Here is a 230,686-nt window from a genome sequence, read left to right as displayed (position 1 = left end):
TGATAGTCCTACTTAATTAACGGCTACGATAGGCAAAACGGTCATCCATACGGAGACTAGCTGGTGGCCAGTTCTCTAAACGCATGCCGAGTTGTAAACCTTTCGATGCCAAAACATCTTTGATCTCAGTTAACGATTTTTTACCTAAGTTTGGAGTTTTTAACAACTCAACTTCAGTACGTTGAACAAGATCACCAATGTAGTAAATATTTTCTGCCTTCAAACAGTTAGCAGAACGAACAGTTAGCTCGAGATCATCTACTGGACGAAGCAAGATTGGGTCAACTTCTTCGCGAGGTTCTTGAGCCACAGGCGTTTGATCTTTCTGAAGATCAACAAAAATTGCAATTTGTTGTTGCAAGATCGTTGCCGCTTTGCGGATTGCTTCTTCTGGATCAACAGTACCATTAGTTTCAAGATCGATCACTAGCTTATCAAGATCAGTACGTTGTTCTACACGAGCATTTTCAACTGTGTAAGACACACGTTTAATCGGGCTATAAGAAGCATCTAACTGTAAACGACCTACTGGACGTGTTTCGCCTTCCGGGAAACGAGAGTCAGATGTTTCATAACCACGACCTTGAGCAACTTTAAGGCGCATTTTTAATGAACCAGAAGAACTCAAAGTACCGATTAAATGATCAGGGTTAACCACTTCAACATTATGAGGTAAACGAAGGTCAGCAGCTGTTACATCACCTGCACCTTGTTTCTCTAATGTCAAATATGCTTCATTTTGATCGAACAGCTTAATAGACAATCCTTTTAGGTTCAGCAAGAGCTCGACGATGTCCTGCTGCAAGCCTTCTAAAGTACTGTACTCGTGCTCGACGCCTTCTATTTCTACTTCTACCACAGCAGCGCCAGGCAGAGAAGACAATAGAATGCGACGTAAAGCATTACCTAGAGTATGACCAAAGCCACGCTCTAAAGGTTCCAGAATCACTTTTGCCGAGGTCCCGCTCACCGCTTCGACCTTGATCGCTTGCGGAGTTAGAAACTCGTTTGCAGTACGCGTCATTTATTGCTACCTCAAGGATTATTTAGAATACAATTCTACAATCAAGCTTTCGTTGATTTCAGCAGGTAAATCAGAACGATCTGGTGCAGCTTTGAACGTACCTTCCAACTTAGAATGATCAATTTCCATCCAAGCAGGTGTACCACGTTGAGCAGCTAATTCAATTGCATTTTTGATACGCAATTGTTGCTTAGCACCTTCATGTACCGCAATTACATCACCCGCTTTTACTTGAATAGACGCGATGTTTACACGACGACCATTTAAAGTAATAGAACGGTGACTGACTAACTGACGAGCTTCTGAACGTGTAGAACCAAAACCCATGCGATAAACAACGTTATCAAGACGGCTTTCAAGCAATTTCAACAAGTTTTCACCTGTTGCGCCTTTCACACGAGCAGCTTCTTTATAGTAATTACTAAATTGACGTTCTAACACACCGTACATACGACGTACTTTTTGTTTTTCACGTAATTGTAGTGAATACTCAGATTGCTTACCACCACGAGCCGCACCATGTTGACCAGGTGCTTTATTGTGCTTTTTGGTTTTAACATCAAACGGTTTAACGCCTGATTTAAGTTGCAGGTCTGTCCCTTCGCGGCGAGAGAGTTTGCATTTTGGACCAATATAACGAGCCATGAATGTTTCTCCTTACACGCGACGTTTTTTAGGTGGACGGCAACCGTTGTGAGGAATTGGCGTCACATCGGTAATGCTGTTAATTTTATAACCCACTGCGCCTAATGCACGAACCGCAGACTCACGACCTGGACCAGGACCTTTTACAAGGACGTCTAGGTTTTTCAAACCGTAATCCAAAGCTGCTTTACCAGCAACTTCAGCAGCTACCTGAGCAGCAAACGGAGTTGATTTACGTGAACCACGGAAGCCTTGTCCACCAGAGGTAGCCCAAGCCAATGCATTACCTTGACGATCGGTAATCGTTACAATGGTGTTATTAAAAGAAGCGTGAATGTGTGCAACACCTTCAGAGACGGTACGAGTGACCTTCTTGCGTGTGCGAGTATCTTTAGCCATCTTTTAGCTTCCAGAAATCTTACTTTTTAATCGGTTTGCGCGGACCTTTACGGGTACGTGCGTTAGTTTTGGTGCGTTGACCACGGACAGGCAAGCTGCGACGATGACGAAGACCACGGTAGCAGCCTAAATCCATTAAACGTTTAATGTTCATGGAAATTTCGCGACGTAAATCACCTTCGGTCGGAACCTTAGCAACTTCTGCACGAATCGCATCAAGCTGTGCATCGTCCAACTCACGAATTTTCGTAGTTCCAGCAATACCTACAGCAGCTAAGATATTCTTAGCTGTATGGCGGCCGACACCAAAAATATACGTGAGGGAGATAACAGCATGCTTGTTATCCGGAATGTTTACACCGGCAATACGAGCCATTCACTTTTCTCCAAAAAGGCAGCAGAGATAATCAACCGCCCCACAAAAATCTTGAGGGGCGGATAATAACCTAATTAGCCTACTGAAATCAACAGGTCTTAATTAAATTAACCTTGACGCTGCTTATGACGAGGTTCTGCGCTACAAATCACGCGAATAACCCCATTACGACGGATAACTTTACAGCTACCACAAATTTTCTTTACAGAAGCTTGTACTTTCATGATGAAACCTCTAAGTGCGCTTATCCCTTCGGATGAGCAGTCGTTTTTCTCATTAACGTTTGATTGTCATATTGATGCGAAGTAAGGTGTGCTTGAAGTTGTGCCATGAAATCCATGACTACGACAACGACAATCAGCAATGATGTTCCACCCAAATGAAATGGAATACCAAACGAACTTTGCAGAACCATTGGCATTAAACACACCACGGTAATGTAGATTGCACCAATAAACGTCAAACGGTTAAGAATATGATCTAAATAACGAGCCGTTTGCTCACCTGGACGGATACCAGGCACATATGCTCCGCTACGTTTTAGATTCTCTGAAACTTCTTTCGGACTAAAAACTAGCGCCGTATAGAAATAACAGAAGAAAATAATTAACCCGCCAAAGAGCATTAAATACAACGGCTGTCCAGGCGATAACACTAATGCCAAGTCTTGCAGACTACGCTTTACAATCCCTGCATTTGGATCAGTACTCCCTAACCATTGCCCCAAACTCGCTGGAAATAATAACAGTGAGCTTGCGAAAATCGCTGGAATAACACCTGCCATATTAATTTTCAATGGCAAATGCGTTTGCTGTGCAGTAAACACCCGACGACCTTGCTGCTTTTGAGCATAGTTTACTGGAATACGACGTTGTGCTTTTTCAATAAACACAATCGCAGCGAGAACTGCTAACGATAATAAACCGAAGACAGCTAATCCAATTAAACTACCTTGACCATTCTGAACAGACGAGAACGACTGAATTACAAGATTTGGCAAACCAGCCACAATCCCTGCAAAAATGATCATTGAGATACCATTACCAACACCACGTTCGGTAATCTGCTCTCCCAACCACATCAAAAACATTGTTCCTGCAACAAGCGAAGTCACTGCTGGAACATAGAATGCCAAGCCTGATGTCAAAGTAATACCCTGACTAATCAAACCAGCACACATCCCTATACCCTGCACGAGTGCAAGAAATAAGGTGCCGTAACGTGTGTATTGATTGATTTTACGTTTGCCTTGCTCGCCTTCTTTTTTCAAAGCTTCTAACGAAGGAACCACCGTAGACATCAACTGCACAATAATCGATGCAGAAATGTACGGCATAATCCCTAACGCTAGAATTGACATACGTTCCAGTGCACCACCAGAGAACATATTAAATAAGCCTAAGAAGGTACCTTCATTAGCCTTAAAAAAGCTCGCTAGTGCCACACTGTCAATGCCTGGCAACGGAATATGCGCTCCTAGTCGAAAGACCAACAACGCGCCAATCAAGAACATTAATCGACGAATAATTTCACGATATTTCACATGAAATGGTTGGCCTTTCATCATGTTAACATGACCAGTAGAACTAGGAGTCATAGACACTCGAGATTACTCCTCGACCTTACCGCCAGCTGCTTCAACAGCAGCTTTAGCGCCTTTAGTCAACGCAACACCTTGTACAGTGAACGCGCGAGTGATTTCACCTGAAAGCACGATGCGAGCACGAATTTGGTCACGACGAACTACATTCGCAGCTTTTAAAGTTTCAAGGCTAACAACATCGCCTTCCACTTTATTCAATTCAGACAAACGTACTTCAGCAGTTTTCAAAGCAATTTGGCTAGTGAAGCCGAATTTTGGCAAACGACGATAAAGCGCTGTTTGACCACCTTCAAAGCCTGGACGAACGCCACCGCTTTTACGTGATTTTTGACCTTTAACACCACGGCCACCAGTCTTACCAACGCCAGAGCCAATACCACGGCCTAAACGACGGTTATCACGCTTAGCACCTTCTGCTGGTGCAAGTTCATTTAAACGCAGAGTCATGGCTTATTCCTCTACACTAACCATATAGTAAACTTTGTTGACCATACCACGGTTAGAAGGCGTATCTTGCACTTCTACAGTATGACCAATACGACGCAGACCTAAACCCTGTAGGCAAAGTTTATGATTTTTTAAACGATGCGAAGCAGATTTAGTCTGGGTAACTTTAATCGTTTTCATGATTGATTACCCTTGAATTTCTTCTACTGATTTACCACGTTTCGCAGCGACTTTCTCAGGAGAAGTCATATCACGCAAACCTTTGAAAGTCGCGTTTACTACGTTAGCAGCATTAGTAGAACCGTAACATTTAGCAAGTACGTTATGTACACCAGCAGCTTCAAGAACAGCACGCATCGCGCCACCAGCAATTACGCCAGTACCTTCAGAAGCAGGCTGCATGTATACACGGCTTGCACCATGACGAGCATTCACAGGGTGCTGTAAAGTAGTCCCCGCAAGGTCTACAGTAATCATGTTGCGACGAGCAGCTTCAAGTGCTTTAGAAATAGCAGCTGGAACTTCACGTGCTTTACCACGACCAAAACCTACGCGCCCATTACCATCACCCACAACAGTTAATGCTGTGAAAGAGAAGATACGACCACCCTTAACAACTTTGGCTACACGATCAACGGCAACCAGCTTTTCAACGAGACCTTCGTTTTGTTCAACTTTCGCCATGATTAGAACTCCAAGCCGCCTTCACGAGCAGCATCAGCCAAGGCTTTGATACGACCATGATATTTAAAACCAGAACGGTCAAATGCAACTTTAGTAACGCCAGCTGCTTTAGCACGTTCTGCGATTAAAGCACCAACCTTAGTTGCTGCATCGATATTACCAGTCGCACCACTACGCAAAGATGCATCCAAAGTTGAAGCTTGCGCTAAAACTTTTCCACCATCTGCTGAAATAACTTGAGCATAGATGTGACGCGGAGTGCGGTTTACACACAAACGAGTCGCACCCAATGCACGAATGTGCAAGCGTGTGCTTTTCGCACGACGCAAACGGGTTTGTTTCTTTTCGTTCATAAGAACCTCGCGCCTTATTTCTTCTTAGCTTCTTTACGAAGAATAACTTCATCCGAATAACGAACACCTTTACCTTTATATGGTTCAGGAGAACGATATGCACGGATTTCCGCCGCCACTTGACCTAACAACTGCTTGTTAGCTGATTTCAATAAGATTTCAGTTGCAGTTGGAGTTTCCGCTGTTACACCTTCAGGTAAAGCGTAGTCAATCGGGTGTGAGTAACCAAGGTTAAGGTTTACAACAGTACCTTTAACCGCAGCTTTATAACCAACACCAACAAGCTGTAACTTACGTTCGAAGCCTTCACTAACACCTTTTACAAGGTTGTTCAATACAGCGCGAGCAGTACCAGCTTGCATCCAAGCGTCTTTCGACTCTTTAGCTGGAGCAAGTTGAAGATTACCTTCTTCCTGTTTTAGCTCGACCAGCGCATGCAGGTTGAAAGACAATGTACCTTTGCTGCCTTTCACTTCGACCTGCCGGCCGTTCTGAGTAACTGTTACACCATTCGGCACAGTTACTGGGGCTTTAGCCACACGAGACATGAGGAATCACCTATTAAGAAACAAAAGCAATAACTTCACCACCGACGCCTGCAGCACGTGCAGCGCGATCAGTCATGATGCCTTTGCTTGTAGAAACAATTGCAATACCCAAACCTTGCTTAACGCTCGGTAGTTTATCTTTACCACGGTATTGACGTAGGCCTGGACGGCTTACACGCTTAACCGTTTCGATAACAGGTTTGCCTTCGAAATATTTTAACGTAATTGTCAAAGTAGATTTGATCTCTTCTTGAGCAACTTCTACATTTGAAATATAACCTTCTTGTTGAAGTACGTTTGCAATAGCAACCTTCAACTTAGAAGACGGCATAGAAACAGTTTGTTTCTTTGCCATTTGTGCGTTACGAACACGGGTTAACATGTCGGCAACGGTATCTTGCATACTCATTTAGTCGCTCCTTACCAGCTTGCCTTAACAACGCCCGGTACATCACCTTGCATTACTGTTTCACGTAATTTGTTACGGCCTAAACCGAACTTACGGAAGTAACCATGAGGACGACCAGTTAAACCACAGCGGTTACGAAGACGCACTGGAGATGCATTACGTGGCAATGCCTGTAACTTTAACATCGCATTGAAACGTTCTTCTTCACTTGCATTTACATTTGCAATCGTTGCTTTTAATTCAGCACGTTTTGCAGCGTATTTAGCAACTGTCTGTTCGCGTTTCAATTCGCGATTAATCATACCTTTCTTAGCCATATCGACCTCTTATTTGAACGGGAAGCCGAATGCACGCATAAGCGCACGGCCTTCGTCATCGCTACGAGCAGTGGTCGTAATAGTGATATCTAAACCACGGATACGATCAATTTTGTCAAAATCGATTTCAGGGAAAACGATTTGCTCTTTTAAACCCATAGAGTAGTTACCACGACCATCAAATGATTTCGCTGAGAAACCACGGAAGTCACGGATACGAGGGATTGCGATAGAGATCAAACGATCCAAGAATTCGTACATTTGGTCGCCACGTAAAGTAACTTTACAACCAATTGGCCAACCATCACGGATTTTGAAACCAGCAATCGATTTACGAGCAAGTGTCACAACTGGTTTTTGACCAGCAATGAGTTGCATATCAGCAACAGCGCCATCTAATAATTTCTTATCAGTTGCAGCTGCGCCTACACCCATGTTAAGGGTGATTTTTGTGATGCGAGGAATTTCCATCACATTCTTAATGCCAAGTTCTTCTAGTAACTTTGCTTTAAGTTCGTCATTGTAACGTGCTTTAAGTCTGGCCATTGCCTTTTCAACCTATTACTTCGCTGCCGCCACTGATTCACCATTTGATTTGAATACACGAGTTTTCGCGCCATCAATCACTTGGTAACCAACACGGTCAGCCTTTTGGGTTGTAGCATTAAAAACTGCCACGTTTGAAATATGAAGCGAAGCTTCCTGAGTAACAATACCGCCTTCGGCGCCAGTTACACGGTTTGGCTTCTGGTGCTTCTTCACTAAGTTAAGGCCTTCAACCTTAACTCGATCTTCAGAAACAGACAAAACGGTACCTTGTTTGCCTTTCTCTTTACCTGCGATCACAATTACTTGATCGCCTTTTTTAATCTTAGCCATGATTGCCTCTTATAGAACTTCAGGAGCCAATGAAATGATTTTCATGAACTGTTCAGTACGAAGTTCACGAGTCACCGGTCCGAAGATACGAGTAGCAATCGGAGCTTTATTGTTGTTCAAAATAACAGCAGCGTTATCATCAAAACGGATCACAGATCCATCTGGACGACGAATGCCGAACTTTGTACGAACAACTACAGCATTCATTACGTCACCTTTTTTAACACGTGCGCGTGGAATTGCTTCTTTTACAGTAACTTTAATAATGTCGCCAACAGAAGCATAACGACGATGTGAACCACCTAGTACTTTGATACATTGTACGCGGCGTGCACCACTGTTGTCTGCTACGTCGAGCATACTTTCGGTTTGAATCATTGCCCTACTCCAAAACCGAGCATCACCGGTCACAATTTCGAAAGGCTCAAAGAGTACTCGAAATCGCCCGATGATGCAACAAGAACGTCTAATTACTCAGCAGCTGCTTCAACGACTTCCACTAAAGCCCAAGCTTTAGTTTTAGAAATTGGGCGGCTTTCTTTAATGGTCACTAAGTCGCCAATTTTAGCAACGTTGTTCTCATCATGAGCGTGTAATTTAGTTGAACGGCGGATTGATTTGCCATACAACGGGTGTTGAACGCGGCGTTCAATAAGCACAACAATAGACTTGTCCATTTTGTCGCTTACGACTTTGCCTGTTAACGTGCGGACTGTATTTTCACTCATTGTCCGTTCCCCTGTTTTTCGGTAAGGAGTGTCTTGATACGAGCAATTGTCTTACGAGCAATTTGCACTTCATGCGATTTGCCTAATTGACCAGTTGCTTTTGCCATACGAAGACGGAATTGGTTAAGCTGTTGCTCATCAAGCAAAGCTTTCAACTCTTCTACCGATTTTTCACGTAGATCTTTAGTTTTCATTACATTACCGTCCGAGTCACGATAGTGGTTTTAAACGGAAGTTTAGCAGCAGCCAAAGCAAATGCTTCGCGCGCCAATTCTTCGTTAACACCTTCAATTTCGTACAGGATCTTACCTGGTTGAATCTGACAAACCCAGTATTCCACACTACCCTTACCTTTACCCATACGAACTTCTAATGGTTTTTCAGTAATTGGTTTATCCGGGAATACACGGATGAAGATTTTACCACCACGTTTAATACGACGGCTAATGGTACGACGTGCAGCTTCAATCTGACGCGCAGTCATACGACCACGTTCAGTTGCTTTGATTGCAATCGAACCAAATGATACTGTACTACCACGATGCGCTAGACCAGTGTTACGGCCTTTGTGCACTTTACGGAATTTGGTACGTTTAGGTTGCAACATGGATTATTCTCCCTTGTCAGCAGCACGGTCACCGCGACGACCACGACGCTCTTGACCTTCACCACGACCACGACCACGTTTAGCTGGACGATCTTCAGCAGGAGCAGGGTTCATGACTTGTTTCATGCCACCTAAGATCTCGCCACGGAAAATCCAAACTTTAACACCAATCGTACCGTAAGTTGTTTCAGCGCGCACAGTTGCGTAGTCGATGTCCGCACGAAGTGTATGCAAAGGTACACGACCTTCACGATACCATTCAGTACGAGCGATCTCTGCACCACCAAGACGGCCAGAAACTTCAACTTTGATACCTTTAGCGCCAGCACGCATTGTGTTTTGAACCGCACGCTTCATAGCACGACGGAACATCACACGCTTTTCTAATTGTGAAGCAATTGCTTCAGCAACTAAACGCGCGTCCAAGTCTGGGCGATCAATTTCATTGATGCTTACTTGAGCTGGAACACCCATAATAGTGGTGAGTTCGCGCTGTAATTTCTCGATATCTTCGCCTTTTTTACCGATTACGATACCTGGACGAGCAGTGCTAATAGTTACTTTAGCAGCGCCAGTAGGACGTTCGATAAGAATATTACTAATCATCGCATTCTTAAGCTTTTTATTCAAAAACTCACGAACTTGAAGATCTTTAAGTAAATATTCAGCGTATTGTTTCGGACTCGCATACCAGTTAGCGTTATGGCGTTTCACAACACCCAGGCGGATACCGATTGGATGAACCTTCTGACCCATATCAAACCCCTACCTTAACGGTGATGTGACAAGTACGCTTAGTAATACGATCTGCACGGCCTTTAGCACGTGGCATGATACGTTTAAGGCTTACACCTTCATCAACGTAAATCGTAGTTACTTTAAGGTCATCAACATCTAAGCTGTTATTGTGTTCAGCATTCGCAATCGCAGACTCAAGTGCTTTTTTAACGAGCACAGCCGCTTTCTTGTTGCTGAAATTTAGAATATCTAGCGCGCGCGCGATCGATTTACCACGGATCAAATCAGCAACTAAACGTGCTTTCTGTGCCGAGATAGCGGCACCGCGTAATTTTGCAGTTACTTCCATCATAGCACCTATTAACGTTTAGACTTCTTATCAACACCGTGACCACGATAGGTACGAGTTGGCGCGAATTCACCGAGTTTATGACCAACCATATGCTCAGAAATAATTACTGGAACATGGTTACGACCATTGTGAACAGAAATTGTTAAACCAACAAAGTCTGGTAGGATCATTGAACGACGTGACCAAGTTTTGATCGGCTTACGGTTGTTAGCAGCAATAGCAGCTTCAACTTTAGCGAACAAATGTGCGTCGACGAATGGACCTTTTTTTAATGAACGAGGCATTATTCAGATTCCTTACTTGACGCGACGGTCGCGAATAATCATCTTAGTCGTACGCTTATTGGTACGTGTCTTGTACCCTTTAGCTTTTTGACCCCATGGACTTACAGGCTGAATACCTTTACTACGCCCTTCACCACCACCATGTGGATGGTCAACCGGGTTCATCGCCATACCACGAACGGTAGGACGAATACCACGCCAGCGTGAAGCACCAGCTTTACCCAATGAACGAAGGTTGCTTTCTTGGTTAGAAACTTCACCAATTACAGCACGACATTCAACATGGACTTTGCGCATTTCACCTGAACGTAAACGAACGATAGCGTAAGAACCATCACGACCCAACAACTGAACTGAAGTACCAGCAGAACGTGCTAATTGAGCACCTTTACCGATTTTAAGTTCAAGGTTGTGCAAGGTAGAACCGATTGGCATATTGCGAAGCGGCAAGCAGTTACCTGGACGAATTGGAGCATCGTTACCAGATTGAACTTTGTCACCAGCACGCAAGCCTTTAGGCGCAATGATATAACGGCGTTCACCATCAGCATATAGAACTAAAGCAATATGAGCTGTACGGTTAGGATCGTATTCGATACGCTCTACAGTCGCTGGAATACCATCTTTATTACGTTTAAAGTCAACAATACGGTAGTTTTGTTTATGACCACCACCTACATGACGTGTAGTGATGTGACCATTGTTATTACGACCACCAGTACGTTTTTTAGCTTCAACCAACGGCGCATAAGGTGCACCTTTGTGGAGATGGCTATGAACCACTTTCTCTACAAAGCGACGTCCTGGAGACGTTGGCTTACATTTTTGAATTGGCATAATTCTCGTCCTTATTCCGCTGCGTTTTCAGCGGTATCGCCCAAGTCAGCCATTTCAACATCTTGGCCAGCTTTCAGGGTGACGTATGCTTTTTTCACATCAGAACGACGTCCTAATGTTTTACCAAAGCGTTTTGTTTTACCTTTAGTGATCGTTGTATTTACTTTAACAACCTCAACACCAAAGAGCTGCTCAACTGCTTTTTTGATTTCAAGTTTGTTGGCATTAAGCGCAACTTTGAACACTTGAACACCAGCAGTATCACCTAAAACTTGTGCTTTTTCTGAGAATACTGGTCCTTGAAGGACTTGATAGATACGTTCGTTGTTCATCCGAGTTCTACCTCAATTTTCTTAGCAGCAGCTACAGACATTACAACCTTATCAAATGCGATCAAGCTAACAGGATCAATCGCAGTTGCATCTACCACATCTACGTGTGGAAGGTTGCGCGCTGCAAGATACAAGTTCTCATCTACAGCATCTGTAATGATCAATGCACGAGTTGCATTCAAGTCGTTAAGCTTAGCAAGCAATTCTTTAGTTTTTGGAGCTGCAACAGCAAACTCTTCAACTAACACAAGGCGATCTTGGCGAACAAGTTCAGCTAAGATACATTGCATTGCGCCGCGATACATCTTACGGTTTACTTTTTGAGACCAATCTTGTGGGCGAGCAGCAAAAGTTTTACCACCACCTACCCAGATTGGGCTACGAATAGAACCCGCACGAGCGCGACCAGTACCTTTTTGACGGAATGGTTTTTTACCACCGCCAGAAACATCTGCACGTGATTTGTGAGCACGAGTACCTTGACGACCACCAGCTAAATAAGCTGTAACAACTTGGTGTACAAGAGCTTCGTTAAATTCACGTCCGAAAGCAACTTCAGACAATTCAACAGCAGAGCCGGAAACAGTTTTTAAATTCACAGTATTTCCCCTCAGGCCTTGATGGTAGGACGCACGATAACGTCACCGCCAGTTGAACCAGGAATAGCACCCTTAACAACTAAAACAGAACGTTCAGCGTCAATAGATACAATCTCAAGACCTTGAACTGTTACGCGTTCATCACCTAAGTGACCGGCCATTTTCTTGCCTTTGAACACGCGACCAGGTGTCTGGTTTTGACCTGTAGAACCTAAAACACGGTGAGATAACGAGTTACCATGAGTAGCATCTTGCGTACGGAAGTTCCAACGCTTAACACCACCTTGGAAGCCCTTACCTTTTGATTGACCAGTTACGTCAACTACTTGACCAACTGTAAACATGTCAACACCGATAGAACCACCAACTTCACGACCGTCAAGCTCAGCTTCAGTAACACGGAACTCTTTAACTAAACGACCAGCAGCAACACCCGCTTTCGCGAAGTGACCTTTCTGAGCGTTAGTTACGCGCGATTCGCGACGTTCACCAGTAGTTACTTGAATTGCTTGATAACCATCAGTTTCAAGTGTTTTGATTTGCGTAATGCGGTTTGGATCGACTTCGATAACTGTAACAGGTACAGATACACCAGCATCAGTAAAGATGCGAGTCATACCACATTTGCGACCGACTAAACCAATAGCCATGTGCATAAACCTCTAAAAAAGCGGCCTAATTAACTTAAACGTTAATCAACCGAAAGCCTTAACCCAAAGCGATCTGAACATCTACACCAGCAGCAAGATCTAACTTCATCAATGCATCAACAGTTTTATCTGTTGGTTGAACGATATCGATCAAACGTTTGTATGTGCGGATTTCATACTGATCACGTGCGTCTTTGTTGACGTGTGGTGAAGTAAGAACGTTGAAGCGTTCGATGCGAGTAGGCATCGGAATTGGACCACACACTTGTGCGCCAGTACGCTTAGCGGTTTCTACGATCTCTTGAGCAGATTGATCAATCAGACGATGATCAAAAGACTTCAAACGGATACGAATTCTCTGGTTAGACATACCAGTAAACTCCAAGCCAAATATATAAAGAATCACCCATGACGCACCTCACCTTTCGGTAAGTGTCAAGGGCAGTGAAAATCACTATGGTCGTGATCGATGCCACGACTGTCATGCATTTACTACTTTACTCGCAGTAAACGCCCTCCTATTGAGGGACGCTCATTATAGCGATTGTTTAAGTCTTATGCAATTCTTCTTTTTTATTTTTAGGCTTTAAGTCGGCTTATGCACTCACCACATAGTCTATCGCTTGATTAAGCAAACGATTTCCTTGCTCAAATTTACTTTCTAGGGTTCTTTTTAGCTCAGATATCGGTTGTACATACTCCCCATTAAAGACAGCAGCATCCTCCTCATTCTCGATAAGAAGATGCAAAGCATGCGGTGTAATTTCAGGGTGAAACTGAAAACCAAGTACATTGCGTCCAATTTGGTACATCTGATTACGACACACTTTATTTTCAGCCAAATGCACACCACCGCGCGGTATTTCAAAGGTTTCACTATGCCACTGCATAATGTTAATTTTCTCAGGAATTTGAAAACAATTTTCAGGGATATGTGTCGCTCTACCCACATCCATCCAACCTAATTCCTGATGCGGATTACGACTCACCGCTGCGCCTAACGCATTTGCAATCAACTGACCACCCAAACACAAACCAATCGCAGGCTTACCAGCAGCCAGATATCGACGCAGCCATCTTTTTTCTAGTTTCAACCAAGGATAATTCACCTCATCATTGACACTCATTGTTCCACCCATAATGATGAGTAAATCAACCTCATCCACCCTTGGCAATGCTTCCAATTCAAGTGGTAAATCAACGGGTAATGCAAAAAATTCAGTTGCAGTAATTTTTGCGTGATTTGCTTTCAAATATTCGTAGCAACTTCCAAAACCTTCACCTGCGATGTGCTGAAAATAATGCACTCTTAAATGCGACTTCATGCGCGAGAACCTATTTTAGTTAGAATGATAATAATTCTTAGCAAGAATAAAGCCAGTTTTTTGTTAAGGAGTTCTATCTGTACCGATTCTGTACAAAACACGCAAACCACTAGCAGCTTTGTTTATTTTCTCTTAACCTAATTCATTATATTTCGTTGATTTTGCCCCATGACTACACATAAAAATAGACAAACTGACCTCATTCATGCACCACGCCAAGCCCCTCAGTACATTGAGACGGTTCAACCTCCCCTATTTCGTGCATCTACCATTATTTTTCAATCCACAGCGCACCTTTTTGATCGCCACTGGACGGATGCTTATGACTATAGTTACGGCACTCATGGTACTCCAACCACATTCACCCTAGCAGACAATATCGCTCAAATTGAAGGCGGCAGTTATTGCCTACTTGCACCAAGTGGTTTGTCTGCGATTAATTTAGTGAATAGTACCGTATTAAATACAGGCGATGAAGTTTGGGTCGCCGACAATATTTATGGACCTAATTTAGAACATTTAAACAACCTGCAAGATCGTTATGGCATCACCGTAAGAGTTTATAATCCGATTGATGCAGACAGCTTCCAACCTACTGAAAAAAGCAAACTCATTTGGTTAGAAGCGGCAGGTTCTGTCACTTTAGAATTTCCAGACTTAAAAAACTTAGTCAAAAAGGCAAAACTAGCCAATGTCTCCACCGCCTTAGATAACACATGGGGTGCTGGACTTGCTTTTAATGCTTTTGATTTTTCAGATGAACACCTATCGGTGGATATCACCATCCATGCCTTGACCAAATACCCAAGTGGTGGTGGAGACATACTCATGGGCTCAGTTGTGACACGTGATCAAGCTTTACATCACAAATTGTTCCGTATGCATGCAATTCAAGGCATCTCAGTTTCTGGTGATGATACTGCACAAATCCAGCGCAGCTTAGCGCATATGTCTCTACGCTATGAACAACAAGCACAAAGTACGAATACGCTAATTGACTGGTTAAAACAACAGCCTCAGTTCAGCCAAGTACTACATCCCAGCAATCCCGATTCAGCAGGCCACTTTTTTTGGAAGGAAATCTGTAGCACAGGTAAAAGTGCAGGCTTGGTCAGTGTGATCTTTAAGCCAGAATACGACCTGACAGCCGTTCGAAAATTTTGCGACAACCTAAACCTCTTTAAACTTGGCTTTAGTTGGGGTGGCCCTATCAGTTTAGTGATGCTTTACGACTTAAAACCGATGCGCTCACTCGAGAATACACATTTACAACAAGGTTTATTGGTTCGCTTCTGTATAGGACTAGAACATCCCAAAGATTTAATCCAAGATATTCAAAACGCATTAAAACAACTGGAATGACACTAAAAATAGGTGAAGAATGAATACACCCATCGTTATTGCAAAAAAAACCACAGATACCACACAAGATATTGTTCTACATTCTAAATTTGCCAACCGACATGGTTTAATTGCTGGAGCGACAGGTACGGGTAAAACGGTCACCCTCAAAGTTCTCGCAGAAAACTTCTCTCGTCTTGGGGTTCCTGTATTTCTAGCCGATGCCAAAGGCGATGTATCGAGCCTAGCCAAAGCGGGAACCAGCAATCCAAAATTTGAAGAGCGCCTAAATTTACTCAAAATTGAGAATGTACCGTTTGCAGCATCCCCTGTTATTTTTTGGGATTTATTTGGTGAACAAGGCCATCCAATTCGCACCACAATTTCTGAGATTGGTCCATTATTATTAGCCAGAATGCTCAACCTCAATGACACACAAGAAGGTGTACTTTCGGCAGTTTTTCGAATTGCAGATGATCAAGGTTTATTATTAATTGATTTTAAAGATTTAAAATCAATGTTGAGCTATGTCAGCGAAAATGCCTCAGCACTCAAAGCTGAATACGGCAACCTCTCTCCCGCTAGTCTCGGTGCCATTCAACGTAATTTACTGGCTCTTGGCGATCAAGGCGGCGAACAATTTTTTGGGGAACCAAGTCTAAATATACTGGATTTCATCCAAACCGATAGTGATGGTCGTGGCTATATCAACATATTGGCTGCCGATAAACTCATGAACACACCTAAATTATATGCAACTTTCTTACTTTGGATGTTATCTGAGTTATTTGAACAACTGCCAGAAGTCGGTGATATGGACAAACCCAAATTGGTGTTCTTCTTCGATGAAGCACATTTATTATTTGATAATGCCAGCCCAGCCTTACAGCAAAAAATTGAACAGGTGGTTCGTTTAATTCGCTCCAAAGGCGTTGGGATCTATTTCATCACCCAAAACCCACTGGATCTACCTGAAAGCGTGTTAGGTCAATTGGGAAATCGGGTACAACATGCTTTACGTGCATTTACACCGAAGGATCAAAAAGCAGTCAAAACTGCAGCTGACACATTCCGTGCCAATCCAGACTTTAAAGTGGATCAAGCCATTACTGAACTTGCAGTGGGTGAAGCATTGATTAGTTGCCTAGATGAACAAGGTACGCCACAGATTGTTGAGCGTGGCTGGGTGATGCCACCTTATTCATCATTTACCCCAATTAGCCCTGAAGAGCGCCAAGTCATCATGGCTCAGAGTATCGTTGCGGGCATTTATGATCAGGCCGTTGATCGAGACAGTGCTTATGAAATGCTTCAAAAAAAAGTACTACAACAATCCCAACAGAAACAAGCAGATGAACTAGTCAAACAACAAAGCAAGGAACAAGATGCTTTAGCGAAACAACAAGAGAAAGAACAAGAGCGTTTTGCCCGTGAACAACAAAGAGCCGCCGAAAAAGCACAACGCGATCGAGAAAAACTCACACAGGACATTGTCGGTACTTTTGCTAAAAGTGCAGCACGTAGTTTAGGCGGACCAACTGGACAAAAAATTGTCCGCGGCCTATTAGGCTCATTATTTGGAAAATAAAACTTTATTCATTTATAAATCAAGGGATAATTTATTATCCCTTATTTTTTTTATGGTTTTCATAAATTACGTATTGCAAATCCAAATTTAAAGGTATATTTTAAATACATCTTATAAATGATAGCCAAGAGAGATCTAAAATGACTCCGCAGCAAATTGACCTTGTAAAAGCGACTGTTCCTGTACTGCGCGAAAATGGTGTAGCGTTAACAGGTTATTTTTATAACCGTATGTTAGGAAATAATCCTGAATTAAAAGAAACCTTTAACATGGGGCATCAACGTAGCGGTGCACAGGCACAGGCTCTTGCTGGTGCAGTATTGGCATACGCAGAAAATATTGAAGACCCTTCGGTACTTTTGCCTGTAGTTGAATTGATAGCGCATAAGCATGTCAGTCTAAATATCCAATCGCCTGACTATAATATAGTGGGAGAAAATCTTCTCCATTCGATCAGCGAAGTCCTCAATATTTCAATGCAAGATCCTTTAATTGATGCATGGGCTGCAGCATATGGTCAATTGGCAGATCTGTTCATCAGTACTGAAAAAGCCATTTATGATCAACATCAGCAAACAAAAGGCAGTTGGTTAGGTTGGCGTAATTTTAAAATCGCCAAGAAAGTGGTGGAAAGTGAAGAAATCACTTCCTTCTACCTTGCACCAGTCGATGGCGGTGATTTACCACAATATGAAGCAGGTCAATACATCTCTGTTCGTGTTTTTGTGCCTGAGCTAAATCTCAGACAACCACGGCAATACACTTTATCCACTAGTCCACAAGCTGATTATTTACGCATCTCAGTAAAGCGTGAAGATGAGAAAGGTGATTTAGCTGGGGGTTGGGTTTCAAGCACCCTACATAGTTTAGCTGAAGGCTCAGAAATTGAAGTTTCTGCACCAACAGGCAATTTCCATTTGATTAATAGCAATAAACGCAATGTATTTATTAGCGGTGGTGTCGGATTAACCCCTATGATTGCAATGCTCAATCAATTGGTTACGCTAGATATGCCCCAGCCTGTCAGTTTTATTCATGCGTGCCGAAGTAGCCAAGTTCATGCGATGAAAAAGCATATTCATGAACTTAAAACCAAGTATCCACGTCTCAGCACCTTTACAGCTTATGAATTTCCACATGCGAGTGACGTGCTCGGGGAAGATTATGACTTTGCAGGGCGCTTAGATTTAAGTTCGATGGATGCTGCATTATTACCAACAAGTGCAGATTATTACCTATGTGGTCCAATGCCATTTATGGCAGAACAACATAAAGCGCTGATCGCTCGGGGTATTCCAGCAGAAAACATCCATAGCGAGGCTTTTGGCACAGGCGGTGTCAAACTCAACTAATCGGCACTGCATTTTGCGTAGGGCTAGTCTATGATAGACTAGCCCTTTGTATTTAAAGCATTAGATTGAGTGAAATGCCATGCAACTCAATAAGTTTACTGATTATGCGCTTAGAATTCTGATGTATGTCGCTCGTCCGAGCGATGTGCCGTACACGATTGCAGATATCGCCCAAGACTTGCATGTCTCCCAAAATCATCTGGTTAAAATCGTTCACTTCATGGGTAAGCAGCAATGGATCATTACCACACGTGGTAAAGGTGGCGGTATTCGTCTCAATCCCGAAGCAAAAAACCTTAAACTCGGCGACATCGTTCGCATCTTACAAGGTCATCAGCAAATTGTTGAATGCAATACTCCACCTTGTGTTTTACGTGCACATTGCGGACTAAAAGGGATTCTAGATCAAGCTTTAGAGAGCTTTTATCAAAGTCTAGACCAGTATACAGTGGGTGAAGTATTGCAACACAGCATTCTTCCCTCATCTCAACATTCAAATATTGATTTTTTACAACTCATTCCAAAAGCCCCGTTATGAGGATTCGCACGAATCTCCGACATCCTTTATAATAGATCTCGCTATTTCAAATTTTAAAGTAAGCTTCTATGCGTCAGCGTCAACAATCGAAAGATACCAAAGCTAAACTCGCTCCAAAAGAAAAAATCAGTTATGAGAAACAAACTGATCCTGCATTAACAGTTTATGCAAACCAGTCTTTAAATTGGTTACGCCAAGCTGAGTTTTTAATGAGTGCGCCTAAGCTTGCTTTATGCGTAGAAGATACAGGCTATGAAATTGCTTTTGCAGGTCGATCGAATGCGGGTAAATCCAGTGCAATCAATGCACTGACTAACCAAAAGCAATTGGCGCGTGCATCGAAAAGACCAGGCCGCACCCAAATGATCAACTTTTTTAGCTTGGGCAATCCTGACCAACGTTTAGTCGATTTACCAGGTTACGGTTATGCAGCCGTGCCTGAAGCGATGAAACTGGTGTGGCAAAAAGAATTAGAAAACTATTTAATTCATCGCCAAAGCTTACAAGGCTTGGTGTTATTGATGGATATTCGTCATCCATTGCAGCATTTTGATTTAATGATGTTGGAGTGGGCACATTCACGTCATTTGTTTGTACATATCCTTTTAACCAAAGCAGACAAACTTAATCGCGGGCCTGCCAATAAAACACTATTAGACGTGAAACAACGATTGAAAAAGATGAAATTAGACTTTTCTATTCAACTGTTCTCATCACTGAATAAGATTGGTTTAGAAGAACTGGCCAGTGTGATGGGTGGTCGTTTGAATTTCACCCTTGATCAACCTATCGAATTTGACCTCGATCAAATCCCAGAAGCTACAGAATCTGACGTTCAAGAGTAAATAATGCAATTCATGCAACTTGATGCATAAAATAAATTTTAATTGTCCTGAATTGCTAAACACAACAGGTGGAGTATTTTCATATACTCCATACTATTGGTTCATTGCACTATCGATTAGGACTAAACGATGAAATTACTATCATTTGTGAAGAACAAAGTTCTTGGTTCTTCGATTGACTATAAAATTCTCCCTCGCAAAGTAAAGTTTGATTGGGAAAAAACCCCTGTAGATTGGATTCCAAATCAGCCTTTCGCCAGTTATTTTATTAATGAAATTAACAATATCTTACCCGCAGGTGAGTTTTGGTTCTGTCGTTTATATAATAAAGTTTTGCCTGAAATTACCGATCCAAAACTAAAAGAAGATGTGCAAGCATTTATTCGTCAAGAAGCCATGCATGCGATTGCGCACACCTCTGCAAACAAAGAATATCTAAGCAAGCGTAATATAGATATTCAACGTAATCTCGACATCATGGACTTTGTATTTAGTAAGGCTTTAGCGGATAAACCTTTTGGAAAACAAGTCCCAAAAATACTCGATCATCAATGGGATTTATTCCGCCTTGGTGTGATTGCTACCGTTGAGCATATGACATGCGTGCTTGGCAAATATGCGTTGTATAACAAACGCTGGGAAGAGCTTGGTGCTGACCCAGAAATGATTGATTTAATCAAATGGCATGGTTCAGAAGAAATCGAACACCGTACAGTTGCATTTGATCTTTATCGCCATTTAGGCGGTAGTTATATTGCACGTTACTATCTCAGCGTTGCAGTAATCGTTCTCGTTCTTGGATTATGGGTAGATGGTGCTGCCCACATCATGAGCCAAGACCCTCGTTTTGCTGATAAGAAGCCAAGTCCATTCAAACCTTGGATCTGGTTAGAATGGTATAAACAGGGACGTAAAGATAATCAAGTATTACCAAACCCTATTTGGCTGGTTGCACAACAAATTGATTACCTCATGCCATGGTACGACCCTGTAAAAGAGGCAAATACTCAAGATGCAGTGAACTATTTAAATAACTCACCTGCTGCGAAACGCGCCTTACAGCCCGCTGCTTAAACCAAATTATTCAACACCAAAACAAAAGCCCCCATCTTAGGATGGGGGCTTTTGTTTATAAGCAAATGTATTAAAAGCGATAGCGAACGCCAGCTTCAAATGAACGCTCAGGACCTACATAGATGCCTTGACGCAAGCTCGCCATATAACGTTTGTCTTCCAAGTTTTTCACTGCGCCATAGAACTCAACTTGATCATTGAGTGTATAACGCGAGGTTAAATCAACAGTCGTATAAGCGTTAAGTTTTCCAGTAAAGAAACCTGATGTATTTTCTGCAATTGGACGTGTATTCATGGTATCGGTAAATTGAGATCCCATATAGTTCGCACTAAGCTGAGTACGTAAGCCAGCATAAGTATAACCAAAGCCTAAATTCGCTACCCACTCAGGTGTATAGGGAATACGGTTATCACCTTTAGCAGTCATTACATTCTTAGAATCATAGCGGTCACCTTTAAACTGAGCATCGGCAACCCAAGTCACATTGGCAAATGCATCAAACCCATTGCCTAAATTAACATCAACCGCCCCCTCAAGTCCTTGATGAAAGGTTTTTCCACCATTGGTTTGTTGGAAGTCAGAGTTACTGTTGGCTGGAATCACCTGATGCTTAAAGTCCATGCGGAATGCGGTCAACTCATATTTCAAGATATCCTTCTGACCACGTAGTCCTAACTCCCAATTCGTTGAACGTTCAGCATCCAACTTTTGATCTTTCATATTACTGAGAGAGTCACCATTCGATGCAGGAGAAAAGGCTTTATAAACACTCCCGTACAACTGCACTTCTGGAAGTACTTGAAAAGTTGCTCCCAAACCAGGCATGACTTCCGTATTTGAAGTTTTAACCATGCCACCATTTTTCTTGTCTGAACGCTCTTGTTCATAACGTTCAATACGAAGACCCGGTGTCACCGATAGTTGATCAGTCACATCTAAGCGATTTTGCGCATATAACGCCACACTTTTCGCGGAATCTTTGATGTCCTTACCAATCGTACCAGTACGTGGTGTTGCACGTGTAGCATTAATGGTGACATCATCCATTTTTTCATTTATCAAGCGTAGACCAACTTCAGCCTCACTAGGAATATTGAATAGCGCATGTTTCGCCACCAAACGAGTTTCAGCACCCACACGCTCAATGGCACGATTGTTACCGTTCACGCTATCAGTATACACCCAACGACCAGCCGCTTGCGAAGCTGCTCCATTAACCCCATAACGCCAGTAGTCACGGTTCATCTCACTCCAATACACTAAGGTTTGGAGTTCTGTATCCGCATTGATATTCCAACGGTGATTAATATCGAATGAGTTTCGCTCAGTCAAGAACCAATCATCTGGTGCAGGATTGTTCTTTTTCTTAGCATCATATTGACCCAAGAACTGTCCGCGATACGAGATATTGGCGTCATTTTCATAATGAGTGAATTTAACACCTAACCATTGATTCTCACCAATCGCAGTACCCGCTTTGATGACAGCATCTTTCATTTCATAGCCTTTGTCCATGAAACCATCACTTTTCGCCCAACTTAAAATTGCACCAAAATTACTGTCTTTATTTGGAGAGCTGCCACCCAATTCAACTGTGGTTTTATAGGTTTCCCATGAGCCAATCGACACATCAACCAAAGCACCATCTTTAGGTTGCTTAGTCCGATAGTTAATCACACCACCAATATTTGAAGGTCCATAGCGTAATGCCGAAGAACCTTTCAACACCTCGATACTATCCATCCGTTGGATACGAGGATTGTAGTAACGGTTATTGTTAAAAAACAGTCCCGCCGCAACAGGAACACCATCTTCTAAAATTAAAGTTTTATAGTCTTGCGAGCTAATGCCTCGCATACCAATATTGGCAACGACAGCAGACTCTTCTTCAGGTTTTACATAGACACCTGATACGCGCTTTAGAATATCTTCGGTTGAGGTTGGGATAAATTTTTGGATTTGTTCTTGATCTACAATTACTGCCGCACCAGGTATCTTAGAAACAGCATCATCCTGTGAACCGATCACTTGAATGGTCGGCAGAACCATCGTTTTGCTCTCTTGGGTTGTCTCAGCATGCAACATAGGTGCAAAACTACCAAATAACAACCCACTCATCACGATTGGATTTTTTAGAAAAAAACGGTTTTTCATAGCTTCCCCCGAAGCGGTAAAGAACGTATAACCTTTCCATCGCTATTTTCTTTAGCGACTAGAAACGATCTCAGACAAAAAAACAAACAAATGATAGTGCAAACAAGAATGATTATCTATATTTTCCTTAAGCACTTATCATAAAAACATTTTTAATTTCATACACATATTTTTAACATTATGAATTTATTATTATACATATCATCTTTTTTTCTTATATATTTCAGCATATCATGAAATTAAAATCTCTTTTTTTGTTGCACTTTTCAACTATTTAAATGACCAGAATTTTATCGATTTTTATGACAATTGGCTGAACTCAGCAACATTATTCCAATTAGACTGACATAAATCTCTCTGTTTGAGCGATATACGATCTATCGCTCAACTGCTGCCATTTATGCTTTTTTACTCAGGTGTGTGCCGATCAACCACGACACTAATCATCATATCGCCCTGCACATTTACCACTGTACGCACTGTATCTAATAAACGATCAATAGGCAGTAAAATTGCAATCGCCTCTGCAGGTAAACCCACAGATTGCAACACCATAATCATGGTGACCATGCCTGCACTTGGAATTCCAGGTGCACCCAAAGACGCAACGATCGCCACCAAACAGACAATAATCTGTTGTGTAAGGGATAAATCTAAGCCCATCAGATTAGCAATAAACAATGCTGCCGCTGCTTCGTACAGTGCCGTGCCGTCCATGTTGAGTTGCGTACCTAACGGAATAACAAAACCTGCGGTCTGTGGTCTAACACCAAGATTTTCTTGTGCACATTTCAAACTAAGCGGCATGGTCGCTGAACTAGAACTGGTTGCAAAAGCAGTCACTAAGGCTGCTCTAGCCCCCTTAAAAAAGGTAATCGGATCCATTCGACCGAATATCCACAACAATAATGGTAATACAACAAGACCATGAAAAATGGTGGTTCCTGTGACCACAGCCGCGAACTCAACTAAACGACTCAATACTGAAAGATCTTCACTGGCGATCAGTTTGGCGAGTAATGCGAAGATGCCGATCGGTGCAAGTTTCATCACCCAACCCACCAGCATCATCATCATTTCAAAGAATTGTTGAAAGCTATTCCGCACGAGCGCAAAACGTTCTCCGCCTTTAACCAACGCAACACCCAAAAGTAATGCAAACACAACTACCGCCAAAACATTGCCTTCACTAAAAGCTTTAAATGGATTGATCAGGGTGTTTTGTACAAAATTGGTTAAAAAACTAGAGGGTGTTAGCGTGTCTGGGGTTTGATGACTTTGCATCTCGGCTTGGAAAATTTGAATATCAATCCCCTTGCCCACGTCAAAAAGATGTGCACAGCTGATGCCAAGAATCAATGCCAAGGTGGTGGTGGTGATCGAACTCAGCGCTGTGATTTTCCAAACGCGGCCAAATTGCCCACCTGCTTGTAAATTTGAAACGCCAACTACAATTGAGCTAAAAATCAAAGGAATCAATAGCATTTTCAACAAACCAATGAAGATGCTACTTAAAATACCGAGCCCATATAAACTATAGTCAACAAATATCGTTTGTGGGTAAGCATTTAACAAAAAACCAAATGCCACACCGAGCACAGCGGCCAGTAAAATCTGTGTATTTAAATTCATTATGATTGATAAAGTTTTTTAACTTATTGCTACTATGGCATGCTCATGTTGAAGAATCGAGCAATTTTTTGTCACATCCATATCATAAAAAAGCCATCAGAATGATGGCCTTAGTATAAATTTATTGGTTATTGGGTTTCGATTTCTCTGAGCCGAATCAAACCTTCTTGGACCGTACTACAGACCAATTGCCCATTTTGCCACATCCGACCAAAATTGAGCCCGCGAGAACTCGCACTAATGGTGGCCTCCATTTCATAAAGCATCCATTCGTCTGCACGCAATGGGCGATGGAAATAAATCGTATGATCAATACTGGCACACTGTAGATTTGGAGAAATCCATGACAAGCCATGAGGACGCAATGCTGTGGTCATCAGTGTGAAATCTGAATAAAATGCCACGATCGCTTGATGCAATGAGATTTCATCTACATTTTTAGCGATATCACCATGGGTTCGAATGTAATGTGCATAATACGGCGCTTCAGGCTGCGGCTGAAAAGGATTAACTGGCTGAACTGGACGAATTTCCACATGACGTTCACGCATAAAACTGGCACGAACATTTTCAGGGACAAAATTAATCATCGCTTCTTTCAGTTCATTTTCCGACTTCAAGCTTTCAGGTGCAGGATATTCTGGTTCTTTATGTTGATAATTTAAGCCTTCTTCAGGATTGGCAAAAGAAACCATTGCCGAAAAGATAGTACGCCCATGTTGGATCGCTCGTACTTGACGACTGGCAAAGCTTTTTCCATCTCGAAGCGAATCTACTTCATAAATAATCGGAGCATCAACATCCCCGCCATAAAGGAAATACGCATGTAAAGAATGCGCAGGACGATTTGTAGTATATGAGGCCGCTCTTAATGCTTGCCCAAGCACTTGCCCACCAAATACACGTTTGCCAACCAAGTTGCGGCTATTGCCCCGAAAAATATTGGCTTCCAGCCTTTCCAGCGTCAAAAGCTCAACGAGTTCTTGCGTTAAAGCATTCATGTAATCACCTTTTTACAACAATGGGGAGAAGTAACGAGAGCCGTAGCCAAGCGGTATTTTGCTTAAAACTTAGGGCGGAGCAAGAATAATCATATTAATCGAGATTAGTCGATTAATATAGATTGTAGCCAAGATAAAATGATTTACCCATCGCATTATTATATTTATACCCGCTAAAAATACGATTTTTAACGATAAAATCTACCAAATACGCTATATTTTGTCAGAAAATAGCATACCGTTTTATGTCAGAATACAGCAGAATGTCGTGTTCATCATGACTTGATGTTAGGGTTATATTTAGGAGTTCGTAATGTCCAAGACAGGATTTGGTCAGATGTATCGTCAACTTTCGAGTAAGTTACTTGACCTTGTGGTAACCCCGCATGTTCTTGGTGAAGTTCCTGTAGAATCCACCACAACAGAACAAAGCCCAGCCGATCCAAATAAAATCGTATGCTATGTATTACAAAACTATTCGCATAGTAATGCGCTGGTGGTCGATGGTGAGACGCGTCGCCTTAAGCTGAAACCTGCGCTAGATCCTTTGAGTTTTGGCAACTATCAAGAAAAAAATTCAGTCCTTTTTTTACATCAGAACGATAATATTTTCTTCAATACCCAAACTTACCCTCCGCGTTTATTAAAACTGATCGAAGCCCTTGAGCAAAATCCTGACATTGAAGTTCAATTGATCCCTGTAACCGTACTTTGGGGACGCTCTCCAGATAAAGAAGATTCTTGGTTCAAATTATTATTTTCAGATACTTGGGCAACACCGAGTACAGTAAAGCAACTGGTCAATATTGGCTTACATGGTCGTCAATCCTACTTAGAATTCCATGACCCCCAATGTTTACGTGAATTGGTCGATTACGCCAAAACACAGCATCCAAATATTTCTCCTGCAACGTATATTGCAAGCTCACTCGATACTTATCTAGATCAACAACGTGAAGTTGTGCTCGGTCCTGATTTGTCTGATCGCCGCAATGTCATGCAGTCCGTGGTCAAAGCACCAGATGTGCAAGATGCAATTCGCCGTGAAAGCATTCATCATAAAATCAGCATGCTAGAGGCTGAACGTCGTGCCATTGGTTATGTCAATGAAATCGTTTCAGACTATTCTGCTTCCGCTGTACGTTTTGCCGATATGGCGCTGACACGTTTATGGACGCAACTCTATGACGGCGTCGAAGTACATAACTTTAGTACCGTACGTGAGCTGGCAAAAGATTATGAAATTATCTATACCCCATGTCATCGTAGCCATATTGACTATTTATTATTGTCCTATGTGATTTATAAACGCGGCTTGATGATTCCATATATCGCTGCGGGTGATAATTTAAATATGCCGTTTGTGGGGCAGTTATTACGTGGTGGTGGGGCATTCTTTATTCGCCGCTCTTTCCGCGGCAATGCACTTTATACATCTGTATTTAAAGAATATTTATATAGTATTTTATCTCGCAACACACCGATCGAATACTTTATTGAAGGCGGACGTTCCCGTACAGGACGTTTACTTCCACCTAAAACAGGCATGTTAGCAATGACCATTCAAGGTCACCTTCGTGGACCTGCCAAACCGATCGTATTCTTACCTACTTATATTGGCTATGAACGCTTGATGGAAGGCGCGACCTACGTTGGTGAAATGCAAGGTAAGCCGAAAGAAGCTGAATCTATTTTTGGTATCTTAAAAACGTTACGTAAAATCGAAAGAATTTTCGGTAAAGTTCACGTCAACTTCGGTGAACCTGTTTTCTTGGATGATATTTTAAAACAGCATCAAGCAGACAATGTTCACGTCGAAAAAAATGATGCGCCTATTTCAGCCGAAATCTCCAATGTGGTTGCAAGCTCTGCCAATCTAATTTTAGAAAACATTAACCGTGCTGTGGTTGTTAACCCTGTTTCATTGCTTTCTTTGGTGTTATTGGCGACACCAAAACATACGCTGGACGAGGAAATCTGTATAAAACAGCTCGATATCTACCGAGACCTCGTCACCCAACAGCCTTATGATGAACGTACGCAAGTGACATCATTATCAGGTAAAGAAATCATTGCTTATGGTTTAAAACTTAAACTGATCAAACGTGTTCAGCATGTCTTGGGCGATATTATTGCAATTGAAGATAATCAAGCGGTATTGCTCACCTATTTCCGTAATAATATTTTGCATGCCTTTGTATTACCGTCTTTGGTTGCGTCATTGGTTGAGCATAACGGTAAGATTAATAAAGCAGATCTAAGTAATGTCATTCGTACCTTGTATCCGTTCTTAAAAGCCGAGCTGTTTATGAAATGGCAGCCATCTGAACTACAGCAACACATTGATAGCTATATCGATGCGCTGGTTCAGCTAGGTCTGATTTTCCAAGATCATGATGACAACTTGTTTAGCCCAACGCCAAATAGCGAAGAGCATCAAAAGCTTTTAACTTTGGCGATGCCGGTCAAACAAAGTTTAGAACGCTACTACATGACGCTTGCCCTGATTACGCAACGTGGTTCTGGCAATATTTCGACCAAGCAAGTTGAAGAATTAAGTCATTTGTTAGGCCAGCGTTTATCTGTGCTTTATGAGTTCAACTCACCAGAATTCTTTGATAAATCATTGTTCCAGAGTTTTATCAAGGTGCTGACTCAGCAAAATTATATTCGCAATAATGAACAAGGTTTCATTGAATATGATGATAACTTCAGCGAAATGGCTGCAGGTGCGCGACTTGTTTTAGATGAAACCACCTTACAAATGTTGCAACACATCACCACATTCAGTGATGAAGAACTTGCAACTGCTTTAGAGGCAATGGCATCACAACAAGCCAAACGTCGCCTTAAACGTAAAAAAGCTTAAAAGCAAAAACAATAACGGCAACTTCGGTTGCCGTTATTGTTTATCTATCTTCGACATTCGATGTATTTGGGTTCATCCAAACACCTTAAACGTTTGATTAGTTCAACAAAATAAGCATCATAATAGCCAGATGCCACAAAACGATTACGAATTCGCATTACCAAAGCATCATAACCTTGCTTTTCATAAGCTGAAATGTCCGCCCAATAATACGCAGGCAATTGATTTTCCCATTGAATTGCTTGTGCAGCCAACACATGGCTATTTTTGACAAACCAAGTTCGAATATTCTGACCAAAACCCGCTGGATATCCCTGAGGGCGGATCACAATATTGACAGCAAAATAAGCTAATGGGAAATTGACTACTTGGGTCGCTTCACCAAATTCCTTCTTGAGGTTATATGGCAACACGCCATAAGCTGGTGCACCCAAGATATCAATTTTCTTTTGCTTGAATAGGTCTATGGCATTGGCAAAATCCACATAAACAGGTTTTGCGCCCACACTTTGTGCTAAAGCCAGTTGCGGTGGATTATCCACCAAAATCCCAATAGTCTTATTTTTTAGTTGTGAGACTTTTTGGATCTTTTGGGTATTCATGATCATATAGACTGTACCCACTGGAATCATGCCAACCACTTCATACTCGGAACCAATCATACGTTTTTCGACGTTCGGATTGGTAAACAGCTGTAAAAACACACGTGCCGTACGATTATTTGGAATGAGACCAATACCACTGGTGCTACCCATAAATTGATTATAACGATAGGTATTAAAATTCGAGGCGACCAAACCCGAACATTCTTTTTGATCAAATGCATGGATCGCCTCGTTTTCATTTTTGAAAGTTTTAAATTTCAATTGGACTTGGCTATTTTGCGCATGTAATCGAATATCATGTAAACGGCGACTAATATCCCCCTGTGTACTCAAAGGATCAAATACACACCATACCTTTTCACTCGCCCAACTCATTGTCGTCATTAAGCCAAGTAACATCGAGCAAATTATTTTTTTCATATATACCCCTTAATGTCTTAGCGCAATCCATGTACACATATCGGCTTCAATGAGCCCTGTACTCACAGATATTAAAAATCAAGAATCCCATCCAAAAAGAACAACTACGTCACATTTTAATCAAAATTTCATTTATTACTATGTGCCATTAGCGCCTCAGCATAGTCATTAAAGCAAATCAAATGGTCAAATTTAAAAGCTGTTCTCGCCAGTCTCGTCGCATAAATTCGCTTGCCCGTATGTTGTTTAGATACAAGCTGTAAAGGAGGTAAATTAAGTTGTTGCTGAAACCAAAGTAGGATTTCATGCATCGGTAAAGGCGTATTGTTGCTGACAATATAACTGGATTCTACTTCTGAAAGATCAGCTAACATGGCCAAAAACTTGGCTAAGTCATCGATATGAATCCGATTACTATAATGAACTGTAGGATAAGTAAGCGTCTGTTGTGCCAATCTTTTTAATCGAACAATCGATGTCCCGTAAATTCCCGCAGGTCGAACGATGATACTGTGTTGTGGATAGTAGGCTTGCCATAGAAGCTCCATCTTACGCAGCAAATGCCCTTGCTCATCCGCAGGTTGAATCAACGAATCATCGTCGATTCGCTCACCAGCACTTTCCCCATAGACCCGAGTTGAAGAAACGATAATGATGCGTTGTACTGGATGTGATTTTAAGGCCCGAACAATCGGCTCAACACTATCAACATAGGTTTGTTGATAAGCATCAATGCCACTTTGAGATGGTGCGAGAATCACATAAACCACATCAATTGGACGAAATGCTGTTAAATCAAGTCGCTGCACGTCTTGAATAGCATGAGTCGCATAACAATCTGTTTTTTCACTACGACTAATTGTGCTAATGTGGTGACCACACTCAAATAAGTGTTTAGCGACACGCTGAGATGTTTTACCATAACCAATAAATAAAATATGCATACATGTCCTTGATCAAATATGAGTTCAGTCCAGCAGTTACAAGGCGTTGGTGCTAGCGCAGCAACCTTATTAGAAAAGCTTCATATTTTTAGCACGGATGATTTATTGTTTCATCTTCCCCGTGACTATGAAGATCGTAGCACGATTATTCCGATGAATCAGTTGGTTGTTGGACGCAGCTATTTGCTTGAAGGTGAGGTCAGATCCGTCGATTTCCCACCGGGAAAGAAAAAATCCCTTGCCGCTTTATTGCAAGATGATTTCGGCAAAGTTACTTTGCGTTTTTATCATATCTATAAAGGCTTAACAGATCGCATCCAAATGGGTGCTCGATTACGTATCTTTGGTGAAGTGCGCGTTGGTGCTCGTGGTTTAGAACTGTATCACCCCGAAATCCAAGTCATCCACCAGCATACCGCATTGCCTCAAACGCAGCTCACCGCGATTTATCCAAGTACTGAAGGTCTGACACAGCCAAAGTTACGTGAATATGTTCGTCAGGCTTTAAAACATCATAGTGATGATCTGCCTGAACTGCTACCGAGTAAATACAGCAATGGCTATGAACTCAAACAAGCACTACATTACATTCATGAACCGCCAGTTGATGCCAATATGCTGCAACTCAATCAAGGCTCACATCCCGCACAGCAACGCTTAATCTTTGAAGAATTAGTGGCTCACCAGATTAGTTTACTTACTCGTCGTGCTTTTATTCGACAGATCGCTGCGCCACGTTTTAGCAGCAGCAAAGTTCTAGCAAAAAAACTCTTAGAAGCGCTCCCCTTTCAAATGACCAATGCGCAAAAACGTGTTTCTAAAGAAATTTTACAAGATCTAAAACAAGATCAACCAATGTTACGCTTAGTTCAAGGCGATGTCGGTGCAGGTAAAACCTTGGTCGCTGCAGTAGCGGCCTGTCATGCGCTAGAAGCAGATTGGCAAGTGGCATTGATGGCACCCACTGAAATCTTAGCTGAACAGCATTATTTGAACTTTAAACGTTGGTTCGAACCTTTAGGGATTCAAGTTGCATGGCTATCGGGCAAACAGAAAGGTAAAGCACGTACGCACGCCGAACAACAGATTAAAGAAGGACATTCGCAGCTCATCGTCGGCACACATGCGCTATTCCAAGACAATGTTGAATTTTCCAAACTTGGCTTAGTAATCATTGATGAACAACATCGCTTCGGCGTGGATCAGCGCCTTGCACTTAGAAATAAAGGCGTAGATCAATTTACGCCCCATCAGTTGGTCATGACGGCAACCCCTATTCCCCGCACCCTCGCTATGAGTGCTTATGGTGATTTAGATACATCGGTTATTGATGAACTGCCACCAGGACGTACACCGATTCAAACCGTGACTATTCCATTAGATCGTCGTGAACAAGTCCTACAACGAATCGCAACCAACTGCCGAGAAGGCAAACAGGCTTATTGGGTATGCACACTCGTGGAACAGTCTGAAACTCTAGATGCTCAAGCGGCAGAAGCTACCTATCAGGAAATCAGAGAACGCTTTCCCGATATAAACATCGGACTGGTGCATGGAAAAATGAAAGCCGATGAGAAGCAATCAGTCATGCAAGCCTTTAAAGACAACCAACTACAACTGCTCATTGCCACTACTGTCATCGAGGTTGGTGTGGACGTTCCCAATGCATCGATTATGGTGATTGAAAATGCAGAACGTTTAGGACTTTCACAACTCCACCAACTCCGTGGTCGCGTGGGACGTGGCGCCACTGCGAGTTTCTGCGCATTATTGTACAAAGTCCCTTTGTCGCAAAATGGTCAGGAGCGGCTTTCTATTTTGCGTGAAAGTAATGATGGTTTCGTGATTGCTGAAAAAGACTTAGAAATACGGGGGCCTGGCGAGCTATTAGGTACCAAACAAACTGGTGATATGGGCTTTCGTGTTGCAAGGTTAGAACGTGATGACCACCTACTAACTCAAGCACACTACGTTGCGGAACAGATTTTAAAAGATTACCCACAACACGCAGCAGGATTACTCAAACGCTGGTTACCTAAAGCACCGCGTTATGCCTATGTTTAAATCCCTCAGTACACACGCACAACGACTTTTTGATTATGTGACGCCATGTAGTCTATGTGAGGTCGGCATCAAGCAACAGTTTGGTGTTTGTCAAAGCTGTTGGCAACAATTGCCGTGGTTAAAACAACAAATCCAACGCAATCAACAACAAGTATATGTCGCTTGTCATTATGACTATCCGATCAATCGTATTATTCAACAGTTCAAATATGAGCAAAAATTACAGCATCAAAGATTATTAAATGGTTTGTTGTTACGGCTTCGACTTCCAAAAGTCCACGCAATCGTTCCGATGCCCATTTCAACCGATCGTTTAGTAGAACGAGGTTTCAATCAAACACTACTATTAGCCAAAGCGCTCGGTAAAACATTAAAAATCCCTGTTTGGCAACCGATACAGCGCTTGGCACAACATTCGCAAAAAGGATTATCACGCATAGAAAGACTGGAGAATATTGAACAGCAGTTTGTTGCCAAATCATCCAATACAATTTGCTATAGAACAGTGCTGATTTTAGATGATGTGATGACCACAGGCAGCTCTATCACCGCACTTTCTCAGGCTTTAGAACAACTTGGCTGTCAAAAAATTTATGCCGCGTGTCTCGCAGCGGGACAAGTAAAAGATCGCCCTAGCTCAATCGATTTTGCTGACACCATGGAATCACAACTTCGCTAGTCAGTGGCGCCAAATGTGTTGCTTGATCAGTCAAATCAATCCATTTCATCTCAGCAATTTCAGCTGCAATCTGCGGCTTTTGTTTTAATTGAACCGAATAAACATAACTCACCAAAACATGATCTGGCTCATTGGCTGCGGCAGTTTCAAACTGTCCAACAAAATGTTTAATCTCACATTCACAACCAATTTCTTCCAAAATCTCACGCTGAATCGCAAGCTCGGGGGCTTCATTTTCTTCTAATTTACCGCCGACTTGCATAAATGCCTGTGTATTCTGTTTACGAACCAATAATAATTGATTCTGATCGTTCAAGATAATCGCGGCAGCAACAGTAATCGTTTTCAATGAGACTTCCTCGAACATGAGTTTCAATAGCAGGCTATTTTAGATCTCGAAAATGCAGAAAACAACCCAATAAACATGCATGCTCCTCAGCGCTATATTTATCCTCATTAAGCGACTTTCTACTCTTATGCCAGCATTAAAGCCATTTAAAAATAAATGAAATCATGACTGCGTGTAGAATGAGCAAAAGAATAGATGAAACTCTCAGTAATAAAATTGTTTTATCCAATTGTCATGCTGCTAAAGTAAGCTACAAAACATGTTTTTTGAGAAAATAACGTTTAGGCAAGTGTTTTTCGTTTCATCCTTGTCTAAAATACACGCTGACTTTCTGTAAAATGCAGAAGGCCTTATATTGACTGCGCGAGGAAAAAAGACATGCTTGAAGCCTTTTATGCCACAGAGCGCGGTAGTCTAGAAGATGCAACAATCAATGGTGGATTTGATCTACACCCAGAGTTGGTTTGGATTGACCTAATTGCGCCCTCCCAAGAAGAACAACAATGGGTTCTCGAGGCCTACGATCGCAATTTACCCACCCTAAAATCACTTGAAGACATTTCCTCATCAGCACGTTTTTATCGTGATGATGAAGGTATTTTACATATCAGTACTTACTTTCTCACCAAGAATAAAAATTTCCAATCAGATCGAGAACAAGAAGATCTTGAAAATACCCTTGCAGCAACCGTACATACAGTTGCTTTCTTGCTTGAGAAAAACCGGCTCATCACACTTCGTGGTGAAAAATTAGTCGCATTTCGAGCATTTCGAGCAAGAGCGAGACGTAATGATTATGAGATGGACTATAAAGATCCTGTTTGGATTTTATTGGGCTTATTAGAAGCTAAACTAGATGAACTTTCAGATATCTTAGAAGACACCCACCGTTATCTCGAGGAATATTCTGCAGAAGTCCTGAATGATCATCACCGTGAACAAATTCTTGATCTTGACGACATGATCACAAACCTTGCGCATCAAGAAGATATGTTAGGAAAAGCACAACTCTGTCTTACAGACTTACGTCGTGTGTTGACTTTTCTGTCACGTCCACGCGCCTTGGGTAGTCATATTTATGATGCAGATATTCGAGAAATGAGTGAGGATGTTCGTTCTTTACTAGAACATAATGCGTTCCTGTTTCAAAAACTTAAATTCTTACTCGATATCACCACTGGTTTTGCAAATACTGAAATGAATGAGACCTTTAAACGTTTCTCAATTTTACCAAGTATGCTTGCGCCACCGATGTTGATTGCTAGTATTTATGGTATGAATACTGACGTTTTGCCGTTTGCTCAAGGTAATACGAGCTTCTGGATTGTAATTACCTTGGTCACCACCTTTTTAATCGGGCCAACGCTTTATTTCCGCTGGAAAAAATGGATTTAGTCTTACTAGTGACACCCCTATTCTTAAAATAAAACGCCTCCATATATAGAGCACAATGGAGGCTGAAAATTCAAGGTTTAGTTGGTTATTGCTATAAAGCAGATCTAAACATCGGGGTTAGTAATTTATTTCCATATTCACTTAAATGATCCCCATCTCGATAAATCGGTCGTCCTTGATATTCAGCAATACACTTCCCTGTTTTACATAAAGTCGCGCTTGGGTTCAGAATATGTGCTCCACATTGAGCTGCAACACGACCTAAAATCGCATTCACTTTCCCAACTCTTGCCTGATAGGTTGCAAGAGAAATCGAAAGATCATTGCGCTTATGCTGAAATAAGACCTGTTTCGCCATCGTTTCTGGCACATCAAAGCCCATTTCAGGAATTGGTAAAACCAAATACACAGGATTAGTTCTAGTTAAAGCACAAATACTAGACTGCAAATGCTGCTCAAAGCCAAGATAAGTCTCTGCTTTAGATTCATCTTCTTGATTGAAATAAATTTCGAGTGGGTTCTTATGATCTACTTTTTCTGGATCATTCTCCCCCTCTAATTGCAGAGCGTAGCGATTAATCAGAAAGATCGGAATACCTTTTTCTTTCTGCAACAATATCGAACGCTCTTGGTTAATCGCTTCACAGTTCTCATTACTAAATTTTGCACCTAAAATATACGGACAACCTGATTTTGTTAAAGTCAGCACCCCTTCTTTTTTTAAGTCAAAAGCCGCAGCAACAGAAGTTGCGACTGCATTCGCGTGACTATCTCCCAACACAATCGCCTTGATTGGGTGAGCTTGCCCAATCTGACACGGTATAATTCGAGGATCTCGAAAACCAGGATCGCATTTATAAGGATTCGTATTATTGACTTCATCGAGAATTTTGAGGATATGAGGTGAATAATGAGATTCAACACCATTGGTTTTTTTAACCCCATAACCACAAAGAAATAAAACTAAAACCATATACAAGGGTTTTACCTTATAAATGTCTTTCCAAGTTGTGAACTTTTTAAATTTAATTTGTTCGATATATTTATAGCTTACATAACCAATTGCGATTGATAAACAAATACCATATATAGCCCAATTATTCCAAGAGAAATATAGACCAGCAACAACGAGTGGCCAATGCCAGACATAAATTGAATATGACCACTTTCCAATCGCATTAAACAATGCATTGTTTAGAAATATATTTCTTTGACTGGCACTTAAAATAATAAGATAAGCGCCTAACACAGGTAATAAAGCCCAATAACTCGGCCAAGGTGTTTGTGCTGAAAACAAAAAATAGGATGCTAAAATACAAATAATCCCGATCCATTGCATCAAAACACGATATTTAAACATTTTAGTTGGCATAGGATATAAAAATGCTAAGCCACCAAATAACATTTCCCATGCACGAGAGGACAACAAAAAATAAGCGCTTTGACTATTTTTATCTGTCGCGTAAATGGCATAACAGAAACTCATCGCACATAGCGCCAAGATAATACATTTAATTTTCTGTAAAGTGAAAAACCGTTTTAGAACCAATAGAATAACTGGGAAAAAAATATAAAACTGCCACTCTACTGAAAGCGACCATGTATGTAACAACCATTTGGTTTTCTCATTACTATCAAAATACCCGTCCCCTTTGGTAAACAATATATTTGAGGTAAATAGTGAGCTTTTTTCAACTTGTCGGCCTAAGTCTTTATAGTCAGTAGGCAATAGATAAAACCACCCAAAGACAAGAAGTACAGCTCCCATGACAGCCAATACAGGGATAATACGATTTGCCCGAGCAATATAAAATTTAAATATATTAAAGGTATTTTTTTCCATTTCATTAAAGAGAATGGATGTCATTAAAAAACCGGAAATAACAAAGAAAACATCGACTCCCGCAAAACCGCCTGATAGCCATTCAGGATTAAAATGAAAGAAAACAACAGCAAGTACTGCTATTGCTCTTAAGCTATTAATATCATAACGGAAAGTCATATATGAAATATTCTTACACCAATTTCAAAGCAAGCATTGTAAGTATAAATATAATGTCGTGGTAACATTTTCTCGTAAAAAAAGAGCTTTATAAAAAAGCTCTTTTTTCGATTCATACAATATCAAAGCAAAATAAGATCATCTTCTAAATGACACGCTTGGATGATTTTCAACATTTTCTCAGGGACATTTTTAAAATGTAGCCCTTTACTTTCAGGTGTTTGGCGCAACCATTGCACCAAAACCGCCAAAGATAAAGTACTTCCCTGTTCAAGCTGAGTAAGATCAACAACCAAAGGAAAGTGCTTATGTTGTTGAATATGCACGAGACCAGATTGATAAACTTGCTCTGCATTTTCAAAATCAATCGTCTTAGGAACGATGAGTTGTTGATCGATATACTGAATCACCCTTCACCTACTTATTTTTTAGCGACTGCAGCATCTGCATCAGGTTTAAAAGTCGCAATCGCTTTATTGATATCACCACCATTACGCTGAACTGTAGCAGCAAACTGGTTACGGAATTGCAAACCTAAGTCGATACCTGCCACATTCACATTACGGATTTTCCATTGATCACCTTTATCAATCAATTGGAATGATACTGGAATCTTTTCACCATTGTTTAAAAAGTCCAAAGTCACAACTGGATTTTTGCTGTTGCTGGCTTTATAAGGACGCATGGTATAACTTTGATTGGTATATTTTGCAAATGCACTACCGTAGTTTTCAATAATCACTTCACGGAAGTTTTTCTCAAACTGAGCACGTTGCGCTGCATTGGTATGCTGATTATTGGCATACGTTCCTAGCACGATACGTGTAAAAGCTTGTGAATCAACAAAAGGATCAAGGTTTTGACGGATAATCGTTTTTACTAATTGAGGGTTATTTTGCAGCTTTGCATGATCTGCTTTTAAGCGCGTAACCAAACCATCAGCCACACGTTTAACAAAATCCGGAGGCGTCTCTGTCGGTGCTGCAAATGCTGTACTCGCAAGCATGGTTGATAATACGCTAGCTGTTAGAGTTTGTTTCAATAATGTGTTCACTTTAAAACTCCTAAATACGATTATTCAGCAAAAGATGGTTCGTCATCTGACTGTGAAGCTGAAGTTTCAGTGCCTGACGCAACTTTGCTTGCACCACCACCAGTAATAAACTTACTGATTAAATCTTCTAGATCCATTGTGCCTTGGGTATTTGAAACGACATCACCACGTTTTAAGTAGTCAACGCCACCACCTGGAATGACTTTCAAATATTTCTCACCCAATAAACCATTGGTTGCTACCATTATATAAGCATCTTCATCGAGGCTGGTAATGGAGGTCATGTTACTGATCAGTTGCTGTTCCATTGCTTTTTGTTTCGTCGCATCAGCTTGCTGATAATCCGAACTATAGCGCAATTCTTCAAGCGCATTTTGTTGCACTACTTTTAGCTGCTCTGCATTGAAGCTGGTGAGTTTCCCATCTAAATCAAATTTGACGGTTGCGAGGCGCGAGACTGGATCAAGCGTAATAGACTCAACACGACCAATCGTTACACCACTCATGGTCACTTTTGCACGTGCTTTTAAACCATTTACGTTGTCAAATTGAGCCGTCATACTATAACTATCACGCAGGTTGGTACCTGCCAAGCCGCTGACTTTCATCGCAAGAAAAAACAACGCAATACCGAAGATAATGACAAAAATACCTACGGCCAGCTCACTAATACGTGATTTCATTAAATCCCTCCGAACATGACCGCAGTCAACACGAAATCAAAACCTAATACACAAAGTGAAGAATATACGACTGTTCTGGTCATAGACGTCGCGATACCTTCGGGAGTTGGATCACAGGCATAACCTTGATACACCGCCACCCATGTACAAATCAGAGCAAAAACAATACTTTTAATAATGCCATTTACAACATCGTGTCCGAACTGCACACTACTTTGCATACCGCCCCAGAATGAACCTTCATCCACCCCGAGAAAATCGACCCCAACCATTTTGCCGCCTACAATACCAATAGCAGCAAAAATCACAGTCAACATCGGCAAGCTCACGATCCCAGCCCATAAGCGTGGAGATACGATTTGACGCAGTGGATCAACACCAATCATTTCCATACTGGCCAGTTGCTCACTCTGTTTCATGGAACCAATTTCCGCCGTCAAAGCTGAACCTGCACGTCCTGCAAATAACAACGCAGCAACCACAGGTGCAAGTTCACGCAGCAAAGTTAAAGACACCATGGTGCCTAGCATTGCTTCACTGCCGACATTGACCAAAATCGAGTAACCTTGTAAACCCAACACTAAGCCAATAAATAAACCAGAAACTGAGATGATCAATAAAGACATCACCCCAACACGATACATCTGATAAATAAAGCGTTGAAAACCACCTTTCGATGGCATTGAAAATAAAATTTGTAGGAGCATCAGTGACGCAGCACCAATCCCCTTTATTCGCTCAATAACGAGTCTACCTAACCAGGCAATCGCATTCATGGACGAACCTCGTTATCTAAATAAGCTTGGTGAGTAAATTGATATTCGACAGGTCCCTCAACTGAACCTGTTAAAAACTGACGAACAAATGGTGAAGCATGTGTTTTTAATTGTTCAGGTGTACCTTCGCCCTGAATTTTGCCTTCTGCAACAACATAAATGTAATCTGCAATCGACAAAGTCTCTGCCACATCGTGCGAAACAATAATTGTCGTTAAATCTAATGCTTCTCGTAGTGAACGAATCAAACGCGTCAAAATCCCTTTCACGATCGGATCTTGGCCTGCAAAGGGTTCGTCATACATAATCAATTCAGGATCAAGTGCAATCGCACGTGCTAAAGCAACGCGGCGATTCATCCCGCCTGATAGTTCTGAAGGCATGAGTTGTTCAGCACCGCGCAACCCTACAGATTCGAGTTTTAAGGCGACCAATTCTGCAATCAGGTGCTCAGACAACTTGGTGTGTGCTCGAATCGGAAATGCAACATTTTCATACACAGACATATCTGTAAATAATGCGCCACTTTGAAATAACATTCCCATACGCGCACGTGCAGCAAACAATTCAAGACGTGACATTGAGGCAATATTTTTACCATCGAGTAAAACTTCACCTTGATCTGGACTTAACTGTCCTCCAATCAAACGTAATAAAGTCGTTTTACCTGTACCCGATGGTCCCATAATTGCTGTAATTTGACCACGTCGAATTTTTAGGCTGATATCGTCATAAATGACGCGTTCTCCTCGATTAAAGCTCAAGTTTCTAACTTCAATTAAGGCTTCAGTATCGAGAGGAGATTTGTTATTCATAATGGCATTCATTCCTGCACTTTTTATGCACGCATACTATACACCGAAAGATTAAATCGTTGTTTTTATTTTGATAAGGGATGTATGAAGATTATTTAATTTATGTAGTTATTCTTTGGATCAACTTCGCTCGTAATTTGATGCAAATTTGCATTTAAACGATCAGGATTACTTTGATCAAAGACCGCATAGGCAAAAAATAAACCATTACATATCATCATAATCACAAATAGACATGGCAATCCTTCATGACAAGTAAAAGACCATATTTGATTTAAAAGACTGTTATTCTGTTTCATCCTATTCATTTCTTGTATAAAGTTTGAATTAGTGCACATTTTTATGATTTTACATGACTAAGCATAAATAAAAAAGCCAGTTTTTCAACTGGCTTCTTTTTTATCAATTAATAATCGTTTTTCCGACGACGGTCACCACCGAAGCCACCTTCACGCGGTGCTGCTGGGCGATCACCAAAATCACGTTTCGGACGATCTTCGCCACCGAAAGTACGCTTAGGACGATCTTCACCACCGAAAGTACGTTTCGGGCGATCTTCGCCACCGAAAGTACGCTTAGGACGGTCTTCACCACCGAAAGTACGTTTCGGACGATCATCACCAGCAAAGCTACGTTTCGGACGGTCACCAAAACCACCTTCACGTGGAGCTGCTGGACGATCACCAAAATCACGCTTAGGACGATCACCAAAACCACCCTCACGACGTGGTTTATAGTCTACGCGGTTACCACGGTTATCATCATTCGAGTCAAAACGCGGTTTATCATTGAAACCACCTTCACGACGCGGTGGACGATCACCAAAATCACGACGCGGACGATCTTCACCACCGAAAGTACGCTTAGGACGATCATCTACACCACCTTCACGGCGTGGACGGTCTGAATTAAAATCGCGACGTGGACGATCTTCGCCACCAAAGCTACGTTGTGGACGATCACCAAACCCACCTTCACGGCGTGGTGGACGATCACCAAAATCACGCTTAGGACGATCATCACCATAAGATGGACGATCACCACGTGGTTTATCATCAAAGCTACGACGTGGACGGTCATCACCACCTTCACGACGTTTGAAGTTGCTTTCGCCTTCAAAACGACGACCGCCGCCACCATTGCCGCTACGACCACGGCCTGCACCGCCATTACCACTGCGACCGCGACCACCACCATCACGACCTGAACGAGCAGGAGGTGGAGATGGCTCTAAACCTTCGATTTCAGAAACACTTAAACGTGCATCCAAATAATCTTCTAAAGCACGAATTTTACCGCGCTCACGGTAAGTCGCTAAAGTAATTGCTTGACCTGAACGACCTGCACGACCTGTACGACCGATACGGTGTACATAGTCTTCATTTTTCATTGGTAAACCGAAGTTAATCACGTGAGAAATGGTTGGTACGTCTAAACCACGCGCTGCAACATCTGTCGCAACTAAGATTTTTGCACGACCTTCACGGATACTACGTAAACGACGGTTACGAACTGTTTGTGGCATTGCACCGTGCAACGCAACAACAGAGTGACCCGCTTCAGCTAACTCTTCAGCAAGCATATCGGTATCTTCTTGCGTGCTCGCAAATACAACTGCTTGATCTACTGATTCATCAGACAACCAATGCGTAAGTAATTTTTTCTTGTGCTCGAAACCATCAGTCCAATGCAATGTTTGAGTAACATCAGTATTGGTACTATGACCAGTTTCGATTGCGATACGTACAGGGTTATTCATCATACGTTCAGCAAGACGAATAATACGATCTGCAAATGTCGCAGAGAACATCAATGTTTGTTTACGATTTGCAGCCAATTCACCAATTGCTTCTAGATCTTCAGAGAAACCTAGATCAAGCATACGGTCTGCTTCATCAACGATTAATGATTCAACTTTATCTAATTTAATTTGACGACGGTTAACAAGATCAAGCAAACGACCAGGCGTTGCAACGACAACTTGCGCACCTTTAAGCTGTTGAATTTGTTTACCAAAAGGCATACCGCCCATAATCGCAGCAATACGAACACCTTTCATGTGACGTACCAATGCAATCGCATCTTGACTTACTTGTTGTGCCAACTCACGAGTAGGAGAAATCACTAAAATCGTAGGTTGAGTCACAGCTTTCATGCGGTCTTTAAAAGAAGCAAATGCTTCTTCGCCCGCTAAAGAATTAAGTGTAGGCAATAAAAATGCTGCTGTCTTACCAGAACCTGTCTGGCTAGAAACCAATAAATCTTTTCCTTCTAACGCAGCAGGAATTGCTTGTTCTTGTACAGGAGTTGGGGTTGTAAAACCTAAACCTTCAAGCGCTTGTTGTAAGGTTTCATGTAATGAAAATTCGGCAAAAGTTTTGCTCATAGAGAGTTTCACCCTTGTGGGTGCTCCATTTTAATAAATACAAAAAATAGACATCGGCAACAGGCGGCAAAGCGACTCAAGCTGAAAATAAATGAGATTCAGCGGCGATCCGAATAACGACGATGTGGACTAAACGCACGCTTGATTACTGCTTCAACCTGAAGAATCGCTAAGCGATTTGGGCGCAAGATGTGGTCCTCTCTATGGACAGCGAGCGCAAAATATGAATAGAACAGAATGTTCAGGTAATGAACTGGAATTTCAGTGCGTGGGCGGAGTATAGCAGAAAGTTTAAGAATGTCACGCTTTTTAATTGTTTTTCCTATTAAGTTGTCTTTATTCATCGCCCAATAAGCGACCTTTCAACAAAAATAAGCCATTTATCAGTTATTTAATCAATATAACTTATATGTTTTATTTATCAACAAATGATCTAGAGTCGTGTATCCACTATTAGTCTAACGTTTTGAGCGACCTGTTCAGGCCTAACGTCTGTCGAAATAATTCGATATTGTCGTTTTGCCAACTCCATCAGGACCAATAAAATAGATGAGCAATTTATTTCACCTGATATTCCAATCTCGCATAAAAAAAGCCCTCAAGATTTGAGGGCTTTTTTAAAATTTCAAATTACTTCGCAGCAACACCCCAAGCAGGAACAACTGCTTGCATCAATGGTTTTAACATTTTCAATGAACAAGCAATCACTTGACCATTTTCAAATGAATCATTACCACCACGGGCATCAACCATCGCACCGCCAGCTTCTTTCACAATCAACTCACCCGCAGCGATATCCCACGGTTTTAAGCCCAACTCAAAGAAACCATCAAAACGACCTGCTGCAACATAAGCCAAATCTAAAGCAGCAGAACCCGCACGGCGGATGTGTGCACCTGCTTTAGTTACAGCCAATAATGAAGCAAAATGCTGTTCAGCATACGAAACGATTTCTCCATCACGTTGTGCACGAAATGGATGACCAACAGCAAGAGAAGTATTTTCTAAAGTTTCACTTGTATTCACACGGATACGACGCTGATTCATGACTGCGCCACGGCCGCGACTTGCAGAGAATAATTCATCACGTACCGGATCATAGATCACACCGTGTTGCGTTACGCCTTTGTGCTGTACAGCGATAGAAATACAGAAATGTGGGAAACCATTGATAAAGTTTTGTGTGCCATCTAAAGGATCTATAACCCAACACCAATCAGCATCGTGTCCTTTACCTTCTTGAAATCCAAACTCTTCACCATGAAAACTATGGTTTTTATAACTTTTACGGAGAGTATCGATAGTGAGTTGTTCCAAGTAACGGTCAACACGCGTTACTGGACCATCAATGCCTTTATCTTCAACTTGCAAATCGAGTTTATGACGATTTTGATGTGCCTTTAAAAGCTCTTGACCAACTGTTTGAGCCGCACGCGCAGCCATCACCACCATAGGTTCCATTGAACACCCACTACAAATTTCGAAGATTTTGACAAAGAATAATGCATAAAAGCGCCCGCATTCTATCAAATCTGAGCGCTTTTAGGGAAAAAATGTTGCTAAAAATTTAGTGGGCAATTGCCATTATCAAATGCACTTGCATTTACTTGGTTTTATTGATTAAAACCAAGCTTTTTCAATTGAAGTCAAAATACCTTGACTATCTAAACCACAGTCTTGCAACATTTGTTGATGGGAAGCTTGAAGCAAAAATGCATCTGGCAAACCTAAATTCAAGATTGGTTTAACAATTTTAGCCTGTGCCAAAAATTCATTTACTGCACTACCCGCACCTGCCATCACAGCATGCTCCTCAACCGTGACAAAAAGCTGCGTACTATCAGCTAACTCACGAATGATGTGCTCATCAAGTGGTTTCACAAAACGCATATTGATAACGCGGATACCGATTGAATGTTTATTTGCAAATAACTCTGCGGCTTGGACTGATGCTGTCACTCGGCTACCAAAAGCCAAAATACTGATCTGTTGTGCTGCATCTACATTAAATTCTGCAACGACTTCCGCTTTACCAATCTCTAGAGCAGTCATTTTGTCTTGAATATCGACACCTACACCTGCACCACGCGGATAACGAACCGCAGTCGGTCCATTATACAGGTAGGCGGTATGTAGCATTTGTCGACATTCATTTTCATCTTTTGGTGCCATGATCACCATATTCGGGACAGTGCGCATAAAGGCATAATCGTATGCACCAGCATGCGTTGGACCATCTTCACCGACTAAACCTGCACGATCAATACCAAAAGTCACATCCAAATTTTGTAATGCAACATCATGGATCAATTGATCATAACCGCGTTGCAAGAAGGTTGAATAGATTGCAACAACTGGTTTTAAACCTTCACACGCCATACCTGCTGCTAATGTCACTGCATGTTGTTCTGCAATCGCGACATCAAAAAAACGTTCGGGATATTGCTGGGCAAATTTCACCATGCCCGATCCTTCACACATCGCTGGGGTAATCGCCAGTAAGCGCTCATCTTGCGCCGCCTCATCACACAACCATTGTCCAAATACATCAGAATATTTAGGAGGGGATTTTTTGATTGGTGCGGAAGCTGCTGGTGCAATTTTAGTAATTGCATGATACGTGATTGGATCTGCTTCTGCTGGAGCGAAACCTTTGCCCTTTTTAGTATAAATATGAACTAAACGTGGCCCTTTACGCTTTTTCAACGCATGAAAAACTTGTGCGAGTTGCTCGACATCATGACCATCAAATGGACCAAAATAGTCAAAACCAATCGCTTTAAATAAATTGTCTGCTGCATCAGTTGCGGACTGGTGTAAACGCGAGTTATAAGTCCATTTCGGATGTGGTTGAATATAGGCTTCACCGAGCTCATTTAGATTGACAAGCTGACCTGACTCCCAAATCGCGGCTAGGTGTTTTGCAAAACCACCCGTACTGCAAGAAATCGACATGTCATTGTCATTAAGGACCACAATCAAATCTGCATCATGAGCAACCGCATCGTTCATGGCTTCAAATGCCATACCTGCTGTCATTGCGCCATCACCTACAATCGCTACCACATCACAAGGATCTTTTTGGTATCGACGAGCGAGTGCCATCCCCAGCCCTGCAGAAATTGCAGTAGATGAATGCCCAACACCAAAGGTATCAAATTCAGATTCATCTCGTGCTGGAAAAGCAGCTAAGCCATTTTTACTGCGGATTGTTGTGATTTGCTCACGACGACCAGTTAAAACTTTATGCGGATAAGCTTGATGCCCCACATCCCAAACCAAACGGTCACGCGGCGTATTAAAGCAATAATGTAAGGCAACAGTAAGTTCAATGACGCCTAGATTTGCGCCGAAGTGACCACCACTTTGTCCTGCTGCATACAAAATATATTGTCGTAACTCATCCGCCACTTGTGCGAGTTGGCTTTGCGCGAGCTGTCGTAACTGTTGTGGATGATCAATTTCATCTAACAGTACCGTCACAGGACGTTCAGTTGGAATTTCGGTATACAACATAATGTGGCAAAGCCTTTTTAAGCCTGGCAAATCCGAAGCTGGGTTAAATGGGGGCAATCATACAATTAAATATGATCTACCTTCAATCAGCCACATGTGCGAATGATGCAGTGCTGAACATTCTTAGACCAATCTCAAAGACTGGCTAGCAGATTATCCTGAATTATGTCACTGTTTATCAACCATTATTGTGTGCTTTCTATGAAAAAGAAAAACTTATGTGAAAAATCAGAAATTCCGATTCACGCAATCTTCACACATTAAGCTATACTTTGATTGTTTTTATGATACGAGTGAGCTCTCTGTGCCGATTGAATTTATTGCAACATCAAAGCTACCAACCGCTTTTGGTGACTTCAATATTTCTGTGTTTCAAGACCCTGAAACGGGCGAAGAGCATGTGGCGCTTTCAAAAGGTTTAGATAAGACTCCAACACAACCTGTGTTAGTTCGCATCCATTCAGAATGCTTAACAGGTGATGCTTTCGCTTCGCTTAAGTGCGATTGTGGTCCGCAATTACAAGCCACGCAACGCCTGATTAATGAGGCTGGACAAGGTGTAATTTTATATTTACGTCAAGAAGGCCGCGGGATTGGTTTGACCAATAAAATTCGTGCCTATGCTTTGCAAGATCAAGGTCATGATACCGTTGATGCAAACCTATTGTTAAATCTACCTGCTGATGCGCGTCGCTACGATATGTGCAGCATTATGCTCGATCATCTCCAAATTAAAGAAGTAAAATTAATCACCAATAATCCTTTGAAGCTTAAAGCATTAACCGATCTTGGAATTAATGTGATTGAGCGTGTTCCCCTGACTGTTGGACATAATCCATTCAATGAGCAATATTTAAAAACTAAACGTGAGCGTATGGATCATCTTTATCAAAAGGATGATTTTTAATTCATTTTTATAAATTAATAAAGATAAAGTAAGTAAGGGATTTTTATTCTTATAAAAATCCCTTACTTTTATTATGGTTTTATGTTTTGATATCACTAATTCCTAGATCACCTCAAGAGGATCATCATGCAGCATCCAACTTCGGCTGATATTCAACGTGTACGCGAGTTTTTACTCGATCTTCAAGCACGAATTTGTGCAGGACTAGAGCAACAGGAACGTGCAGGCGGCGGAACCGCTGAGTTTATCATTGATGATTGGCAACGAACCGAGGGGGGCGGTGGTCGCTCACGGGTTTTGCAAAATGGTGAAGTGATTGAAAAAGGTGGAGTGATGTTCTCCCACATCAATATCAGCAAGCTTCCCGCCTCTGCCACTGAACGCCACCCACAAATCGCTGGTGCAAAGGCTCAGGCTTTAGGTGTGTCACTGGTCATTCACCCGAAAAATCCAAATATCCCAACCTCACATGCCAACGTACGCTTATTTGTGGCTGAACCTGAAGGGCAAGATCCTGTGTGGTGGTTTGGTGGTGGCTTTGACCTCACACCGTTCTATCCAGATGATCAGGACATTCAAAACTGGCATCAAACTGCGTATGACCTATGTCAACCATTTGGTGATGATGTGTATGCAGAACATAAACAATGGTGTGATGATTATTTCTATCTAAAACACCGTGACGAGCAACGTGGTGTAGGTGGTCTGTTCTTTGATGATCTCAACCAATGGGATTTCGAAACCTGCTTTAAATATATACAAGCGGTGGGAAATGGTTATTTAGAGGCGATCTTACCGATTTTTGAAAAGCATCGTGAGCAGCCTTATACCGAAGCGCAACGTGAATTCCAACTGTATCGCCGTGGTCGTTATGTTGAATATAATTTAGTTTATGACCGCGGCACTTTATTCGGCCTACAAACAGGTGGACGGATTGAATCCATCTTAGTGAGTTTACCAAATCTCGCAGGTTGGTCTTATCGCCCTGAATGGGATGCGGATTCGATCGAAAAACGCCTCACTGATTATTATTTAAAGCCGAGAGATTGGTTAGGTTTAAACAACTAAATACTTTCTTATTTTTAAAGCATCTAAATATAGATGCTTTTTTTAGACTCTCAGATTGTCGTATATTTAGTGCCGTTAAACATCAAGTACAATCCATACCAAACAGATCATTTATAAAGTTTTAGGTAAAAGTATGACCAAACAATTTGCTGTAATTGGAAATCCAATTGAACAATCTCGCTCACCTGAACTACATCATGCTTTTGCAGCAAAAACTGGCGTTGATTTGAACTATAAAAAAATTCTTGCGCCTTTAGATGGTTTTGAAACGACGACTAAGACATTCTTTTCTCAAGGTGGCATCGGCATGAATGTCACCGTTCCTTTTAAAGAACAAGCATTTGCATTGTGCGACCAACTAACAGAACGTGCCAAGATTGCCAAAGCGGTAAATACGCTGTGGATGCAGGATGGCAAACTCTACGGCGACAATACCGATGGTCAAGGACTCGTTGCTGCGATTCAAGCACTTGGTTGGAATCTTGAAAATAGCCGTATTTTAATTTTAGGGGCAGGTGGTGCAACGCGCGGTGTAATCTACCCATTGGTACAGGCAGGCGCAAAAAAAATTGTTATTGCGAATCGTACCCTAGCCCGTGCTGAACAACTGGTCAATGATTTAAAAGATGCTGTAGTACAGGCTGAGTTGAGTGCGATTGGCTTAGAACAACTTTCTGGTGAATTTGATTTGGTGATTAACGCAACATCGGCAAGCTTAACAGGTGATGCTTTACAACTTCCTGAAAGTTTAATTTTCCATCATGCTTATGAAATGGCCTATGGCAAGCCCTCTAGTTTTCTTGATCAAGCCCAAGCACGTCAAGTTCCATCTACTGATGGGTTTGGCATGCTGGTTGGACAAGCCATCGAAGCCTTTTATATTTGGAACGCAGTTAAACCTGAACTAAAAGATTTCTTATAAATCAATCTCCAAAAAAAGAACCTGCATGATGCAGGTTCTTTTTTTGCTTTGAATTACTTAATCGTTAACATCTTTTGATAAACATCTTTAAAGATTTCATAATCAATAAACTCATCATGATCAACCTTTAAGTTTTGAATCGTCTTCAAGGTCAACTTGTTTTGTCGTGCTGCCACATACACTTGCCCTAAAATATTTGCAGTCTGCTCAAGTAAGATTTTTTCCTCACTTGAAGCACCATTCTCACGTTCAAATTGAATTTGATATTGTTTAGCAAATAGCTGTTGTGGTTGCTTATATTGTGCTTGCAACTTCTTCCATGCTTGACGATCTTTATCACCACGCAATGCACCACTGACAATACGATCAACCGACTCGCCCAACGGATAATTAAACTGCTCATCGTCTTCTAGATGGTGTTTCTTTTGTAACGCTTCTATCGCTTTAAGCGCTGTCCCTTGAGGATTGTATACCTCTTCACTTGAATACCAATAGGCATACACACTGGCTATTTCTTGCAACTCTTTGGTTGAATAACGCTGTACCACCTGTGGTGTACTTTCCGTTAATTTGGCTATAAATACAGCTTTATAAGTCTGCTCATATGATCGAGTTGCATCATAACGTTGTTCAGCAATCACTTTAAGCTGATCATCCAATGACAATGTATATGGCTGTGCGGCACGCTCTACAATCCCTGCCTGACCCATTTTTTCAGTGAATCGGTCAATTGATTGCTCGAACATCGACCCCTTACTCACTTCCGACCATGTTTTGGCACGTTTTAATTGTGCTCGATCAATCGATGTCGCTTTTCCATAATTTAAAACTTGCATATCCGCTTTAAGGTTCACACGGGATTGCAATTCTGGAGAAGTATAATTGAGATCATAGTCATAGTTAATCGCACGACCTTTGTCATCTAAACTAATATCCATAATGAATGGATTACGTTTATCAGCGACAGGCAATGCTTGATTAATCTCAGTCTGATGTTTGATCCAGAGTGCTTTGAATGCATGATCATCAATAAACTGAGCTTGGTTATAAACAGAGAATAACTCTTCCAACGTGCTTAGTTTCGCAATATAAGAAATTAGACCAGAAGCACTTGATTGCGTTGGGTTGAATACATCAACCCCATGCATACTTTGGCAGTATTGTGCATCGCCATAAGTGATTTTTGGATTTGATGATAAAGAATCACACTGCTCACGACTTAAACCACTTTCATAAGCAGCTTCCACATCAGATTCAGACCCATCGCCATTTTTTACTGCATGATCCCCATCATCACTTTCCCATGCTGCAGCTTGTGTTGCTTCCGCTGCTTCCAAAGCGGCAGCAGACGCATCCTCAGAAGCAGAGTCATAGGCATCAGCTTCATCCTCAACACCAAAATGTTGATTCACCAATTGATAAAGCTGCTGACTCACCACACTCGCATCATCAGATGAAGTTTTGGTATTTTTTGTAGAAGATGGTTTTTTAGGCTTACTTTGAGCATCAACTTCATCTGCGATCAGTTTTTCTAGGCTCTGTTCATTGATATTGAAAATGCTTTGCATTAAATATTTTTCATTGACTTTGCCATATAAACTCGATTGCAAGAATGCTTCTTCAATCGTTGTTTTTAAGCGAATTTTTTCAACGACACCTGCCGCACGTTCTGCTGATGACACTGGCAAAGCCTGTATATTTTGCTGATCCGCCAAACGATAAAACACGCCACTTGATGCTTTGAGGTATTCCACAAACTTCTTGTAATCGACTTGCTTGATCAAACCTTGATACTTCGAAAAATCGAAATATGCCAAATTACTCTGATTTTCTTTATTGACCAAATATGGCATAAATCCAAAATAATTGACGTAAAACTTATGGTCATTCAAATCTAGCACCATAGGCATTTTGGCTTGTACCAATAGCGTCGGTTTTTCATAGCGCGCGGTCAAATTAAATGAACCCATTTTTTGACGATAATGCACCGAACCATCATATTCAAATTGCATATCATTCAAAATCGTTGCCATGGACTGAATGACTTTATCCACTTTGGTTTGACCATATGAGCTCTTATCTTGTGCCAGTGCATCATATAAGGCTTGCTTTTGTTTGCTATTTAAATTGACTTTTTGATCTTTTAAATATTGTTCAACTTTTTGTTTTAATGCAGCATCTAATGGCGCTGGCTGTAAGCGAGCAGTAGACTTATTTTGGTTAGGCTCAATATGAACATTAAATTTTCCGCGATAATCATAACTTGGGTATTCATACATCGCATTAATACTATTGATGGCCTTTTGCTCTAAACCAGCCGTACTTGTATTGGTTTTAATGACATGTTGTGAACATGCTGAAAGACTCAGCCCCAACAAACATAAAGTTAAATATTTTAAACGCATAGTTTTACCAACCACCTTTATATCATTATACTTTCAACTAAAAATTGACCCATTTTCATCATAAACATACGTCTAAAACTCAAACAAAAAAGGGACTTCCACCTCAACAAATATTCTTCAAAATTCGCTTTTCTGACATTTTTTTCTACTGGGCTTATCAATGTATTTGTGTCACCATTGTGAATAATCTAAGGTATCGAAACAGATAATCCAAAATGATTCCAATACAGGATTAAGATTATGCCAGCTTATAAAGCCCCACTCCGTGATGTTCGTTTCTTAATGAACGAAATGTTAGATTATCCAGCACATTACCAAACTTTAGCAAGTGGTCAAAATGCTGATGCTGAAACTGTTGATATGATTCTTGAAGGTGCGGCAGATTACTGCGAAAACGTACTTTCTCCACTCAATCAGTCAGGTGATGAAGAAGGCTGTACTTTCAACAATGGCGAAGTCACAACCCCTAAAGGCTTCAAAGAAGCGTATGACCAATTTGTCATGGGTGGTTGGCAGGGTCTTTCATATCCAGAAGAGTTTGGTGGTCAAGGCTTACCAATGTCTTTAAACCTAATCAAATCTGAAATGATGGGGACTGCAAACTGGTCTTTCACCATGTATCCAGGTTTGAGTACTGGTTGTATGAACACCATCATGCAATTTGGTACAGAAGAGCAAAAAAATACCTATATGCCTAAACTGGTTGAAGGTACTTGGTCTGGTACGATGTGCTTGACTGAACCTCAATGTGGTACAGATTTAGGTCAAGTTAAAACTAAAGCAGAACCTCAAGAAGATGGGACTTATCAGCTTTCTGGTACTAAAATCTTCATCTCTGCAGGTGAGCACGATTTAACAGAAAACATTATTCACATTGTGCTTGCTCGTCTTCCAGATGCACCTGCAGGTACACGTGGTATCTCACTATTCATCGTACCTAAATTCATCCCTACTGCGGATGGTGGCGTAGGTGAACGCAATACTGTTTCTTGTGGTTCAATCGAACACAAAATGGGGATTAAAGCCTCTGCGACAGCAGTATTGAATTTTGATAATGCAACAGGTTACTTAATCGGTGAAGTGAATAAAGGTTTGCATGCAATGTTTACCTTCATGAACACTGCACGTATTGGTACTGCGGTTCAAGGTGTTGCTCACGCAGAACTTTCTTACCAAGGTGCCTTACCGTATGCCAAAGACCGTATGTCAATGCGTGCACTTTCTGGCAAGAAAGAACCTGAGCGCGTAGCTGATGCGATCATTCACCATGCTGACGTACGTCGCCTGCTGTTAACGCAAAAAGCAATTGCGGAAGGTGGTCGTTCAATGATCTACCACGCAGCTAAACTTGCTGACAAAATGACAGATGCTATCGCAAATGGTGATCAAGCGGCTTATGAAGCACATGATGACAAACTTGGTTTCTATACTCCGATTCTAAAAGGCTTCTTGACTGAGCTTGGTTTAGAATCAGCAAATAATGGTATGCAAGTGTTTGGTGGTCATGGCTATATCCGTGAATGGGGTATGGAACAGATCGCACGTGATGCACGTATCTCGACTTTGTACGAAGGTACTACAGGCATTCAAGCACTTGATTTGCTCGGTCGTAAAGTTCTTTTAAGCTCGAAAGGTAAAGTGGTTCGTGACTATACCGCTGAAATCTTAAAGTTCTGTGCAACACATGCACGTAACAAGTACTTACGTCGTTTTGCTTGGGATTTGACTAAGCTTTGCGCACAGTGGAATACATTGACTGTTCGTATCATGCTTGCTGCACGTAAGGATCGTGACATCGTTTCTTCAGCTTCTGCTGATTTCTTGATGTTCTCTGGCTACGTGATGATGGCTTACTTCTGGGCACAACAAGCTGTGGTTGCTTCTGAGAAATTAGAAGCGGGTGACGGCATCGAAACACCAGAATTCTATAAAGCAAAAATCAAAGTTGCTGATTTCTATTTTGACCGTTTGTTGCCACGTGCTCAAGGTCATGCAGAATCAATGGTTTCGTCTTCACGCACCTTGACTTCACTTGCACCAGAACACTTCAGCTTCGATTACTAATTAGAATTGTAAAAAAAGAGCGCGATATGCGCTCTTTTTTTATTCTATTGTATTTTCTTAAACTCATAGGCTTTTTCAGGAAATGGGTATTCTTTAAAGAATTTCTGATTTTCACCATTATTGTCGTTCCAAATTTTCTCTAAATTTAGAACCAAATCTTGATTTTGGTTAACCTTAAAATACAAGCTAATATTCGCGGCATCACAACGAACCATAATTTCATTCAGTTCTTCATGCGCGTACCATTGCACTTGATTACAGGTTTGCTCAATCTTAGCTACATTATGAGAAGAATCTATCCCTAAGCGGCCAAAACTGGTATTGATCCAATAAACTGAACCATCTTCTAATAGATTCAAAATATATTCTGCTTCTTTCTCTTGATTCACGCATCCTGCAAAAGCATCGGTACATGGAATACGCGCATGATAACGCCCCACATAGGTCAGACCAGTTTCAGAAGGTTGGGTTAAATTACGTTTCCCTGCACCTGAATATGGCAATGTTGCTTGTCCCGCAATTTTAGTTAATGGCACACCATCATCAGCGAATGAAGGTTGCTCATCCTGTACAACGCTTGCTTCGTAATTTGATTGCTTTTGGATTTGTTTGGCGGATTCTGAATGATCACGATCACACGCACTCAAACCGAGAGTTAATACACATCCTATACTCACATACTGTAGTAACAACCACCTGAACTGCATATCCACAAATCTCTAACATCAACATCGCTATCGACGAAACCCACACAATCCACCCCAAAAATCTTGGAGAATATAAAGAACAGAGAATGTATCTATTCTCTACGTCCATACATCATGAACTATCGAAGGTAAGCCCATAGAACTGAATCCTAAGGCGACAAAGCAGTCTGCTTTAAGTCGGTGCATTTTAGGCGATACTGTTGGTTTTTCCAGCAGCATTTTACACAACGTAACTAATCTCTTATCTATTTAAACTTTAAAAAAATGTATATCGCCCCTATTTCATAATAAACAGCAACTCATCTATGAATATATTTTTTTTGCTGTCATTTCATTACGTTAAGGAGAAGAATTCGATGACCAATACTGGTTTATATCGCTCAAACCAAAAAAGCATGATCGCAGGTGTAATGGGCGGTATTGCTGAACGTTTTGGTTGGAACGCAAATTTACTACGCTTAATCTTTGTTGTGATCTCGATCCTAAGCGCCGCTTTTCCTGGTATTTTAGTGTATCTGATTTTATGGTTGGTCATTCCCAAGAGACAAACAACACCAGTAGAACATATACAAAATTATCAACAACCTGTGAAAACTATTTATGATGATCAAAGCATAAAACGTTAATTCACTTTTGGTCGCTACGGTTGAATTTACCCCTAATACAACCGTAGCTTTTTTTATCTCAATTAAAGTCGCTGACGACTTAATTGTTGTTGTAAAGCAGCAATCATATCAGCACGACTGATCATTCCAATCAAACGTTGATTCTCAACCACAGGGATATAATTAAAAGACTTCTCTACAAAATAAGGTATGAGGTCTTGAATCGGTTGTAGCGGTTCAACGGTCACGACCCTACGACTCATAATTTGACGAACATAATGTTGCCAAGAGTTCCTTGGATCAGTCGCACTTTTAAACCATTCAACCACTTCATATAAAGCTAGTGTGCCGACAAGTTTTTCCTCACGATTGACCACAGGCAAGCTCATTATATTAACCGCTTTGAACTTATCTAATGCCTGATGAATATCATCATTCTCATGCAGCGTGATCACATCCCGACTCATAATATCTTGGCAAACAAAGCTATTTTGCAAGCGCCCATGTGCACGCTCTTGCGCGTCTAAAATGATTTTTTCTAAGTCGTATTGACTAATATCAAGTAATTCAGTGTGTTGTTCTAAAGCATATTCAATATCTTTGGGTTGAATCGATACTTTCTGTGTCGGTGTTGGATCTTTGCTTCGTGCATTGACATGAGCGGTCATTGGATAATGTCGTCCAATTAAGCGATTAAAAAACACCGCAAATAACAACAATAAAATTGAATTTAATAAGACAGGATAAAGCACAAAATAGAAACCTAGACGCTGAACTGCCTCGCCCCCTAATACAGCTGTGATCGCCACTGCCCCACTTGGCGGGTGTAAAGAGTCTGTGGTCATCATCACAAATATGGCTAGACCAACCGCCACACTAAATGCTGTGGTTAAATCTGGCAACCATTGCACACAAGCAACACCTATTACACCAGCCAACGTATTACCGACAATCACATTCCATGGTTGCGCCAATGGACTGTTTGGTACCGCAAAAAGCAATACCGATGAAGCTCCCATCGGTGCTATATACCATGCATTCATCCCACCTAGTACATACCAACTCAATAATGACGATATTGCCAAACCACATAATGCGCCAAAGCCTGAAAGCAAACGCTCTTTAAGTGGGAGGATTTTATAGTTAGGTTTAAGAAAATTTAGCCAATCAGATTGAGTAAAGCTCACAATGCACCTTGCTGGAATCGTGTTGTGTTTGATGGGTTGCGGCAGTATACACTTAAGCTTTTATAAGATACATTTTGGTTACATGTTAAAACATCAGACATTGTATTTCTCTAAAATCGACAGCGTCCTCCTAAAATAAATCTCTTCGAATTAGACCAATGCCTAATGTACATAGGCCTAAAAACTTATTATGTAAAATTGAGAAAATTCCTATTTATAATAAAAATAAATATCACATAGATTTTTATCAAAAAACTAAATACCACTTACAGCTCAAATACCATAAAATTCAAACGTTCAAAAACTGGACAGGAATGCACTCCAGACTTTATCTACCTACTTTTTTGCCTTACTTGGATGTAGTTATTGGGCAAGGAGTACACGGATTTAAAAAAAATTTACATGGATGATAGAAGTTAGCATTTACTATTGATTCGCTAAAAATATGGTTATTCGGTCACGTGAAATTGAGTGATAGATAACAACACAAATAAGGATATTGTATGAATGTTCCTCACTTAGAAACACCAACCAATGCAATGCCTAAAGGCGTATTGCGTGGCTGGATCATCATTGCAATTGCAGCCTTGCTGTCATTCGGTTTATATGAAATTCTCCCTTATGAGCAAAATGCCAACAAAGGCTTAAGTTTATTATTCTTTATTGGCACTTTATGGCTTACTGAAGCCATCCACATCACCATCACTGCGCTTTTGGTTCCTATTTTAGCCGTTTTGGTGGGTATGCCAAGCGTTGGTAGTAATGACGAAATCAGTCCGATTACCACATCCAAAGCACTCAGCACTTTCGCTGATCCAATTATTTTCCTCTTTTTTGGTGGTTTTGCTTTAGCAACTGCCTTACATGTGCAAAAGCTGGATCGAAAGATCGCGATGTGGGTCATTGCCTTATCTCGCGGACATTTGGGGCTCGCAGTACTGGCAATCTGTGTCGTCACTGCATTTTTATCGATGTGGATCTCCAATACTGCAACGGCGGCGATGATGTTGCCGCTTGCATTGGGATTACTTTCTCACTTTGATGCAGCCAAAGAGCGCAAAACCTTTGTGTTCATTTTGCTCGGTATCGCCTATTCAGCCAATATTGGTGGCTTAGGTACCCTCGTCGGCTCACCTCCCAATGCCATTGCAGCCAAAGCACTAGGCTATGACTTCGCTGACTGGATGAAAATCGGCTTACCGATGATGTTGCTTCTTTTCCCAGCAATGTTAGTCAGCTTATATCTGGTTTTACGCCCTAAATTAAACCATCGCGTTGAATTCAAAGCTGAAACGATTCCTTGGAATCGGGATCGCATGCTCACTATGATCTTGTTTGTGGTGACAGCTTTGGGTTGGATCTTCGGCAAAAGTGTGAGTGAGCAGTTTGGAATTAGCCAACCAGATACGTGGGTGGCGATTGCCGCAGCATGTATGGTGGTGATTTTAGGGATCGCGACATGGAAAGATATCTCGGATAACACCGATTGGGGTGTACTCATGTTATTCGGTGGTGGATTAACACTCAGTGCGGTTTTAAAAGATTCAGGTTCATCATTGGTGCTCGGACAAACCCTTGCCAACGCCTTTGGTGGTGCATCGCCATTCTTGGTGATTATTGTGGTTGCTGCGTTTATTATTTTCTTGACAGAGCTGACCAGCAATACTGCTTCTGCCGCGCTTCTAGTTCCGGTCTTTGCGGCAATTGCCGCGCAAATGGGGCTTCCAAAAGAAATCCTTGTATTGGTGATTGGTCTCGGAGCATCGTGTGCCTTCATGCTCCCTGTGGCAACACCACCAAATGCAATTGTATTTGGTACTGGGCATATTCAACAACGTGAAATGATGAAAGTTGGTTTCATCCTGAATGTATTATGTATTGCCGTGATTTCAATCTTCTTTTACTTATTCTTTCTTTAAATAAGTCCTAAGTTATTGCATTGATTCTCAAACTCTCCGCAAAAAAATAGCCCATTTACTGGGCTATTTTTTATCGAAAAATTAAGATGCTTTAGCGACACCTAACCATGTAAAGGTATTCGGTACATCATTCAATTGAATGGTTTGTTTGATTTTTAAGTTCTTCAAATCAAGTTCAACAATCGTTTTGGCTTGAGTATCATTGATAAAAATCGTGTCTGACGCAGCATTGACCACTAAACGACTTTTAGAAAGTTCAGTACCAATAACATTGTTAATCGCCTGAATTTGACCTAATCGTTGCCAAGTTTGCGTATCAATCACATGCACAGTGCCCATACTATCCAAAATAGCCAAATAGCGTCCTGTTGCATCAAATGCTTGTTGTAAGCGTTTAACCGCAGTTGTACCATCAAGCTCTTTCGCACCGATCGACCAGTCTAAACTGATCGCATTCCCTTGTTGTGGATCTACAACAAATAAAGCATGGGTCCCTGATGCAAATGCAGCAAATTGATTAATTTTCTCATGCCCTGCTAAAGTTGAAATACGCTGATCAATGAAGACTTTTTTATCAACAAAAGTATCTTTCTTTTGCTCAACCACCAACACCCCATCTTCACAACCAAAAGCAGCATAATTCGCTATCGAAGCTACGCCATGTAGGCGATTACATGGATTTACCAAGGTTTGTTCTTCATGATAATGATCACCATGGATGTGATAGCTTTTTATAATACTGAGTGCCGTTGCATCGATCGGCAAATAAGTACTGAGTACATACTCGCCTCGTGGTTCAGCTACCCCATGATGATTTTTTGGTAACTTCTGCGTCGCGATACTTTGCTGAGCAATCATTGCATCATTAAACACATCGAACTTAGAAACTTCCGTCGCACTACCGTCATAAAATAATGCCGCCGTACCATTGAAACTACGATAATGAGCAGGCGTTGCACCATTCAATTGGAACGTTAAGATATTTGGAGCATTAACCTTAAGTTGATTGCTTTGACTAAAGACACCGCCATCAGCAAATTGAACCACACCATCATTACGACTAACCATGACCGCATAACGTGATTGCGGGCTGCTGTACATCGCTGAAGGCGTATAGTTTAACGCTTTACTATCAATTAATTTCTGATCTTTTAGATCATAAACCGAGAGCATTGGACGATCTGCATCGGCATTAGCAATCGCCAAACGACCTTCATATGTTTGCGTCGTCGGTTGTTCTGGTTTTGGAGTGTTTGATGATGAACTCGATGAATCACCACTGCCCCCACATGCGGATAACAACACACTACTGAATAACGCACTCAGCAGATAAGCTTGTTTTAACTTATTCACACTCATTTCCCCTGTTGGACTGATTTATACTAATTTTGAAACGTTATAACATAACATTAATACAAAATTAATCATTTCCTGCATTTTTCCAACAGTAAAAATCGTATAGAGAAACAAAATTCACTTAAGAATATGTATTATTTGGAGAAATTATTTTTAGATGATTTTTTCATTTAAGTAGCGCCAATAGCGTTTTGGCAAGTATTGAACATGAAGTTTAATGTTTTGACGCTCCTTAATATTGATACTATTAAAATAATCTTTCCAAAGCTGATCAAACAACGCTTCTTTTTCATCGAGCTCCAATTGAAAACTCTGGCTCGTACCCTTTTCAATATTCGGATCAACCTCATTGGCGTCAAAAGAGACTTCATGGATCTCGCGTAAATCATAATAAAGACCATACTTACGTTGCTCATCATAAATCAGCCAGCGCTGGTCTTGATAACGACGCTTAAAATGCGGCTGAATCAGTGGCAACACATTAAAATCAGGACGAATTAAACTGATAAACAATTCATCTGTGGTTTTTTTAAAGCGAATGAATGCCTCCATCCGATGTTTTTCGCGCCCCACCTTTTTCGTCCATTGCGAAATCGCTAAAACGCTAGGATGTGAATAATTTTTCTCGACTGAATGTTGATGTCGAAAAACATAGACACAGTAATTAAATAAATGCTGATAAGCGTCCAGCGATTCGGATAAATATGCAAAATAGAACTGTCTTAACGATGACTTTGACAGGCGTTGTTGTAATGCAGACCAAACACGTTGCGCATGCTGTTCATCATTTGGAATCTCAACAACAGTAGCAAATAATCCATGCTGCGCCCCTTCATTTAAACAGAGTTGAACTTGGAACTCTTTAAATTGAAAAGCACGAAAGACGCAATTGAGTAAGCCGACCATTGAACCATCAAAGTAATAATAAGCAATACCATCACTTAACATCACTAGAAGCCTAAACTAAGTTGAGGTGAAAGTTGTTTGACATACTTAGATGAGCCTTGAGTCAGAATTTGTTGACGGATGTAATGAGAAGAAAGTTCTTTTTGGAAGCGTGGACTGTCTTCACAACGAATAAAAAACTTAGCGCGTGAATACGCCACACCTAATTTTTTCAGTAAATCATTATGTATCTTGCCAAAACGTCGCGCTTGCACAATTTTCTTGGCCGACTTCACTCCAATACCCGGTACACGTAAAATCATACGGTAATCTGCACGATTTAGATCGACAGGAAACTGCTCAGGATGTCGTAGTGCCCAACTTAGTTTTGGGTCAACATCTAGATCAAGATGAGGGTGTTTTTCATTGACGATTTCATTGACTTCAAAACCGTAAAAACGCATTAGCCAATCACTCTGATAGAGTCGATTTTCACGTAACAATGGCGGTGCAGAACCTACCGCAGGCAAGTAATTATTTTCAGTATTAATTGGGATATAGCCTGAGAAATAGACTCGTTTTAATTTGAATTCTTTGTAATGTCGATCTGCCATCACAAGCACATCTTGATCTGTTTCTTGATGTGCACCGACTACCATTTGTGTGGTCTGTCCTGCGGGTACATATTTTGGTACATGTTTAATAATTTGACGTTCATCTTTGAGTTGAATCAACCGATCTCGCACTAAGCCTAAGTCTTTTTGTACTTCTTGATGTGATTTTTCAGGGGCAAAGGTTTTTAATCCGACCTCAGTTGGCATTTCCAAATTAATGCTCATTCGATCTGCATAAAGACCTGCTTCATGAATCAACTCAGGCGATGCTCCTGGAATAGTTTTAAGATGAATATAGCCATTAAAATTTTCTTCTAGACGTAGTTTTTTCACCACTTGCAGCATCCGCTCCATCGTATAGTCTGCAGATTTAAAAATGCCTGAGCTAAGGAATAACCCCTCAATATAATTACGACGATAAAAATTAATGGTCAGGTCAACCACTTCCTGTACGGTAAAGGCAGCGCGTTTGACGTCATTGGAACGGCGTGACACGCAATAAGCACAGTCAAAAATACAGACATTACTAAACAAGATTTTCAGCAGCGAAACACAACGACCATCTTCGGTATAGCTATGACAAATCCCTGAGCGACTGGCATCACCTAGCCCCTTATCTTTATTTTTACGGTCACTACCACTGGATGAACAGGACACATCGTATTTGGCTGCGTCCGCAAGAATTTGTAGTTTTTCACGAATGCGATCTGACATTTCAAACGACCTGAGGAGAACAGAAAATATCGTTTAAAAATTAGCATTTCCAAGTTGTGAAATTAAGAGCATGGGAGATGCAATGCGTCATGAGGTGACGTGTAAATCTTCAAAATCTTCTTTCAAAATTATACCATGGCGAACAATTTCTCCATTTTAATTGTGTATATTCAGTTCCTTTATTTTTTGTCATCTCAACTATTTTAGAAATATTTTCTTCCGAGCAATTAGCTCCAAATACAATACCTTTCAATGAGTTTAGATAGTTGAATAATGGTTCTCGATTAACATCTCCCCCCATCAGAACCCAACGGTATTCTTGTTCTTGTTCCCAATCTAATAGTTTTTCAAAAAAGAGCCTATCTTTATGGGTTTCTAAATGACATAAAGCATACTCTTTCATGTCTGAGTCTAAACTTTCCAAAAAATCTACATTTATTATGTATGCGGAATTTCTTTCTGCAATGAACCTATCAACATAGTTAATATTCTGAGCAAAATAAGTAAAATTAGAAAACTCGTTATGAAATGCTTGACCAAGTAGATCATTGTCAAAAACTAAACAAATACCTGTATGATTTGCAGCATATTGAGCCCACATTCTTGAGTGCCCATACCCTCTGCTCAATAGATCATTTAAATGATTACCCGTTAAAACTTTATCCTTAGAAAAACATATAACATATGTTTTAGATTTAATTTCTCTATTTAGCTCATCAGATAGCGCCCATAAGTTATATGTACCGAGATCCAAATTATGATTTGTTCCTATTTCAAATAACCAATTCTTAGACTCTTTGGGATCATTAGTATTTTGAAAAGAACTAACTTTAAGTGTGTTACTTTGTAAAATATAATTGATTGCTGTATCGGCTCGTGTGTAATGATATAAATATTTTTTAGAGTCTCTATTGAAAATCATTTAGTTATCCATTTTTTTCAAATTTCACCTTTATTGAAGCAATATAACATGCATTAACTACTTTCTTCCCTTTGCCACTACTCCCCAAAATCCTTATACTTAACCACAATTTTTGTTTGATTCCAGTGGATGCACCATGAGTCGTGCTATATCGCATATTGATACATTTCAGGGCTTAATTCTTGCCCTACAAAACTATTGGGCGGAGCAAGGCTGCGTCATATTACAACCATATGATATGGAAATGGGTGCAGGGACATTCCACACTGCAACCTTCTTACGTGCATTAGGGCCAGAAACTTGGAACGCGGCATATGTTCAACCTTCACGTCGTCCAAAGGATGGTCGTTATGGTGAGAACCCTAACCGTTTACAACACTACTATCAGTTCCAAGTGGTGCTTAAGCCAAACCCAGATAATATCCAACAGCTTTATCTCGACTCTTTAAAAGCCATCGGGATTGATACTCTGACCCACGACATTCGTTTCGTGGAAGACAACTGGGAATCTCCGACTCTTGGTGCTTGGGGCTTAGGTTGGGAAGTCTGGTTAAATGGTATGGAAGTGACTCAGTTCACTTACTTCCAGCAAGTCGGTGGTGTTGAGTGCTACCCTGTGACTGGTGAAATCACTTACGGTTTAGAACGTCTTGCGATGTATCTTCAAGGTGTAGACTCAGTTTACGATCTTGTTTGGACCAAAGGTCAATTCGGTACAGTGACTTATGGTGATGTGTTCCATCAAAATGAAGTTGAGCAATCGACTTATAACTTTGAATACGCGCCAGTCGATAAAATGTTTGAATTGTTTGACTTCTATGAAGCTGAAGCCTCACGTTTAATCGAAGCTGAACTGCCACTTCCTGCTTATGAACAAGTGATCAAAGCATCTCACTGCTTTAACTTACTCGACGCACGCGGTGCAATCTCTGTTACTGAACGTCAGCGTTATATCTTACGTGTTCGTACTTTAGCGCGTTCAATTGCACAAAGTTATGTGGCTGCCCGTGCGAAACTCGGTTTCCCAATGGCAGAACCACATTTACGTGATGAAGTATTAGCTCAGTTAAAAGCACAAGTTGAAGCAGAAGCAGCCCAAGCTGAAAAAGCGAAGGAGAATAAATAATGACAAAGCATACTGTTTTATTCGAACTTGGCTGTGAAGAACTTCCACCAAAAAGCTTAAAAACTCTACGTGATGCTTTAAAAGCTGAAACGGAAAAAGGTTTAAAGGATGCGGGCTTAAACTTTGCATCAATCGAAGCTTATGCTGCTCCACGTCGTTTAGCAATTAAAATTGTGGATATTGATGCAGCTCAAGCAGATACCCAGAAACGTTTTGACGGCCCTGCTGTTCAAGCCGCTTATGATGCAGAAGGTAAACCAACTAAAGCACTCGAAGGCTTTATGCGTGGTCAAGGCATTACAGTTGATCAGCTTTCTACTTTCCAAGCAGGTAAGGTTGAAAAAGTTTGCTTCTTAAAAGATGTAAAAGGTCAAAGCCTTGATGCTTTACTGCCACAGATTTTGCAAACTGCGTTAGACAACTTGCCTATCGCAAAACGTATGCGTTCAGCAGCAAGCCGTACTGAGTTCGTGCGTCCAGTGAAATGGGTGGTGTTGCTGAAAGATGATCAAGTGGTTGAAGCAACCATTCAAGATCACAAAGCGGGTAACGTGACTTATGGTCATCGTTTCCATGCCCCTGAAGCGGTGACTTTGGCGCATGCCAACGATTACTTAGCGACTTTAGAAAAAGCTTATGTAGTAGCAGACTTTGAAAAGCGTCAAGCGACCATTCAAGAACAAGTGAAAAAATTGGCGGATGATGTCAACGCGACTGCAATTGTTCCTGCAAACTTGCTTGATGAAGTGACCAGTTTGGTTGAATGGCCAGTCGCATTACGTGCGACTTTTGAAGAACGCTATTTAGCCGTTCCTCAAGAAGCTTTGATTACCACCATGCAGGACAACCAAAAGTATTTCTGTTTGATCAATGCTGAAGGTAAATTACAGCCTTACTTCATCACTATTTCAAATATTGAGTCGAAAGATCCGATTCAAATTATTGAAGGGAATGAGAAAGTTGTACGCCCGCGTTTGTCTGATGCTGAATTCTTCTTCTTACAAGACCAAAAGCAACCGCTCGCAAGTCGTAAAGAAAAATTAGCCAATATGGTATTCCAAGCCCAATTGGGTACGCTTTGGAATAAATCAGAACGTATTGCAAAATTGGCTGTAGCGTTATCACCAATCACGGGTGCGAATGTTATTGATGCTGAGAAAGCAGCTTTACTTGCGAAATGCGACTTAACCTCTGAACTCGTTGGTGAATTCCCTGAACTTCAAGGTATTGCAGGGACTTACTATGCCCGTCTTGAAGGTGAAAACACCGAAGTTTCAGAAGCGCTAGGTGAACAATATTTACCTAAGTTTGCTGGTGATGTATTACCACAGACTAAGACAGGTACAACCATTGCCCTTGCTGATCGTTTAGATACGCTTGTTGGTATTTTTGGTATTGGTCAAGCGCCTACAGGTTCTAAAGACCCGTTTGCATTACGCCGTTCTGCAATCGGTATTTTGCGTTTAGTGATTGAAAATGAACTTGATGTCACGATTGAAGAATTGGTTAATGTCGCACTGCAAGGTTATGGCGACGTTGTTAAAGATCATGATAAGACGCGTGCTGATGCCGTTGCTTTCCTTGAAGGCCGTTATCGTGCCAAGTATGAAGATCAAGGTGTTGCAGTGGATGTACTGCAATCAGTTCAAGCACTTGCACCAAAATCGCCACTTGATTTTGATAAGCGTGTGAATGCGGTCAATCACTTCCGTACTTTACCTGAAGCGGCTGCTTTAGCTGCTGCAAACAAACGTGTTGCCAATATTCTTGCCAAAGAAGCAACGCCTGAAGGTGCGGTGGTTGAAGCGAATCTCGTTGAAGCGGCTGAAAAAGCACTTTATGCGGAATTATCGGCTTTAACACCAGTGGTTCAGCCTTTGCTGGATGCGCGTGACTATACTGAAGCGCTGTCTAAGCTTGCTGCCCTTCGTGCACCTATTGATGCGTTCTTTGAAGGTGTGATGGTTATGGCAGACGACGCTGAATTGAAAGCTAACCGTTTACGTTTATTGGCTCAGTTGCGTGGCTTGTTTACCGCTGTGGCTGATGTGAGTGTGTTGCAGGGTTAATTTACTTTTTATAAAAAACCCGCTTTTAGAAGCGGGTTTTTATTTATTTTCTTTTGAATAGACTTATAAGCATATGAATAAATACGCTCTATCATTTCTTCTCCTACTATCTATGGTACAAACTGGTTGTAATTTAAATCCTAGTTCCAAAGCGCAGCCTGAGATAGAACATAATCAAAATATACAAAATCCTATTGCTATTGGAATGGCTCGAAGTGAATTTATTAGCAAAGTGGTTACACCAAACTCAAGCAAATTAATCGGTGATAAACGGGTCGACACTTTTATATTTTACAAAAGAGGCAGCGCATCCAAACGATATGGACAAGCACTCTACAATGGATTAATGGCAGGCTACATAAAGTTTGAACCACTAATAGATAAATTATCAATTCCTGAATCAGCAACTAGAGGTGATAATGTCGTTATTCAGGTTATCTATGATTCATCAGACCGTGTTGAAAAAGTTGTAAGGATCCAATAATTAAAACACTAATGCTTCCTAAATTTACTTAACTTTGTGCAATAAGAGCTTGAGCTTTTATTTGCAGGAACAATGGTAGAATACATGTATGACAAGGTTAAATATTAACTTACGATTCAATAAAGACTTCTTGTATAGACGCCTTTATTCTTTCCAACTAGAAATTCATCCTTTATACATAACTGTATCAATTTCACATCATCCCCACTCTTTTCTTCTACCGAACGATAAGCTATAAAACTTTATTGCAATGAGATCGCTCAAAGGAAAGAAAAGATGATGAACAAAGTAAAAGTTTTATGTTTCGCCACTACATTGATTGCATCATCTTCACTCTGGGCAACGGATACAACAACCACGACACCAACACATACATCGAGTGAAACCCAATCCAATGCTAAACCTTATGGAGATAATCCAAACTTAGCGCGTGTTTTGCTCTATAAAGCAGGCAAAGGCATGCAGAACCTAGGTGATTCGATTCAAGGTGCATCTGAAAACACATCACAAAAAATCGGTGAAAAATGGAAAAGTACCAAAGAATATAGTGCTGAACAGTCCGTCATTGTTCAAGAACAAACTGAGAAAGCAAAAACTTATACTGCAAAGAAATGGCAAGACACTAAAGATGCTGTAGTGGGTACAAATGATGGAAATGTACCAATTGAGCCCGCTGATCTAAGCTCGCCATCATCCAATTAATACGATTAAATAGAACTTATAGGAATGCATCAAATAATGATTAACAAGCCATTCAAAATAACCCTATTGACCATAGCAAGCAGTATTGGGTTCACTGCATGTTCGCTTACACCAACTCAAACCGTATTTCCCATAACGCAATTGGAACAAGTTGAAAATATTGATGCGCTACCCGATACAAAAACTAATATTGCAACGCTAAGTAAATACAAAGACCGTTGCGTGATCAAATTTACAGGTTACTTAGAAGGTGGTGAAAGTACTGAGACTTGGGACTTTAGAAAAGATAAACTCAATCGTGCATTTTCGGAAACCTTTCACTACACGCCTAACAGTCCAGTTAATAACACGACTCAGAAACCTGAGTTAGATCAAAATACTCGCAAAGTCACCATATTTGATATTCAAAATACCGACGTAAAAAGTAACTTTAACAAGTTAAAAAGCCATTTTAACCAAAGCAGCTTAGCTCAATGTCACTAATTACTTCTTAAATAAAAACTCGTTGCAGATATCACTATTTGCAACGAGTTATGGCACTTTTAAACACGCTTTGGGTCAATTTAAACTATAAAAAATCAACTCAATTTGATGATAAGCCACTGCTCGCAGCCAACACATCAATACGTGGAAATACCAAGCCAGTTCGCGTATCAGTAACTGGTTTGCCGGTTACTTTCAAACGATTAATGGTTTGATCAATGCTTTCTGTCGGACTCACACTATTGGCACGCAACAATGCAATCGCCCCTGCCACATGTGGTGCAGCTTGTGAAGTCCCCCCTTGAGTTTCACCACCTGCAGTAATCAATGCGCCTGGTGCAAGTAAAGTGACCAATGAACCCCCATTACTAAAACAAGTCACTTTGTCAGCAGTCGTGGTTCGATCTGTACAATTACTCCATGCCATATTTCCCAGATTGCTATCGTAGACAGCGCCTACACGCACCGCACCCGCAACACAAGCAGGTGAAGATATCCCATCTGCAAATCCATCGTTACCCGAAGCAACCACAGGAGCAACACCTGCTGCTCGTGCATTGGCGAAAGCAGTGGCATAACTACTGTTTTGACATTCAGATGTATATTTCACCCCAGATACACCTAAACTCATATTAATCGCTTTAATGTTATAAGCTTGAGCATTATTTACCGCCCAATTAATGCCTGCGAGGATATCGCTATCATAGGCAGTACTCACCCATTGCCCTTGATATCTAACCTTTCTAAATGCATCGATGCCAATGATTTTGGTTTTAGTCGCAACTTTGGCGACAATCGCTGAAACATTACTGCCATGTCCATCATCATCTAAGCTGCCGTCATCGGGCGCACTATCAAAGGAATACACCACCCGACAAGTCGATGCAGGGGTATTGACTGCGGTACAGCCAAAATCAGCATGTTTATAATTTACGCCTGTATCAATCACCACCACACTAGATCCATCCCCTGTAAAGCCATTCGCTTCAGCTTGGGGTTGGTTAATTAAAGGAAGACTTTGCATCGTAGTTGGTGAGTTTTTACGGTTTGGATAAACCCCTTTCACCAATGGATCATTTAAAACCTTTGCTAATGTTGCACGATCTTGGATGCGATATAAACCTAAAGGCAGCCCATTAAACTCACGTAAAGTTTGAAAACCTGATGCTTTGGCAAACTTATTTTTAAACTGTGTTTTGCCTTCAGCAATATAACTCCGCTTTTCAAGGCTTGGCGATATATGAGAAAAGTTCGTCTCATATTCAATCAGTAAATCATTGGATTCATTGCTCACCAAGGCATTTAGATCAATTTTTCCTTGGGCAACTTTGGCTACTGCGGTTGAACTCAACTGTTGCTTTAACTGAGTTGCATTTAAAGCTGCAGCAGAAGAGTTCGTACTATATAAAATACATAAGCTTAATAATAATAACGTTTTATTTTTCAATTTCTATCTCCATTGTTCTCTGATAAAGAACATTTGAATCTCTAGTGGTCTTGGGTAAAGTCCACTAAACGATTAAAGCGTTTTAATTTCATTCGCAGGATCTTTCTCTGGATCTATCGGTTGAATCGCAGGATCACTTTTGGTGTTATAAAATTGAGCCTCTTCATTCGACTGTTCAGATTGATTCAATAAAGTTGTGGTGATTTCTGTGCCGTTGTTCTCCTCTTTGTTTAGTGATTTTGGAATTACTTCAAGATATTCATCTTTCATCTGATGGATATACAGATCTTCGGAAGACGTTAAAGGGTCAGATGGCTGGAAATAAAGCACGATCGCGCCCACTCCAATCAATAAAAGTAAAAATGCCGCGATCTTTTTCATTCATATGCTCCAATTTTTTTTACTGCTTATCGCAAGATTTTGTTTGAATCATCTAAAAAATAATATTTATTGACTATAATATTCACATTAATTTTCATGTTTTACCACCCATCAGAATTGTACATAAAAACCCCTCATTGTGCTTAACTTTTAGACAGCCATTACTCGATGTAGAATCATTTCAGAGATGGAAAGTTTTCTATAAAGACAACTGAGTTTCATGAAAAACCATAATAAATTTTTCGAACTTTTAGACCAAGCAATAAAAATGCCACATTTAGTTGAGATAATTTAAACCCGATATTTGGCTCAATAATTTATCAATGAGATGCCCTTAAAAAGCATATTGGTCTTATGATTGATCATTTACCAATCAAGAAGCTTATTTTTATTTATAATTAAAAACGATATTATTCACATATTTAGTTTAATAACCCCTCTCCACAATTCCTCCCCCAAGTGTTTTGTCGCTGTAATCTGCTTGTAAAGTTTTGCTGATAATCACACTTTTTTGATTTTTCCTCGTTATGATGCAACTGCGTTTATGAAGTGCCCCAATACGGTACATCGCTTAAGGAAACCGCAATATGAAAAAAATGATCAAAACTGCTATCGTGACAACAAGTATTCTTGCTTCTGCCTCTGTCTTTGCACAAAACGTCGGCGCAAATGCAAGTGGCTCAGCACAAGTTTCTGTACAGTCTAACGGCTTAATGAAAGGCGTTACAGGTGCAGTAAAGAACACGGCTCAGGGTGTAGGTCATGCAGCTCATAACGTTGGCCATGCAGCTGTGAACACGGGTGTAAATGCAACTCAAAAAACCGTTGGTACGGCTGCGAATGTTGGCTCAAACGTTGTTCATACCACGGGTACTGCGATTAAGAACTCTAAAGACTACGCGGTAGATAAAGCTGTTGATGGTAAAACCTTTGCAGCGGATAAAACAGCAAAAGCCGCACATACCACTGGTGCAGCTGTTAAAAACTCGAAAGACTATGTCGTAGATAAAGCTGTTGATGGGAGAACTTTAGCCGCTGAGAAAACAGCGAATGTCAAAGAGCGCATCGAAGCAAGAAAATCAGCTCATGAAAATCATGGTGCTGACGGTAAAGCAATTTCTGCCGAAAAAACAGCTGAAGTAAAAGCACGTATTGAAGCTAAACAATCAGCGAATGCTGAAGCAAAGAATAATGCGACTGAAAAGAAAGTAAAATTTCTTGACCGCATTAAAGGGAAAAAAGCAGATGCAAATGCCGAAGCTGGCGCAAATGTTGGTGTTAAAGCATTAGGTGTAAATGCCAATGTAAACACCAATGCGAAAGTTGGCGTAAACTGATCTCTAAATATTCACCACAAAAAAGCCTTTTGAACGTTCAAAAGGCTTTTTTTATTGCATACATATTTGGCTCAACAGCAGTATAGCTTGGTCTGCTCATCCGCATTATTTTCGATAAAATGACTCAAACCTTCAGCACCACAACATAAAGTCAATTGCTTATAGCTCACACTACAAAAATCAGCATACTGTTTAAAAACCAATGGTGACTGATCTAAAGGTAATGGTTCGCCAACGGGAATCAACTTATGAATACCGCGATCATTCATGGTCAGTAAGTAGCGATCATTATTCAAATCAAGTTCGACCAAAGTATTCGGCTGAACCTTTAAAGGCAAAAGATACTGATGATTTCCAGCAATAATATCTGCCGCATAACTTTCGAGTTTCAAGCTCACTAAATTGAAAACCACAAACTGTTGCTGAGCCGTTCTGACATTCGGAGTTAAAGCCTCAGCATGTTGCACAAAATGCGGAAGTGCACCCAACTTATGTAGGTTCTGTTCAGTTCCTTGTTTAAGCTTAAATAATTGCTGCACCAGTTTTTGCTTTATGGTTGCATCAAAATAACGCTCATCCAATTGCAAGTCATTATTTTCCAGTATTTTTAATAAAGCATGATGATGTCGGTGCAATAAAGCATCCAACACATGGCGATAATAAAACTTACTTTGCTTTTTGACCTCTCGAACACGTCGATAGAAATAGGTGATATCAAATGGCTTTTCAACGAAATCATTTAAAAGTTCTGAACTTGCCAGCACAGAGAGTGCCTCATGCCCTGTAAAAGGCAAATGAATCACATGCATCTTTGGCAACAACGGCTGAATCTTTAAAAAATGCTCTTTATCTTCGGCATAATAAGGATCATAGACAATAATGTATTCACGTGCTGGATCGACTTCATCCGGTTGAATCTGCATATTTTGATGAATCGATGCATCAAAAAATTCAGCATAACGACGGTCTTGCACTACATCTGGGTCAATTGAGTATTGTGGAACAAAAGCCACGATTTTTTGCATATTCAATAAATTTGAATATTTAATCGCAGCATAACCACCCATCGAGCCACCATAGCCAACAATCTGTTTAAATTGCTGCAAGATCGGTTGAATCTGTTGCTGCATGGCAAGCATGCTGCTTTTAGGAAACCATGTCTTCTGCTTCGGCATAATGCCGATGACGTTGTATTGATATTTTATTAATGATTTTTCAGCATTAATGGACATGCCTTTAGCGCGACTAATCAAATCGCCAAACGAAACCACTAACGTGTCACTTGAACCTTTTAAAAAAATAACGCGAATATGATCATCTTCAAATATTATTTGTTTATCCATGCTCACACTGAAAAATATTCCTAGGTGTGAATCAACAAGTCATCAAATGATGGCTTTGCCAATCCTTAATTGCGGAGTATCTTATTTTATAGAGATCAAGCAGATTAAAAAGCGCAAAAAATGACACAATCCTTACATCCTGCTGCACAAAAAGGCTTTAGTTTAGGGGCTAAACTCTACCAGCAAGTTCGACCCAGTTACCCACAAGAAACAGTCATTTGGCTGCAAGATCGACTCCAAATAGGTGAAAATTCAACTGTTGTTGACCTCGGATCTGGGACTGGCAAATTCTTACCTTACTTGATTCAGACACAAGCAAAAGTGATCGCAGTCGAGCCTATCTTGGAAATGTTGCAACAACTCCAACACAGCCATCCCAACATTGAATGTATAGAGGCATCCAGTGATCAACTTCCCCTAAGCGATCAGTCGATTGATGCGATTGTCTGCGCACAGTCTTTTCATTGGTTCTCGAATCTTGAGGGTCTGACTGAAATGCATCGCGTATTAACCCCATCGGGGCATGTCGGCTTGATTTGGAATCAGCGAGACATTGAGGTCAATTGGGTGAAAGCGTTAGCTGATGAAATTGCACCATTTGAAGGAGATAGCCCACGTTATCACAGTGGGAAATGGAAGCAGGTTTTTGACGGTCAGAATTTGTTTAAACCCATCGACGTACAAACCTTTCAATTGATGCATCGCGGTACAGTCGAACAAGTGGTGAGTAAACGCCTGCTCTCTACCAGTTTTATCGCAGCCCTAGCACCAATCGATCAACAACAACTCAAAACCAAGTTCGAACAAATTGTATTTGATTTTACGGGATTAACTGCGCAAGATCAGATAGATTTTCCTTATGTCACTTATGCCTATCATTTTCAGAAAATATCGAATTAATGAGTTTATTTATGAAAGCTAAATTTAAAACAACATTTGCTATGGGCTGCATTTTGGGCTCAGCCTTGATGCTCAGTGCATGTAATAAAGACCAAGAGCCAACGACGCAAAATGAAGGTCAAACCAATTCAGCCAAGGATGCAATTGGTCAACTCAATCCAATGCCAATTAAGCAATTTCCAACGACTACAGATGATGCGCATGATATTGCAATCTTGGATGAATATGACCAACGCTTTACCGAGATGACCGATAGTATGGAAATTGAATTGGCGAAAATGAAACAAGATGGCACTTTAACAGCAGAGTTTGAACAGCAGCGTCAAAAAGACAATATCCGATCTGCCCTCAATATGTTGAAAGACTTGGAACTCAAAACTGAACAAGGTCGCTATATTCAAGGGTTGCTTTACGATTATTGGGACAATCAAGCCAAGGTTTTAGATCAAAGTCGTTTTTCCAATCCATCTCAAAATTCGAGCAAGCAAGTCGAGCAATTAAATGGTTATCTACATGCACAAAGCCAATTGCATCATTGGAAAAGTTCACAAGCACCAAAGAGCTAAGTGCAAGTAAGCGTCAAACTAAATAAAGCGTTATCCATATTTCGGTAATAAAATGCCCGCTCCTTTTTATAAAAGAGCGGGCTATATTATTGATCAAATCAAAACTTTAGATCTTCTGTCTCTCGACCCATTCAATCGAATTCACGCGAAATAATTCACAAGCGCCATCGCCTACACCGCCAGGTGTCAAAGAGGATGTCCAAACCAGATCTTTATCACGCACCTCAACCAACTCACCTTTTAAGTTGACCAAATCACCACGCTTGACCTGCTTAATTTGTTTTGCGATTTCAGGGTTAGCAGGAATGATGTGCATATTTGACACCATTTTTAATGCTTGATCAGGTGGTACGGGTAATTTTTTCATATTCCAATTTAAGTAGCGATCATACTGACGTACTGAAATGGTCCGTGCAATCTCTGGATCAGCAAACAAATCTAAACTGACTGCATAATCAATGGGAGAAAACTTCGCTTGTTCATCATCGTGATAAACTTTTGAACCGAGTATACGAAAATTCCCATCAAACGGTTTTAATACCGAAATGGACTGATATTTCACAACAGGCGATAAACCATTGGCAATATTATATTCTGCCTGATTGGTTGATGCATGTGTTTGCCCCATTGCAGCAACCATGCATAAACTGATCCAAAGACGTTTGTTCATGGCTCGATCATCCTCAAAAAAATGACTAAAATCTTAGAACATCATTCCTTTCATAGTATGCCTAGACCATGAATGAAGTTGCTTTTTTTAGTAACAATCAGCTTCATTTTGGTCATCTTTTTGTGCCATTTGCGACCTCTACTTTTGTATCCCCCATACCTGATATAAAACCCGCCTAAACGATGACTATTCCGTAAAGTCAATCCGCAGGGTTTCGAACCTAACCCGCCCCTCACTAATTGCTTGTGCAATCGCCTGCTGACCTTTGCTCAGACGCGCACCACCGCTTTTAATATCGAGTAAGATCACTTCAATATCTTCGGCTTCACCATCGCCATCTCGAAAATCGGTATACCCATCAAACACCACATAATCGACCGGATCACCTAAAAACTTGGCATCACTGGGTAAATATCGAAACTCAGGTAAAATCGGTGCAAACTGCTCTGCCATTTTTCCTTTCAACACTGCACGACTGGTGTTCACACTACGCTTCTGCGCATCTAACAACGCTTGTTTATGTTCTAACTCAAGTTCAGCAATGTATCTCTCATACTCCGCTTGAATACGCCCATTACGACTATGAGACAAAATAATGGTGGTCAGCACCACGCCGATACACCCACCAATTAGCATTGCAAGCCAAATTGACATAAAAATGTTCCTTATCTATTGCCGTGCTATTTAACTGCAACATTAAACTTTTGTCATGTGTCACGCACTCTTCTCAAAAAGATGCTAAGGTATGATTGAATATAAGAGACCTGTTAAAAAAGAGTTCATGAAGACAATATTAATCGCAAATCAAAAAGGTGGTTGTGGTAAAACCATGACTGCGATCACCCTTGCCACAGCATTATCACAAAAAGGGTATAAGGTTGCTTTAGCAGATGCGGACAACCAAAAATCTTCATTACAATGGTTAAAACAACGTCCAGAAACGGTCACTGAAATCCAAAGTCTTGATTGGCGACATGAAAAATCAATTGGCGACGCGCCTAAGAATCTTGATTATTTGATCATTGATGCGCCTGGGGCACTTTCGGGTGATCATGCTGAACAATTAGTCAGTGAAGCACATGCCATTGTGACACCTATACAGCCTTCGTTCTTTGATATCGATAGTACTCGCCGTTTTCTCAAACATTTACAAGAGATCAAACGGATTCGTAAAGGTAAAGTCCAGATTTTACTGATCGCTAACCGCGTCAAAGCAAACAGTGCCAGCTCCAAAGATATTCAGAACTTCTTTACCAAAATCGAGCACCCTCCTGTCGCTTGGATTTCTGAACGTAGTGCATATGGTACGTTGGCAATGCAAGGTTTAAGTATTTTTGATAAGCCACAGAAGAATTTTGTGCTGATTCAAAACCAATGGCAGCCTGTTTTAAATCAGTTGGTCGATGATCCTAGCGAATGGTTTTAAATCACCCTGTTCCACAATGACTGGAACAAGGTTTGAAGCATTTATATCAATCGTTGTGGGTTTAAATTGATATTTATTTAGGCGTGATGAAAGGTGCAGGATTTTGACTAGGTTGATCTGTGTCATCGCCCTCATCTTTCAAGTTATGCCTCATTTCATCGCTATCCAAGTTTTCAACAGCTTTACGGATTTTCTCATTGCCGTGGCTACCATCATTTGACTGTATTGCATGTTCACGTTCCGCGCCTTCTTCCTGTAATGCATTTTCAGGATTTTTAGGAATATCTGCGTTTTTCATTTCCTCCTGTAGATCATCACTATTCGTCAGACCTTCCACTTGCTGATAACTAAGTTTATCGCTACTCATTAAGTCAACTTCTGCAACATCAGGCTTTGTGGCATCGGTTTTATTTCGTTTTAAATGAAGATCTTGATCTACTTCTGAAGATGAATTGTTGTGATTATTTGAGTGTTTCATCGAGCTGCTCCTTAAATTACTTTATGGATGTATGAGTTCAATATAGCAACCTGCTTTGTAACTCTTTACCAACTCGTGTATTAAAGTAGATAGCGAATGTTGCGATGGTTAACAGTTATATTTAGGCATTACATCTTGAGTAAATCTTTTATAAAACTTTAATACTGCTCATAATCTGCCATTCAATCCTAAAAATACCCAAACAGAGCATGCCATCAGATTTATAACGCTCATTCCATCGAGATATTTAAACGTGAAATTACCGAATGAAAATTTTACTGGGTACATTTTTCAGTTAATATGAATCTATTCAATTTCCAGCACTAGAGAAAACTATGGTGCAACAATACGCTCCCGTATTACAACGCGTTTTGCTGTTTGGTCTATTCTTTGTCTTACTGTTTTTGGGATTTAATATTCTCAAATACTTTATTGTGCCTGTTCTTTGGGCGGCGATTATTGCTTATATGACTTGGCCTGTTTATCTATGGGTACAACGTCGATTTTTTGGTGAACATCGTCCCACACTGAATGCCACGATTATGATTAGTTTGGTGATTCTGGTGATTGGAGTCCCATTTATTTTCGCGATCTTTATGCTGCAACTTGAAGGTCGTAATTTATATTTTAATTTACAAAAACAACTTTTTTCTGGGCATGTTCAGATCCCTGATTTTATTAAGAACCTGCCGATTATTGGTGGAGATATTAGTCATACATTGAACGAATTAAGTAGCGATCCCAATAGCATTGCAAAAAATATCGCGGAATGGATTCAAAGCCATTTAAGTTATGGTCGTTTTGTTTTAAGTGAAATTAGCCGTAATTTGGTCAAACTGACATTTGCCCTCATGACCCTTTTCTTTTTCTATCGTGACGGACAAACGATATTGGCACAAGTCAGTCGTGCTTTAGAAATGGTCATTGGACCACGTGTCCACCATTATCTACAAACCATCTCAGAAACGACACGTGCTGTTGTTTACGGCGTTGGTTTAACTGCGGTTGCGCAAGCACTTTTGGCGGGTTTAAGTTACTTCGTCGCAGGTGTACCAAATCCTATGTTACTGACGATTGTGACCTTCTTTTTAGCCCTAATTCCATTTGGTACGCCTATCTCATATTTAGGTGTCGGGCTATGGTTATTTTCTCAAGGTCAAACCGTTGAAGCAATTGGTGTCATCGTATGGGGCGTACTGATCGTCAGTAGTGCGGATAATGTGATCCGACCACTGGTGATCTCAGGTGCAACTCAGATTCCATTCATATTGATTATGTTTGGTGTACTTGGCGGTGTCGCCAGCTTTGGTTTAGTCGGTTTATTTATTGGTCCTGTAATTTTGGCCGTGTTATTGGCGATATGGCGTGAATGGCTACATGAAAATGTGGAAGAACCCGTTGCAGCACTTGAAGCACCGCCTGATACGAAATAGTTAAAAGACTGTGGGTATCTTAAAAGATATCCACAGTTTGCTTGAAAATTCACTTATTTTCCCTTTACAAATATTTAAAACAATAACTGTGCACAGATTTTGCTTGTTCTTAATATATGAAAGATCAACTCAATCTGGATGCAAAAAATGATATGCCTCATTGATCAAACAATATTTTTATAAGGAAAATTTGTTTGTATGATAAAACCTAAACAAATTGAAGAAAAATAATCATGAACAGTCTTTATCTGCTCTTCAATCGCTTTAGATCGAATTCAATTCTGCTGTATTGCCTACAAATTTTTATTGTTTTAATCGGCACAACGCTATTACTGCATGGATTGAGCCTAAGTCAATTTATTGTGCCTGTCACATTAGGTGCAATTGCAGCAGCCCTGACTGACTTTGACGACCGGCTAAGTATCCGACTTCGAAACTTGTTTTATGTCTGTGTATTGTTCTTTACGGTCAGTACAATCTTAGCCTTTCTCGCGCCTTATAAATTCTGGTTCATCGTTTATTTGAGTCTATCCAGTGCTGCTTTTGTACTAATGGGAGCTTTGGGACAACGCTACGCCACAATTTCTTTTGGCACGATTTTACTTTCCATCTACACCATGTTTGGGTTGGGAGATTATCCACATTGGTATCAGCAACCCAGTTATTTTGTTTGTGGTGCACTGTGGTACGGTTTTACTTCGATCTTATTTTTTATCATTCGTCCCACACTGCCACTACAAGAAAAAATTTCGACTATTTTTAAAGAAATAGGAGAACTCTTACAAATCAAAGCCAAGCTGTTTGATCCTGACAATGTGCAGAATGTTGAAGAACTACTGTTTAAACTCTCACAAAAAAATGCTCAGGTGGTGAATAGTCTCAATCAGGCCAAGCAATCTTTACTTTCTCGACTCAAGTCTTCCCGCATCAATAACACCAGTATCTATTGGCTAAACTTGTATTATTTTGCCCAAGATATCCATGAACAAGTAACGTCTAATTATTTGCATTATGAAAAAATTCATCAGAATTTTAGCCGTAGTGATTTAATTTTCCGTATCCAAAAAAATATGTTTTTACAGGCCACAGCCTGCCAAAAGCTCAGCCAGTCACTACTGCATAAAACACCCTACCAAAACAGTCAACGGGCAGATGCGGCACTGGAAAATCTGGAAGCATCCATGAAAGATTGGATCGTTCAGCATCCCCATAATCTTGAGGTTAAAAATTTAGAACTCATTCTCAATAATTTAAAAAGTATTCATGAGCAATTCGCTCAACTGCAATTCAAGCAAAAAATCGAAACACTCTCCCCACAGCAACAACAGGCACACTTGAACTTGCTTGATGAAGATATTCAGGGTTTTCAGGATTTCTTCTTAAAAATAAAACAACATCTCAGTCCACAGTCGGCCTTATTTCGTCATGCCGTTCGTTTAGCGATCGTCTTTGCCGTGGGTTATGCAATTTCCTTACTGCCTTTTGCAAAAAATGGCTATTGGATTTTACTGACCAGCTTGTTTGTGTGTCAGATCACTTACTTCGCAACTAAAAGTCGGCTAAAACTCAGAACCATCGGCACGTTATTAGGTGTGCTGTTAGGCATACCCGTACTTTATTTTGTACCCAGTATTGAAGGACAACTGGTGATTACCGTGATTAGCGGCGTGTATTTCTTCTATTTACGCCAAAAGAAATATGCACTTGCCACGGTGATGGCAACACTGATGGTTTTATTGATTTTTAATTTAAAAGGTGCTGGTTTTAGCATTATTTTACCGAGGATTATCGATACGCTCATCGGCTGTGCTATTGCATGGTTGGCAGTGAACTTGATTTGGCCCGACTGGAACTTTCGTAATATCCCTGAAAATATACGTAAAAGTAGCCAAGCCACTATGAATTATTTGGATGCAGTCATCCAACAATATCACCAAGGACGTTCCAACGATCTTGAATATCGTAAAGCACGTCGTGCGGCACATAATGCCCAGATCGAACTGTCAAATATGATTTCGAGTCTCAGTACCGAACCCCAGCCCAATCAAGAACTCATCCATTATGCATTTCGTTACTTGGTTTATAGTCATAGTCAATTGAGCTACGTTTCTGCTCTCGGCCATCAACGTATTCAAATTCAAGATCAACATATTTTGGCGCTGTTAGATCAAAGTGCCGAATTAATCAAACACATCTTGATTCAACAACAACAGCCAATTCCAAATCAACAGATTGAAGACATATTAATCAAAATTCAGCACTTAAATTCACAAGGTCAGGTCTCTGAGCAAAATCAATTGCTGTTAAAGCAAATGAGTCTATTACTCGAGACCCTCACTGAACTGGTGATGTTGAAAAATAAACTTCTAGAACTTGAAATTCAGTAATCAACTGACATTTCATCGATTCTAATTTATTCCTTGTTGCTGACGTGTTTGCATCACCTGTTTCAACGCAGCGCGCGGTTGAGCAAACCATAAGCCAATCAAAGCTACACTCGCGAGTGCAAAAGCCCAAATGTGGAAATGTGTATAAAGTACTCGTACCAGTTCAATAATGACAAAGAAACTCATCATCATGATCATCGACACTGCGGCTGCAACCGTACCTTTCGATACTTCTGAAGACATTAAGGCAAAACGATACATCACGGAGAAGCTAATCCCTTCACCAAAACTGATCAAAGTCATGCCGATCAATAAACATGGCACCAAATAGATCGGCCAAATCACGCCAAGCAATAAGAACAACGTCCCAAATAACATGATGGGTAAACCCACCAAAATGGTTTTACCTAAAGCAAAACGATCCATCACTTTGATCAAGACAATATTGCCCGCAATCAAACCAAAGAATATCGGAAACTGTGCCAAACCATATTGCATGCTGCTCAGTTTCAACTCATCCACCAAAATAATCGGTGATAAGGCAATCCATAGCATCAAGGGCATCGCCACCAGTGGTAGAGCAAGGCTTAAACCCAAGAAATGGCGATTGGTAAACACCTTTTTAAAGTCATCAAACATATAACTAAAGGGTTGTTTCACTCTACTTTGCTGTTGCGAAGGCATAAATTTCTTCAGACCAAACCAACTCAAGAATGAAATAGCGGCGATGCCGACAAAGCCCCAATGCCAAGAAATATGTTCAATTAGAAATGCACCGAGTACCGGACCAAGCAAAGGTGCTAATAATGAAATATTTGCCATCAGTGCCATGACTTTAATGGCATCTCGTTCTTCAAATGTTTCTTGAATTGCGGCATAACCAACCGCAGAAATGACAGTCAAACCAATGCCTTGTAAGAAACGCAAGGCCAAGAATTGTTCAATATTATGTGTCAGTAAAATCAACAAACAGCAGATCGTAAAGAATGCCACACCAGCCAATAATACTGTTTTACGCCCAAGTCGATCTGAAAGTGGTCCAAGCAGCCAAGCCACACTGGCACCACCCAACAAATAGAATGACATCGACGAAGGGGCCCATGTTGCACTGACACCAAATTGTTCGGCAATCGACAGCATTGCAGGCTGTATCAAGTCATTACCAATATAAACCGCAAACTCAAATAGCACTAAAGCTAAAGGAAACATGAGCGTTATACGGTTTAACGTCATATTTTGATTATTCGTCATCATGTTCTATTCACAAAAACAACCAATTCGGGTGCGTCCCATTTCCATACAAAGAAAATAGGATCATCACCACACGATTTTATGGTTTAGATTTAAATTAAATTTTGATTTTCATGCTGTGAGAGCGCATGTAATAAATGTGAAAACACCGTATTCACTAGGTGTATATATAAGAAAAACAATCTATTTACGTGAGCTTGGTAAATGTTTTACCTTTTGGCAAAATTGCCAGACGCAACTTTAGCACTTTTTAAAAATGACCGCAATTTGAGCAACTGTTTTAATATGTGAATAACAATCAAGTTATCCACAGCTTTGCTGATCTTTCATTCAATTTTTAGTGTTATGGACATAAATCAAACTGGAATGTCGCAGTGTTCTCCCCTCTAGCGCATTGATAACTTTGTTTCTTATTCACAACTTTCCAAACTGCTTGATCGCGTTTTAATTGATATTCGGTTCGAACGGCAATCACTGAATCATCCAGTTGCGCTTGTTCAACCGTAATTGCTGCCTCGCTTGGATTTTCTGCGCTATTAAATTGTTGATCGATCTTTAAATTTGTTTCGTCATCTAATAAAGTCGGATGATCCAATAAGACAGCATACATGGCTGTACTTTTTTGAACTGCAGCTTGTTGTTGAGACTGCGCAATTGGCTGATTGCAAGCAGTTAAAAATAGAATACATCCTAAAACCATCCAAATTTTATGCATTTTTAATCTTCCATCACAACACTGCTTATTCATATTAACGCCCCACAACAAATCGTACAGCACAAGTATGTATATAACTTGCAAATGAAATCCTCTGTTGATCAGCTCAACTATTGATTTTTGATCAAGAGTCTTTTGCTGATTTACACATTTTTACTCATGAATAGATTTCCTAAAATGCCGTCAAGTTTTAGCAATCTATGTTCGAGTTATTCAATGAGCAATATTTTAATTATTAATGGTGCCAAGCAATTTGCTCATTCAAATGGTGAGCTCAATGACACTTTAACTGACTTTTCTGAAGCATATTTAAAAACGCTTGGTCATGCCGTACAAGTGACACGCACTGACAGTGACTATGATATACAAGCCGAAATTGAAAAATACTTATGGGCAGATGTGGTGATCTATCAAATGCCGGGCTGGTGGATGGGTGCACCATGGACCATGAAGAAATACATTGATGATGTATTTACCATTGGTCATGGTTCACTCTATGCCAACGATGGGCGTAGTCGTTCGGATGCTTCTAAAAAATATGGTTCAGGTGGTTTGATTCAGGGCAAGAAATACATGTTGTCTTTAACATGGAATGCCCCAATGGAAGCGTTTACAGATCCTCATCAATTCTTTCATGGCGTTGGGGTTGATGGGGTTTATTTAGCTTTTCACAAAGCCAATCAATTCTTGGGTATGGAATCCCTGCCAACTTTTATCGTGAATGACGTAATCAAAATGCCAAATGTTCCCAGTTATCTCGAAGCGTACAAAGTCCATTTAGATCAGTTTTTTACGAACACGAATTAAGAGAGAAATGATATGTTGACGATTATTGCTGAAATCCGTACTCATCAAGCTGCTGAACATCGCCAAGCTGCTTTTGAAAAAATTATTCCAACTGTACTGACTGAAGATGGTTGTCATGGTTATGCATCATTGATTGATCATCTACCTACGATTGAAATGCAGACACAGGATGAAAATAGCATTGTGATGTTGGAGCAATGGGAAAGCACAGCTCATCTTGAAGCGCATATGCAAACGGCACATATGCAGCAACATTTTGAGGCGACCAAAGACCATGTAACTGATGTGAAAGTGCGTATTTTGGAAAGTGGAATTTAGAACAAAGATTGGTTATTTATCAAATCCTCATAAAATATATGATACTCGGTAATGTCATCTGCAACCTGCGTGATTTCAAGAAGATACTGTTTCTGCGATAAATTTTAATTAATGCAAGAAATGAACAGGTTTTGCAGATGACAATGCCTTTCTTGCGAAGCGTTGCTTCTCATCTGGGCAAAACCAAAGTAACTCCAGCCGAAGGCTAATCTTGAATATGAATGAGAACACAATACGACTCCGTCAAGACATAGAAAAATATAAGCAAATGATTTTACTGATAATAATACTGCTTCAAATGGCGACTATACTCCGTTAAATAACGCTCTAAGCCCTCTCGACGATCAGCTTTTTGCATTTCTTTAGCAGCTAATTTCTCAATCTTGGTTTCCAATAAATGAAGAATCGCTGCTTGTTCCACTTCTGGAAGTTTGGCTTTTTCTTTCTGCTGCTTTTTAATTTCTAAATAATCTTCCGCCCAGTGACGCAATGGATCATTTGAATCAACTTGTGCAAATAAATCAGTGATCAATAATTCTGGCATCACTTCTTGGGTTGCCAACTCTGCCGACATCAAACCACGAATCGAATAAAATACTTTTTTATAAGTAAAGTTTTCTGCGGTTTGCATCACTTTCATCCCACCTTTCGCCAGCGATAAGTAGTGGTGATACAGCGCACTATAATCGATTCGCTCTAGCAATCCATCTCGAAACGTTTGCCATTCTGGAAAGACATTAAAATACACAATATGGGCTCTTACCCACTCCAAAACCGTGGGGTTACTTTTAGCCAATAGCCCAAACATTTTATCGAGATCATATGAAACGAAATCAAAATCCCCATCCATGATTTCGATTAGATCCCTGTATTTTTTATAATCAAAATATTGGTCTTTACTGGGTAAATGAAAACCACGTACATCATAGTCGCTGTCAGGGCTTGCCATACCCCATAAACGGCTACCACTTTCAATATAAAAAAGTGGAATGTCTTGACGTTGTTGAAATAGTTTTTCGATTTCGTGATGGATGTTCATTTGTATTACTTCATGATTTAAAAATTAAGACTTGCGAGAGACAATAATATTTTTTACTGTTCTAATTCATTTGATTTTAAAAAGATAACCATTTGATAAAATCAATGTCTATTCAATATAACAAATAGGATCATTCATGCAACTGACTTATGCAGGACAGGTTTTCTTAGTAGTCGTTGCGATCTTGAGTGTTTGGTCTTTTGTTCTGACAAAATTTTGGCTCAAGCGTTTAGCCAATAATCGTGAAAGCAGCAAGCTTGAATTTAGTTATTTATTCGTGGTTGTTTTTAGCATTAGTTCTTTATTCTTCCCCTTTACCTATTGGGTTTCACAAGCCGTCTATGGTTTAGCGACCAAACCAAGCTATGATGCAACGGTAGTGAGTTATACCTCTGAATGGGTTGATACTGAACATACTGATTCCAATGGACGTAAATATAAAACCCAGACCTTAATGCATACCGCTCAGGTCCAATTCAAAGATGATCAAAACAGAATTTTGACCTTAGATAATTCAGTTCGTTCTGGGGATACTCCTGTGGTGGGGGATCATATTACAGTTGTTTATGGAGCTGGGGATCTAACCGTACAAGAAAAGAGTTGGCGAACGGGACTCCTATTTGCCGCAACCCTATTTATGCTGTTTGTTATGGGCTATATCTTAGTCATGATTATTGCATATGGTTTGAATCGGGATATGGCACCATATCGCAAGTTTGCCAATCTGCTTATTTTTAGAGTTACGATTCCATTAGGTACTATGGCAATGTTTACGATGTTGTCTTATTCGGTTTTTGCTTATTTCTTTTTAGGCAATCCACGTGATTTACCTGTGTGGGTGGTTGCGATTTGTGGCTTCTTCTCGGTATGTCTTTTGCCACTGATTTATCATATTTTGACGGGTTGGAAAGCGTATAGAGAATAGATCTTTTATTGCTGTTTACTCTCTAATTTCTGTTATATAAGCGGTTCCTATTTCTTTACCTTGAAAGTCTTTAATTAAATAATTTTTCATCAAAACAATTTGATCTAAAATTTTTCCAAATACGATTTCACAAACCAAAAATTCATCCAAGATTTTCTTTTCTTCATCTTTCAAATATAAGCGTATCATATGAGTTGAATCTTCTATTTTTATAAACAAAACCATACTTATATATTCATTCTCCCCCCTAGTATCATAATATACATAGTCACCCGCTATATCTTTTCGATGCAAGCATATATATCCCTGACAAATCATTTGTTTTTCTATCATTCACTCTTTCCTAACAATAAAAAAAGCGCATCTTTAGATACGCTTTTAACAGAACTTCTTTTATCTAATCAAGCATTAAAGATCAAATAATTTCCCAGGGTTCATAATCCCATTCGGATCAAATGCCAATTTCAATGCTTTCATATATTCAATTTCTTCAGGCGAACGAGAATATTCCAAATATGGTTTCTTGGTCATGCCCACACCATGCTCGGCAGAGATTGAACCATCATATTTTTTCACAGTCTCAAACACGTATTTATTCACCACCTGACACTTGGCAAAAAACTCATCTTTAGTGAGATTCTCAGGTTTTAAAATATTTAAGTGCAAGTTCCCGTCACCAATATGACCAAACCAACAGATTTCAAAGTCTGGATAATTGTCTGCAACAATTGCATCAATTTCTTTGATAAATGCAGGTACATGCGTAATCAGCACTGAAATATCATTTTTATAAGGAATAAATGGCGCGATTGACTCTGAAATATCTTCACGCAAACGCCATAAGCTTTGCGCTTGATCTAGACTTTGGCTCATCACACCATCAATGACCCAACCCTGTTCCATGCAATGCTCGAAAATCTGCATGGCTTTATCCATGATTGGCTCATATGGCGCTTCAAATTCGAGTAATACATAGAATGGGCATTGCGTTTCAAATGGACGCTGTACATGACCGCGATCCAAAACTTTTTGCATTGCGACTTCACCAAAGAACTCAAACGCGGTTAAGTCGATTTCTTTTTGGAAGGCATGTAATACTGGCATCACCGCTTCAAAGTCAGGTGTACCCAATACCATCACTTGCAGGTTTTGTGGTTGACGTTCCAACTTAATCTCAGCTTCAGTGACTAAACCAAGCGTTCCCTCACCACCAATGAATAAATGTTGTAAAGCATAACCCGTGGCATTTTTAATCATACCTTTATTGATACGAAGAATATCGCCCTTACCTGTCACCACAGTCAGACCAAGCACCCAGTTTCGGGTCATACCGTATTTGATAACTTTAATGCCGCCTGCATTGGTTCCGATATTGCCGCCGATTTGGCTTGAGCCTGTTGAGGCAAAATCAACTGGATAATACATCCCTTGTTGTTCTGCATAGTTCTGCAACTGTTCAGTGACCACACCAGCTTGAACCCGCACCATACGATCGGCTGGGAAGAACTCCAAGATTTGGTTCATCTTGTCAAAGCTAATCACAATCTCACCGTTGGCTGCCACTGCACCTGCTGAAAGCCCAGTTCGCCCACCTGACGGCGTAATCGCCACATTAAACTGATTAGCAAGCTTTACAACCGCCTGAACCTGTTCAGTGCTTGATGGAAAAACGATGACTGATGGGTTCGGATCAAAATGTTTAGTATGATCTCGTCCCCAATTTTCCAAACTATCCGCATCGGTTTTAATACGGTTTTCACCCACAATTGCTGTTAATTGGGTTAATAACTCAGGGGTTAAAGCGACTGAAGCATTCATCGTTTACAGGCCTAGCAAGAAGTAAATATAGGGCTTTTGGATGACAACATAATATTTTTCAACATCTTAAAAAAAGATATTTGAATTATCCAAAAATATAGAAACTTTACAGAACAGCGCAAACCCATTGATAATTAGGTTTGTCCATCAGATAGATACATTTTACATAGAAGCAAGCAAGGGATAAAGCTTTGCGTCAAGATAGTGTCATCACAACCGCTATCTCCTGAAAATCAGTCAACATTTCCATGGAAAATGATCACTATTTCCATGCCCTAATTTGAAATGTAATCGCCCTCATTTTGATCAAATATGGTATGATACGGCGATTTAAATTCGACCTGATATAGCGTAGAGCCGTTATGAGCCAACATCTATCACTCCCTAAAGATAAAATCCGTTTTCTATTGTTAGAGGGCGTTCATCAAAATGCCATCGATACTTTAAACGCTGCGGGTTATACCAATATCGATTATCACAAAACTGCACTCGAAGGCGATGCTTTAAAAGCAGCGGTCAAGGATGCTCACTTTATTGGTATTCGTTCGCGTACTCAATTGACTGAAGAAATCTTTGAAGCAGCGAATAAGTTGATTGCGGTAGGTTGTTTCTGTATCGGTACCAACCAAGTCGATTTAAAAGCAGCGATGTCGCGCGGTATCCCTGTTTTCAACGCACCTTATTCAAATACACGTTCGGTCGCAGAATTGGTACTTGCTGAAGCAATTCTATTACTTCGTCGCGTTCCTGAAAAATCAAAAGATACACATCTAGGTGGATGGAATAAGTCTGCGGTAGGTTCTTTTGAAACACGTGGTAAGACTTTAGGTATCGTCGGTTACGGTTCAATCGGTTCTCAACTTTCTGTTTTAGCAGAAAGCTTGGGTATGAAAGTGATCTATTTTGATGCTGTGACAAAATTACCTTTAGGAAATGCACGTCAAGTCGGCTCTTTAGATGAGCTTTTAGCGACTGCTGATGTGGTTTCTTTACATGTGCCAGATGTTCCATCAACGCGTAACTTCTTCAAGAAAGAACAGTTTTCGAAAATGAAACAAGGTTCAATCTTTATCAATGCAGCACGTGGTACCTGTGTCATTATTGAAGATTTAGCAGATGCGATTAAATCGGGTCACATTGCTGGTGCAGCCGTTGACGTATTCCCGAAAGAACCAAAAGCCAATGGCGAAGAATTTATTTCCCCACTTCGTGGTTTAGACAACGTAATTCTAACCCCACATGTGGGTGGTTCTACCATGGAAGCGCAAGCGAACATTGGTTTAGAAGTTGCTGAAAAATTCGTTGCTTACTCAGATAAAGGTATGACACTTTCTGCGGTGAACTTCCCAGAAATCGCATTGCCACTTTCTGATGGCCAACACCGTTTGCTTCACATCCATAAAAACGTTCCGGGTGTGTTATCAAAAATTAATACCTTGTTTGCAGAACAAGGCATCAACATTTCTGGTCAGTCTTTAATGACCAAAGGTGATATCGGCTACCTTGTAATGGATGTCGATGCATCCGCTTCTCAAGAAGCACTTGATACCTTAAGTCAAGTTGAAGGTACCATCCGAGTTCGCGTATTGTTCTAAAACACGCTGACTTAAAAAAATCACAGCTTTGGCTGTGATTTTTTTTGCTACGTCTTAAGGACAGTTGGGAATCACCACCCCATTATTGTCTTTGGCTTGATCATTGCCCCAACGCGACAGCATAAATGCAGACACCCATTGATTGGTTGGGCCTACATCTAAGTCTGTTTTTAACCACCAATGATTCCATTGTGCGCCTGTCGCATTCTGAACTTTTGGTCCCCACACCTTACAGTAAACATAACTCGTGCCTTTATACAGCGTTCCAGTAACCGTACCTCCTGGGCTAGAACGACCATTGGCATCGCCCCACGTATCTACCCAATATTTATTGCCAGTCGGTGGAGGTGGCGGTGTTGTATTCGGACAGTTAGCACTGGTTCTGACTAAAGGTGAGTTTGGTACCATATATAACCATTCTCCTTGAAGTACTGGGTTCACAATATGTTGGCTGCCTGCATCATTCAGACCGGGTGCATATAATTGTTCATAATGTAAGTGAGGAATACCGGGTGAGCCTACATCTCCCATATAACCCACCACATCACCCTGCTTCACATTACTACCCACAGGCACATGGCTACTCATGTGCATATATGTCGTAAACCAACCATTGCCATGCCGAATTTCGATCCCACCGGGGTAAAAAGCCTGATGGACCAAACCATCAGCCGATGCAGTAATTGGGCTACCTGTGAACATCCCCATACGATACATATCGATTTTTTTATCGTCTGGACCATGTCCTTGATAGGTTTTTAATTCGATTTGTGCACCACATGGAAAAGGCAGTTTAAAGGCAGGACGATTCGGTAATGGATCAGCAGAAAAAGTATGGGTTGAGAACATTGCAAGCACTGCACAGGCGATGGTTTTATATCTATTTTTTAAAATAACACTGGTGATTATTGGCGGGAATTGTATTTCAAACATCGTTTATTATCCTTATTAGACTGCTTTCTTAAACCCGCTTTGTTTTTCCGAGTGGAAGAAATATAAAGCGGCTAAATATTCATGAAAGAGATTTATTGATCAGTTTTTTTATTTTTTATCGACATGCCGTTCATTTGAACGACATGTTTGATCTTAGTCAGATTGTTTAACGCTTAAGGACAGTTTGGAATCACAGTACCATTATTGTCTTTTGCCTCATCATTGCCCCAGCGTGACAGCATAAATGCTGAAACCCATTGATTGGTTGGCCCCACATCTAAGTCTGTTTTCAACCACCAATGATTCCATTGTGTTCCTGTGGCATTTTGAATTTTTGGTCCCCAAACTTTACAGTAAGTATAATGCGTACCTTTGTATAAAGTTCCAGTCACTGTACCGCCCGGACTAGAGCGTCCATTGGCATCCCCCCATGTATCTACCCAATATTTATTTCCAGTCGGTGGAGGTGGCGGTGTTGTACCACTACAACCATTATCACTGGTCAAAGCTTTTTGACCGTAACTGTATGGATACGGTGCCAGTGACTTGCCATTGATGACGATGCTTTGCGCGGAGTTATTGAGACGTTGTTCAAAGTGTAAATGCGCACCCGTACTTTGCCCTGTACTTCCTACCGTACCAATTTGATGGCCCTGACCAATCGAAGCACCGACATTGACATTAATGCTATTCAAATGAAAATAATGAGTCGACCAGCCATTCCCATGATTGATCACCACCATATTTCCAGCACCACCATTCCAACCAACAGAACTGACTGATACCGTTCCCCCCGCTGAAGCCAGTACAGCGGCGCCTGAAGTAGGTCCATTATCCCAACGCACCCAGTCTAAGGCATTATAATTATGACCTGAGTAAGTGCTATAGCTCCACGTTTGTCCGCAAGCGAAAGGGGCTTTGAAGGCTGGTGCAGCGTAAGCGGCAAAAGGAACTAATGACATTATACCAATGGCAAAAGCACGTTTCAGTTTTAACATTTTATTGTCTCCGTAATTATTATTTCATTTAAAGCATTATCATTTTTAGCGTTTTAATTGCGATGTCCGGGGTCTTTATTGCCCCAAAATTTTATAGCAAACAAATGACAAATTTTGTGTTTGAATCTGACGAGCTGCATCTATTCAAACTACAATTCACACGATTAACAGCCCTTTTCCCTGTGATAAAAGAATACCCCACTCACATTTCTTAGCACTTACTGAGGGGCAAATCTCAAAAAGTTACGGTTTAAAGCTCGAATGCTCTAAACCCACAAACAAATAATTTTTAAAAGGATGTTAACGTTAATTAAAGAATCATGAGCGTATAAAACGACACCTACCAATAAACTAAAATTCTGCTCGTTTCGATCCTGATCTTTGGTTAGAATTCACTTATTATGTGAAAGTTACACTAACTCGATTGATGAATAAATGTCCAACTCGATTTTAAAGTCACCGCTGTCTGCCATTGCACTACTGATGCTTGCGATGATCTGTGTCCAAGGCAGTGGTTCTTTAGCCAAAATGTTATTTCAGAGTTTTCCAGTATTAACTGTTTCTGCGATGCGATTATGTTTTGGTGCAATCATTTTGGCTGTGATTTTTAAAATCTGGACCATTGATTTTCGTGCGGTTCGCTGGAAAGCCATCCTGAGTTATGGCGTCGCACTGGCTGGGATGAATGGGTTGTTCTATTTATCACTTGAACGTTTACCGCTTGGTCTTGCCGTTGCGTTTGAATTTATTGGACCTTTAAGTGTCGCGCTCTACTATGCTCGCCAAAAATATGACTTTATCTGGGTCGGTTGTGCGATTTTGGGCTTAGCGTTATTGTTCCCCATGCAACAAGCCCAACAAAGTCTCGATTTGGTGGGGGTATTTTTTGCTGTCAGTGCAGGTGCTTGTTGGGCCATGTATATTATTGCAGGACAAAAACCCTCAGGCATTTCGGGCAACCATACGGTTTGTTTAGGCATGAGTATTGGTATGCTTTGTTTACTGCCATTTGCTGCTTTTTCTGGTGCGATGGATCGTGTATTTGAACTCCCCAATTTATATTATTTTATTGGGCTTGCCATTCTCGCCAGTGCCTTGCCATTCTCATTGGAAATGATCGCTTTGCGTAATCTGACACCATTGAGTTTTGGCACTTTGATGAGTCTAGAGCCTGCTGTTGCCGCACTTTCTGGATTTGTATTTCTCGGTGAAAAACTATTGTGGAATCAGTGGCTCGCACTTGCTACCATCATCATCGCCTCGATTGGCTGTACCTTTACCATGCAGCAAGCCCGCCAAAAAAAAGAGGCAAAATAAAATGCCGCTTTGCAACAAAAATGTACCTGTCAGGGCGTATCATAATCACGCCTGTTGTTTAGGTTTTCTTAAACTTATTTGGTAGATCTGCCATGAAAAATCTTCAATTGGTTGCAGTGCTGTACATGGTTTTATCCATGGTTGCCTATCAGATTAGTGCCTCATTTGCCAAGCAACTGATCACAACACTCGACCCACTGACAGTGACGATTTTAAGGCTTTGCTTTGCGACTATTATCGTGGCAATCATGTTCCGCTCATGGACAATTTTATCCAAACTCAAACAACTCAAATGGCGAGATCTATTGCTTTATAGTGCTTCTCTGGGCTGTATGAATATCTTGTTTTATACCTCTTTAGGTAAACTGCCCCAAGGGATTGCCGTGGGTTTGGAGTTTATCGGACCTTTGAGTTTGGCATTACTCTCAATCAAACAGCGTAGTGATTATATTTGGGTGATTTTTGCAATATTAGGGATTGCACTGATGGTCCCATGGCACGATGCTAACCAAGATAATTTTTCTTATATTGGGGCAGCTTGTGCTCTCGGTGCTGGGTTTTTCTGGGCCTTTTATATTTATTATGGACATCGTGTTGCGCAACAAAATATCGGCATGCATGCGCTCACCATTGCGATTGGTTTATCGGCATTGATCCTATTGCCTTTTGGTCTATGGAATAATGCCCCAGTCCTACTTGACACCCAATACTGGGGCAAAGCCTTAGTCATTGCAGTGCTAGCAACGGCTATACCTTATGCACTGGACTTAATGGCACTCAAACGCTTAAGTAAACTCAGCTATGGTACGCTCACTAGCCTCGCACCAGCCTTAGCTGCTTTGGCAGGCTTGGTCATCTTGCATGAGCAAATCAGCTTGATTCAATGGGTTGCGCTTGCTTGTATTATGGCAGCCTCCATCGGCGTAACCTTACGCGGGGAAAAACAAGTTTCCTGACGTGGTGATGGATCGGTCCGTATTAAGTTTCAGAGATCTTATATTTACCATATTCCTTTAAATATTTCTGAGCGAGGCTTTCTTTCTCGCGATCAGAGAGGATTTTCCCAGCCTGTTGAAAAAACGTATGTTCTTCTTCTTTTAAGTGATGATGAACTGTCTCACTGAGCTGTTTAGCAGTTGCCAACCAGCTCGGATTACTCATATCCGTTTCTTCTAGTTTTTCGATCAATTCATCCATTTCATGGTGTTCTGCCAAAGCATGGCGGGTAATACCTAAACCCACATCATCAAACATCAATGGAATATATAAGTAGCGATCCTCGGCAACCGAATGAGCATATAATTCATTTTTCAATAATTCGAATAATTGTTTTCGTTCATCACTCATACCACTGGTCGCAATGAGTTTCTGAGCTAGGCTACGTTGTTGCTCATGACTTTCTCTGAGTGCTTCAAATATATTCATCGATCACCTCTATGATTGGCTGTTAACATCAACATATGATTTAAATTCATCATGTTGTTGTACTTGGCTAATCTTCCATATTAGAAAGTGTCGTTTTTTTATACAGCGCTATTTAAGTATGTTTTTGTAGTGAAAATTTTATTTTTAGATTTAAGCTGCAACCAAAATCTGATAGCCCAAGCGACAAATTAAAATACTCACTAAAATCAGAAAGAGGATACGGATAAATCCACTGCCATATTTTAAGGCCAAACGGACGCCCAATAATGAACCCGCAATATTCGCCACAGCCATCATCAAACCTAAACCAAATAGCACATGTCCTGTCGGAATAAAAAAGCTCAAGGCAGCCAAATTGGTCATGAAATTTCCAATTTTAGACAGGGCTGAAGCATGTAAAAAATCGACCTGTAAAAAACGGATAAAGAAGAAAATAAAGAAACTACCCGTTCCTGGACCAAAAATTCCATCATAAAAACCTATCGCAAGACTACCAATTGCAGCAAAAATCAGTAACTTTGGTGTGATTCGTTGATCCACATGGACTTGGCCGAACTGCTTTTTCATCAAGGTATAAATCGCAATCACGATCAGCATGACCAAGACGAAAGGTCTTAAAATATGAGTGGGAATCATGGAAACACATGCAGCGCCAGCAAAAGAGCTCACAAAGGCAAAGAGCGCAATCACCGCCAACAATGGCCACTTCAATTTAACTCGCCGTACAAATGAAAAGGCTGCTGATGCTGTACCACAGATGGATGCCAATTTATTGGTACCAAAAATAGTGGCTGGGGCTGTTTGAGGTAAGGCCCCCATCAAGGCAGGGATTTGGATCAATCCCCCACCGCCAACAGCTGCATCAATGGTTCCTGCACAAAATGCAAAGAACACGAGACTCAGAATCAGTTCCCATTCCATCGATGACTACTCTACAAATTCAAGAGGCGTTTTGGCACTAGACGTTTCTTATCAGTGATTTCAGCCAAACCTAAACAACGTTCACCATCGAACACCAATACTTCCGCAACCGCCTCATGCTCAATATTACTTTCCTGACCATTACCAAAATACTTTTCGCGTCCTTCTGGCAACTGAACTCTAGGAAAATGTGCAATAGGTGCATATACAGGAAGCAATAAAGCATCTCGTTGTTCTTGCGATACGCTTTCCAAATACTCAATGGTATAGTCTGGATTTATCTCAAAATGACCTGTTTGAATACGATGCAAATGAGTCAAATGTCCACCGCAACCTAAGGCTTCACCAATATCTTCGCCAAGTACACGAATATAAGTTCCTTTTGAACATGTCACATCTAAAGTCAGAGTATCTTCAGTAAAGCTTACCAAAGTTAAGTCATAAATCGTGACTGGACGTGCTTCTCTTTCAATCTCAATGCCTTGACGCGCCAACTCATACAACGGACGCCCATCTCGTTTTAAAGCTGAATACATCGGTGGAATTTGCTGAATATCACCACGAAATTGCGCCAAAACCTGTTCAATGCTTTCTAAGGTTAGGTGTGGTACTTCTCTCTGCTGGAGAATTTCACCTTCGACATCACCCGTCGTGGTCGTTTGACCCAACTTGACTGTCGTTTGATAACGTTTACTTGAATCGAGTAAATAATGTGAAAACTTAGTTGCTTCACCCAAGCATATGGGTAATAGTCCCGTCGCCAAAGGATCTAAAGACCCTGTGTGCCCTGCTTTCTGAGCATTAAACAGTCGACGTACTTTTTGTAATGCGGAGTTTGAACTGATTCCTAAAGGCTTATTTAATAAAAACACACCACTTAGATGACGATAAGCACTTTTTTTCATAAATAAGAGTCGAAATACAAAGCGACATTTTAGCAAAACTATCCAGAAAAAGTTGCACCTTTAACTCATTATGAATACAGATAAAGGTAGACCAATCGTCAATTTAATACTCAAAATCATTTTTTTCACCACTTAAGACATACATAGACCCAATGACTTGTGCTTAAAAGCAATCATGCCAATGCTGGGGCTTGATCCTGTTGAGATGAATCATCGACCTACTATGCGACTTAAATTATAAGAATAATAAATATGCCATAAAAAAATGCGCCTATTGGCGCATTTTTTTGCTTTAAAACAACGTTAAAATTAACCTTGTTTACGAGCTGGTAACTTTTCACGAATACGTGCAGCTTTACCAGTCAATCCACGTAAGTAGTAAAGTTTCGCACGACGTACATCACCACGACGTTTCACTTCAATTTTAGCAACGATTGGAGAGTGAGTTTGGAAAACACGCTCAACACCAACACCGCTAGAAATTTTACGAACAGTGAAAGCTGAGTTCAAACCACGGTTTTTCTTCGCAATCACAACACCTTCATAAGCCTGAAGACGTTCACGGTTACCCTCTTTTACTTTTACCGAAACAATAACTGTGTCGCCTGGAGCAAAAGATGGGATATCAGTTTTCAACTGTGCATTTTCAATTACTTGAACTAAAGGATGTTTACCACTCATTGTGGGAATCTCCATAATTGCGGGAGAGAAGAGGTCTCTTACACCGCTGGGGATAGAGGCTAAAGCGCATATCGACCCGTTTAACTTTCTCTTCATGACAGACAGTCAATAAAGAGCCTATTTATACTTAAATAATTTTAAGTATCTAAACTTTTTAACCATTTCTTTTGCTGCTTGGTCAACTCAACTTTTTCCACCAACTCTGGTCGGCGATCTAAAGTCCGTTGATAGCGCTGCAAAAACCGCCATTTCTCGATATTGGCATGATGCCCTGATTTTAAAACCTCAGGCACATCCAAACCTTCAAAATGGTCAGGCTTGGTATATTGTGGACAATCTAATAGACCATCCACAAAAGAATCTTGTATTGCCGACTGTTCATCAGACATAACGTTCGGCAAACGACGAATGATACTGTCCAATAACACCATCGCAGGCAGTTCACCACCCGATAAAACATAATCCCCAATTGACCATTCTTGATCAACATAATGCTGGATTAAACGTTCATCGACCCCTTCATAACGCCCACACAATACAATCAAGCCATCATAATCAACGAATTGTTGTACTGCCTGTTCATTTAAGGTTTGCCCTTGCGGTGACATATACACCACAGGTGCATGAATACAGCCTGCTTGCGTCGCAAGTTGTTTGGCATGACAAATCGCTTTCGCCAAAGGCTCAGCCATCATCACCATACCAGGACCACCACCAAATGGACGTTCATCCACTCGTTTGTAGTTGCCCTCAGCAAAATCTCGTGGGTTGATGCAAGTGACTTGCACGATGTCACGTTTCGATGCACGCCCGCTAATCCCGTATGCTGTAATCGCTTCGAACATCTCAGGAAATAATGTGATGACTGCAAAAAACACCGCAGACTCCTTTATTATCCTGCTGCGCGACTATCCTCTAAAGGATTAGTAATCTACGCCCCAATTGACGTAAATACGACCAGCTTCAAGATCAACGCGTTGTACCACATCTTTGTGCCAAGGAATCATGCGCTCCTCGGAGTCAACGCTGTCAAGGGTTGCTTTTACAACCATGACTTCATTGGCGCCCGTTTCAAACAGCTCATAGATTTGACCGAGATTAACTTCTTGTTCTTCATCATCCAGACCTAACACGGTTAAGCCTTTAAGATCAGACCAGTAATACTCGTTCACATCCGCTTTTGGAAGCTGTGATTTGGCAATCCAGATATCCACGCCAACTAAGTTTTCTGCGCCAGTGCGATCATTTACACCTTTTAACGCAACAACCAAGCCTTTGCCATGGGGTTTCCAACGTTTCACATCGATTGTTTGCCAACCTTCCTTTGTCTCAATGTACCAAGGAAGGTAGTCAAACATATTGCTCATAGGTTCAGTATTTGAATAAACCCAAAGCCACCCATTCAATCCATAAGCTGAACGTAACTGTCCAATCTGAATACGATCTTCTGGTACATTCTGTATTGGTGTCATGGGTTACCTACTACAATACAAATAGTTATGCAGCAGCTACAGCTTTCTTAGCTTGAGCAGCTAAAGAAGCAACACGCTCTGAAGGTTGAGCGCCTTGAGCAACCCAGTGTGCAAAACGATCAGCATCTAAACGAAGTTTTTCCGCTTGACCTTGTGCAGTTGGGTTAAAGAAACCGATACGCTCGATGAAACGACCATCACGCGCATTGCGGCTATCAGTCACAATAATTTGATAGAATGGACGTTTTTTTGCACCACCGCGCGCTAAACGAATAACAACCATGAGAACAACCTTATAGTTTTTACGGATTATCCCTGCGCCGACCATCGACAGCATTTCAAACCCCTTTAATAGAGGGCGACATTCTACGTTAAATTTAGACTGAAAGAAAGATTAAATATTAAGTTATCCGCAGCTTTGAATTTAAATGTTTGAAATCCAAATTCATTACCAATCTTCTGATTCTGTACCACAACTCTGATTGGTAATATTGGCCGTGGTTTTGGTTTTACATTTTATGCCCGTACTGGTGAGTAATAAGGAATAATTACGGGGACTTTGGCTTTCGGCTTTGAGTGACCAAGCCTGTGAATTTACGTTCAAAATCAAAGTAAATTTTTGCTTTCCTGTTGTCGTATCCAATGGAATCAGCAAAGTTGTATTGGTTGCATTCGGAACATCGAAGTAAGGTCCTTTATTTGTCGAGGTTCCTTTCAATACGAAACCATCATAACTGAAGTTACGTGTCCGATGTTTTTCTAATAGAGCTGCGACTTTATGCATCTCTTGTTGTGCCGTTGATAAATCTGCACGACGTATGTAAATGTCATAGCTGGGGATCGCTATCGCTGCCAAAATAGCAATGATAGCGACAGTGACCATCAGTTCAATGAGTGTAAATGCCGATTGTTTATTCATTGCTTTCATACCATTTGAGTGGCACAAGTTGACGGCGCATGGTGTTGATTGGCATGGCATTTCCACCAATGATGCTATCTTTGGCATTTGGGTTTAAAATTTGACGTGTCGCCTCATTTTTCTTGTCGAGTCCAGTACCAACACCCGCCATAACATCAACAATACCCCGACCTGCGCCAAAGCTCATTTCGGAAACATTTTGCTCACAAACACCAAATGGTAAACAATAACGTTGTACCGTAGTAATGCCTTGCGCTTGTACCCGACAACCATCAGTTGTACCGTTTGGATTATAAACACTGGCATATAAGCTCTTATTCATCACGACCATTTCACCCAATACTTTGCTCGCCGCTGTATTGGTTATCTGTTTTTCATTGCCATTTTGTTCAAGTTGCTTGCCAATCACTGTTTCAGCAGATACATACCAACCATTTTGCACACGCTTATTACCTGAAGCTCGTAAGTCAGCTAGCGTTAAAGCCACACCATTTAAATCAGCGATTTTCATTTCTTTTAAATCGCTTAATAAAAATTTTGCTGTGGCACTTCGGGCTTCAAATTTAAAATTAGGATGAATTACTTCTCGATCAAAAAGATTATAAATCGTACTGGTTGAACTTTTATCACTAAATGGAAGACTGCGGTTTCCTGAAGCAATGCTAATCACTGCACGGGGCTGTTCATAACCATATACACTAAAGTTAGGCGCTTCATAAAAACGCTCTTTTGAATTTGTAAAAATAAGGCGAGCAAATCCAGCGTTATTGCCCACACCCAACTTCGAATCAAAATCTATACGCCAAACCTGTCCACCCAAATCTCCAAAATAAAGATGATCCGTCAAACCATCGCCATTACGATCTGCGGTATTAATCCGGCTCACCACACTATATTTCATGGCTTCAATCTTTAAACTACTGGCAGCATTGGCACTGGCCCACCATAAAAGCGCACCATTTTCGGCATCAAACATATATATACCAGCACCTTTTTCATTTGCTTGGTGTGTATAGTTTTGATCTTCATACCGAGCGTCATAACCACCACCGACGATCATGACGCGTTTCAGCTTACCATTCCATGCGACCTGAGTAATGGTCGGTTTTGACCAGCTCTGCCCCATTTGACTCAAAGCTGTTTGTGTATTCGTGTCATCTATAATCGTATCTTGATTAATGATACGTCTATGCTCAGGATCAATATGAAATTTAAGTTTCGGAGTATTTAAACTCATCAAGTCAAGTGCATAATAACTTCGCCCACCCATCCGTAAACCACCATAAGCAATTTGTTTTCCCTTTGGCGCTTTACTATTTGATGAGTCTATTGAACCAACGGTAGCTATAACTTTACTGCTCCCGTTACTCGCTTTTTTCATGCCATAGACATATTCACTATATAAGGTCCAAGCGCCATCTATGCCATATGCCATATTGGCTTTTAAGCCTGTTTTTTCTTTTAAGAAGGCATTTCTTTGTCGGCTATTTTCAAGCATTTCGTTTGGAACAAATGCAAACTGCTCTTGGCCTGATTCAGCATCAACCACATGAAGTAAACCTTGTGTTGTACCAAACAGCATATAATCTTTTCGAGTATCCTCTACAACATCACCATTTGCGTCAAAAGTCGCCTCTTGGGTCAGTTTGATTGGCGTAGAATGTAGATTCATGCCCACTTGCCAATTACTACGATTAGCTTCAGTTAGATCATTTGCCGTCGCACCCTTCTCTAACTTGTAACCCAATAAACTCATAAGGTAATAATCCTCATCGTTTGCATTATCTCGTTTATTCGGGTCAAGCACACAACGACTACTATTTGAAGTGTCTAAATAATGATTATCAATGGCTTTAAGTTGACGTGTAGCAGTAAATCGAATATTACCCTGACCATCATTTTCACAATCACGATTAATCAGCAAAGTGCGTCCTGTAATATTTTCAGTGGTTCTCAAACTCTCAAGCTTGGCCAGTAAACCACCTTTATTCCAATCTTTCACATCATAACTAGATGCACTTGCACTCCACGCATCTTTGAGTTTAAAAACTGTATTATCATCTTGGGTATAATATTTTTTGAAGTTTCCCAACCAACTGGCTTTATCAGTCGGTTCAAACATACTTTTATAGACATCATTGGTCATACGATATGGGGTAAGCGGATCAGCAGGAAGCGTCTGTAAGCCAATTGGGTCTGACTCCATTTCAACAAGATTTTGATTAAAGTCGAGAATGCCTTCCGCAATGCTTTGAGCACTGGATAATTGATACCATCCACCGCCACCATGTACTCCCCAACGCGCCAAGTTCGCAACATCAGCATTATGATTAGGATCTAATGGTACAGGAACAACATTATCTAATAACTTGGTTAATTTATTGGTTAAATTATCTAAACCTAGTAACCCCAACACAGCGTTAAGCGCATTCAAAAGATTACCTACTATTCCAAGTAAACTAGACAATACTGTGGTTGGTGCTTTAATTGTTCCCAACTCTTCTGATGTCTTCGCATTTGGAATATGAGCAAAGTCGCGACCAATACCCCCAACACCTGTTTTTATACCTACACCATTATTATAAGTTCCGTCTTTCAGAACACCTGCATAATTTGCAATACAGTTCCAAGTCGCGGATGATGAACCATTCACCCATCCATTTGGAACAGTTCCACAATTAAAAATTGTATTACTTGATGGATTTAATGACCGACTCATTAATTTACGTACAGGACTATTACTCGAATTAAAAGGCTCTCGCGTTGCCCCTCCTAATAATCCATCCAGCAAGTTTGGATCTAAATCGGGGATACTACCGGTTAACACATATAACCCTTTAGCACTACACTCAGCACTCGTAGCTGGCGGTCCAACATAACGATTGCCAGATTTGCTTGCAGTGACGGATACGGGGAAACCGCTATATGCAGATGCATATTGAAGGTTTTCATTGTATCGGTAGAAAGATTTCCATTGATTTAACTCTAGACCAATCAATGAAGTTCCAGTCGTCGGCACATCATGGCAATTTGTACTATTTGTTGATGTACATTGATTTTTATACCAACCAGGCGCATTTCCGCCTAGACCTAATAAAGTATTATCCCTAAAAGGAGCCGACCAGTTAACACACTTTCCTACCTCATCAAGTGTACTACATTCTTGATACTCTCCTAATTTTATCAATCCAATACCTAAAAGGCTTATTTCTATTTTTCTTGCACGACCAACTTCAACAGTCCCAGTACCTTTAGTGGTGTTACTGAGTAAATAAGCGCCCGTTTCAGCATAGGCTGTGGCTGTCGGTGTACTTAAGCCAGCAAGGTTTTTTAAATCATTAATTAAAGTCGGAATCGTACCTAAAGCACCAACAATCAAGCCAACAAGATCAAGCGCCAAGAGTTTTCCAACCAGCTCATTCACTTTTGTGGTAATACTAGCCGCGGGATCAACACTGCTCACTTCACTTATTTTTGCTTTAATTTTGGCACGTTGTGCGGCATCAAGCGGCTTTGCTTCAACTGCAATCATACCTGCCAACTCATTTTTTCCAGTGCCTGATTGATTCATAGCTGGAAAAACAGACAGACCTACAGAAACGTTATCAGGCAAAGCATCAATCCCTTTTCCTGAATTACCGTCAATCACATCATGGATTGCTTGTTTAACACGGTACAAACGGTTGTAACAACGATAAGCTGGGCCTGCAATTGCTAACGGTGGATTCTCAACCAGCTCACAACTGTCTTTAATATACTGCACAGACCCTCTCAATCCGAGTAAATCTGCACCTAAAATAGGATTGGTAATACCATCAACACCTTCTAAAATTTGCGTTACCAGCAATGAGGGAATGTAACAAGAATGTGGATCTGTTGGCGCACCAGTATCTAATTTCACTAAGCCTAATAAATTAAGATCAACCGTTGCGATATTGCCCAATAAACTGGTGACATTGCCAAGTAGACTGCCACTTAAACATAATGGATAGTCACGCTGTAAATCTGCAATTGGGTCCGCTCCCATACTTTGGGATAAATCCACCATTAACATAATCGTATTACTACTATTATTTTGCTGATAAATCTCAATATCGCTTGCAGATGCAACTGAAGATAGCACTAAAAAACTCGATAATACCGTGCAACTCAACAACAAGCCTCTTGTTCTATTTTTTTGCTTACGCTCACGTTTTGTTAGTTTTTTCATTTTATTATTATTCATGACCCTTTCTCCCTTATGAACCTGATGGCTCAAAGTCAGATAAGAAGCGATATTCTGCTACTTGCATATTATACAAAAGGCTTTCTTCATTATTCTTTAAACAGTCAGCCACTTCATTTGTGCCGTCATTATCTATACTTTTGGTTAAACAGCCCTGTTTAGTATCCGTGCTCCCCAAAAAGAGCGTCTTATTTGGATCGAACAACAACCCCTTCATTACCGATACCACATAGACACGTAAACGGATGTTATTTTCAGTTTTTGCTCCTAAGCTTTCAGTCCCTCGAGCAAGGTCAGCAAATGGTACTGATACATCGTCTGTCTCTCGTTTAATATAAACCTGCGTTACTACTGCCGAACGGCCACCAGATACTGAATCGTTATTACAGGCTCCACCACCCGTTGCCATGTTTAAGAAAGATGAGCTATTTAGCCGATAACTTGCATTACTTAATTGAAATGGCTCAGCCCCCGAAAAACAAAATACCAATTCAGCTTCTCGATGATTTTCATTTCTAAAAAATCCAACGATTCCATTTGTAGCGGTAATATGCGGTCGAAATGCAGGGTCCTGAAAAGCCATCAGAGCAGCATCAGAGTTTTGCAATAACAACGTTTGCATTTGATTATTACTCACCAATTTCAATGAGCTAATACTCTGACGAATCGCAAGCGTTCCTATAATCGTAATCATCAACACGATCATCAACACAATGATAAGCGTTGAACCTTTTTCATACTGAATCATATTCAAGCCCCCCCTGTACATGTTGACCCTGCACTACTATCGCAACCTTCAGTCACCCAACCCATCGCATTTCTAAGCGAGACTGTTTGATCAACCACTTGGCGTAAACGAGTATCTTGATATGTGGGTGTGAGTGTTACTTTGGTACCGAGCACCTGAAATGGTTCTTTATTTCTTTCTTTAATAATGTTTTGACTACCAGCGCTATCTGCTGATTGGACCAATACACCAAGCTGAATCGCATGAACATGTGGACGTACAGGCCGCATTACACCATCAATATTTTTATTTTTAGCACTCAAAGCCATATAGTTTTTGATATCGGTATAAGCGAGTGTGCTATCGGCATTATCCAGTTCGCCATCGATATAGCCTAAACGAACCTGAAAAAAATCAACATTCGGCAAAATAACCTGACTATCTTGCCAGTCTAATGATAACGGTGGATCTGTTTCACTGAGGAGATCAAGTTGCGCTTGTGTATATTGGGCCGCCTGACAGCGCAACGATTGACGCAAATCCGTTGAAGTTGAACCCACATAATACCTTTGCACCACAAATGTATCTTTTGCTAATGTATTTCCAGAACAATCAAAGCCCCCTTGTGGTGCCTGATAACGAATTAGGAGTTGGTCATTGGTTAACCCTGCTACATTCGCGTTGCCAAAACTCGTTAACTTATTATCAGAAAAACAGGTTGCACAGTTTAGATTGATTTTTGACCCTACATTATTCGATGTCAGGATAATTCCAGAATAAGCAATTTGATCGTTAACAGCGGGGATTGGAGAGCTTAAATTGGCTTTACGAACATCATCAATAATAAAGTTCAAGCCAAAACTTGCACTGTCCTGAATATGTGACATCGCTTTTTGCAGCTTATAACTGGTTACCCCTGTAATAAAAAGCTGGATTGCGGCTGCAACAATAATCAGACCTAACGCAAGTGAAATCATGAGTTCGATCAAGGTAAATCCTGAGCGAGAGTTAACAAAGTGAAACTTTGTCCGAGCGCAAGACGGAGAGCTATGCTCGAAGTGACCCTGTGCCGCAAGATGAGAAGCTATGCTTCGAGGACGAGAGTTCCGAGCGCAAGACGGAGAGCTATGCTCGAAGTGGCCCGATACCGCAAGACGAGGAGCCTTGCTTCGAGTACGAGGGCTAGCGATGTAATGCAGAGAACTGTGCACAGCATGTTTTAAGAGACTTCTTTTCATTTTAATAAGCCTCCAAAAACAAACAGTGTGATCCTTTTATATACACACCATCTTTAATACATGACTCTACCCCTTGACTGCCTGCCAAAGTTGTCTCTTCCCATGCGACATAAATACACTGCCGTGTATTTCCAGTTGGACAGTCAGCAATCGATAGATTCATTCCATTATTCTTCGCTTGTACAGCCGCATTATTTAGATCTTGTTCTGCGATACTTGCAGCATCGCCTGCCGTTGTTGCAACATCTTCTGTCGGAATGGTTAACGCACCAACATTATAATTTCCATCTCTAACAGCTTGAGGGTTTGCTCTCATCCGTTCAGCCAAATCACGAGCAATCGTCAATCCAATCACTTGCTTACTCGCTTCCAAACTGGCATCGACTGCTTTCAACTGTAAGGCAGCAAAACCAAGTACAGCGATTGCTAGAAGTAATAGCGCAACTAAAACTTCAACTAAACCTACACCTTTTTGTTTGTTATAATTCATGTGCAAGCTCCCTCTTTTATTGTTGTATCACCCGTTATCCCAACAGCAATACAATAAGAAAAGCCATTCCGCAGTAAAATAAAATTGGTAGCAGCAGCTACACTGCCATTGTTTCTAAATTTAAGATAAGTTTCTGAGCGACTATCAACTGTCACACCTTTGTCCAAATGCGCCACAAAAATTCTATTCTTATTGGTATCCGTGATCGTAAGTGCTGTTGAACAATTGGTTTCTGATAATGAACTTAAACAAACACCTGTTGACTCTCGAAGCATCACGGCTTGGGCTCTAGCTTCTGATACTTTCATTGCCACTTCACGTGCCGAAGATTCTAGTTTTTGACGTGAATAGATACTGGCAAAAGAGGGTGCAGCCATCACTGCAAGGATTGCAATTATTGTAATTGTCACAATCAGTTCAAATAACGTAAATCCTGAGCGGGGATAAACAAAGTATAACTTTGTCTGAGCGCAAGACGAAGAACTATGCTCGAAGTTACCCGATGGAGAAAGACGAAAAGCTGTGCTTTGAGTATGAGGATAAATAAAGTGCAACTTTGTCTGAGCACAAGACGGAGAGCTATGCTCGAAGTCACTCGATGGAGCAACACGAGAAGCTGCGCTTCGAGTACAAGGCGAAGCGTTAAGCTTGGAGTAAATGACTTGTTGCATATCGCCCTCCATATGCACAATTTTTATAGTTTTGATTTATGTTCTAATGTTTAATTATCAATTTCCTACCAAAACGCCATGAAATCTATTTTTTATGGATGAAAGGTAGATATTGTCGGATAACTGCAAAATTATTAAATACAAAACAATTTTTATTAGAATAAAGATAAATACATCACAAAATAAAGCTTATTTTTAGTATAAAAAACAATCAAAATATAAAAAATTAACCTTATCCAAACTTTAGAAAGCAGAAAAGCAAACACCTTTCGGTATTTGCTTTTCTTTAAGATAGGATACTTTATGAGGGAATTAACGCCCATCCCAATTAGAAGTTGCGGATGGAACACAGGTTGATCCTGTCTTTTTATTACCTTTATCCCAACAACGTTCACCGCGATGATTCAATACAATATCCCCATCGCCCAACTGCCCACCTGTTGGTGTAGCAGTGAGTGTCCAAGTACCAGCCGTTACATTGGATAATGTTAGATTATATAATGTAGCCCCGCCTGATTGAGGTAAGGTGCCACTATGGCCCACATCAACTAAACCAATAGCAGTTCCACCAGACTTTAAAAACGTAAAATTGGCAATTTTATAGCGCTGCAAACGATTTGCAAGCTCAATCATGTCTGCTTGCGCATCAGTACGCTTCGTTTTACGAACATGCTCTTGATAAGATGGGTATGCAATTGCAGCTAGAATCCCAATAATTGCAACAACAATCATTAATTCAATAAGCGTAAAACCTTGTATTTTTTTTACCATTCTTCACGTCCTACACCACACGTTGCATTACCGACATTAGTAGCAGTAATATTAGCTTTCGTTTTGTTTTTACAGCGTACTCCTGAACTGGTCATCAAAAAACTAAAGTTATCAACATTTGTTGTGTCCGCTGCTTTCCACATGCCACGCATTACCCAACTTTGTCCTGATGCAGTACTATCAGTTAACGATTTACTAACATCTATTCCATCACTCACAGTAATCGTATATTGAATTGCTGCGCCTGTTGCACCAACAGGTAAAACTATTGGATTTGGTGTTGTTTGAAAACCTAAGTAGTTGAAATTTCGCGTCTTACCCCGTTCAAGTTCAGTCGATAAGCGCTGCATTTCTTGCTGAGCTTGGGCAGCAATCGCTCGTCGAACATATTCTTGATAACTCGGTATCGCTATTGCTGCGAAAATTGCAACAATAACAACAACGATCATAAGTTCTACTAAGGTAAAACCTTTTGAATGAGTTGATCTATTTTTTAGCATTGCTCATCCCTATCTTGAACGTTCATACCAACGTTGTGGTTCTAAACAAATTCGACTACTTCCCGTAGAAATAATTCCACCTACTGTTGTAGCCCCCCGTCCCCCAGTTGCAAGACAATAGTTCTTATTGTTACTGCCATCTTCTGGATTTGATCCACCACTACTATTTGGTGTACATGTCGGATCTGTAGGATCACAATCTTTTGTATCATCAACAATTGCAGTATATTGAATTCCAGCACCTAATGAGCACCCATCACCTGTGCTACAAGCAATACCAGAATCTGTTACTAAGTTTTTATTACACTGACCATAAGGTAGACAGAATTGATTTAAGAAGCTCTCCCCTTTAACCCCTGCACCACAATCACCTGAAAGACCAGGTTTACTACCATCAAATGTAGAGACAAACAAACGGTTATTCAACGCAATTGGTGTGGAAAATACTTTTGCACTTTGCAATTTATTTGATTTAAATCTGTAATACCAACCTTGTTTCGCAGTTGAAGACATCGGATAAGGTGCAACCAGTGTTGAGTCATCATTACGATTATCTTGAGTAATCTCACCCAAATCAGCTTTCGTTAACGTTGGCGTCAAAAATGTGTATCCAGACTTATATAAATTGCGAGCAGCAACATCTCGATCATAAATATTATACACTGCCTCATAGTCGTAGCCTGATGTACCCACCGTATAGTCTTTCAGCGGTAAACTACGATTTCCACTCCCAATCGACACAACAGCAAAAGTTTGACCTGCATAATCATAAACTGAGAAAGAGGGCATCTCATAAAAACGTGGGCTCTTTTCTGCTGCATTTAAATTCAATAAACGCCGAGGTGTCTTAGCAAAATCTTTGGTCGATGCCGCATTGTTATCTAGATCAATACGGAACAATTGCCCACCTAGATCACCAAAATACAAATGATCAGCTAAACCATCACCATTCCTATCTTCAGTACGAATTTCACTGACTACACTATATTTTAAATCACTTGCTGATGTCTTAACGACATTTGATGATGCCGCAGTTGTACTCGCCCCTGCCCACCAAAGTAGTTTTCCGTTGTCAGCGTCGAACATATATACCCCACCACCTCTTTTATTGGTTTGGTTATATGTGTCACTTTCATAGCCACCAGTATTGGCTTTCCCATCAGCACCGCCAGCATCATAGCCCCCACCAACAATCATGACGCGTTTACGTTGTTTATTCCATTTAACCCATGTAATTGCAGGTTTAGACCAGCTTTGCCCCATATCTCCTAATTCATTGTAGGTAGTTATAGAACCATCACGACTATAGATTTTCTTTTCATCAGGAGAAATATGAAAAAGTAATTCTGGATTATTAATATCCTGCAAATTTAGAGCATAGTAACTACGCCCGCCCATTCGCAATCCACCGTAAGCAATTTGCTTACCTTTCTGAGCCGTTCCTTTACCCGTACCAACCGTTAAATTACCAGATCCATCAATCACATATTCCGTGTATGTTGTCCAAGGCCCATCAACCCCATAGTACAAATTAGCTAAACCACCTGAGGTCGTATCATACTTTTGAAAGGCTTCTTTTTGCGCTTCAATCATTTCATTCGGTACAAATGCAAACTTTTCCTGTCCCGTTTTAGCATCAACCACATGTAACAATCCCTGAGTTGTTCCAAACAAAACAAAGTCTTCTCGATTTTCTGTTACAAGGGCACCATTTTTATAAACAACCTTTCCTTTGTTCGTTACAAGCAATGGCGAAGAATGCATAACAGCACCAATTTGCCGAAGTTCAGGCGTAGTCGCAGTAATCTCGGGATTCGATGGGTTCACGTTGTAACCCAACAATTGCATTAAATAACCACGGTTTACATCATTTTTATAGGTTGTATCCACTAAATCAGTACTACTGATTCGACGTAGACTTGTTCCTGTAACAAATGTCGCTGCTGCTCCAGTCCCATTTGCAATACGATTAGTTAATAATTTTCGATTATCAACTGTCGTTTCCGTATTCATTTTAAGTTTCAGTTGTGACCAAGCCCCGCCTTTTAATGCAAACTTTGTACTTCCATAAATATCTTCTTCACCATCCTTAATAGCAGGATTAGTACTGACGGCCGGAGACCATAAATCATAATTATCAACGATTCGACCTTGACTATCGACAATATTGTTACCCGCCTTGTCCTTCAATACCCCCATAGTAACATTGTATTTTTTGAGGTTTCCTGCCCAAAGCTGATACGATTTATCTGGTGTTGGTTGAAATTGAGGAAAATAAGCCTGCTTTTGTAAAACAGCTGGGTTTAAACTATCTTTTGGTACAGTTGGAGAGCCCGTGGTAACTGCTGGAATATCTGTGCCCAAATTACCTAAGAATGAATTGACGCTATTGACAATATCTTCTGAGCTATTTCCTGAGTACCACCCCCCTTCACCAATAATTCCCCAATATGCGGCTTTTTTTACATTAGTATTAATCGTACCCAATGCTGCAATATTCTCAGCTTGTGTTTTTGCCTTATCAAAAGATTCAACACTGTTAAAGGATGAACCAAACCCAACTATGGCTGTTTTAACTTTTAAATCTAAGGGGTTTGTGCTGCTATTATTTAATAATAAGTTATTATTGAAAGTATAAGCACAGTTCCAATCACTGCCCGCCCCCCAAGAGGCAGAACAACTAAAACCCTGATCGTTCAGAGCATTTCTCATTAAATCCAGAGGGTCCTGACTAGGGGTAGGTTCACCATCTGTTAATACGTAAATACCCTGCCCGCTACATTTTTTTATCTCTGCTGCCTGAGTTAATGAACTAGGGGAACGATAACGAAACTCTTCTATCACTTTAGTTTCATTATAAGATTTAGGATAACCACTGTTTGAAGTAGCGGTACTAATCGACCAATCCGAACGATAACATGTACCATTATAAAGTGTTCCACTACTCAACAATGGAATTTGCGCACCTGTGGTACTAAATCGATATGAACAAGCAACTTGTTGAAAATTCGCCCCCGCAGGAACAGGATTCGTTGTGGTTTGTGCAGCAAATGTCGTACACTCACCAGTGGTGCTCCACTGAGTACAAGTCCTATATTTAATTCCACTATTATTATAACTAAAATAATATACGCTATTATTTCTTTGTGCTCTTCTCTGGGTGTTTGTCCCCATCATATAAGATGCAACATCCGTAAAAGCTCTAAATGTTGGTGTGGTGCCATCTGCAACTAAACCACTAACCTCATCAATTAAAATTTGTCTTTGCGTTCGCCCACCAACAATCTCACCTAAAGGACGAGCTGGTATTCGAATATAACCATCATTTCCCTGAAATGTCGACAAACCAATAACTTTGTCATCAGATAGTCTTGTAATATTTTTGTGCGGATTACCGTATAATAAATCGATCAATCCATCTTTTAAGCGCGTGATTCGATCATAATATCTAGTAGCGCTATTAGATGTACCATTTTGGCACCATCTGCGTTCATAAGCATTCACGCCAGCAATATAAACCTCTGTCGTGCTAGTTCTCACTGTGGTCGCACTCACACCACTTGGAATATCGCATGCTGAGCTACCACCACTTGCATTACGATTCATACTTCCTGACAAATCGAGCAAAAGCATCAAAGTAATTTCACCAGACTTTGCTTCTTGGTAAATATCAATATCACTTGCTTTCACTACACTTGTGATCACCATCCCTGAGCACAGAGCCGTAATAGCAGTTACGAGTAACTTTTGACGATAAAACTTTGCTGGTTTGCTTTCTTTCATTTTATTTTTCATCTTTATTTACTCCCACTCAAGAGAAATTCTGGGTAATCGTGTATTCACTCACTTGTGTAGTAAATGGCACGTTCAAACTTGCTAAACACTCTGTAACTGTTTTGAGTGGATTGTCTTTATCTTCTGTCCCAGAGGGAATCGTAGGCATGGAGGTGTCATCAGGAATGGAAAGATCACTCATACGCTCTTGCAAACAAACATTAATCAAATTTCTATCCACGCTTGTTAAGCTGGGCATTAAAGAAACAGCAAAAATTTTTACGCGCTTAGCATCTTCAATTTGTGCTTCTTTGGGATCTATCCCTCGCTGCCGATCATAAAAAGCATCTTGTTCAGTAGCAGTTGGAAACTTCACAGCAACTTGGGTCATGACTGCTTTTCTGCCACTAGTAAACCAATTCCCAGAAACATTTGTACGCGCATCACAATAACCATCTTTACCAAGCGCATCAGCCGTAGGCTTAGTTTTACTCGACTCCCATTGCATAATGCTCACTTTATTAATATCAAAAAAACGTTCCTGGTCACCACGAAAACAAAATACCAATTCTTTATCTTTATCATTTTCATTATTGATATAGCCAAACATGCCACTTCCACTGAAACTTTGTATCAGATTCTCTGCATGTTCGACATTGAAAAAGGCTGCATCCGAGTTTTGCATAACCAGCTGCGCGACCTGGCTATTTGTTGCGATATTCAGCCCCACGATACTTTGACGAATAGCAATCGTCCCAATCACCGTAATCGCAACCAAAAAAATAAGCACAACTATGAGTGTTGCACCAACTTGATTATTCCTCATTGACCACGCTCCCCAAAAACATTACGCAAAGCAATGGTTTGAGATACAATTTGCCTCACATATTTAGTATTTGTATTTTCTGGTACTTTTACTTTGATGGCTTGATCTAACACCATAAACTCCTGATCATTCTTTATGGCACTATCTGTGCCAACAGATTGTGCCGAACGCACGAGCATGCCTAGTTGAACAGATACAATCCGTGGGCGAGGTGCTGCAAGATTTAAATAATCATTAATCGAAATATAACGGCGGCCTTCAGCAACATCACTTTGGACATTTAACAACACTCGGAAGTGATCCACACGTTTCATAATGATTTCACCCGCATCACCATAATTGGTAATACTTACAGGTGAACCATCGACAGGGTAATACCCCGCATCACAGGCTAAGGCTAATGCTTGGTTTGGTTCATTTGTTTGTCTATTATTGTCTTCTCTTAAAAAATAACGTTGCACAACGACTTGCCGACCAAACGGTCTTGCTGGATTTGCGGTATCTTGTTCCAGTAGAAATTTCAAGGCATTTCCTTCGCAATCAAATCCTCCAACCAAGTAGTCCACAGTGCCCTCACGTGTTGTGGTGTATTGCGGCGTATATTGGATAACCAACTGATCACTCTCAGTTTCTTCACCATCAATGGTGACATTAGAAACTCCTGTCCACATCGGCGCTGCGCCTACAGTCATTCCCGAGCTACGTGAAAGTAAGTTTACATTTGCAGTGGTGCCTGTAATTGACCGTCTAAGATTACTTAATGGTGTTGCTGGTGTGGTTGTTTCATCTAATGTTGCATTAACAGATGATGTTAAGACGATTCCCGCAGCAGCAGTTTCATCATTAATAATTGCTTTAGAGTTATTTAAATTCGTCAACCGTATGTCTTGGGTAATGTAATTTAAGCCAAAGTTTGCATTATCCTGTATATCAGATACCCCTTGCTGCATCGACAAACTTCTTTGCCCTGTTAGAAATAATAAAATTGCTGCTGCAGTGATGATTAAACCTAAAGCAAGAGATAGCATCAGCTCGATTAATGTGAAACCCGAATGAGCGTTAATAAAACGGGGCTTTGCCTGAATATAAGATGGAGGGTTATGCCCTAAACACCGATGGGTACAGTTCTTTTTTAGATTTGAGAGACTCTTTTCCATTTTAATAAGTCTCCATAATCACACATGTTGATGTCGGGTTATAGGCATTACCATTTGTACAATCTCCGGTACCATTTCCATCTGTGGCACTTGAATCACCCCATGCAACATAAATGCAACTTCTATTATTGGTGTTCTGACAATCCATAATATTCATTGTCATACCAAGAGACGCTGCCCGATTAACTACTTGAGAAACATCAAAGTCGGCTAAATCAGTATCTGAACAATTTGTAGAAGTGCAATTAGTTCGAAATACTTTTTGTTTAGATGCAGTTTGCATCTCCTCTTGATAAACAGAGAAAGCATTCCGATTAACACGTATCCTCTCTGCTAAGTCACGAGCAATTGAAATCGCTTGCACTCGAGATGTACTTTCTGCGCTTGCCTCCAACGCACGGTATTGCAAAGCAACAAATCCCAACACCCCGATCGCCAAAATCATTAATGCTACTAATATTTCAACGAGACCGACGCCACGTTGATGATTTAACCTATTCATTAACATGTCCCCAATTGCGTCTGCTGAATCGTTCCCATTTTGGATATACTGACTTTTTTTGATTTATTTCCGCCTGCCTTATCGCAGATCTCAAATACATCGCTACTTGAATCAATTAATCGTACACATACAGGAGGGGTGCTGTTATCCGCAATACAAACCCCACCATTGAGATTAAAGAGAAGTGCAGTAGGCGAACTGGAAGACAAGACACTCTTAGACTCAGGCTGCCAATTAAATTGCATTGCTGTGTTTGCAATCGGCGTTCCTGTTGAATCAGACCTTAATTCCACTTTTATCGCACTACGCTCAAGCACTGCTTTTGCACGCGCTTCATTGAAAGTTGAGATCAGATTTTGAGTACTTTTATTAAGATTTTGTGTCAACATCATGTTATTAAAAGCAGGCGCAGCCATCATCGCGACAATCGCCAAAACAGCAATCGTCACCATCAACTCGATTAAGGTGAATCCCCGACCTTTCCCCATTACTTTGTACCAATTTTTTTTAAATTTATTAGCTCTATATTAAATTTTATTTTTACAGAACCAATACAAAGCAGATGAGAACCAAAAAAAAACGGATGGAGTGTAATCCATCCGTTCCTAGTTCACATTTTTCTAATAAAATTAGGCTTGTATCACCTGTATACGCAGCTCTTTTGGCAGACTAAAGGTAATATTTTCTTCTGTACCTTGTAACTCTTTAGGCGGTGTTGCACCCCAATCTTGTAAGCGTTGGATCACTTGTTTAATTAAAATTTCAGGCGCTGATGCACCAGCCGTCACACCAATTTTGCTGTCCGCTTTAAACCAAGCTTGCTCTAGCTGATCCGCGTTATCAACCAAATAAGCAGATTTACCCATGCGTTCAGCCAACTCACGTAAACGATTAGAATTAGAAGAATTCGGAGAACCTACCACTAGCACCACATCACATTGCTCAGCTAAATCCCGGACCGCGTCCTGACGATTCTGAGTGGCATAACAAATATCATCCTTACGCGGACCTTGAATCTGTGGAAACTTAAGTCGCAAAGCATCAATCACCTTTGCGGTATCATCGATTGACAACGTGGTTTGCGTAACAAAAGCAACTTTTTCAGGATGTTTCACCATCAAATCATCAACATCTTGCTCGTCTTCAACCAAATAGATCGCGCCGCCTTTAGATAGATCATACTGCCCCATCGTACCTTCAACTTCTGGATGTCCTGCATGTCCAATCAGGATCGCTTCTACCCCTTCACGTGCATAGCGAGTGACTTCTATATGGACTTTAGTCACTAATGGGCAAGTTGCATCAAATACTTTCAATCCACGCTGTTCAGCTTCTTGTTGTACGGCCTTTGAAACACCATGTGCGCTAAAAATCACGATGGAATCATCAGGCACTTGGTCTAACTCATCGACAAATACAGCACCACGCTGACGGAGATCATCGACCACAAATTTATTGTGTACTACCTCGTGACGTACATAGATCGGTGGATTAAAACATTCTAGTGCGCGATTGACGATTGCTATAGCACGGTCAACACCAGCACAAAAACCCCGTGGATTGGCTAACACGATTTCCATAACATCCTCACTCTAAGCATCTGAATATTTATACCAAACTATTTCGTTTAGCGGCACGCTGCACTACAATAGCCAAGATATTTTATCATATCAGGAAAGTATCATGTCGGGTCTATTGTTTGTCGTTTCTGCTGCCTCAGGAACGGGCAAAACATCTTTAGTGAAAGCCCTACTCGATCGAGTCAGTAATCTTCATGTTTCAGTCTCACACACGACTCGTGGTCAACGCCCTGGCGAACTAGATGGCGTTCACTATCATTTTACCGATAAAGAAACCTTTTTAGCCCAAGTCGAACAAGGCGGTTTTATTGAATACGCTGAAGTATTTGGTAACTATTACGGAACCTCTCAAGCCAAAGTAAAAGAGCAATTACAACAAGGTCACGATGTATTATTAGAAATTGACTGGCAAGGTGCTGAGCAAGTTCGTAAACTTTTTCCAGAATCAAAACAAATATTTATTCTTCCTCCAACACAGTACGATTTAAGACAACGCCTGTCCAACCGTGGCACAGATTCAGTTGAAGTAATTGAACATCGTCTTAGCTGTGCCGTTGAAGATATGCGTCATTTTGCCAGCTTTGACTACGTGATTATCAATGATGATTTCAATAAAGCCGTCCATGATTTAGAAGCGATTATCGGCGCCAATCGTTTAGAGACCTTGCAACAAAGTAATCGTCATCAACAATTAATTGAAAACTTAATTACTCTCCATCGCGAATAACTTGAGTCTTCCTTAAAAGCCTTTTATACTATTTAGTCATTTCAGATGTATTGTTCAAACGAGACAACTTATGGCACGTGTAACCGTTGAAGATTGTTTAGACCACGTAGATAACCGTTTTGAGTTGGTACTGGTGGCGAGTAAACGTGCACGTCAATTAGCACGTCAAGGCATGGAACCAACTGTAGAATGGGATAATGACAAACCAACCGTTGTTGCTTTACGTGAAATTGCGGTTGGTCATGTGACTAAAGACATTTTGAAACAACGCGATCAAGACTACCAAACTTCAAATCTTGATATGGTATTGTCTACAAATTCATTGAACTTAGAAGGTTTTTCTTTCTAAGTCGAATTTACTTTGCATAGAAGCCCATTGTGAAGACACTGGGCTTTTTTGTTTGTTGAAATGTCAATAGGTCCTGTTCTATATTGATAAAAGCAATATCCTTCATTGGAAAAATTTTCGAGTTTTTCTCCTGAACAAATTGACAAGTTTAGCAATATGCTTTTCATTAGAAGCTAAAGCAAATATCCATAGACGTTATCATTATTGAATTCATGTTATAAAAGGTGTTTTTCTATGCCAGGCGAAGAGGTCAGCCAAGCCAAGCAACAGTTAAAAGTAATTATCGATGCCTATCTTAAAGATAGCGACGTCCTGCGTGTGCTTGCTGCCTGTGATTTTGCCGATTTAGCACATAGCGGTATTACCCGTAAAAGTGGCGAACCCTATGTCTTACACCCTATTGCTGTGAGTTGTATCTTGGCGCATATGCGTCTCGATCCAGATACACTTATGGCTGCCCTATTACATGATGTGATTGAAGACACTGAATTTAGCAAAGATGAGATTGGAGAAAAATTTGGCTTGGTCGTCGCTGAACTCGTAGATGGCGTCACCAAACTTAGCCACTCCAGTGATAAAGAATATAACAAAGCTGCATCTTTCCGAAAAATCCTGCAAGCCACCTTACAAGATCCTCGTGTCATTATTATTAAACTTGCAGATCGCTATCATAATATGACCACGCTAGGCGCGTTGCGCCCAGACAAACGTGCTCGAATCGCGCAAGAGACGTTTGATATTTTTGTACCTATGGCACGTCTTGTGGGCATGAACGAGATGGCAGATAACCTAGAACATCTATGTTATCAAAATCTTGACCTTGATATGTTCAATGATATACAAACCGCACTATTAGAAACCAAACCTAAACGCTGTGAATATCAAACCATTTGGGAACAAAAATTATCCGATTTATTAGAAAACCATAAGATAAAAGGTCGAATTAAAAAGAAAAATAATAATATTGAATTGCTGCGCCACTTTGTAAAAAATGAAATTGATTTAAATGAACTGAGCCATAGCCACGCCTTTGAAATCGTTTTACAAAGCATTGCGGATTGCGACCGCCTGGTCACGGCACTGAAAGATAATTTTCAAGTCTTACAATATCGAGACCATATTCGCCGCCCTTTACCAGGTGGTAATCAGTCGTTAATGATTAAGTTAAAAGGTGAAAAAACCACGCTCTCTCTCACCATTCAAACTGAATTGATGCGCAAAGCCGCGCGTTTTGGTGTGGTATTGGGGGAAAATGCACCTCAGGCTTGTCGATCAGCGATTCAAGCATCTATGCAAAACCTGAACACCTTAATTGACAGTGAGTGTGCCAAAACCACCTTTAGTGATTTACTGGACTATCTACATCAAGAGAAAATCTGGGTGTATACCCCTCATGGGCAGCTTCATGAACTACCACAAGGTGCAACCGTAGTTGATTTCGCGTATTCAGCAAGCTTATTTTTAGGTAACCATGCTGTTGGTGCCAAAGTCGATGGTGAAATTCGTCCATTATCCACTCCACTGTATAGCGGTCAGGTGGTTGAGATCATTACGGATGTATTGGCCACGCCGAATCCAGATTGGCTAAGCTTCATTAACACACAAAAAGCACGTCGCGCATTGCAAAATATGCTCAGAGATCAAGATATTGATGAACAACGTTTAGTTGGCCAACAAGCACTAAATCGAGCTTTAAAACTATTCCATCGCTCTATCAACGATCTTTCCCAGAGCGATTGGATCAATGTTTTAGAGTGGCGACACTTAAGCAGCAAAGATACCTTATTTGAACAGATCGCTGTCGGTGACTTACTTCCTCAATTGGTGGCAAATCATCTATTTGCTCAAGATCATCACACCCATGTCCATGAAGGATCTGATCGTTTAATTCTAGGTACCGAAGGCGTCGATGTTAAATATGCCCATTGTTGCAATCCCGTATTAGGGGATCCGATTCAAGGACATTTATCACGTCGCGGTTTGATCGTGCACCGTTCCCGCTGCCGTAATTTATTGCACGAACAACATTTACACCCTGAAAATATCATGCCTTTATATTGGCAATCAGAAGAAATAGATGATGTTCGCTTTAGTGCTTATTTATGTATTCATATGGCCATGAACGATGAACAAATTTCTGATCTGATCTACCAATGTCGTAAAGCAAAGACTGGGGTTGAAATGGTTCATTCACAAGATCAAAAGACCTACGTCAATATCGTGGTGAACAATCGAAAACAACTTGCACAAATTATTCGTGACTTGCGTATGCATCTGAATTTCCCGCGCATTGAACGCTTAAATATACCGATCGTCCAGCCAGAAGTCGCTAAAGTGGTTTAAAACCATCTGAAAACGACTCGGCAGTACTCAGTCGTTTCGCAGCTATGCTTTTGTGTTAAAGTCGCTTTGCTTAAGATAGAAAATAATGACATAGGAGAGCTTAATGTCACGTCAAGTTATTCATACTGAACACGCCCCTGCTGCGATCGGAACATATTCTCAAGCAATTCTTGTTGGCAATACGCTCTATCTTTCAGGTCAAATTGGCTTAGACCCATACAGTATGGAACTCGTGGATGGCATTGAGGCTCAGATTCGTCGGGTTTTTGACAATCTAAAAGCAGTATGTACTGCTGCTGGTGGTAGCTTAGCGGACATCGCCAAACTCAACATTTTCCTCACCGACCTGTCTCACTTCCAACTGGTCAATCAGATTATGGGTGAATACTTCGCTCAGCCCTACCCTGCACGTGCCGCACTTGGCGTTGCAAGCTTACCTAAAAATGCACTGGTGGAAATGGATGGTATTGTCATTATTCCATAATTTTTAACTCATATTTTTCAATAATATAAATGAAAAACATAGACACTGCCGATAAGGTGGTGTTTTTTTATTCAAATTCCCAATAAGAATCTATCTGCTATTCGAATGAAATTCATTGACAAACGATAACAATTATCAATAATATCAATTATCGCATTTATATTTGTGAATAGTCTGCCATGTATGTCTGTTTATGTCGTGGAATCACCGATCAAGATATCAAAGATGCCGTTGCCAACGGTACAGAGAGCTATCGTGAAATCCGTGAACAACTTGGCTTAGGAACCTGCTGTGGACGTTGTGCTCCTGAAGCCCGAGCTATTATCAGTGAAGAACTCGCTGAAATCGCAGCACGCATATCTGTTGCAGCCTGATTTATTTAATTTTTTATAAACCAAATTTTATTCGTGTTTACGACTCCACCGCTTCTTGTCGAACCTTAACCCCTCTTCATCTAAGCGGTTTTTTTATAAAAATAATGTTCTTGCAAGACTTCCATTTTCTTAGGTCGCTATCACCACCCCTCTGAGCGCCGAACTCCTCATGATTGTGATTTTCATTTGCCGTTCTATAAATTACTCGCCATAACCCTCTTTGTTGATTAAAATCATATAAATTGCCTTAGTTGTTAGGGCATCAACTTGGTGTTTTATGGAGCAAGCGCAATGAAAGGCAATCGTGAAGTGATCAATCAGCTGAATCAGGTGCTTTATCATCATTTAACTGCAATTAACCAATATTTTTTACATTCTCGTATGTTTAATGATTGGGGCATCGAACAGCTCGGTTCAGCAGAATACAAAGAATCTATTCGCCAAATGAAACATGCCGATAAAATCATTGAACGTGTTTTATTTTTAGAAGGTTTGCCCAACTTACAGCATCTCGGCAAATTGTATATCGGTCAGCACACCGAAGAAGTGTTGAATTGTGATATTCGCAAAGTTAAAGAAAATATCGCGACGATTCAGCAAGCAGTTGAGCTTGCTGAAGTTGAACAGGATTATGTGACACGCGATTTAGTCCAAGAAATCTTAGAGAAAGAAGAAGAATATCTAGACTGGCTCGATACTCAACTTGATTTAGTCGAAAAAGTTGGCATCGAAAACTATATTCAAAGTCAAATTTAAGAAACAAAAAAATCCCCTTCAAGAATTTGAAAGGGATTTTTTTATCGCTGTTACTTTTTGGACTGACCGAGCACCTGCTCTAAAGTCAGTTGCTTTTTATAAAGCCGATTCCAAATCTCAATATATTGCTGTGCTTCAGCCTCTCTACCATTATATGCCAGCAGCTGTGCATATTTTTTCAGATTAAACGGGGTTGCTTTATTCTTCACCATTTTTCCGATCATCATTAACTCATGCTCAGACATCACTGTATCGGGTGATAGTGCAATCCAATTGAGACGCCACTCAAACTGAGTTAATAATAGAATTTCTGAACTACCCAAAATACGAGCAGTCGGTGGCTTTTTCGCAAAAGCCAAACGGCTATTATCTTGATAGAGCTTATAGTCCCGCCAAATAAGCAGAAGCACAATAAGACTCAACCCCCAGACACAGCGAATAATATTCTTATGTATTTCGATGCCTTTTAAATTCGGTGTTTGCGACTGAATCAGACCCAATAAGAAGCCCAATGGCAATAAGAAATAAGCATAACGTTGCGGAAACTCAAGCATGGCATGAATCAGAATCGCAACGACCATCAACATCGCAATAATCGAAACGGTCTCTTTGCTTCGTTGATTTAACCAAAACAACCACAGTCCAATATAACCAATGATCAAGAGTCCAAGTGGAATGCCATTCCAGACCAGTAAGTCCAACAAAATATTATGCGAGCTATTAAACCAAACCTGTACCGTATTGAACTGAAGACTCTCCACCACTGCCACACTGGTTTGATTCCATCCATAGCCCCACCATGGCTGTTCTGCGATCGCATGAAGGATTTGCATCCACATTCCTAAACGCTCATGTCCTCGGCTCGCCCGATCAACAATAGAGGCAGTCTTGGCCACTTCGGTAAGCTGTTCCACTGCGATCCATTGCGTCAACAGCGGTAAAAGGTAACCTGACATCAATACAAAAGTTGCACACCAGAAAATCAGTTTAGGAAAATTCAGACGCGGGCTATTTCTATATTGTTTATAGATCCAATAAATGAAAACAAAAATCAGTACCATCCACGACGTTCTAGACTGACTTAAACTAATCGCAAATAAAATTAAGAAACTCGATGGTATCAGCAACCATAAGGCTGCTTTTTGTTTTTCATACAGATAAAGCCCCCCAAACAATCCCACGATCAAAAAGGTCGCCATATTGTTTGGTTGCCCGAAATTGGCAAAAGGTCTATTGCCTCTCAATTGATTAATAAAGCTGAAATGAGACTCCAATTTCAACCATTGCATGATTGCCATTAAACTGGTGATTAGAGCCGTTGCAAGCACGAGATAACTAAACCCTTGCATCAACTGTTCACGGCGGTTTGGTTGCTGTAGCGACAGGTTAAAACCGAGCAAAATCATTAACCAAAACGTAAATAGGTAAAATGAACTCAGTAACGCAACACTCAGATCTCCAATTAAGCCGAAACTCCATTGTAATATTGGAATCACAACGATAGGCAGCATCCATAACTGCGCTTTAGGCACTTTTATATTTTTATTTAAGGCCAGCGTAAAGAGCGCAATACCCGCAGCAAAACCAGCGAGATCGCTCGAAAAAGTCACCCATGGGTAAGTATGGAATGGCGAGAGCCACGCAAAGCCAAGTAGAACACTGGCGAGAAGAAAACAGAGAGCTTGCATAAGGTTAAATAAAAATAAGGCTTCGCAGTAGTATATAACGAAGCCATTTACTGATCTCAATTCAGCATTAAAAACTACATTTTTTAATCAAGGAGAATGATCAAGTCTCCCCACATCGTTTGATCAATGAACTCAATAGGAGTGCCCTTTTCAATTATTTCCATGGACGTAAATCAACGATTTTTACTACTTCACTGGTTTCTTTATTGATAAGAACTGTCATATCGACTGCTGTGGCTTTGAGTGGCACGAAAGCATTGGCTTGTGGGTATTTGGCTAAAATTTTCTGTACAGCTTGTGGGTCGTTGAATTGTTTGAGGAGTTTCAGATCTTGAGAACGTTGTTGGATTTGTGTTTTTACCTCGATCAACGGTATATAACGTTCTGGTTTTTGTGCAATAGAAATACCAGAAAATAGTTCTTGGAACATTTCATCGTTACGAACGCTATTGTCTTTTGCAAAAGCAACGCCAACAAACTGAGGTTTAAACCATGATGACTTACGATACTGTGACAGCGCCTTCGCAATATTATCATTAATAATTTCATTATTTCTAACAACTTCAAAACGATCAACATTATAAGCCAGCCACACTGGTCTACCTTGACCGATACTGTAGATTCCGTAAAACAAAGCCGAGAGTTGAAGCAGAATAATAATACTTAAATCCATTTTTAAGGTTTTTTTTCCTTCTTTATAGACGATCCACCCCAATACAGGTCCTAAAATCACATCTATAATCAGTAACATCAGAAAAATATCAGTTACCCCAACGGCTTTAGAAAGTGACGCTGGATACCAAACAAAGAAAACAAGCCCTACGACGATTAAAGCAATAATTGCTGAAATAGATAAGTGACTTAGAAAAAATTTTAAGCGTTTTGACATTTTCAACCACATAAAAAATATAAGCGACTAAACACTTTTAATGATTCAACCCATGAAAAAATATAATTAAAGTAACACCTAACGACATTCTGACGGCGCATATTCTGCTGGCAATGTCCCTAAATCTGCAACCAAGCCTTTTGCCACTGCATTCGTAGAAGTTGTCGTTGCACATGCCCAATCAATACTACCTTCTGATGTTCCTGTCAGTTTTGCTTTATCTATATTCGGTGTTAAAACCAAAGTTTTTCCCAAAACATCACTTATAAGCCCCGCATTGGTATTATTAGTTAAAGTCAATGTAATCACACCATCATTAGAAACTTGAATGTTTGACACATATTGAGTTTGTTTACTAACGGCAGGAATTGTATTGTAATTCGCTGCAGTGCTAGCCACAGTTGCTACACCACCCACCAAATAAGCTTCACTAACCAATGTTTTAGTTGCACTTGCGATCACTAATGCCTCGCTTACTTTCGCTCGTGTCGCTTGATATTGATACGCTGGAATAGCGACTGCCGCTAAAACACCGATAATCGCTACAACGATCATTAACTCTATTAAAGTAAAACCCTGACTCTTTTTCATTGTGCTATTCCTTGAGCATATATATTACATATATCAAGAAACATGCCAAATATTAAATCAAATAAAATCAGTCAATTAGTTATTAACACAAAACAAGTTATGGCGAATTATGACATTTTTTGTAGTATTCAAACATAAAAAAGAGTGCATAAGCACTCTCTTTTCTACATGTCAATCAGAAATTAGCGACATTCTGATGGCGCAAATTTAGCAGGTAAAGTACCTGTTGCTGTACCAGCAATTGTAGCGTTTGTACGAGCTGTTGCTTGAGTAATCGTTGTTGTTCCACAAGCCCATTGCACTGAACCTTCAAGACCGTTTGTCAAAGCAGTAGGAGTACCAGCAGCTGAAATATAAGGAGCCATTACAATAGTCTTAGTTTGAGCATCTGATGGCAAACTAGTATCAGCTGTCGTTGTAAGGGTAATAATACCAGTAGTAGGAGCAGCTTCAATCATTTGTAAATATTTACTTACTGCAACAGTAGTTGAACCTTTAGAAACTGCAGTTGCAGCAGAATCTACACCAACCATACCATTAGTTTGAAAGCCTTCAGAAATGGCTGATTTAGCTGCAGCACCAGCAGTAATCACTTCCGAGATTTTCGCGCGCACTGTATAGTCTTGGTAAGCAGGAATAGCGACTGCCGCCAAAATACCGATGATCGCAACAACGATCATTAATTCAATTAAGGTAAAACCCTTTTGCATTGTGTTCATAACATTTCTCCAATGTATAAATTTTTTATAAGCTTTATTCAGCTACTTTGTATTCAGCATGTTTCATGCCAGCTCCTAGCTTAGCCAATTTTAACTTAAAAAAACAGAGACTTAAAACAATATTACGCCTGTTCACAATTGATGCAGTTTGGACATTTTACGAGGATAAATGACAAATAATGTCAGCTTTCTCTCATTACCCGTCTTGGATTTTAAAGTCAATTTTGATGATGCTCTTATTGTTTTAAAATTGAGCGAAGTAGGTCACATAAAAAAAATTGTAACTGACCTTACCACTCATCGCCAAATAACATCCGTTTATCACTAGGCGATATATCCCTTAATTAAACGACACAATCAAATATGAGCAAATCCCCCCAACATTGAATTTCTAACATTCTCCTTCATCAGCCAAAGGCGAAATATTTGGAACTGTACAAGCTCTATTAATTCAAAATAATCGGCTCATTAGGCAACTCATTGGTTTGTTCAGGAATCGGCTGATCATAATACATCGCCAACACATGACCGATTTCCTGAATACCTGCCAAAACACCTTGTTGATATTGCTGCTGTTTGAGTTTTTCGATGATCAACTGACAAATCTGCTGCCAAGTTTCAGTATCTGTTGCATTCTTTAAGCCCCGATCAATCACAATTTCAACTTTGCGCTCGCATAGATTTAGGTAAAGCAACACGCCACTATTCAACTCGGTATCCCATACCCCCAACTCAGCAAAGAGCTGTTGCGCACGTAAGCGCGTATCCTGATGATAAGCTTGTGAACAAGGGATATGCCCCTCTATCACCACCTGTATCTCACCAACATGTCCATGCTCAGCTTGCTGTACCGCCTGAGCTATTTCTAAACGATCTTGCTTACTAAAATAGCGATGTGTCGCAGAAATATATAAAAAATGCTTAAACCAACGTTTCAAGCTAGGTTGGACACGCTCATCCAGTTTAGGCTGGGTAATAATCTGTGTTGTATCTGTCTTAGTTACCATGAGCCTGATGCACCTCCGCCGCCAAAACCACCGCCACCACCACGATATCCACCACCACTTCCGCCCCCAAAACCACCACCGCCACGTCCGCCGCCTGATAAAAAGGCTTGGAAAATCAGTTGTGCCAGTGAGGTAATCAATAAAAAGAACACACCAATACCTAGCAACAAGCTCATCAATACGCCAGCCCCATTGACCAAACCAGCGACGGCTGCTGCAACCCCCGCAGTAGATGCACTTAAACGTTTACCCACAATCAATGAACCCACAACACCAGCAATCAAGATAAAAAGTGCCATTGAAAGACTATTTTCTTTGGCTTGTTGCTGATGAAGTGCTTGTTCATGACGCTCTTTTAATTCCTGTGCAGCTTGTTGTGCGACTTCTGGATCTAAATTGACGATTCGGGTAATCTCATCCAAACCAGCCGCAATACCTTGCGCATACTGACCTTGTTTAAATGCTGGCGTAATTTGATTGCGAATAATCCGACTCAGCACCACATCAGGTAAAACCCCTTCCAAACCATAGCCCGTCAGAATTTGAATGTTACGATCATTAACCGCAATCGCAATAAGTAAGCCATTATCGCGTTTAGCAGAACCCAGTTGCCATTTTTCACCTGTCCTTAAAGCAAAGTCAAAAATTGCTTCCTGCCCTGTAGTCGGCACAATAATTACACCAATTTGCGCCTTGCCCTGCTGATAGAGACTGAGAATTTTTTGGTTCAATTGCTGCGTTTCAGTAGCACTCAATATATTGGCTTGATCAATGACTGGCTGATTTAAAGTGGGTAAGCCGCGTATAGACTCCCCCTCAGCCATATCATCTGCAACCTTGGGTAGGTCTGGAGCAGTATCATTGCTACTGGCCGGTGCAGTGGATTGATTTTTTTGTTGCTCTTGGATAATTTTGCCGGCAATCAATACATCACTTTGATCTGTTGCCGTTGCTTGCTCCGCCCACACCGTATGTTGAAAACAAAGTGTTGTAAAAAGAAGGATGAAAACAGCATAAATTCGCTGCGTCCATACTTGCTTTGACGTTTTCATCATACAGTAACTCCCCACAATGCCAATTTAGTTAAAAGAAACAGTTGGCGCTTGCTCAGCAGAAGCTTCTGCCTTGAAGTTTTCTTTGGTTTTCATCCCGATCACTTTCGCTGTCATCACTTGCGGGAATTGACGTGCATAGGCATTGTAATCTTGAACAGTCGTAATATAACGATTACGCGCTACAGCGATACGGTTTTCCGTTCCTTCGAGCTGTGCTTGTAGATCACGGAAGTTTTCATTGGCTTTGAGATCAGGATAGTTTTCTGAAACAGCGATTAAACGTGACAATGCACTTGTAAGTTGACTTTGCGCTTGTTGGTATTTTTCAAACAAGGCTGGGTCTTCTAAGACTTCTTTATCAACTTTTAAACCTGCCACGTTAGAGCGTGCTTGAGTCACTTCCACCAAAACTTGTTCCTCGTGTTTGGCATAACCTTTCACTACATTGACTAGGTTTGGAACAAGATCAGCACGTCGTTGGTATTGGTTTTGTACTTCAGACCAAGATGCGATGACGGCTTCATCTTTGACTTGCAAGGTGTTATAACCACAACCTGTAAACAATAAACTGCTTGCCAATACGGTTGCTAGGGCGGTTTGTTTCATAGCTTTCATAAAGTTTATCCTCAAGTTTTTCTTTATATTTTTTCACGATAATTCATTGTAGTGTGATTTTTTGTGCGCTGTGTAAAGTTTATTAAAGTTGTTTTATTTCTCTTTAAATAAAAAAATGGCATTACATCAAGGTTTAGATGTAATGCCTCACTAAGCAAAGTGTTTAAATCTGCATGTCTAAAATTTTATTCTTATTTGTTGGTAAGGTTGTACCTGTTAACTATAAATCTTTGAAGCACTCTCTTCCTGAAAACTAATCATGCCATATTCATCTGCCATACGTATTTTCCAATCGTTTACCAGTCGCGTGTAATCATGTTTGGCTGGATGAAAATCAGCTTGATAATATGATAAATATTCAGGAATCAATTGAATCAGCATTTTGCTCAACAGGTATAGTCCAAATAAATTCCCACCAACTTTCGGTAAACTTTTCCACTTATCTTGCCAGATCAAACGTGTTGTTCCATAAAAAACCAAACTCGCAAAACCAGTGGTGACACTACGCATCAGCAAACGTCGAATTCGATCATCCCCATACACCTCTTCATAAACATCAAATGCCACTGAACGATGCTCGATTTCCTCAATTGCATGCCAAACCCATAGCTTCATTGCATCCTCATCCAAAGTGCTTAAAACCTCAGGATGTTTAAGAATATAGCCCCCTAACATTGCGGTGAAATGTTCAAAAGCACAGGTCAAAGCAAGTTGAAGTTTTGGATGCGCTTTTCTTAATGATTCATCCTGTTTGGCAATCCAAGTTTGAAAACGATCAAGATTATAATCATCACGCCGCCATGCATCATTAAACTCGGTATGCGCTTTGGAATGCATCGCTTCCTGCCCAATAAATGCAGCGATCTGCGCTTGTAATTGTGGATCTTGAACTTTGTCTCGAACATTGCGAACACTGTTGACAAAAAACTGTTCACCGATCGGGAACGTTGAGGAAAGTGCAGTCAAGAGATGCGACATCACAGGTGAATTCGCAAAATAATGTCGCTTAATTTTTTTAGGATTAAACTGCAAACGTCGTACGGTAATCCCTAATGCTTTGGGACGATTTAGATAATTCTTTTCTGTGGTAGTCTTTGCAAGAGCCATTTTGATTGCCTGCACCATTTCCATACTGACATTCAGTAATACGCTGGATATAACCCTAATGACAGGGCAAAAAAGCTTATTGAACTGGCAAAAAAGACCAAAAAGATAAAGTGAAAAAATAAAGCCTGCATATAGCAGGCTTTATAGGTGTCTTGTTTAAACAGTTCTGAATTACACGCCGAGGTAATCCAAGATACCTTCTGCGGCCTCACGACCTTCCCAGATTGCGGTCACAACAAGATCAGAACCACGCACCATATCACCACCCGCGAAAATCTTCGGGTTAGACGTTTGGAATTTGAACTCTTGCTGTTCAGCCGCAACCACACGGCCTGAACCATCTAGATTTACCTTTGCGCTACCAAACCAATCGGCTGGGCTTGGACGGAAACCAAAAGCAAGTAGTACCGCATCTGCTGGCAATACTTCTTCAGAACCCGGAATTGGTTCAGGGCTACGACGACCACGGCTATCAGGCTCACCTAACTGAGTCGTTACGAACTTAACGCCAGTCACTTGACCATTTTCGCCCACGATTTCAATCGGCTGACGATTGAATAGGAATTTCACACCCTCTTCGTAGGCATTTTTCACTTCACGAGCAGAACCCGGCATGTTGCTTTCATCACGACGATAAGCACAGGTCACGTCATGAGCACCTTGGCGTAGTGAGGTACGATTACAGTCCATCGCGGTATCACCACCACCAAGTACGATCACTTTTTTACCGTCTAGGTTGATGTATTCGCTTGGATCTTTTTCCCAACCTTGGCAACGATTCACGTTAGCGATCAAGAAATCTAGTGCATCATAAACGCCATCGAGATCTTCACCTGGAAAACCACCTTTCATATAGGTATAGGTGCCCATTCCCATGAATACAGCATCATATTCAGCTAATAACTGTTCAATAGTAACGTCTGTACCAATCTCAGTATTTAAACGGAATTCGATGCCCATCCCCGTAAAGATTTCACGGCGACGCTTCATAACATCTTTTTCCATTTTAAATTCTGGAATACCGAAGGTAAGAAGACCACCGATTTCAGGGCGTTTATCAAATACCACAGGTTTAACACCACCACGTGCAAGAATATCTGCACAGCCTAAGCCTGCTGGACCAGCACCAATAATCGCAACTTTTTTACCCGTTGGCTTAACTCCAGACATATCTGGACGCCAGCCTAAAGCAAATGCCGTATCGTTGATATATTTTTCAGCATTCCCAATGGTTACTGCACCAAAGCCATCATTTAGGGTACATGCACCTTCACACAGACGGTCTTGTGGACATACACGACCACAAACTTCAGGCAAGGTATTGGTTTGATGGCAAAGTTCAGCTGCTTGGAAAATTTGACCTTCTGCAATCAACTTCAACCAGTTTGGAATGTAGTTATGTACTGGACATTTCCATTCACAATAGGGATTACCACAACCTAAACAACGATGCGATTGGTTTGCAGCCACATCCGCAGTAAAAGGCTTATAAATTTCCACAAATTCTGCTTTGCGGACAGTAATATCTTTTTTCTCTGGATCTTGGCGTGCTACATCCAGAAATTGAAAGTCATTATTGAGGCGTTCTGCCATGTCTCTCTCCGTGGGTAGGCGCAGCGTTGTCTTTCACCTCTGCACCTGCCTATGTCTTTGCAGTCGTAGAATTATTGTGGATCAGCTTGTGTCTTTTTCAAAAGCGTTTGCAAATTAGCAGCTTTTGGTTTTACAAGCCAGAATTTACGACTATAGAAGTCGAACTCATTACGGATTTTATAGGCCCAAGCACTACCTGTCTCTTGAATATGTTCATCAAGAATACGAAGTAGGTTTTCTTTATGATCTTCCATCGCCTCAGTCGAAATACGATTCAAGTCAATGAGTTCATGGTTATAGTAGTCAACAAAGTCATTATCAAGGTCGAGTACATAAGCGAAACCACCTGTCATACCAGCACCAAAGTTATGACCCACTTTACCGAGTACAGTCACAACACCGCCAGTCATGTATTCACAACAATGGTCGCCTGCACCTTCAATTACCGCAAAAGCGCCTGAGTTACGAACTGCGAAACGCTCGCCCGCAGTACCCGCTGCAAAGAGCTTACCGCCAGTCGCACCATATAAACAGGTATTACCAATAATCGCAGTATTTTGAGTTTGGAAAGGTGAACCTTTCGGTGGGAAGATCGACACACAACCACCAGCCATACCTTTACCGACATAGTCGTTGGCATCACCTTCAAGTTTGATATGCAAACCACCCGCATTCCAGACACCCAATGACTGACCTGCCGTACCGACAAGATTCATCACCACTGGGCTACTTTCCATGCTCAAGTTGCCGTAACGACGAGCAATTTCACCCGAAATACGTGCGCCGATCGAGCGATCACAGTTCCCTACTCTGAAGTTAAATGAACCGCCAGTACCCGCCTCAATCGCTGGCAACATCTCTGCCACCATTTGTTCAGCCAATAAACCTTTATCAAAAGGTGCATTGCCTTGCACTTGGCAATATTGAGCCTTGCCTTCAGCTGAAGGGTGAGAGGTCAATAACGCACTCAAATCCAAATGCGCATGTTTTTCAGTTTCACCAGAAATCACTTCAAGCAAATCGACACGACCAATCAAGTCTTTCAGTGATGCAACACCCAACGCAGCCAACAATTCACGTGTTTCTTCAGCAATAAATCTGAAGAAGTTAATCAGCATTTGTGGCTCGCCAATGTAATGCTCTTCACGCAAATGATCTTGCTGAGTAGCAACACCAGTCGCACAGTTATTTAAATGGCAAATACGTAAGTATTTACAACCAAGGGCAATCATTGGAGTAGAACCAAAACCGAAGCTTTCGGCACCTAAGATTGCAGCTTTAATCACATCAAGACCTGTTTTCAAACCACCATCAGTTTGCACACGGACTTTACCACGCAGATCATTCACACGAAGGGCCTGATGCGCTTCACTTAAACCCAATTCCCATGGCGAACCCGCATGATGAATGGATGAAAGTGGCGATGCTGCGGTACCGCCGTCATAACCTGAAATGGTAATGAAGTCGGCATATGCTTTTGCTACACCCGCCGCAATCGTACCGACACCTGGTTCAGACACCAGTTTGACAGACACCATCGCTTGTGGATTGACTTGTTTCAAGTCAAAAATCAATTGCGATAAATCTTCGATCGAATAAATATCGTGATGCGGTGGAGGTGAAATCAAAGTCACACCAGGAACTGAGTAACGTAAACGTGCAATTAAGCCATTCACTTTACCACCTGGTAACTGACCACCCTCACCCGGTTTTGCACCTTGTGCCACTTTGATCTGCAACACTTCAGCAGAAGTTAAATAGGCTGGTGTAACACCGAAACGACCTGATGCAATTTGTTTGATTTTCGAGTTACGAATCGTGCCATAACGCGCAGGATCTTCACCGCCCTCACCTGAGTTTGAACGACCACCGATGGTATTCATTGCAATCGCAATTGCTTCATGTGCTTCTGGTGATAATGCACCTAAAGACATACCAGCAGAGTCGAAACGTGGAAGAATTTCTTCTATGCTTTCAACTTGATCTAATGCAATCGAATTGCTGGTTTTTAACTTGAATAAATCACGAATCGTAGCAATTGGACGATTATTAACTAACTCTGCATATTCTTTAAAGTCTTGGTACTGACCTGAACGAACTGCTTTGTGTAAGGTGTTAATTACATCTGGGTTAAATGCATGGTATTCCTTACCAAATACAAATTTGAGCAAACCACCTTGATCAATTGGCTTGCGATGTTGCCAAGCAGTGATCGCCAATTTTTTCTGGTCTTTCTCTAAATCTGCAAATGTCGCACCTTGAATACGGCTTGGTACGCCAAGGAAACATTGATCCACCACTTCTGAAGATAAACCAACTGCTTCAAACAATTGACCACCACGATAAGAAGCGACAGTAGAAATCCCCATCTTAGAAAGAACTTTCAGTAAACCTTTCTCGATTCCCTTACGGAAATTTGCTTGCGCGTAGATTGGGTCACCCAACAATTCACCCTTGGCGATCAAATCATTGATCACATCATAAGCTAAATATGGATAAATCGCGGTTGCGCCAAAACCAAGTAACACTGCAAATTGATGTGGATCACGTGCATAACCTGTTTCAACCAAGATATTCGCGTCAGTACGTAAACCGGTCTTGATTAAATGATGATGTACCGCACCTGTTGCCAATGCAGAGTTTGCAGGTAAGAAACCCTCACGGAAGTTTTTATCCGATAATACAATCAGCGTTTTACCGTCACGAACCGCTTGTGCAGCTTCTTCACAAATGCGCGTAATCGCTGCTTGCAAACCTTCAGTTTCAGCATAGTTCAGATCAATATCTACAACTGCGTAACCGTCACGTTCTTTTTCCACATCACGTAGCAATTGCATCTTCGCATTTGATAATACAGGACTAGCGATGATGATACGGTCAGCATGCTCAGGCCCTTGTTCAAACACATTCTGTTCACGACCAATACACGTTTCCAATGACATCACAATTGATTCACGTAATGGATCGATTGGTGGATTGGTCACTTGCGCAAACTGTTGGCGGAAATAATCAGAGACATGACGTACTTGACGTGACAATACCGCCATCGGGGTATCATCGCCCATAGAGCCGACAGCTTCTTGACCACTTTCAGCGATTGGGCGTAACAATTGATCGCGTTCCTCAAATGTCACCATGAACATTTTTTGAGCAGCTTTTAGTGCGTCACCAGTGAGGCCTTGATCAATAAGCTGTTCTTCAAGCTCAGGGTTTGCTTTCAAGCGAATAGAATGATCACGCAACCATTCACGGTATGGACGCATGTTTTTCAGGTGGTTGCTGACATCTTTAGTGTCAAGGACTTTACCTGTCAATGTATCGACAACGAGGATTTGACCTGGACCGACACGACCTTTCGACACAACATCTTCAGGTTGGTAATCCCATACGCCAATTTCAGACGCCAAGGTGATGTAATCATTTTTTGTGATCACCCAACGCGCTGGACGTAAACCATTACGATCCAGCATACAGATCGCATGGCGACCATCTTGAACCACTAAACCTGCTGGGCCATCCCATGCTTCCATATGTTTCGAGTTAAACTCATAGAAAGCACGCAAATCAGCATCTAAAGTTTCAACGTTTTGCCATGCTGGTGGTACAAGCATACGAAGTGCACGGAATAAATCCATGCCACCGCCCACCAAGATTTCTAGCATATTATCTAGGCTTGAAGAATCCGAACCTGTACGGTTCACAATCGGATTCAATTCAGTTAAACCTGGCAATAATGGATTTTCAAATTTTGGAGTACGTGCCAATGCCCAGTTACGATTCGCGGTAATCGTGTTGATCTCACCATTATGCGCAAGATAACGGAACGGTTGAGCCAATGGCCAACGCGGCAAAGTATTGGTCGAGAAACGCTGATGGAACACCACAATATGTGAAGTCAAACGCTCATCAGCTAAGTCTGTATAGAAGTCAGCAATTGCTGCTGGCATCATTAGACCTTTATAAGTAATCACCGTTGTTGCTAATGTGGTGACATAAAATAATGGATCATTTTGTAATTGTTGTTCTGCACGACGACGTGCTAAAAAAAGTTTACGGTTAAATTCAACCTCAGTTACACCCATTGGACAGTTCACAAGGATCTGTTCAAAAACAGGCAAAGACTGTAATGCAATTTCACCTAAAGCATCGTTATTCGTTGGCACAACACGCCATGTTGCAACCTTTAGACCTTCCGCTTCAATTTCTTTATTGAGAATATTCTTTGCGTTCTGAGCAAGCGCAGGATCAATATTTAAAAATACGGTACCCGCAGCAAAAATCTCTGTTAGGTTTACCCCGAGTTTCAGCGCTTCATCACGGAAAAATTGTTTCGGCATAGCCAATAATAGTCCGCACCCATCTCCTGTCTTACCATCAGCGGCAATACCACCACGGTGCGTCATGCAACTTAAACTGTGAATCGCGGTTTCAACTAAATGATGACTTGATTCACCTTTCATGTGGGCGATCAAACCGAAACCACAGTTATCCTTAAACTCATCAGGTTGATATAAACCTTGAGCGGGAGCTACAGTATTAGGCGATGGCATGTGCATAGCGTACCCTTCTTTAAACATGGCTCTTTCGAGCAACAAACAATCAATTCATTTTCTGCGATATTGCCGATTAACTCATATAAAGTTCAATGCTTCGCGAAAACATTTTTACTGGCGGATTTGCAATATACGCCTTTCTTTTCCAAGAATCAGCGCATTTACCATATAAAGTGTTTTCAGTTATTACACCTTAGAAAGGCTTTGTAAAGCAGAAAACTTTCCATTTCACTAAATTAATGAACCATTTAGCAAAGGAAAAGATGATGAACAGACAAAATAGCACCACAAAATAGCAAAAAGCATGCCAATTAAGCATAAATTTACTAAATCATTAAAAAAATTAAAATAACTTTAAATTATAGTGGTGGAGCGCAATCACAGAATGAGTAAAAATGCACCAAAAAGCAGCTCAATGCCACAAAAGTAAACACCAGAGCATCATATTGGTGCGTTACTAATTAAATGGATCGCTGATTTCTCTTCTTGAAGAGTCTGAATTTTCTTTTATTTTTTCAGCATTTGAAGGTGCTGGAGCCGTAGAATGATTTTGCTGAACATTGACCACATTTCCTTGTGCATCACGTTGAGTTACCGTCGTTTTCACAGTTGTAGATGCATTGGCTGCACCATTATTTACCGATGTTGTCGACGATGATTGACTTCCCATTAATAAAGACTCATCAACTCGAGGCAAAGCAGCAGGTTTCAACTGAATTGCATATAGTTGGTTGGTCGCCAATTTCATTTCATCAGCACCTAAATCGTTGACAAAATCCACATAAGTTGCGAGTCGTTGAGCTTTCGGTTGGATAGATTCAGGAAGTGTTAAATTCAATTGCGAAAATTGACGATTTGCGTCTTCTGCACTAGAGAACACACCATACGCCAAAACATATTGCTCGACTTGATCCTGACCGCTCAAACGAAAATAGATGAACTTTTTGCGATCTGCACGATTTAACAAAAAGTTTTTAATGATGGCCTCATTGGAACTACGAAAAATCTCCATCACCCACTGACGTTGATTTTCTTTGACGAATTTAGTGCCACGAAATTCTGGGGTATGTTCATTGGTTACAACAACTCGAGCAGTTAAATCCAAAGGGCGCACCGCGTCTGCAAGCGCACCCAAATGCGTTGTAGCTGCAACTTTTTCAGGCTGTATCTGCACGGGAACTTCAATTTTAGATGGTTGCTCAACTTCCACTAAGGCATCACTATCGGTAACACCCCAAAATATCAATGCGGCAATTAAACAAGCCAATGCAAAAACCAGCCAGCTATATTGTTGAATATTTTGCCAAATTGATCGTGACACAGCTATGCTTTCCCTTAGTGATTCATTATGCAGATTGATTTGCTAAAATAGCTTGCTTCATAAGCTCAACATCAAAATCTTTCGTAATTATGGCTTGCCCTAATTTTTCAAGCAAAACTAAGCGCAGCTGACCATTTAAGACTTTTTTGTCATGCGACATGTAAGCCAAAAATTCATCCAATGGAATTTTTGGACATGATATCGGTAAATGAGCACGTTGAATGATTTTTTTTGTACGCTGCAAATCCTCAGCTGAAATCCAACCAAGACGGTGCGACAAATCTGCCGCCATCACCATACCTGTCGCAACGGCTTCACCATGCAACCACACCCCATAACCCAAATAGGATTCAATGGCATGACCAAAGGTGTGACCTAAATTGAGCAATGCACGTTCGCCTTGTTCTTTTTCATCATTGGCAACAATTCTGGCTTTATGCGCACAAGAGCGATACACGGCTTCTGCTAGTAAATTTGCATCTCTAGCAACTAAAGCATCCATGTTTTGCTCTAACCACAATAAGAAATCCACATCGCCCAATAAAGCATATTTAATCACTTCAGCAAGACCTGCTGAAAGCTCCCGATCGGGTAAGCTATCAAGCTGTGCCATATCAGCTAGCACTACTTGTGGTTGCTGGAAAGCACCTAACATGTTCTTGCCCAAAGGATGATTGATGCCTGTTTTCCCACCAACACTTGAATCGACTTGTGACAATAAAGTGGTCGGCACCTGTACAAAATTCACCCCACGTTGAAAACACGCTGAAGCAAAACCTGCCATATCCCCTACGACACCACCACCCAATGCTAAAACCGTACAATCTCGGTTAAAACCTGCTTCTAATAAAGCATCAAAAATTAAATTTAAATGTTGAATATCTTTGTATTGCTCACCATCTAGCAATATGCATTGTGCAACTTGCTTATCGAGTTGGGTTAATGCGTCGGCATAATGCTGCAAATAAAGCGGCGCCACCGTGGTATTTGACACCAACATTACTTGCCGCCCATGTAGATAAGGTTCAAGCAATTGTTTTGGGTCCAAATGACTTCCAATAAAAATTGGATAGCGACGATCACCTAACTCAACGTATAACGTTTGCATAATTAAAACCAACTCGAGAATTACTTAATTTGTTTAGATAAAATAACCTGTAGAATCCGCTGCGCTAAATCCCGTGCTGCGCCTTGATTTGTCTCGATTATATAGTCTGCAACCTCACGATACAAAGGATCACGCAAGGCCAATAAATCTCGCAGTTTTTGTTCGGGATTGTCTACTTGTAGTAATGGACGATTTTTATCGCGATAGGTACGCTGTAGTTGAAGTTCTACAGGAGTATATAAATAAACAACAATGCCGCGTTGCTTTAAAAATTCTCGATTGCTCGGTTGTGTGACCACACCGCCACCTGTCGCTAACACAAGTGCAGAACGGGCAGTGAGATCGTTCAACACATTGGTTTCACGCAAACGAAATCCCACTTCACCTTCTTTTTCGAATATCCATGGAATAGTAGCTCCTGTCTTACGCTCAATCTCATGATCACTATCAATAAAATCACGCCCTAACAGCTCTGCTAAATGTCGACCAACCGTTGTTTTTCCTGCCCCCATTGGCCCTACCAAATAAATATTTGGTAGGGTTTCAAACGCTTTGCTTGGCAATGCGCCACCTATATTAATTGCAATTATTGAAAATATATTAATGATTTCTCGTCAAAGTGTCATTAACAATTCTCGGCGTCACAAAAATAAGCAGTTCACGTTTATTGTCGGTTTTCAAATCACGACGGAAAAGACGACCAACGTAAGGTAAATCACCGAGGAACGGAACTTTAATTTGTGAACTAATGTTCTCTTGTTCAAAAATCCCACCAAGAACAACAGTTTCGCCGTTATCAACCAAGACATTGGTATCAATCGAGTTCTTACTAATGGTCAATTGACCCGTTGGTGTTGGATTACTTGGCGCATCTTTAGTGATATTGAGCTTCATCATGACTTTACCTTCTGGGGTAATACTTGGTGTCACATCTAAGCTCAATGTCGCATCAATAAACTCTGTTTTAGGTACAGCATTGGCCCCCGCACCTGTCGAAGATGAATAAGGAATTTTTGTTCCTGATTCAATTTTTGCAGGTTGCTTGTCTGCAGTCATGACTTTTGGTGTCGAAATCACCTCACCATAACCGTCTGCTTGAACGGCTGAAAGTTCTAGATCCAGCATAAAGTCAGACAAACTAATCAAACCAAAAGCGATACGACTCGCACCAGCGGTAGTGGCACCTAAATCGACGTTTAGATTGTCTGGACGTTCAATCTCATATTTCCAGCCACCGGTATCACTGTCTTTTTCAGGTTTTCTGAGGTTCCAAAGCGTGGTATCACTACCGCCCACCAACAAATCATTATTCTTAGTAACACCTTGAGACAAGATTCCCCACTTTACCCCCATCTCTCGAGTAAAGTCTGTACTCGCTCTGACGATACGCGCTTCGATCATGACTTGTTTGACTGACACATCTAACAAATCAACCATCTTACGAATTTTGTCAATATTGAGTGCCGTATCGTTGACGATCAAAGTATTGGTACGCACATCCGCCACGGCGCTGCCACGAGAGCTGAGTAAACTTTCCAAAGCCAAAGAGTCAGAGTTCGCCGTACGGTTTGAGACTCCACCCTTACCATCACGAGACTCTTCAATTAACTTTAAAATATCTGCAGCTTTGGCATAACTGAGTTTAATGTATTCGGATTGAATCGGTGCAAGCTTCACACTCTGTGCAATGGCTTTTGCTTCTTCTTCTTCAGCTTTGATTAGTTCTGTGACAGGTGCAATCCAAATCACATTTCCATTACGGCGTTTATCTAAATTTTTGGTTTTCAACACGATATCAAGTGCTTGATCCCAAGGAACATCCTTCAAACGCAGAGTAATATTGCCCTGTACTGTATCTGCAGCAACCATATTAATATTGGTGAAATCAGCCAACAACTGTAGTACACGACGCACTTCAATATCTTGGAAATCTAAAGAAATCTTATTGCCGGTATAAGTTTGTGATTTTGCTTTTAGTGGTGACTTATCTTCAGGACGTTTTAGGCTAATCGTGAGTTTATTTTCTGCTTGATAAGCCATATATTCATAGCTACCCGCAGATTGAATGGTGATCACACCATTGCCTTTATCGTTATATGCATCAATACTGGCGACAGGTGTGGCAAAATCATTGGTATTTAAGCGACGTGCGAGATGCGTTGGAATCTTATTCCCCATCGTTCGCACCACGATTTTACTGCCCTGTTGTTGTACATCTACTGGCGTATTACTGCCCAACAAATCAATTACAACCAAGCCTTCACCTTGTTTTCCACGCTGAAAGCCTATATTTGAAACGCCTTGTTGTGCTTGACGAGCCGCAACTGGTGCTGTCATTGCAGCTGCTGGATGTGCCGAATTAATTTTTAAAACAAAGGTATTACCTTCAACGCGTGTTGTAAACGCCCCTGCATCTTTCAAATTGACGATCACACGAGAGCGCTGATCATCTGCAGCAACTTCGACTGAACTGGCTTCTTTGGTCGATACAGGAATCGATGTCTGTTTCAAAGACTGTTGTGCTTTATCAAAATCTAAAATCAGACGTGAAGGTTGCTCGAGTTGGTAAGCCTGCGGTTGTGGTGGCAAACCATTAAACATGACACGGATTTCAGTTCCTTGATCAGCTAAGCTCATTGGCACAATATTGGTCATACTAACTTGTGCTGATGCAACCTGCATCACAGCTATAGCGACAGCACCCATAGAAAATTGACGGAATGCATGATTCATGGTCTTCGCTTCCCCAAATAAAGAATCTTTAAACTGTTTTTTCATTGTTATTCCCTTAATCTTACGGCGCTGGTCCAATTAAAACGAGTGTTCTCGGTCTTTCAACATAACCTTCTCGTCCATCAGGTACAATTTCAACCAAGTCGATCTGAGTCGGGCTAATTTTAATAATGCGCCCTTGATTCATCCCCAAATAACTGCCTACTTGTACACGCTCAATCTGCCCATCCGGGGTCTGAATTAAAGCAATGGTCTGATTTACTCGACCACGCATGCTCCCTTTCATATTCAGGGATTCCAACGCATAGCTTTCTAAAGGCTGAGGTTGACGATTGAAGTTTGGATAAACACGTTTGCCCGCCATAATTTTCAATTCAGCTGCCAAAGAACTCGGCATAAAAGGACTCTTTAGCTGATGCGCCGAATAATTAAATAAAGGCACTGGGGTAAATACAGGTGCAGGCTCAATAGGTAAAGGTGGTTGATTACGAATTTCTGCCATTTTTTGACTCACCGCATCAATACGAGAATCACACCCCACTAGCCCAAAACCGATAAACAAACCCAGTATTAACTTATAATGGTTCATTAGTGCTGTCCTCCTTGAGCAGATGGAGCTGTCGCATCAATAGCGGCCTGATCATCAACACCAACATAACGATACGTTTTTGCTTTCACCGCATAGCTAACCACAGGAATGTCAGATTTTTTCTGGGTATCTTCTTTTGCTTCCACCGTAAAATCATGCAAAGTCACAATCCGTGGTAACGCTGCAATACCTGTCGCAAACGCACCGAAAGCATGATAATCCCCTGATGCTTCCATGCTGATAGGTTGCTCAATAAAGAACTCTTGTTTAATTTCTTTTTCTAAGCGGATATTTTTAAACTTCAAGCCAGAATTTACGCCTGTTAAGTTTATATCCTCAACTAAACTTGGAATTTCTGTTTCTTTCGGCAACTGCTCTAGTTGCTGATTAAAATTCGCTTCCATTTCTTGTAATTGCGTTTGGTACTGCTGCAAATTACGCAACTTAGATTCTTTTTCTTTAAACTCATTCAACAAGCTTTGTTCTCGTGCTTGTGCATTGGCAATCGTTTCCAATTGCTTTTGAACCACCACAAAATAGCCTAGCGCAGCGACAGCTAAAAGAATAAAAATCCAACAAGTCACCTTGACAGAGAGAGGCCAGCTGCCATAGTTATTCATATCCAATGTATTAAATTGTTGGAAGAATTGCTCTACTGTCATTTTTTTCTTCTTTACAGCAACACCATCTTGATTGAGTTCATTTAGTTCATCTTGACTCATTGTGTCACCCCCACTGTCCCTGTTGCTGTCTCTGAAGCTGGGTCGGCTACAACGGTGGTACCGATTTCACCCAAATCTACAGTAACGACAAAACTTCCATAATTCTCTTCTACGCGAGGAACCAAAGAGCTTGCTGTTTTATCTTTTTTCTCTTCTGCTGCCAAAAATGAATTCATAAAGGCATTACGGTACCAAGGGGATGCTTCTAAATTACGTAGTAATTCCGCCACTGTATTTGGACTTTCTGCCTTGCCTTCAATACTGAATTTATCGCCAGTTCGCGTAAATTTAGTGATGTACATGGTTGGTGGTGTCACACGGACTAACTCATCAACTAACCTTACAATCACTGGGCGTTGTCCTTGCAAACCCTGAATCAACTTCATTCGCTCAATAATGGCATTACGGCGTTCTTGCAAACCCTCTAAAGACTTGAGCTGTACATCCAAACTTTGATTGGTACTGACAATAAACTGATTGGCTTGCTCTTGATCATTCAATTTGTGATCAAAATACATCCAAGCTGTAAATACAGATGCAATTCCTAATGCAGCCACCCCAACACAAAATGCGACAAATTGTTTCTTTCTTTGTTCTCTTAGCTCATCGCGCCAAGGGAGTAAGTTAATCTTTGCCATTAATCAAAACTCCTCAATGCCAAACCACATGCAACCATCAATGAGGAAGCATCATTTTCAATTTTTTTAATATCGATTTGTGGAGAAAAACCCATTTGTAGAAATGGATTGGCAATCGTTACTCGGTAACCCAATTTTTGTTGTAATAACTTTGCTAAGCCTGGAATATTGGCATTCCCTCCAGCCAGCAAAATATGATCAATCTCGTTGAATTGAGAAGATGAAAAAAAGAATTGTAGTGAACGCGCTGCTTGTTGCACCACGGCATCTAAGAACGGCTCAAGTACCTCGATGTCATAATCGTCTGGCAGCGTTCTTTCTTTTTTGGCACGACCTGCTTCTTCAAATGACAAACCATAGCGACTTTGAACATCTTGGGTCAGCTGTCGCCCCCCAAAGACTTGTTCACGTGTATAAATGATTTTGCCCTTTTGCATCACTGATAGCGTGGTCATGGTATGCCCGATATCTAAGATGCCAACGGTGTTTGCCCCCATCGGCAGTGTATCCGAAAACACACTAAAAGCACGCTCCATCGCATAGCTTTCAACATCAGCTGTTTTGGCATTTAATCCGGCAAGCTCTAGCACTTCTACACGCGTATCAACATTCTCAGTACGTGTAGCAACGAGAAGGACATTTACCCGATTCGGATTGGCTAATCGATCAGGTAAAACTTCAAAATCAAGACTCACTTCATCTAATGGGAACGGAATATATTGCTCAGCATCCATACGAATTTGAACTTCTCGCTCTTCATCCGTCATATCCGCATCCATCTCTATGATTTTGTTAATTACCATAGAAGTAGGTACCGCAATTGCCACATTGCTGGTATGTGGATTGGCGAGGTTCACCACTCTCTCAAGTGCATCACCGACCGCCTCTGGGTTCAAAATGCTTTTTTCCACCACGCTATTTTCAGGCAATGGCATCACGGCATAACTTTCAACCCAATATCTACCGTTCTTTACAGAAAGTTCCAATAATTTAACAGTTGTCGAACTAATATCGACACCCACTAACCCCTTATTTGGTTTACGATATAACCTGAGCACAGTATTTTCCTATTTATTTTTTTATCCCCAAAAATACAACACACTAATTTGTTTTGGTCTTTAATTAATACGGATACAATAACCCATCTAACAATCCGTATGTCTAAAGGATATACTGACCACAATTAGTTTGTCATTCGCTCTTATTAAAACTTACTTATTATGAAAAAGCTATCCAGTTCTGGTATTGTTCGCCCATTTTTTTTGATCATTATTATTATCTTAGTCTCACTTCCAATGGGATTTTATGGCATGTATCTCTATCTCGCGCCATCACTGCCAGATATGAGTTCATTAAAAAAGGCGCCACTGTTAAAACCATTGCAGGTATATACAGCAGATAATAAGCTGATTGCAGAATATGGCGGAAAACTTTCCATTCCTGTCGAATATGAGCAAATTCCGCCCACGTTTATTCATGCTTTTTTGGCCGCTGAAGATTCTTCTTTTTTTGAGCATAGCGGCATTAGTTTTAAAGGTTTGGGGCGAGCGATAACCGAATCTGTAACTGGCTCTGATGTCCAAACTGGGGGCTCAACCATTACCATGCAGGTAGCAAAAAATTATTATTTAAGTCCTGAGCGAACATTAAGACGCAAACTCACTGAAGTCTTTCTTGCACGAAAAATTGAACAGAGCCTCACCAAACAAGAAATTTTGAGTTCTTATGTCAATAAGATCTTCTTGGGTAAAAACTCCTATGGTATCGCTGCTGCTGCACGAATCTATTACAACAAAAATATCGATGAACTCAGCATTGCACAAATGGCGATGATTGCAGGCCTGCCTAAAGCACCTTCTAAATATAATCCTGTCGCCAACCCTCAACGTGCACTTGAACGCCGTAATTGGATTTTAGGGCGCATGCTTCAGCTCGGCTATATCAATCAAGCCCAATATCAAAAAGCGGTCGCAGAACCGATCAATCTAAATATGGTGGACCGCTCCGTCAGCAATGTGTTCCCATACGTAGGTGAAATGGTACGTTCAGAATTGGTTAAACAGTTTGGTGATCAAGCGATTGATTCAGGCTACAAGGTGTACACCACCATTGATAGCAATCGTCAACGTTATGCTGAGCAAGCTCTTCAAGATGGTTTAGAAGCTTATGACCGTCGTCATGGTTGGCGTGGCCCTGAAGCGCATGATCAACCTCTCAATCAATTCATGGCTTATGCCAATACTTATCCAGCTCAAGTGGTAAAAGTAAATAACAATTCCTTTGATGCGCGCATGCAAGATGGTTCAACTGTGACTGTCAATTGGTCAGGTATGTCATGGATTCGCCCTTATCGCAATGCCAATAGTGTCGGCGGAGCACCCTCCAATGCATCACAAATTGTCAAAGTAAAAGATATTATCCGCTTACGCCCCAATAAAGAAAAAACTGTTTGGTCTTTAGTTCAAGTCCCTAAAGTACAAGGGCAGCTCATTGCCATAAATCCAAATGATGGCGCAATCGAAGCTGTTGTCGGTGGTTATAATTTCTATCAATCGAAGTTTAACCGTGCGACTCAAGGATGGAGACAACCGGGTTCAACTATTAAGCCTTTTGTCTATGCATTGGCTTTAGAGCGCGGCATGACGCCTTATAGTATGGTCAATGACAACCCGATTACTATTGGGAAATGGTCGCCTAGAAACTCAGACGGCCGTTATCTGGGTATGATTCCTTTACGTCGTGCTTTATATTTATCCAGAAATACCGTATCGGTACGATTACTACAAAATGTAGGTATCGAGCGTACGCGCCAACTCTTTATGGATTTTGGTTTGCAGGATGACCAAATTCCTCGCAACTACACCATTGCATTAGGAACACCACAGGTCTTGCCTGTACAGATGGCAACTGGCTATGCAACCTTCGCGAATGGCGGTTATCGTATCCAGCCACATTTTATTAAACGGATTGAAGATGCCTCAGGCAAGGTCATTTATAGTGCCAAGCCTGAATATGCATGTATTCCTTGTATTGGCGATGCAAAAGCACCGGCTCCGCAACAAGAAGCAGATGCTCCTGAAGTAACAGAAATCACCAATCAAAGCTTAGAGAACGCAAGCGCCGCATCGGAAACTCAATTAACTGCCAATAATTCTGAACAAACTATCAAGACCAATAGCGATTATCGTCAAGCACAACGAATTTTAAAATCAAGCTCTGCCTATGATATGGCCAACATTTTACGTGATGTCATCCAACATGGTACAGGTCGTGCTGCACTTAAAATCGGTCGTGATGACTTAGGTGGAAAAACAGGAACCACCAATGATGCCAAAGATGCTTGGTTCGCGGGCTTTAATGGCAAATTAGTAACAGTAACTTGGGTCGGCTTCGATCAGCCTCGCACCCTAGGTCGTAGAGAATATGGTGGCGTTGCTGCACTGCCAATTTGGACCAACTTTATGGCCAATGCTTTAAAAGATACGCCTTCTGCATGGGTTCGTTTGGATAAAGATGCGAAAGATCCTATTTCTCATGATCAATTACAGGTCCAGCAAAGCGAAGATCGTAAAGAATATCGTGCTTCTCCACCACTCGCACGTCCACTTTACCGTCCTGCACCTGCAGCACCTACACGCTCAGCGCAAAGTGATTTTTCAGACTTATCTGGGACTAATGGAGAACACACCATCACACCAGAGAGAAAACAACCACCGGCGATGGGTTCAAACCCTCAAAACTCAAACACCCAAAGAGAGCGAGATGGAATTGAAAATTTAATTAATCAAATCCAATAGTCGTTCGTCAACGCCCAAACAGCCATCAATTTGATGGCTGTTTGTTTTTCTGAAATAGATAAATCTGAAAGGCGGCACTGACGGTAAACTGCTGTTGCTGCTCAAGTGCTTTCCGTCGCTCCGGATTGGCTTTATACGCATATGGCGTCATCGCAATTAAGTTGCTGAGCGCGAGCTGATCTAACTGCATTGTGGTTTCAACAATTCGTTGCTGTTTCAGCTCAAATTGAGATTCAAGCTGTTCAATAAACTTCTGTGGTTCATGCAAATTGACCTGCTCGAACAACGCTTCACGCAATGCGAATAGATGCTTAGGTGCAGGTGTCACCACAATCAAATAACCTTGATCACTCAACACTCGTACGATTTCATTTTGTGGAATTGGGCTAAATAAACTACTACACACATCAATCGAATGATTTCGTACAGGCAAAGTTGCCCCAGTCCCCACCACCCAAGTCACGTCAGAATTTAATTTTGCCGCACGTTGTACTGCTGTTTTGGCAATATCCACACCGATACAGTATTCAGTATGACGCTGCATAGCACTGGTGTAGTAGCCTTCGCCACAGCCAATATCCAAAATCGTTTTTGGTTTTAACTGTTGCAGCAACTCAACCACAGCTTGTTGTAAGGGCTGATAAAAACCTGCTTGCAAAAACTCTCGGCGTGCCAACACGGACTCTGCCGTATCCCCTGGCGTTTTACTATGCTTATGCTGCACCACATGCAGATTTACATAACCTTGTTTCGCCACATCATAATGATGTCCGTTATCACATCGCCATGCATTTTCAACCAAATTTAATGATTGGCGACAAACAGGACACATCAACAAATTCATCTATTTTTCTCCAAGCATAAAAAAAGCTGGTATTCACCAGCTTCTTTTTTAAATCGTGGCTTAACGTAATTTTAACGTCATTAACCCTAAAACCACCAAGAAAATCGTAATAATCCAGAAGCGAATCACCACTTGAGTTTCCTTCCAGCCTTGTTTTTCATAATGATGATGTAGAGGTGCCATCAGGAATACACGTTTGTTTCGCATCCGCAATGAGCCAATTTGCAAGAATACCGAGATGGCTTCCATAACAAATACACCACCCATAATCGCAAATACAATTTCCTGTCTAACCATGACTGCAATCGTACCGAGCATCGCACCCAACGCCAACGCACCGACATCACCCATAAACACTTGAGCAGGGTGGGCATTGTACCAAAGGAAGGCCAAACCAGCACCGATCATCGCTGAGCAAATCACCACAAGCTCTGAGGTATATTTCACATAGGGAATATGTAGATAATTGGCAAAACGAATATCACCAGACAAATAAGCAAATACGCCCAAACCTGCCGCGACCATCACAATCGGCATAATCGCCAAGCCATCCAAACCATCGGTTAGATTGACTGCGTTAGATGCACCATTGATCACCAAATAAGTAAAGGCAATAAAGGCTAAACCAAGTGGAACCGCTGAAAGTGGAATGGAAAGATTCTTAAAAAATGGAATCAATAAGTCCAACATATTCGCGGTATGCAAGGCACTATCTTGCTGTTTTGCAATTACATATAAGGCAATACCTGCGCCTAATGAAGCAACTGAAGTCCAAAAAAACTTTTTACGAGCAGGTAAACCCGCGTTGTCTTTATAACGGACTTTAATCCAATCATCAGCCCAACCGACTGCCCCAAATACCACCATAACCCCCAGAACAATCCAAACATACGGGTTGGATAGGTCTGCCCACAACAGGGTACTAATACCAATAGAGAGCAGAATGAGAATCCCCCCCATGGTCGGCGTTCCCATCTTCTTAGCATGATTTTCAGGTGCAAAAGAGCTCACCGCTTGACCATATTTTAATGCTTGTAATTTGCGAATCATGATCGGTCCTAAAACCAATCCAATTGCCAACGCGGTTAGTAGACTCAATAATGAACGCAATGTTAAATAACGAACAACTTGGAACGAGCTGTTATACCCCGCCAATTGTTCAAATAACCATAACAACATTTAAATTTTCTCCATCAAATCAGCCATCAACGTTTCCATGTGGGTGAAACGGGACCCTTTGAAGAGGAAACTCATCGACTGGGGTTGATGTCTTTGCACTAAATTAATTAAAAACGGTAACGCCTCTGCTTGTGTGGCAAATGCATGTAATGTTTTGGCATGCGCCGAGCCCTGCTGTGCTGCTTCAGCAAACTCTCCGACCACAACCAATGCATCTAAAGGCAAATTCGCTAAATCTCGGCCTAAATCATGATGTTCTTGCCAACTTGATTCACCAAGCTCACCAATGTCGCCCATGACCATGACTTTCAAACCTTGCTGCTGCAATAGGACATTCGCAGCTGCACGCATTGAGGTTGGATTAGCATTATAAGTATCGTCAATAAATAGGTGCTGTTGATGTTGAATAAAATTCAAACGACCTTTTGCACCTTGTGCGTGTTCTAAGCCATGCACAATATCATCGAGTTCAACCCCAATCGCCAACGCAAATGCGGTGGCTGCTGCTGCATTTTCCACATTATGCGCACCTGCAAAGGGTAGATTCACAGCGCGAACACCATGCGGTGTATGCAAACGGAACTGTGAAAATTGAGGGTGAAGTTCAACATCAGTGACAAAGATATCTCCACCTTCACCAAAACTTAAAATTGGATGCTTTTGAGCCCTCTCACGAATGCTTGCCGCATAATCATCCTTTGCAGGAACGATCGCAGTGCCTTCAGGCAAAATGTGCGCATAAATTTCTGACTTCGCGCGACAAATACCCTCTCGCCCACCAAACTCACCTAAGTGCGCTGTTCCAATATTTAGAATGCCAGCCACATGCGGTTGCACTAGATTTGAGGTGTAATCAATCTCACCTTGATGACTCGCCCCAAGCTCCATCACGGCATAGCGATGTTCTTGACGTAATTCAAGCAACATCATCGGCACCCCTAAATCATTGTTGAGGTTACCTCGGGTAATCAACGTCGGCGCTAAACGAGACAGAATGCTGCCTAACATCTCTTTAGTCGTGGTTTTACCACTGCTGCCCGTCAATGCAATCACTTTAAGTTGTGGGTTCTGTTGACGACGATAAGCCCCCAAATGTCCCAAAGCCAAGCGCGTATCTTTGACCACAAGCTGCACAATATCAGCATCGACTGGACGTTCAACAATCGCCATTTGACATCCCTGCGACGCAACTTGTGCCACAAAATCATGTGCATCGAAACGCTCACCTTTCAATGCAAGAAAAACATCCCCTGCTTCAGCATGGCGTGAGTCTGTCAAAATTCGCTTGATTTCACCTTGTAGAGGTTTTGCGTTATACCACTCACCCTGTGTCGCTTGTTGTAATTGTTCTGCTGTCCAAGGTTCTAATGGAACGGTACTGGTGGTTGAGGTGTGCATACTTGTTATTTACCTTTTGACTCTTATTGCGCAGGATATGCTGAGTGTATCGAATGTGGCTGTGCAGTAATTGCTGATTGCACCTCTACTACATCATCAAACCAATGACGAACGCCATCAACTTCCTGATAGTTTTCATGTCCTTTTCCTGCGATCACCACAATATCTCCTGCTTGTGCATGTTCAACCACAAATCTAATCGCTTCACGGCGATCATGAATTTCATGCGTCGTATGATCAGCAAAGTCAATATTTTGCTTCATATCAGCAAAAATCTGTTCAGGGTTTTCAGTCCGTGGATTATCTGAAGTCAAAACTACAGGATTGGCATGATCAAGTGCTGCTTGTGTCATCAATGGACGTTTACCACGATCACGATCCCCCCCACAACCAAATACCGCCCAAAGCTGACCAGAGACATGGCGCTTTAAAGTCGTCAACACTTGAATCAAAGCGTCGGGAGTATGTGCATAATCGACCACGAATAAACGCTCAGCATCCTGAATCACTTGCATGCGACCAGGTGCACCCTGTAATTGTGGAACAAACTGCACTAAATCAGCCAAAGCAAAACCTGCATATTCCGCAGCAATTAAGCTTGCCAATAAATTCTCGACATTAAAATGTCCCAGCAATGGACTTTGAACTGAATATAAACCAGATGGCGCAATCAGCGTAAAACGAGCACCACTCAATTGATAGTGCAAATCAGCAATATGGTAATCTGCGCTCGCTTGAGTCAATGAATAGGTCAAGATTTTAGGTTGCGATGGATTAGCCTTGGCGGCATCTAACATCAAGGCAGCATATGCATCGTCTAAATTAATCACCACGGCTTTTAAGGTGGTAAATCTAAATAACAAGGCTTTTGCTTCAGCATAAGCCTCTAAAGTACCGTGATAATCCAAATGGTCACGACTTAAATTACTATAGACCGCGATTTCAATCTCACAGCCGTTTAAACGACCTTGCTCCAAGCCATGAGAACTTGCTTCTAAGGCAACAAATGCTGCACCCTGCTTGGCATAAGCATGCAGTGCATTTTGTAATTGTAATGCATCTAAAGTCGTGTGACTGGAGGGTGTCAAATTCGGCAAAATACCATTGCCCGTGGTCCCCATCACCGCACAGCCTTGTCCTTGTGAACTCACCAATTCCGCGATTAAACGAGAAATTGTGGTTTTGCCATTGGTGCCTGTGACTGCAATACCGCGTAAGATCGATATTGGATCAATATGCTGCAAATATTGCTTTTGCCATTCGCCCAATAACTGACGGACTGTTGGGCAGGTCCACTCTTTTTCTAAACCTAGCGCAGTTTCACTAATCACCACCAATGCACCTGCATCCAATGCATTTTGGGCAAATTGGCGGGTTTTCTCAGCTTGGCTAAAACTATTCAACGCAATAAAGATTTGCCCTGCTTCAAGCTTACGGCTATCCAAACAAAAACCGTTAAAAGGCTGCATAGACCACGCTGCATCGATGTTGATTGGATGTATCTGTTGAAAACTAATCGACATTTTTTACCTACGCACTGGAGTTGGTGAAGTATCTAGTGGTCTATCCAAAGGCACATTGAGTAAGCGTAAGGACTCTTGCATAATTTTGGCAAAAACAGGCGCTGCGACCAAACCACCATAGTAGCGACCCTGCGGATTTTCTACGACAACGATCATTGCCAAACGAGGATCACTCACAGGCGCAACACCCGCAAATAAAGCACGGTATTCATTATTTGAATACCCCTTACGGTCAGCACGAAGTTTGTGCGCTGTCCCCGTTTTACCCCCAACACGATAACCAGGAATCACGGCTTGTTTTGCTGTACCCCCCGGTAAAGTGACTTGTTCTAACATCATTAAAACTTGATCTGCAATTTTAGGATCAAGCACCTGTTTGCCTTCGGGTGCTTGTTCTAGCTTATGCAAACTCAACGGCATTTCCATGCCATGATTCGCCAACATCGCATAACCTTGTGCAAGCTGTAAAATCGTGGCATTCAAACCATAACCGTAAGCCATCGTACCCAGTTGTGAAGAATTGAGCTTATCTCCAGAGTAGAGTAAACCTGCACTCTCACCTGGAAATCTCACATCCGAACGCTGACCAAAACCGACACGACGGAAAAAGGACGGCAAAGCATCTTTAGGCAAAGACAAGGCAAGTTTCGCTGAACCCACGTTTGATGATTTAACAATCACACCTGTCAATGTCAGCGCACCATAGTTATGGGTATCACGAATGGTATGCCAACCCAAACGCATCGACCCTGGTGCGGTATTGATAATTGAATTCGGTGTGTATTGACCACTTTCTAATGCAGCAGCAACGGTAAATGGCTTCATGGTTGAACCCGGTTCAAACATATCAATCGCACCACGGTTACGCATGGCATCTTTATTTGAAAGCCCGCCCTTATCATTTGGGTTATAAGATGGCCAACTGGTCATCGCCAAGATTTCACCCGTTTTGACATCGACAGCAATCGCTGTGGCTGAACGTGCATTGTTTGCAACACCCGCGGCAGTCAACTCGCGATACATAATATATTGCAATCGTGAATCGATACTCAGGGTGATATTTTCGCCTGATTCGACCTCTTTGATCACTTCAGAAACTTTGAGGCGATTGCCTTTTTTATCACGGATAATCTTCTGTTCGCCATCAACCCCTGCCAGTCGTGTATTCAACTGCATTTCTAAGCCTTCGATACCCGTGCCTTCACTATTGGTCAAACCAATAATTTGTGCATTTGCTTGAGGCTGAGGGTAATAACGTTTATAACTTTTCTCAGTATAAACACCCTGAAAATTGCGCTTTAAAATTAAATCTGCTTGTTGCGGTGGAATCTCTTTTTGCAATACCAAATAACGTGAACGAGCCCGATCATTCATTTGTTGCTTTAAAACTTTACGGTCAATCCCAACCGCATCAGCCAATTCATCTAAGTTTAAGTTTTTATTGGGCAATTGACGTTTTAGGCGGCGATTGGTCGGATCTTTTTTGAGTTCTTCAGTAATTTCATTAAATTGTTTTTTAGCATCCCAATAATCTCTTGGGTCAATTACGATTTTCATGATCGGCGTACTGATTGCCAGCGGCACACCGTGACGATCACTAATCACGCCACGCATCGCTTCTAGACGTTCAGTCCTTAAAATATTGGCATTGGCCTTGTTTTGCAAAAAGTCTTTATTGACCACTTGTACATAAAATGCGCGTGCCACTAAAACCACAAAACAAAGCAGTACCACGCCCCAAAGCAAATAAAACCGCCACATATCCAAAGCAAGTGTTGGTTTTGCCGAAATAGACTGCTGTTTTCTTCGTATCGGTTTACTTCGCTTATCTGCCATACAGCATGCCTTATTTATCTTGCTTCGAGGTCGTAGGTAAAGAAATCACAACGGTTTGTGCTGCGGGTGGTGAGAACATGCGGAGTTGCGTAACCGCACGTGAACCAATCTGTGCCGTTGCACCAAAGGTTTGCTGCTCAATAAGCAGACGCCCCCATTCAGCATTTAAATCATCTCTTTCACGCATATATGCACTCAAGTCACGATAGTCATGACGATATTCAAATACTTGAAACACCACCATCATTGCACTCGTGAAGACCAGTGCAACAAGTACAGCATAAACAACGACTTTTTTCAGTCCATTTTTGCTGTTTGGTAGAACCTCGTCATCATTTTTATTGTTCATTATTTGCCTTTTTGCTCTATACGCTCTGCAACGCGCAGCCATGCACTACGAGAGCGAGGATTTTCTTTCACTTCAGCTTCACTCGCACGAATCCGAGACACTTTCTTTAAGCGTCGCGTATCAACGCGTTGTTGCGGCATGCCCCAGCCATGATCTTCAGCTAGAGTCGATTCTTTTTGAATAAACTGCTTAATTAAACGATCTTCCAAAGAATGGAAACTGATCACGGCTAATTGACCTTGGGCTTTCAACAATTCTACCGCTTGCGGTAAAAACACCTCAATATCATCCAGCTCTTTATTTAAAGCAATTCGAATCGCCTGAAAAGTTCGCGTGGCAGCATGTTTATGCTTTTCCCATTTTGGATGAGCAACTTTAACGATTTCTGCGAGCTGCGCAGTGGTGGTAATTTCACCTGCTGCTTTAATTGCTTTGGCAATACGGCGACTATAACGCTCTTCACCGTATTGATAGATAATATTAGCGAGTTGTTCTTCTTCAATTTTCAACAACCATTCTGCCGCAGTCGGGCCTTGCGAATTGTCCATCCGCATGTCCAATGGTCCATCCTTCATAAAACTAAAACCACGCTCTGCTTGATCAAGCTGTGGTGAAGACACGCCTAAATCGGCCATGATGCCATCGACTTCAGTAATACCGATCTTGGCTAGCTCAGATTGTATATCCGCAAAACTAGCATGAATAATTTTGAATCGAGGATCTTCTTGTTCTAATTGTGCTGCGACTTCAAGCGCTTGAGGATCTTTATCAAATCCGTAAACACGTGCATTTTGATCTAATTTTGAGAGCAACAATTTGGTATGACCGCCACGCCCAAAGGTAGCATCAACAAAAACACCGGAGTCGCGACCTGCCAAAACGCCATCAATGGTTTCGTGAAGTAAGACAGAAATATGCGACATAGTAGATAAATCAACAGCTAAAAATTTAACTGCACATTATCACCTTGTTTTATGCCAGTACCAAACGACTTTTTGTAGAGAATTCTTAACTTTTCATAGGTAAAACCGTTTTCTTCTCATTTTCCATTCAATAAAAAAGCAAATACCTCGCGTATTTGCTTTTGCACTTAAGCCGTTCAAAGTGGCGACGCTTAGTTCTATCGCTTTTGAGAATATATTTGGTCAAAAACTGCACCATTCACAAAATGTGTTTTTTGCGCTTTTTCCCATCCACCAAACACCTCATTAATATTGAATAATTGAATCTTCGGAAATTGCGCTGCATATTTTGCTGCGACTTGCGGATGACGTGGGCGGAAGTAATGTTTCGCCGCAAGCTCTTGTCCCAAAGGGGAATAAAGGAAGTTTAAGTAGCCACGCGCTAAATGACGATTTCCATTTTTATCTACTGTTTTATCGACGACTGCAACAGAAGGCTCTGCCAAAATCGAAATAGAGGGATAAATGATTTCAAATTTATCTTTTCCCAAACCTTGAGTTGCCAATAACGCTTCATTTTCCCAAGATAACAGCACATCACCAATACCACGTTCAGCAAAAGTCGTTAAAGAACCACGTGCACCTGAGTCTAGAACTTTGACATTATGGTAAAGTTTTTTGACTAACTCACGCGCTTTTGCATCATTTCCAGCGGGTTGTTTTAATGCATAACCCCAAGCAGATAAATAAATCCAACGCGGCGCACCGCCTGTTTTAGGATTTGGGGTAATAATTTCAACGCCATCTTTAGTTAAGTCATTCCAATCACGAATATGCTTTGGGTTGCCTTTGCGAACTAAAAAGACAACGGTTGAAGTATAAGGTGCAGAATTATTTTTAAATTGTTTTTGCCAATCTTTTCGAATTAAACCAGCATTCGCTATTTCATCGATATCATTGGCAAGTGCTAAAGTCACCACATCTGCTTGTAGACCATCGATCACGGATCGAGCCTGCTTACCCGACCCGCCATGTGACTGTTTAAAATTAACGTCTTGACCTGTCCTTTGCTTCCAATACTGCCCAAACGCCTGATTATATTCTTGATAAAACTCACGCGTTGGATCATATGATACATTTAGAAAAGCTGTCGCTGCTTGAGCTACACCAGTTAAACTCAACAGCAAAAATGTTGTTATTACTATTTTCATTTATTTCTTACTCATCAGACCCCATTTATAAACACTATATTTAGTGTCAAATAGCTTTACAATCATATGGTTATATTAATAATTAGATTATTATTCTGCATTTAAGATATACCGCTACAAACTATCTATTGCACTATAAATATACAACGAGACATTGTGAGCTAAAATTAGAAAAGTGACAGCCTCCACGCTTTCTACACATTTGCTTGCTAAATTTGTATTGTGTACAAAGTAGCAACACTGTTATAAATATAGGCAGTCAGGTGTCTAAATTTTATATTTTTTGTAAAAAATGTGACACAGTTCTACTTTTTTATTATTTTTTATGTTTGAATTGTATCTATAAAGCAAATTATTAGTTATTTGGTTCGTCTTGATAGACGACAAATCAAAAGGGGATGTGAGCAATGCGAGCATTAGAATTGAAAAAAGCACTTTGCCTAAGTTTATTTTTAGCCTGCTCTGTACAAGTTGGGCATGCAGCTGCAATTAAAGAAAATAATAGTTTAAAAACACTCGAAAAAACGACTTCACCTATTGTTAAAGCACTTGATCAGCAAAAACGTAATACTTCATTATCATTATCTAGCACAGATGATGAGTTAAAAATGCTAAATACGATTCGTACCACCCCCACTCAAACATTCTTTGCCAGTCAACACGAGCGTTTTTCTCGTTTTGTGCAAACCATATTCCAACCACATAGTTCTTAACGATTAAATATGTAATTCATCTCATGTTTAAATGAGCCTAGTCATACCGTGACTAGGCTTTTTCGTTATAATAGTTCAAATTTTAATTTAAACGCCGATCACTTATGACAGTTCGTACTCGCATTGCGCCCTCTCCTACAGGCTTTCCTCATGTAGGCACTGCCTATATTGCATTATTTAATTTATGTTTTGCTCAACAGCACGGTGGTGAATTCATTTTACGTATCGAAGATACGGATCAGCTTCGTTCAACACCTGAATCTGAAAAGATGATTTTAGATTCTTTACGCTGGTTAGGCTTAAATTGGTCAGAAGGCCCAGATGTGGGTGGCCCACATGCCCCATATCGCCAATCTGAACGTATGGGCATATATAAACAATATGCACTTGAATTGGTTGAAAAAGGTCATGCTTTTTATTGTTTTGCAACTGCAGAAGAACTCGATCAAATGCGTGCAGAACAACAAGCACGTGGTGAAACACCAAAATATGACGGCCGTGGTCTAAAACTCTCACAAGAAGAAGTTCAACGTCGTCTTACTGCGGGTGAACCACACGTCATTCGTATGAAAGTGCCTGAACAAGGTATCTGTAAAATCAATGATATGTTACGTGGTGAAGTCGAAATTCCATGGGCACAAGTCGATATGCAAGTTTTGCTAAAAACGGATGGCTTGCCAACCTATCACCTTGCAAACGTCGTGGATGATCATTTGATGGAAATCACCCACGTGTTACGCGGTGAAGAATGGCTCCCTTCTGCACCGAAACACCAATTACTTTATCAATATTTTGGTTGGGACATGCCAGCACTGTGCCATATGCCTTTATTGCGTAACCCAGACAAATCAAAACTTTCAAAACGTAAAAACCCAACCTCGATCAACTACTACCGCGATATCGGTGTCTTACCTGAAGCATTATTGAATTATTTAGGTCGTATGGGCTGGTCGATGCCTGACGAGCGCGAAGTGTTCACCCTACAAGACATGGTGGACAACTTTGACGTACAACGTGTTTCACTGGGTGGCCCAATCTTTGATGTTGAAAAACTGAATTGGTTGAATGGTCAATGGATAAAAGCACTCACACCTGCACAATTATTAGAACGTTTATTAACATGGAAAAATGATCCAAAGACTTTAGAAGAAATTGCTGCTGCGATTCAACCGCGAATCAACTTGTTGTCAGAAGCTGTGAATTGGGCTGGTTTTTACTTCAATCACATGCCACAAATCAGCAAAGAACAATTTGAAAGCAAAAAGTTGACTGAAGAACAAGTTCGTCAAAGCTTACAGTTCGCGATTTGGCGCTTAGAAAGCCAGTTCACATGGAACAACGACACGGTGAGCCAAACGCTCATGGACTTGGCAAATCAAATGGAAATTAAATTGCGTGATTTCATGCCTGCCTTTTTTATTGCCATTGCAGGTTCAACCAGCTCAACCCCTGTGATGCAAGCGATGGTGACGATTGGTCCTGATTTAACTTTTGCGCGTTTACGTCATGCTTTAGAAATTGTAGGTTCGCCAAGCAAGAAAGAACTTAAAGTGTGGGAAAAATTAAATGAATCACTAAAATTGCCGAAAATTGATGCAAATAGTGAAAGTTAATCCAACATAATCATTGACGTGTGAGTGCAATCCCCCTAATATTGCCTCACACAAACTGGGGCCATAGCTCAGTTGGTAGAGCGCTACAATGGCATTGTAGAGGTCAGCGGTTCGATCCCGCTTGGCTCCACCAGAGTTTCGAAATAGCAAACTTAAAGCACTGCTTTAAGGCTTTGCCGAAACGCAAGACAAGCAGCTATGCTGCGCGTAGTATCTGATCTAACACATAAGTGAAAGATAGGATACAAACCATGCCTCATCTGTCCCTATCGTCTAGAGGCCTAGGACATCGCCCTTTCACGGCGGTAACCGGGGTTCGAATCCCCGTAGGGACGCCATATTCTGTTTATCTAATAATTATATTTTTCTCACAATCTTTCCATTAAATCAGATTGCACATTTTCGATTTTTCCATAAAATAGCCGCTTCTCTATGCTTGGACAAATTGTCGTATGCAATCTTCCAACTCAAATACCCATCAAGACCCAAATGCACCAAAAACATTAAAACGTGCTATGAGTACTCGCCATTTGGTGATGCTCTCTCTCGGTGGCGCAATCGGTACAGGTTTATTTCTAGGTTCTGGCGAAGTTATTGCCCAAACTGGCCCTATAGGTGCAATTATCGCCTATATTTTAGGTGGTTTGATCGCCTATATGGTGATGTTATGCCTCGGTGAACTCGCTGTACACATGCCTGTAGCAGGATCTTTTGGTGCATACGCGCAAAAATATATTGGTTCAGGTACAGGCTATATGATCTCTTGGGTCTATTGGCTCACATGGACTGCCACGCTAGGAACAGAATTTACCGCCGCAGCTTTATTGATGCAGGAATGGTTCCCCCATATTTCGATGTGGATTTGGACTATTATCTTTGCACTCACCATTTTTGCACTCAACTTGAGTTCCACCCGTATTTTTGCTGAGTCAGAATTTTGGCTGGCCTTAGTGAAAGTCGTAACCGTTATTGTGTTTATTTTACTTGGTTTATTGGCAATTTTTGGCTTAATTCCATTTGATGGTGCCGAATCAGCACCGCTGTTCCACAACTTGACTACGCATGGATGGTTCCCTCAAGGTCTGATTCCGATTTTCACCACGATGCTGATTGTAAACTTTGCCTTTTCTGGGACAGAGTTAATCGGTGTGGCAGCCGGAGAAACCAAGGATCCAGCGGTCAATGTTCCAAAAGCGATCAATGCAGCGATTTGGCGCTTGTTGATTTTCTTCGTTGGTACCATCATCGTCATTAGTGCCTTGCTGCCTTTCGAAATCGCAGGTTTAAGCGGTGAAGGTGTCAGTAGCAGTCCCTTTGTCACGGTATTTAATTACATTGGTATTCCTTATGCAGATGACATCATCCGCTTTGTGATTATCACCGCGTTGCTCTCTGCTGCAAACTCAGGCTTATATGCTGCTTCTCGAATGATGTGGTCGTTGTCAGCTCAACGTCAACTTCCGAGCCTTTTCTCTCGACTGTCTAAGAGTGGAACACCGATTATTGCGCTTGTAGTAACGATGTTTGGTGCGATACCTGGATTGTTATCTGAGCATTTTGCACCAGAAACCATCTTTAAGAATTTGTTAGGCGTGGCTGCATTCACCATGGTAATCGTGTGGATGAGCATTTGCTTGAGCCAATTCAACTTTAGACGTCAATGGTATAAAGCTGGCTACACCGCAAAAGATTTGAAATTTGCTGCGCCACTGTACCCTATCGTGCCAATCTTAGGGTTTGTGTTCTGCTTCATTACAGGCTTAAGTATGGCCGCAGATCCCGAAATGCATGCTGGCCTCATTGTTTGTTTAATTTTTATCGCGGCATGTTACTTAAGTCACTATGTCTTCTATCGTGATCAAAAATAAATAAATTTCAGAGAAAATGCACTTGTGTTCGCTAAAACTTCAATTGTTTTAGCTTGCCCAAGCTGCATTTTTTTGATTTTGATGTAATTTTATCCACTTGTTCGCTTTTTTTAACTTTTAGCCTGAAAAGCGTTTGACACATTATCTAATTCAACCTAATATACGCCCACCTCTGAAACGTCCCTATCGTCTAGAGGCCTAGGACATCGCCCTTTCACGGCGGTAACCGGGGTTCGAATCCCCGTAGGGACGCCATTAATGTTTCAGATGTATGCCTCAATATAAGTCCCTATCGTCTAGAGGCCTAGGACATCGCCCTTTCACGGCGGTAACCGGGGTTCGAATCCCCGTAGGGACGCCAAATTCTAAAAAAGCCACTGCATTGACAGTGGCTTTTTTTATGGGTGGATGTTCTTTATATAGGGCGAACACAGTTCGCCTCTACATTTCACCCAATGCCAACCTGAACCTCTAAACGTCCAGATTGTACACGCAGGCCTCGAATCTCAAATTGGTCAACCAGCTGTTGAACCAACTCTCGGCTTTCCTGCAAAATATTCAAACCAGGCAGAATACTAAAATCAGTCAAACTTAACAGCTTATCCACCATCCAAGAGCGGTTATTAATAAAATCAATAAAACCAGCCTCCTCGAGATCAATATACCAAATGCGATGCCCTTCTTTTTGAATACCCGGTACATCCCGAATCAAATGATTAATCAAGAAAGGAATAGGCAAAGAATTAATCACGTCAAAACTGACACTCCCCACTCGACGCGCCGCCCAATTGGTCAAAGTTCCGCCATGACGGACCTGAAGGTCTAAATGTTCATCTACCTGACGCAGACGTAAATATTTTTCCTGTCCAATACGACATTCTAAGACATTAAATTCTAATGAAAGACGATAAAGAAAACGGCGATAGTGTCCGTCTAATTCGATATGAAAACGATCATTGCCACATTCAACTTTAATGTCATCAATTTCAGTACGATCTATCCGTTTTCTTATCTGATTATTGAGCAACATTTCCGGCAAATACAAAGTTAAGCTGCTCTTCCCCAAAGAGGCTCTAGCCATACTTAATGCCACTTGACGTGCAGCTTCACTGGTTTCTGTGACAATATCTCGCACAGAGTTCCGCACCCCCTCGACACCGCGCTTGGTATGATGGGTAACATGATCTAAAGCATCTAATGCCGCATCTGCCACACCCGCAATATTACGAGAAGTATCACTGGCAAACTCAACTGCATCTTGTGCATGTTGCAATGTCTTATTTATGAGCCGACGTGATAATGATGGTTTATTATCAGATGCTGCTGTATCTGCTGGCATAATATCGAACATTGCCTTTTTATCATCTTGTCGATTCAAGATGCTCTCCCTCTTCCCTTTCTTACTTATTCGCTCACTGCTTCTGAGCTATAGTCCACTTTCCGAACTGGTCGAACGTTTTTTCTAGATTAGCACGCAACGCAGCGCAATTTGCGTATTTTTGTTGTATATACTCAAAATTTACGCCGCTTCATTTGATGCATTTACATTCAAGATCGGTTACTTTTCCTCTTGTTTCTGCTGCAATATTTCACTTTGATTCGAGTCTAATAAAATTTGTTTTAGACGCATCATTTTGTATTTTTCTAAATTTTGTTGAATCTGATTTATTTTATCTTGACCTTCGTCGCTATCAAAATGACTAAGCTCACGTAGCGTGACCCACGCAGCTTGCATCTTGTCAAAATCATTGCCCTTTTCTAATTTTCTTTGCAACCAATTCGATAAATCGTGCACACGTTTTTGTATTTCAAATTGATACGCAAATAAACCGCTGGAGAGCGCCATCTCATCGAATTGACTGTACAACAACGTTTTGATTTGCTGCAATTGATGACTCTGTTGTTGCAAATAACTATTAAGAATTCCTTGTTGGAACCATACAGCCAATGCTGTCATTTCAGCGACGATAACATCTCGTTGCTCATACAAGCTATTTCGCTCAGCATGCTGCTTATCCAGACGAATATCACCTAAGTAATGCATGAGCCCGTGCTCCAAAATCGTATGAATCCCCCCTAAATCTAATTTTTTCCTATCTACCAAGATAGGTTGCGTAAGGCGATGTATGAGTTGCTCATGTTGTTCCTGTTCAAGCAGCAACGTTAGAATATCCACGTTATTTTGAATAGATCGCCATAAATTTATCAGTAGCGACTCAGCGCTTTGCGGTTCGATTCCATCTTTAGTAAGCGTCACTTTACGTTGCAAAGCATGTTGCATGCTACTTGACTGCACTAAGCTTTCTAGCACGACAGCGTCGGTTAATAATTGGGGGGCACTGGCAATCACCTCTTTGCTATAAGGAATTTGGAACTCACGTCCTCCCAGTATCCCACCTAACGATTTGCCCAGTGAATTTAAACCACGACCAACATCCATCAAAATATTGGTTTCTGATCCTCGTGTTTGCAAAATTTCTCTAGGAAGTAGAGTGCTCACAGCGTTATGCAAGATTTTCGAATAGGTTTTCTGATCAATTGCTTGGCGGTACTGACACAGCAAAGCAATGGCATATTCAGCATCACTGACATCGGGCTGATAGTTGGGCTGGTTGCGATGCAGTAAACAATCGATATAAGCATAAAAGGCGACTTCATTGCGTTGTGGCGAATGCTGCGCAGCCCACTCATATTGTTCTATCGCTTGGCTGTATTGTCCTGCACCAGCATACGCTTTCGCTAAAGCAATGGCATGTGCCGCACTCGGATCGTGCTGTTGAAAATAACTGAGTAAATCAATTTTAGGCTGTTGATCGAGACATGACTCAAGCTGGCGCACGTAGCCATTAATTTGCTGCGATGTCGGCTGCTGAACGACATAGTTCAGTTGGTACATCACACATTGCTCATACCATGCATACTTACGTGCATGAAACTCATATGCAGGGATCAATTCATTTTCTATCAGTTGAATCAACTGGGTTGTATAGAGAATATCTTCATCTGTCTCATGCTTAAATTTCCATTGCTTCGGTAAAGAGACTTTAAATAAACGCAAAAAGAAATTGGCACTGAGGTCTGGACTATCCATACTCACTAGCATTAATTTATCTTGCGTGGATAGGTGCGATTTACCTTTTGCAATCCGCGCTAAACGCAATTTTAAAATTTTAGTAGGAAGCATGTATTTCCTTGCGTATTATTCGGTTAGTGCTTTACTCAACTTATCATGACTGTGAATGCTTTAGCGAATAGCTTTAGACGAGATGCATACGCGGTAAAAAACTTAGGCTATACAATGTCGCTAAACCTTCACCTCAGTCAAAATCGTGTAAATTTATGGATTTGCATCATTCTCGATTTTAGCTTTTGTGCTTTTTTCGCTAAAATAGTCAAAACAGAATAGGAAAAATCTATGCAATACCGCTGCCCTAAATGTCAAAGCGTAAAAGTGATGCCTGTCAGTCAAGGTGCAAATAGCCCTCGTCCAAATGTACCGAAGAGTTTGGTGCTACTTGTTCCAGCAATTTTTATTTTATTAATTTTGGTGCTGATTAGCATTGCCATGTGGATTTTTGGCAATGGTGCAGGTCAAGGTCTACAAATTGCCACTGTTATTGTATTTGCTGTCTGTGTGATTGCGGGTGGCCTATTTTGGCGTGATCTACCTGATTTTAAAATTTCAATGCAAGCCTTTATGCAAGCACAGAAACATTGGAAATGCCGTGACTGCAATCACGAATGGCAAAATTAATACCTCGATCATAAAATCTCGTCGCTCCACATCAGCTTAGTGCTGATGTGGCGGATCTTGTTTTACTGGTTCAGCATGTGAATGAGTATGCTGACAATTCATCTCAGCATCATCCTCAATCTGTAAGGTCACTTCAGCAATATCATGTTGGTGTGTCAACATTTCTGTTGCGGCACGATGCAATTGTTTCCGATCAGCATTCGGCGCAAACAAATGTACAGTTAAATGAATATTCTTCGAGCTAATCGCCCAAACTTTCAATTGATGAATACTCTCAACGCCCTCTAACGTCAACAAGTCATTTCTTAATTTTTCAATATCAACTTCGTCTGGCACGCCTTCCAATAAAATATTGATACTCTGCTTTAATAAGATCCACGTTCTTGGTAATACCCAAAAACCAATGGCGACCGCAATAATCGTATCTACCCAATACCAATTGGTGTAATAAATCACAATCGCACCAATGATCACACCAACGGAACCCAAAGCATCACTGAGTACTTCTAGATACGCGCCTTTGATATTTAAACTTTCTGAAGCGCTGGACATCAGCATCTTCATTGAAATCAAATTAATCACCAAACCCAGTGTTGCCACAATCAGCATCCCCAAGCTATGAATTTCTGGGGGTTGGGTAAAGCGCTGATACGCTTCGTACAAAATGTACATCGCCACAAAGAACAGCATAGAAGCATTAAATAATGCCGCCAAAATTTCAAAACGTTGATAACCAAAAGTACGCTTGTTATCTGCTGGTCGCTTGGAAATTTGAATAGCCGCCAATGCAATCGCAAGTGCAGCCGCATCGGTAAACATATGTGCCGCATCGGAGAGTAATGCCAAACTTTGGGTCATTAAACCCGCAATAACCTCGACGACCAAAAATGTCGATGTGAGTACCAATGCAATGGTCAATTTTTTGACATTGCCTTCTGTCACTACTGCATGACTATGGTCATGACCTTGATGTCCACTCATGTTGGACTCCTCATTTGCGTGAAAAACAAAAACCGTCTATTTTCACTGTCATTTACTCGTGCTAGACGTCATCCACAACCTGCGTGCTATCCGCTATATACCGTTTCTGCGACGCTGTTTATGAAATGCAGAAAGTGAACAGGTTTTGTGGATGACAAAGTTTTTGGTTACTTTTTTAAAAAAGTAACGGAGTTAACGGATGAGATCAAGCTCATCACAGTAAGACTCCGCCATGAAATACAAGGGTCAACAATCCCTCTCATTCATCCAGCGATACACCACAGGCAAAATCACCAAAGTCAGTAAAGTCGATGAAATAATCCCACCAATCACCACTGTTGCCAATGGACGCTGTACCTCTGCACCCGTTCCAGTCGCGATTGCCATCGGAATAAAACCCAGTGATGCGACAAAAGCTGTCATCAGAACAGGACGCAAACGTAAGATTGCTCCTTGCCATGTGGCAATATGCAGATCGAACTGCTCACGTAGTTCTTTAATAAAACTCAGCATCACCAATCCGTTCAATACTGCAACACCCGAAAGCGCAATAAAACCCACGCCCGCAGACATCGACAATGGAATATCTCGCAACCACAATGCGACCAATCCACCAGACAAGGCAAATGGCACACCACTAAACACAAGTAAGCTTTCTTTAAAGTTGTGAAATACCGCCATCAATAAAGTAAAAATCGCAATCAACGCCAGTGGAATCACGATCTGCATACGTGCTGCCGCAGATGCCAAGTTTTCAAACTGCCCACCATATTCCAACCAATAGCCTGCGGGTAAAGGTTGCTGCTTCAGGGTCGTTTGCAACTCTTGCACAAATGAACCAAGGTCACGTCCTTCTACATTTGCCGTCACAATGACACGACGTTTACCATTTTCACGTCCAACTTGGCTCATGCCTGAGATGGTTTCGACTTTGGCGACATCTTGTAATTGAATCAGACCACCATTGGGTAATTGGATCGGGAGCTGCGCCAAGTTTTGTGCGGTGCGTTGATCGTCAGGTAGACGAATTTCAAAATCAAAACGACGGTCACCTTGTAAAATCTGACCGACATTTTGACCACCGACACTGGCCGCAACCACATCTTGAATCGTTTTCACCGACAAACCATATTGCGCTGCAAGCGCATTGTTAATATCCACATTTAATACAGGCAAACCACTGGTCTGTTCAACTTTGACTGCTGTCGCACCTGAAATCTTTTGTACTTTTTGAGCAATGGCTTGTGCTTGTGTATCGAGCACACTCATATCATCGCCAAATACTTTAATTCCCACATCACTGCGTATTCCTGAAATTAACTCATTAAAACGCAATTCAATCGGTTGAGAAAACTCACTGTTATTACCTGGAATGGTTTCTAAAAATGCTTGCATGCGGGTACGCAATGCATCAATGCTTTCTTTTGGGTTTTTCCATTGATCTTTAGGTTTCAATAAAATAACTGCATCAGAAATATTGGGTGGCATGACATCAGTCGCCACTTCAGCCGTACCTGTACGAGCAAATACCGCCTTCACCTCTGGAAAGTTTTTCAGAATCAACTTTTCAGTATTTTCCTGCATCCGCAAAGACTGTTCTAAACCTGTACTTGGCGACCGCATTTGTTGTACTGCAAAATCACCTTCACTCAGTTGTGGAGCAAATTCACTGCCGATTTGAGTGGTTAACACCCCAGTCAAGACCAAGATACTGATAGCAAATGTCACAACCACCATTTTGAATTGATAAGCCCAATCTAAGATCTGCTGATACTTCCCTTTTAAGGTCTGCATCCAACGTGATTCTTTTTCTTTGACTTCACCCGTAATGAATAATGCAACCGCGGCAGGTACAAAAGTCACCGACAGAATCATTGCACCCAGCAATGCCATCACCACCGTCATGGCCATCGGATGGAACATTTTCGCCTCTACACCTGTCAGTGCAAAAATCGGTAAATACACCACCATAATAATGGCTTGCCCAAACAATAACGGTTTACGTGCTTGTTTTGCTGCAAGAAAGACTTCTTTAAAGCGTTCTTGTCGGGTTAATAATCGCCCCGCATGATGCTGTGCCTCTGCAAGCCGTCGGATACAGTTTTCAACAATCACCACCGCACCATCGACAATGATCCCGAAGTCCAATGCACCCAAACTCATCAAGTTGGCACTGATATTCTGCTGTGCCATGCCCGTCAAGGTGAACAGCATCGAAAGTGGAATCACACAGGCTGTGATTAAAGCCGCACGGAAATTACCTAAGAAAATAAACAAAATCACGATCACCAAAATCGCGCCTTCAACTAAGTTCTTCTGCACCGTTTTAATGGCTTTGTTGACCAACGTCGTTCGGTCATACACCGTTTCAATTTCTACGCCTTTCGGAAGCGTCGATTGAATTTCTTGGATCTTTGCATCTACCGCTTGTGCAACAGTACGACTGTTTTCTCCCATCATCATCATGGCAATGCCGAGAACAGTCTCTTCACCATTATAGGTTGCTGCACCAGTACGTAAGTCATGCCCGATTGCAACCGTTGCAACATCTGACACACGAATCGGTGAACCATTTTTGATACTGACAGTGATGTTCTGGATATCTTCGATGGTACTCAACATACCCGGCACGCGAACCGTTAATTGTTGACCGTTCTCCTCAATGAAACCTGCGCCACGGTTTTCATTATTTTCCTGCAATGCGGTTTGAAATTCAGTGAGTGAAATCTGTAACTGTTGTAGGCGTTTTAAGTCAGGTGAAACGATATAGGTTTTGTTGTAACCCCCAATACTGTTGATTTCAGCAACACCTTTGACGCGCTGCAATTGTGGGCGCACGATCCAGTCTTGGATTTCACGTAAATCCATTGCGCTATAGGGCGTACCATCCTCTTTTTTCGCACCAGCTTTGGCTTTGACTACCCACTGATATATTTCGCCTAAACCTGTCGAAACAGGCGACATCACAGGATCAACCGCATCAGGCAATTGTCCATCCGCTTCTTGCAAACGTTGATTGATCAACTGTCTAGCCCAATAAATATCAGTGCCATCTTTGAAAATAATGGTGACTTGCGATAAACCATAACGCGAAATCGAACGGGTTTGTTCTAAGTCAGGAATCCCCGCCATTGCAGTTTCGATCGGATAGGTAATTCGCTGTTCAACTTCTAAAGCGGTATAGCCATTGGCTTGGGTATTAATCTGTACCTGCGTATTAGTAATATCGGGAACGGCATCAATCGGTAGTTTCTGATAACTCCACACCCCAATCGCAATCCATGTCATCACAAACAGCATGACCCAAATGGCATTTTTAATCGCAAACTGAATCAGGCGATCAAATAAGCCTTCAGGTTTTGGCAATTGAGAAGAATTAGTGTCCATGCTCAGCCTCTCCTTTTTCAAGTTCAGACTTCAACAAGAAACTGCCGACTGCGACATAAGATTGACCTGCTGTTAGACCCTGAGTAATTTCAACCCATTGCCCATCTTGGCTACGCTGTCCGATCTGTACTGGAACTGCACTAAAATCGAAACCTTTTTTTGGATTCGACTTCGCTACAAAAACCACATCTTTGCCTTCAATCTGTTGAATCGCTTCGGCACTGACTCGCATCACCGATGGCTGTGAACCTGCTTGTAATTCAACATTGACCATCAAATTTGGACGTAGCTCAGCCGCGTTCGATAAAACTTTGGCACGTACTTGTAAGCGACCTGTTTGTGCATCTGCTTCAGAGGTCAAGCTCTGGACTTGCGCGTTAAATTGATTGCCTGTTTGCAGCGATTTAAAACGAATTTGCTGATTCGGCTGTACATTGATATTGACCATGGTTGGCAATACAAACTCCAGCCAAAGTTGGTCTAATTGATCAATGGTAAATAGTTGATCTGCAAGCTGAACATTTTCACCAATCACAATATCTTTATTGCTAATCACACCACTGATCGGTGCTGTTAAGCGATAGCGTCCATTTGATCCTGAAGCTGCTCCAAATGCAGTTAAACGTGAGCGCGCTGCTTGTACTTGGATTTGGGCTTGGCGATAGGCGTTATAGGCGCGTTGATATTCTTGTTTAGCAGAAATACCTTGTGACCAAAGACTACGTTCACGCTCATAATCTTGTTTTGCCAAATCTAAGTTGGTTTGCGCAATTTGCAGATTGGCTTGTTGGTCAACCAAGTCAGGCACGAGCAAATTTGCCAATGCTTGTCCTCGTTTGACTTGTTGCCCTAACTCCACATATACGGACTCAACTCGCCCCGCAAAACTTGGGGAAACGTGCGCCTGACGATCGGTATTGACCGTCAGTTTTGCAGGGAAAGTTTGCACTTGATTGACTTCACCGAGCGCGACTTGAGCAAGCTTGACACTATACTGCTGCATCTGTTCGGCACTTAGACTTAAGCTTTCCTCTAACTCGTGCTCCTCTCCTGTGTCCGCCTGCTGATCTTTTTCATTTTCCTGATGCGAATGCCCTTGTTCGCCATGTTCCGCGCTTTCGCTGCTTTTGCGCTGACCACTCCACAACAACACGGCAGCCACAAGCATCGTTGCAATGACAATAATGGCAATCCAAACCCATTGAGAACGCATTTTTGCTTTAATCTTCATCTCGTTATTCTCCAGCTTGGTTTGGGAAAGCATTACTTTGTTGCCATATACGCTGATTCAGTTGCATCAGGGCATCTTTGGCGGTGATTTGTTCGGTTGAAAGCCCCATACGCGCACTTTGCACTTCGGTACTGAGTTGCCATGCTTGCTTTAACAATTGCACTTTACGTAAACGCACATCCTGTAGTTGCATGGTGGCTTGTTGCACATCGGTGACTGAAAATTTGCCTAAACGAAAGCCTTGCAAGGTTTTTTGCTGAACTTGATTCGCCAGTGGAATTTGCTGATCGTCGAGCTGCTTAAATTGCGCTTGTAAGCCCTTCAATTCAGCTAGACGAATATCAATATCCATCTGATTCTGCTGACGATAGGTCCGTTGTTGCTGCTGAATAAGGCTTTGTTTGGCTTGTGCAATTTGAACCCCATATTTTTGGGAGTTAAAAATATTGAGTGGAATTTCAACGCCTAAACGAATTTGGTTTTCGCTATATTGATCAGCTGAACGGGTGCGATTGACACCAAACGTCATGATCGGCTGTGGACGTGACTTGGCTTTGAGTTGGTCAATTTGCGCTTGTTGACGCTGCGTTTCTAACTGCAAACCTCGCTCAAATAAATTCTCATTTTGCTCAGTCACTGCCTTGATCTGCGTTGCTTTGGTCCATAATTCAGCCGTGCTTGCAGAAATTGAAAATTGATTTACGCTTTCTCCTGCAAGGCTCGCCAATTGCTTTTGTGCCAGTTGCAGTTGTAAATCCGCTTGTTGAAAGAGCCGCTGATTTTCCAAATGTGCGATACGAACCCGCTCCACATCGACTTGGGCAATGCTGCCTGCCTGATAACGTCTTTGAGAGGCATCCAAGTTTTGCTGGCTAACTTGTAATTGCTCAGCAATCACTGATTTTTCGAGTTGTAATAAAGCCACTTGTGCCCAAACATATTGCACGATCAATTCGAGTTCAGCGTCGTAGCGTTGCTGTTCCAAGTCAACTTGATTGACAGAAAGCTTAGCCACTTTTTGCGCCGCTTTACGCTGACCAAAGAGATCTAAAGGCTGTGAAATACCAATGGACAACTCTCGGTCTTGATCATTTTGAAAGCCTGTTTGCTCAATCGAAATACTCGGATTTGCCCACAAAGCACTTTGTTTTAGCTGCACACTCGCCATCTGTTGCTGTGTTTGCCAGCTTGACTGATTGTTTTGATAAGCACGAACCTGCTGCAAAATTTTTTCAAAATTAGAATTTTGCTGCACGACACTTGAACTTGCTGATACCTGATTGACATCGAGTACAGATTTCGCTGAGATGGATTGCCCGAAAACGACAGTCGAGAGAGCAATCCCCAATATCGACCACTTGAATGGTGATGAATGGACAGAATTTTTTAGCGTATGGGTACGCTGATTTAAACTTAAAGACATGTTAAGCCCCGCAAATAATAAGGTTGCGGTGGGCTATTTTCCGGCTACCCCACCAATAGCGGGGTCAGAACAGGCGGCGGATTGAGACTGGATAGATACGGAGACTGATACGAATTCGACCAATGGTATTTTTGTTTTAATTTTTGCGTCCGCAACATCGGCTGATCAAGCTGTTGCTGAACTTCAGGCGTAACCACATGAAAGCAAGACGGCAAATGATCGTGATGATCTTGCAAACTCACAGGCATAGGCAAATCAGTTGTATCTAATTTGGAAGTTTGAACCTGAGTCGTTGCCGCATCAATAGCATCAGGGACATGATGCCCAAAATGGCTGGAAAAAGTTGATTGCTGATTGGTATTTTCATGGGCGCAATAAGCTGCTGCCACATTCCAAAGACTTTGGAATATGAACAAACTTAGCAAGACGGTCACGAAAATACTGGAACGACGCAAATTTTTCTCTTTAGTCAAAAATTGCTCAGATGGACTATAGCAACTAAACTCGATGTAATAAAATTACATCTACGAATTCAGCCATAAAATCTTTTGTGTATGCAGAATGTGCGAATCATTAGATTTTTGCTGAGCGGTAGGAAACTGCTCAGTAGAGCAAGCAGTTTCCTAAAATATGAATCTGATTATTTACACTTCTGCTTGATGTCGCAGTGGTGAATATGCTTTTCTAAATGCACTTTAGCTTCTTGCTGAGACTGTAGATTTTTTTCTAGAAAAATCAAACCTCCATCAGCATTCGCCAAACTTACCGAAAGAAATAAAACCATGAAACATAACGTTGTATTTAATTTAATAGACATAACACTCACCTGATTTATATATTGCAATTCATCGGGTGGATAAATTCACACCCAAATAAAATGAATAAAAATTATTCGCTTAGGGTCTACTCATAATCAGCAGGTCTTGATCAAAAGACTTTTACTCAATCATGATTTACAAAACTTTGATGCAAATGTAACGATCAACATGACATCAGAATAAATATTCGAATGCGATATTAAGACCTCTATTAACAAGAGTGCTTTACATTTTTAATGTGCATCATCAAGCATGGAAGAACCCTTTGAAATAGATCTATTTCTGGTGGGCTTTTTGGCTACCCCACCTAAAGCGGGATGAGTACAGGAGGTCGGTTTAATCCAGACAAATAAGGGGACTGGTAATCATTTGACCAGTGATATTTTTGTTCTAATTCATGTATACGTAAAATTGGTTCATTGAGCTGTTGCTGCGTCGAGATAACAACAAGATGGAAACATGTTGGCAAATGATCATGATGATCTTGCAGGTTTAGCGGTTTTGATAAATCAGTATTAACTTCAGCAACGGTGAAAGAACTTACCTGATCTTTTGAGTTTTCTAAAAGATGATGACCGAAATGAGTAACGGCTATCGTTGCTTTGCTTGTAGTTTCATGACTGCAATAAGCCGCTGCCACATTCCAAATACTTTGGAATATGAACAAACTTAGCAAGAGTGTCATAAATACAGCGTAACGTCGCACGTTTCACCAACTGGTCAAAATTTGCCTTACTATAACAAGCAATGTGTATGTAATAAAATTACATTAGAAAAAATCATTAGCCTACAATTAATCAGAAACTAAAATGCAACTCACGAATCTTATAACAATTTGTATGACGAGAATGTAGACATCACCGCATGACTATGCTCATGCCATACACGATACTATGCACATTAGCATAAAGATTTAACCATCTCCTAACTCCACTCTTACGGAGCAATACTCCTCACGTCTTGCGCTTCGTTTAAACCAATGCTTTAAACTTGCTCAGGATCAGGCTCCATGTATCTGCCAAGTTGAGTATTGCAATAACGATGGCTAATATAAATGTAAAGGCTGAGCAATTCTCAGCCTAGAATTACAGCACAAAATGCAAATGGCTAACCATTCAATTTAATATGTTCCCTCCTTAACGAGAATAAATCCGGGCTTTCCTGCTCCAATAAATCTTCAAATCTATTCCAACCATTCGCAGCTATATACTTCGATTCACTACTGTAAATTGGAATCAACCAAACTATTACAACTGGTGATGCCATCTCATTAAAGGTTGCAAAGTCATCATCCAAGAATACTGGAATAGCACAATATAAAGCTTCAAAACCTATCTTCTTAGCTACATTTAATGGAAGCTCAACAACTTGACCTCGAAGAAGTGCTTGATGACTATTAAGAATATACTCACTCATAAAAAACATAAGTGAAACGATTTCTTCAGATATGCCCAAACCAGATATAGGCAGAATCAACTCATGTCGAATGCTCTTTGCATCAGATATTCTCAGTTCATGGCTACTTAAACCTATAGTTAAGAAAGTGTTCACCTCATCATATGGACTGTTTTCAAAACATACTATCTGAAGCCCATCCGATGACCGTTGATCTCTCCAGCCACGTGAAATTTTGCCAAGAAATTTCTCGGTATGCTCAATTATTGTCACAACTTAACTCCTTAATTATCAGAGCGATTGCAACTTGGGCATCGCAATCTAACATTTCTATTATACTCATCAAGCACTTGCTTCTATTCATATCTCTTAGATCACGATCCTTCCACTTTGGCTGATGATCTACATCCCAATCTCGGCGGCCTTGACCTGGTGCAACATCAACATCTTTATCACAGGTTGGACAAGCTTTTGTTCCGACCTTACTTCCATCAGCAGCATTATTCCATGAATCATGAACAGTTTGTTTACGGAAACTTGAAGGCCTTTTTGTGACATTTTCAGCAGCATCTTTTTTGCCCACAGCCTTTGCCACATCATCTACTTCACTCTTTAAAACTTTACTTGCCGCCCCCCTAATAACAAAGGACATCGCTAATAAATCACTCGTAGAAGAATAATTACTAGCAGTCTGCGAGTTTAAATTATTAAGAAAATTTGATGAAGTTCTCTCAAATGAAAACTGTTGCTGTATCAACCACGTATTATTAATCGTATTATGCATTTGCGTATTACGTAGAGCACTATCATCCATCATCCCCCATCCGTAATTCGGCATAAATGACAACCCACTAGGATCAATATGCATCACAGGATTACTTCCTGCATACACATACGGATTCAAACCACCTTCTAACCCAATCGGATCAGGCTCCATATAACGACCTGACTCAGGGTTATAAAAACGATTATGGTTGTAGAACTGGTTTGTACCTAAGACGCGGTGTGTTTTGGGATGAAAATAAAAACCAATTACTCACGAATGAATAATTGGTTAGGGTTTTACAGAATATTAAAGATTAACCAGTTTGGCATTCCACTGTACAATGGTGGAACGAGACAAACATATAGCGTAGTAATGGCTATAGCTACCGTAAGACCAGCGTTCGGAACACTACCTGATTCAACAGCTCTTATTATCCATAACCATTTTGTTTTCATTTAAATAAAAACAACCTGAACCATGGTAACTTCTGCCACCATCAATCGAATAATAATATTGAGTATTTTCCTGTAGTTGCTTAGGTTTTACAGTCTCGTTAAATTCGCTTGGTTTAACTCCATAAGTCCATTTATAGGTGTAATCATTTTTAAAATTAAACCAACTTATTTCCCTGCTTATCTTAATCTCCCATGCTGTTTCTTTTAAGGTGCCAGCAGGAACAGCACTATTATCCATTACATAAAATGTAAAACCACTATCAAGCTTTTTGGCATCACTTTTAGATAGCTCAAATACAATTCCTGTATTACCATTTCCCGAAACAAACAAATCAACTGTATCAGAGCATGCCACTAAAACAGGTATGAATAGTAAGCTATACAAATAACGCATTACCAGCTACCTCCAGCTCCTCGGTTTTTTATAATGTTAGGCAATCTACCTCTAAATACTCCTACAGCAAAATCACCTTGCTGTTCAATATTATATGAAGAAAATGGCTTATTAGTAACATATTGAAAATCGTAAACATTAATTTTATTCACAGTGTAATCCCACTGTAAAGATAACTCCGTCTTAAGAACATCAATACCTTGTTGATATTGCATAACATGGGTCATTTCATGAATAAATATATCTTGCAATGACGCACTCACACTACTAGATGTAGAAAAATAATTTCTATATTGGCTTTGTGGGAGGATTATATTGCCAAAAGGTGCTAGAGCTCTATTATCCTTAGTCCATGACACACTAATAATTCTTGGCAAATCATAATTAATTTTGTCTCCAATACACCATGCGACATAGCGATCTCACCTTGAGTCAAATTTCTTGATTGAGTGAACATATCAAATTTTAAAAATTGTTGAGCTCGTTGTAAAGCATCTACTCCTGACATACGATCGAAGGCTGCGTAGTATGTAATAAATAAATTAAGACCGTGTCGCCGTGAAGCAGTGGTTTTTATTTACCGTTCCTCTGGAAATATAATCTGGCTAGGCTGTACGATAATATTTGGTGGCAATACTTTTAATTGATTCATAATTTCAGTAAGCTCTTTTTGAAACGTAGATAAATCAAAAGTCAACTCAACCAAGTCATTATTAAACCAAACTTCCCAGTGAACTAGGTTATTCATATGAATAACCTTGACATAATCCCAACCGCCATCATCAGCTATTCCAGAAACATCTGTAAATATTAGATAATCCCCTGAAGAATAAATAGATTTTTCCAACTCAGATGGTACAACTAAGCCACCTTGATCAACGAATAACTTTAAATCAGATTTATCCGTAGGCCATATGAAGGCTGAATTTTCAAAGGGAATATAGCTTAACTCTATCGAAGCCTCTTCTTGAACGAGCTTAATACTTAAACCTAATTCATTCATATTTTTGTTCTAATTCATATATACATAAAATTTGTTCATTGGGCTGTCGCACGTTTCACCAACTGCTCAAAATTTGCCTTACTATAACAAGCAATGTGCATGTAATAAAATTACATTATCGAATGAGGTTGTTTCAATAAAGTTATCATTTTATTAAATTATGAAGTTACTTTAAATTTATAAAACTTAGTTAATGAATGCTCTAGTAAAATTTTAAAAAAATATTGTTATTTCTCAATAAGGCTTCCGAAAAAGCCTTATTATCCAACCTCAATACTTATTGCTGCTTTTGTAAGTCATAAGTAAAGCGAATCACCACATCATCTACAACTTTATTAAATGCCTCATTAATAGCCATTGGTTGTACATTTTCAACTGGAGCTTTTTTATTGCCAACAGTGGATAAAATCATATGTGGGTAACGTTGATCAATCTGTTTGCCTTGTGCATCAATATATTTAAATTTGAAATCATATTTATCAGTAATAGCGCTACCTACTGCACCAAAGGTCAGACCTGTTAATGCACCCTTTCCAGCAGCCTCCCCTAAATCAGCTGCATTATTTGCTGTTAAATGCAATTTAGCCTGATTCTCTGCATTAGACTGTGATACAGGTGAAAATACACCTGTTGCTCTTAAACTACGTTCAGCTAAAGATTGTAATTCTTTAGCTGCTTTTGGAATTACCACACCATTTCTTTGAAACTCAGCTGTTAAAACGACTGGAATAGGCTGACTAGGTCTTTTTATATCTGAATAACTAGTGTTTTTATAAGCAGGATCGACATAAGCTTTAACAGATAGACATCCTGTAAGTTGAGTCGCAGCCACCATACCAACAACAGCAAAAGAAAGTTTAATTTTTTTCATATATATGCCTTAAAAAAATATTTACCATGTAATCAATAGAGAACCGATTCTAATCATTTGAAAGAAAAAATATAAGCTCAAACTTAGTGTAATCAATCAATTTCACCTTTTTAATTTTTAAGACTTCTAGTTAGCAGATACAAAATGGTATAAATATGCTGATTTGAGAAAAGACCATTCCTTCAGGCTGATTTTGTGACTAGGACTTAACCCATAATCTTTTTCATAATCAGAATGTTTGGCACCTGTGCCATCAACTACATCTTGCTTTGTCAGTTTATCCAACGACGTCTAATTTTTAGATTTAATGGGGTTGAATAATATTTCTCAATCGCCCAACTTAAAATAAAGACAATGGTAAAATAAATAGGTAACAACATCACCTTTTCTAAAGGCAAAGTCTCTTTAGGCAAATAAATAACTTTAAAAAGCCCTAAAACAATTAAATGAAATAAGTACATCTCATAACTGCGTTGACCAATCCATACCAGAATTTTGGAAGGTATGAATTGAACTTTAGTGTCCGGGTTTTGCGTAAAATTGAGAATTAAAATTGCGGATAACACTGCAAATAAACTCATCCCCCAAGTGCTGACTTCTTTAATGGGCGCATAAAAATACAAAACCGTCATCAATACAGACGTAGTTGCAATGACCAAGTTTGAAGAGCGTAATTTTCCTTGAAGTCTGTGAGCGATTAGTGCGGTTAAACAACCGATCGCGATACCATCAAAGCTAGAAAAATAATGATAGAGATATGCCCCACTTTCTTCGCCGAAATGGAGCGAACGAAAATAGGGTGCATAGCAAATTATTGCAATTAAAAATAAAATAAATCCTTTACCTCTCCCGAATAAAAAACACAGTAGAGGAAAAGCAACATAGAAGACCTCTTCAACGGAAAGAGACCACAACACACCCAATGCATAATTGACCCAACCGTACTCAATAATCAGGATATTCATCCAAAAGGTAAAAGCAGAGAGAACCGTTAACCCATAAGATACCTCAATATTATTGGGCGCTTGGTTCATAAAGGGTTGAAGTCCTATATGCCCAAGCAATGAGACAGTCAGCACCAATAAAACTAAACAAGGAACAATTCGAGCGATACGGCGTATGTAAAAATCCTTGAGATGAATTTGATCAAGCGTTTTATTCCTATATAGAGTCTGCCTTGTGATTAAAAATCCAGAAATCACAAAAAACATCGTTACACCATAATTTCCATTTCTAGCAATGAATGTACTCAGACTTTCGCCAAAAACTTGTATACCCAAAAAAGTATCGTGTAATTTATAAGGAATATTAAAATGATGAATTAAAACAAGAAGTATTGAAATTCCACGGAGAATATCAATTTTATAATTTCGCATATATCGAATTTTTTATAAAGAATGGGCAGTAGAATAGGTGATTAATATTATTTTTTCAAATAGACATATAGGCTGCTAACCCACCTAACATAGATAGCTTTAATAACGGTGTAATCTAAACCCCGGACTAAAAAAACCAGCCCTCAGGCTGGTTTTTTTATATCAGGTATTAACCCGTAATTTTTTTATACTTCGAACGTTTTGCCGTTGCCTCATCACCTAAACGTGACTGGCGATATGCTTCATATTCTGCATAGTTACCTGTGTAGAATTCTGGCTGTTCATTTTCAAAAGACAAGATATGCGTTGCAATACGGTCTAAGAACCAACGGTCATGCGATACCACCATCACAGTACCTGGGAATACAAGAATTGCATCCTCAAGCGCACGTAAAGTTTCGATATCCAAGTCGTTTGATGGCTCATCCAGTAAGATTACGTTTGCACCTAACTGTAAGATTTTTGCCAGTTGTAAACGATTACGCTCACCACCTGACAGCTCACCAACACGTTTTTGCTGATCTTGACCTTTGAAGTTAAAGCGGCCGATATAAGCACGCGATGCGATTTCATAATCACCGATTTTCAAGATATCTAAACCGCCAGAAACTTCTTCCCAAACGGTTTTATTGTTATCTAAAGTATCGCGAATCTGACCAACATACGCCACTTTAACAGACTCGCCCAACGTTACCGTACCAGTATCAGGTTGCTGTTCACCTGTCATCATACGGAATAATGTGGTTTTACCCGCACCGTTAGGACCAACAATACCCACAATCGCAGTTGGCGGTATTGTAAATGTTAAGTCTTTATAAAGTAGGCGACCATCAAATGATTTACTGATGCCTTCAACTTCTACAACTTTATTTCCTAGGCGTGGGCCAGGTGGAATATAGATTTCAGAAGTTTCATTACGCTGTTGGAATTCTTTAGAGTTCAACTCTTCAAAACGTTCCATACGCGCTTTGTTTTTCTTTTGCTGACCTTTGGCATTTGAGCGAACCCATTCAAGTTCTTTCTTCAATGCCTTAGCAAAAGATTCTTCTTGTTTATTCTCTTGCTCTAAACGTGCATTTTTCTGCTCAAGCCAAGAGGTATAGTTACCTTGATATGGAATACCCATGCCACGGTCAAGTTCAAGAATCCACTCAGCCACGTTATCCAAGAAATAACGGTCATGCGTAATCGCCACGATCGTACCTGGGAAATCTTTCAAGAAACGTTCTAACCAAGATACTGATTCAGCATCCAAATGGTTCGTCGGTTCATCTAGAAGTAACATATCAGGCTTAGACAGCAATAAACGACAAAGTGCCACACGACGACGCTCACCACCTGAAAGTAGAGATACATCTGCATCCCAAGCTGGTAGGTTCAAAGCACCTGCCGCAATTTCAAGCTGATTATTGAGGTTGTGTGCATCCCAAGCATGAATGATGGATTCTAATTTTTCTTGCTCTTTTGCAAGTGCATCAAAATCTGCATCAGGATCAGCATATTCAGCAAAAACTTGATCGAGACGTTCTAAAGCATCCAGTGCTTCACGTACACCATCTTCAACGTTTCCACGAACATCTTTGCTTGGGTCTAATGGTGGCTCTTGTTCTAAATAACCGATTTTGATTCCTGGTTGTGCACGCGCTTCACCTGAGAAATCTTTATCTACGCCAGCCATAATACGGAGTAGGGTCGATTTACCTGCACCGTTCAAACCAAGCACACCAATTTTTGCGCCTGGGAAAAATGATAAAGAGATGTCTTTTAGGATTTCGCGCTTAGGCGGAACCATCTTCGACACTCGATTCATCGTATAAATATATTGGGCCACGCAGGACTCCTCAATTGAAAAACCAATAAATCGCAAAAAAGCGAAAAAAATAATCGGGCGTATTATACGCTGAAAAGCAGATTAACTTGAAGTTATGATTTCCATCGTTTGGATTTATCAAACAATTTTCTTTTTATAAAACTTCGAAGCATCTCCCCTCGCTATGCTGAATGAAAATATACAAAAAATTAATCAGACCTAGCAGCCTTTTCACACTGCATTTACTGCATGATTTATACGCAAAAATATGTGAAAGATAAACCTTCCACCCTCTTTTGCTTTAGAATACAAAAGAGTTTGGCGAACAGAACTCGCTTTATTGATGCATTACAGCCATTTACTCATCTTGCAAACATTGGTAATGAAAAATCTGGACATGTCATCTCACCACTATGGCTCGTTGTCAACTCAACGTAGAAAACTCAAATTCGTTGTTGGGAATGAAGACTGAGTCCGCTTGTCTATTGGGATTGAGCATAGAGACACCTGATGACAGAACTAGAACAGATCCTCGCTGAGCTTTAGAACAAATAAAATATATTGTCTCAGTTTAGAGGCTGTTTTTTATGCTTTTGAAGAAAAATATTATTGCATTTTCAACTATTACAATCATTTGTTTTAGAGCTTTTACTCTAAAAATATTATTATATTTCAAACATTTACACTAGACAAACAAAAAAAATCGGTTAATATTAGTACAAAATAAAGTGCAGTGTTTAATCGCAACACAAGGACATTGTAAACAACAGCTTGATTAATGTAGGAAACTTACATGAACGCAAAACTCAAAAAACTTTTTCAACAAAAAGTCGACGGGAAAACAATCATTGTCACTGGAGCATCAAGTGGCATTGGTTTAACGGTTTCAAAATATCTTGCTCAAGCAGGTGCACATGTCTTATTGCTAGCGCGTACGAAAGAGAAATTAGATGAAGTAAAAGCTGAGATCGAAGCAGAAGGTGGTAAAGCGTCTGTTTTCCCATGTGATCTCAACGATATGGAATCAATTGATGCGGTTTCAAAAGAGATTTTGGCTGCTGTTGATCACATTGACATTTTAGTCAACAACGCAGGACGTTCAATCCGTCGTGCAGTTCACGAATCAGTTGATCGTTTTCATGATTTTGAACGTACTATGCAGCTTAACTACTTTGGTGCTGTACGCTTAGTTTTGAATATCTTACCGCATATGATGCAACGTAAAGATGGTCAAATCATTAACATCAGTTCAATTGGCGTATTGGCCAATGCAACCCGTTTCTCAGCGTATGTTGCTTCTAAAGCTGCACTTGATGCATTTAGTCGTTGTCTCTCTGCTGAAGTTCATTCGCATAAAATTGCGATTACCTCTATTTATATGCCATTAGTGCGTACACCGATGATTGCACCCACTAAAATTTATAAATATGTACCGACGCTTTCTCCTGAAGAAGCCGCAGATTTAATTGCTTACGCAATCGTAAAACGTCCGAAAAAAATCGCAACTAACTTAGGTCGCTTAGCATCGATCACCTATGCAGTTGCACCAGACATTAATAATATTTTAATGTCGATTGGCTTTAACTTATTCCCAAGCTCTACTGCTTCAGTGGGTCAGCAAGAAAAGTTAAACATCATGCAGCGTGCTTACGCGCGTTTGTTCCCAGGTGAACATTGGTAATTTAAGCAACTCCCTGCAAAATAAAAAAGCAGTGCATAGAAATATGCGCTGCTTTTTTATTGAAAGGAATAAAGGATGAAATTACTTAACCAGATAAGGATTCAAATTTATAAGCTGCTTAAAACCACTCTGTACCACCATCGCAGTACGAGACTTTGGACGATTGATTGCTTCTAACTGACTAAATTCAATCATCTTATGATTAAAGTCCAAGCGTGGATATTGCTGCTGTAACTGCAGTCTAAACTGTGGAGAAAATTCAAAGCCACGACTGCCGATCACATCACAACTGGCAGCTTGTTGCAGTAAATGTGCTTCGATGCCATCCTCCAGCGCCACATAAGGATTCATGTGCATACTGATCACGTCAAACAATTGATCCGCACGAGGGGCATGCCATCCCTGCTCGATTGACCAGTCTTTAGCAGCATAAGCCCCCTGTCCTGCAAAGCATCGACAGTTTTCATGGTGCTGATAATGCTGTTCCGTCATCCCCAAATCATGCAATAAACATGACACCGCCAATAGCTCATCATCGCGCTTTAAATTTTGCATCTTGGCAAATGCAACTGCATAACACCAAGTTCTCAAACAATGATTTTGCAAGGCTTCAGAACTACAAGATTGCATCTTCTGCAATGCCTGCTTTACATCAGCGCTATCAGGTAAATACAGATCATCGAGACTCAAATCATGCTGTACATTCCGCTTGGATTGAGATGCGAAAGCGTACATTTTTATACTTTGTTTGAGTGCAGGCAATAGGCTATGACTCAATAGAGCCATACGATCTTTCAAAGATAAATCGCCTGAAGTTTGTATCATCCATGCTTGTCGACCAATCTTCATTATTATCCCCATATAAATTAGAGCAATTACTCTAATTTAAGTTTTACTGCAAATATTGCTGAATGTCAAAGCAATCGTTCTTGGCAAAAAACCACAGCTTAAAGCCGTTTTTTGAGTAAATCATCCAACCAATCGATGAAGTCCTGAAAATACTTTGGACGGTATTGTCGATCTGTCAGCAAAATATTGACCGGTAATTCTAGACTGGGAATATCGACAAATAGGCGTTGCAATTTTCCTTGTTGAACATAAGGTACAGCATCGAACTCAGGAATTTGAATCATGCCAATACCTGCCAAACCTGCATGAATATAAGCTTCGGTGTTTTCGATCAGTAAGCGATACGGTATATCGATACGATGATCGCGAAATGCAAGCTCACTCATTTCTCGATAATTTTTTGCCACATGATAATCCACGGCGAAATGCTGCTGTAACTCATCGAAACTTTTGGGTTCACCGAACTCAGCTAAATACTGCGGTGATGCCAATGTCCAGATCTTGGTCTGGGTAATGGGTCGAATCAGTAAATATTCATCCTGAACTTGCCCAACTCGCACCACACAATCAAGTTGTTGTTCGATCAAATTAGAAAAATCATCACTGCCATTGATCAACACTTTTACCTTTGGATAACGCTGATAAAACGCGAGTAAATTCGGAATCAAAAGCTGTGTTGCCAACCGCTTCGGCATACCAATACTGATCTTGCCTTCTTGGCTGCGAACATGAGTTTTAAAACGATTCAATTCCTTTAACTGGGCCACCAACCGCACGGCTTCCTCATAAAACAGACTACCCTCATGCGTTAAAGCAACCTTACGTGTCGTACGGTAAAACAACCGCACTTCATATTCTTTTTCAAGTGATTGAATCGCATAAGTGACATTGGACCGCGGCAGCCCCAATTGCAGTGCCGCTTGTGCGAAAGACTGCTTGTCTGCCACCAAACAAAATATTTTTAGACGCTCGATCTTATCCATTTATTATTCAACTTTATTGCACAATCAGTTCAATACTAACAACTATTTCAAACAAAAAAATTGTTTTAGGATAATTTTCACACAAAACAAAAGCTGGATGAAATAATGTCACAACATGATTTAAAAGATAAAACAGTACTGATTGCAGGCGGTGCAAAGAATTTAGGTGGTTTGATCTCACGTAAGTTTGCCGAGCAAGGGGCAAATTTAGTGATCCATTATAATAGTACAGCGACACAAGCCGATGCCGAAGACACCTTAAAAACCGTACAAGAGCTCGGTGCTAAAGCCATTTTAATTCAAGCTGATCTATCCGATATTCAAAACATCGAATCCTTATTTACCCAAGCCAAAGCTGAATTTGGCGGTGTTGATATTGCCATTAATACCGTCGGTCGTGTGTTGAAAAAACCCTATTTGGACACCACCGAACAAGAGTTTGATGGGATGAATGACATCAATAATAAAATTGCTTATTTCTTTATTCAATCAGCAGGCCGCCATCTCAATCCAAACGGCAAAATCTGTAGCATTGTGACCAGTTTATTGGCAGCCTACACAGGTCTTTATTCTACTTATGAAGGATTAAAAGCCCCTGTGGAACACTATACCCGTGCTGCATCGAAAGAGTTTGGTGAGCGTGGTATCTCGGTGACTGCTGTCGCTCCTGGCCCGATGGATACACCTTTTTTCTATGGCCAAGAAGCGCCTGAGGCGGTGGCCTATCATAAATCGGCATCAGCACTTGGCGGACTCACCAAGATTGAGGACATCGAGCCTTTAGTTCGCTTCTTGGTGACAGATGGCTGGTGGATTACAGGACAAACCATTTTCGCAAATGGGGGCTATACCACACGTTAATCAATATTCTTTCGTTTTTGAGTTCTATCAACATATTGAATAGAACTCAAATCACTTAAACATACGTCTATTTTTGTATTGGTGAATAACGATGAGAATTTTCCAAATACTGATTAAACTTAAATATATTTCTATCTTCGCTTTACTGGCTATTTTTACAATGACACCATTGATGCCACAGGCTCAAGCAAAAGAAATTTTAATGACGAATCAATTACCACTGCCTGTAGCACAACAAATCAAAGCGATTAATGATAATAAAGAATCGACGTGGTTAAATCTATTCACTTCAGACGCTATTGTGAATGATTGGGGGCGAGTATTTCAGGGCCATCAAAAAATCAAAGCATGGAGCGATAAAGAATTTATAGGTGCTCATGGTCAACTTACTGTGATCAAAGCAGAGACTAAGGGTAATCAGGTCACTTTAAATGCAAACTGGCGCAGTCATTTCTATACCGGAAAATCACGCTTTATTTTCATTGTAGATGGAAAAAAAATACGTGAAATGCGTATTACCTCATTAAAATGACAACATACATTGGATATAACAATCATGCGTACTCTAATTATCGTCACAATAGGTTTATTAACTGCATTGACCCTCCTAAGCCTTATACCAAAAAAACATCTTATATTGGCAGGTATTATTTTTAGTATCGGTTGGTTAGGATTAGTTCTTTGGAATTTGCGTATAGGCTTGTCTCATGGTTATACCCTTGCCCAAGAAACGCCGATCCATTTAATCCTATTTGTGTTGCCTGTCACTGCTTATTGGTTATATTTTTATTTTAGAACCTAATTTACAGCTATCTAGCGACTAAATTATGTTTAGCCACAACGAACTGGTCATGACTTAGTGATGACTCATAATCGTTTACTTGTCATCCCGTCTACCATGTAACTTTAGGCACAATACATGAACAAAAAAGGGAATAATCAAATCAAAATATCTTGATCACAAACGATTATTCAACTTTTATTTTCAATATTACATTTTAAAATCAATTTAGGAGACTAAAAAAATATGAGCAATTCCGATCAAATCATAAAAAAATCTGCTCCAGCGTTGCATCCGAAAAAGAAAATATTGTGTTTGGTTTCCAATTCAGCTGATTTACACGGTTTACAAGTCGGTTTTTTTGCAGAAGAAATGACCCGTCCATTTTTCGATTTCCTACAAGTTGGATACGATGTAGACCTATGTTCTCCCAAAGGTGGTGAAGTGATTTTTGATGGACATAGTGATCCAGAAAATTCACACAGCGGATACCCAAACGACCTGATTAGCATAGGTTTCAGACATCATAAAATTTATGGAGAATTGTTGAAAAATACCAAATCCATCAAAGATACAAATGTTGCAGATTATGATGCAGTAGTCGTTGCTGGTGGCGGTGCGCCATTGGTTACGTTTAAAGACGATACCGATTTGCATCAATTTATTGCCGATTTTTATGAGCAAGGCAAAGTCGTTTGTTTAATTTGTCACGGTACTTCTTTATTATTATGGACAAAACTCAAGAATGGTACATTGTTGGCAAACGGTAAAACTTGGACAGGATTTGCCAATAGTGAAGAAGATATCGTGAACGAAATGTTTGGCAAAGTGGTGAATGATTATACCATCGAAACTGAGGCTCATAAGAATCCGAATACCACGTTTGAGGTGGCTGACCCGCTCCAACCATTTGCTATAAAAGACGGCAGATTGATTACCGCACAACAACAACACAGCAGTTTTCTAGCATCGCAATTGGTGATTCAAACTTTGGAAGAATAACCCTAGTGAGTTGAGCAACTTCGGTAATGTCTTCATAAAACAAACGCCCTCATAAAAAAGCAAGCTTAAAAGCCGTACAAGAACTCGGTGTAAAAGCCATTTTGATTATTGAACCTTTGATTTGTTTCTTAGTCACTGATGGTTGGTGGATAACTGGACAAACCATTTTCGCCAATGGAGGTTATACCACGCGATAATTCATGTTCATGAGAAGGGCTTGGGGCATGATTCACATGTGCCCAAGCTTTTTTAATTGAACCAAAATACCAAAGCATAAAAACAAGCCAAACTGAGAACAATCGTCAGTAAGGTATGGCGAACCTTATACGCTATCGCAATGGTTAGAAGGGTGGCAATAAAATAAGGATTCAATAAAGTCTCACGAAATGCACCCTGCTCATCCATAAATACAATCGGTGTGGCAATCGCAGTCAATAAACATGGTGCTGAATACTGCAATGACTGTTGGAACCATTTCGGTAAACGTAGCGGAATATTCGGTTCGAGCAAAATATAGCGATTCATAAAGACCACCAATGCCAAAATAATCAGAACAAACCAAGTCATGCTGTACGCTCCCGCAGATTTTGCAGGCACGTCGCTGCGAACATGCCAATCACCCCTGCCATAATGGCTGCACTTTTAAAACCTAAACTTAGAAACACCACGGTTAAAGCCACTGAGACCAACACACCCACCAAAGTATTTAAATTTTTAATAAATGGAATCACGATAGCGATAAAGGTCGCGACAATCGAAAAATCGAGATGGTATTGATCTAAATTCGGCACAGAGGATGCAAGCAGCACGCCACACACACTAAACAATACCCAGCATAGATAAAAGCAACTGCCCGCCCCGAGAAGATAGTAAATATAGTGCTGTTGTTTTTTAATACTGACCGCAAACAACTCATCTGTGAGTAAAAAACCTAACATTAACCGATGTTTTAACGGTTGCTTGGAAATATCTTCACGTAAATACAGCGCATATAAATAATGCTGCGTGGTAATCAAAAATACCGAAATGATGATGGTGAGTGCAGGTGTCCCCGCCATGACCAAGCCTAAAGTCATCAATTGAGCAGCGCCAGCAAAAACCAATGCTGACATTGCAATGGCTTGCATGGTCGTTAACCCAGCTTGAATCGCCATTGAGCCTGCCAAGATGCCCCAAGGCAATACAGCAAAACATAGCGGTAGTATTTTGACTGCCCCATTTAAAAATGCCCGAGGCACAGACATTGAGGTGTCATCGATGGTCTCAGTCAACATCAGTATTACAATCGTTTATAAGAGACTGTTGACTATGCCAAAAATCAATCAATCAAGATTGCATAAAATTGCTGTTTTATTTGAGATAGGCAATATAGCCACCTGGCGTAATCCCAAAAGTTTGACGAAAGTGACGACTAAAATGGCTCTGATCTGAAAAGCCACACTGCTGCGAAATCTCAGATAAGCTTAATCCTTGTCTTAATAATTTTTGTGATTTTTGCAAACGTGCCTGCACCAACCATGCATGCGGCGACAAGCCCACATGTTTTTTAAACTGACGTAGAAAATGCCACTGGCTTAGATTGGCCATTTCAGCCAATGCCGTCAAAGAAAACTCCTGTTCAGGCATCGATGCCATCAGTTCTTTAATATTCAGAATACGCTGTTTAGCATTGCTCAATTCAGCAGATTGAGGCTTGGTTTGACTATACTTCGACACTAGCCAAGCGATAGTAGAGAGAAATAAGGTTTGCTTCAGTAAGGTATTGCTAGGTTGCTCGAATAAGTCGAATAGCAAACGGAATTGTTGTGCCAAACCTTCATCATGCAATACAGCTTGTCTAAACCACGGTGCAGTACCATGAACAGTGGTCAAATCGCGTGTCAGCTCATTAAACACTTCTGGTGTAGGATAAATTGCCCGATAGCGCCAACCCGTCTCCACTGCCGAAGAACCTGTATGTACTTCATCGGCATTGACCAAAATAATATCGCCTTGTGGTGCGACATGATTACCGCCTGTGCGATAAAAACGCTGTGCCCCCTCTTCGATCACACCGATACAAAATCCTTCATGCACATGTCGTGAAAACTCCTGCTGATAATAACTTGCTTTCAGCATTTCTAAACCACCGAGTTCTTCGAGGTGTAAGTAATCGACTTGTTCACGAGGTCTACGTGACATCACGACCTCCTTTGGATTTTTGCATCAAATCAGGTTAACGCAATGGGATCAGATTTATAGAATAAAATTGCTGTTTATTCAAAATAAAGAGGAATCTGGACAGCTAAATAAAATTTGATTAATAAACCTTTATTTTCTAATTTGAACTGATAAATTAAAAACTGATATCAATTTTATATACCAATGCAAAGAAATTAAAAAAGATAATTATCTAAACGTATTTAAATTTTATTTAAAATATTTTAAAATCCGCACATAATTTATTCAATAAATTGTAATAAAACCAAAAGCAAAAAATTGAGAGAATGATATGTTAAATCCTTTGCATCCTAAAAAACTAATCCCTTTAAGCTATGCAATTGCGCTCAGTCTTTCTGTATTAGGGACAACGACGGTCTCGAGTTATGTGTATGCATCAGCATCTACAGAAGAAACTTTAACCAGTAATACTACAGTTCAAAATGCTTCAGAAAATCCGATGGCAAAATTAGATTGGCATTTAGGACCTAACAAAGAAAATATTTCTAATGTAGCAACTTTAAATACCCTCAAAGATGAAGGGTTTTTAGATCCAAAAAATGCCGATAAATTCTTAGAACTCACGGGAAATTTAACCACAGGCAGTACCAATATTTTAGTCGCTCCAGATGATTCATGGTGGGCAACCTTTGATTTTGATCCATCAGGTTATGTCAAAGATGATGAGAAAATCGATGCCGATGCCTTATTAAAACGAATCAAAGATTCTGATGAACCATCTAATAAAGAACGCGCACGTTTAGGTTACCCCAAACTGTATACTGTTGGCTGGGCTGTTCCACCACATTATGACAATCAAACCAAACGTTTAGAGTGGGCACTTAAAATTCGTGATGAAGATAATAATGAAGCCATTAACTACACCATTCGTATTTTAGGTCGTACTGGTGTAACCAGTGCTACATTAGTATCTGACGAAGAACATTTGACTCAGAATATTAATGCATTTAAAACTAGCTTAAAGGGCTTTGATTATAATTTTGGTGAGAAATACGCAGAATACCGTGAAGGTGATAAAGTGGCAGAATACGGCCTAGCTGCATTAATTGCAGGTGGTGCTGCAGTTGTTGCAACCAAAAAAGGATTCTGGGCTGCGATTGCCGCATTCTTCGCAGCGGCATGGAAATTCATTGCTGTGGGTGCGATTGCCGTAGGTGCATGGCTCCGCTCCCTGTTTAATAAAAATAAATCATAAATGTCGTTATCCTTCGACATACTGATCACGATAGGGATAGTCGGGTTCTATATTTATGACTCGGCTCATCTCTATTTTTATAATGAGTTCAATATTCAAAAAGGGCTGGGATCTACCTTTAAATCGCAATTGCTTTCACGACAACTGAATATCTTTCACAAATATTTATTCATTCCCAATCTATGGTTTTCCCATCAACTTCTTTTTAAATGTGCATGGAAGATCAAAGACTCTGACCCCACTATTCATCCCCATGATATTATTCATCTCAAAAATATCAGTCAAACCTTAAAACCGCTGCAATGGGTCAATATTTTATTATTCGTGCTGACCTTAGCGGTTTTACCCTTTTTAATTACATTTAAAGCAGGCTATCTTACCCTTGCGATCATCTTAGTCATTATTTATAGCTTGAATCTCATTTCAATCTTGTTTGTGATAGTAAAGAGGGAAAAACTCCAGCTTTCTTGGCTTAAAATCATGCAGCTATCATTAGATGCCTTGTTATGCCCTCCTTTTGCATTAAATCTATTACGCAAAATTAGTTTAAATTATCACACTAAAACGGATGGTATATTGCTCGCCGCTCAAATACTCGATCCGCAACAATATCAAATCTTACTTGATAACATCCTGCTGGATATCCAAACATTAAAAATGGCATCAAATGAAAAAAAAATCGCTCAACTCGAATTAAGAGAGCAGCAACTGCTCCAGTTAAAAGCGCCTCTTGAGCACAAATAAAAGTAGGATTTTTTCCATTATTTGACCTTTGAAATACTTTATGCTTATCGTCATCATTGACATTCAAAAAATTAGAATCATCATATTTAAAATAAAAGCCTCCGAAGAGGCTTTTATTTAGCTTCCCAATTACTTAGAACCTTTAATGCCTGCTTGCAATAACAAGGCACCTAAACCACCAATTTTTTGCTCTTGTGGTTTCTCGGTTTTTGGCTTGTTATTTTGCGGACGTTTAAAGTCACCTTCTTTACGCGGTGGACGTTGACCTTGTGGCTTACGCTCTGAACGTTCAGGACGATCTTGCTGTGGGCGCTGCTGTTGACGTGGTGCTTTCACTGGTGCAGAACCTTCTGCACGCATACTCAAGTTGACGCGGTTACGCTCTGCATCCACTTGAATCACACGGACTTGTACAATTTGACCCGGTTTCACTACTTTATGCGGATCAGAAACAAATTCATTGGCAAGTTCAGAGATATGCACTAAACCATCTTGATGCACACCAACATCTACGAAAGCACCAAAATTCGTGACATTGGTCACCACACCTTCAAGCTGTAAACCTTCAGTGAGTTGTGCAACTTCGGTAATGTCTTCACGGAATTTAGCCGTACGGAACTCTGGACGTGGATCACGTGCAGGCTTTTCCAATTCAGCCAAGATATCCTGAATCGTTGGCAAACCAAATTTGTCATCGACAAACTCATCTGCTTTAACTTGACGAATAATTTCAGTATTGCCAATGATGTCTTTAACCGTGGTTGCTTTCGCCGCAACGATTTTTTCAACCACGCCATAACTCTCAGGGTGAACGGCTGACGCATCCAATGGCTCTGTACCATCCTGAATACGCAAGAAACCTGCTGCTTGCTCAAAAGTACGCTCGCCTAAACGTGGTACTTTTTTCAATGCTTGGCGACTATCAAAGCGACCATGTTCTTTACGATATTCAAAGATTTGTTGTGCAATGGATTTATTAAGACCCGCAATATAAGCCAGAATCGCAGGAGACGCGGTATTCACATCCACCCCAACCGCATTCACACAGTCTTCAACCACAGCATCTAGGGTTTTTGCTAGACCTGTTTGATTGACATCATGTTGGTATTGACCTACACCGATTGATTTCGGGTCGATTTTAACCAGCTCAGCCAATGGATCTTGTAAACGACGGGCAATTGAGACTGCACCGCGAATTGACACGTCAAGGTCAGGTAATTCTTGCGAAGCCAATTCACTTGCAGAATAAACTGATGCACCTGCTTCACTCACCGTGATACGTGTCAGTTTCAAGTCAGCATTGGCTGCCATCATTTCTGCAACCACAGCTTCAGTTTCACGACTCGCTGTACCATTGCCAATCGCAATAAGTTCCACGTGGAACTCTCGGCATAAACGCGCAAGCTCAGCAATCGAACCGGCTTTATCTTCTTTCGGTGCAAATGGATAAATGGTGCTATGTGCAAGTACATCACCTGCATCACTCACCACGGCAAGCTTCACGCCAGTACGAATACCAGGATCGACACCTAAGGTGGTGCGACTGCCTGCTGGTGCAGAAAGTAATAAATGACGTAAATTTTCTGCAAAGACATCCATTGCTTCAGCTTCTGCGGTTAAACGCTTATCTGTTAATAATGAATGTTCGATTTGTGGGCGAATCTTACCCAACCAAAATAATTTTGCAGTTTGTTTTAAATAATCTTGGCGCGTTTGCGGTTGAATCTGTTCAAGATTATATTCCGTTTCGATACGTGCCAAGGGTGCATCATCTTCACCATCCACTTTCAAGCCCAATACGTTTTCTTGACGACCACGTAACATCGCCAATAAACGATGTGAAGGTACTTTATTTAAGTTTTCTGAGAACTCAAAATAATCACGGAATTTTTTGCCGACTTCTTTTTTCTCTTCAGAAGCGACCGCACTTTTCAACACTGCTGTTTTAGAAAAAGTTTGTTTTAATTCAGTTGTTAAGGCGATATTTTGTGCCCAATCATCAATTAAAATATGCTGAATCGCATCGAGCTGGCTTTCAACATCTGGATAGTCTTCATGACTAAAACCAGCTAAAGCTTCAGTTGGATCAATTTGATCATTAATAATCTTTTCAGCAATAACACCTAAACCCGCTTCTTTTGCTTTAAATGATTTGCTGGTACGTTTTGGACGGTACGGCGCATAAATTTCTTCTAACGCATTCTTGGTTTCAGCAGCATTTACACGCCCCAATAAATCATCGTTCAATTTATCTTGTTCTTGTAAAGACTGGATCACTTTCTCACGACGCTCGTACAAATCACGCAAGTAAGTTAAACGTGTATCAAGTTGACGTAATTGCGTATCGTCTAAGCCTTGAGTGACCTCTTTACGGTAACGTGCGATAAAAGGAACACTAGCGCCTTCATCAATTAAACGAATAGCAGCTTCTACTTGGTTTGGACGTACGGCAAGTTCATTTGCCAACTGCTGAACTAAGTCAGTCATCGTGATTGATTCCACAAGGGTTGAGTCTAAAAGCAATGATTATAAAGTCCATGGCTATAAAATCCACTATTGTTTTTTTAAAATATTGTGCATAGGGTCACTTCTTTCCCCACAAACGCTACAGATTATGCTAATTGAGCAATGTTTCTAAAATACCAAGCTTTTTCCGCCTAAATATTGAAAAATAGATCGATTGTCATAATTTTACCTGTATATATTTGGTATCTTTCTCTTGATTTTATTGGCAATATTTGTTGCTTTATAACATAGCCAAAACTGTGCAATGAGTCGTATACTACAGAGTCTATTCACATTCACCTTACGAGCTATAGCTCTCATTGCAACATAAGCCGTATACGGTGCTAGATTTTAGCCGATAACGCAAAGCAGGGTTGAAATATAAATAGCCCCTATAGCATTGCATAAAGACGATGACAATAAACGATAAAGGAGCACAGCATGAGTTTAGTTGTACCTGCCGAATCGACGGAAACTGTTCACCATGAAACAGACCGGGTCGAACGCATTTTAGTGGTCGATGATGATGTGCGCTTGCGTACGCTTTTACAACGCTTCCTCGAAGACAAAGGCTTTGTAGTTAAAACTGCCCATGACGCAACCCAGATGGACCGTTTGCTACAACGTGAGTTGTTCTCTCTCATCGTCCTTGATTTTATGTTACCTGTTGAAGACGGATTAAGTATCTGTCGTCGCTTACGTCAATCCAATATTGACACCCCAATCATTATGCTTACTGCACGTGGCAGTGACTCAGACCGTATCGCGGGTCTAGAGGCTGGTGCAGATGATTACCTACCAAAACCGTTCAATCCAAATGAGTTACTGGCACGTATTCGTGCAGTATTACGTCGTCAGGTGCGTGAAGTACCAGGCGCACCGAGCCAACAAGTTGAAGTGGTCAGTTTTGGACCTTGGGCTTTAGATCTTTCCACCCGAACCCTAACTCGTGAAGGTCAAGTTGTTACTTTGACCACAGGTGAGTTTGCCGTGCTTAAAGCACTGGTACAACACCCGCGTGAACCATTGACACGCGACAAGCTGATGAATCTCGCACGCGGTCGTGAGTGGGGTGCAATGGAGCGTTCAATCGATGTACAAGTCTCTCGCTTACGTCGTTTAATCGAAGACAACCCTGCACGAGCACGCTATATTCAAACTGTCTGGGGTGTAGGCTATGTTTTTGTTCCAGATGGTGCGGAATAAGCGTAGGAAACTAGACCTTGAAACTTGAACCAATTGATCCACAAGAATTTACTGACTTCGCGACCTACTCTGAAAGGCCGCGAACAAAATGGGAACGTTTTTTAGATAAAATCAAACCACGTTCTGCAGCCATGCGTACCACCATCTTGGTACTGTCTATGGTTTTTTTCAGTCTATTTATGTCTTTGTGGTTCTTTTGGCGCACCTTGTATTTACCTGAATTACAACAACATGCACGTTATCTTGCGATTGAACTCGAGCTTATTAACAATCCCGATATTCGGATTTTACATCGAGATACCGAAGTCGATATCGATGATTGGTTAAAAAATCGGATCGGTATCGAGTACGTTACCGATCCCAAAGAGTTCCCTAAAGTTGAAGATAAATTCCTTGCTGAATTATTTACCAACCAAATTGAAGCCAAACTCGCCAAAGAGTTAGGTGTAAAAGACGTGACGGTTTACTTCAAATTTAAACCGATTCCACGCATCTGGATTCAAACACCAGAAATGAATGGCAACTGGGTCCGCGAACCACTCAAAACCTATGATAATTATAGTGTGGAGTTGATTGCATCATGGTTATTTGGTGTGCCTATCCTGTCTTCAATTATTATTCTTATTCTGGTCCGCCAGATGAATCGCCCCTTACGTCGATTACAAAATGCCGCCAACAATTATAGTAAAACAGGCAAAGCACCATATCTCGACACCAATCACGGCCCACTTGAAATACGCCAAGTGAATCAAGCCTTTAACCACATGGTGTATACCCTTGAACAAACAGAACGTGATCGACAAATCATGTTGGCAGGCATTTCACATGACCTACGCACCCCTTTGACGCGTATTCGTTTAACTGCAGAAATGCTGCCAGACGAATTCTTTCGAGAAGGCCTGATCTACGATGTAGATGATATGGATGCGATTTTAAATCAATTCATTTCTTATATGCGTGACGGTTCTGATGAAGAGCTGACACAGACCAATATCAATACCTTACTACAAGAGCTAGTGGTACAATTCCAACCGCTCGATATTCAGTTTGAAACACAAGAGTTACCAATCATTCCCGCGCGTAGCTTATCGTTGAAACGCTTAATCGCCAATTTACTCAATAACGCGAAACGTTATGGTTCTGAGCCGATTGAACTCTCTGCTAGCCATGTCGATGATCATATTCTCATTACCGTGGCGGATCATGGTGAAGGCATTCCTCCTGAACAGGTTGAAGAGTTGATGCAACCGTTTGTACGTGGAAATTCAGCCCGTACCGTTCAGGGTAGTGGGCTTGGGCTTGCGATTGTGAAGCGTATTGTTGATATTCATCAAGGGCAAATCAATATTCGCAACCGCAAAGAAGGTGGTTTAGAAGTGGTCATTTCATTGCCCATTCCAAGCGAAAAAACGGATGAGCCGCAAAACAACACCATCGACAAAATTAGACAAACGCTGACCGGACATTTTTAGAGAGACATTTTCTGATCAGATGTACTGTGATTTGCGTTAGACCTTAGCCTAAAATCAATACACTTTTCACATTTTAGCGCTAAAATCCCACGCTTATAAAAAGCAACATTGAGAATGGATGATGTCTTTAAGTCGCATTCGCCTTCACAGCCTACATGACAAAGTTATGAGTGCTGAAAAGGCTTCTAGCTTTATTGAGAATGGTATGACCGTTGGCATGAGTGGTTTCACCCGCGCAGGTGAAGCAAAAGCCGTTCCACAAGCACTGGTCAATCGTGCCAAAAAAAATCCGTTAAAAATCACATTAATTACAGGTGCAAGCCTAGGTAATGATTTAGACAAGCAATTGACTGAAGCAGGTGTCTTAGCGCGTCGTATGCCCTTCCAAGTTGATAGCACCTTACGTCGTGCCATTAACAATGGCGAAGTCATGTTTGTGGACCAGCACTTATCTGAAACCGTCGAGCAAATGCGTAATCAGCAGCTCAAACGCCCGGATATTGCAGTGATTGAAGCGGTGGCCATAACCGAGCAAGGTCATATTGTTCCAACCACATCAGTCGGCAACTCTGCCAGCTTTGCGATCTTTGCTGAAAAAGTCATTGTGGAAATCAACACTGCATTGAGCCAAGATTTCGAAGGCTTACATGATATCTATATTCCAAGCTATCGTCCGACACGAACACCACTCCCCTTAACTCAAGTAGATGATCGTATTGGCTCAACGGCGATTCCGATTGATCCTGCAAAAATCGTGGGGATCGTACTCAACGACACCGCTGACTCTCCCTCAACCGTAACTGCACCTGATGCTGAAACACAAGCGATTGCCAATCATCTCATTGCCTTCTTTGAACAAGAGGTGGCAGCTGGTCGTTTAGCAAAAAATTTAGGTCCTTTACAAGCAGGGATTGGTTCAATAGCCAATGCGGTATTAACCGGCTTAAAAGATTCGAATTTTGAAGATCTGGTGATGTATTCAGAAGTGCTACAAGACTGTACTTTTGAGTTGATCGATGCAGGTAAAATGAAATTTGCCTCAGGCAGCTCCATTACTTTATCGGCAAAATGTGGCGAGCGCGTTTTTGGCAATCTAGACCAATACAAAGACAAACTGGTATTACGTCCACAAGAAATTTCAAATCATCCAGAGATCGTACGTCGCTTAGGTATTATTGGCATTAACACGGCGCTTGAATTTGATATTTATGGCAACGTCAACTCAACCCATGTCTGTGGTACCAAAATGATGAATGGGATCGGTGGTTCAGGTGATTTTGCCCGCAATGCGCATCTCGCCATCTTTGTGACCAAATCGATTGCCAAGGGTGGAGATATCTCTTCGGTCGTTCCTATGGCGAGCCACGTGGATCATTGTGAGCACGATGTGGATATTTTGGTGACAGAACAAGGATTGGCAGATTTGCGTGGTTTAGCACCGCGTGAGCGCGCACGTGCCATTATCGACCATTGTGTACATCCATTGTATCAAGCTGCATTAAACGACTATTTTGATCGTGCTTGTGCAAGAGGTGGTCACACTCCTCACATCCTACGTGAAGCGCTGTCTTGGCATGCTAACTTTGAAGAAACGGGACAGATGTTAGCACCAATCAAAACAGCAAAATCAGCTTAACAATACAGTTATATTTGCTTTAGGAAAGCATGTGGAAGCATGCTTTTCTGCTTTTTATCATACATCCACAATGTAATAGCTGGCTTGAGCAATCAGCGTCAATTAATTATGCATTTGAAATGCGTTGTCATTGGTTTCGATTTTCCATAAAAAAACCCCAAACTTTCGTTTGGGGTTTTTGAATATGGTGGCGTGACCCAGGATCGAACTGGGGACACACGGATTTTCAATCCGTTGCTCTACCGACTGAGCTATCGCGCCAATGGCGTGTATTAAGCCGCATCTCAGATAAATAGTCAACAACTATCCTGAGCTTTTGATTTAAATGACCATTTCTTATCCAAAAAGTGTACTGCAAAAGTTTTGGACAAAAAAAAATCCCTGATGGGATCAGGGATTGAAATTTGAATCTATGGTGGCGTGACCCAGGATCGAACTGGGGACACACGGATTTTCAATCCGTTGCTCTACCGACTGAGCTATCGCGCCAAAGTGGGCGTATTAAACAATGTTTGTCAAAATCCGTCAAGCAAATTTGCGGATTTTTCTATCTAGCGTTTAATTTTGCGACAAAGCCAACAACGCCCCACCTGTTTAGATTTTACCAATATGGGATAAGCAACGATGAATTGCACCGCACCCTGGTTCAAACTGCTTTACGCCTTGCTCTTCTTCAAAACGACAAACCTCTTCAACTAAACGTTCAGCGACACCACGCCCTCGATTGGCTGGATGTACGACGATATACTCTAAAACACGGCTTTCTCCTTGCCCTGTTGCCCAGATTGCACCTATAATTTTGCTGTTAAATTCAGCGGTATAAACTGTGGTATATTGCTGTAGATTTTGTTCAAGTTGCTCCATTGCATCTTGCCCATCTCCGAACTCTGGGCTGGTATCATAGAGTCGCTCTAGCTGAGTACGGATTCCTAGTTGGTCTAGAGAACTGTAGGCATGTACTGTAATAGGCATTGATTAACCCTCCTGAGCAAACTATGATGCTGTCACTTTTTCGTCACAGCGAAACTTTCGGTTTTTAATTCAATCATTTTTGACGTTTTTTGAGGAACGTGTCCATGACGCAACGTATCAGTGAAGTGGTAAGAAATACCAACGAAACAAAAATTCGAGTTCGTCTCAATCTCGATGGTACTGGTCAAGGCACACTCAACACTGGAGTTCCATTTTTAGACCATATGATTGATCAAATCAAGCGCCATGGTCTATTTGATATTGATATTCATTGTGATGGCGACCTTGAAATTGACGATCATCACACAGTGGAAGACTGTGGAATCACCTTAGGGCAAGCCTTTGCGCAAGCTTTGGGTGATAAAAAAGGCTTACGCCGCTATGGTCATTTTTATGCACCTTTAGATGAAGCGTTGTCTCGCGTTGTGGTCGACTTGTCAGGTCGTCCGGGTTTATTTATGGATATCCCCTTCACTCGTGCCCGTATTGGCAGCTTCGATGTCGATTTATTCTCTGAATTTTTTCAGGGATTTGTCAATCACGCTCTGATGACCTTACATATTGATAGCTTGAAAGGTAAAAACAGCCATCATCAGATTGAAAGTGTGTTTAAAGCTCTAGCGCGTGCTTTGCGTATGGCATGTGAAGTTGATCCACGCGCAGAAAATACCATTGCTTCGACCAAAGGTAGTTTGTAATGACGCGTATTGCTTTACTTGACTATGGCATGGGCAATTTGCACTCTGCAGCAAAAGCCTTAGAACATGTCGGTGCGACGGTTGACGTGACCAATGATCCAAAACTGATCGCCAAAGCCGATAAAATCGTATTTCCGGGTGTTGGTGCGATGCGCGACTGTATGCACGGTATGCATGAAGCTGGCATCGATGAGGTTGTCCGCCAAGCCGCATTTAACAAGCCTGTTTTGGCGATTTGTGTGGGCATGCAAGCATTATTGCAAACATCTGAAGAAAATGGTGGCGTTGCTGCGCTCGGTATCTTTGACGGCGTAGTTAAACATTTTCCTGAAATGCCGAATTTAAAAGTACCGCACATGGGCTGGAACCAAGTACATCAACTTGATCCAAGCCATCCGATGTGGAATAACATCGAACAAGACGCGCGTTTTTATTTTGTGCATAGCTATTATGTTGAACCACAAGATTCATCTGTGATCGCAGCAACTTGCGATTATGGTGTGAACTTTTGTACCGCAATTCATAAAGATAATTTATTTGCCACACAATTCCACCCTGAAAAGAGTCATACCGCAGGTTTACAGTTGTTAAAAAACTTTGTGGAATGGAAGATTTAATTCTTTTCAAAATATTTTTTAAATATTCAAAATCAAGCCACTTTATGTCGGCTTGATTTTTTATAGGCTTTTGTATTTATTTTCAATTATTTTTTGCTTATTATGCAAACGCTTTGAATAAAAACCAAACAAGTTATCTTTTAAAAATTTAATTTTAAAAAATCAGCGACTACAGGAAAATAAAATGTCATCTCATCTTCAAACAAATGATTCGGGTTTTAGTGCAAGTGGACGTTTTGGCCGACTATCTTATTTAGGCTGGAATATGTTACTCACAGTCTTCGTATTCATTTTAGGTATTATCGCTGCAATATTTATCCCTGCTTTTGATACTTCATCAACAAGTTCAGCTGTATATATCTTAGGTGGACTCTTTGTTATTGTTTACATAGCCATGATCTACTTCAGCTTCGTTTTTTCAATTCGCCGTTTACATGACCGCAATCAAACAGGCTGGCTATCACTTTTAATGCTTATCCCATTAATAAACTTCTTCTTTTTCATTTATTTAATTTGTGCGAAGGGCAACCCAGATTCTAATACATATGGCGCTCCTCGTATCACGAAAGGGTGGGAAAAAGTATTAGCATGGATATATATTATCCTTTTACCACTTAGTATTGTATTTTTAGCGGCTACTGCAATCCCAGCTTATCAAAGTTATGTTGAGCGCAGCCAACAAATTCAAATGCAATATCAACAGTACGACGCTGAATAACATTCTTTATCACCACTTCACCCAGCCAAGCTATGATGCTTGGCTTTTTTATGAACACAAATTCTAAAGAAAGATGCAGTCGTCTAACATCCAAAGCTTAGCGATTGAACAATACTTTGCTAATATGTAGCCAATTTAAACTCTATGATGACGCAAGGAGCGAAAGCATGCTAATCATCCCTGCAATTGACCTGAAAGATGGTAAATGTGTTCGTTTAAAACAAGGCCGTATGGAAGACGATACTGTTTTCTCTGATGATCCTGTCGCAACTGCACAACACTGGGTTGATGAAGGCGCACGCCGTTTACATTTAGTTGATTTAAATGGTGCTTTCGCTGGTACGCCAATTCATAAACCAGTGGTTGAAGCAATTGCCCGTGCCCAACCTGAACTTCCAATTCAGATCGGCGGCGGGATCCGTTCACTTGAAACGATCGAACACTATTTAGAAGCGGGTGTCTCGTTTGTGATTATTGGAACTAAAGCGGTTCAAGATCCTGCGTTCGTAGACGAAGCATGTAAACGCTTTGCAGGTCATATCATCGTTGGTATTGATGCCATCAATGGTATGGTTGCAACAGATGGCTGGGCCAATGTCACTGATGTTAAAGCCACTGATCTTGCGAAGCGTTTTGCCGATGCAGGCGTTTCAAGCATTGTCTACACTGACATCGCTCGTGATGGCATGATGCAAGGCGTTAACGTTGAACAAACCGTCAATTTGGCGCAATATTCAGGCTTGCCTGTTATTGCATCAGGCGGCGTGACCAATCTTGACGATGTGCGTAACCTAAAAGGTCAAACGGGCATTTTAGGTGCGATTACAGGTCGTGCAATTTATGAAGGTACCTTAAGCCTTCGTGACGCGCAGTTATTGTTGGATGAAGATCGTTTGTAATTGATCAAGAGCTCTAGTGATTTAAATAATGGCTAGAGCTTTTGAAGCTTAAATGTTATGCTAACGACACTTTCGTACACACCCCTCTTTTTTATAATGACACTTACGCCACCTTAGTTTTTTACCTCTTATTTGTAATGAACTCATCACTGTCTAGTGATGTGGTGTAGTCGTGTGTTTTTATATATCACATCACTAGCCTTTTTATATTCTTAAAGAAATAGGCTATTTCTATGTTTTCCAATGTAAGAGAACAATGGTTCTCCAATATCCGCGGCGATGTGCTGGCGGGTCTTGTTGTTGCTTTAGCACTTGTTCCCGAAGCAATTGCATTTTCGATTATTGCAGGTGTAGATCCTAAAATTGGGCTATATGCGTCGTTCTGTATCGCAGTTGTGATTTCCTTTGTCGGCGGTCGCCCTGGTATGATTTCCGCTGCAACAGGTGCCATGGCACTGCTCATGGTCGTGCTGGTGAAAGAGCATGGACTGCAATACCTCCTTGCTGCGACGATCCTGACAGGGGTCCTGCAAATTGTGGCTGGGTATTTAAAGCTAGCGCAATTTATGCGCTTTGTGTCTAAATCCGTCGTTATCGGCTTTGTGAATGCCTTAGCAATTTTGATTTTTATGGCACAGTTACCTGAACTCACCAATGTCACATGGCATGTCTATGCTATGACTGCGGCAGGTTTAGCGATTATTTATTTATTCCCATACATCCCTAAAATTGGAACATTAATTCCATCGCCTTTGGTGACCATTGTGGTTTTAACCATTGTTGCAATCCTGATGGGACTGGACATTCGTACTGTCGGTGATATGGGTCAACTGCCTGATACACTGCCTGTGTTCTTGCTACCAGACATTCCACTGAACTTAGAAACACTTCGTATTATTTTCCCTTATGCAGCAGCGTTGGCCGCAGTAGGCTTACTTGAGTCGATGATGACAGCCACGATTGTCGATGATTTAACTGATACTTCGAGTGACAAAAACCGCGAATGTAAAGGCCAAGGGGTAGCCAATATCGCCTCTGGTTTTATGGGCGGTATGGCTGGTTGTGCCATGATTGGTCAATCCATTATTAATGTTAAATCTGGCGGTCGTACTCGTTTATCTACATTCTGTGCAGGTATATTCTTGTTGATCATGGTGGTGTTCATTAGTGATTGGCTGAAAATCATTCCTATGGCTGCGCTGGTCGCTGTGATGATCATGGTATCAATTGGTACATTTAACTGGGATTCACTCAGAAATATTCGCCAATACCCACTCTCAAGTAATATCGTCATGATCGCGACAGTTGCGATTGTTGTCGCAACCCATAACTTAGCTTATGGTGTACTGGTCGGTGTGCTGTTATCTGCGCTATTTTTTGCCAATAAAATCGAACGTTATATGGCAGTTCAATCTGTTTTCGATGAAGCTGAAAGTACCCGTACCTATGTGGTTACAGGTCAGATCTTCTTTAGTTCTGCTGATAAATTTACGGCATCCTTTGATTTTAAAGAAGCTATTTCAAAAGTTGTGATCGATCTTAGTCAAGCTCATTTTTGGGATGTTTCAGCCGTAGCAGCCGTTGATAAAGTTGTGATTAAATTTAAACGTGAAGGAACGGATGTTGAACTGATCGGGATGAATGAAGCAAGTCAAACGATGGTTGATAAATTTGGTGTACATGACAAACCAAATGCGCTAGATCGTTTGGACAATCACTAGACCGCTTTCATCATTCTTTATTCCCTCTTTGTATTTCTCCCACTGGGAGAATGAGGAACGATTGAAGTTCCGCAAGAGGGATTGATGAAAGAAGTCCATTAAAAGGAAATTATAACAATGTCAAAAATTATTGCGTGTATTGATGGTTCAATCGGCACAAATACGGTATGTGATTATGCTGCTTGGTTTAGCCAAAAACTGAATGCGCCACTTGAACTTTTACATGTGATCGATACGCCGAGAGCGCAAGTACCACAGGATTTAAGCGGTGCGATTGGCTTGGGAAGTCGAGAAAGCTTATTAAATGAGTTAGTAGAGCTAGATGAACGTCGAGGAAAAATTGAGATTGAGCATGGCAAAATTTTGCTTCGTGAGGCAAAAAAATATGTGCTAGACAACTTCAGTCTCGATGTACATAGCTTCCAACGTCGTGGCAGTTTGTTAGAAACCATTGTCGCTTTGGAAGAAGATATACGTGTGCTGATCATGGGAAAACATGGTACTCAAACTGCATACCATTCCGATAAAATAGGCACACAAATCGAGAATGTAGTACGTGCCATTCACCAACCTGTTTTAATTGCCTCATCACCCTTCACTCAGCCTCAATCTTTCTTAGTGGCGTTTGATGGCAGTGCAACGGCGAAGAAGTGCGTAGAGAAGATTGCGAATAGCCCTTTACTTAAAGGACTCGCTGCACATCTGGTCTATATAGGTCAACCCAACCAAGAAATACACACTCAACTTGCTTGGGCAAAAGAACAATTAGAGTCACAAGGCTTTAATATGACATTAAGCACTTTGGAAGGTGATGTTGATGAAAGTATTCTGAATTACGCCGACCAAAAGAATATTGATTTAATGGTGATCGGTGCTTATGGACACTCCAAAATCCGTCAATTCTTTATTGGTAGCACCACCACGAAACTATTAGTTCGCTCCACAAAACCTGTGCTATTGCTAAGATAAGCTCGGGGAAAACATTTCATTTAGCAAGGTATTTAGCTCTGCTAAGTGAAATGTAGCTTTAGGAACTGTTGTGACAAAATTTAACGCCTATACGCCTCAACTCGCCCTGATTTTTATTACTATGATTTGGGGTGGTACTTTTTTAGCGGTGCAATATGCTCTGAATTTTAGTAGCCCGATGTTTTTTGTCGGTTGTCGCTTTGCGGTGGCGGCATTGGTGATCTTGCTTATTTCAATGAAATCCATGGCTGGTTTGACGCTCAAGGAAACCCTTGCAGGTACAGCAATTGGCCTCATGATTGCCATTGGTTATGGTACACAAACCATTGGCCTGCAAACAATCCTGAGTAGTGAGTCGGCCTTTCTGACAGCGCTTTATGTTCCACTCGTTCCCATATTGATGTGGGTCATTTTCCAGAAACGGCCGTCTTTGATGACATGGATTGGCTCAGCCTTGGCGTTTACGGGGTTAGTCTTTTTAACTGGGAACGATTTTTCGAGTATCAATTTAAATTATGGGCAAATGCTCACCTTGATCTGTGCCTTTGTGATCGCTTTAGAAATTATTTTGATTGGATATTTTGCAGGGAAAGTGAATCTGAGACGTGTCACGGTGGTTCAGTTGGTGGTTGCTTCTGGATTGTCATTTGCCAGTATGCCCCTTGTTGGCGAACATAGTATTCCAACTTTTTCTTGGCCCTTAGTGATGATCGCAGTGGGCTTAGGGCTTGCCAGTGCATTGATTCAATTTGTGATGAATTGGGCACAACGAATGGTTGATCCAAGCCGTGCTGCTATCATTTATGCTGGCGAACCTGTTTGGGCAGGATTATTTGGGCGTATCGCAGGTGAACGGTTGCCGCTACTGGCGTTATTTGGTGGTTTACTGGTGGTCTTAGGGGTTTTGGTGAGTGAGTTGAAACTTAAGTTTTTCGAAAAGAAAAAAGAGAGCTAAAAAGCTCTCTCTAACGGCGAATCCATGTAGTGAATGACCGTTTACTGATACATCGGTTTATTGTCATTCAATGCAATCAAACCACGAATCGCGCGATAAACGATCCATACCCATGCAACAAAAATAACTGATACACAGAAAACCGTGCCAGAAAGCGCAACACCAGCAAATGCATTTGGATTATCGCCTGTCAAAAACAGGAAGAAAAATGGGATAAAGGCAACAATATTCCACGCTAAATACCACCAAAAGGTGCGAATTTGCCAAGTAAAGTGGCTTTCAAAAATTGAACCTTGTACATCGCTACGTTTCACATAGTTAATAATCAAGGCAATGATCGCCAATAAACCACCGCTAAAAATCGCAATAATATAAAGCACATAAAGAATCAAGGTCAAAGTACGATTCGGGTCTTGATCAACAGAGTAATTCATTTTTATTTAGCTCCAAAACCTCCCTCAATGAAAAATATTGAGTGGAGAAATTAACCAACATATCAATAATATATGAAAAGCTATGGTACAGAAATAAATCTTACGAAACGGTTGTTTTTGTGTTTTATGTCTCAGTTTTTGCTGGGCAAGCCAACCAGCGCACCATCCACCCAAAGAATCAACGATGTGCAGAGTCTGTTCGGGTATCCGACGATTGCCCAATTGTGCTGCTTCTTTGTCTTGTGAATACAACCAATAACTCAATGCATTCATCAAACTCACAAAGAGTAAGGTAAACGGCGGTAATAGCTTGCTAAAACTCGCAATCACCATAAAGACAATATAAACCCCAATCCCGACTTTCATCGGCGACCATCCAGTCGCTGTGGTCGGTCGAACAGGCGCGGCTTTATGCTCAATCACTTGTGATGCTTTTAAATAAACGACTTGTTGCGCGCGATAGCGACCACGCTCATCTAAAATCACCAAATAATCTAAAGCACAGCCCACAATCGGTCTTGGGCCAGTGCGAGCAAAGTCTTTAATATGTAGAAAAACTCGCTCTTTCTTCGCATCATTGGGTTGAATAAAGCCATAGCCTTTGTCATCAAACCATTCCACTAAACGTCCTTGATCTCGCATGACTTTTTCCTAAGCTGTGATTCGTTGTAATCGGTCTAGTAACATCATTCGCATTTCAACTGGATCTTTCTGAGAAATATCTTCACCTGTACGACCATGCGCTGCATTTTTCTGCGCCACTTGTAAACGCATACTCCAGAAACGGCAGGCCGCCATCGCTAAATAAATATCTAAACACGCCAGCTCATCATCGCTAAGCGTGCGAATCACTTGATAAGCCGCCAAAAATGCATCTGCTTTACGCTGATCAAGATACGCTTGTGGATAGGCAGTACAGAAATCATTGATACTAATCGCAATATCAAATAACCACTCATCTTGATTGAGTTCATAAAAATCAAGAATACCGTTTAACTGATTGCCTTCAAATAGCGTGTTGTCTCTAAATAAGTCTGAATGGATAAAGCCCACTGGACGATCAGGATGTTGTTGTGTGATGTCGGCAAATTGCTGAAAGACCAGCGCCAATAAACTTTGATCATCAATATTCATCTGTGGCTTGAGCTGTTCAGCGACATCTGACCAATACTGATGATTACGGTTAAAATCACGTTCTAGAGGAAAGCCTTGTAAAGCCAAATGCAATTTTGCTTGTGCTTGAGCAATCGCTTCAATCTGCTCAATGGTCGTATCTTCTGGATGTTCGCCCATGATCCGTGGCGCAATTTGTGCAGGTTTATCGGCAATACTATGAATCGCCTGACCGTGGTGTTTCAAGGGTACTGCCACAGGCACGCCTGCTTGTCCCAAACAATCCAGTACAGGCACCAGTTCACCTGCTCCGATCGCATCTAATTCTTCAAAAACCGTTAAAACATACTGCTTCTGATTTTGATCCACCAAAAAATAATTGGTGTTTTGAATACCGCCTTGGATTGGAATCAGGTCAATCACTGCTAAACCATAAGGCTCAGCAAAGGCTTGAACTTGTTCTAAACTCAACGGGGTATAAACCGACATGGAAAACCTGCAAAAAATAGCTGTGAAGTTTGCTAGAATACCTGTTCCCTTCATGAAGGTGTAGCACCTAAATCGGTCTCCTTTCTTTATTGGCGATTTTTTGGAAAATTTTATGCTCGCAAAACGTATTATCCCTTGCTTAGATGTTGATAATGGTCGAGTCGTCAAAGGCGTTCAATTCCTTGATATTCGTGATGCAGGTGATCCTGTCGAGGTTGCTCGTCGTTATAACGAACAAGGCGCCGATGAAATTACCTTTTTAGATATCACTGCTACCCATCATGGACGCGACACCACTTACCGCACTGTAGAACGGATGGCTGAAAGTGTATTTGTACCATTAACCGTCGGTGGCGGTGTGCGCAAAGTAGAAGATATTCGTTTACTGCTCAATGCTGGCGCGGATAAGGTCAGCATCAACTCAGCAGCTGTATTTAATCCTGAATTTGTACAGGAAGCTTCACAACGTTTTGGTGCGCAATGTATCGTCGTTGCGATTGATGCGAAAAAAACGGGCGAGAATAAGTGGGAAATTTTTACTCACGGCGGACGTAAACCGACAGGTATCGATGCGATTGAATGGGCGGTGAAAATGGCTGATTTTGGCGCAGGCGAATTATTGATTACCAGTATGGATGCCGATGGCACCAAAGCAGGTTATGACATTGCACTGATGCGTGCGATCAATGACCGCGTCAGTGTTCCGACCATTGCGTCAGGTGGTGTAGGCAACTTACAACATTTAGCCGATGGTATTTTAAAAGGTGGCGCAGATGCAGTCCTTGCAGCTTCAATTTTCCACTTTGGTCAACATAGCATTCCTGAAGCGAAACAATATCTTGCTGAGCAAGGCATTGAAATGCGCCTCTAAACCATTTCCCTATTAACGCCAAACCTCTCAACTTTCATATTTGAGAGGTTTTTTATGTGGTCATATTTAAGGCAAAAAAATACCTTGCTGAGCAAGGTATAGAAACTGCGTATAAACAACGCCAGAGGGTAAGAGAACATACAGCCATTTTGAGTAAATTCTAAGCATTTAAAGTGCCTGAGCCAAAATAGCGATAAAAGCAGCAGAAATATTGACATTAAAACCCTATTTTATTGACAATTCACGACAGCATCCCATTTGGTTTGCTCACGACCAATCAAAATACCGATCTCATCGAGGGATTCAATTCTGCACGTTGCATCCTCTAAATAATCAATTTAAGCCACGGATTGCTTTTCCGCTTCTTCAACAGCAGCAGATGCAAGCAATTTTGGCTTTTGTTCCACCCACTTGGCAGGAAAAACAGATTCTATCGCTTGGGTAAGCAGCTTAGAGAATGTTGCGGGTAAAGGTATGCCCAATGGATTCGCTTCTTTTAAGTCCGCAGAAGAGACCACACGGGTTCCCATCACATAATCAAACCAAGGACGCGTCACACACCAGTTGGCATCTTGGTTTGAGTTCATATGATGATCATAATGCCAAGGGATGCTAGCTTTCGCCCAATCAGGTTCTAAATGCGCACGGCGATGCACATAATAATAATTGCCAGCACTGTAGAGTGCCGCCAAAAACATGCCTTTTGAGAATGGATAGAACGCCACGCTTGCCACCCCCGCCACCACCGCCAGTGACATCACTTCATTACGTGTGCGCCAATGTTCGAATCCTTGCACATAACATTCATCGGCAAATTCCTGCTTACGCACTTCACGATGATGGGCCCAATGTGATTCCATACTTCTCGGTACAGGGCTATATCGTGGCTGCCCTGAGCGATGCACGCCATGCAAAATATATTTATGTGCAAACCATTCAAATGCATTGGCAACTGCCAAACCTGCAATAAAACCTTTTAGCATGATTTTTTCCCAATCTGTCCTTACTTATATTCAGCATATAAATTTTGGTAGGCGAAGTATTGACGATACGCTATAGTTGTATTGACAAAACACGACAAACCAAGGAGTCGACAGGATGTCTCAACTCAAGAACTATACTGGCTCTGTTTTTGGTGGTTTGGGGCATTTACTCAAAGCCTATTGCGAGGCAGAAAATATTGCTGTTCCTGAGCAATTACAACAAATTCAAAACTTAGAACGCTTCGATTATGTGATTTGGCGTGATTTGCTTGAAGATCTCAATCGCTTAGATCCCAAAACTGGACTTGGGTTAGAAATTGCAGCCTATGTGCAACCTAAACATCTCGGTATAATCGCTTACCTCGCACTTTCATGTGAAAATTTGGGCGAAGCTTTGGCACGCTATCATGACTTTCATCGCTTGATTTATGATGGTAGCCCTTTGGTGGTCGAGTTTAATGATCCTTATGTTTCCATCCGTTGGGAAGCACCTGAACCGCATCCAACTCAACTCACCGATGAAATTGCCATTGCATTGATGGTGCAATTCCTCAAGTTGTTTATGTCAGGTGAAAGTATCCATTTACACGAAGTGCATTTCGTCAATCCCCCTCCAAAAAATATCAGCATTTATGAGCAATATTTTCGCTGCAAGGTTCGTTTTGAACAGCCTAAAACGCAACTGCTATTGCCAGTAGCTGAAGCGTTTAAACCATTAAAAAGCAGTGACCATACCCTACAACAACTGCTGTTACAGCAGGCGCAAGCTTTATTAGACAAGTTACCGAATTCAACTCAACTGGATCAACGTCTACAACATGCCATTTTGACAGGTTTGCAAAAGAACCAATATCAGATCGATTTTATTGCAGAAAAATTAGGGCTTTCTGTTCGACAGTTACAACGACATTTGCAACAACAAGGCACCACTTTTCAGGAGCGTGTACAACAAATTCGCTTTATGTTGTCGACTGAATATTTAAAAGACCCTCATCTCAGTTTACAAGAAATCGCCTTGCTGCTTTGTTATTCAGAGCAAAGTGCTTTCCAACGTGCTTTTAAACTTTGGACAGGACAGACACCGCAACAGTGGCGGAACAACAACACAATTTACAATTCGTAATAAAAATATTGATGAACTCACTGTTTCACAACTGATCCTTTTTGTTACACCCTTTATACAAGAACCTATATACCCATGTGAATTAGTTCACATTTTTTTCACAGGGGTTAAACATATCCATAATAAAGTTTTGGATGCTTGGTTTTTCTTTTTTAAAAAATATGTGGTGATAACAATGAACAAATATTTAGCAGAATTTCTTGGAACCTTTTGGCTCGTTTTTGGTGGTTGTGGTAGTGCTGTACTAGCAGCAGCATATCCAGAACTTGGTATCGGCTTTATGGGCGTGGCATTGGCATTCGGTCTCACCGTTTTAACGGGTGCTTATGCGTTTGGTCATATTTCAGGTGGTCACTTTAACCCTGCCGTCAGTGTGGGTTTATGGGTAGGTGGACGCTTTGAAGCAAAAGAACTTGCTCCTTATATTATTTCTCAAGTAATTGGTGCAACAATCGCGGCATTGGTGCTTTACATTATCGTACAAGGTCAAGCAGGCTTCGCTGGTACAGGTGGTTTTGCCAGCAATGGTTTTGGTGATCTGTCTCCAAATAAATTTTCGCTAGGTTCTGCTTTCATCATTGAAGTGGTACTGACTGCATTCTTCATCATTATTATTATGGGAGCAACGGATCGTCGTGCGCCTGCTGGATTCGCACCGATTGCGATTGGTTTGGCTTTAACATTAATTCACTTAATCAGTATTCCAGTGACCAATACTTCAGTTAACCCTGCACGTAGTACTGGTGTGGCATTCTTTGCTGAAACAGCAGCACTCAGCCAATTATGGTTGTTCTGGGTCGCTCCAATTATTGGTGCCGTGATTGGTGCGGTGATTTATAAAATTGTAGGACGTGAGAAAGACTAAGAATAAATCCTCATAAAAAAAACAGCCTTCACGTAGGCTGTTTTTTTATGCTTCAATTTGCATTTAAAGAAACGGATTTTCAATTTCTTGTTCGGCTTGACGCTCGATTTGCGCAGGTAAGTTTTCTTTCTCGAGTGCCGCCACCACATCATTGATAAAGTTTTGCAACGCTTTCGCGGTTTTTAGACCCGCTTGATCTTTAGTAATTTGCAAATTGCCATATAAGCTCACGCAATCGACCTGATTTTCTAAAGTCAGATCATAAATCGCTGAAGACTCATCACCATGTTCAAAAGGTTTAAACATCTCATTCTCACGTTGTTATTATATCGATATAGCCTGCGCCAAGCTCAATTGCTTTGCAAGATGCTCTACATTATCTCAACAATTGTAAAAAATACTGAACCAGCATATCCACCAATTGTCTGATCACTGCTTGCTTAGCTTCTTCATCAATGTGTGGCAACGGGCTTTCAGCGGCTTGGGTTCGGCCTGAACTGAATTGATTTTGCTGTGCCTGAATGCTTTCTGTAGTTGCTTCTTCTGCACACTGGCTGTGACCATCCCAATGTGAATAATGAATCTCTTTATTGGCCTTGACCTGCTGCGCGGATACAGGCAACTGATAAATATTACGCTTCTGCTGCTCGGTTAATTGTGGAAATAAATTAATCCCGAGCTTTTCTTCCAAATAGCAAACACTGACCACTTTGACCTGTAGTGACGCATTATTGGGCGCGTAATAGGCACCAATAATACCCTGCTTGGGTAAATAAACAGCTTTATACACCGCCGTAGGTACAATGACCCCATTGCCAATGGTTTTTAGTCGTTGACCTTCAAAAATCGGTCCCGTTAATACATAGGCATCTTTATGCTGCTTGGTGACAATGGAACGAACTGCTTCTTCGACCTTGCGCCAAACTTCCTGATTATTCTTCGGTGCTTGAGGCACCATATTGGCCAATGAAAAACTATCATATTGCGCCGCTTTATTATTCATATCGCCATTTGGCGCCATATGCCCACGGTCATAGCCTGAACCACGATAGTCGGATAACAAGGCGCGATGTCGCTCTGCTACACGGGTTTCTTCATGAAAACTATCTTCACGCTTAATTTTGATACTTAAACGCTGCGGGGTTAAATATTCAGCTGTCCAAAGTGGTGTTTTTGAGATGCCAGAATACATCACATTAAAATCATTAAAGCACAGGGCGTAACTGTCTTTTTGCAGACTATCTTTATTTAATAAGGGTGGAACATCCCGATAAAATTGATTTAAACAGCCGCTATTGGTGCTCTGTAATGGAATCAATTTAGAAATTTTTTCATTGCCAAACGCAATCGCAAAGCTACTCGTTGCGAGCAAAGCTAATAGAATCTTTCCAACATTTTGGCTCAAGAAGGTAAATTTCGTTTTACTCTTCCTCGCTGTTCTTCTGGCCATAACCGCTTCAAAATCAATATTAACGCGCAGCTTAACAAGTCAAACATGAACTGTATATTCACAAGTGGGAAAGAACGACACTTTATGTCGCCAAACTGCTCACTTGATCATCAAACAATAAAAATGGCACGCGATGGTGCCATTTTTATATGCATTTTTTCTAAATTTCGATCTGACTGCCTAGCTCCACCACACGATTAGTTGGGATCTGGTAGAAGTCACTCACCGGACTGGTATTCCGCTGCATCGAGATAAAGAGTTTTTCACGCCATGGACGCATGCCTTGCTGCCCGACGGTTGAAATAATACGGTCTCTTGAAATGAAGAAACTAATCTGCATGAGATCATATTCGATTTCCAATTGCTCATAGGCTTGGCGAAGTGCCTTCGGAACATTTGGCTCATCTTTAAAACCATAATAGATTTTTATACGATAGAAATGATCCGCTAAGGTTTCAACTGCAATCCGCTCATCCTGCGACACATAAGGTATATCTTGCACCACGACTGTGACCAAAATATTCCGCTCATGGAGCACCTTATTATGCTTGATGTTATGTAACATTGCATGTGGCACTACATTTGGTGTTCCTGTGAGGAATACCGCATCGCCTGAAACCCAGTGCACTTCATTGCCGATACTTTTAACGAATAAATCTAAAGGCAAAGTATCATGTTCTAATCGCGCAAAAGTAATTTCTCGACCACGTTTCCATGTCATCAAAATAGTCACCGCAATCGCCCCAATCAGGAGTGGAACCCAGCCCCCAGAGAACATTTTAAGTGAGGTGGCGCTGACCAGTACAAGATCGATGATAAGAAATGGGATAATCAGCAATAAAACTTTTGGTAAGCTCCATTTCCACGCTGAGTAAATAAATACTGCCACTAAAATAGTGTCACACAGCATGGTTAGCGTCACAGCTAAACCGTATGCACTTGCTAGATTAGAGCTGTTTTGGAAGATCAAAATCAAAACAATAATTGCTACAAGTAATAACCAGTTTAAAAAAGGCACATAAATCTGCCCCTCTTCTGACTCTGAAGTATGCTTAATGGTTAAACGAGGCAAATATCCTAATTGAATTGCTTGACGAGCCAAAGAGAAAACGCCTGAAATCACCGCCTGCGAGGCAATGACTGCAGCCATCGTCGCTAGCACAATCATTGGATACAGTGCCCAACTTGGTACCAGTAAATAAAATGGGTTTTCTATTGCCGCAGGATTTCTCAATAGCAAAGCACCTTGGCCAGCATAATTGAGCAGCAACGAAGGTAAAACAATACTAAACCATGCTAATCGAATTGGAAAAGGTCCAAAATGGCCCATATCCGCATAGAGCGCTTCACCACCAGTTACTGTCAGCACCACTGCGCCCATGATGAAAAAAGACATCACAGGATGGGTATAGATGAATTGGATCGCCCAATGTGGACTGAACATTCCCAATACCACAGGTGTTTGAATAATACTGGAGATTCCCAAAATACCCAATGACAAGAACCAAATCAGGGTAATGGGGCCAAAGAATTTACCGACAAAAGCGGTTCCTTTTTTCTGCATGAGAAATAAGGTAATCACAATCGCGATCGGCACAATGAATGGATCTAAAACATCTGTGGCGACCGAAAGCCCCTCTACTGCTGACAATACCGAAATCGCAGGGGTAATAATGCCGTCGCCAAAGAAAAGAGATGCACCAATAAAACCAATCGCAATTAAGTATATTTTTTTATCTTCTGGAATTTTTGCTTTTCTCAGGTTCAAGGCCAATAAAGCCATGATCCCGCCTTCACCGTTATTATCAGCTCGCATCACGACTGCGATGTATTTAATACTAATAATCAGGGTTAGACACCAGAAAATGATGGATAAAATACCTAAAACATTTTCAGGTTGGATACCCAGACCATGTGCTGCATGGAATGACTCTTTGAGCGCATATAATGGGCTTGTTCCAATGTCTCCAAAGACCACCCCTAAGGCTGCCAGCGTCATAGCTGGCAATGCGGCTTTTTTTGCAGAACTTTGCATATATTTCAATCAAATCGAATTTGAGATTGCGCCATATTACCACTAGCCAAAAACTTTTTCTGCAAATCTATGATTTTGTCGCTTGGCAGTTGGTTTTTTTTTGGTTACTATCCCACACCTTGGTGAGGTGTCCGAGTGGCTTAAGGAGCACGCCTGGAAAGTGTGTATACGTTTGCGCGTATCGAGGGTTCGAATCCCTCTCTCACCGCCAAGATTATTTTCTATGAAATACCATAGAATCCTAAAAGCTTAAACCTAAAGAGTTTAAGCTTTTTTTATTGCCTTATGTATTCCAATTGACCCTATTAAATCCTACCCTCCTTCAGAGGCATGCATTTGCCTATAAAATTTCGTTTGAATGACATAGAAAATATTTTCAGTATTGGTTCATATCCCGACTCTACGCTTGCACAGGTAAGAAGAATAAGAGATGAAGCGAAGTTAAAATTAAAAGATGGTATTCATCCAAACGAAGCAAAGACGCAGAAAAATGACAAGTAGACGAAAGCACGCTTTTCAGGGCACTTGCGATGGAATAAATGAAAATCGAAAAGGTGTAATTACTGAAGGCACTTATTTACGCGATTTATCTGTCTTTGAAAAAGATCTTTTTCCTACGTTAAGTAACATCCCACTTGATCAGATCAAAGGGAAAGACGTTCTTTCCAGTGCAAAAAAATTGAAGGGCGTGGTGCATTGAAAATGGCAAAACGTTCTATACCTTTAGCTGGTCGTATTTTTCGCTATGCAATCCGTAAAGGCATTATTGAGAATGATCCTACTCCACACACTTAGGAGAGGCTCTCAAGCCACGCAAAGTAAAAAAATGGCGCGTTTGGATATTTCTGAATTTCCTGCCTTTCTTGAACGTATGGATCGTTACCATGGCAATCCAGTGATCAAAACTGCACTTCAGTTGATGACTCTAACTTTTGTACGGACTGCTGAACTCAGAATGATGGAATGGAGTGAAGTCGATTTTGAGAACAAGATATGGCGTATACCCGCCGAAAAAATGAAAATGGCTTTGCCTCATCTCGTTCCATTATCTAGACAAGCAATTGAACTACTAGAAAGCTTATTACCGCTCACAGGCAGAAAGCAGTATGTTTTTTATAATCACAGTACAGCCAAACCTATGAGTAGTAATGCAATTTTGTGCGTGATCCGTACGATGGGCTACAATGGTAAAATGACTGGACATGGCTTCCGTGGACTTGCATCTACAACCCTACATGAACAAGGTTATATGTACGATGCAATTGAAATTCAACTAGCTCATAGAGTTGGTAATGCTGTATCACAGGCTTACAACCATGCTCAGCATTTAGATTATCGAACAAAGATGATGCAGGAATGGTCTGATTTTATTGATGGATTGAGGAATTAAAACTTTGCCTTTTCCTAAACATAAATTCGGGTAAATTTAAATTATCACCAATTTGAAAGATGTTTTTCGGCAAAAATATTGATCAAATATACATGTGATAGATCAATTTTATAACTACCATATGTACTTTAGTAATTTACATAACTGAATCTAGGTTTATCTCATACAACTCTTCGATAAAATTATCCAAATCTGCTTTTTTTGCGTTACTCAATAAAAACTTTTTTTGCTCTTCATTAAATCTATAAATACCAAATGATTTAATATAGTTTTTGCTAAACGAAAAATATCCTGAACCATATGGTTTGCTAGTATTTATTATATAAAACCAGAAAAGTCTAGAGCTCATTAGAACTTTCAATATTTCTAATGATTCTCTCTCATTTGAAAGTATTGCAAGCCCATTATGAAAAAGAAGGTCTTCCTGTTCAGAAATAACATAATTTGGAATTTTAGGACTTATATGAGGGAAGAATAGTTGATATTTATGTTTAACCATTCCTTGTCTACGGCCATATGCATACCATTCTTCATATTCACGCTTACCTTTATCCCGCCCTGCTAAATCTTCTTTATGCTTTAATAAATATGAATATGTATTAGGATATTCTTTTTTAAATTCTTCAAAAGAAATGATCTTTGCTATATTTTCCTCATATCTATAAGGAAAAATAATCTTTTTCTTTAACTCATCAAGATTAGAAGTATCAATAAGCTTATTAGGATTAATTATATCAACACATATATTCTTTTCTATTTTTGCACCACAACTCAAGATATAGTTATCTTTATCTTCAGAAATATGATCTATGATATAAATATTATTTTTTAAGGTAGCAATACCATTATTAACCTTATATAGATCTTTAAGTGGAACACCAACCTTCTCGATTTTACTAACTATACTGATATTATTTAAATTCCATCCACCAAGATGATCCATTGAATCATAAGAAATTTTCGAATATTTTATTGAATCCAACTCAGTAAGATTTTCCAATTTTCTATAATAAATTTCCTCGGAGCAACTTTTCTCGACAATACAAATACAAGTATATGTATTTCTTGATAAAAAAACTTGAGTCGAACCAAAATCAGTTATAGACAATTTATACTTTCTTTCACCTAGATATTGCCTTAATGCCCTTCCATTTATTGATTTATAGAAAGTATTCATTGTAATAAAGCCAAGAGTACCTTCTTCCTTTAAAATAGTTAAGCCAATTTCAAAAAAAGGAATATATAAATCTGGGTGTCCTGTACTACAAACTTTCCATCTTTTTAATAACTCAAGTGATTCATCTTCTATATTTCGAGATGTTACATATGGGGGATTGCCAACTACTATATCGAAGCCTTTAAAATCATTAATAGCTTCTTCCCAATTAAAACTTAATGCATTCCCTGTATATAAATTAAATTCAAAACTAACTCTATCTTCACCATTCACTATAGCAAGAAGGTTTAATAAAATTTTAGTTCTTTCAACTGAATAATCCTTTAAATCTAAACCAAAAATATATTTTTCATATATTTCATAAAAGGTTAAAGCAGAATTCAAGTCTTTTATTTTTTTTACAGCAGAATAAAGAAACCCCCCACAACCACATGCAGGATCGCATATTTTTATATCATCTTTACTATTTACGTCAAACCTTAGAATATTGTCAATAATATTTTTTCGAATAATTTCAGGGGTATAAACTGCACCAGTTACAACTTTATCCACTGGAGAAATAATGTATTCAAACGATTTTATAAGATCATCAAATGTAATAATTCTTAATGTATTACTAAACTTTAAAAAAGCTTCATAATCCGAATCATTTTCGCCTATTATTAATTTAGAAATATACTCATTATTAATATTGGCTATATTATTGCTCTGTAGAAATGATGTTACAATGATTCTATTAACATCATTAATTCCAGTAGTATAATCACGCAACAAGTTTAAATCTTCTAATTTCATTTACAATAACACAGCGAGTGGAAATACTTTTCCTAAATTAAAATCTAGGTGCTTACAATCCTCATTAAAAGCTCTAAAATATGGTATAAACATTCTTTGCTTAGCTCGATCTAAAATATCTTGATAATCTACATCTTCAAATAAATTTTTCACAAAAGGATAATCCCTTTTATTAAAAAAGTTACATATAACAAAATGTATTGCAAGAAAAATATCCATTGGTGGATGAGGAAGTCTAGGTGCAGTTACAAGAAGCAATTGTCCCGTATCTTTCCCCTCAAGTCCATCTCCTCCTGCTTGAAAATGATAACTAGGATGAATCGTATTATGTGTATCACCTTCCTGTGGTGGAATATCTTTATCAAGATGCCAGCAATTTACATACTCCCTCCCATCAGCATCCCCGATGATAACCAACTGCAAACCATATTCACTTATTAAGTCCTGTTGATCAGTGTTGAGACTCAAGTCAACATTACACAAACATTCTATATAGATATTTAAGGATTTAACTTCTATTGGCCTTGTGCCAGAAATTTTTTTATGAACGGTTAGAACTACATCATCAATCTGATGCCGCAAATTGCCTTCCTTGCGAATTTGTCCCGACACTCTATATAAGGCACTTAAACCACTAGAGACATATCCATTATCATCATATCTCATTATAATATCAGCAAATTTTTGTAAATCTTTACAAAATTGATCTGTCTCCCACGGCATCTAAGAATTACTCCTTACTTCTGCTAAACGCTCACGTTCTGGTTCTTTTAATTCTTTGATATTATCTTGATTCGCATAATTCACTAGAAAATTTAATGAATAAAATCTTGGTTCTAGCCATGGTGAATTATTAAGGTCGCGTGCAATTTCAAAACCATCTATAGGATCTAGAGGGCTAAATGTTCCTGAACATACTGTCCAAAATCTATTACTATTTGAAAAATCTGAATCTTTCTCTAATGCTTGGAGATTACTAAGACCAAATTTTTCACTAATATAGTTGCACCGTTCGTTCGCAGAAAGTCTTCTTAAAGTTGTAAGAGTAGGAAAATTCGACTTCCACCAAATATCAACACCCTGAGACCACCAGCGATCATATGTTTTACTATATAAACCCGTATACTTAAAATTTTTTAATTCATCTATTAATGAACTCCAATCTGGGGAGGAACTAGATACCCCCAATCTAGCAGAAAGAATATCAGGACCAATAAGAATCCCTGCGGGCTTAACTAAAGTTGTTAATAGTAAACCTGTCATCATGCAAGCATTAGTTTGATATTTTTCCATTGAGAATAAATCTAGAAATCTACTATCAAGTTGATTTTCTATAGTTTCTGGGACCTTTAATAAGTTAAGATCCACTTTTACTTGAGCTGATTGACTTTCTTTAAGCAATTGATAACCCTCAATCAACTCATTGAATAAATTGCAGTATTTTTCTGTATTTTGTAAAAAAGTTTCTTTATCTACAGCAAAGTCAAATAGATCGAAGCTTGTATAGTCCCGGTAATAATCACGTATATTATTTTCACTGGAAATCACTACAATAGGCAAATTTATACCACCATCAATGACTTGACTTCTAAAAAACTGAGCAAATGGTGGAGCATTAAATTTAGCCTTTCCTGCATTGAGCCGGAAGTCCATCAACAATAAATCAGCACCAATACTTTGAATTTGACTTAATGTTTCTTCAAAATTATCATTTGGCTGAACAGGTATGACCTTAAACCCTTGTTGCTCGATTTCTCTGGCAATTGTAAATGGAGGAAGATCTTCTAAATATAAAATTTTATAGGCCATATTCTCTTAACTCTTTGTCATTCGCTTTCGGAACTTCGACTCTAAAACAAGTGGAAAACTCAGCTTTTGCTGAAACAACATCAATATTACCCCGATGAGATTTAACAATATCCTTAACTATTTTTAGTCCCAATCCTGTACCTGCAACCTCACTACTTGAATCAAAATTATCAAATGAAACAGCTGAAGTAGTAGTAAAAAATTCATTAAAAATTAATAGTTCATCACCTTCCTTGATACCATCTCCATTATCTGAAAACTCTAAGAAAATATAATCATCTGACTCACCACATTCTATTAAAATTTTGCCGTTAATCTTTTCTCTTGCTATAGCTTTTTTTGAATTAGTATACAAATTAAATAAAATAGAAGACCATTCAGATGGATGCATGGACTTTGTATAAAGAAAAGTTTTATTAAATTTAGGTGGTAAGAATTCAATACCAAGTCTTTCTGCATCATGTTTCATAGATGAAATGAATGAATGTACAATTTCTCGAATATTCAATGGAGATAACTCTCTAACAAGATTTGCTGATACTACCGCATTAAAATAAGATGTATAATTTTTAAACGAATCAAAATTATTTTTTAATATTTTAACTGTTTCTAGACAAGCATTTTGTTCATCCTTTCCATCTAACTCTCTAATTAGAAAATTAATATCGCTTTGGATATTGTCCATGTAATATTTAATTTCATGAATAAATTGTGAAACAGTAATACCAACACTACTTAGAACTCTCAGCATAGCACGCTCTTGTATTGTTTTTTTAAGCTCTGCCTCATGTGCAACTTTTAATTCAGATATATCTTTTTTTAACTTTTTTACTACTCGGCGACGAGTAACCTTTTTTTCTTCACCTTCAAATTCTTTATCCAGTTCATCTAGACTAAGTGCAATATTTCTTATACGAAATTCTATATCTTCCCAATTTTTCCCATCTTTTCTTTGCGATGTTGTGACTTTTGTACCACGCGCAGCGCCTACACGCATTACCGCTGTAACTAGTGCTCTGTGAACAAAATTCTTTAACTCACGAACGCTTTCATTATCAATCAATCCCTCCCTGCTAGAAGTCTCATTAAATTCATTTTCAGGATCAGCTAATTCAACAAAACCATAAAAGTTATTATTACCATGAGGAATTAGAATCACTCTACGTCGTGATGACTCATCTAATCGTAGCCAATCATCACCTTCTTCTCCATATGGTAAAACTCTGAATCCATTTCTGTATAGCTTTACCCCTCCCTCTTTAGCTAATTTATTTCTTATACTCGTCGAATGTGTTTTAGAAATAAGTTCCGAATCATATATAAAATAAAAGACCTTAAATTTAATATTTCTAATATTAGGAAATGCAGATTTATTATCCTCTGGTTCAAATCCAATGTGAATTTTTTCATTACTTATTTTAAGGCGTTTGCTATTTATGCTAAGCCATCCATATCCCAAGTCATCTATATAACCATCAAATATTGCTACAGCATGCTGATAAAGCATAATACTTGAATCAGCAACTTTCTGTTTTTTTCCCTGATTTACTTCGAAAAATTCGACATCAAAATTATCATTTTCAGTCTCAATTATTTCCTCGCTTAAAAACTTCGGAGTAATTATTTCACTTACATAGCGGTAAACTCTTTGAATCGAAGCTTTACTCCAACGATCACGTAAGTTTTCAATAATTAAAGTTGTACCATTTATTTTAGTTTTTGGAATAATTTCTAATTTATTCTCAACTACAAATAAATTTCCATCCCTACTATAGTCATCCCAATTAATTACAAGTTTGAGCGAAGTATCACTATCTTTAGTCTGTGTGATAATAGTTAGTTTCCGGCCTAATCTTTGAACAGAAAATCGACCGATACCTTTTTGTCCCGCTCTTTGTCTATTGAAAAGAGGAGACCTAGGCTCATGAATTTTAGAGGTTGAAGAAACTCTCATAAAGCCATTAACTAAATCATCACGGCTCATCCCCAGCCCATCATCTTCAATAACAAGAGTTCCTCCTATATCTTTAGAATCGAAAAAGTTAAGAGAAACATATTGAGCATCTGCATCATAAGAATTTTTTACCAACTCAGAAACAGCCGTTTCTTGTCTAGCTACTAGCTCTTGCCCAAGTCTATCAATAACCCCTGCATCTACTGAAAACCTGACTTTACTCTCGTCAAAATTCGCAAGTTGATGAGTCAAAGAGAGGATTCGAGTATTATCTAACTCTTCTGCATCTAGACAATCTAATAATTGTTTCTTTAACTCATCAATATTCATTTTTTTAACCACCAACTCTTTATTATTTAAATAAAAATTAAAATAAAGTAAGTATTCTACATCATTTTTCTTATATCTTGTCAAAGCAACAAAAATAAGGGAGCAAAAGCTCCCATTATTCTCGGCTTTCCAACTTAGATTCAATCTACTGATGGATTTCCCTCGCTTCCCCTACACATTACAACTAAATTCTACCCAATCCAGCCAATTGTTCATTTTTTCGCTTGTCTTTTTACTTAAATTCGGTAAAATTCACGCCACGTTGCCGGCATAGCTCAGTTGGTAGAGCAACTGACTTGTAATCAGTAGGTCCACAGTTCGAATCCGTGTGCCGGCACCATCAAATTCAAAAAAGGCTTAAACTCATCGAGTTTAAGCCTTTTTTATGCGCTAGTTTTTAACAGCACTGATTTGAATATAACGTACTAAACCATCTTGATAGAGTTTTCGACATAACTTGGCCGTCATGCCGATTTTGAATTGAGCAAGATCAAACGATCTTTTCTCTATCGCGCTTGTTTCAATATATTCAGCAAATCCATCTAAAACAGGCGCTGAAAAATCCTGAATAACAATATCACCTAAACCATGCTGTGCTAAGGCTTGTCTAAGTTGTTGCTCATTCATCAAATGCTGCCACTGCACATCAGCACTTTTTAACAGATAACGATATTGTTGTTTTTGTAGGTAACTGCAATTGTGCCATGTGTCTGACCACATCAAATAATGAAATCCAAGACGTCCATTTGAATTTAAAACTGCAGTGACCGAATTGAGAAATGAATTCAAATTACTGTGATAAGCCGCATCAATACAAATCACCGCATCAAATGAATTTAAAAAATTCAATTGTTTTAAATTCAAAAAAGATTGGCAATAGCTTTCAACCTGCGGCAAATTTTTTTGAATTCGTTCTATACATGTTGTTTGTAATTCAACTGCACTAAGTTGTTCCACATCATATTCATTAAGCCAATGCAATAAACTTGCACCCTGCCCGCACCCCAGATCTAAAACACGATCTGATTTTTTGAGTTGGACAACGCTTGCGACTTGATCCGCTAAACGTTGGCAAGCAAGCCGATAATGCGATTGCTGTGAACCTTGCTGTGGTGCTTGCCAATAACCCAAATTACTCCAAGCAAGCAGAGAGTCATCACCAAGGCGTTTTGCATCAATCGCATACTTATGCCCTAGGATTTTCTCGATCAGTGCTTGCTTTAGGTGAACCATATCAATAACCGAGTTCAGGCGCGACCGTCACTTTAGGTTTAAGTCCAACAAAAGGAGCTGGGGCACCGATAATTTCAGCAATCTTCATCGCAGAAGTGACCGCTGATTCTAAGATTGGCAAACCATCACATGACCATGAACCACAATAAAAGACTTTACGGTTGCTGTCTAAATGACGTTCTTGAATCTGTTTATTCAATGCCACTGTTTCCGAATCAACCACAGCACGCGTAAGGTTCACCTTGGAAATAATCTTTTTCGGATCAATGTCAATCACAGGACACCATGTCTGGAACACGGCATTTTTACCGACTAAACTTGGCTCAATTGCATTGATCCACACTGTGAATTGCTGACGGGTGAACTTACGATCCATCATATAACTCAATACCGCCCAATCTTTACGGCGCTCTGGCATCACGATTGGATCGGTATGTATGACGAGATCACCTTGCTCGAATCTGAACTTCTGAAGTAATGCAATGTCATCGGCAAATTGAGGCTGCTTCAGGAAGTTTTCGATAGCAGGCGTTGGCGTTGCAATCACCACACGATCAAAAAGCTGTCTTTCCCCTTGTGCATTTTCCACCAAGATTTGTTCGCCTTGTTGTTCAACTTTTTGCACAGGTGAACCACTATGAATTTCAATCCCTTCAATTAAACGACTGACCAGAGCAGGTGTGCCCCCTTTCATTCGCAATAAAGCTTCACCTTCAGTCAGTTGGCGAATAAATTCTAATAGCGGCTTTGCAGGCCACTCGCCAATGGTTTTGGGATGGCAAGTGCAGATGGTGTATAGAACTGGCATCACCGTACCATGCCAAAATACTTCCTCAATATGATATTGATTCATAAATTCAGCTAAGGTGATGTCTTGATTTTCTGATTTAAAAAATTGATTCACCGCAGTTTTAAGTTGCAACAGGCCTTTAACCAGTCGCCAACCATATTGCTGGATACCTTTACGGTTATTAATGATCGGAAAGTTACCAATACGACTACGCGACGTGGTCAACCATGTTTCAGTTCTGTCTTCAAATAACCAACTGCAGGCCATAAAAGTACGTACTGGGAATGTTTCAATCCCTAAGTAGCTCGCTAGACTCAGCGTATTTTTCCAAAGCTTTGGGTTCATCACACGCAAAGGTGCATCAATGATTCCGCCGTCGAAATCAATACTATGACTATCCATGCCTCGACCAGCAAGTGCTTCGAATATCGTTACTTTATGTCCCGCATCATGTAGGATTCTGGCTGCAGCAAGCCCTGCCATTCCACTGCCTATAATTGCAATATCCAAAATTATGTCCCATCAGTTGATGATTTTTATTGATTATGACTGATCCTTAACCTAAATACGGTATTAAAAAATACCAGATTCAGCATTAAAGTCAGAGTTTTGTCGAAATGTGGTTAATATCTATTGTTACACTTTATCACAATTAAAATTTTAACGCTAAGAACATGATAATATTCAATTTATTATATAAAATTAGCAAAAATCATACAGATCCGTCTTTATTTCTCCATTTTTAGTGATTGAGGGGCTTTGCAAAGTACAAAAACCGCGCTATTCTGATTAAACAATAACGAGAACAAAGTCACATAACAAGCTGAATAATTATAAGTGACATAACATTAAAAAAATCAATAGAGCACCCTTTACACCGAAAGCCCGAGACTCTAATGGAGTTTCGGGCTTTCTTATATCTTACTGATTAATCGATGAATTAATTCGCAATACCGCCAAATTTACCATGATTAAAATCATCGATCGCTTCCCTAATTTCAGCCTTGCTATTCATGACAAATGGACCATAACCTTCAATGGGTTCATTCAGTGGCTGACCTGTCAAAACCAGGAATTTACTGTTTTGTTGAGCCTTGATATTAAAATCAATCTCATCACGACTTAAAACCACCAAACTTGGTGCTTCAATCGTTTGAGTTTCATTGAATATCACCTCTCCAGACAGCAGCACAAACAAGGCACTATGCCCTTCTGTCACATAAAAAGTATGCGCTTGGCCTTCAACTATTGTTCCATCCCACACATTGACAGGGCTAAACGTGCTAGCTGCGCCCGTCGTATCCTGATATTGACCAGCAATGACGCGTAATTCACTTCCGACATCATCTAGTGCAATACTTTGTATTTGGCTGGCTTCAATGGCTTGGTATTTTGCTGGCGTCATTTTTGAATGTGCTGGCAAATTTACCCAAAGTTGTACCATTTCAAACAAACCACCCTGCTGAGCAAACTCAGGAGAATGAAACTCTTGATGCAAGATCCCTGCTCCAGCTGTCATCCATTGCACATCACCCGCTTGAATGGTTCCACCACCGCCAGCAGAATCTTTATGCGTCACCTCTCCTTGGTAAGCAATGGTAACTGTCTCAAAACCACGATGTGGATGTGAACCCACGCCATGCTGTGCTGTGGTTGGATCAAACCGATACGGAGCAGCATAATCCAAGAGTAAAAATGGACTAATACTTTGCCCTAAACGGTCATAGGAAAATAAGTTATAGACTGGAAAACCATCACCAACCCAGTGCATTTGCTTATTTTGATACACACCGAGAATTTTTTTCATTTGGTTTCTCCTGTAACGTAGAAGTTCTGTTATTAATATAGATTGTACGCTTCACAGAGGACTGCTTATAGACATAGATTGACAACACATTATTCTATATATGAGACAATTCCATTAATAAAAACCACTTAAGTGGCTAGGATTTTCAATCATCCTATTTTTGATATTCTTAATCTCATTTATTAGACTTCATTCAATTTATAAATTTAGCTAGCATCATTTAGAACAATACGAAAAAGAGATCATCTACGCTCTTATTCATTTTACAAAAACATGAGGAATACCACTAATGAGTCAAGACTATATTCGCCTAGACAAAGACAATGCAGCTGTACTACTAGTTGACCACCAAACAGGTTTACTTTCATTGGTGCGTGACATAGATCCAGATAAATTTAAAAACAATGTATTGGCACTTGCAGATGCCGCTAAATACTTCAATTTACCTACTATTTTAACCACAAGCTTTGAAAATGGTCCAAATGGCCCATTGGTTCCTGAACTCAAAGAAATGTTCCCTGATGCACCGTATATCGCCCGTCCAGGTCAAATCAATGCATGGGACAATGAAGACTTTGTAAAAGCTGTTAAAGCAACTGGCAAAAAGCAATTGATTATTGCGGGTGTGGTCACTGAAGTATGTGTCGCTTTCCCAACTTTATCTGCGCTTGCAGAAGAGTTTGAAGTGTTTGTGATTACCGATGCATCAGGCACGTTTAATGCCTTAACACGCGACGCCGCTTGGGATCGTATGTCGAAAGCGGGTGCGCAAATGATGACTTGGTTTGGTATGGCGTGTGAATTGCATCGTGACTGGCGTAATGATATCGAAGGTCTAGGTGCATTGTTCTCAAATCATATCCCTGACTATCGCAACCTGATCAATAGTTACAATCAAAACACCTCACAAAAATAAAGCTGCCACTGCACTAAAGATTAGAATAGTCAATGCTATTCTAATCTTTAACCTTTATAGGATTTCATTTGCCGTGATGAACTCATTTGATGACTTTTACTATTTCTATCTCGTGGTGAAACATGGGGGCTTTAGTGCGGCCAGTGAAGCGGAAAATATCAGCAAATCCAAACTGAGTCGACGTATTATTGATCTAGAAAATAAGTTCAATGTCAGTCTGATTCAAAGAACAACACGGCACTTCAAAGTCACCGAACTCGGCCAAGAGTTTTATGAAGAGTGTTGCAAGGTGATTGCTCAAGTTGAATGTGCTGAAAATGTATTGCTCAAACAAAAAAGTGAACCGCAAGGTTTGGTCAAAATTAGCTGCCCGCCTTTAATGATGCATTTCCAAGTACGCAAATTACTGAATCAGTTTTTAAAAAGCCATCCCAAAGTTGAAATCTCCTTAGAACTCACCAGCCGCCGTGTCGATGTATTACATGATGATATTGATATCGCGATCCGAACCAACTTTGAACCCACTGAAGATTCAAGCCTGATTGTTCGTGATGTGATCCGCACTGAACATTGTTTGGTTGCAGCCCCCGAATTATTGCAAGGCAAACAGATCCAACATTATTCAGAATTACAAGATTATCCAAGTGTGGCTTTAGGTATCCAAAAGCATCAATATATTTGGCATTTATGCAGCGTGAATCGTGATGAAACGGTTGATGTACCTTACTCACCTCGAGTAAAAAGTAATGATTTGGCTGGCGTGTATTATGCGGTAAGTGATGGCATCGGCATCGCAGACCTACCCTATTTAACCGTGCAAGCCGATATTGAGAAGGGCAAACTAATTCATATTCTCCCTGAATGGAAATCCAATCGAGGAACGGTTCAGTTGGTCTATGCGTCACGAAAAGGACAACGCTTAGTGGTTGAAAAGCTTATCGACACGTTAATCGATGGCCTACGTCAACTTGGGGAAACCAATAGCGGTTACTGCCTATAATTGCTAGATCAGCTTTAAAAAAATAAAAAACGATCATGAATGGGCATGACCGTTTTTCATTAAAATCAATACAACAGCGTTATGCGTAGCAGTGCTTACTCTGACAAATCCATACAGAGATATTTCATTTCGAGATATTCCTCTATACCGAATTTAGAGCCTTCACGTCCTAAACCTGACTGTTTCATCCCACCAAACGGCGCAACTTCATTGGAAATCGCTCCCGTATTGATGCCAACCATACCGTATTCAAGTGCTTCACCTACTCGCCATTGACGAGCACTGCTTTGGGTAAATAAGTATGCTGCTAAACCAAATTCAGTATCATTGGCCATCGCCACCGCTTCATCTTCGGTTTTAAAACGAAATAACGGTGCCAGCGGCCCGAAAGTTTCTTCTTTCGATACTTTCATCTCTTGGGTGACATTGGTCAGAACCGTTGGCTCAAAGAAGGTACCACCGAGTGCTGAACGTTGACCACCGATCCGCACAGTTGCACCTTTAGCGGTCGCATCCACAATATGAGACTGGACTTTGGCAATCGCATCTTCATCAATTAAAGGACCTTGCGTTGAACCTTCTTTGCGTCCATCCCCGACTTGCAGTTGAGACACCGCTTCAACCAAGCGTTCTGCCAAGGCATCATAAATACCATCTTGCACATAAATACGATTGGCACAAACACACGTTTGTCCGCTATTGCGATATTTGCTCGCCATAATGCCCTGAACCGCTTGATCCAGATTGGCATCATCAAACACCAGCACAGGTGCATTACCACCCAATTCGAGCGAGAGTTTTTTAATGCTTGGGGCACATTGTTGCATCAAGATACGACCCACTTGGGTTGAACCTGTAAAGCTCAATTTACGCACAACATCACTTTCACAGAGCGTTTGACCTACTTCGATCGCATCACCACTGATATGGAGCAGTACATCCGCAGGCAAACCCGCTTGCAAAGCCAATACCTCGAGTGCATACGCGGTCAATGGTGTCTGTTCTGCGGGTTTCACCAACATCGAACAACCCGCAGCAATTGCTGGCGCAGCTTTGCGTGTGATCATGGCCGCAGGGAAATTCCACGGCGTAATCGCTGCAGTGACCCCAATCGCTTGTTTGATCACCAGCAAACGTTGATTTGGCAATGTCGGCGTTAAAACCTCACCATCTATACGACGCGCTTGCTCTGCAAACCAACGAATGAACGAGGCTGCGTACGCAATTTCACCACGTGCTTCAGCCAATGGCTTGCCCTGCTCAGCGGTTAAAATCTGCGCCAAATTTTCTTTATGCTCAAGCATGAGGTCGTACCATGCCAACAGCACATCAGCACGAACTAAGGCTGTTTGCTTTTTCCATGCTGCTTGTGCCTTGGCTGAACGATCAATTGCCGCTTCAACCTCTGCACGGTCATAGCTTTTCACCCATGCCAGTGTTTCACCTGTCGCAGCATCATTGACTTCGATATGATTGTTTGAGGCCGGAGCTTCAAATGAAATATCGGGGTGTTGTAATAAATACTGCAAATTATCTTGAATCATGCAAATTGCTCCATTGCTTTTGCAGTAGCGTCATTGAGTGTTGCAAAACCTTTTTTCAGAATATTGACACCATGACGGAATTGCTCAGCAGGAATCGTTAATGGATAGAGGAAACGAATGACGTTCGCATATTTTCCACAAGTGAGAATCAATAAACCATGCTCCATCGCATAAGTTTGTATCGCTTTTGCTTGTTCTGCCGTTTCAAGCTCGACCGCAACCATCGAACCCAACGCGCGAATATCGGTCACAATATCACCTGCTGCGCGCTGAATATCTTTAAGTGCAACCACCAACTCTGCACCCAACTCATTGGCGCGTTCGCATAGCTTTTCTTCCTCAATGGCATCAATCACAGCATGCGCAGCCGCAACTGCGATTGGACTACCCGCATAAGTGCCGCCTAAACCACCGGGATTAGGTGCATCCATCACCTCAGCACGCCCCACCACACCAGAAATCGGAAAACCACCACCTAAGCTTTTTGCCATCGTGATTAGGTCAGCTTTGGTTTCATAATGATGCATGGCAAACAGTTGACCTGTACGTGCGAAACCCGTTTGAACTTCATCTGCAACCAATAAAATACCGTGTTTATCACACAAGGTACGTAAGCGTTTTAAAAATTCAGCTGGCACCACATTAAAACCACCTTCGCCTTGTACAGGTTCAAGCACAATCGCAGCCACATCATGCGCTGCAATATCTTCACTAAAAATGTTTTCAATGCTTTCAAGGGCGGTGTCAATCGAAATACCTTTTTCTGGTACTGGATAACGTGCATGAAACACGCCTGCTGGCATCACCCCAAAGTCACGTTTGTAGGGTGCTGTTTTACCTGTCATCGCCATGGTCATAAATGAACGTCCATGAAAACCATTACCAAAGGTGATAATGCCATGACGGCCTGTATATGAACGCGCAATCTTCACGGCATTTTCAACCGCTTCTGCGCCTGTAGTGAAAAATGCCGTTTTCGCTGCCCCTGCGATTGGCGCACGTGCATTAATACGTTCAGCCAAAGCAACATAACTTTCATAAGGGGTCACTTGATAAGCGGTATGGGTAAATTTAGTCAGTTGCTCTGTGACAGCAGCGATCACTTTCGGATGACGGTGTCCTGTATTGAGTACCGCAATCCCACCCGCGAAATCGATGTACTGTTTACCTTCTTTGTCCCAAATCGTTGCATTTTCAGCTTTTTCCGCATACCACTGACACATCACACCGACGCCACGTGGGGTTGCTTGCTGTTTACGGGTATTCAGTGCAGAATGTTGAGCGTCCATTTTATTCCCTCATATATCATCGTCAGTTACAGCTTTAGTCTTGCATCCTAGGAGTCGATTTTTAGGATGAGATACAATGACTGTCTATAGCTGTAATTTCGCTCGTCTGATGACAACTGACGAGAGCCATTTTCAAACTGTAGGAGAGAGCCAATTGCGTAGTTTACTTGGAGATCATTTGCTGCAAAGACTCCAACAAGACACTGAGGGCAAACTACATCAACGTCTTTTTCGTTGTCTGCGTACGGCAATTATTGAGGGCGTTGTCCAACCGATGACGCGTTTGCCCGCCTCACGTGATTTAGCAAGTGAAATTCACGTCTCTCGAAATACCGTGCTCAGTGCTTATGAACAATTACAAGCAGAAGGCTACCTAGAGGCACGAACTGGACATGGCACGTGGGTCGCAGAGCAGCTCCCTGAAAGTTTCTTGAATACCAAAAACAAAAAGAACAACCCCGAACGCCTTCACATTGAAAGCTCTTATGCTTTATCACAGCGTGGCTCAAACTTATTGGGTTATGCTGCTGCCTCTCCACATCAGTGGGGTGCGTTTGTGCCGGGTGCACCCGATGTGACTGAGTTTCCCCATCATATTTTTAGTCGGATTCAAGCCCGTTTAAGTCGTGAACCCGATGTCAATCGACTGATTTATAGTAATGCAGGTGGCTGTATCGAACTCCGCAGTGCCTTGGCTGATTATTTACGCGTGGCACGTTCCGTGCAATGTGACGCCGATCAGATCATTATCACTGAGGGCATCCACCAAGCCATCGATTTGGTCTCACGTGCACTCAGTGATATTGGAGACTGTGTGTGGATTGAAGATCCCGCCTATTGGGGCATGCGCAATACGCTGCGAATCAATGGCGTCAACATTCAACCGATGCCTGTGGATGCTGAAGGCATTATTCCTGAAAATAACCCAACCCAGCCTCCAAAACTGATCTTTGTCACCCCGTCTCACCAATATCCGCTAGGTTCCCACCTCAGTTTAGATCGACGCAGACAACTCATTCAAATTGCACGTCAACACAACAGCTGGATCGTGGAAGATGATTATGACAGTGAATTTCGTTTTTCAGGTCAACCTTATCCATCGCTTCAAGGTTTAGAAAATCATGCCCCTGTGTTGTATATGGGCACTTTTAGTAAAACCATTTATCCATCTTTGCGTATTGGTTACCTCGTGGTTCCCAAAGCGCTTTTTTCACCTCTGCGAATTGTGGCTGCCGAGTTATATCGTGGCGGGCATTTGCTGGAACAAAAAGCCTTAGCTGAGTTTATTCGTGAAGGACATTATGAAGCCCATATTCGCCGTATGCGCCTGCTCTATGGCAAACGACGAGACTATCTGGTCAGTCTCATTACGCGTTATCTCGGCGCTGAGTTTATCCATGAATATGATGAAGCAGCAGGCCTACATCTAGTGTTAAAATTACCGGCCCATTGTGATGATGTCGCCATCGCTGCGACTGCGCTGGAACGAGGGGTCAAAGTCCGCCCACTCTCACAATACTACATGCAATCACATGCTCACGCCCAACGAGGTCTGTTGATGGGCTTTGCCTGTGTCAATGAAAAAGACATGGTGATGGCTTTTGGTGTATTGCTACAATGTTTACGTGAAGCAAACGTGCCGACCCTTTCATAATCATTCCTAAGCTAAATAAAAAGAACCTCTAAAAAGAGGTTCTAAGAACATCGACTGAACAAAGAAATTAAATAGATTGTTTCTCTTGCAGAATCTCACTTTGGCGGCTTTTACCCCAATTAAATTTTTGCACCAGCACACCGACAGTCACAATAAATAGCGCCAATAAAGAAGTATAGGTCACTTCTTTAAAATAGGTTCCCTCAATCAACATGGTAATAATAGAACCGATAATGGCAAAAATCACCAAATAGGTCAGCCAAGGGAATAACCACATTTTAAAATCAAGTTTAACCCCTTCTGCTTCTAGTTTTTTACGCATACGAAGCTGTGAGAAAGCAATGGTTAAATACACATACAGCGCTGCCGTACCTGTTGCAAGCATGAAAATATCATAGACATTCATACTCTCAGTTGCGGTCAGGAACGTCGCAAACAATGCAAATAAACAAGACACCACCACCCCCATCCCAGGACTGCCTTTTTTATTTAACTGCCCCAAACTCTTCGGTGCATCACCCCGTTTAGATAAAGAGAACAGCATCCGTGAACAGGTATATAAAGCCGAGTTAAAACAGCTACAAACCGAGGTGAGCACCACAAAACTGACAATATGACGTGCTTCAGGTATACCCAATGCGCTCAAGGTCACGCTATAGGTTCCCCACGTTGGATCTTTTAAAAGTGGATTATTATGTGGAATGAGACAAACAGTGATCAGCATAGAACCGACATAAAACAGCATAATCCGCCATACAATTGAATTTGAAGCTTTACGGATTTCTTTGGATGGATTCTTGGACTCTGCTGCGGCAACGGTTACGATTTCGGCACCAATATAAGCGAACATGACCCCCAGTAAAGCAGTGATCACAGATGAAAAACCATTCGGCATAAAGCCTTGTGCGGTCAGGTTAGTAATACCAGAGGTCGCTGAATCTCCCCATGGCCACAAATGCATTACAGCTAAACTACCAATTACTAAGAAGATAATAATCGCAATAACTTTAATTAACGCAAACCAGAATTCAAATTCACCATAGTTTTTTACGTTCTGCAAATTGATCCAAACCAAGGAACCAATCACCAGCAGCATATAGCCCCAAATGGGAATAAAGGGAAACCAGTTATTTAAGATTTTACCTGCGACATAGGCTTCCCATCCCATGAGTAATGCCCATGAACACCAGTACAACCAACCAATCGTAAAACCAGCCCAACGACCAATGGCACGATCAGCATAGGTTGAAAAAGAGCCACTATCAGGGTTTTGAACTGCCATTTCCCCCAACATACGCATAATAAATAAAACCAGTAACCCACCCAAACCATATGCCAGTACCGCTGCTGGACCTGCTGAGTAAATCACATTACCCGAACCGATAAATAAAGAGCCGCCAATCACACCCGCGATAGAGATCATGGTCAGATGTCGTGATTGCAATCCATGTTTTAAATTTTGGGAGAGATTGGCTTCAGAACCGTGTTGATGTGCTGCCATATCATTTTCCTTAACCTATTGGGGATATTAGCAACTCGAGACGTATCTATCTCAATGCCCCATATATCCCTAAAAATTGTGCCGTACAAACCATCTCTTTCCATAAGAAAGAAAAATGATTTAAGCGGCGCTTCCGTATGCATACTTGCTATGGCTTTAATTTGTCGTTTTGACTCTGAAGAAACGAGAGCCATTTTTATAATAAAAGAGAGAGCCAATTGTAAAAATTATGCACAATATTGGCGAGTGCCATCATTGTTCAAAAATACCGCGCAACATAGATATCTTTATATTTCTTATTTTCTGTCGCCTAGAAACCCCATGCCATCCTATTATCTTTATCGTGAATAACCCATAAAAAAGCCC

General features: G+C 40.7%; 217 protein-coding genes, 8 tRNA genes and 4 pseudogenes. 75 read left to right on the top strand and 154 right to left on the bottom strand.

Going from position 1 to position 230,686, the window contains the following annotated elements:
- Positions 1–16: 16 nt before the first annotated feature.
- The 28 genes and pseudogenes from EXE30_RS01940 to EXE30_RS01805 all read right to left on the bottom strand — a co-directional run bounded on the left by EXE30_RS01940 (position 17) and on the right by EXE30_RS01805 (position 14,136).
- On the bottom strand, positions 17–1,024 hold the full coding sequence (locus tag EXE30_RS01940; RefSeq protein WP_004660372.1) for a DNA-directed RNA polymerase subunit alpha: 1,008 nt from the start codon (positions 1,022–1,024) through the stop codon (positions 17–19).
- Between the two features lie 18 nt (positions 1,025–1,042).
- Complete coding sequence (gene rpsD / locus EXE30_RS01935) at positions 1,043–1,669, bottom strand: 30S ribosomal protein S4 (protein ID WP_004672983.1); 627 nt, start codon at positions 1,667–1,669, stop codon at positions 1,043–1,045.
- 12 nt (positions 1,670–1,681) lie between these two features.
- Positions 1,682–2,068 (bottom strand): 30S ribosomal protein S11, encoded by a 387-nt coding sequence (rpsK, locus tag EXE30_RS01930; RefSeq protein WP_001040166.1) that lies wholly within the window; start codon positions 2,066–2,068, stop codon positions 1,682–1,684.
- A 19-nt stretch (positions 2,069–2,087) separates the two neighbouring features.
- The gene (gene rpsM / locus EXE30_RS01925) at positions 2,088–2,444 is read right to left on the bottom strand and encodes a 30S ribosomal protein S13 (RefSeq protein WP_004672984.1); all 357 of its coding nucleotides are present in this window, start codon (positions 2,442–2,444) and stop codon (positions 2,088–2,090) included.
- A gap of 107 nt (positions 2,445–2,551) precedes the next feature.
- Positions 2,552–2,668, bottom strand: a complete 117-nt coding sequence (rpmJ, locus tag EXE30_RS01920; protein WP_000867907.1) for a 50S ribosomal protein L36 — start codon at positions 2,666–2,668, stop codon at positions 2,552–2,554.
- Between the two features lie 20 nt (positions 2,669–2,688).
- Positions 2,689–4,008, bottom strand: a complete 1,320-nt coding sequence (secY, locus tag EXE30_RS01915; RefSeq protein WP_171457309.1) for a preprotein translocase subunit SecY — start codon at positions 4,006–4,008, stop codon at positions 2,689–2,691.
- Positions 4,009–4,053: 45 nt separating this feature from the next.
- A complete protein-coding gene (gene rplO / locus EXE30_RS01910) occupies positions 4,054–4,494 on the bottom strand; it encodes a 50S ribosomal protein L15 (RefSeq protein WP_130160951.1) in 441 nt (146 codons plus the stop codon).
- 3 nt (positions 4,495–4,497) lie between these two features.
- Entirely contained in the window at positions 4,498–4,674 is a 177-nt protein-coding gene (gene rpmD / locus EXE30_RS01905; RefSeq protein ID WP_130160950.1) for a 50S ribosomal protein L30, read from the bottom strand.
- Positions 4,675–4,680: 6 nt separating this feature from the next.
- Positions 4,681–5,178, bottom strand: coding sequence for a 30S ribosomal protein S5 (gene rpsE, locus EXE30_RS01900; protein WP_001141025.1), 498 nt, complete (start codon positions 5,176–5,178; stop codon positions 4,681–4,683).
- 2 nt (positions 5,179–5,180) lie between these two features.
- On the bottom strand, positions 5,181–5,531 hold the full coding sequence (gene rplR / locus EXE30_RS01895) for a 50S ribosomal protein L18 (protein ID WP_004660364.1): 351 nt from the start codon (positions 5,529–5,531) through the stop codon (positions 5,181–5,183).
- Positions 5,532–5,545: 14 nt separating this feature from the next.
- Positions 5,546–6,079, bottom strand: coding sequence for a 50S ribosomal protein L6 (gene rplF / locus EXE30_RS01890; RefSeq protein ID WP_130160949.1), 534 nt, complete (start codon positions 6,077–6,079; stop codon positions 5,546–5,548).
- Between the two features lie 13 nt (positions 6,080–6,092).
- Positions 6,093–6,488 carry a 30S ribosomal protein S8 gene (rpsH, locus tag EXE30_RS01885; RefSeq protein WP_004672989.1) on the bottom strand — a complete coding sequence of 132 codons (396 nt, stop codon included), beginning with the start codon at positions 6,486–6,488 and terminating at the stop codon, positions 6,093–6,095.
- A gap of 11 nt (positions 6,489–6,499) precedes the next feature.
- A complete protein-coding gene (rpsN, locus tag EXE30_RS01880; protein ID WP_004672990.1) occupies positions 6,500–6,805 on the bottom strand; it encodes a 30S ribosomal protein S14 in 306 nt (101 codons plus the stop codon).
- Between the two features lie 9 nt (positions 6,806–6,814).
- Positions 6,815–7,351 carry a 50S ribosomal protein L5 gene (rplE, locus tag EXE30_RS01875; RefSeq protein WP_004672992.1) on the bottom strand — a complete coding sequence of 179 codons (537 nt, stop codon included), beginning with the start codon at positions 7,349–7,351 and terminating at the stop codon, positions 6,815–6,817.
- A gap of 15 nt (positions 7,352–7,366) precedes the next feature.
- Entirely contained in the window at positions 7,367–7,684 is a 318-nt protein-coding gene (rplX, locus tag EXE30_RS01870) for a 50S ribosomal protein L24 (RefSeq protein ID WP_130160948.1), read from the bottom strand.
- A gap of 9 nt (positions 7,685–7,693) precedes the next feature.
- A complete protein-coding gene (gene rplN / locus EXE30_RS01865; protein ID WP_004657680.1) occupies positions 7,694–8,062 on the bottom strand; it encodes a 50S ribosomal protein L14 in 369 nt (122 codons plus the stop codon).
- 92 nt (positions 8,063–8,154) lie between these two features.
- Positions 8,155–8,412, bottom strand: coding sequence for a 30S ribosomal protein S17 (gene rpsQ / locus EXE30_RS01860; RefSeq protein ID WP_130160947.1), 258 nt, complete (start codon positions 8,410–8,412; stop codon positions 8,155–8,157).
- Complete coding sequence (gene rpmC, locus EXE30_RS01855; protein WP_000849927.1) at positions 8,409–8,606, bottom strand: 50S ribosomal protein L29; 198 nt, start codon at positions 8,604–8,606, stop codon at positions 8,409–8,411. The genes rpsQ and rpmC overlap by 4 nt, the downstream gene beginning before the upstream one ends.
- On the bottom strand, positions 8,606–9,019 hold the full coding sequence (gene rplP, locus EXE30_RS01850) for a 50S ribosomal protein L16 (protein ID WP_017402239.1): 414 nt from the start codon (positions 9,017–9,019) through the stop codon (positions 8,606–8,608). The genes rpmC and rplP overlap by 1 nt, the downstream gene beginning before the upstream one ends.
- Positions 8,959–9,775: pseudogene (rpsC, locus tag EXE30_RS01845) on the bottom strand (30S ribosomal protein S3). The gene rplP and the pseudogene rpsC overlap by 61 nt, the downstream one beginning before the upstream one ends.
- A 1-nt stretch (position 9,776) precedes the next feature.
- Positions 9,777–10,106: a 50S ribosomal protein L22 gene (gene rplV / locus EXE30_RS01840; protein WP_004672999.1), complete on the bottom strand. Its 330-nt coding sequence runs from the start codon at positions 10,104–10,106 to the stop codon at positions 9,777–9,779.
- Positions 10,107–10,117: 11 nt separating this feature from the next.
- Positions 10,118–10,393, bottom strand: coding sequence for a 30S ribosomal protein S19 (rpsS, locus tag EXE30_RS01835; protein ID WP_004673001.1), 276 nt, complete (start codon positions 10,391–10,393; stop codon positions 10,118–10,120).
- Between the two features lie 12 nt (positions 10,394–10,405).
- Positions 10,406–11,230: a 50S ribosomal protein L2 gene (gene rplB, locus EXE30_RS01830; RefSeq protein WP_004673002.1), complete on the bottom strand. Its 825-nt coding sequence runs from the start codon at positions 11,228–11,230 to the stop codon at positions 10,406–10,408.
- 11 nt (positions 11,231–11,241) lie between these two features.
- Entirely contained in the window at positions 11,242–11,562 is a 321-nt protein-coding gene (rplW, locus tag EXE30_RS01825) for a 50S ribosomal protein L23 (RefSeq protein WP_004673004.1), read from the bottom strand.
- Positions 11,559–12,161, bottom strand: a complete 603-nt coding sequence (gene rplD, locus EXE30_RS01820; protein ID WP_004673007.1) for a 50S ribosomal protein L4 — start codon at positions 12,159–12,161, stop codon at positions 11,559–11,561. The genes rplW and rplD overlap by 4 nt, the downstream gene beginning before the upstream one ends.
- Before the next feature lie 11 nt (positions 12,162–12,172).
- Positions 12,173–12,811 carry a 50S ribosomal protein L3 gene (gene rplC, locus EXE30_RS01815; protein WP_004673009.1) on the bottom strand — a complete coding sequence of 213 codons (639 nt, stop codon included), beginning with the start codon at positions 12,809–12,811 and terminating at the stop codon, positions 12,173–12,175.
- Between the two features lie 58 nt (positions 12,812–12,869).
- Positions 12,870–13,181 (bottom strand): 30S ribosomal protein S10, encoded by a 312-nt coding sequence (gene rpsJ, locus EXE30_RS01810; protein WP_000070912.1) that lies wholly within the window; start codon positions 13,179–13,181, stop codon positions 12,870–12,872.
- Between the two features lie 226 nt (positions 13,182–13,407).
- Positions 13,408–14,136, bottom strand: coding sequence for a type 1 glutamine amidotransferase (locus tag EXE30_RS01805; protein WP_130160946.1), 729 nt, complete (start codon positions 14,134–14,136; stop codon positions 13,408–13,410).
- A 168-nt stretch (positions 14,137–14,304) separates the two neighbouring features.
- Here EXE30_RS01805 and EXE30_RS01800 point away from each other — a divergent pair, with 168 nt between their 5' ends.
- The 6 genes from EXE30_RS01800 (at position 14,305) to EXE30_RS01775 (ending at position 20,874) form a co-directional block, all read left to right on the top strand.
- Positions 14,305–15,498, top strand: coding sequence for a PLP-dependent transferase (locus EXE30_RS01800; RefSeq protein WP_130160945.1), 1,194 nt, complete (start codon positions 14,305–14,307; stop codon positions 15,496–15,498).
- Between the two features lie 19 nt (positions 15,499–15,517).
- On the top strand, positions 15,518–17,065 hold the full coding sequence (locus EXE30_RS01795) for a helicase HerA-like domain-containing protein (protein ID WP_130160944.1): 1,548 nt from the start codon (positions 15,518–15,520) through the stop codon (positions 17,063–17,065).
- Between the two features lie 140 nt (positions 17,066–17,205).
- Positions 17,206–18,417 carry an NO-inducible flavohemoprotein gene (gene hmpA / locus EXE30_RS01790; RefSeq protein WP_130160943.1) on the top strand — a complete coding sequence of 404 codons (1,212 nt, stop codon included), beginning with the start codon at positions 17,206–17,208 and terminating at the stop codon, positions 18,415–18,417.
- Positions 18,418–18,496: 79 nt separating this feature from the next.
- Positions 18,497–18,955 (top strand): RrF2 family transcriptional regulator, encoded by a 459-nt coding sequence (locus EXE30_RS01785; protein ID WP_130160942.1) that lies wholly within the window; start codon positions 18,497–18,499, stop codon positions 18,953–18,955.
- A gap of 68 nt (positions 18,956–19,023) precedes the next feature.
- On the top strand, positions 19,024–19,800 hold the full coding sequence (gene yihA, locus EXE30_RS01780) for a ribosome biogenesis GTP-binding protein YihA/YsxC (protein ID WP_130160941.1): 777 nt from the start codon (positions 19,024–19,026) through the stop codon (positions 19,798–19,800).
- 129 nt (positions 19,801–19,929) lie between these two features.
- Complete coding sequence (locus EXE30_RS01775) at positions 19,930–20,874, top strand: metal-dependent hydrolase (RefSeq protein WP_130160940.1); 945 nt, start codon at positions 19,930–19,932, stop codon at positions 20,872–20,874.
- Positions 20,875–20,944: 70 nt separating this feature from the next.
- Here the strand turns inward: EXE30_RS01775 and EXE30_RS01770 are convergent, their stop codons facing one another.
- The 3 genes from EXE30_RS01770 to EXE30_RS01760 all read right to left on the bottom strand — a co-directional run bounded on the left by EXE30_RS01770 (position 20,945) and on the right by EXE30_RS01760 (position 25,662).
- A complete protein-coding gene (locus tag EXE30_RS01770; protein ID WP_130160939.1) occupies positions 20,945–23,029 on the bottom strand; it encodes a TonB-dependent receptor family protein in 2,085 nt (694 codons plus the stop codon).
- Between the two features lie 408 nt (positions 23,030–23,437).
- Complete coding sequence (locus EXE30_RS01765) at positions 23,438–24,661, bottom strand: dicarboxylate/amino acid:cation symporter (RefSeq protein ID WP_130160938.1); 1,224 nt, start codon at positions 24,659–24,661, stop codon at positions 23,438–23,440.
- Positions 24,662–24,789: 128 nt separating this feature from the next.
- The gene (locus EXE30_RS01760) at positions 24,790–25,662 is read right to left on the bottom strand and encodes an acyl-CoA thioesterase (RefSeq protein ID WP_130160937.1); all 873 of its coding nucleotides are present in this window, start codon (positions 25,660–25,662) and stop codon (positions 24,790–24,792) included.
- Positions 25,663–25,975: 313 nt separating this feature from the next.
- Here EXE30_RS01760 and plsB point away from each other — a divergent pair, with 313 nt between their 5' ends.
- Positions 25,976–28,531: a glycerol-3-phosphate 1-O-acyltransferase PlsB gene (plsB, locus tag EXE30_RS01755; RefSeq protein ID WP_130160936.1), complete on the top strand. Its 2,556-nt coding sequence runs from the start codon at positions 25,976–25,978 to the stop codon at positions 28,529–28,531.
- 44 nt (positions 28,532–28,575) lie between these two features.
- On the opposite strand, the gene EXE30_RS01750 is transcribed toward plsB, so the two are convergent.
- Entirely contained in the window at positions 28,576–29,556 is a 981-nt protein-coding gene (locus EXE30_RS01750) for a putative solute-binding protein (RefSeq protein WP_130160935.1), read from the bottom strand.
- 128 nt (positions 29,557–29,684) lie between these two features.
- Positions 29,685–30,500 carry an NAD-dependent epimerase/dehydratase family protein gene (locus EXE30_RS01745; protein ID WP_130160934.1) on the bottom strand — a complete coding sequence of 272 codons (816 nt, stop codon included), beginning with the start codon at positions 30,498–30,500 and terminating at the stop codon, positions 29,685–29,687.
- Between the two features lie 18 nt (positions 30,501–30,518).
- On the opposite strand from EXE30_RS01745, the gene recG reads away from it, so the two are divergent.
- Entirely contained in the window at positions 30,519–32,564 is a 2,046-nt protein-coding gene (gene recG / locus EXE30_RS01740) for an ATP-dependent DNA helicase RecG (protein WP_130160933.1), read from the top strand.
- Positions 32,557–33,243 carry a ComF family protein gene (locus EXE30_RS01735; protein WP_130160982.1) on the top strand — a complete coding sequence of 229 codons (687 nt, stop codon included), beginning with the start codon at positions 32,557–32,559 and terminating at the stop codon, positions 33,241–33,243. Before recG ends, EXE30_RS01735 begins: the two co-directional genes overlap by 8 nt.
- Here the strand turns inward: EXE30_RS01735 and EXE30_RS01730 are convergent.
- On the bottom strand, positions 33,197–33,592 hold the full coding sequence (locus EXE30_RS01730) for an NUDIX hydrolase (RefSeq protein ID WP_171457308.1): 396 nt from the start codon (positions 33,590–33,592) through the stop codon (positions 33,197–33,199). The genes EXE30_RS01735 and EXE30_RS01730 overlap by 47 nt on opposite strands.
- A gap of 378 nt (positions 33,593–33,970) precedes the next feature.
- On the opposite strand from EXE30_RS01730, the gene EXE30_RS01725 reads away from it, so the two are divergent.
- Positions 33,971–34,987 (top strand): CorA family divalent cation transporter, encoded by a 1,017-nt coding sequence (locus EXE30_RS01725; RefSeq protein WP_130160931.1) that lies wholly within the window; start codon positions 33,971–33,973, stop codon positions 34,985–34,987.
- A 91-nt stretch (positions 34,988–35,078) separates the two neighbouring features.
- Here the strand turns inward: EXE30_RS01725 and EXE30_RS01720 are convergent, their stop codons facing one another.
- The 9 genes from EXE30_RS01720 to dxs form a co-directional block, all read right to left on the bottom strand.
- Positions 35,079–36,989, bottom strand: a complete 1,911-nt coding sequence (locus tag EXE30_RS01720) for an acyltransferase family protein (RefSeq protein WP_130160930.1) — start codon at positions 36,987–36,989, stop codon at positions 35,079–35,081.
- 122 nt (positions 36,990–37,111) lie between these two features.
- Positions 37,112–37,399, bottom strand: coding sequence for an STAS domain-containing protein (locus tag EXE30_RS01715; protein ID WP_130160929.1), 288 nt, complete (start codon positions 37,397–37,399; stop codon positions 37,112–37,114).
- Between the two features lie 11 nt (positions 37,400–37,410).
- The gene (locus tag EXE30_RS01710) at positions 37,411–38,043 is read right to left on the bottom strand and encodes an MlaC/ttg2D family ABC transporter substrate-binding protein (protein WP_130160928.1); all 633 of its coding nucleotides are present in this window, start codon (positions 38,041–38,043) and stop codon (positions 37,411–37,413) included.
- Between the two features lie 20 nt (positions 38,044–38,063).
- Positions 38,064–38,726: an outer membrane lipid asymmetry maintenance protein MlaD gene (gene mlaD, locus EXE30_RS01705; RefSeq protein ID WP_130160927.1), complete on the bottom strand. Its 663-nt coding sequence runs from the start codon at positions 38,724–38,726 to the stop codon at positions 38,064–38,066.
- On the bottom strand, positions 38,726–39,502 hold the full coding sequence (gene mlaE / locus EXE30_RS01700; RefSeq protein WP_130160926.1) for a lipid asymmetry maintenance ABC transporter permease subunit MlaE: 777 nt from the start codon (positions 39,500–39,502) through the stop codon (positions 38,726–38,728). The genes mlaD and mlaE overlap by 1 nt, the downstream gene beginning before the upstream one ends.
- The gene (locus EXE30_RS01695; protein WP_130160925.1) at positions 39,499–40,317 is read right to left on the bottom strand and encodes an ABC transporter ATP-binding protein; all 819 of its coding nucleotides are present in this window, start codon (positions 40,315–40,317) and stop codon (positions 39,499–39,501) included. Before EXE30_RS01695 ends, mlaE begins: the two co-directional genes overlap by 4 nt.
- A gap of 406 nt (positions 40,318–40,723) precedes the next feature.
- On the bottom strand, positions 40,724–42,703 hold the full coding sequence (locus EXE30_RS01685) for a DEAD/DEAH box helicase (protein ID WP_130160923.1): 1,980 nt from the start codon (positions 42,701–42,703) through the stop codon (positions 40,724–40,726).
- 630 nt (positions 42,704–43,333) lie between these two features.
- Positions 43,334–44,164 carry an inositol monophosphatase family protein gene (locus tag EXE30_RS01680; RefSeq protein WP_121928862.1) on the bottom strand — a complete coding sequence of 277 codons (831 nt, stop codon included), beginning with the start codon at positions 44,162–44,164 and terminating at the stop codon, positions 43,334–43,336.
- A gap of 159 nt (positions 44,165–44,323) precedes the next feature.
- Positions 44,324–46,219, bottom strand: coding sequence for a 1-deoxy-D-xylulose-5-phosphate synthase (gene dxs, locus EXE30_RS01675; RefSeq protein WP_130160922.1), 1,896 nt, complete (start codon positions 46,217–46,219; stop codon positions 44,324–44,326).
- Between the two features lie 304 nt (positions 46,220–46,523).
- Here dxs and ribA point away from each other — a divergent pair, with 304 nt between their 5' ends.
- From ribA to aroE, 3 genes are all read left to right on the top strand, one after another.
- Positions 46,524–47,126, top strand: coding sequence for a GTP cyclohydrolase II (ribA, locus tag EXE30_RS01670; protein ID WP_130160921.1), 603 nt, complete (start codon positions 46,524–46,526; stop codon positions 47,124–47,126).
- A 126-nt stretch (positions 47,127–47,252) separates the two neighbouring features.
- Positions 47,253–48,194 (top strand): oxygen-dependent coproporphyrinogen oxidase, encoded by a 942-nt coding sequence (hemF, locus tag EXE30_RS01665; RefSeq protein ID WP_130160920.1) that lies wholly within the window; start codon positions 47,253–47,255, stop codon positions 48,192–48,194.
- 133 nt (positions 48,195–48,327) lie between these two features.
- Entirely contained in the window at positions 48,328–49,116 is a 789-nt protein-coding gene (gene aroE, locus EXE30_RS01660) for a shikimate dehydrogenase (RefSeq protein WP_130160919.1), read from the top strand.
- Positions 49,117–49,169: 53 nt separating this feature from the next.
- Here the strand turns inward: aroE and EXE30_RS01655 are convergent, their stop codons facing one another.
- A complete protein-coding gene (locus EXE30_RS01655; protein WP_130160918.1) occupies positions 49,170–51,521 on the bottom strand; it encodes a hypothetical protein in 2,352 nt (783 codons plus the stop codon).
- Positions 51,522–51,761: 240 nt separating this feature from the next.
- Between EXE30_RS01655 and EXE30_RS01650 the strand changes: the two genes are divergently transcribed.
- Positions 51,762–53,585: an acyl-CoA dehydrogenase C-terminal domain-containing protein gene (locus EXE30_RS01650; RefSeq protein WP_130160917.1), complete on the top strand. Its 1,824-nt coding sequence runs from the start codon at positions 51,762–51,764 to the stop codon at positions 53,583–53,585.
- Positions 53,586–53,629: 44 nt separating this feature from the next.
- Here EXE30_RS01650 and EXE30_RS01645 read toward each other — a convergent pair whose 3' ends face one another.
- Positions 53,630–54,292: a hypothetical protein gene (locus EXE30_RS01645; protein ID WP_130160916.1), complete on the bottom strand. Its 663-nt coding sequence runs from the start codon at positions 54,290–54,292 to the stop codon at positions 53,630–53,632.
- Positions 54,293–54,648: 356 nt separating this feature from the next.
- Here EXE30_RS01645 and EXE30_RS01640 point away from each other — a divergent pair, with 356 nt between their 5' ends.
- Positions 54,649–54,918: a PspC domain-containing protein gene (locus EXE30_RS01640; protein ID WP_130160915.1), complete on the top strand. Its 270-nt coding sequence runs from the start codon at positions 54,649–54,651 to the stop codon at positions 54,916–54,918.
- Positions 54,919–54,980: 62 nt separating this feature from the next.
- Here the strand turns inward: EXE30_RS01640 and EXE30_RS01635 are convergent, their stop codons facing one another.
- On the bottom strand, positions 54,981–56,084 hold the full coding sequence (locus EXE30_RS01635) for an HPP family protein (RefSeq protein ID WP_130160914.1): 1,104 nt from the start codon (positions 56,082–56,084) through the stop codon (positions 54,981–54,983).
- A gap of 503 nt (positions 56,085–56,587) precedes the next feature.
- Here EXE30_RS01635 and EXE30_RS01630 point away from each other — a divergent pair.
- Positions 56,588–58,003: an SLC13 family permease gene (locus tag EXE30_RS01630; protein WP_121928869.1), complete on the top strand. Its 1,416-nt coding sequence runs from the start codon at positions 56,588–56,590 to the stop codon at positions 58,001–58,003.
- An 81-nt stretch (positions 58,004–58,084) separates the two neighbouring features.
- Here EXE30_RS01630 and EXE30_RS01625 read toward each other — a convergent pair whose 3' ends face one another.
- The 4 genes from EXE30_RS01625 to EXE30_RS01610 all read right to left on the bottom strand — a co-directional run bounded on the left by EXE30_RS01625 (position 58,085) and on the right by EXE30_RS01610 (position 62,494).
- Entirely contained in the window at positions 58,085–59,356 is a 1,272-nt protein-coding gene (locus EXE30_RS01625; protein WP_130160913.1) for a YncE family protein, read from the bottom strand.
- A gap of 156 nt (positions 59,357–59,512) precedes the next feature.
- Positions 59,513–60,307 carry a TIGR03915 family putative DNA repair protein gene (locus tag EXE30_RS01620; RefSeq protein WP_130160912.1) on the bottom strand — a complete coding sequence of 265 codons (795 nt, stop codon included), beginning with the start codon at positions 60,305–60,307 and terminating at the stop codon, positions 59,513–59,515.
- A gap of 2 nt (positions 60,308–60,309) precedes the next feature.
- Positions 60,310–61,572, bottom strand: coding sequence for a putative DNA modification/repair radical SAM protein (locus tag EXE30_RS01615; RefSeq protein WP_130160911.1), 1,263 nt, complete (start codon positions 61,570–61,572; stop codon positions 60,310–60,312).
- Between the two features lie 109 nt (positions 61,573–61,681).
- Positions 61,682–62,494, bottom strand: coding sequence for a DUF2971 domain-containing protein (locus EXE30_RS01610; protein ID WP_130160910.1), 813 nt, complete (start codon positions 62,492–62,494; stop codon positions 61,682–61,684).
- Between the two features lie 136 nt (positions 62,495–62,630).
- On the opposite strand from EXE30_RS01610, the gene glyQ reads away from it, so the two are divergent.
- The 5 genes from glyQ (at position 62,631) to EXE30_RS01585 (ending at position 67,358) form a co-directional block, all read left to right on the top strand.
- Entirely contained in the window at positions 62,631–63,620 is a 990-nt protein-coding gene (gene glyQ / locus EXE30_RS01605) for a glycine--tRNA ligase subunit alpha (protein ID WP_121928876.1), read from the top strand.
- On the top strand, positions 63,620–65,689 hold the full coding sequence (glyS, locus tag EXE30_RS01600; RefSeq protein ID WP_130160909.1) for a glycine--tRNA ligase subunit beta: 2,070 nt from the start codon (positions 63,620–63,622) through the stop codon (positions 65,687–65,689). The genes glyQ and glyS overlap by 1 nt, the downstream gene beginning before the upstream one ends.
- 73 nt (positions 65,690–65,762) lie before the next feature.
- Positions 65,763–66,173, top strand: a complete 411-nt coding sequence (locus EXE30_RS01595) for a hypothetical protein (RefSeq protein ID WP_130160908.1) — start codon at positions 65,763–65,765, stop codon at positions 66,171–66,173.
- A gap of 276 nt (positions 66,174–66,449) precedes the next feature.
- The gene (locus EXE30_RS01590) at positions 66,450–66,875 is read left to right on the top strand and encodes a hypothetical protein (RefSeq protein WP_130160907.1); all 426 of its coding nucleotides are present in this window, start codon (positions 66,450–66,452) and stop codon (positions 66,873–66,875) included.
- A 36-nt stretch (positions 66,876–66,911) separates the two neighbouring features.
- Positions 66,912–67,358, top strand: coding sequence for a hypothetical protein (locus EXE30_RS01585; RefSeq protein ID WP_130160906.1), 447 nt, complete (start codon positions 66,912–66,914; stop codon positions 67,356–67,358).
- A 100-nt stretch (positions 67,359–67,458) separates the two neighbouring features.
- Here the strand turns inward: EXE30_RS01585 and EXE30_RS01580 are convergent, their stop codons facing one another.
- Both EXE30_RS01580 and EXE30_RS01575 read right to left on the bottom strand, forming a co-directional pair.
- Positions 67,459–68,805: a S8 family peptidase gene (locus EXE30_RS01580; protein WP_130160905.1), complete on the bottom strand. Its 1,347-nt coding sequence runs from the start codon at positions 68,803–68,805 to the stop codon at positions 67,459–67,461.
- A gap of 72 nt (positions 68,806–68,877) precedes the next feature.
- Complete coding sequence (locus EXE30_RS01575) at positions 68,878–69,186, bottom strand: hypothetical protein (protein ID WP_130160904.1); 309 nt, start codon at positions 69,184–69,186, stop codon at positions 68,878–68,880.
- A gap of 587 nt (positions 69,187–69,773) precedes the next feature.
- On the opposite strand from EXE30_RS01575, the gene EXE30_RS16135 reads away from it, so the two are divergent.
- Complete coding sequence (locus EXE30_RS16135; RefSeq protein ID WP_130160903.1) at positions 69,774–70,523, top strand: hypothetical protein; 750 nt, start codon at positions 69,774–69,776, stop codon at positions 70,521–70,523.
- A gap of 71 nt (positions 70,524–70,594) precedes the next feature.
- Here EXE30_RS16135 and EXE30_RS01565 read toward each other — a convergent pair whose 3' ends face one another.
- Complete coding sequence (locus EXE30_RS01565) at positions 70,595–71,866, bottom strand: hypothetical protein (protein ID WP_130160902.1); 1,272 nt, start codon at positions 71,864–71,866, stop codon at positions 70,595–70,597.
- A 120-nt stretch (positions 71,867–71,986) separates the two neighbouring features.
- Between EXE30_RS01565 and EXE30_RS01560 the strand changes: the two genes are divergently transcribed.
- On the top strand, positions 71,987–72,766 hold the full coding sequence (locus tag EXE30_RS01560) for a class I SAM-dependent methyltransferase (RefSeq protein ID WP_130160901.1): 780 nt from the start codon (positions 71,987–71,989) through the stop codon (positions 72,764–72,766).
- A gap of 11 nt (positions 72,767–72,777) precedes the next feature.
- Positions 72,778–73,332, top strand: coding sequence for a hypothetical protein (locus tag EXE30_RS01555; protein ID WP_130160900.1), 555 nt, complete (start codon positions 72,778–72,780; stop codon positions 73,330–73,332).
- 106 nt (positions 73,333–73,438) lie between these two features.
- Here the strand turns inward: EXE30_RS01555 and EXE30_RS01550 are convergent, their stop codons facing one another.
- The gene (locus tag EXE30_RS01550; protein ID WP_121928885.1) at positions 73,439–74,002 is read right to left on the bottom strand and encodes a hypothetical protein; all 564 of its coding nucleotides are present in this window, start codon (positions 74,000–74,002) and stop codon (positions 73,439–73,441) included.
- A gap of 186 nt (positions 74,003–74,188) precedes the next feature.
- The gene (locus tag EXE30_RS01545) at positions 74,189–74,656 is read right to left on the bottom strand and encodes a Holliday junction resolvase-like protein (RefSeq protein WP_121928886.1); all 468 of its coding nucleotides are present in this window, start codon (positions 74,654–74,656) and stop codon (positions 74,189–74,191) included.
- A gap of 127 nt (positions 74,657–74,783) precedes the next feature.
- On the opposite strand from EXE30_RS01545, the gene EXE30_RS01540 reads away from it, so the two are divergent.
- Positions 74,784–75,428 (top strand): ParA family protein, encoded by a 645-nt coding sequence (locus EXE30_RS01540; RefSeq protein WP_130160899.1) that lies wholly within the window; start codon positions 74,784–74,786, stop codon positions 75,426–75,428.
- Between the two features lie 73 nt (positions 75,429–75,501).
- Here the strand turns inward: EXE30_RS01540 and EXE30_RS01535 are convergent, their stop codons facing one another.
- On the bottom strand, positions 75,502–75,795 hold the full coding sequence (locus tag EXE30_RS01535; protein ID WP_407641621.1) for a hypothetical protein: 294 nt from the start codon (positions 75,793–75,795) through the stop codon (positions 75,502–75,504).
- Between the two features lie 449 nt (positions 75,796–76,244).
- Here EXE30_RS01535 and EXE30_RS01530 point away from each other — a divergent pair, with 449 nt between their 5' ends.
- Both EXE30_RS01530 and yccS read left to right on the top strand, forming a co-directional pair.
- Positions 76,245–77,339, top strand: a complete 1,095-nt coding sequence (locus EXE30_RS01530) for an AI-2E family transporter (protein ID WP_165382352.1) — start codon at positions 76,245–76,247, stop codon at positions 77,337–77,339.
- 233 nt (positions 77,340–77,572) lie between these two features.
- On the top strand, positions 77,573–79,726 hold the full coding sequence (gene yccS, locus EXE30_RS01525; RefSeq protein WP_130160896.1) for a YccS family putative transporter: 2,154 nt from the start codon (positions 77,573–77,575) through the stop codon (positions 79,724–79,726).
- Between the two features lie 21 nt (positions 79,727–79,747).
- Here the strand turns inward: yccS and craA are convergent, their stop codons facing one another.
- Positions 79,748–80,977: a chloramphenicol efflux MFS transporter CraA gene (gene craA, locus EXE30_RS01520; RefSeq protein ID WP_407641620.1), complete on the bottom strand. Its 1,230-nt coding sequence runs from the start codon at positions 80,975–80,977 to the stop codon at positions 79,748–79,750.
- A gap of 343 nt (positions 80,978–81,320) precedes the next feature.
- Positions 81,321–81,692, bottom strand: a complete 372-nt coding sequence (locus tag EXE30_RS01515) for a hypothetical protein (protein WP_130160895.1) — start codon at positions 81,690–81,692, stop codon at positions 81,321–81,323.
- A gap of 216 nt (positions 81,693–81,908) precedes the next feature.
- Here EXE30_RS01515 and EXE30_RS01510 point away from each other — a divergent pair, with 216 nt between their 5' ends.
- Both EXE30_RS01510 and EXE30_RS01505 read left to right on the top strand, forming a co-directional pair.
- On the top strand, positions 81,909–82,499 hold the full coding sequence (locus tag EXE30_RS01510; protein WP_130160894.1) for an NAD(P)H-dependent oxidoreductase: 591 nt from the start codon (positions 81,909–81,911) through the stop codon (positions 82,497–82,499).
- 12 nt (positions 82,500–82,511) lie between these two features.
- Positions 82,512–82,817, top strand: a complete 306-nt coding sequence (locus EXE30_RS01505) for a putative quinol monooxygenase (protein WP_130160893.1) — start codon at positions 82,512–82,514, stop codon at positions 82,815–82,817.
- 274 nt (positions 82,818–83,091) lie between these two features.
- On the opposite strand, the gene EXE30_RS01500 is transcribed toward EXE30_RS01505, so the two are convergent.
- Positions 83,092–83,856 (bottom strand): nucleotidyltransferase domain-containing protein, encoded by a 765-nt coding sequence (locus tag EXE30_RS01500; protein ID WP_130160892.1) that lies wholly within the window; start codon positions 83,854–83,856, stop codon positions 83,092–83,094.
- 136 nt (positions 83,857–83,992) lie between these two features.
- Here EXE30_RS01500 and EXE30_RS01495 point away from each other — a divergent pair, with 136 nt between their 5' ends.
- The gene (locus EXE30_RS01495) at positions 83,993–84,781 is read left to right on the top strand and encodes a xanthine permease (protein WP_130160891.1); all 789 of its coding nucleotides are present in this window, start codon (positions 83,993–83,995) and stop codon (positions 84,779–84,781) included.
- Positions 84,782–84,796: 15 nt separating this feature from the next.
- On the opposite strand, the gene EXE30_RS01490 is transcribed toward EXE30_RS01495, so the two are convergent.
- Together EXE30_RS01490 and EXE30_RS01485 are read right to left on the bottom strand one after the other, a co-directional pair.
- A complete protein-coding gene (locus EXE30_RS01490) occupies positions 84,797–85,114 on the bottom strand; it encodes a hypothetical protein (protein ID WP_130160890.1) in 318 nt (105 codons plus the stop codon).
- A gap of 75 nt (positions 85,115–85,189) precedes the next feature.
- Complete coding sequence (locus EXE30_RS01485) at positions 85,190–86,599, bottom strand: FAD-binding oxidoreductase (protein WP_130160889.1); 1,410 nt, start codon at positions 86,597–86,599, stop codon at positions 85,190–85,192.
- Between the two features lie 362 nt (positions 86,600–86,961).
- Between EXE30_RS01485 and serA the strand changes: the two genes are divergently transcribed.
- On the top strand, positions 86,962–88,194 hold the full coding sequence (gene serA, locus EXE30_RS01480) for a phosphoglycerate dehydrogenase (RefSeq protein ID WP_130160888.1): 1,233 nt from the start codon (positions 86,962–86,964) through the stop codon (positions 88,192–88,194).
- 54 nt (positions 88,195–88,248) lie between these two features.
- Here the strand turns inward: serA and EXE30_RS01475 are convergent, their stop codons facing one another.
- Positions 88,249–89,127, bottom strand: a complete 879-nt coding sequence (locus EXE30_RS01475; RefSeq protein WP_130160887.1) for a M23 family metallopeptidase — start codon at positions 89,125–89,127, stop codon at positions 88,249–88,251.
- Between the two features lie 173 nt (positions 89,128–89,300).
- Positions 89,301–90,125 (bottom strand): M23 family metallopeptidase, encoded by an 825-nt coding sequence (locus EXE30_RS01470; RefSeq protein ID WP_130160886.1) that lies wholly within the window; start codon positions 90,123–90,125, stop codon positions 89,301–89,303.
- 435 nt (positions 90,126–90,560) lie between these two features.
- Here EXE30_RS01470 and EXE30_RS01465 point away from each other — a divergent pair, with 435 nt between their 5' ends.
- Together EXE30_RS01465 and EXE30_RS01460 are read left to right on the top strand one after the other, a co-directional pair.
- Positions 90,561–91,442 carry an EamA family transporter gene (locus EXE30_RS01465; RefSeq protein ID WP_130160885.1) on the top strand — a complete coding sequence of 294 codons (882 nt, stop codon included), beginning with the start codon at positions 90,561–90,563 and terminating at the stop codon, positions 91,440–91,442.
- Between the two features lie 92 nt (positions 91,443–91,534).
- Positions 91,535–92,398 carry an EamA family transporter gene (locus tag EXE30_RS01460; protein WP_121928900.1) on the top strand — a complete coding sequence of 288 codons (864 nt, stop codon included), beginning with the start codon at positions 91,535–91,537 and terminating at the stop codon, positions 92,396–92,398.
- A gap of 22 nt (positions 92,399–92,420) precedes the next feature.
- Here EXE30_RS01460 and EXE30_RS01455 read toward each other — a convergent pair whose 3' ends face one another.
- The 21 genes from EXE30_RS01455 to ispH all read right to left on the bottom strand — a co-directional run bounded on the left by EXE30_RS01455 (position 92,421) and on the right by ispH (position 114,226).
- Positions 92,421–92,867 carry a hemerythrin domain-containing protein gene (locus EXE30_RS01455; RefSeq protein WP_130160884.1) on the bottom strand — a complete coding sequence of 149 codons (447 nt, stop codon included), beginning with the start codon at positions 92,865–92,867 and terminating at the stop codon, positions 92,421–92,423.
- 150 nt (positions 92,868–93,017) lie between these two features.
- On the bottom strand, positions 93,018–93,788 hold the full coding sequence (locus EXE30_RS01450) for a TSUP family transporter (RefSeq protein ID WP_121928901.1): 771 nt from the start codon (positions 93,786–93,788) through the stop codon (positions 93,018–93,020).
- Between the two features lie 11 nt (positions 93,789–93,799).
- Positions 93,800–94,693: a tRNA pseudouridine(55) synthase TruB gene (gene truB, locus EXE30_RS01445; protein WP_130160883.1), complete on the bottom strand. Its 894-nt coding sequence runs from the start codon at positions 94,691–94,693 to the stop codon at positions 93,800–93,802.
- Positions 94,694–95,002: 309 nt separating this feature from the next.
- Complete coding sequence (gene rplS / locus EXE30_RS01440) at positions 95,003–95,374, bottom strand: 50S ribosomal protein L19 (protein WP_121928903.1); 372 nt, start codon at positions 95,372–95,374, stop codon at positions 95,003–95,005.
- A gap of 137 nt (positions 95,375–95,511) precedes the next feature.
- On the bottom strand, positions 95,512–96,252 hold the full coding sequence (gene trmD / locus EXE30_RS01435; RefSeq protein WP_130160882.1) for a tRNA (guanosine(37)-N1)-methyltransferase TrmD: 741 nt from the start codon (positions 96,250–96,252) through the stop codon (positions 95,512–95,514).
- Positions 96,253–96,297: 45 nt separating this feature from the next.
- Entirely contained in the window at positions 96,298–96,846 is a 549-nt protein-coding gene (rimM, locus tag EXE30_RS01430) for a ribosome maturation factor RimM (RefSeq protein WP_130160881.1), read from the bottom strand.
- Between the two features lie 25 nt (positions 96,847–96,871).
- The gene (gene rpsP, locus EXE30_RS01425; RefSeq protein ID WP_165382351.1) at positions 96,872–97,129 is read right to left on the bottom strand and encodes a 30S ribosomal protein S16; all 258 of its coding nucleotides are present in this window, start codon (positions 97,127–97,129) and stop codon (positions 96,872–96,874) included.
- Positions 97,130–97,294: 165 nt separating this feature from the next.
- The gene (locus EXE30_RS01420; protein ID WP_130160880.1) at positions 97,295–97,774 is read right to left on the bottom strand and encodes a type IV pilin protein; all 480 of its coding nucleotides are present in this window, start codon (positions 97,772–97,774) and stop codon (positions 97,295–97,297) included.
- Positions 97,758–101,990, bottom strand: a complete 4,233-nt coding sequence (locus EXE30_RS01415; protein ID WP_130160879.1) for a PilC/PilY family type IV pilus protein — start codon at positions 101,988–101,990, stop codon at positions 97,758–97,760. Before EXE30_RS01415 ends, EXE30_RS01420 begins: the two co-directional genes overlap by 17 nt.
- Positions 101,991–102,003: 13 nt before the next feature.
- The gene (locus tag EXE30_RS01410) at positions 102,004–102,738 is read right to left on the bottom strand and encodes a pilus assembly PilX family protein (RefSeq protein WP_130160878.1); all 735 of its coding nucleotides are present in this window, start codon (positions 102,736–102,738) and stop codon (positions 102,004–102,006) included.
- 2 nt (positions 102,739–102,740) lie between these two features.
- Positions 102,741–103,955: a PilW family protein gene (locus EXE30_RS01405; RefSeq protein ID WP_130160877.1), complete on the bottom strand. Its 1,215-nt coding sequence runs from the start codon at positions 103,953–103,955 to the stop codon at positions 102,741–102,743.
- A gap of 1 nt (position 103,956) precedes the next feature.
- Complete coding sequence (gene pilV, locus EXE30_RS01400; RefSeq protein WP_130160876.1) at positions 103,957–104,445, bottom strand: type IV pilus modification protein PilV; 489 nt, start codon at positions 104,443–104,445, stop codon at positions 103,957–103,959.
- Positions 104,442–105,116, bottom strand: coding sequence for a pilus assembly FimT family protein (locus tag EXE30_RS01395; protein ID WP_130160875.1), 675 nt, complete (start codon positions 105,114–105,116; stop codon positions 104,442–104,444). The genes pilV (EXE30_RS01400) and EXE30_RS01395 overlap by 4 nt, the downstream gene beginning before the upstream one ends.
- A 312-nt stretch (positions 105,117–105,428) precedes the next feature.
- The gene (locus EXE30_RS01390) at positions 105,429–105,887 is read right to left on the bottom strand and encodes a type IV pilin protein (RefSeq protein WP_130160874.1); all 459 of its coding nucleotides are present in this window, start codon (positions 105,885–105,887) and stop codon (positions 105,429–105,431) included.
- On the bottom strand, positions 105,881–106,387 hold the full coding sequence (locus tag EXE30_RS01385) for a type IV pilin protein (protein WP_130160873.1): 507 nt from the start codon (positions 106,385–106,387) through the stop codon (positions 105,881–105,883). Before EXE30_RS01385 ends, EXE30_RS01390 begins: the two co-directional genes overlap by 7 nt.
- Before the next feature lie 9 nt (positions 106,388–106,396).
- Complete coding sequence (locus tag EXE30_RS01380; protein WP_130160872.1) at positions 106,397–110,182, bottom strand: pilus assembly protein; 3,786 nt, start codon at positions 110,180–110,182, stop codon at positions 106,397–106,399.
- Positions 110,183–110,198: 16 nt separating this feature from the next.
- Positions 110,199–110,987 carry a pilus assembly PilX family protein gene (locus EXE30_RS01375; RefSeq protein ID WP_130160871.1) on the bottom strand — a complete coding sequence of 263 codons (789 nt, stop codon included), beginning with the start codon at positions 110,985–110,987 and terminating at the stop codon, positions 110,199–110,201.
- Positions 110,984–112,051 carry a PilW family protein gene (locus EXE30_RS01370; RefSeq protein WP_228256097.1) on the bottom strand — a complete coding sequence of 356 codons (1,068 nt, stop codon included), beginning with the start codon at positions 112,049–112,051 and terminating at the stop codon, positions 110,984–110,986. The genes EXE30_RS01375 and EXE30_RS01370 overlap by 4 nt, the downstream gene beginning before the upstream one ends.
- 94 nt (positions 112,052–112,145) lie before the next feature.
- The gene (pilV, locus tag EXE30_RS01365) at positions 112,146–112,646 is read right to left on the bottom strand and encodes a type IV pilus modification protein PilV (RefSeq protein ID WP_171457307.1); all 501 of its coding nucleotides are present in this window, start codon (positions 112,644–112,646) and stop codon (positions 112,146–112,148) included.
- Positions 112,646–113,134 carry a pilus assembly FimT family protein gene (locus tag EXE30_RS01360; protein WP_130160868.1) on the bottom strand — a complete coding sequence of 163 codons (489 nt, stop codon included), beginning with the start codon at positions 113,132–113,134 and terminating at the stop codon, positions 112,646–112,648. The genes pilV (EXE30_RS01365) and EXE30_RS01360 overlap by 1 nt, the downstream gene beginning before the upstream one ends.
- 141 nt (positions 113,135–113,275) lie before the next feature.
- Positions 113,276–114,226: a 4-hydroxy-3-methylbut-2-enyl diphosphate reductase gene (gene ispH / locus EXE30_RS01355; protein ID WP_130160867.1), complete on the bottom strand. Its 951-nt coding sequence runs from the start codon at positions 114,224–114,226 to the stop codon at positions 113,276–113,278.
- A 103-nt stretch (positions 114,227–114,329) separates the two neighbouring features.
- Between ispH and gmk the strand changes: the two genes are divergently transcribed.
- The 6 genes from gmk (at position 114,330) to bfr (ending at position 119,259) form a co-directional block, all read left to right on the top strand.
- On the top strand, positions 114,330–114,953 hold the full coding sequence (gmk, locus tag EXE30_RS01350; RefSeq protein WP_130160866.1) for a guanylate kinase: 624 nt from the start codon (positions 114,330–114,332) through the stop codon (positions 114,951–114,953).
- Between the two features lie 70 nt (positions 114,954–115,023).
- The gene (rpoZ, locus tag EXE30_RS01345; protein WP_130160865.1) at positions 115,024–115,302 is read left to right on the top strand and encodes a DNA-directed RNA polymerase subunit omega; all 279 of its coding nucleotides are present in this window, start codon (positions 115,024–115,026) and stop codon (positions 115,300–115,302) included.
- Positions 115,303–115,536: 234 nt separating this feature from the next.
- Positions 115,537–117,645: a RelA/SpoT family protein gene (locus EXE30_RS01340; RefSeq protein ID WP_130160864.1), complete on the top strand. Its 2,109-nt coding sequence runs from the start codon at positions 115,537–115,539 to the stop codon at positions 117,643–117,645.
- Positions 117,646–117,748: 103 nt separating this feature from the next.
- On the top strand, positions 117,749–118,129 hold the full coding sequence (locus EXE30_RS01335) for a RidA family protein (protein WP_121928920.1): 381 nt from the start codon (positions 117,749–117,751) through the stop codon (positions 118,127–118,129).
- A 179-nt stretch (positions 118,130–118,308) separates the two neighbouring features.
- On the top strand, positions 118,309–118,503 hold the full coding sequence (locus EXE30_RS01330; RefSeq protein ID WP_130160863.1) for a bacterioferritin-associated ferredoxin: 195 nt from the start codon (positions 118,309–118,311) through the stop codon (positions 118,501–118,503).
- Positions 118,504–118,794: 291 nt separating this feature from the next.
- The gene (gene bfr / locus EXE30_RS01325; RefSeq protein WP_004673178.1) at positions 118,795–119,259 is read left to right on the top strand and encodes a heteropolymeric bacterioferritin subunit Bfr; all 465 of its coding nucleotides are present in this window, start codon (positions 118,795–118,797) and stop codon (positions 119,257–119,259) included.
- A gap of 50 nt (positions 119,260–119,309) precedes the next feature.
- Here the strand turns inward: bfr and EXE30_RS01320 are convergent, their stop codons facing one another.
- From EXE30_RS01320 to EXE30_RS01235, 18 genes are all read right to left on the bottom strand, one after another.
- Positions 119,310–120,947 carry a PglL family O-oligosaccharyltransferase gene (locus tag EXE30_RS01320; RefSeq protein ID WP_130160862.1) on the bottom strand — a complete coding sequence of 546 codons (1,638 nt, stop codon included), beginning with the start codon at positions 120,945–120,947 and terminating at the stop codon, positions 119,310–119,312.
- Positions 120,948–121,101: 154 nt separating this feature from the next.
- A complete protein-coding gene (gene tfpZ, locus EXE30_RS01315; protein ID WP_130160861.1) occupies positions 121,102–121,836 on the bottom strand; it encodes a TfpX/TfpZ family type IV pilin accessory protein in 735 nt (244 codons plus the stop codon).
- Between the two features lie 78 nt (positions 121,837–121,914).
- Positions 121,915–122,427, bottom strand: a complete 513-nt coding sequence (locus EXE30_RS01310) for a pilin (protein WP_130160860.1) — start codon at positions 122,425–122,427, stop codon at positions 121,915–121,917.
- A gap of 182 nt (positions 122,428–122,609) precedes the next feature.
- Positions 122,610–123,146, bottom strand: a complete 537-nt coding sequence (locus EXE30_RS01305; protein ID WP_130160859.1) for a pilin — start codon at positions 123,144–123,146, stop codon at positions 122,610–122,612.
- A 446-nt stretch (positions 123,147–123,592) separates the two neighbouring features.
- Positions 123,593–124,153, bottom strand: coding sequence for a TPM domain-containing protein (locus tag EXE30_RS01300; RefSeq protein ID WP_130160858.1), 561 nt, complete (start codon positions 124,151–124,153; stop codon positions 123,593–123,595).
- Positions 124,147–125,208 carry a TPM domain-containing protein gene (locus tag EXE30_RS01295; RefSeq protein ID WP_130160857.1) on the bottom strand — a complete coding sequence of 354 codons (1,062 nt, stop codon included), beginning with the start codon at positions 125,206–125,208 and terminating at the stop codon, positions 124,147–124,149. The genes EXE30_RS01300 and EXE30_RS01295 overlap by 7 nt, the downstream gene beginning before the upstream one ends.
- A 24-nt stretch (positions 125,209–125,232) precedes the next feature.
- Complete coding sequence (locus EXE30_RS01290; protein WP_005193857.1) at positions 125,233–125,823, bottom strand: LemA family protein; 591 nt, start codon at positions 125,821–125,823, stop codon at positions 125,233–125,235.
- A gap of 216 nt (positions 125,824–126,039) precedes the next feature.
- Positions 126,040–126,930, bottom strand: a complete 891-nt coding sequence (locus EXE30_RS01285) for a metal-dependent hydrolase (protein WP_130160856.1) — start codon at positions 126,928–126,930, stop codon at positions 126,040–126,042.
- Positions 126,931–127,101: 171 nt separating this feature from the next.
- A complete protein-coding gene (locus EXE30_RS01280; RefSeq protein WP_121928929.1) occupies positions 127,102–128,523 on the bottom strand; it encodes an FAD-dependent oxidoreductase in 1,422 nt (473 codons plus the stop codon).
- Between the two features lie 71 nt (positions 128,524–128,594).
- Positions 128,595–133,073 (bottom strand): glutamate synthase large subunit, encoded by a 4,479-nt coding sequence (gene gltB / locus EXE30_RS01275; protein ID WP_171457306.1) that lies wholly within the window; start codon positions 133,071–133,073, stop codon positions 128,595–128,597.
- 460 nt (positions 133,074–133,533) lie between these two features.
- Positions 133,534–134,403 carry a hypothetical protein gene (locus EXE30_RS01270; RefSeq protein ID WP_165382350.1) on the bottom strand — a complete coding sequence of 290 codons (870 nt, stop codon included), beginning with the start codon at positions 134,401–134,403 and terminating at the stop codon, positions 133,534–133,536.
- A gap of 19 nt (positions 134,404–134,422) precedes the next feature.
- The gene (gene aroB, locus EXE30_RS01265) at positions 134,423–135,505 is read right to left on the bottom strand and encodes a 3-dehydroquinate synthase (protein WP_130160853.1); all 1,083 of its coding nucleotides are present in this window, start codon (positions 135,503–135,505) and stop codon (positions 134,423–134,425) included.
- Between the two features lie 20 nt (positions 135,506–135,525).
- Positions 135,526–136,095 carry a shikimate kinase AroK gene (gene aroK, locus EXE30_RS01260; RefSeq protein ID WP_130160852.1) on the bottom strand — a complete coding sequence of 190 codons (570 nt, stop codon included), beginning with the start codon at positions 136,093–136,095 and terminating at the stop codon, positions 135,526–135,528.
- A gap of 10 nt (positions 136,096–136,105) precedes the next feature.
- Positions 136,106–138,238 carry a type IV pilus secretin PilQ gene (gene pilQ, locus EXE30_RS01255; RefSeq protein ID WP_407641619.1) on the bottom strand — a complete coding sequence of 711 codons (2,133 nt, stop codon included), beginning with the start codon at positions 138,236–138,238 and terminating at the stop codon, positions 136,106–136,108.
- A gap of 61 nt (positions 138,239–138,299) precedes the next feature.
- Positions 138,300–138,827 carry a pilus assembly protein PilP gene (locus EXE30_RS01250; protein WP_130160850.1) on the bottom strand — a complete coding sequence of 176 codons (528 nt, stop codon included), beginning with the start codon at positions 138,825–138,827 and terminating at the stop codon, positions 138,300–138,302.
- Entirely contained in the window at positions 138,827–139,549 is a 723-nt protein-coding gene (locus EXE30_RS01245) for a type IV pilus inner membrane component PilO (protein ID WP_130160849.1), read from the bottom strand. Before EXE30_RS01245 ends, EXE30_RS01250 begins: the two co-directional genes overlap by 1 nt.
- A complete protein-coding gene (locus tag EXE30_RS01240) occupies positions 139,546–140,187 on the bottom strand; it encodes a PilN domain-containing protein (RefSeq protein ID WP_130160848.1) in 642 nt (213 codons plus the stop codon). Before EXE30_RS01240 ends, EXE30_RS01245 begins: the two co-directional genes overlap by 4 nt.
- Positions 140,187–141,245 carry a pilus assembly protein PilM gene (locus EXE30_RS01235; protein ID WP_121928936.1) on the bottom strand — a complete coding sequence of 353 codons (1,059 nt, stop codon included), beginning with the start codon at positions 141,243–141,245 and terminating at the stop codon, positions 140,187–140,189. Before EXE30_RS01235 ends, EXE30_RS01240 begins: the two co-directional genes overlap by 1 nt.
- A 162-nt stretch (positions 141,246–141,407) precedes the next feature.
- Here EXE30_RS01235 and ponA point away from each other — a divergent pair, with 162 nt between their 5' ends.
- Positions 141,408–143,984: a penicillin-binding protein PBP1a gene (gene ponA / locus EXE30_RS01230; RefSeq protein ID WP_130160847.1), complete on the top strand. Its 2,577-nt coding sequence runs from the start codon at positions 141,408–141,410 to the stop codon at positions 143,982–143,984.
- 25 nt (positions 143,985–144,009) lie between these two features.
- Here the strand turns inward: ponA and EXE30_RS01225 are convergent, their stop codons facing one another.
- The 8 genes from EXE30_RS01225 to EXE30_RS01190 form a co-directional block, all read right to left on the bottom strand.
- A complete protein-coding gene (locus EXE30_RS01225) occupies positions 144,010–144,828 on the bottom strand; it encodes a putative RNA methyltransferase (RefSeq protein ID WP_130160846.1) in 819 nt (272 codons plus the stop codon).
- Between the two features lie 60 nt (positions 144,829–144,888).
- Complete coding sequence (gene mraY / locus EXE30_RS01220; RefSeq protein ID WP_005193873.1) at positions 144,889–146,007, bottom strand: phospho-N-acetylmuramoyl-pentapeptide-transferase; 1,119 nt, start codon at positions 146,005–146,007, stop codon at positions 144,889–144,891.
- Positions 146,008–147,405 carry a UDP-N-acetylmuramoyl-tripeptide--D-alanyl-D-alanine ligase gene (locus EXE30_RS01215; RefSeq protein WP_130160845.1) on the bottom strand — a complete coding sequence of 466 codons (1,398 nt, stop codon included), beginning with the start codon at positions 147,403–147,405 and terminating at the stop codon, positions 146,008–146,010.
- Positions 147,406–147,428: 23 nt separating this feature from the next.
- Positions 147,429–148,928: a UDP-N-acetylmuramoyl-L-alanyl-D-glutamate--2,6-diaminopimelate ligase gene (locus EXE30_RS01210; RefSeq protein WP_130160844.1), complete on the bottom strand. Its 1,500-nt coding sequence runs from the start codon at positions 148,926–148,928 to the stop codon at positions 147,429–147,431.
- 3 nt (positions 148,929–148,931) lie between these two features.
- On the bottom strand, positions 148,932–150,764 hold the full coding sequence (gene ftsI, locus EXE30_RS01205; RefSeq protein WP_130160843.1) for a penicillin-binding protein PBP3: 1,833 nt from the start codon (positions 150,762–150,764) through the stop codon (positions 148,932–148,934).
- A gap of 10 nt (positions 150,765–150,774) precedes the next feature.
- On the bottom strand, positions 150,775–151,113 hold the full coding sequence (gene ftsL / locus EXE30_RS01200; protein ID WP_004673228.1) for a cell division protein FtsL: 339 nt from the start codon (positions 151,111–151,113) through the stop codon (positions 150,775–150,777).
- Positions 151,113–152,036, bottom strand: coding sequence for a 16S rRNA (cytosine(1402)-N(4))-methyltransferase RsmH (rsmH, locus tag EXE30_RS01195; RefSeq protein WP_121928942.1), 924 nt, complete (start codon positions 152,034–152,036; stop codon positions 151,113–151,115). The genes ftsL and rsmH overlap by 1 nt, the downstream gene beginning before the upstream one ends.
- 197 nt (positions 152,037–152,233) lie before the next feature.
- Complete coding sequence (locus tag EXE30_RS01190; RefSeq protein WP_130160842.1) at positions 152,234–153,226, bottom strand: sulfate ABC transporter substrate-binding protein; 993 nt, start codon at positions 153,224–153,226, stop codon at positions 152,234–152,236.
- Between the two features lie 407 nt (positions 153,227–153,633).
- Here EXE30_RS01190 and EXE30_RS01185 point away from each other — a divergent pair, with 407 nt between their 5' ends.
- The 7 genes from EXE30_RS01185 (at position 153,634) to EXE30_RS01155 (ending at position 157,781) form a co-directional block, all read left to right on the top strand.
- The gene (locus tag EXE30_RS01185; RefSeq protein WP_130160841.1) at positions 153,634–153,939 is read left to right on the top strand and encodes a DUF4179 domain-containing protein; all 306 of its coding nucleotides are present in this window, start codon (positions 153,634–153,636) and stop codon (positions 153,937–153,939) included.
- A gap of 104 nt (positions 153,940–154,043) precedes the next feature.
- Positions 154,044–155,552: a glutamate--tRNA ligase gene (gene gltX / locus EXE30_RS01180; protein ID WP_130160840.1), complete on the top strand. Its 1,509-nt coding sequence runs from the start codon at positions 154,044–154,046 to the stop codon at positions 155,550–155,552.
- A 57-nt stretch (positions 155,553–155,609) separates the two neighbouring features.
- Positions 155,610–155,685 (top strand) — tRNA-Ala (locus EXE30_RS01175).
- 129 nt (positions 155,686–155,814) lie between these two features.
- Positions 155,815–155,890: transfer RNA gene (locus tag EXE30_RS01170), tRNA-Glu, on the top strand.
- 114 nt (positions 155,891–156,004) lie between these two features.
- The gene (locus tag EXE30_RS01165; protein WP_130160839.1) at positions 156,005–157,420 is read left to right on the top strand and encodes an amino acid permease; all 1,416 of its coding nucleotides are present in this window, start codon (positions 156,005–156,007) and stop codon (positions 157,418–157,420) included.
- Positions 157,421–157,599: 179 nt separating this feature from the next.
- Positions 157,600–157,675, top strand: a tRNA-Glu gene (locus EXE30_RS01160).
- 30 nt (positions 157,676–157,705) lie between these two features.
- A tRNA-Glu gene (locus tag EXE30_RS01155) sits at positions 157,706–157,781 on the top strand.
- An 87-nt stretch (positions 157,782–157,868) separates the two neighbouring features.
- On the opposite strand, the gene EXE30_RS01150 is transcribed toward EXE30_RS01155, so the two are convergent.
- Entirely contained in the window at positions 157,869–158,798 is a 930-nt protein-coding gene (locus EXE30_RS01150) for a hypothetical protein (RefSeq protein WP_130160838.1), read from the bottom strand.
- A gap of 180 nt (positions 158,799–158,978) precedes the next feature.
- On the bottom strand, positions 158,979–160,604 hold the full coding sequence (locus tag EXE30_RS01145) for a hypothetical protein (RefSeq protein ID WP_130160837.1): 1,626 nt from the start codon (positions 160,602–160,604) through the stop codon (positions 158,979–158,981).
- A 231-nt stretch (positions 160,605–160,835) separates the two neighbouring features.
- Here EXE30_RS01145 and EXE30_RS01140 point away from each other — a divergent pair, with 231 nt between their 5' ends.
- Positions 160,836–161,174 (top strand): hypothetical protein, encoded by a 339-nt coding sequence (locus tag EXE30_RS01140; RefSeq protein ID WP_130160836.1) that lies wholly within the window; start codon positions 160,836–160,838, stop codon positions 161,172–161,174.
- A gap of 36 nt (positions 161,175–161,210) precedes the next feature.
- Here EXE30_RS01140 and EXE30_RS01135 read toward each other — a convergent pair whose 3' ends face one another.
- The 16 genes and pseudogenes from EXE30_RS01135 to ettA form a co-directional block, all read right to left on the bottom strand.
- Complete coding sequence (locus EXE30_RS01135) at positions 161,211–162,155, bottom strand: cation diffusion facilitator family transporter (protein WP_130160835.1); 945 nt, start codon at positions 162,153–162,155, stop codon at positions 161,211–161,213.
- Between the two features lie 246 nt (positions 162,156–162,401).
- Positions 162,402–165,542, bottom strand: coding sequence for an efflux RND transporter permease subunit (locus EXE30_RS01130; RefSeq protein WP_130160834.1), 3,141 nt, complete (start codon positions 165,540–165,542; stop codon positions 162,402–162,404).
- Positions 165,532–166,773 carry an efflux RND transporter periplasmic adaptor subunit gene (locus tag EXE30_RS01125; RefSeq protein ID WP_130160833.1) on the bottom strand — a complete coding sequence of 414 codons (1,242 nt, stop codon included), beginning with the start codon at positions 166,771–166,773 and terminating at the stop codon, positions 165,532–165,534. The genes EXE30_RS01130 and EXE30_RS01125 overlap by 11 nt, the downstream gene beginning before the upstream one ends.
- A gap of 4 nt (positions 166,774–166,777) precedes the next feature.
- Positions 166,778–168,196, bottom strand: a complete 1,419-nt coding sequence (locus EXE30_RS01120) for a TolC family protein (RefSeq protein ID WP_130160832.1) — start codon at positions 168,194–168,196, stop codon at positions 166,778–166,780.
- A 44-nt stretch (positions 168,197–168,240) separates the two neighbouring features.
- The gene (locus EXE30_RS01115; RefSeq protein ID WP_121928953.1) at positions 168,241–168,651 is read right to left on the bottom strand and encodes a cation efflux protein, CzcI-like; all 411 of its coding nucleotides are present in this window, start codon (positions 168,649–168,651) and stop codon (positions 168,241–168,243) included.
- Between the two features lie 185 nt (positions 168,652–168,836).
- Positions 168,837–169,013, bottom strand: coding sequence for a hypothetical protein (locus EXE30_RS15825; protein ID WP_165382346.1), 177 nt, complete (start codon positions 169,011–169,013; stop codon positions 168,837–168,839).
- Between the two features lie 308 nt (positions 169,014–169,321).
- Positions 169,322–169,720: a cation efflux protein, CzcI-like gene (locus EXE30_RS01110; RefSeq protein ID WP_407641617.1), complete on the bottom strand. Its 399-nt coding sequence runs from the start codon at positions 169,718–169,720 to the stop codon at positions 169,322–169,324.
- Between the two features lie 401 nt (positions 169,721–170,121).
- Positions 170,122–170,682, bottom strand: coding sequence for a suppressor of fused domain protein (locus tag EXE30_RS01105; RefSeq protein ID WP_130160831.1), 561 nt, complete (start codon positions 170,680–170,682; stop codon positions 170,122–170,124).
- Complete coding sequence (locus tag EXE30_RS16165) at positions 170,669–171,193, bottom strand: GH-E family nuclease (protein ID WP_456049267.1); 525 nt, start codon at positions 171,191–171,193, stop codon at positions 170,669–170,671. The genes EXE30_RS01105 and EXE30_RS16165 overlap by 14 nt, the downstream gene beginning before the upstream one ends.
- A gap of 60 nt (positions 171,194–171,253) precedes the next feature.
- Positions 171,254–171,400 (bottom strand): annotated as a pseudogene (locus tag EXE30_RS16160) (RHS repeat-associated core domain-containing protein); the annotation flags it as partial.
- 192 nt (positions 171,401–171,592) lie between these two features.
- A complete protein-coding gene (locus EXE30_RS01090; RefSeq protein ID WP_130160830.1) occupies positions 171,593–172,024 on the bottom strand; it encodes a hypothetical protein in 432 nt (143 codons plus the stop codon).
- A complete protein-coding gene (locus EXE30_RS01085) occupies positions 172,024–172,383 on the bottom strand; it encodes a hypothetical protein (RefSeq protein WP_130160829.1) in 360 nt (119 codons plus the stop codon). The genes EXE30_RS01090 and EXE30_RS01085 overlap by 1 nt, the downstream gene beginning before the upstream one ends.
- Positions 172,384–172,601: 218 nt before the next feature.
- Positions 172,602–173,027, bottom strand: a complete 426-nt coding sequence (locus EXE30_RS01080) for a hypothetical protein (RefSeq protein WP_130160828.1) — start codon at positions 173,025–173,027, stop codon at positions 172,602–172,604.
- A 277-nt stretch (positions 173,028–173,304) separates the two neighbouring features.
- Positions 173,305–173,898, bottom strand: coding sequence for a hypothetical protein (locus EXE30_RS01075; protein WP_130160827.1), 594 nt, complete (start codon positions 173,896–173,898; stop codon positions 173,305–173,307).
- Positions 173,899–174,170: 272 nt separating this feature from the next.
- Positions 174,171–175,274 carry an acyltransferase family protein gene (locus tag EXE30_RS01070; protein WP_130160826.1) on the bottom strand — a complete coding sequence of 368 codons (1,104 nt, stop codon included), beginning with the start codon at positions 175,272–175,274 and terminating at the stop codon, positions 174,171–174,173.
- A 169-nt stretch (positions 175,275–175,443) separates the two neighbouring features.
- The gene (gene ettA / locus EXE30_RS01065) at positions 175,444–177,105 is read right to left on the bottom strand and encodes an energy-dependent translational throttle protein EttA (protein ID WP_130160825.1); all 1,662 of its coding nucleotides are present in this window, start codon (positions 177,103–177,105) and stop codon (positions 175,444–175,446) included.
- Between the two features lie 772 nt (positions 177,106–177,877).
- Here ettA and EXE30_RS01060 point away from each other — a divergent pair.
- Complete coding sequence (locus tag EXE30_RS01060) at positions 177,878–178,765, top strand: SDR family NAD(P)-dependent oxidoreductase (protein WP_130160824.1); 888 nt, start codon at positions 177,878–177,880, stop codon at positions 178,763–178,765.
- A gap of 81 nt (positions 178,766–178,846) precedes the next feature.
- Here the strand turns inward: EXE30_RS01060 and EXE30_RS01055 are convergent, their stop codons facing one another.
- Both EXE30_RS01055 and EXE30_RS01050 read right to left on the bottom strand, forming a co-directional pair.
- Positions 178,847–179,614 (bottom strand): HD domain-containing protein, encoded by a 768-nt coding sequence (locus EXE30_RS01055; protein WP_130160823.1) that lies wholly within the window; start codon positions 179,612–179,614, stop codon positions 178,847–178,849.
- 98 nt (positions 179,615–179,712) lie between these two features.
- The gene (locus EXE30_RS01050; protein ID WP_130160822.1) at positions 179,713–180,597 is read right to left on the bottom strand and encodes a LysR family transcriptional regulator; all 885 of its coding nucleotides are present in this window, start codon (positions 180,595–180,597) and stop codon (positions 179,713–179,715) included.
- A 105-nt stretch (positions 180,598–180,702) separates the two neighbouring features.
- On the opposite strand from EXE30_RS01050, the gene EXE30_RS01045 reads away from it, so the two are divergent.
- The 5 genes and pseudogenes from EXE30_RS01045 to EXE30_RS16155 all read left to right on the top strand — a co-directional run.
- Positions 180,703–181,458, top strand: coding sequence for an SDR family oxidoreductase (locus tag EXE30_RS01045; RefSeq protein WP_130160821.1), 756 nt, complete (start codon positions 180,703–180,705; stop codon positions 181,456–181,458).
- A gap of 91 nt (positions 181,459–181,549) precedes the next feature.
- On the top strand, positions 181,550–181,990 hold the full coding sequence (locus tag EXE30_RS01040) for a hypothetical protein (protein WP_213072733.1): 441 nt from the start codon (positions 181,550–181,552) through the stop codon (positions 181,988–181,990).
- A 24-nt stretch (positions 181,991–182,014) separates the two neighbouring features.
- The gene (locus EXE30_RS01035; RefSeq protein ID WP_130160820.1) at positions 182,015–182,260 is read left to right on the top strand and encodes a hypothetical protein; all 246 of its coding nucleotides are present in this window, start codon (positions 182,015–182,017) and stop codon (positions 182,258–182,260) included.
- A 225-nt stretch (positions 182,261–182,485) separates the two neighbouring features.
- On the top strand, positions 182,486–183,241 hold the full coding sequence (locus tag EXE30_RS01030) for a type 1 glutamine amidotransferase domain-containing protein (protein WP_130160819.1): 756 nt from the start codon (positions 182,486–182,488) through the stop codon (positions 183,239–183,241).
- A gap of 50 nt (positions 183,242–183,291) precedes the next feature.
- Positions 183,292–183,438 (top strand): annotated as a pseudogene (locus EXE30_RS16155) (SDR family oxidoreductase); the annotation flags it as partial.
- Positions 183,439–183,490: 52 nt separating this feature from the next.
- Here EXE30_RS16155 and EXE30_RS01020 read toward each other — a convergent pair.
- From EXE30_RS01020 to EXE30_RS01010, 3 genes are all read right to left on the bottom strand, one after another.
- Entirely contained in the window at positions 183,491–183,808 is a 318-nt protein-coding gene (locus tag EXE30_RS01020; protein ID WP_005193908.1) for an AzlD domain-containing protein, read from the bottom strand.
- Positions 183,805–184,515, bottom strand: coding sequence for an AzlC family ABC transporter permease (locus EXE30_RS01015; protein WP_130160818.1), 711 nt, complete (start codon positions 184,513–184,515; stop codon positions 183,805–183,807). The genes EXE30_RS01020 and EXE30_RS01015 overlap by 4 nt, the downstream gene beginning before the upstream one ends.
- 76 nt (positions 184,516–184,591) lie before the next feature.
- Positions 184,592–185,422, bottom strand: coding sequence for an AraC family transcriptional regulator (locus EXE30_RS01010; RefSeq protein WP_130160817.1), 831 nt, complete (start codon positions 185,420–185,422; stop codon positions 184,592–184,594).
- 310 nt (positions 185,423–185,732) lie between these two features.
- Here EXE30_RS01010 and EXE30_RS01005 point away from each other — a divergent pair, with 310 nt between their 5' ends.
- Together EXE30_RS01005 and EXE30_RS01000 are read left to right on the top strand one after the other, a co-directional pair.
- Positions 185,733–186,656, top strand: coding sequence for a DUF2167 domain-containing protein (locus EXE30_RS01005; protein WP_130160816.1), 924 nt, complete (start codon positions 185,733–185,735; stop codon positions 186,654–186,656).
- On the top strand, positions 186,657–187,400 hold the full coding sequence (locus EXE30_RS01000) for a hypothetical protein (protein ID WP_130160815.1): 744 nt from the start codon (positions 186,657–186,659) through the stop codon (positions 187,398–187,400). It abuts the gene before it with no gap.
- 129 nt (positions 187,401–187,529) lie between these two features.
- Here the strand turns inward: EXE30_RS01000 and EXE30_RS00995 are convergent, their stop codons facing one another.
- Positions 187,530–189,887, bottom strand: a complete 2,358-nt coding sequence (locus tag EXE30_RS00995) for a Tex family protein (protein ID WP_130160814.1) — start codon at positions 189,885–189,887, stop codon at positions 187,530–187,532.
- A 459-nt stretch (positions 189,888–190,346) separates the two neighbouring features.
- Between EXE30_RS00995 and ompR the strand changes: the two genes are divergently transcribed.
- From ompR to EXE30_RS00980, 3 genes are all read left to right on the top strand, one after another.
- Positions 190,347–191,111 (top strand): osmolarity response regulator transcription factor OmpR, encoded by a 765-nt coding sequence (ompR, locus tag EXE30_RS00990; protein WP_004678831.1) that lies wholly within the window; start codon positions 190,347–190,349, stop codon positions 191,109–191,111.
- Positions 191,112–191,128: 17 nt separating this feature from the next.
- Positions 191,129–192,583, top strand: coding sequence for an ATP-binding protein (locus tag EXE30_RS00985; RefSeq protein ID WP_130160813.1), 1,455 nt, complete (start codon positions 191,129–191,131; stop codon positions 192,581–192,583).
- A gap of 121 nt (positions 192,584–192,704) precedes the next feature.
- On the top strand, positions 192,705–194,219 hold the full coding sequence (locus tag EXE30_RS00980; RefSeq protein WP_130160977.1) for an acetyl-CoA hydrolase/transferase family protein: 1,515 nt from the start codon (positions 192,705–192,707) through the stop codon (positions 194,217–194,219).
- A gap of 185 nt (positions 194,220–194,404) precedes the next feature.
- Here the strand turns inward: EXE30_RS00980 and EXE30_RS00975 are convergent.
- The 3 genes from EXE30_RS00975 to EXE30_RS00965 form a co-directional block, all read right to left on the bottom strand.
- A tRNA-Phe gene (locus tag EXE30_RS00975) sits at positions 194,405–194,480 on the bottom strand.
- A gap of 152 nt (positions 194,481–194,632) precedes the next feature.
- A tRNA-Phe gene (locus tag EXE30_RS00970) sits at positions 194,633–194,708 on the bottom strand.
- A gap of 105 nt (positions 194,709–194,813) precedes the next feature.
- Positions 194,814–195,191, bottom strand: a complete 378-nt coding sequence (locus tag EXE30_RS00965; RefSeq protein ID WP_121928971.1) for a GNAT family N-acetyltransferase — start codon at positions 195,189–195,191, stop codon at positions 194,814–194,816.
- Positions 195,192–195,295: 104 nt separating this feature from the next.
- Here EXE30_RS00965 and hisB point away from each other — a divergent pair, with 104 nt between their 5' ends.
- The 7 genes from hisB (at position 195,296) to EXE30_RS00930 (ending at position 201,768) form a co-directional block, all read left to right on the top strand.
- The gene (gene hisB, locus EXE30_RS00960) at positions 195,296–195,889 is read left to right on the top strand and encodes an imidazoleglycerol-phosphate dehydratase HisB (protein ID WP_004673288.1); all 594 of its coding nucleotides are present in this window, start codon (positions 195,296–195,298) and stop codon (positions 195,887–195,889) included.
- Positions 195,889–196,506, top strand: coding sequence for an imidazole glycerol phosphate synthase subunit HisH (hisH, locus tag EXE30_RS00955; RefSeq protein ID WP_130160812.1), 618 nt, complete (start codon positions 195,889–195,891; stop codon positions 196,504–196,506). Before hisB ends, hisH begins: the two co-directional genes overlap by 1 nt.
- Before the next feature lie 184 nt (positions 196,507–196,690).
- Positions 196,691–197,224, top strand: coding sequence for a DUF805 domain-containing protein (locus EXE30_RS00950; RefSeq protein ID WP_130160811.1), 534 nt, complete (start codon positions 196,691–196,693; stop codon positions 197,222–197,224).
- A gap of 167 nt (positions 197,225–197,391) precedes the next feature.
- A complete protein-coding gene (gene hisA, locus EXE30_RS00945; RefSeq protein WP_004673294.1) occupies positions 197,392–198,123 on the top strand; it encodes a 1-(5-phosphoribosyl)-5-[(5-phosphoribosylamino)methylideneamino]imidazole-4-carboxamide isomerase in 732 nt (243 codons plus the stop codon).
- A gap of 233 nt (positions 198,124–198,356) precedes the next feature.
- Entirely contained in the window at positions 198,357–199,844 is a 1,488-nt protein-coding gene (locus EXE30_RS00940) for a SulP family inorganic anion transporter (protein ID WP_130160810.1), read from the top strand.
- 117 nt (positions 199,845–199,961) lie between these two features.
- Positions 199,962–200,813, top strand: coding sequence for a universal stress protein (locus EXE30_RS00935; protein ID WP_130160809.1), 852 nt, complete (start codon positions 199,962–199,964; stop codon positions 200,811–200,813).
- A 121-nt stretch (positions 200,814–200,934) separates the two neighbouring features.
- The gene (locus tag EXE30_RS00930) at positions 200,935–201,768 is read left to right on the top strand and encodes a DMT family transporter (RefSeq protein ID WP_265937112.1); all 834 of its coding nucleotides are present in this window, start codon (positions 200,935–200,937) and stop codon (positions 201,766–201,768) included.
- Positions 201,769–201,809: 41 nt separating this feature from the next.
- Here EXE30_RS00930 and EXE30_RS00925 read toward each other — a convergent pair whose 3' ends face one another.
- Genes EXE30_RS00925 through EXE30_RS00915 form a run of 3 tightly spaced genes read right to left on the bottom strand, consistent with a single transcriptional unit; the run spans position 201,810 to position 203,804 of the window.
- Positions 201,810–202,202, bottom strand: coding sequence for a DUF4870 family protein (locus EXE30_RS00925; RefSeq protein WP_130160807.1), 393 nt, complete (start codon positions 202,200–202,202; stop codon positions 201,810–201,812).
- 24 nt (positions 202,203–202,226) lie between these two features.
- Complete coding sequence (locus EXE30_RS00920) at positions 202,227–202,844, bottom strand: DUF1294 domain-containing protein (RefSeq protein WP_005193932.1); 618 nt, start codon at positions 202,842–202,844, stop codon at positions 202,227–202,229.
- A gap of 9 nt (positions 202,845–202,853) precedes the next feature.
- The gene (locus tag EXE30_RS00915; protein WP_130160806.1) at positions 202,854–203,804 is read right to left on the bottom strand and encodes a homoserine kinase; all 951 of its coding nucleotides are present in this window, start codon (positions 203,802–203,804) and stop codon (positions 202,854–202,856) included.
- A gap of 112 nt (positions 203,805–203,916) precedes the next feature.
- Between EXE30_RS00915 and hisF the strand changes: the two genes are divergently transcribed.
- Positions 203,917–204,675 carry an imidazole glycerol phosphate synthase subunit HisF gene (hisF, locus tag EXE30_RS00910; protein WP_005193936.1) on the top strand — a complete coding sequence of 253 codons (759 nt, stop codon included), beginning with the start codon at positions 203,917–203,919 and terminating at the stop codon, positions 204,673–204,675.
- A 338-nt stretch (positions 204,676–205,013) separates the two neighbouring features.
- On the opposite strand, the gene EXE30_RS00905 is transcribed toward hisF, so the two are convergent.
- The gene (locus EXE30_RS00905; RefSeq protein WP_130160805.1) at positions 205,014–205,658 is read right to left on the bottom strand and encodes a sterol desaturase family protein; all 645 of its coding nucleotides are present in this window, start codon (positions 205,656–205,658) and stop codon (positions 205,014–205,016) included.
- A 115-nt stretch (positions 205,659–205,773) separates the two neighbouring features.
- On the opposite strand from EXE30_RS00905, the gene EXE30_RS00900 reads away from it, so the two are divergent.
- Complete coding sequence (locus EXE30_RS00900; protein ID WP_130160804.1) at positions 205,774–206,781, top strand: AraC family transcriptional regulator; 1,008 nt, start codon at positions 205,774–205,776, stop codon at positions 206,779–206,781.
- A gap of 175 nt (positions 206,782–206,956) precedes the next feature.
- Positions 206,957–207,646, top strand: a complete 690-nt coding sequence (gene aqpZ / locus EXE30_RS00895; protein ID WP_121928983.1) for an aquaporin Z — start codon at positions 206,957–206,959, stop codon at positions 207,644–207,646.
- A 63-nt stretch (positions 207,647–207,709) separates the two neighbouring features.
- On the opposite strand, the gene EXE30_RS00890 is transcribed toward aqpZ, so the two are convergent.
- From EXE30_RS00890 to EXE30_RS00880, 3 genes are all read right to left on the bottom strand, one after another.
- Complete coding sequence (locus EXE30_RS00890; protein ID WP_121928984.1) at positions 207,710–207,952, bottom strand: hypothetical protein; 243 nt, start codon at positions 207,950–207,952, stop codon at positions 207,710–207,712.
- Positions 207,953–208,022: 70 nt separating this feature from the next.
- A complete protein-coding gene (locus tag EXE30_RS00885; RefSeq protein WP_130160803.1) occupies positions 208,023–209,096 on the bottom strand; it encodes a DNA/RNA non-specific endonuclease in 1,074 nt (357 codons plus the stop codon).
- Positions 209,097–209,256: 160 nt separating this feature from the next.
- Positions 209,257–211,131 carry a potassium transporter Kup gene (locus EXE30_RS00880; RefSeq protein WP_130160802.1) on the bottom strand — a complete coding sequence of 625 codons (1,875 nt, stop codon included), beginning with the start codon at positions 211,129–211,131 and terminating at the stop codon, positions 209,257–209,259.
- 121 nt (positions 211,132–211,252) lie between these two features.
- On the opposite strand from EXE30_RS00880, the gene EXE30_RS00875 reads away from it, so the two are divergent.
- Together EXE30_RS00875 and EXE30_RS00870 are read left to right on the top strand one after the other, a co-directional pair.
- Positions 211,253–211,342 (top strand) — tRNA-Ser (locus tag EXE30_RS00875).
- A gap of 116 nt (positions 211,343–211,458) precedes the next feature.
- Positions 211,459–212,521 (top strand): annotated as a pseudogene (locus EXE30_RS00870) (tyrosine-type recombinase/integrase); the annotation flags it as partial.
- A 136-nt stretch (positions 212,522–212,657) separates the two neighbouring features.
- On the opposite strand, the gene EXE30_RS00865 reads toward EXE30_RS00870, so the two are convergent.
- Genes EXE30_RS00865 through EXE30_RS00850 form a run of 4 tightly spaced genes read right to left on the bottom strand, consistent with a single transcriptional unit; the run spans position 212,658 to position 218,586 of the window.
- Complete coding sequence (locus tag EXE30_RS00865) at positions 212,658–214,493, bottom strand: Eco57I restriction-modification methylase domain-containing protein (protein WP_130160801.1); 1,836 nt, start codon at positions 214,491–214,493, stop codon at positions 212,658–212,660.
- A complete protein-coding gene (locus EXE30_RS00860; RefSeq protein ID WP_130160800.1) occupies positions 214,494–215,216 on the bottom strand; it encodes a hypothetical protein in 723 nt (240 codons plus the stop codon). It lies immediately after the preceding gene.
- The gene (locus EXE30_RS00855) at positions 215,217–216,302 is read right to left on the bottom strand and encodes a PleD family two-component system response regulator (protein ID WP_130160799.1); all 1,086 of its coding nucleotides are present in this window, start codon (positions 216,300–216,302) and stop codon (positions 215,217–215,219) included.
- On the bottom strand, positions 216,292–218,586 hold the full coding sequence (locus EXE30_RS00850; RefSeq protein WP_130160798.1) for a sensor histidine kinase: 2,295 nt from the start codon (positions 218,584–218,586) through the stop codon (positions 216,292–216,294). The genes EXE30_RS00855 and EXE30_RS00850 overlap by 11 nt, the downstream gene beginning before the upstream one ends.
- A 264-nt stretch (positions 218,587–218,850) precedes the next feature.
- On the opposite strand from EXE30_RS00850, the gene EXE30_RS00845 reads away from it, so the two are divergent.
- Positions 218,851–218,926 (top strand) — tRNA-Thr (locus tag EXE30_RS00845).
- A gap of 50 nt (positions 218,927–218,976) precedes the next feature.
- On the opposite strand, the gene EXE30_RS00840 is transcribed toward EXE30_RS00845, so the two are convergent.
- From EXE30_RS00840 to EXE30_RS00830, 3 genes are all read right to left on the bottom strand, one after another.
- Entirely contained in the window at positions 218,977–219,819 is an 843-nt protein-coding gene (locus EXE30_RS00840; protein WP_130160797.1) for an SAM-dependent methyltransferase, read from the bottom strand.
- 1 nt (position 219,820) lies between these two features.
- On the bottom strand, positions 219,821–221,119 hold the full coding sequence (locus EXE30_RS00835; protein ID WP_130160796.1) for an FAD-dependent oxidoreductase: 1,299 nt from the start codon (positions 221,117–221,119) through the stop codon (positions 219,821–219,823).
- Positions 221,120–221,549: 430 nt separating this feature from the next.
- Complete coding sequence (locus tag EXE30_RS00830) at positions 221,550–222,416, bottom strand: pirin family protein (RefSeq protein WP_130160795.1); 867 nt, start codon at positions 222,414–222,416, stop codon at positions 221,550–221,552.
- A 289-nt stretch (positions 222,417–222,705) separates the two neighbouring features.
- Here EXE30_RS00830 and ycaC point away from each other — a divergent pair, with 289 nt between their 5' ends.
- Both ycaC and EXE30_RS00820 read left to right on the top strand, forming a co-directional pair.
- Positions 222,706–223,332 carry an isochorismate family cysteine hydrolase YcaC gene (gene ycaC, locus EXE30_RS00825; protein ID WP_130160794.1) on the top strand — a complete coding sequence of 209 codons (627 nt, stop codon included), beginning with the start codon at positions 222,706–222,708 and terminating at the stop codon, positions 223,330–223,332.
- Between the two features lie 76 nt (positions 223,333–223,408).
- A complete protein-coding gene (locus EXE30_RS00820; protein WP_165382349.1) occupies positions 223,409–224,332 on the top strand; it encodes a LysR substrate-binding domain-containing protein in 924 nt (307 codons plus the stop codon).
- A gap of 95 nt (positions 224,333–224,427) precedes the next feature.
- Here EXE30_RS00820 and EXE30_RS00815 read toward each other — a convergent pair whose 3' ends face one another.
- Together EXE30_RS00815 and gabT are read right to left on the bottom strand one after the other, a co-directional pair.
- Positions 224,428–225,876 (bottom strand): NAD-dependent succinate-semialdehyde dehydrogenase, encoded by a 1,449-nt coding sequence (locus EXE30_RS00815; RefSeq protein WP_130160792.1) that lies wholly within the window; start codon positions 225,874–225,876, stop codon positions 224,428–224,430.
- On the bottom strand, positions 225,873–227,165 hold the full coding sequence (gene gabT / locus EXE30_RS00810; protein ID WP_130160791.1) for a 4-aminobutyrate--2-oxoglutarate transaminase: 1,293 nt from the start codon (positions 227,163–227,165) through the stop codon (positions 225,873–225,875). The genes EXE30_RS00815 and gabT overlap by 4 nt, the downstream gene beginning before the upstream one ends.
- Positions 227,166–227,319: 154 nt before the next feature.
- On the opposite strand from gabT, the gene pdxR reads away from it, so the two are divergent.
- Positions 227,320–228,819 (top strand): MocR-like pyridoxine biosynthesis transcription factor PdxR, encoded by a 1,500-nt coding sequence (gene pdxR, locus EXE30_RS00805; RefSeq protein ID WP_213072736.1) that lies wholly within the window; start codon positions 227,320–227,322, stop codon positions 228,817–228,819.
- A gap of 67 nt (positions 228,820–228,886) precedes the next feature.
- On the opposite strand, the gene EXE30_RS00800 is transcribed toward pdxR, so the two are convergent.
- Positions 228,887–230,320: an amino acid permease gene (locus EXE30_RS00800; RefSeq protein ID WP_130160790.1), complete on the bottom strand. Its 1,434-nt coding sequence runs from the start codon at positions 230,318–230,320 to the stop codon at positions 228,887–228,889.
- Positions 230,321–230,686: the final 366 nt, after the last annotated feature.

It is taken from the genome of Acinetobacter halotolerans (assembly GCF_004208515.1).
In the GTDB taxonomy this organism is placed as follows: Bacteria; Pseudomonadota; Gammaproteobacteria; order Pseudomonadales; family Moraxellaceae; genus Acinetobacter; species Acinetobacter halotolerans.
The sequence above is the reverse complement of the archived record's forward strand: the minus strand, read 5'-3'. Positions and strand labels throughout refer to the sequence as shown.

Coding starts and splice junctions, on each gene's coding strand:
- rplE (WP_004672992.1), bottom strand. CDS start 7,351: ATGGCCAGACTTAAAGCACGTTACAATGACGAACTTAAAGCAAAGTTA.
- EXE30_RS01285 (WP_130160856.1), bottom strand. CDS start 126,930: ATGGCTCTTGCAAAGACTACCACAGAAAAGAATTATCTAAATCGTCCC.
- EXE30_RS01050 (WP_130160822.1), bottom strand. CDS start 180,597: ATGGATAAGATCGAGCGTCTAAAAATATTTTGTTTGGTGGCAGACAAG.
- EXE30_RS01500 (WP_130160892.1), bottom strand. CDS start 83,856: ATGAACATCCATCACGAAATCGAAAAACTATTTCAACAACGTCAAGAC.
- EXE30_RS00815 (WP_130160792.1), bottom strand. CDS start 225,876: ATGATTCAAGATAATTTGCAGTATTTATTACAACACCCCGATATTTCA.
- EXE30_RS01470 (WP_130160886.1), bottom strand. CDS start 90,125: ATGTTAAAACTGAAACGTGCTTTTGCCATTGGTATAATGTCATTAGTT.
- hisF (WP_005193936.1), top strand. CDS start 203,917: ATGCTCGCAAAACGTATTATCCCTTGCTTAGATGTTGATAATGGTCGA.
- EXE30_RS01215 (WP_130160845.1), bottom strand. CDS start 147,405: ATGCACACCTCAACCACCAGTACCGTTCCATTAGAACCTTGGACAGCA.
- EXE30_RS01330 (WP_130160863.1), top strand. CDS start 118,309: ATGTATGTCTGTTTATGTCGTGGAATCACCGATCAAGATATCAAAGAT.
- EXE30_RS01510 (WP_130160894.1), top strand. CDS start 81,909: ATGAGCAATATTTTAATTATTAATGGTGCCAAGCAATTTGCTCATTCA.
- ispH (WP_130160867.1), bottom strand. CDS start 114,226: ATGGAAATCGTGTTAGCCAATCCACGGGGTTTTTGTGCTGGTGTTGAC.
- EXE30_RS00840 (WP_130160797.1), bottom strand. CDS start 219,819: ATGGTTCACCTAAAGCAAGCACTGATCGAGAAAATCCTAGGGCATAAG.
- gltB (WP_171457306.1), bottom strand. CDS start 133,073: ATGCCATCGCCTAATACTGTAGCTCCCGCTCAAGGTTTATATCAACCT.
- EXE30_RS01090 (WP_130160830.1), bottom strand. CDS start 172,024: ATGCGTTATTTGTATAGCTTACTATTCATACCTGTTTTAGTGGCATGC.
- rpoZ (WP_130160865.1), top strand. CDS start 115,024: ATGGCACGTGTAACCGTTGAAGATTGTTTAGACCACGTAGATAACCGT.
- rplP (WP_017402239.1), bottom strand. CDS start 9,019: ATGTTGCAACCTAAACGTACCAAATTCCGTAAAGTGCACAAAGGCCGT.
- EXE30_RS01495 (WP_130160891.1), top strand. CDS start 83,993: ATGCAACTGACTTATGCAGGACAGGTTTTCTTAGTAGTCGTTGCGATC.
- rplN (WP_004657680.1), bottom strand. CDS start 8,062: ATGATTCAAACCGAAAGTATGCTCGACGTAGCAGACAACAGTGGTGCA.
- EXE30_RS01290 (WP_005193857.1), bottom strand. CDS start 125,823: ATGAAAGCTATGAAACAAACCGCCCTAGCAACCGTATTGGCAAGCAGT.
- rpsD (WP_004672983.1), bottom strand. CDS start 1,669: ATGGCTCGTTATATTGGTCCAAAATGCAAACTCTCTCGCCGCGAAGGG.
- EXE30_RS01550 (WP_121928885.1), bottom strand. CDS start 74,002: ATGAACAAACGTCTTTGGATCAGTTTATGCATGGTTGCTGCAATGGGG.
- EXE30_RS01420 (WP_130160880.1), bottom strand. CDS start 97,774: ATGAAAGCAATGAATAAACAATCGGCATTTACACTCATTGAACTGATG.
- EXE30_RS01320 (WP_130160862.1), bottom strand. CDS start 120,947: ATGCAAGCTCTCTGTTTTCTTCTCGCCAGTGTTCTACTTGGCTTTGCG.
- ftsI (WP_130160843.1), bottom strand. CDS start 150,764: ATGGCAGATAAGCGAAGTAAACCGATACGAAGAAAACAGCAGTCTATT.
- tfpZ (WP_130160861.1), bottom strand. CDS start 121,836: ATGTCAAAACGCTTAAAATTTTTTCTAAGTCACTTATCTATTTCAGCA.
- EXE30_RS01130 (WP_130160834.1), bottom strand. CDS start 165,542: ATGGACACTAATTCTTCTCAATTGCCAAAACCTGAAGGCTTATTTGAT.
- EXE30_RS00980 (WP_130160977.1), top strand. CDS start 192,705: ATGTCTTTAAGTCGCATTCGCCTTCACAGCCTACATGACAAAGTTATG.
- EXE30_RS01060 (WP_130160824.1), top strand. CDS start 177,878: ATGAACGCAAAACTCAAAAAACTTTTTCAACAAAAAGTCGACGGGAAA.
- EXE30_RS01735 (WP_130160982.1), top strand. CDS start 32,557: ATGTTTAAATCCCTCAGTACACACGCACAACGACTTTTTGATTATGTG.
- EXE30_RS00995 (WP_130160814.1), bottom strand. CDS start 189,887: ATGACTGACTTAGTTCAGCAGTTGGCAAATGAACTTGCCGTACGTCCA.
- rplB (WP_004673002.1), bottom strand. CDS start 11,230: ATGCCAATTCAAAAATGTAAGCCAACGTCTCCAGGACGTCGCTTTGTA.
- EXE30_RS01070 (WP_130160826.1), bottom strand. CDS start 175,274: ATGCGAAATTATAAAATTGATATTCTCCGTGGAATTTCAATACTTCTT.
- rplS (WP_121928903.1), bottom strand. CDS start 95,374: ATGAGTGGTAAACATCCTTTAGTTCAAGTAATTGAAAATGCACAGTTG.
- EXE30_RS01395 (WP_130160875.1), bottom strand. CDS start 105,116: ATGCAACAAGTCATTTACTCCAAGCTTAACGCTTCGCCTTGTACTCGA.
- EXE30_RS01795 (WP_130160944.1), top strand. CDS start 15,518: ATGAATACACCCATCGTTATTGCAAAAAAAACCACAGATACCACACAA.
- EXE30_RS16135 (WP_130160903.1), top strand. CDS start 69,774: ATGAAAAAAATGATCAAAACTGCTATCGTGACAACAAGTATTCTTGCT.
- EXE30_RS01010 (WP_130160817.1), bottom strand. CDS start 185,422: ATGTCACGTAGACCTCGTGAACAAGTCGATTACTTACACCTCGAAGAA.
- rplO (WP_130160951.1), bottom strand. CDS start 4,494: ATGACTCTGCGTTTAAATGAACTTGCACCAGCAGAAGGTGCTAAGCGT.
- EXE30_RS01695 (WP_130160925.1), bottom strand. CDS start 40,317: ATGAATAACAAATCTCCTCTCGATACTGAAGCCTTAATTGAAGTTAGA.
- ftsL (WP_004673228.1), bottom strand. CDS start 151,113: ATGAACAATAAAAATGATGACGAGGTTCTACCAAACAGCAAAAATGGA.
- EXE30_RS01210 (WP_130160844.1), bottom strand. CDS start 148,928: ATGTCGATTAGTTTTCAACAGATACATCCAATCAACATCGATGCAGCG.
- mlaE (WP_130160926.1), bottom strand. CDS start 39,502: ATGAATGCGATTGCCTGGTTAGGTAGACTCGTTATTGAGCGAATAAAG.
- rpsE (WP_001141025.1), bottom strand. CDS start 5,178: ATGGCGAAAGTTGAACAAAACGAAGGTCTCGTTGAAAAGCTGGTTGCC.
- rpmJ (WP_000867907.1), bottom strand. CDS start 2,668: ATGAAAGTACAAGCTTCTGTAAAGAAAATTTGTGGTAGCTGTAAAGTT.
- ompR (WP_004678831.1), top strand. CDS start 190,347: ATGAGTTTAGTTGTACCTGCCGAATCGACGGAAACTGTTCACCATGAA.
- EXE30_RS01190 (WP_130160842.1), bottom strand. CDS start 153,226: ATGAAAATAGTAATAACAACATTTTTGCTGTTGAGTTTAACTGGTGTA.
- pilV (WP_130160876.1), bottom strand. CDS start 104,445: ATGAATTATAACAAACAAAAAGGTGTAGGTTTAGTTGAAGTTTTAGTT.
- rpsS (WP_004673001.1), bottom strand. CDS start 10,393: ATGCCTCGTTCATTAAAAAAAGGTCCATTCGTCGACGCACATTTGTTC.
- EXE30_RS00940 (WP_130160810.1), top strand. CDS start 198,357: ATGTTTTCCAATGTAAGAGAACAATGGTTCTCCAATATCCGCGGCGAT.
- EXE30_RS00950 (WP_130160811.1), top strand. CDS start 196,691: ATGTCATCTCATCTTCAAACAAATGATTCGGGTTTTAGTGCAAGTGGA.
- EXE30_RS01800 (WP_130160945.1), top strand. CDS start 14,305: ATGACTACACATAAAAATAGACAAACTGACCTCATTCATGCACCACGC.
- EXE30_RS00865 (WP_130160801.1), bottom strand. CDS start 214,493: ATGAAATTAGAAGATTTAAACTTGTTGCGTGATTATACTACTGGAATT.
- EXE30_RS01615 (WP_130160911.1), bottom strand. CDS start 61,572: ATGTCAGATCGCATTCGTGAAAAACTACAAATTCTTGCGGACGCAGCC.
- hemF (WP_130160920.1), top strand. CDS start 47,253: ATGCAGCATCCAACTTCGGCTGATATTCAACGTGTACGCGAGTTTTTA.
- EXE30_RS01020 (WP_005193908.1), bottom strand. CDS start 183,808: ATGACTTGGTTTGTTCTGATTATTTTGGCATTGGTGGTCTTTATGAAT.
- EXE30_RS01055 (WP_130160823.1), bottom strand. CDS start 179,614: ATGAAGATTGGTCGACAAGCATGGATGATACAAACTTCAGGCGATTTA.
- truB (WP_130160883.1), bottom strand. CDS start 94,693: ATGAAAAAAAGTGCTTATCGTCATCTAAGTGGTGTGTTTTTATTAAAT.
- plsB (WP_130160936.1), top strand. CDS start 25,976: ATGTCCAAGACAGGATTTGGTCAGATGTATCGTCAACTTTCGAGTAAG.
- EXE30_RS15825 (WP_165382346.1), bottom strand. CDS start 169,013: ATGTCTATTAAATTAAATACAACGTTATGTTTCATGGTTTTATTTCTT.
- EXE30_RS01145 (WP_130160837.1), bottom strand. CDS start 160,604: ATGCTTCCTACTAAAATTTTAAAATTGCGTTTAGCGCGGATTGCAAAA.
- EXE30_RS01380 (WP_130160872.1), bottom strand. CDS start 110,182: ATGAAAAATAAAATGAAAGAAAGCAAACCAGCAAAGTTTTATCGTCAA.
- EXE30_RS01455 (WP_130160884.1), bottom strand. CDS start 92,867: ATGAATATATTTGAAGCACTCAGAGAAAGTCATGAGCAACAACGTAGC.
- EXE30_RS01340 (WP_130160864.1), top strand. CDS start 115,537: ATGCCAGGCGAAGAGGTCAGCCAAGCCAAGCAACAGTTAAAAGTAATT.
- EXE30_RS01545 (WP_121928886.1), bottom strand. CDS start 74,656: ATGTCAATTTGGCTTGCAATGCTAATTGGTGGGTGTATCGGCGTGGTG.
- gmk (WP_130160866.1), top strand. CDS start 114,330: ATGTCGGGTCTATTGTTTGTCGTTTCTGCTGCCTCAGGAACGGGCAAA.
- EXE30_RS01135 (WP_130160835.1), bottom strand. CDS start 162,155: ATGAGTGGACATCAAGGTCATGACCATAGTCATGCAGTAGTGACAGAA.
- EXE30_RS01610 (WP_130160910.1), bottom strand. CDS start 62,494: ATGATTTTCAATAGAGACTCTAAAAAATATTTATATCATTACACACGA.
- rsmH (WP_121928942.1), bottom strand. CDS start 152,036: ATGTCGCATATTTCTGTCTTACTTCACGAAACCATTGATGGCGTTTTG.
- EXE30_RS01560 (WP_130160901.1), top strand. CDS start 71,987: ATGACACAATCCTTACATCCTGCTGCACAAAAAGGCTTTAGTTTAGGG.
- dxs (WP_130160922.1), bottom strand. CDS start 46,219: ATGTTGTATACCGAAATTCCAACTGAACGTCCTGTGACGGTACTGTTA.
- craA (WP_407641620.1), bottom strand. CDS start 80,977: ATGACGAATAATCAAAATATGACGTTAAACCGTATAACGCTCATGTTT.
- EXE30_RS01295 (WP_130160857.1), bottom strand. CDS start 125,208: ATGATGAAAACGTCAAAGCAAGTATGGACGCAGCGAATTTATGCTGTT.
- EXE30_RS01760 (WP_130160937.1), bottom strand. CDS start 25,662: ATGAATGCTTTAACGCAAGAACTCGTTGAGCTTTTGACGCTGGAAAGG.
- EXE30_RS01045 (WP_130160821.1), top strand. CDS start 180,703: ATGTCACAACATGATTTAAAAGATAAAACAGTACTGATTGCAGGCGGT.
- EXE30_RS00800 (WP_130160790.1), bottom strand. CDS start 230,320: ATGGCAGCACATCAACACGGTTCTGAAGCCAATCTCTCCCAAAATTTA.
- EXE30_RS01015 (WP_130160818.1), bottom strand. CDS start 184,515: ATGTTGACTGAGACCATCGATGACACCTCAATGTCTGTGCCTCGGGCA.
- mlaD (WP_130160927.1), bottom strand. CDS start 38,726: ATGAAATCACGTATTAGTGAGCTGGCCGTAGGTATTTTTGTCATTATC.
- EXE30_RS01165 (WP_130160839.1), top strand. CDS start 156,005: ATGCAATCTTCCAACTCAAATACCCATCAAGACCCAAATGCACCAAAA.
- rimM (WP_130160881.1), bottom strand. CDS start 96,846: ATGACACCAATACAGAATGTACCAGAAGATCGTATTCAGATTGGACAG.
- mraY (WP_005193873.1), bottom strand. CDS start 146,007: ATGTTGTTATGGTTATTTGAACAATTGGCGGGGTATAACAGCTCGTTC.
- EXE30_RS01620 (WP_130160912.1), bottom strand. CDS start 60,307: ATGTTAAGTGATGGTATTGCTTATTATTACTTTGATGGTTCAATGGTC.
- gabT (WP_130160791.1), bottom strand. CDS start 227,165: ATGGACGCTCAACATTCTGCACTGAATACCCGTAAACAGCAAGCAACC.
- EXE30_RS01725 (WP_130160931.1), top strand. CDS start 33,971: ATGCTTGAAGCCTTTTATGCCACAGAGCGCGGTAGTCTAGAAGATGCA.
- EXE30_RS01460 (WP_121928900.1), top strand. CDS start 91,535: ATGAAAAATCTTCAATTGGTTGCAGTGCTGTACATGGTTTTATCCATG.
- rpsK (WP_001040166.1), bottom strand. CDS start 2,068: ATGGCTAAAGATACTCGCACACGCAAGAAGGTCACTCGTACCGTCTCT.
- EXE30_RS01485 (WP_130160889.1), bottom strand. CDS start 86,599: ATGAATGCTTCAGTCGCTTTAACCCCTGAGTTATTAACCCAATTAACA.
- EXE30_RS01390 (WP_130160874.1), bottom strand. CDS start 105,887: ATGGTAAAAAAAATACAAGGTTTTACGCTTATTGAATTAATGATTGTT.
- EXE30_RS01040 (WP_213072733.1), top strand. CDS start 181,550: ATGAGAATTTTCCAAATACTGATTAAACTTAAATATATTTCTATCTTC.
- EXE30_RS01280 (WP_121928929.1), bottom strand. CDS start 128,523: ATGGCAGAACGCCTCAATAATGACTTTCAATTTCTGGATGTAGCACGC.
- EXE30_RS01805 (WP_130160946.1), bottom strand. CDS start 14,136: ATGAAGTCGCATTTAAGAGTGCATTATTTTCAGCACATCGCAGGTGAA.
- rpmD (WP_130160950.1), bottom strand. CDS start 4,674: ATGAAAACGATTAAAGTTACCCAGACTAAATCTGCTTCGCATCGTTTA.
- EXE30_RS01335 (WP_121928920.1), top strand. CDS start 117,749: ATGTCACGTCAAGTTATTCATACTGAACACGCCCCTGCTGCGATCGGA.
- EXE30_RS01360 (WP_130160868.1), bottom strand. CDS start 113,134: ATGGGGAAAGGTCGGGGATTCACCTTAATCGAGTTGATGGTGACGATT.
- EXE30_RS00890 (WP_121928984.1), bottom strand. CDS start 207,952: ATGTTTAAACCTTTTGAACATGGTGATGAGTCTTCAGCGATTTATGAT.
- EXE30_RS00900 (WP_130160804.1), top strand. CDS start 205,774: ATGTCTCAACTCAAGAACTATACTGGCTCTGTTTTTGGTGGTTTGGGG.
- EXE30_RS01125 (WP_130160833.1), bottom strand. CDS start 166,773: ATGAAGATTAAAGCAAAAATGCGTTCTCAATGGGTTTGGATTGCCATT.
- EXE30_RS00880 (WP_130160802.1), bottom strand. CDS start 211,131: ATGCAAAGTTCTGCAAAAAAAGCCGCATTGCCAGCTATGACGCTGGCA.
- glyS (WP_130160909.1), top strand. CDS start 63,620: ATGACAAAGCATACTGTTTTATTCGAACTTGGCTGTGAAGAACTTCCA.
- EXE30_RS01405 (WP_130160877.1), bottom strand. CDS start 103,955: ATGAAAAGAAGTCTCTTAAAACATGCTGTGCACAGTTCTCTGCATTAC.
- EXE30_RS01120 (WP_130160832.1), bottom strand. CDS start 168,196: ATGTCTTTAAGTTTAAATCAGCGTACCCATACGCTAAAAAATTCTGTC.
- EXE30_RS01575 (WP_130160904.1), bottom strand. CDS start 69,186: ATGAAAAAGATCGCGGCATTTTTACTTTTATTGATTGGAGTGGGCGCG.
- ycaC (WP_130160794.1), top strand. CDS start 222,706: ATGAGTCAAGACTATATTCGCCTAGACAAAGACAATGCAGCTGTACTA.
- EXE30_RS01300 (WP_130160858.1), bottom strand. CDS start 124,153: ATGGTAACTAAGACAGATACAACACAGATTATTACCCAGCCTAAACTG.
- EXE30_RS01765 (WP_130160938.1), bottom strand. CDS start 24,661: ATGAATTTAAATACACAGATTTTACTGGCCGCTGTGCTCGGTGTGGCA.
- EXE30_RS01075 (WP_130160827.1), bottom strand. CDS start 173,898: ATGAAAAAAATTAAACTTTCTTTTGCTGTTGTTGGTATGGTGGCTGCG.
- yihA (WP_130160941.1), top strand. CDS start 19,024: ATGCGTCAGCGTCAACAATCGAAAGATACCAAAGCTAAACTCGCTCCA.
- pilV (WP_171457307.1), bottom strand. CDS start 112,646: ATGAATAGGTTAAATCATCAACGTGGCGTCGGTCTCGTTGAAATATTA.
- EXE30_RS01555 (WP_130160900.1), top strand. CDS start 72,778: ATGAAAGCTAAATTTAAAACAACATTTGCTATGGGCTGCATTTTGGGC.
- rpsN (WP_004672990.1), bottom strand. CDS start 6,805: ATGGCTAAGAAAGGTATGATTAATCGCGAATTGAAACGCGAACAGACA.
- EXE30_RS00965 (WP_121928971.1), bottom strand. CDS start 195,191: ATGCCTATTACAGTACATGCCTACAGTTCTCTAGACCAACTAGGAATC.
- EXE30_RS01515 (WP_130160895.1), bottom strand. CDS start 81,692: ATGCATAAAATTTGGATGGTTTTAGGATGTATTCTATTTTTAACTGCT.
- EXE30_RS01310 (WP_130160860.1), bottom strand. CDS start 122,427: ATGAAAAAGAGTCAGGGTTTTACTTTAATAGAGTTAATGATCGTTGTA.
- EXE30_RS00850 (WP_130160798.1), bottom strand. CDS start 218,586: ATGAATATTGATGAGTTAAAGAAACAATTATTAGATTGTCTAGATGCA.
- hisH (WP_130160812.1), top strand. CDS start 195,889: ATGACGCGTATTGCTTTACTTGACTATGGCATGGGCAATTTGCACTCT.
- hisA (WP_004673294.1), top strand. CDS start 197,392: ATGCTAATCATCCCTGCAATTGACCTGAAAGATGGTAAATGTGTTCGT.
- EXE30_RS01655 (WP_130160918.1), bottom strand. CDS start 51,521: ATGCGTTTAAAATATTTAACTTTATGTTTGTTGGGGCTGAGTCTTTCA.
- aqpZ (WP_121928983.1), top strand. CDS start 206,957: ATGAACAAATATTTAGCAGAATTTCTTGGAACCTTTTGGCTCGTTTTT.
- EXE30_RS01685 (WP_130160923.1), bottom strand. CDS start 42,703: ATGAGCAAAACTTTTGCCGAATTTTCATTACATGAAACCTTACAACAA.
- bfr (WP_004673178.1), top strand. CDS start 118,795: ATGAAAGGCAATCGTGAAGTGATCAATCAGCTGAATCAGGTGCTTTAT.
- EXE30_RS01375 (WP_130160871.1), bottom strand. CDS start 110,987: ATGAGGAATAATCAAGTTGGTGCAACACTCATAGTTGTGCTTATTTTT.
- EXE30_RS01415 (WP_130160879.1), bottom strand. CDS start 101,990: ATGAATAATAATAAAATGAAAAAACTAACAAAACGTGAGCGTAAGCAA.
- glyQ (WP_121928876.1), top strand. CDS start 62,631: ATGAGTCGTGCTATATCGCATATTGATACATTTCAGGGCTTAATTCTT.
- rplR (WP_004660364.1), bottom strand. CDS start 5,531: ATGAACGAAAAGAAACAAACCCGTTTGCGTCGTGCGAAAAGCACACGC.
- pilQ (WP_407641619.1), bottom strand. CDS start 138,238: ATGAATCATGCATTCCGTCAATTTTCTATGGGTGCTGTCGCTATAGCT.
- aroE (WP_130160919.1), top strand. CDS start 48,328: ATGACCAAACAATTTGCTGTAATTGGAAATCCAATTGAACAATCTCGC.
- EXE30_RS01245 (WP_130160849.1), bottom strand. CDS start 139,549: ATGAGTCAAGATGAACTAAATGAACTCAATCAAGATGGTGTTGCTGTA.
- EXE30_RS00820 (WP_165382349.1), top strand. CDS start 223,409: ATGAACTCATTTGATGACTTTTACTATTTCTATCTCGTGGTGAAACAT.
- hmpA (WP_130160943.1), top strand. CDS start 17,206: ATGACTCCGCAGCAAATTGACCTTGTAAAAGCGACTGTTCCTGTACTG.
- EXE30_RS01785 (WP_130160942.1), top strand. CDS start 18,497: ATGCAACTCAATAAGTTTACTGATTATGCGCTTAGAATTCTGATGTAT.
- hisB (WP_004673288.1), top strand. CDS start 195,296: ATGACGCAACGTATCAGTGAAGTGGTAAGAAATACCAACGAAACAAAA.
- EXE30_RS00920 (WP_005193932.1), bottom strand. CDS start 202,844: ATGCGAGATCAAGGACGTTTAGTGGAATGGTTTGATGACAAAGGCTAT.
- EXE30_RS01240 (WP_130160848.1), bottom strand. CDS start 140,187: ATGGCAAAGATTAACTTACTCCCTTGGCGCGATGAGCTAAGAGAACAA.
- EXE30_RS01490 (WP_130160890.1), bottom strand. CDS start 85,114: ATGATAGAAAAACAAATGATTTGTCAGGGATATATATGCTTGCATCGA.
- rplW (WP_004673004.1), bottom strand. CDS start 11,562: ATGAACAACGAACGTATCTATCAAGTCCTTCAAGGACCAGTATTCTCA.
- EXE30_RS01940 (WP_004660372.1), bottom strand. CDS start 1,024: ATGACGCGTACTGCAAACGAGTTTCTAACTCCGCAAGCGATCAAGGTC.
- EXE30_RS01565 (WP_130160902.1), bottom strand. CDS start 71,866: ATGGATAAACAAATAATATTTGAAGATGATCATATTCGCGTTATTTTT.
- EXE30_RS01185 (WP_130160841.1), top strand. CDS start 153,634: ATGCGAGCATTAGAATTGAAAAAAGCACTTTGCCTAAGTTTATTTTTA.
- EXE30_RS01305 (WP_130160859.1), bottom strand. CDS start 123,146: ATGAACACAATGCAAAAGGGTTTTACCTTAATTGAATTAATGATCGTT.
- EXE30_RS00855 (WP_130160799.1), bottom strand. CDS start 216,302: ATGGCCTATAAAATTTTATATTTAGAAGATCTTCCTCCATTTACAATT.
- recG (WP_130160933.1), top strand. CDS start 30,519: ATGAGTTCAGTCCAGCAGTTACAAGGCGTTGGTGCTAGCGCAGCAACC.
- EXE30_RS01640 (WP_130160915.1), top strand. CDS start 54,649: ATGACCAATACTGGTTTATATCGCTCAAACCAAAAAAGCATGATCGCA.
- EXE30_RS01595 (WP_130160908.1), top strand. CDS start 65,763: ATGAATAAATACGCTCTATCATTTCTTCTCCTACTATCTATGGTACAA.
- EXE30_RS01775 (WP_130160940.1), top strand. CDS start 19,930: ATGAAATTACTATCATTTGTGAAGAACAAAGTTCTTGGTTCTTCGATT.
- rpsJ (WP_000070912.1), bottom strand. CDS start 13,181: ATGTCTAACCAGAGAATTCGTATCCGTTTGAAGTCTTTTGATCATCGT.
- gltX (WP_130160840.1), top strand. CDS start 154,044: ATGACAGTTCGTACTCGCATTGCGCCCTCTCCTACAGGCTTTCCTCAT.
- EXE30_RS01080 (WP_130160828.1), bottom strand. CDS start 173,027: ATGAATGAATTAGGTTTAAGTATTAAGCTCGTTCAAGAAGAGGCTTCG.
- EXE30_RS00930 (WP_265937112.1), top strand. CDS start 200,935: ATGATTTGGGGTGGTACTTTTTTAGCGGTGCAATATGCTCTGAATTTT.
- EXE30_RS00935 (WP_130160809.1), top strand. CDS start 199,962: ATGTCAAAAATTATTGCGTGTATTGATGGTTCAATCGGCACAAATACG.
- yccS (WP_130160896.1), top strand. CDS start 77,573: ATGAACAGTCTTTATCTGCTCTTCAATCGCTTTAGATCGAATTCAATT.
- EXE30_RS01410 (WP_130160878.1), bottom strand. CDS start 102,738: ATGATTCAGTATGAAAAAGGTTCAACGCTTATCATTGTGTTGATGATC.
- EXE30_RS16165 (WP_456049267.1), bottom strand. CDS start 171,193: ATGCATAATACGATTAATAATACGTGGTTGATACAGCAACAGTTTTCA.
- serA (WP_130160888.1), top strand. CDS start 86,962: ATGAGCCAACATCTATCACTCCCTAAAGATAAAATCCGTTTTCTATTG.
- aroB (WP_130160853.1), bottom strand. CDS start 135,505: ATGCAAACGTTATACGTTGAGTTAGGTGATCGTCGCTATCCAATTTTT.
- rpsH (WP_004672989.1), bottom strand. CDS start 6,488: ATGAGTATGCAAGATACCGTTGCCGACATGTTAACCCGTGTTCGTAAC.
- EXE30_RS01030 (WP_130160819.1), top strand. CDS start 182,486: ATGAGCAATTCCGATCAAATCATAAAAAAATCTGCTCCAGCGTTGCAT.
- EXE30_RS01450 (WP_121928901.1), bottom strand. CDS start 93,788: ATGGAATGGGAACTGATTCTGAGTCTCGTGTTCTTTGCATTTTGTGCA.
- EXE30_RS01035 (WP_130160820.1), top strand. CDS start 182,015: ATGCGTACTCTAATTATCGTCACAATAGGTTTATTAACTGCATTGACC.
- EXE30_RS01385 (WP_130160873.1), bottom strand. CDS start 106,387: ATGCTAAAAAATAGATCAACTCATTCAAAAGGTTTTACCTTAGTAGAA.
- EXE30_RS01140 (WP_130160836.1), top strand. CDS start 160,836: ATGCAATACCGCTGCCCTAAATGTCAAAGCGTAAAAGTGATGCCTGTC.
- EXE30_RS00905 (WP_130160805.1), bottom strand. CDS start 205,658: ATGCTAAAAGGTTTTATTGCAGGTTTGGCAGTTGCCAATGCATTTGAA.
- EXE30_RS01745 (WP_130160934.1), bottom strand. CDS start 30,500: ATGCATATTTTATTTATTGGTTATGGTAAAACATCTCAGCGTGTCGCT.
- EXE30_RS01590 (WP_130160907.1), top strand. CDS start 66,450: ATGATGAACAAAGTAAAAGTTTTATGTTTCGCCACTACATTGATTGCA.
- rplX (WP_130160948.1), bottom strand. CDS start 7,684: ATGGCTAAGATTAAAAAAGGCGATCAAGTAATTGTGATCGCAGGTAAA.
- EXE30_RS01465 (WP_130160885.1), top strand. CDS start 90,561: ATGTCCAACTCGATTTTAAAGTCACCGCTGTCTGCCATTGCACTACTG.
- rplC (WP_004673009.1), bottom strand. CDS start 12,811: ATGGCTATTGGTTTAGTCGGTCGCAAATGTGGTATGACTCGCATCTTT.
- rpsM (WP_004672984.1), bottom strand. CDS start 2,444: ATGGCTCGTATTGCCGGTGTAAACATTCCGGATAACAAGCATGCTGTT.
- secY (WP_171457309.1), bottom strand. CDS start 4,008: ATGAAAGGCCAACCATTTCATGTGAAATATCGTGAAATTATTCGTCGA.
- rpmC (WP_000849927.1), bottom strand. CDS start 8,606: ATGAAAACTAAAGATCTACGTGAAAAATCGGTAGAAGAGTTGAAAGCT.
- EXE30_RS01225 (WP_130160846.1), bottom strand. CDS start 144,828: ATGAATTTGTTGATGTGTCCTGTTTGTCGCCAATCATTAAATTTGGTT.
- EXE30_RS01505 (WP_130160893.1), top strand. CDS start 82,512: ATGTTGACGATTATTGCTGAAATCCGTACTCATCAAGCTGCTGAACAT.
- EXE30_RS01005 (WP_130160816.1), top strand. CDS start 185,733: ATGTTAAATCCTTTGCATCCTAAAAAACTAATCCCTTTAAGCTATGCA.
- EXE30_RS00830 (WP_130160795.1), bottom strand. CDS start 222,416: ATGAAAAAAATTCTCGGTGTGTATCAAAATAAGCAAATGCACTGGGTT.
- rpsP (WP_165382351.1), bottom strand. CDS start 97,129: ATGGTTGTTATTCGTTTAGCGCGCGGTGGTGCAAAAAAACGTCCATTC.
- rpsQ (WP_130160947.1), bottom strand. CDS start 8,412: ATGAGTGAAAATACAGTCCGCACGTTAACAGGCAAAGTCGTAAGCGAC.
- EXE30_RS01250 (WP_130160850.1), bottom strand. CDS start 138,827: ATGAACCATTATAAGTTAATACTGGGTTTGTTTATCGGTTTTGGGCTA.
- EXE30_RS01720 (WP_130160930.1), bottom strand. CDS start 36,989: ATGACTTTCCGTTATGATATTAATAGCTTAAGAGCAATAGCAGTACTT.
- EXE30_RS01645 (WP_130160916.1), bottom strand. CDS start 54,292: ATGCAGTTCAGGTGGTTGTTACTACAGTATGTGAGTATAGGATGTGTA.
- EXE30_RS00885 (WP_130160803.1), bottom strand. CDS start 209,096: ATGGCCAGAAGAACAGCGAGGAAGAGTAAAACGAAATTTACCTTCTTG.
- rplV (WP_004672999.1), bottom strand. CDS start 10,106: ATGGAAGTAACTGCAAAATTACGCGGTGCCGCTATCTCGGCACAGAAA.
- EXE30_RS00925 (WP_130160807.1), bottom strand. CDS start 202,202: ATGAATTACTCTGTTGATCAAGACCCGAATCGTACTTTGACCTTGATT.
- EXE30_RS01630 (WP_121928869.1), top strand. CDS start 56,588: ATGAATGTTCCTCACTTAGAAACACCAACCAATGCAATGCCTAAAGGC.
- EXE30_RS01585 (WP_130160906.1), top strand. CDS start 66,912: ATGATTAACAAGCCATTCAAAATAACCCTATTGACCATAGCAAGCAGT.
- EXE30_RS01540 (WP_130160899.1), top strand. CDS start 74,784: ATGAAGACAATATTAATCGCAAATCAAAAAGGTGGTTGTGGTAAAACC.
- EXE30_RS01770 (WP_130160939.1), bottom strand. CDS start 23,029: ATGAAAAACCGTTTTTTTCTAAAAAATCCAATCGTGATGAGTGGGTTG.
- rplF (WP_130160949.1), bottom strand. CDS start 6,079: ATGTCTCGTGTGGCTAAAGCCCCAGTAACTGTGCCGAATGGTGTAACA.
- EXE30_RS01475 (WP_130160887.1), bottom strand. CDS start 89,127: ATGTTTGAAATACAATTCCCGCCAATAATCACCAGTGTTATTTTAAAA.
- EXE30_RS01650 (WP_130160917.1), top strand. CDS start 51,762: ATGCCAGCTTATAAAGCCCCACTCCGTGATGTTCGTTTCTTAATGAAC.
- EXE30_RS00915 (WP_130160806.1), bottom strand. CDS start 203,804: ATGTCGGTTTATACCCCGTTGAGTTTAGAACAAGTTCAAGCCTTTGCT.
- EXE30_RS01535 (WP_407641621.1), bottom strand. CDS start 75,795: ATGAGTAGCGATAAACTTAGTTATCAGCAAGTGGAAGGTCTGACGAAT.
- EXE30_RS01000 (WP_130160815.1), top strand. CDS start 186,657: ATGTCGTTATCCTTCGACATACTGATCACGATAGGGATAGTCGGGTTC.
- EXE30_RS01680 (WP_121928862.1), bottom strand. CDS start 44,164: ATGGAACCTATGGTGGTGATGGCTGCGCGTGCGGCTCAAACAGTTGGT.
- EXE30_RS00860 (WP_130160800.1), bottom strand. CDS start 215,216: ATGCCGTGGGAGACAGATCAATTTTGTAAAGATTTACAAAAATTTGCT.
- EXE30_RS01750 (WP_130160935.1), bottom strand. CDS start 29,556: ATGAAAAAAATAATTTGCTCGATGTTACTTGGCTTAATGACGACAATG.
- ponA (WP_130160847.1), top strand. CDS start 141,408: ATGAAAAAGCTATCCAGTTCTGGTATTGTTCGCCCATTTTTTTTGATC.